The sequence below is a fragment of the Caulobacter sp. 602-1 genome (assembly GCF_003931565.1).
Lineage (GTDB): Bacteria > Pseudomonadota > Alphaproteobacteria > Caulobacterales > Caulobacteraceae > Caulobacter.
The window spans coordinates 554,612-781,584 of record NZ_RRYI01000001.1 but is presented as its reverse complement, the minus strand read 5'-3'; the positions used below and the strand labels follow the sequence as shown (position 1 = coordinate 781,584).

Genomic DNA, 226,973 nt, shown 5'->3' with positions numbered 1-226,973 from the left:
CGAACCGGCGGTCAGGGTCAGGCGCACGGCGAACCGGCCGGCGGCCGGCGCCGCCTGACGAACCAGCCCCTCGGCCTCGTCGCGGTCGAACGGCAGGCCCAGCACCGCGCAGCCGGCGGCCATGCGATCGAGATGGGCGGCCACGCGCGGCAGGTCGCCATCGACCGCCAGCAGGGTCTCGAATAGGCCGTCGCCGAGCAGCAAGCCCCTGTCTTCGAAAGGCACGGCCTCGAAAGGAAGGGCGTCGTGAAGGGTCATTCCGTCAGGGCCCTCTTCAGCGCGGCGATCTTGGCCTCGGTCTCCAGCCGCTCGCCGCGCGGATCGCTGTCGGCGACGATCCCCGCCCCGGCGCGGGCCTCCAGGGTCCAGCCCCGGCCGTCCTCGACCAGGCCGACCGTCCGGATCAGGACGCTTGAATCGAACGCCCCATCAAAGCCGGCCCAGAACAGGCTCCCGCAGTAGGGTCCGCGCGGCGGCTCCAGGCCGGCGATGACCTTCATCGCCTGGATCTTGGGGGCGCCGGTGATCGAGCCCGGCGGGAAGCTGGCCCGCAGCAGATCGGCGACCGCCCGGCCGCCGGCCAGCTGGCCGGTCACCGTCGAAACAAGATGGTGGACGTTGGCGAAGCTCTCGACCTTGAACAGCTCGCGCGTCTTGACGCTGCCCGGCGGACTGACCCGGGCCAGGTCGTTGCGCATCAGGTCGACGATCATCAGGTTCTCGGCGCGGTCCTTGTCGCTGGCCAGCAGCTCGGCGGCCAGGGCCCGGTCCTCGGCGGCGTCGCGGCCGCGCGGGCGGGTGCCCTTGATCGGCTGGGTCAGGATCGCCCCGTCCGGATCGACCTTCAGGAAACGCTCCGGCGAGTTGGAGACCAGGGCCCGGCCCGGCAGGCGCAGATAGGCCGAGAACGGGGCCGGGCTCTGGCCGCGCAGCCGCGTGAACAGGTCGAACGGATCCGCGCCGGCCGCCAGGCGTCCGGTCCAGGCGCGGGCGATATTGGCCTGGAAGATCTCGCCGGAGAGGATGCGCGCGACCACGTCGGCCACGGCGACCTCGTAGGCCTCGCCGTCGGAAGCGGTCAGATCCAGGCACAGCGGCCCCTCGAACGGCGCGTGATCGGCCGAAGCGTCCAGCCAGGCCAGGGCCTGCCCGGCGCGCGCGCACGCCTCGGCGTCGGTCTCGCCTCGGCCCACGGCCACGACCCGTCGCGCGTGGTGGTCGAAGGCCAGCAGGGCCGGATAGCGGGCGCAGGTCAGGTCCGGCCAGGCGGCGCGGGCCAGGCCCAAACGCTCGACGCGGTCGCCCAGTTCGTAGGACGCCAGACCAACCACCCCGCCCTGGAACGGCGGACCGTCAGGGTCGCTTGGCTGGCGGGGACCGGTCAGCTCGGCGAGCCTGGCGAACGGATCGGCCGGATCGGCGGCGGCGAGGCTGAAGGTCTCGTCGGGCAGGCGCAGCAGATACGACCACCGCCCGGCGCCGCCGGTGACCAGGGCGCAGGCGTGGGGCTCGTCCCGGAACGGGGCCAGCGCCCACGTCGGCTCGCGCCAGGGGGCGGTAAGGAGAGCGACGCGGCGCATGACGTGGTGATAGCGGCGCGAGATCGCGCGCGCCAGACGCTCCGCCGGGGAGGACCTACTCCCGTCCCCCGCCTTTCACCGTGAACAGCCCGACCAGCCCCAGGGCCAGCAGGCCGGCGATCGGGATGAAGCCGGCCACCTGGCTGGCGAAGATCTTGGTCGCCAGGGCCACCAGCAGCGAACCCAGCCACATGGTCGCCGTGCCCGACAGCGAGAACAGGCCGAAGAAGGCGGCCATCCGGTCCGGCGGGGCCAGACGCACCAGCAGGGTGCGGCTCGACGCGTACTGGGCGGTGACGAAGACCGCGATCAACAGGCCCAGGCCCAGATAGATCAGCTCCGGCAGGGTGCGGAACAGCGGTCCGTTCCAGACGGCCGGATGGGTCGCCGCGTCCCAGGTCCAGAAGAACAGGATCTTCTCGCGGCCCATGCCCAGCGTGCCCAGCAGCACCAGGATGCAGATGCCGACCTCGACCTGGATCGCCCGCCGGGGGCCCAGCGTCTTGTCCAGCCACGGCGCGATCAGGCCGCCCAGCACGCCAAAGATCGACAGCGAGATGCCGTAGGCCAGCATCTCCAGCTCGCCCCACTTCATCAGTCCGGCCGCGAACAGGCCGCCAAAGATCAGCAGGGCGGTCATGCCGTCGCAATAGAGCATCCGGGCGCCCAGGAACTTGGCGACGTCGGCGTGGCCCTTGAGGTTGGCGAAGGTGTCGAGGATCAGCTTGACGCCTTCCTTGATCGCCGCGCCCAGCGAGGCGCCGGTCCGCGGGGCGTCGCGGGTCCACAGGAAGAACGGGATCGCGCCCAGCAGCATCACCGCCGCCGACAGCGGGCCGACGATGCGGCTGGGCTCGTGCTCGACCTGGCTGAGGCCGAACAGCGGCGCGGCCGGCACGAACGACCACGGCACGACGCCCGGCAGCACGAAGGCCCACATCACGAAGATCAGCAGGGACACCGACAGCCCGTTGGCCAAGGCGTAGCCCAGGCCCGACAGCACCGGCTCCTGGCCCTTCTCGGAGGCGCGCGCCAGCAGCGAGTTGTTGAGCACGTCGCCGCAGTTATAGGCCACGCCCAGGATGATCAGCGCCAAGCCCACCAGGTCAACCGGCAGGCCGCCGGGCTTGGCCAGCCACAGGGCGAACAGCAGGGGCGCCATGATCGCCAGGATCAGGGCCATGAACGGCTTGCGCGGCCCGAACCGTTCGATCGAAGCGCCCAGGATCGGGGCCAGGGCGGCGGTCAGCAGGCCATAGACGGTGGAGATGTCGGCGACGGTCGCCTGCCCCCGGACCGGATCGCCGACCAGCACCCGCGAGAAATAGGGCGAGAAGACATAGATGGTGACCAGGATCACATAGGGGTCGCGCGACCCCTGGTGCAGGATCCAGCTGAGCGCGCTTCGCGAGAGCTTTTGCTTGGGCGCGGGGACCAGGACATCGTCACCCGCGACATCGCTCATGCCCGGAGGCCCGCCCGCCAACTCACTCATACCGCACCCTAGCGACGCTCGGCCCTCTGATGGGACCATGGGATGAGGCTGGACCTTAAACGAGCGTTTGTCACCTTAAGGATTTGAGCTCCTTCCTTGTCATTCCGAACAAGCGCTTCGCGCTTCCGGGACGACAAGAAAAGTTACAGCAGAATGTGCGCCCGCACCTTCTCGCGCGTGTCGGCATCGAGGCCGACCGCCTGCTCCAAGTACCCATCGAGCGAGCCGTGCTCGGCCTTCATCACCGCGAACGCCGCCGCCAGATAGCGGGCCTCGACGCCCATTGCCGCACGCATGGCCGCCTCGTCCGGGCGGCGACCGGTGATCCCCTCGATGTGGTCCATGAACATCGCGCCCCGGCGGTCGAAGCGGGTCGGGTCGTTGGTCAGCAGGTAGTCGTCGATAACGTCGTCGTCGGCCACCCCGGCGATGTGGTGGGTCAGGGCCGCCAGCACGCCGGTGCGGTCCTTGCCCGCCGCGCAGTGGATCAGGGCCGGCCCCTTGCTCTCGGCCAGGGCCAGGAAGAAGCGGCGGAAGAGGTCGATGTGCCGTTCCTTGAACGGCAGGCGGCGGTAGTATTCGTCCATGTAGTCGTGGACAGAGGCCTCGGTGAGGTCGGTGCTGGTGATGAACTCCAGCCACGGATCGGTCCCCGTGACGCCCAGGTCGTTGTCGATCACCTGGGCGGAAAAGCCCGTCCAGCGGCGCGACGGCGAACGCTCGCGCTCGTTGGGCCGGCGCAGGTCGACCAGGGTGACGATGCCCAGGGCCGCCATCGCCTCCAGGTCGGCGTCGGTCGCCTCGGCCTGGTGGGCGGCGCGGAACAGCACGCCCCGCTTCAGCCGCCCCGCCCCCGCGGCGTAGTCGCCGAAATCTCGGAAGTTCTCGACGCCTTGAAGGGGGATATGGCGGGTCATTCTACTTCCTCAGCAACGGCTGGATGCGATCCTGCAGCGGTTGGTCGACATAGGTGTGAAACAGCCACGCGAAGCCATAGGCGATCGGGAAGCCGGCCAGCCACATCAGCCACTGCCAGCCGATGCCGATCGGCACGGTCTCGATCAGCTTGTGTACGGCGCTCCAATAGATCACCCCGACGAAGATGTGGGTGATGAACAGGGCGAACGAGAGCTTGGCGCCCTCCTCGATCCAGGCCTTCGGGCGCTTGACCGGCAGGCGCCCGGCGCCCAGCACGATCATGGCGATGGCCAGGAGCGACGGGGCGTCGAACAGCCAGGTGTCGGGCAGGGCATAGCGGTCCAGCGTCTGGGTGACGACCAGCAGGGCGACGCCGCCCCACAGCAGGACCTTGGCCGCCGTCTCCGACGGCCAGCGCATGTCGACGACCCGCGCCAGGCAGACGCCCAGGATGAACAGCGGCAGGGCGCGGACGACGCCGTACTGGAACCCCAGGTCCGGCAGGGCGTGGTGGAAGACGTGGCGGGCGATCACCTCGAAAACGCCCAGGATCGCGGCCGCGCCCAGCGGCAGGATCCAGGCGTGGCGCACCTTGCTGACGGTCTTCCAGAAGAACGGGAACAGGGCGTAGCAGACGATCAGGGCCGACAGCGACCAGCTGGGCAGGTTCCAGCCGTCGCTGGTGAAGCCCCAGGCGTGGACCAGGAAGGCCTGGGCCGGCAGCTGGTCCCAGGCGAAGCGGCTGGGCTTATGGGCGTCGGTGCCGACGGTGTTGAGCAGCAGCACCAGCACGGCCAGCATGGCCAGCACCACGAGGTGCCCCGGCCACACCCGCGCCGCGCGGCGAGCCCAGAAGCGCGGGGTGCTGATATGCCCCTTGATCACCGAGCCGCCATAGGCCCGGCCCAGCACGTAGCCGGACAGCATCAGGAAGAAGTCCGTCGCCAGGAAGCCGCGCGAGAACACCTGGCCGAACCGCTCGATCCGCATCGGACTCTCGGCGCCATAGTGATAGACGACGATCAGCAGCGAGGCGAGAAAGCGCAGGAAATCCAGCGCGCCGCCCCGGACAGCCTCCTTGTCGGGGCGTTCCATCACGACCGCGGCCTGCGGCCCTTCGCCGGCAGGCGCATGGTCGGTCGAGACGGGAGCCTCGCCCGGAGGAATCTGGGAAAGCGGGACGGTCACGGGTCCCGCCATAACAAAGCCGCCGCCCCCGCGAAAGCCGTGTCCGGAACGTCGTCTTGCGGTATGGCGTCGCGGCCACTATCTGCAACTTCTACTGTTTCTAATAGGATCGACCATGTCTCGCCTGCCCGTCCTGTTCGTCGGCCATGGCTCGCCGATGAACGCCATCGAGGACAATGCCTGGAGCCGCGCCTGGCGCCGGCTGGGCGAGACCCTGCCGCGTCCCAAGGCGGTGCTGATGGTCAGCGCCCACTGGGAGACGCGCGGCGCGGCGGCGGTCAGCGCCTCGCCCGCGCCCGAGACCATTCACGATTTCGGCGGCTTCCCGCAGGCGCTGTTCGATGTCCAGTACCGCGCGCCGGGCGATCCGGCCCTGGCGGGGCGGGTCGCCGAGCTGCTGTCCCCCGACGTCGTGGTCCAGCACCCGACGCGCGGCCTGGACCACGGCGCCTGGGGCGTGCTGAAGCCGATGTATCCCGATGCGGACGTGCCGGTCGTTCAGCTGAGCATCGATCGGGCACGCCCGGACCGCTGGCACTACGAGGCCGGGCGGCGCCTGGCGGCTCTGCGCGACGAGGGCGTGCTGGTCATGGGCAGCGGCGACATCGTCCATAACCTGCGCGCGGCCGACTTCCGCCGACCCGAGGCGCCGCCGTGGGCCGACCGGTTCAACGAGAAGGCCAAGGCGCTGATCCTGGCCGGCGACCACGATCCGCTGATCGACTGGCGGAGCCTGGGGCCCGACGCGGAAATCTCGATCAACAGCGCCGAGCACTATCTGCCTCTGCTCTACGTGCTGGGCGCCCAGAAGCCCGGCGAGCCGGTGAGCTTCTTCACCGACGACGTGTTCGCGGCGATCTCGATGACGGGGGTGCGGGTGGGGTAGCGCCGACAAGATGCTCCCCCGCGTTGCGGGGGAGCTGTCGCGGAGCGACTGAGGGGGCCAGTGCTGCTTAAGCCGGGCTCGCCCCCTCCGGCCCTCCGGGCCACCTCCCCCGCAACGCGGGGGAGGATTTATAAGAGCGCCGCCGCCGCCTTTTCCGCCGCGGCCAGCCTCTCCTCCATTCCCTTGCCGTACAGCGTCGAGATCCGCTGCAGCACCTCGGGCGGCGCGGTCTCCGGCCGGCCGGCGTCGAACGGCGGGGCCGGCGCGTATTCCACGGCCAGCTGGATGCCCTGCGCCACCGCCTCGCCGGCCAGCTCGGCCACGACGGTCAGGGCGAAGTCGATGCCCGCCGTCACGCCGCCGCCGGTGATGTAGCGTCCGTCCCGCGCCACCCGCGACGGGTCCGGGATCGCGCCGAACAACGCCAGCTGGTCGCGCCACGCCCAGTGACAGGCCGCCCGCCGGCCCTTCAGCAGGCCCGCCGCGCCCAGCACCAGGGAACCCGTGCAGACCGAGGTCACATAGCGCGCGCCATCGGCCAGCCGCCGGATCTCGGCGATGAAGTCCATGTCGCCCATGGCCTGCGTGGTCCCGAACCCGCCCGGCACGATCAGCACGTCGCAGGCGTCGATGTCCGACAGTTTTGGCAGGCGCGCGAAGACCAGGCCGTCGGCCTCGATCTCGCCGCCCTCCAGGCTGGCCACCGTCACCCTGGCGCCCGGCAGGCGGCACAGGATCTGGTGCGGACCGGTGAAGTCCAGGTGGGTCACGCCGGGGAAGATGGCGATCACGATGCTCAAGGATTCGGGGTTGGGCGGCTGGCTCATGCGATAGTCTCCGTCATGATTGCGTGGAGAACATGGTTCAGTTAGCGTTCGTCTGAAATGACATAGTTCCCACGGTTTCAGCCAAGGCCTTCGTCATGCCCCGCGCGATCGGCTTCCTCGTCTATCCGGGCTTCCAGCTGCTGGACGCCACCGGCCCCATCGCGGCCTTCGAGATCGCCGGGCGGTTCTCGCCCGGCGCCTACAGCCTGCACTTTCTCTCCCTGCGCGGCGAGCCGACGCCCAGCTCGGCCGGCGTGACGATCCAGACCACCGCCCTGGCCGACGCGCCGCGCCTCGACACCCTGCTGATCTCCGGCGGCGACGGGGTCAAGGTTCCGGCCACCTGCCCCGAAACCCTGGCCTTTGTCCGCGCCGCCGCCCGCGACTGCCGCCGCGTGGCCTCGGTCTGCTCGGGAACCTACGTCCTGGCCGCGGCGGGCCTGCTGGACGGCAAGCGCGCCACCACCCACTGGAGCCGGACGAAGGACTTCCAGCGCCGCTTTCCGGGCGTGAAGCTGGAGCCCGACCGGATCTGGATCCAGGACGGCGCGGTGTGGAGCTCGGCCGGTATCACCGCCGGCATCGACCTGTCCCTGGCCCTGATCGGCGCCGACGAGGGCGAGGCCGTCGCGCGGCGCACAGCCCAGCAGCTGGTGGTCTATCACCACCGCCCCGGCGGCCAGTCGCAGTTCTCGGCCCTGATCGACCTGCGCCCCGGCCGCTTCGACGCCCTGCTGTCCTGGGCGCGCCAGAACCTGGCCGAACCGCTCAGCGTCGAGCAGCTGGCCGATCGCGCCGCCATGAGCCCGCGCAACTTCGCCCGCCTGTTCGCCCAGGAGACCGGCGTCACCCCCGCCAAGGCCGTCGAACGCCTGCGGGTCGAGGCCGCCCGCGCCCTGCTGGACAGCCAGCCGCTGCAGGTCGAGGACGTGGCGCTGGAAACGGGCTTCGGCGATCCCGAGCGGATGCGCCGGGCCTTCATCCGCGCCTTCGGCCAGCCGCCCCAGGCGCTGCGCCGCTCAGCCAAGGTCATGTGAAAGGCCGAGGTTCGTCGCGGGCTTCCCCGCCAGGACAGGACCAAGCCCGGCCGTACAATCGGACATCGCCGCGCAACATCGGGACCGGATGGTGCGTTCCGGGATCGAGGGACTATTCGATCTTGGAGCCCACCATGCCCGTCGCGAAACTGCTGGGCGCCGCCGCCCTGGCGGCCGCCACCCTGGCCCTGACCGTCCCGTCGACGGCCGGCGCCTTCGACCGATACGATCGCCATGATCGCCATGATCGCTACGACTATCGGCACGACCGCCATCACGGTCGCTATGACCGCGTCCGCTACGATCGCGGCCGCCACTATCGCCCTCACAAGGTGCGCGTGTGCCATCCCGAATGGCGCCATCACCACCGCGTGACCGTCTGCCGCTACGTCTGGCGCTAGGACGCGCGGGCCGCCCGCCTGACCCGGCGGGCGGCCTTGCTCCAGCTAGTCCGGCGCGCCTTGGGCCTTTTCCAGCGCTTCGTCGACCCGATGGGCCGCGGCCGTCCCGCCAGCGTCATCGGCGGCGATGTCGCCTTGGTCGTTGAGATCGGTATTGGCCTTGGTGATGGCTTCTTCGGCCTTCTCTTCGGAGAGCTTGTCGGTATCGGGCATCGGGACGCTCCTTTTGGGTGTCCGGACTCAACCCCAGGCGCGTGCGCGCGTTCCTACGGTCAAGCCGCCGTCCTTGGCCCGAACGCCGGATCGGTCCAGGCTGGGCTCCATGCTCTATCTCGTCATCAAGGCCGCCGTCTCGGGCGTCATCGTCGCCGCGGTGTCGGAGATCGCCAAGCGCTATCCCGGCCTGGGCGGGCTGGTCGCCTCGCTGCCGCTGGTCTCGGTGCTGGGCATGATCTGGCTGTGGCGCGACACCCACGACCCGGCGCGGATGAGCGCTCATGCCAGCGGCACCTTCTGGTTCGTCCTGCCCTCGCTGCCGATGTTCCTGCTGATCCCGGCGATGCTGAAGCGCGGCGCGCCCTTCTGGGCGGCGCTCGTGGCGGGCTGCCTGCTGACCATGGCGCTCTACGCGGCGATGGTCTGGGCGGGACCGAAGCTGGGCCTGAAGCTTTAGATCAACCTCTGGACGATCACCGCCCACCTCGATAGCGTCCCCTTATCGGGGAGCTTCGCATGCACGGACTACGAACCTTTCTGCTAGCGCTGGTCCTGGTGTCGCTGGCCGGGGCCGCCCACGCCGGGACCTGCGAGCAGCGCTCGGCGACGGTGTTTGTGCTGAAGGGCTCGACCGACCAGGCCATGGCCGACTGCGTGGCGGCCAGGCTGAAGCCGACGACAACCGAGCTGGTGGTCGACAGCGAGGGCGGCGCCGTCAACACCGCCATCGACATCGCCGAGCGGCTCTCGCCCCTCGCCGACCTGACGATCCGCGTCGACGGCCAATGCAGCTCGTCCTGCGCCAACTACTTCCTGCCGTTGGGTCGCAAGCTGCTGGTGGGCAAGTTGGCCGTGATCCTCATCCACGGCGGCTTCGACGGCGCCATGGTGAGCAAGGCCGCGCCGAAGGACCGCGCGCGGGTGCAGGCCATCGCGGACCGGCAGCTGGCCTTCGCGCGCAAGCACAAGATCCCCCCCGGCTGGCTGCTCTATCACACCGAGGCCGCCCCGCAGCGCGTCGACGGCCTGGACGGCGCCTTCCGCTGGCGGACCGCGCCGGGCGACAAATACTATGTGGTCGAGACGCCGATGCTGCGCTCGTGCCTGCCCCGGTTGGACGTCACCGCCTACGATCATTGGCTGAAGACCCAGCTGACGCCCGAGCGCCTCGCGCGCTTCAAGAAGGAGCGCTACGTTCCAACCGGCGCGGTCGTCTGCAACGGCCAAGGCTGGTAGGCGTCACAACGCCGTTCGCGCCTTCGACCGCGGGTCCTCGACCAGCGCGCCCGAATGCAGCACGCCGTCGATCGCCCGGTCTCGCCAGGCGATGGTGCTGTCGTAGAGGTCGGCGCTCAGCTCGACCTCGGAGAGCAGCAGACCTTCGGTCTCGACCTCCAGCGCCCCGGTGATCACCCCGTCGGGCCGCACGAAGAACGACGGCCAGCAGCTTCTCGGCGCCGACGAGTTCGGACAGCTGATCCACAGGTTGTTGTTGGAGGCGGCCGCGATCATGCCGGCGGGCATGGTGATGGCCGGCAGGGTGGTCCCGCCGGTCAGGCGGTGGGCGCCGACCCCGGCCTCCATGGCCGCGAACCGCCCGTCCGACAGCCCGCCCGCGTGGAAGCCGTGGAACATCAGCCGCGCGCCGAGGCGATGATAGGCGCGATAGAGCTCCGGATAGCGGTAGTCGTGGCAGATCAGCACGCCGCAGCGCACGCCCGCGATCTCGAACACCGCGAAGTGGTCGCCAGGCGTGTAATGGGCCAGGTCTCCGGTCAGCCCCGCCGCGTCGCCGGCGCAGAAGCGCTTGTCGTAGCGGTCGACCAGCGCGCCGCCGGCGTCGATGACATAGGCGCAGTTGTGCGGCCTGCGCCCCTCGCTCAGCCGATGCGCCGAGCCGATGACGACCCAGAGCCCAAGCTCGCCGGCCAGCGCCATGATCCGCCGCGTGGCGGCCTCCAGGCGCGCCCAGTCGAAGCCGTCGAAACTCGCGAAGTCCACGCCGGCATAGCCCGACAGCGCCGCCTCCGGAAAATGCGCGACGTCGGCGCCGGCGTGCCGGGCCCGCCGCATCAGCCGTTCGATGGCCGCGAGGTTGGCGTCGATGTCCGCCGACACCGCGAACTGGGCGGTGACGAGGGTCAGGCTCATGAGCGCTCGGTCCTCAGCCGGGCGACCTCGCCCTGCAGCTCCTCCAGCCGCGCGGCGTGTTCGCGGCACAGGACCATCAGCTCCTCGCTGCGCAAGGCGTCCAGCTTGTCGATCACCCGCATGATCTCCAGTTCGGCGCGCAGGTTGACGGCGTAGTCGTGCTCGGCCGTCTGGCGGTCCTTCGCCGCCTGGCGGTTCTGGCTCATCATGATCACCGGCGCCTGGATGGCCGCCAGGGTCGACAGCAGCAGGTTGAGGAAGATGAACGGATAGGGGTCGAAGGCGTGCTTGAACGGAGTCAGCAGCAGGTTGACACCCATCCACAGCACCAGCGCCAGACCGAAGCCGCCGATGAAGCCCCACGAGCCGCCGACCGCCGCGACCCTGTCGGCCAGCCGCGTCCAGAAGGTGGAGTCCTCGTCCTCGCCGGGTTTTTCCGACGGCGCCTCGTGCAGGATCAGGTCGATGACCCGCCGCTGCACCTCGGCCAGTTCGCCATAGGGCCGGTTCAGCAGTTCGCGGGACAGCTGGTCGAGGCGTTCCTGGGACATGGCGGACTCACGGGGAAGAGGCCCGGATCATCGGGGCGCCGCGGCGACGCTGGCAAGTCGTGACAACGTCGCGATTGACAGCAAAGGTCGACAAGGCGACCGTCCCCGCGTCGGTGGGGCCGACGACCTCTCGATCTTTTCCAGGAGAAAGCCCATGGCCCATAAGTTTGTGATCAAGAAGAACAAGGCGGGCGAGTTCGTCGCCTATTTCACCTACAACGGCGAGAGCATCTTCTGGACCGAAGGCTATTCGGCGAAGGCCTCGGCCAAGAACGCCATCGAGTCGATCCTGAAGAACGGCCCGGGGGCCGAGATCGACGACCAGACGCTGGCCGACTGATAGAGGCCTCCCGCGATGCGGGGGCGCTGTCGCGGAGCGGCCGAGTGCGAGCTGGACGTTGGTCGCGCTCGCCCCTCCCGCCCTCCGGGCCGCCTTCCCCGCGTCGCGGGAGAGATCTTCTTCGGCGCACCTTGACCCATCGCGCGCCTAGCCTTCTGATCATTGATAACAATGATACGGGAGGGCGTCGACATGCCGGCCAATGGTCGCAAGAGCATCTTTATCACCGGGGCCGCCAGCGGCATCGGCCTGGCCTGCGCCAAGCGCTTCGCCAGCGCCGGGTGGTTCATCGGGCTGTCTGACATCGACAAGGCCGGGCTGAAGGCCGCCCTGCTGGCCATCGGACCAGACAACGGCTCCCTCCATCCGCTGGACGTCCGCGACCGCGACGGCTGGGCCAACGCCCTGGGCGAATTCGGCAAGGAAACGGGGGGCAAGGCCGACGTCCTGCTGAACAACGCCGGCGTCGCGCGGTTCGGGGTCCTGGAGGATCTGTCCGACGCCGACTGCGACATCCAGATCGACGTCAACATCAAGGGCGTGGTCAACGGCGCGCGGGCGGGCCTGCCGCTGCTGAAGGTTGCCGGCGGGCGGCTGATCAATGTCGCCTCGTGCGCGGGGCTTTACGGCTCGCCGAAGCTGGCGGTCTATTCGGCCACCAAGTTCGCGGTGCGCGGCCTGTCCGAAGCCCTGGACATCGAATACGCCCGGCACGGCGTCAGCGTCGCCTGCGTCATGCCGTGGTTCGTCGAGACGCCGATCCTGAACGCCGGGGCTTCGGGCTCAAACGAGCACATGGCCGACGCCCTGCGCGCCGGCGGCCTGGAGGTCTATCCCGTGGAGGACGCCGCCCAGGCGGTCTGGGACGCCGCCCACGGCAAGCAGTTGCACTACTTCGTGGGCAAGCGGGCGAAGCAGATGCGCTTCGCCACCAGCCACATGCCCAACACCGTCAGGAAGCAGCTCCGCTCCCGGCCCCTACTGTCGTCTTGAGGCCTTCCAGCGGCGCGCGGTCGGACGAGACCGGGATCGCCTTGGTGGAGGCCGCGGTCGCCGGAGCCTTGATCGACATCGCCGAGGCCGGCGTGGTCTTGGCGCCCGTGGCGATCGGCGCCGAAGCCGGTTCGGTCACCGCCGCGCCGACCGGACCGCCCATGCCCGGAGCGGTCGTCGAGGCGGGCTCGAGGCGACCCAGGGCGCTGGCGGCGTAGACCACCGGCGGACGACCATCGGCGGTCAGGCTGGCGATCTCGGACGGGGCGATATCATCGACGCTGGGCAGGCGCGACGGCGCGAAGCTCGAGGCGCCTCCACGACCGAAGCGATAGAAGATGTGCATGCCGACCTGGGCGACGCGCAGCAGGCGCGGCCCCCAGCCGGGCGAGACATTGATCGTGTGGAAGTGCGTGGCCAAACCGACCTCGCTCTGGATCGTGCCGGCCAGGGTGCGCGAGGCGACCTTGCGGGCCCGGGCCCAGGCGCCGACGTCGCGGGCGCGGCGCATCGAGCCGTCGCAGGCGAAGCTGAACTGGCAGCCCGTGCGGTTGTAGGCGCCTTGGAAGACCACGCCGCAAATCGACTTCGGAAAGGCCGGATGGCGCACGCGGTTCATCACCACCTGGGCCACGGCCGCCTGGCCGCTGGGGGTCTCGCCACGCGCTTCGTAATAGACGGCGTCGGCCAGGCATTCGAGCTCGCGCGAGCTCTCCAGGGCGTTGCCCAACTGGAACGGCGTGCTGCCCCCGACGTTGAAGGCGTTGCCGAAGCTGGCGCGGAGCATCAGCGGACCGGTGCGGCCGCTCTGGCCGGGCATCAGGCTGGAGCCGGCGCCTTCGAGGCGGGCGGCGAGCTGCTGGGTCTGACGGCCGCTGCGTTCGACCGCGGCGAAGAGATAGGGATCATGACGCTTGGCCACGGCGAGGGCGCCGGGGTCCATACGCGTAGAAGCGCTGAGCATCGCCGCGTCGGAGAAGTTCCCCGAAGCGCCTTCCGCCAATCGGGCGACGCGGGCGTGGGTGGAGGCCGATTGGGCCAGGCCACCCAGAAGGTAAACGCCGCCCAGGGCCAGACCCGTGATGGATCCGACCAATACGGCGCCGACCAGCCCGCGCGCGTCCGCGCGCGTCTGCGACTTGATATACAAAACTCGTGTCCTGCGCGGCGAGGGCGCTCGGGCCCCCCGACAAAAACCGCCCCGAAACCCCCGGTAAATCCACTGCGGGGAGCGCTTCGAAGCGGAGACCCGGCCGTATCACGATGTGGCCAAGGTCCTGCTTGTTGCGGCTTATGACGTATCCGTGACCGACTCGCAAGCACTTGCCGCACCGCAACATGGCTCCTGCGCTCAGAAGTCGCACAGTTGAATTGTTAACGCCTTGAATCATCGCGAGAAGCTGGACGACCGCGAGCGGCGTTTTTTTGTGGATGGAAACGCCTTGTCGCACCTGTGTTCGCCGATTTCTGAACCGTCTTCGGCGGCGCCGCATCGTTACTCGACGACGACATAAACCTTAACATTCGCGGTGAACGAAGACTCTGAACACGGAGCTTTCCACCCTCCGAACCGCCCTTTCGAAATCACCGCCTAGCGCCCCCGCGCCAGGCGCCAGGCGTTGACGGCCAGGGTCGTCAGACTGATCGCCGCCATCACCACCAGGATCACCTGGATGGAGAGGTCGACACTGCGCCGCAGGTTGCCCAGCGCGGCATAGGCGCCCTCCGGAGCCTGGAAGACGATGAGCGGCTGGGCCGGCCAGAGCACGGCGACCAGGGCCACGCCGCCCAGGGCGCAGACGATCTCGGCGGCGGCCCGGGCGCGCACCGCGCCGGGCCGGATCACCGTGATGGCGGCCGAGACCATCTGCAGCAGCGCCAGGACCAGGATCGGCCAGTAGAACGTGGTGAGCACCGGAGCCAGGATGACCTTGAGGTCGCCGCGGCCGGCGTCGAACATGGCCCCGATCGGGAACTTCATCGCGCCGGTCCACCAGCCGACGAACAGCGCCAGGGCCGCCAGCTCGAACACGGCGTCGAAACGGCTCTTGGCGAACAGGGGCCTGCCGCGCGGGATATGCGGCAGGTCGGCGACCTTCCACTTGGCGAACTCGTCGACCTTGATCCAGCCGCGCTCGATCGCGGCCCCGACGAGGGTGGCCACGCCAACCAGGCTGAAGGCGAGCGAGACGAAGTCGCCGAACAGGCCGCCTATCCGATGGGCGTCGGCGTCGCCGATCACCAGCAGCACGCCGCCGGGGATGAAGGTGGCCATGGCGGCGATGACCAGCATCACCTTCACCGCGAACTCCCAGAACGGATAGAGCTCCGGTCCGATCAGCGACTGGCGCGGACCATAGCGTCCGGCCACGGCGATCGGATGGCCGATCTCGCGCAGCAGGTCCTCGGTCTCGCGCTTGTCGAGCCGCCGGCCGAGACGCCCTTCCGTCTCCTCGACGCGGTTCATGATCAGGTCGCGCAGCTCGGCGGCGATGTCTTGGCGCTGGGCCTTCGGCAGCAGGGCGGCCACGGCCGCCAGGTAACGATCGATCAGATCGCTCATGGTCTTGTCCCCTTGGAAATGAGAGGCCGCGCTCACAGCAGCGGCTCGAGGGCGGCGTTGATCGCGCGCCATTCGTCGGCGAGGCGGGCCAGCACGCGCCTTCCCTCGTCCGACAGCTGGTAGAAACGCTTCTTGCGCTTGTCTTCCTCGCGCCACTCGCTGGCCAGCAGCCCCTGGGTCTCCAGCCGGCGCAGCATCGGGTAGAGCGCGCCTTCGTCGATCTCCACGCCCACGGCCTGAAGGGCCTGGCGCAGGCTGTAGCCGTACCGCTCCTCCCGCAGCTGGGCGAGGACGGCCAGGATCAGGGTCCCTCGCCGCAGCTCCAGGCGGAGCGATTCAAAGATGTCCGTATCGGTGGGCATGGGGTGTGCGTCGCATAGTGTGTGGCACATGGTGTGCGATACACACTGTGTGACACACAGGAAAGGCGTGAGTCAACAGATGCGGAACGCCGTTCGGCTTCACGCTTTTCTCCGGCAAGTCAGACGGAGTTTTCGAATGCTCGGCGACCAGGACGCCCAGGCGACGGTGGCGGTTAGGGACCTGACGGTCGCGCGGCCGTTCTATGAAGAGATCCTGGGCCTGAAGCCCCTGCCCTCCGACCAGTCCAACGTCCAGGCCTTCCAGGCCGGCAAGTCGCTGGTGCTGGTCTACGAGTCGCAGTTCGCCGGCGGCAACAAGGCCACCGTCCTGACCTGGGCGCTGGGGGACACCTTCGACGCCGCGGTTGAGATGCTGAGGGACCGCGGCGTGGTGTTCGAACGCTACGACCTGCCGGGGATGGGCCACGACGGCGACGTCCACGTGGCCGGCGGAATGCGCGTGGTGTGGTTCAAGGACCCGGATGGGAACATCCTGAGCCTGGGGAACTACTAGATACGACCAAGACCCACTCCCCTTGCGGCGGACGGGATCACTTCACCGTCAGCAGATCCTCCAGCCCGATCCGCCGGAACATCTCCGCCCGCACGCGATCCGCCACGCCGTTGACGATCTCCGCGCCGTCCTGCGACGGGTCGATGTGCACCCGGAACGGACGTCGGCCGAAGGGCGCGTCCACCACCCGGGCGATGGCCCTGGCCACCTCGCCGGCGTCGGCGTCGGCGGGCTCCAGCGCGGCCAGGCCGTTGAGCGCGGCCTCGGCCACCCCGGCGTAAGGCCCCTTCATGTACGCCTCGGCGATCGCTTCATCCGCCGGCTTGCCGGAGTGGGCGAAGTGGTTGGTGCCCTTGGTGAAGGCCCCCGGCACGATGATCGAGGTCTCGATCCCCCAGCGGGTCAGTTCGCTGGCGTAGGAGACGGCCAGGCTGTCCATCGCCGCCTTGGCCGCGAAGTACGGGGCCAGGAACGGCGGGGTCCCGCCGCGCGTCGAGCTGGACGACACCCAGACCACCAGGCCCCTGCCCTGCTCGCGCAGCACCGGCAGGGCGGCGCGATTGACCCGCTGGGTCGAGAGCACGTTGACGTCGAACAGCTGCGTATACTGCTCGGGCGTGAAGGCCTCGGCCGGGCCGAAGCTCATATGGCCGGCGTTGTGGACGAGGACATCCAGGCGGCCGTCGGCGGCGACGATCCGGGCGATCGCGGCCTCGACCGAGGGCTCGGAGGTCACATCCAGTTCGACCGTGCGCAGGTCGACGCCGCGGGCCTGGGCGTAGTCGGCGGCGGCCGACGCCTGGGCGGCGTTGCGGCCCGCCGTCTCGCGCATCGAGGCGTAGACCGTGTGGCCGGCGTCGGCCAGGGCGCGGGCGGTGAGCGCCCCGAAGCCCGAGGAGGCGCCGGTGACGAGGATGACTTGCTTTTCCATGATCCGATCCTCCCTCAGACGATGCCGCCGTTGACGCGCAGGACCTGGCCGTTGACCCAGGCGCCGTCCGGACCGGCCAGGAAGGCGATGCTCCCGGCGATATCGTCCGGCTGGCCCAGGCGCTCGAGCGGGGCGGCCTTGGACAGGCGCTCGATCACCTCGGCGGGCTTGCCGTCCAGGAAGAGCTTGGTCGCCGTCGGTCCGGGGGCGATCGCGTTGACCGTGATGTTCCGGCCGCGCAGCTCCTTGGCCAGGATGGCGCTCATCGTCTCGACCGCGGCCTTGCTGGCGGCATAGACGCCGTAGCCGGGCGGCAGCAGGCCGACCACGCTGGACGACAGGCTGATGATCCGGCCGCCGTCGCGCAGGCGGCGGGCGGCCTCGCGCAGGACGTTGAAGACGCCCTTCAGGTTCACCGCGAGGGTCTGGTCGAACAGAGCGTCGTCGGCGTCGGCGATGTTGGCCAGCTTCATGATCCCGGCGTTGTTGACCACCACGTCGACGCCGCCGAACGCCGCCTCGGCGCTGTCGAACAGGCGCCGGACGGCGGCGGGGTCGCTGACGTCGGCCTGGGCCACGACGGCCTTGCCGCCGGCGGCCTCGATCTCGCGCGCCACCTGTTCGGCCGGCGCGGCGTTCCCGGCGTAGTTGACGATCACCGCGAAGCCGTCGCGGGCCAGGCGCCGGGCGGTTTCCGCGCCGATGCCGCCCGAGGCGCCGGTCACCAGCGCCACCTTCGAAGTCTGCTGAGTCATTGGAATGTCTCCGGTCTCTTTCGGGGCCGACCTTGTGTCGGCTGGGAGACCATGCGCCTTCGCCCCGGTTGAATAATTCAGCCAATCGCGACATGACTATTCGTATTATCGAATAATGGAGACAAACGACGTGGATCGGTTCGAGGCGATGCGGCTGTTCACGCGGATCGTGGAGCGCCGCAGCTTCACCCAGGCCGCCGCCGATCTCGACCTGCCCCGCTCGACCGCCACAGAGGCCGTGCAGCAACTGGAGAGCCGGCTAGGCGTGAGGCTGCTCCAGCGCACCACCCGCCAGGTCAGTCCCACCCTGGACGGCGAGGCCTACTATCAGCGCTGCCTGCGGCTGCTGGACGACCTGGAGGAGGCCGAGGGCGCGTTCCGCGAGCGCACGCCGCGCGGCCTGCTGCGGATCGACGTCCAGGGCGCGCTGGCCCGGCGATTCATCTTTCCGGGCCTGCCCGCGTTCCTCGCCCGCTATCCGGAGCTGAAGATCCAGATGACAGAGGGCGATCGCCTCGTGGACCTGGTGCGCGAGGGCGTCGACTGCGTGCTGCGGCTGGGCGACCTGGAGGACAGCGCCATGGTCGGCCGCCGCGTGGCCCTGCTGCCCGAGGTGACCTGCGCCGCCCCGGCCTATCTGGAACGCCGGGGCGTCCCGCTCGCGCCGGAAGACCTGAAGACCCACCGCATGGTCGGCTTCCTACAAGCGGGGACCGGACATCCCTACCCGCTGGAACTGACGATCGACGGCAAGCCGCGCCAGATCGCCGTGTCCGCCGACGTCACCGTCAACTCGGCCGAGAACACCGTGGCCATGGGCCTGCTGGGCCTGGGCCTGATCCAGATCCCACGCTACCGGGTCGAGGCCCAGCTGGCCGAGGGAAGCCTGGTCGAGGTGCTGGCCGACTTCCCCCCGACCCCGACGCCAGTGTCCCTGCTCTATCCGCGCAGCCGACAGCTGTCCCCGCGCGTTCGGGTGTTCATCGACTGGGCCGCGCGGCGGTTCGGTTCGGGACGGTAACGACTTGCATCGGGAGTTTGCGATGGCGGATCTCAGCCGCTTCGTCGAGGCCCAGACGACCGTCCACGACACCGCCCTGGCCGAGCTGAAACGCGGCCGCAAGACCAGTCACTGGATGTGGTTCGTGTTCCCCCAGATCGCCGGCCTGGGCCACAGCCCGACCGCCCGCTTCTACGCCATCGCCGATCTGGACGAGGCCCGCGCCTATCTGGCCCATCCCGTGCTGGGCCCGCGCCTCGTGGAGGCGGTCGAGACCATCCTGGCCCTGGCCGGCCATGACGCCCGCGCCGTGTTCGGATCGCCCGACGACCTGAAGCTGCGCTCGTCCCTGACCCTGTTCCAGGCCGCCGCGCCGGACGAGCCGTGCTTCCAGCAGGCCCTCGACAAGTACTTCGCCGGCGCGCGCGATCCGCTGACGCTTGAACGGCTGAAAAAACAGCCCTGAGTTGACATGGAATTAAATTCTCGCCAAAGTCCGCGCCGTATCGGGGCGTGAACCTGTCGAGCCCGTAGACGCGCATCGCGTCTGGCCGCGCGCCCCTTCTCTTCTGGCTTTCGTTCGCGTCGACCTCCGTCCGGGCCCGCCATGTCGCTGAAGCCGCTCGTCCACTATGCCGAATATGGCCTGCTGGCCTGGCTGGCCGTGATCGCCGCGGTGCTACTGCTGAAGGGCCTTTCCGGCGGCGACATCCGGGGGCTGATCGTCAACCCCAGGACCGGCGGCGTGTCGCCCGCGCGACTGCAGGCCCTGGGCGTCGCGGTCGGGTTCGCCGGCTGGTACGCGACCCTGGGGCTGCAGGCGGTCTCGGCCCACGCCGACAAGTTGCCCGAACTCCCGACCGAGGCGCTCTCGATCCTGGCCGCCAGCCTCGGCGTGCACATCGGCGGCAAGTTCTACGAACGCACCTGAGGGGGACGCATCATGATCAACACGCCCTGGGGCCTGCTGGCCTACATCGTCGGCGTCGCCGTCGTCGCCATCATCCTGGGCTTCGCGGCCGTGGTCGCCTGGCGGCTGGCCACCAAGCGCGGCGAGCTGGACGGGCTGATCGCCGAGATCCCGTCCGAGACGGCGCTGAAGGCGGCCCTGGTCGCGGCCGTCACCGCCGCCGGCGGTCAGGCCCCAAGCGCCGACGCGGTGGCCGCCGCCGTCCGCCGCGTGCCGGTCAAGGCCAGCCTGTCGCGCTTCCAGTTCCTGATCTTCACCTTCGTGGTGGCCGGGCTCTTCCTGCTGCTGTCGATCGAGGCCGGGGCCTTCGTCGAGGTGCCGCCGACCGTGCTGGGCCTGATCGGCATCAGCGGCGGCAGCTTCATCATCTCCAAGGGCATCTCCAGCAACAGCGGCGGCGGCACGGGCGGCACGGCCAACACCGGCGACGCCAGCCAGACCTGACCGCCGAAAGCTGACCGCGAGACGGGAGAGACCGCGATGCTTCGCTCAAGCCTGCTCGGGGCCGCGCTGCTGGCGCTGGCGCCCGCCTTCGCCGCCCTCGCCCCAGACGCTTCGTGGGCCCAGGCCACGCCGCCGGGGACGCCGCAGAAAGGCGCGCGGGCCGATCCCGCCCCGGCGGCCTGCCTGGCCCGCTTCGCCCAGGTCGGCCTGCCCCGGCATCGCGGCGACGACGCGCTGGCCAGGCAGATCCTGATCTGCCGCGACGGCTACGCCGTGTCGTTCAACAAGGAGACGCGCAATCCCGACTGGGTGATCGAGCGGCTGTCGCCGGCCGCCCTGACCGGGCCCGCCAAGCGCAAGGACAATTTCCGCGCCGATCCCGACGCCAAGGGCTTCAGCCCGACGCCGCAGGACTATACCGATCCGGCCAATCCCCGCGATCGCGGCCACCAGGCCCCGGCGGCCGACTTCAAGTCCAGCCAGCCCCTGACCGACGACAGCTTCTACATGAGCAACATGTCGCCGCAGGTCGGGGCCGGATTCAACCGCGCCCAGTGGCGGTTCCTGGAGGAGGACGTGCGCGCGGCCGTGCTGTGCGGCGGCCACCAGGACGTGATCGTCATCACCGGCCCGATCTACGGCTCCAGCGCGCTGTGGATCGGCAAGGGGCCTTACAAGATCCTGTCGCCGGCCGCCTATTTCAAGGTTCTGTACGACGTGCAGCGCGGCCGGGCGATCGGCTTTCGCCTCGACAACAAGGCCTACAGGAAGACGCCGTCGGACAAGTTCATCGTCCCGATCAGCCAGCTGGAGGTCGAGACCGGCCTCGACTTCCTGACCGCCCTGCCCCGCCGCGACCAGAACATCCTGGAAAGCAGCAAGGGCAGCTTCTGGGGACACGGCCAGGGCTGCGCGAATGAGGTGAGGGACTAAACCGTCCTGCATGGACCGAAACGCGCCGGCGGCCCGGGCGGGGAGCTCCTGAACCCGAACGCGCCCCAGGCTCAACCGGGCATTGTTCCCCGCCCGTGAACATGCTGTGTTCGCGGCATGGCCCTGTTTGTCCCCTTCGTCCTCGCCGCCGCCCTCGCCATTCAGGCCGCGCCCGCGCCGCCAGCGCCGGACCTCAAGACCGAGGTCGCGGCCGTCGCCGACATGCTGTTCACCGGCAAGAACGATCCGTCGCTCTGTAAGCCGGTCGAGGCCCGGCTGGCGCGGATAGAGGCCGATCCCGGGCTGAAGGACCTGCCCTCGCCCTTCCAGCGCGTGGCCCTGCTGATGGTGCTGGCCTGCGCCAAGGCGGACTCTCCCACCGCGCTTTCGGCCGCCACGCGCCTGGCGCCGATCGCCCAGGACCGCGGCGAGATCCTGGCCGCCAACTGGGTTCTGCTACGGGACGGCGAGCGCCGGCGCGACACCAGAACCTTCATCGGCGCGGTCGGCCGCCTGATCGACGTGGACGCGAGCGTCTTCGCCGACACCGATCCACGCGCCTTCGGCTGGGCGACCGAGCGCGCCCGGGGCGACACGGCCCTGACCGCCGACCTGCTCACCCACCTGCGCGCGGTGCCGTGGCGAGACGCCGCCGGCCGCGACGCCGTCGACAACGGTTGGGCCCAGTCCCTGGCGCGCATCGCCGTCGAGGGCGGCGACAAGACCAAGGCTCTCGCGCTGCTGGACCGCACGACGGACCCGCTCGCGCTGCTCGACGTGGCCCAGGATCGCCGCTTCGAGAAGATCTGGCCCGAGATGGAGGCCGCCGGCCGCTTCGACTGGCTGAAGGTCCAGACGATCGACCTGGAACGCTGGCGCGAGGCGCGTCGTCGCCAGCCCGAGCTGCTCATCAACGTCACCAGCGAAATCGACGCCCTTCGGGCGCTCGGCCGCTATGACGAGGCTTTGGCCCTGGGCGAGGACCACATCCGCCGCCTGAAGGCCGGGGAGACCTTCGAGGACGCCGACGACCAGCGCTCGTGGATGCTGAACAGCCACGCCTATACCCTGTCCGCCCTCGGCCGCTACGAGGACGCCGACAGGATCATGATCGAGGCCGAGGGCAAGGACGCGGTCAGCCAGCGCATCAACCGCGCCGAGCTGCTGATCGACGCCGGCCAGGCCGCGCGGGCGCTGAAGGTGCTCGAGTCGGTCAAGGAGAAGCAGAGCTCGCCTTTCGGCTTGATGTGGCGCGACGCGGGCCTCGCCTGCGCCAAGGCCCAGTTGGGCGATCTGGCCGCAGCCCGCGCCATGGCCCGGTCGATGGTCGCGCGCTGGAAGGACAATGGCGGCGCGGTGACCAAGGCCCAGGTCTGCGCCGAGCTGCTCGACGAAGCCGCCGCGCTCTATGTCCAGCGGCTGGACGACCCGGTCACCCGCGGCGTGGCGCTGGAGGCCTTCCGCACGGCCCGCCCGTCGCCCGCCGAGTCCGCCTATGAAAAGGCCTTCCACGCCCGCCTCGAAAGCGTCCAGGCCCGTCCCGAGGTCCAGGCGGCCGTCGCCCGCTGGGGCCGCGTGCTGACCGTGCCGCTGGCGGGAACCTACTGGGGACGGATCTAGCACCGCCACCTCCCGCCACGCTGCTGCCACTCGCCGTCAGCAGCCCCCCTAGCCGCGGGCCGCGCGGGTCCCTAACTTGAGGCCATGCCTCGCACCCCCGACACCGCGCCTCTTGGGGGCGTTTCCGACGTCTCGACGCCCTTCGTCCTGGATACCCTTGGGGACACCGTCCAGGACGTCGCCGACACGACCATGCCCATGCTCTGGACCCCGCACCGCCCCGCGCGGCCGGACAAGTCCGAGGGCGGCAAGAAATTCAAGCTGGTCTCCGACTACCAGCCGGCCGGCGACCAGCCGACGGCGATCAAGGAGCTGGTCGAGGGCATCAACAACGGCGACCAGGACCAGGTGCTGCTGGGCGTCACCGGCTCGGGCAAGACCTTCACCATGGCCCAGGTCATCGCCGCCACCCAGCGCCCGGCGCTGATCCTGGCCCCAAACAAGACCCTGGCCGCCCAGCTCTACAGCGAGATGAAGTCGTTCTTCCCGGAGAACGCGGTCGAGTACTTCGTCAGCTACTACGACTACTACCAGCCGGAGGCCTATGTGCCCCGGACCGACACCTATATCGAGAAGGACAGCTCCATCAACGAGCAGATCGACCGGATGCGCCACTCGGCCACCCGAGCGATCCTGGAGCGCGACGACGTCATCGTCGTGGCCTCGGTCAGCTGCATCTACGGCATCGGCTCGGTCGAGACCTACACGGCCATGACCTTCACCCTGACGGTCGGCGACCGGGTGGACGAGAAGCAGCTGATCGCCGACCTGGTGGCCCAGCAGTACAAGCGCAACGAGATGGCCTTCGAGCGCGGCACCTTCCGCCGCCGGGGCGACACCATCGAGATCTTCCCCGCCCACTACGAGGACCGCGCCTGGCGCGTGACCCTGTTCGGCGACGAGGTCGAGGCGATCTCCGAGTTCGACACCCTGACCGGCAAGAAGACCGCCGAGCTGGAGACCATCAAGGTCTACGCCAACAGCCACCACGTCACCCCGCGCCCGACCCTGCGCCAGGCGATCATCGCCATCCGCGCCGAGCTGAAGGAGCGCCTGGCCTGGATGTACGAGAACGGCAAGCTGCTGGAGGCCCAGCGCCTGGAGCAGCGGACCAATTTCGACCTCGAGATGATCGAGACCACCGGCTCGTGCGCCGGCATCGAGAACTACAGCCGCTATCTCTCCGGCCGCCAGCCGGGCGAGCCGCCGCCGACCTTCTTCGAATACATCCCCGACAACGCCCTGCTGTTCACCGACGAGAGCCACCAGACGGTTCCGCAGATCGGCGCCATGTACAAGGGCGACCGCAACCGCAAATGGACCCTGGCCGAGTACGGCTTCCGCCTGCCCAGCGCGCTCGACAACCGCCCTCTCAAGTTCGAGGAGTGGGACGCCATGCGCCCGCAGTCGGTGCATGTCAGCGCCACCCCGGCCTCGTGGGAGCTGGAGCGGGCCGGCGGCGTCTTCGCCGAGCAGGTCATCCGCCCCACCGGCCTGATCGACCCGCCGGTCGAGGTGCGCCCGGTCGCCAAGGACGGCGCCAGCCAGGTCGACGACGTGGTCGACGAGATCCGCCAGACCATCAAGAAGGGCTACCGCACCCTGGTCACCGTCCTGACCAAGAAGATGGCCGAGGACCTGACCGAGTACCTCAACGAACAGGGCATCCGCGTCCGCTACATGCACAGCGACGTCGACACCCTGGAGCGCATCGAGATCATCCGCGAGCTGCGGATGGGCAATATCGATGTCCTCGTCGGCATCAACCTGCTGCGCGAGGGCCTGGACATCCCCGAGTGCGGCTTCGTGGCCATTCTGGACGCCGACAAGGAAGGCTTCCTGCGCTCGGAGACCAGCCTGATCCAGACCATCGGCCGCGCCGCCCGCAATGTCGACGGCAAGGTCGTGCTCTATGCCGACCGGATCACCGGCTCGATGGAGCGGGCCATGGCCGAGACCGCCCGCCGTCGCGAGAAGCAGCACGCCTACAATATCGAGCACGGCATCACGCCCGAGAGCGTCAAGCGCGACATCAAGGACATTCTCAACAGCCCCTACGAGCGCGGCGACCGCGTGCTGGTCCCCATGGGCATGTCCGAGACCGACGACCGCCCGTTCAGCGGCGACAACTTCAAGGCCGCGCTCAAGGACCTGGAGGCCAAGATGCGCGAGGCCGCCGCCAACCTGGAGTTCGAGACCGCCGCCCGCCTGCGCGACGAGATCAAGCGCATGAAGCTGATGGACCTGGAATTCGCCAACGAGGTCCTGGCCGCCACCGGCGACGAGGTCGACAAGTCGGCTCCGAAGCGCCTGCGGGCGGAGATCCGCCAGGAGAAGGCCGAGGAGTTCCGCAAGAAGCGGAAGTAGCCGCCGGCAAGATCCTCCCCCGCGACGCGGGGGAGGTGGCCCAGAGGGCCGAAGGGGGCCAGCTGGACATATGCCGCGCTGGCTCCCCTCTCCTCCCCCTTTGGGGGAGGGGGACCGGCGAAGCCGGTGGAGGGGGCCAGCGCCCGCCTACCAGCCCCGCCCCTTTCCCATCAAAGGAGATGGAAGACCAGACCGCCCCCCTACCCGACCATCGCCGCCAAGCGGCCGCGGATGATCGCCTCGGCTTCGGCGACCATGCGGTCGACCAGGTCTTTCACCGTCGGGATGTCGTGGATCAGGCCCTGGACCATGCCGGCGCTCCAGATGCCGCCGTCGGTGTCGCCCTTGGCCAGGGCGTCGCGGCCGCGCGTGCCGGCGACCAGGTGGGCGACGTCCTCGAACTTGGCGCCGCCGGCCCGCTCGATCTGCACCACCTCCTGGCTGACGGCGTTGCGCATGACGCGGGCGGTATTGTGCAGGGTGCGGAAGATCAGGTCGGTCTGGCGCTCGTCATTGGCGACCATCTGCTCCTTGAAGGCCATCGGGATCGGGGCCTCCTTCGTGACGCAGAAGCGGGTGCCCATGTTGACCCCGTCGGCCCCCAGGGCCAGGGCGGCCACCAGCCCGCGCGCGTCGGCGATCCCGCCCGAGGCCAGCATCGGGATCTTCACCTTGTCGGCGGCGGCGGCGATCAGGATCAGGCCGGGGATGTCGTCCTCGCCCGGGTGGCCGGCGCATTCGAAGCCGTCGATGCTGATGGCGTCGACGCCCATCCGCTCGGCGCTGAGGGCGTGGCGGACGGCGGTGCACTTGTGGATCACCTTGACCCCGTGGGCCTTGAGGTCGTCGACATGCTCCTGCGGCTTGTAGCCGGCGGTCTCGACGATCCTGATCCCGCTCTCGATGATCGCCGCCCGGTACTCGGCGTAGGGCGGCGGGGTCATGGCCGGCAGGATGGTCAGGTTGACGCCGAACGGCTTGTCGGTGAGGTCGCGGGTGCGGGCGATCTCCTTGCTGAGCGCTTCCGGCGTCGGCTGGGTCAGGGCCGTAAGAAAGCCCAGGGCGCCGGCGTTGGCGACGGCGCTGACCAGCTCGGCCTTGCCGACCCACTGCATGCCGCCCTGGGCGATCGGGTGCTCGACGCCGAACAGTTCGGTGAAACGGGTCTTGATGGCCATGGCCGCAGGTCTCCCTCTGATTTTCGGAGACTATGCGGGGGTGACCCTAGGGTCAGGCAAGAGGCCAGAGCGGCCCTACTGCAGGCCGGCGCGGCCGATGGCGTAGAAGCGCTCGGCGCGCTGCTCGCGCAGCTGCTTGGCGCTCATCTGGGCCATGGCCTTCAGCTCTTCCTCGACCGCGTCGCCGACGGCCTGGATGGCGACCTCGCCGTTCGAGTGGGCGCCGCCGGCGGGCTCGTCGACGATGCGGTCGACGATGCCCAGCTTGATCAGGTCCTGGGCGGTGATCCGCATCTGGGTGGCCGCGTCCTTGGCCCGGGCGCCGTCGCGCCACAGGATCGAGGCCGCGCCTTCCGGCGAGATCACCGAATAGATCGAGTGCTCCAGGATCAGCACCCGGTTGGCGCCGGCCAGGGCGATGGCCCCGCCCGAACCGCCCTCGCCGACGATGGTGGCGACCATCGGGACACCCAGGGTCAGGCAGCGCTCGGTCGAGCGGGCGATGGCCTCGGCCTGGCCGCGCTCCTCGGCCCCCAGGCCCGGATAGGCGCCGGCGGTGTCGACGAAGGTGATGACCGGCAGGCTGAAGCGCTCGGCCATGTCCATCAGGCGGACGGCCTTGCGGTAGCCCTCGGGGCGGGCCATGCCGAAATTGTGCTTCAGGCGCGTGGTCGTGTCGTGGCCCTTCTCGTGGCCCATGACCACGACCGGCTGGCCGCGGAAGCGGCCCAGGCCCCCGACGATGGCCTGGTCGTCGGCGAACTTGCGGTCGCCGCGCAGCTCGACGAACTCGTCGATCAGGCCCGCGACATAATCGCGCAGGTGCGGCCGCTGCGGGTGGCGGGCGACCATGGTCTTCTGCCAGGCGTCGAGATTGGCGTAGGCCTCCTTGCGGAGCTCCTGGGCGCGGTCGCGCAGGGCCTGGATCTCGAGATCGAACGCACCCGGTCCGGCGGTCTCGGAGAGCTTGCTCAGCTCTTCGATCTTGCTTTCCAGATCAGCGATTGGGCGTTCGAAATCGAGATAATGGGCGGCCATGGACTCTTAAACGTCGCCGTTGAGGAAAGGGTGCGAACCTAGTGGCGGAATCCCCCGAGGGAAAGGGGCCAGATTCAGGCGGGGAACCGCCCCGAATCCGACGTGTTTTATCCACAGGCTGAAAGATGTGGTTCACAGGTGAGTCTCGAATCGAGACTCTCTCCCCTGGTGAATCGCGACATAGAGTCCTATGTTCATATGTAGCAGGTCGCGGAAGACGACTTGCGCCCCGCGGCCCCCGCCATCGAACGTGCGCGGCCCCGCCTGTAGAGAGTGCGTAGCGCCCATGCAGGTGTTCACCTTTTTCTGTGTTGAATCCGACGGCTCGGTGCCGCGTTTCGACGTCACGCCCTGCGCCGACGACTCGGCCGCGCGCGCCAGAGCGCTCGAACTGCTGGACATGCACCACCGCTGTGACTTCGTGGAGGTCTGGCGCGGGTCGCAGCGCGTGTTCGACGTCATGCCGCTGCGGGCGGTCGCGGCCTGAGGCCTCGCCCCTGAATTCCTGACGCGATGAATAATTGCGTCGCGAGGTGAGCGGCTATAGCGTCGACATCCGGATGGAGCCTCGAACGGGTTCCGCTGACCGGAAGGCCGCTTCATGGACGCCGCCATCTCCTCGCGTTTTGGCCGCCCCGCGCCGCTGATCCCGCCCGCCCCGAAGATCCACCCCACGCCGCTGGGCGTCACCCCGCTGGGGCAGTTGCGCGTAGCCTGGGAGATGGGCCGCAGCCTGATCGGGGCCTATTGCGAGGAGGACTATGAAAGCCTCGCCGAGCCCTACGTCTTCATGGGCCAGCCGGGCCTCTTCCTGAACGACCCCGCCGGCGTCCGCCACGTCCTAACCTCGCCGAAATACGCCCGACCGGTGAAGGCCGCCCGCTCGCTGAAGCCGCTGGTCGGCGAGGGCGTGCTGATGTCCGAGGGCGAGACCTGGCGGCGTCAGCGCAAGAGCCTGGCCCCGGTCTTCACCCCCGCCGCGATCGACGGCCTGCTGCCGCACTTCGTCGCCGCCGGCGCGGGCCTCGTCGAGGCGCTGGACGGCCAAGGCCGCGCCAACCTGGCCCAGGACTTCCACCGCGCCACCCTGGACGCGGTGCTGCGGGCCCTGTTCTCGCGCCGCGCCGACCGGGAAGGCGCGGTGCTGGCCGATCTGGCCCGCCGCTACATGGAGGGCCCGGCGCACTTCAAGCTGTTCGACTTCATGGCCAAGGGCGCCGACGACCTGACCTTCCTGGACGGCGACCGGCGGCGGATGGGCGCGCGATGGTTCAAGGCTGTCGACGCCCTGATCGCGGAACGGCGGACGCGCCCGCATCCCAAGGTCCGCGACCTGCTCGACCGCCTGCTGGCCGCGCGAAACGAGGACGGCTCGCCCCTGCCCGACCAGGAGATCCGCGACCAGTGCAGCTCGATGCTGGCCGCCGGCTTCGAGACCACCTCGCGGCTGCTGTTCTGGGCGACCTATCTGCTGGCGCTGGACCCGGCGACCCAGGACCGCGTCCGCGCCGAGGTTCTGGCCTTCCCGGCCCAGCGGGTCGCCGGCCTGGACGACCTCAAGCATTGGCCGCTGCTGCGCTCGGTGCTGTTCGAGACGCTACGGCTCTATCCCACCGCGCCGCTGATCGCCCGTCAGGCCCTGGAGGCCGACACGGTCCTAGGCTGCGAGGTCGTTCCCGGCTGCATGGTCACCATCAGCCCGTGGGTCATCCACCGGCACCGCAAGCTGTGGGAGGCCCCGACCGCCTTCCGACCCGAGCGCTTCATCGACCAGCCTCACCCCTGGGGCGTGGAGGCCTTCATCCCGTTCGGGGCCGGGCCGCGCGTCTGTATCGGCGCGGGCTTCGCCCTGGCCGAGGCCCAGATCGTGCTGGCCAGTCTGCTGGCGCGCTTCAAGGTCTCGATGGCCAGCGACCGTCCGGTGGTCCCACGCGCCTCGATCACCCTGGGCCCGGACCACGAGCCCGATTTCCGGCTTGAGCGGATCGTACAAGCCCGGCCTTGATCGGCGGGACACGAAGCGCCAGCTTCCGACCACCGCTCCGCTAGGATCCTCGTCATGACCGAAGTCGCCCACACCCGTCCGTTCGCCACCGCCACGGACACCGGCACGGGGGCCTTGCAGACCTTCGTCACCGCCGGCCCGTCGACCATCGTCGCCGACGTCTCGGCGGCCCAGGGCGGGCTGGACCTGGGTCCCGATCCGCACGAACTGGTCGCCGCGGGCCTGGCGGCCTGCACCACCATGACCCTGCGCCTCTACGCCAACCGCAAGAACTGGGACGTCAGCGGCCTGCACGTCGAGGTCTTCTCGCACTACGACGCCGACAAGACCCCGCCCGAGCGCTTCGAGCGGGTGATCAGCCTGGAGGGCAATCTCAACGAGGAACAGCGCGAGCGCCTGTTCGAGATCGCCGAGAAGTGCCCGATCCACAGGCTGCTGACGGCGGGCGCGAGGATCGTGACGACGGTGGGCGAGGAGTAGCGTACGGGGTCATCCGCCCCCGGAGGGGGAGGAAGGATCCTTCTTCCACCTCCGGGGGAGGAGCGCGAAGCGCGGAGGGGGCAAGCTAGAACCCGTAAAGCGCCGCGTATTCCGCGTCCTTGCCCGCGATCTGGCGGGCGCAGTCGACCATGACCTTGGCCTGTTTCCAGGTCGCGTCGTCCTGCATCTTGCCGTCGATCATCGCCACGCCCGTGCCGTCCGGCATGGCCTCCAGGATCTTGCGGGCGAAGGCGACCTCGGCCGGGTCGGGGCTGAACACCCGCTTGGCGATCTCGATCTGGCTGGGGTGCAGGCTCCAGGCCCCGGCGCAGCCCATCAGGAAGGCGTTGCGGAACTGCTGCTCACAGGCGACCGGATCGTCGATCGCCCCGAAAGGACCGTAGAACGGCTTGATCCCGTGGGCGGCGCAAGCGTCGACCATCTTGGCGAAGGTGTAGTGCCAGAGGTCCTGCTGCACCGAGACACGCGGCGCGCCATCCGCGTGCGGATCCTCGATGACGCGGTAGCCGGGATGCCCCCCGCCGACCCGCGTCGTCTTCATGGCTCGGCTGGCGGCCAGGTCGGCCGGCCCCAGGCTGATGCCCTGCATCCGCGGGCTGGCGGCGGCGATGGCCTCGACGTTCATCACGCCCTCGGCCGTCTCCAGGATGGCGTGCAGCAGGATCGGCCGCGTGACGCCGTGCTTGGCCTCCAGCGAGGCCAGCAGCTGGTCCATGTAGAAGATGTCCCACGGCCCCTCGACCTTGGGGACCATGATGACGTCGATCTTGTCGCCGGCCTTCTCGACGATGGTGGCGACCTCGTCCAGGTGCCAGGGCGAGTTCAGGCAGTTGATCCGCGTCCAGAAGCCGACGCCCAGGGCCTTGAAGTCGACCTCGCGCGACATCGAAACGAGGCCGGCCAGGGCCGCGCCCTTGGCGTCGGCGGGGATGGCGTCCTCCAGATTGGCCAGGATCACGTCGACGGTCGGGGCGATTTCGGCGACCTTGGCGCGCACCTTGTCCAGGTGCGGCGGCACGAAGTGGATCATCCGCTCGACGCGGGCCGGAAGCTCGCGATAGGGCGCCGGCGCGCCGATGGCCAAGGGTTTGAAAAAGCCGCGCGGCGTCTTCATGCCGATCACTCCCCGCTGTCCCCCGAGGGGATCATTTCGCAATTGCGAAGACCATGCGGCGGCGCGAAACGAGCGTCAAGGTTATCACCGTTAAGTCTTGGCGGACGGCGGCGGCTTCGGCATTTCGTCCGGATCCTCGCGCTCCAGGTCGGCGGCGGCGTCGTTGCTGGTCGAGACGGCCTGGCCGGCCTTGGCCTTGCGGCGGCGGGCGGCGGGCTCCAGGCGCAGGCTGGTCAGGGCGTCCTCGCCCTCCTCGCCGAACAGGCCCCGCACCCGGATGTCGCGCTGTGGATAGGGGATCTCGATGCCGGCCCCGCGCAGGGCGTCGTCGATTAGCCAGGTATAGGCCGCATGGATCGCCGCGGGCCGGCGCACGGCCTCGACGGTGGGCCAGACCACCAGCTCGAACTTCAGGCTGCTCTCGCCGTAGCCGACCAGCCAGACTTGGGCCCGGCGCACCGCGTCGTCGGGCGAGGTGTAGGGCGCGGCCTTGGCGGCCTTCAGCACCGCCTCGCGCACCTTGTTCTTGTCGGACCCGAAGGCGGCGACGAACGGCACCCGCAGGCGGCGGTTGGTGTTGCGCAGGGTCCAGTTGATCACCTGGTCGTTCACCAGCACCGAGTTGGGCACGATGATGTCGGTGCTGTCGTTGGTGCGGATGCGGGTGGCGCGCGGACCGATCTCGTGGACCACGCCGCGCCCGCCATTGGGCAGCTCCACGAAGTCGCCCACCGCCAGCAGCCGCTCGAACACCAGGCTGACGCCGGAGGCGAAGTCCTTGATGATCCCCTGCAGGCCGAGACCGACGCCGACGCCGACCGCGCCGGCGAAGACGGCCAGGGAGGTCAGATCCAGGCCCATGGTCGACAGGCCCACGGTCACCCCGATGACCACCAGGCCATAGGTCAGGACCTTCTCGACGATGTAGAGCGAAGCCGCGTCCCCGGCGGCTCTCTCGCGCAGCCGCCGCAGCCCTGCGGAGCTGAGCCGCGCGGCGAACAGCGCCACCGCCACGATCAGCACCCCGGCCGCGAGCCCACCGACCGTCACCGACGCCTTGCCCAGCTTCAGGAGTTCGAAGGAATCGAGCGTGCGGAGCGGGTTGGCGGCCATGAGGCGGAGTGTGGGCGGATCGGGTGGGACGGATCAAGGGCAAGGATGCTCCCCCGCGTCGCGGGGGAGCATCCTGTCAGCGTCCCACCATCGCCAGGCCGGCCTTGGTGTAGCGTTCGCCCTCGATGGCCGTTTCCGGAACCGCCGCCGCGATGCGGGTCAGGTCGTCGGCCGAAAGGGTCACGTCGACGGCGCCGATGTTCTCTTCCAGGCGGGCGATCTTGGTGGTGCCGGGGATCGGGGCGATGTCCGGGCCCTGGTGCAGGATCCAGGCGAGCGCCAGCTGGGCGGGGGTGATCCCCTTCTCGCCGGCGATCTGGGTCAGGGCCTCGACCAGGCCGAGGTTCTTGGCCAGGGCCTCGCCCTGGAAGCGCGGCAGGTTGCGGCGGAAGTCGTTGTCGGCCAGGTCGGCCTTGAGGGCGCCGGTCAGGAAGCCGCGGCCCAGCGGGCTGTAGGGGACGAGACCGACGCCCAGCTCGCGCAGGGTCGGCAGGATCTCGGCCTCCAGCTCGCGGAACCACAGCGAATATTCGCTCTGCAGGGCCGCGACCGGCTGGACCGCGTGGGCCTTGCGGATGGTCGCCGCGCCGGCCTCGGACAGGCCGAAATGCTTGACCTTGCCCTCGGCGATCAGGTCCTTGACCGTCCCGGCCACGTCCTCGATCGGCACGTTGGGGTCAACGCGGTGCTGGTAGAAGAGATCGATGACCTCGACGCCCAGGCGCTTCAGCGAGGCCTCGGCCACGGCGCGGATGTGCTCGGGACGGCTGTCGGTCCCGCGCATCCGCGAGAAGCCCTCGCCCGTCCCTTCGGGCGCGATGTCGAAGCCGAACTTGGTGGCGATCACGACCTTGTCGCGGAAGGGCTTGAGGCCCTCGCCGACCAGGATTTCATTGAGATAGGGACCGTAGACCTCGGCGGTGTCGAAGAAGGTCACGCCCAGCTCGACGGCCTTGGCCAGCACCTTGTGGGCGTCGGCGCTGTCCAGGGCCGTGCCATAGACCTGGCCCATGCCCATGCAGCCGAGACCGATGGCCGAGACCTCGAGGCCGTCGCCGAGTTTGCGCGTCTTCATGGGATGCTCCTATGTCTGGAAAGGCCGGCGGCGCCGTTCGAGAACTGGAAGCGCCGGCGTCTCCCAGATGGGCCCTGCGCGCACGGGAAATAAGGGCGAAATCCTCATTGCGCCGATGAGCCGGATTCACCAATCGCGAAATTTGACGCGCGATGTCGGAACGACCGTCAGCCACTCGTCCTAAGGCTACGACAGCGGAGGAAGACCATGCCCAAGATCACCCCGTTCCTGTGGTTCGACCACCAGGCCGAGGACGCGGCCAAGCTCTACGTCTCGGTCTTCCCGAATTCGAGGATCGACAGGATCGCCCGCTATCCCGGCGACGGACCCGACGGCGTGGAGGAAGGCAAGGTGATGATCGTCGAGTTCGAGCTGGACGGCCAGAAGGTCATCGCCATGAACGCCGGCCCCACCTTCAAGCTGGACGAGGCCTTCTCGTTCGTCATCGACTGCGACGGCCAGGCCGAGGTGGACCACTACTGGAACGCCCTGACGGCCGACGGCGGCCAGGAGAGCCAGTGCGGGTGGTTGAAGGACCGCTTCGGCCTGTCGTGGCAGGTCACGCCGCGCCAGCTGATCGAGGCGACCACCAGCCCGGACCGCGAAGCCGCCGGCCGCGCCTTCCAGGCGATGATGACGATGAAGAAGATCGACGTCGCCGCGATCGAGAACGCGTTCAGGGGGGTGTGAAGCCCGGCGTCGCCTAGGCCGCCAGCTTCATCAGGCTGCCTGGCGGCATGTCCTGGCGGATCTGCCTCTCCAGATCCTCGGTCATCTGGTCGAGGTCCTTGAGGCCGTCCTCGGCGTCCTTGACCTCGTCGGAGCGTTCGAACTTGCCACGCTGGGTGAGGATTCCCTTGGTCTTGGCGGTCAGCAGCTCGTCCTTCAAGGCGTTGCCGAGGTCGCGGACCGACTTGATGAAATCCATGTCGCCCATCGCCTCGCCCTTGGCCTGGTCCTCCAGGTCCTCGCGGGCGGCGGCCTGCTGGTCGGGGGTCAGCGAAGCATCCGGGGCGGCGGCGAAGTCCGCCCTGAACATCTCGCCGGCCTCCTTGGCGGCCTTGCCGTAATCCTTGACCGCGCCCTGCAGCTCCCTGGCCACGCCGGCCAGCGCCTTGGCCATGGCCTTGGGGTCGTTGGCGTAGAGCTTCTTCAGCAGCTTCATCTTCTCGATGACGCGTTGCAGCTTCTCGCGGGCGCGGCCCTTGGCGTCGCCGATCTGGGTCTTGCGGTTGGTCCGCAGATCGCTCTTCAGGCGGTCGAGCGCCTCGGCCTCGGGGCTCCTGGCCGCCACGGGGGCGTCCTTCGAAGCTTCCGGGGACGTCGCCCCGACCAGTCCCATCGTCTTGCCATAGGCGGCCAGGACCATCGGTCCCGCCTGCCCCGCCGCCGTCACCATGGCTTTCAGCCCCGCCCGGCGGTTCTCCGCCCGTTCGACGGAGACCCTAGCGTGGCAGGGTTAAGCTAGGCCTTCTTCACGAACTCGGTGCGCAGGACCAGGCCCCGGACCTTGTCGACATTGGCCTCGATCTCGTCGGGATCGCCGGTCAGGCGGATCTTCTTGACCACCGTGCCGCGCTTGAGGGTCACGCCGCCCGAACCCTTGACCTTCAGGTCCTTGATCAGGGTCACCGTGTCGCCGTCGGCCAGCAGGGTTCCGTTGGAGTCGCGGGTTTCTTCCGACATGTCGGGCCTTTCGGATCGGGCGGCCAGGCGGCAAGCCCGCAAAAAATGTGTGGGCTTTCCTAAGACTTTCCCCACCGACGTCAACGCGAGAGTCACGATTTACACCCCAAGCGCGCATTGTTACCCTGCTCGCTCGGAGACGAGGCCCGCCATGAAGCGACGGAACTGGATCTTGATCTACGTGGTCGGCAGCTTGTCCGGCGCCGCTGCCAGCGGGCTGGGACGGGCCTGGGACATCCCGGCTCTGGGCCTGCCCACCGATTTCTGGGCGGGCTTTCTGATGGCGGCGGGCGTGCTGCTGCCGCTGGCCATCGTGGGCGGCGTCTATCTGACGCGGCTCGTCGCCAAGGACGCGCGGAACGTCTAGCTTTTCTTCCGCCCCAGCGGGTGCTTGGTCTGGACGATGTGCTGCAGGTGATCGCCGGCCACGTGGGTGTAGATCTGCGTCGTGGCGATGTCGGCGTGGCCGAGCAAGGTCTGGATGACCCGCAGGTCGGCGCCGCCTTCCAGCAGGTGGGTGGCGAAGGCGTGGCGCAGGACGTGCGGACTGACCTTCTCGCGGTCGATGCCGGCGGCGATGGCGGCGTCCTCCAGCAGTTGCCCGACGCGACGGGCGGTCAGGCGGCCGGACGCGCCGCGCGAGGGGAACAGCCACGGGCTGTCCTTCATGCCCTTGGGAAAGAAAGCCGGACGCACGACCAGATAGGCCTTCACCGCCGTCCGGGCCGCGTCGTTCAGCGGGGCCAGCCGCTCCTTGCCGCCCTTGCCCTTGACGATCAGATAGGCCGGATCCCGCGCCAGGGCCGACAGCGGCAGGGCCAGCAGCTCGGAGATCCGCAGGCCCGAGGCGTAGATCAGCTCGATGATGCAGGTCAGGCGCAGGCCCTGGGCCCCGTCCTTGGCGATGGCGGCGGCCAGCAGGCGCTCGATCTCCTCGCGCTCCAGCACCTTGGGCAGCGGCCGGCCAGCCTTGGGCGCGGCGACGCGGCGGGAGGGGTCGTCGGCCCGCCAGGTCTCGCCCAGCACGAAGCGATAGAACTGCCGCACGGCCGAGCGGCGGCGGGCGGCGGTGGCCGGCGACAGCCCGCGCGCGCCGAGGTCCTGGAAATAGGCCTCGACGTCTTCCGCATCGGCGTCGTCCAGGTCATGGCCCGAGCGGCTCAGGAACGCCCGGGCGTCCTCCAGGTCCTTGCCATAGGCGGTCAGGGTGTTGCGGGCCGCGGCGCGCTCGACGGCCATCATCTCCAGGAAGGCGTCGACCCAGCCAGCTCCCTTTGTGCTCATTTCGTGAAGGCGAGCGACAGCAGCCCCTCGACGACGATGGCGCGGGCGTCGGCGGCGAGGCCGGCGCGGTCAAGGGCGTGGGCGATGCGGGCCCGGTCCACGGGCTGGGGTCCGGTCGCCCCGGCGTCCAGCGCGATCGACAGGGCCAGCAGACCCGCCTCGCCCTTGCGCCTTGCTCCGGCGGCGTCCTCCAGCAGAAGCACGCGCGCGGGCGAGGCGGCCGGCTTGCCGAGGTCGAAATTGGCGAACTGCGCGCGGGCGTCGGCGTCCATAGCTCCGCCCAGGCTGGCCAGCAGCACCGAAGCCGACTGGGCCGCCGACCTGGCTCCGCCCGAGGCGCCGCGCGCCACCAGATTGCCCAGCACCTGGTTGTCGACCTTGCCGGACGCGGCGCCGATCAGGGCGTCGAGAATGGCCAGGTCGGCCGGGCCGGCGCCGGGAATGCTGTCCTGCACCAGGCGCCCGCGGATGGTCTGGGCGCTGGCGACATCGCCGGCCGCCACGGCGGCGCGGGCCATCAGCACCGGGTCGCGCAAGGGCGCGCCGGCGGCGGCCAGGGCGGCGATCGAGGCGGCCGAGGCGTGGGCGGCGTCGACGAAGGCCGGCACGGTCTTGGCCTGACGCAGGAACGCCAGGTCCGAGGCCTCCTGCGCCGTCAGGTCAGCGCCCGGCGCGACGCCGGCCAGGTCGCCGCTGGCGGGTTTCAGCACGGGCTTCAGGGCCGGCGAGGCCGAGGCGACGGCGGCGGCCGACTGCAGGTCGAGGTTCAGGCGGCGCGACAGGGCGTAGTTCACCCCGTTCTTCAGATTGGCCGCGCCCGGCGGCGTCCCGGTCAAGGCCGCGCCCATCAGGCGGGCGTAATCGGTGTCTTTCGTGGCGTTCTGGGCCAGCTGGAAGGTCAGCTGAGCGGCGTCGGGCTGGCCAGCCTTCAGCTGGCAGAAGGCCCGCAGGCGCAGCCAATAGGCCGCGCCGCGATCGACCGTCAGGGCGTCCTGGACGCGGCAGGCCTTGTCGTCGTCGCCGGTGATCAGAGCCGCCTCGGCGGTGGCCATGGACAGCGGGGCGCTGCCGGGAGCGCCCGTCGCGCGATCCAGGATCGCGTTGGCCCCCTGGGCTTCGCCCAGCGCCACCAGCGCCATGGCTCGCGCCGCGCCCATGTCGACATTGTCGCCGACCCCAGCCGGACCATTGGCGCCCGCCGAGAGCATCCGCTTCGCCAGACTCGCGAAGGCCGGAGACAACGGTTTGGCGCCGGCCAGCTTCGGCACGATATCGCGCATGATGTCGGGCGCGGCGCCTTTCCACAGATCCCCTCCCAGACCGGTCTCAGCCGCGGGGGTCGAGAAATAGTCGGGCGCGGCCAGGCTCTTGACCCTGACCTCCTCCTGCCCCGCCTCTTGGGCGGCCGCGAAGGCGGGCGTGAGCAGGAGCGCGAACAGCGCGGCGGCTTGCTTGTGACGCTTCGAAAAGACCATGGACCGGTTATGACGCATCACGGAGTTCTCGCAAACTTGGCGGTTTGGCCAAGCCTCGTGTAAACCCGCGACCGCATCATGACCGCCATCGTCCTTTCCCCCGAAGAACTCGCCGCCCTGCGCCGACGCACCATCGTGCTGGTCGGCCTGATGGGCGTCGGCAAGTCCAGCGTCGGACGGCGACTGGCGACCGTACTGGACCTGCCGTTCCGCGACGCGGACAACGAGGTCGAGGCCGCCGCCGGGCGCTCGATCTCCGAGATCTTCGCTGAGCTGGGCGAGGCCGCCTTCCGCGACGGCGAGCGTCGGGTGATCGGCCGCCTGCTGGACGAGCCGCCGCATGTGCTGGCCACCGGCGGCGGGGCCTTCGTCAATCCCGAGACCCGCGCCCTGATCAACGCCAAGGCCCTCTCGGTGTGGCTGAAGGCCGATGTCGAGCTGCTGGCCCGCCGCGTCTCGCGCAAGGACAATCGCCCCCTGGTGCGCGGCAAGGATCCGATCCAGGTGCTGACCCAGCTGGCCGAGGCCCGCTATCCGGCCTATGCCGAGGCCCATGTGCACGTCGAGACCGGCGACACGCCGCACGGGGTGGCGGTCGACGCCATCCTGACCGCGCTGCGCGAACACGCCAAGGCCGAGTAGGAGTATCGCCATGATCCGCACCGTTTCCGTGGGCCTGGGCGACCGCGCCTATGACGTCGTCATCGGCCCGGGCCTGATCGACAAGGCCGGCGAGCGGATCGCTCCGGTGTTGGGCAAGCGCAAGCGCGTGGCCATCGTCACCGACGCCCATGTCGGCGAGCACCACGGCGAGCGTCTGGCGGTGTCGCTGGAGAAGGCCGGGATCGCGGTCGACGTCATCACCATCCCGCCCGGCGAGGAGAGCAAGAGCTTCGAGGGCCTGGCCGACCTGTCCGACCGCCTGCTGGCCCTGGGCCTGGAGCGCGGCGACCAGATCGTGGCCTTCGGCGGCGGCGTGGTCGGCGACCTGGCCGGCTTCGCGGCGGCGATCTACAAGCGCGGGATCGACTTCGTGCAGGTTCCCACGACCCTGCTGGCCCAGGTCGACAGCTCGGTCGGCGGCAAGACCGCCATCGACACCCCACGCGGCAAGAACCTGATCGGCGCCTTCCATCAGCCGCGTCTCGTGCTGGCAGACCTCGACGTCCTGGCCACCCTGCCCGCCCGCGAGCTGGCCTGCGGCTATGCCGAGATCGTCAAGTACGGCCTGCTGGGCGACTTCGCCTTCTTCGAGTGGCTGGAAGGCAACGTCGCCAAGGTGCTGGAGCGCGACGTCGACGCCCTGGTCCGCGCCGTCGGCCGCTCGGTGGAAATGAAGGCCGAGATCGTCGCCGAGGACGAAAAGGAAGCCGGTCGCCGCGCCCTGCTGAACCTCGGTCACACCTTCGGTCACGCCATCGAGGCCGAGATGGGCTTCGGCGACGCCTTGAAGCACGGCGAGGCGGTGGGCGCGGGCATGGCCCAGGCGTTCCGGTTCTCCGCCAAGCTGGGCCTCTGCCCCGGGCAGGACGCGATCCGCGCCGAGGCGGCGATCAAGGCCGCGGGGCTGCCGACGACCATGGCCGATGTGCGGGAAGAGCCGTTCTCGGCCGACGCCCTGATCGCCCACTGCGGCCAGGACAAGAAGGCCGAGGGCGGCAAGCTGACCTTTGTCCTCGTACGCGGCATCGGGGATGCGTTCGTGGCCAAGGACGTGGATCGGGAAGCGCTGAAGGCGTTCCTGATGGAAGAGGGCGCGGTTTAGAGCGATCGGTATTCTCTCCTCCCCTCGTGGGGGAGGGGGACCGCCGAACGGCGGTGGAGGGGGTCAGCGCCGCGCCATCGACTCATGACTAGCCCCCTCCGTCTCGTCGCGTATCCGCGCCGATCCACCTCCCCCATGAAGGGGGAGGAGAGCCCTTATTTGCGTCGCCCCTTCAGCGTCAGGGCGATACCCGCCGCCAGGAAGTAGAAGGCCCCGAAGCCGGCGTACGGCGCGATCGCCACGGCCGTCATCGGATGGCCGTCCGCGACCAGCGACTGGCTGATCATGAACACGCCCGCCAGCACCGACTGCGCGCCGCTCAGCACCATCGGCCACTGGCCGCCCACCGAGCGCCAGCGGCGCAGCCCCGCGACCAGTTGCAGGACGCCCGAGAACGCCGCCCAGACGCCGAACACGGTCAGCACCCGGCGCGGCTCGACCTGCAGCGCGAACAGCACCGCGCAGGCGACCAGCAGGCTTACAAACAGATTGAAGGTCTGCGGCGGATTGGCCGCGAAGCCGCCGTTGGACCGGGCGTCCAGCGCGTTGGCCAGGGCGTCCCAGGTCGGATAGGCCACCAGCAGCGCGCCGGCCGCCAGCGGGCTGTGCGTCCCCACCGCCACGGCCGCGAGGATCCAGGCCACCGAGACCCCGGCCCGCAGGAAATAATAGCGCTTGAGACCGTCGCGCTGGACGTTGTCGACCTGGGCCATGGCGGCCTCCCTGATGCTGAACTTTCCATGTCGAGACATTATATGTCGCGACATATGAATGCCTATTACAGACCCCCGCCGACCGAGTCCAGTCGATATTTGTCACGACATCTAATTTCGCGGTATGGAATGCCGACGACCAGGAGCCACGCCGTGTCCGACTACATCCCCACGCTCGATCAACAGCTGTGCTTCTCGCTCTACGGGGCCACCCTGGCGATCAACCGCGCCTACAAGCCGCTGCTGGACGCGCTGGAGATCACCTATCCGCAGTACCTGGTGCTGAGCGCGCTGTGGGAGACCGATGGCCTTTCGGTCGGCGCGATCGGTGAGCGCCTGGGGCTGGACTCCAGCAATGTAACGCCCCTGGTCAAGCGGATGGAGAGCGCCGGCCTGGTCAGCCGCGTGCGCAATCCGGCCGACGAGCGCCAGGTCGTGGTCAGCCTGACCAACGCCGGCCGCGACATGCAGGCGCGCAGCACGTGCCTGGGCCAGACCCTGTTCGCCGCCGGCGGCATGGACGTCGAGCGCCTGGTTCAGCTCAACAAGGAGGTCCAGGCGTTCCGGGACTCGGTCACGCGCTTTGTCAGCGACCAGTCGAGGCACTAGAACACTCCCATGCTCACCGCCCTGCTCGGCCTCGCGCCCATCGTCATCGCCCTGTTGGCCCTGTCGGCGATCTTCTCGGCCGCCGAGACGTCGATGACCGGCGCCAGCCGTTCGCGGATGCACCAGCTGGAGCGCGAGGGCGACGCGCCGGCCCGGCGGGTCAACAAGCTGTTGTCCGACCAGGAGACGATGATCGGGGCGGTGCTGCTGGGCAACAACCTGATCAACATCCTGGCCTCAGCCCTGGCGACTCAGGTGCTGACCCGCCTGATCCCCGGACCGTGGGGCGTGGCCGTGGCCACCGCCGCCATGACCGTGCTGGTGCTGGTGTTCGCCGAGGTGCTGCCCAAGACCGTGGCCATCGTCCGCCCCGACGACACGGCTCGCGCCCTTTCGGGCCCCACCCTGTTCATCGTCAAGGCGTTCGGCCCGATCATCTATGTGATCCAGTGGATCGTCCGCCGGGCCCTGCGCGTCTTCGGGGTCAAGCTGGACATGGCCGTCGATGTGCTGGCCGCCCACGAGGAGATCCGCGGCGCGGTCGACTACCACCATTCCGAGGGTCTGGTTGAGACCGACGACCGGCGGATGCTGGGCGGGGTGCTGGACCTGTCGGACATGGACGTCTCGGAGATCATGGTCCACCGCAAGTCGATGGTGCTGCTGGACGCCGACCAGCCCGCCCGCGACCTGGTCGAGGAAGTGCTGGAGGCCCAGCACACGCGCATCCCGCTCTATCGCGACGAGCCCGACAATATCGTCGGCGTGCTGCACGCTCGCGACCTCCTGAAGGCCCTGGCCCAGTCGCCGACGGGCGTCGAGGGCCTGGACATCGCCGCCATCCTGCGCGAGCCCTGGTTCATCCCCGACACCACCAACCTGAAGGACCAGCTCAACGCCTTCCTCAAGCGCAAGAGCCACTTCGCCCTGGTCGTCGACGAGTATGGCGCCCTGCAGGGCCTGGTGACGCTGGAGGACATCCTCGAGGAGATCGTCGGCGAGATCGACGACGAGCACGACACCGCGCTGGAGGGCGTACGCCGCCAGCAGGACGGCTCGGTCTATGTCGACGGCCACGTCACGGTGCGCGACCTGAACCGCGCCATGGATTGGCGCCTGCCCGAGGGCGAAGCGGTCACCATCGCCGGCCTGGTCATCCACGAGGCCCAGATGATCCCCGAGCCGGGCCAGACCTTCATCTTCCACCGGCACCGCTTCCAGGTCTTCCGTCGGCAGAGGAACCAGATCACCGCCCTGCGGATCAGCGCCCCTCTGGACGACGACGCCGAACTCTGAACCTCTATGGTCAAGGTTGCCCATTTCGATGATTGGGAACCGGATCGAAAAAGGCGCGTTTTGCGTCCTTGCGGACCAGGGGCGGTCCGGGGTCTAGGGGGCGCATTTGGCCAGCTTGGTGGCTGAGAGCAGGGTTCGCGACGGCGGAGAGCCGGATGCGCGGGCGCGCTTGGCCGAGCTGGAAGTCGCCCTCGCCGACGAAATCCGCAAGTCCGAGACCCTCGCCCGGGTGAATCAGGCCGTGGCCTCCAGCACCGACATCGACACGTGCGTGCAGGTGGTGCTCGACGGCGCGCGCGAAATCATCGGCGCCGCCTTCGGGGCCTTTTTCTACAATCAGCTCGAGCCGGATGGGGAATCCTACGCGCTCTATCGCCTGTCGGGCACCGCGCCCGAAGCGTTCGCCAGCTTCCCCAAGGTTCGCAAGACAGAGGTCTTCGCGCCCACCTTCGAGAACGCCGGCGTCGTGCGATCGGACGACATCACCCAGGACCCGCGCTACGGCAAGAACGCCCCGCGCAGGGGCATGCCCGAGGGACATCTGTCGGTGCGCAGCTACCTGGCCATTCCGGTCGCGACCCGGCGGGGCGAGGTGCTGGGCGGCCTGTTCTTCGGCCATCCCGAGCCGGGACGCTTCAGCCCGCACGACGAGAGCCTGGTCATGGGCCTGGGCGCTCAGGTGGCGGCCACCATCGACTCGATCAAGCTGAACGCCGGGGCCGTGGCCGAGCTGACCCAGCGCCGCCGGGCCGAGGAGCGGCTGAAGTTCGCGCTCGACAGCGGCCGCATGGGGTCGTGGGACCTGGACGTCGCCACGAAGGCCTACGAGGCGTCCGATCTCTGCAAGCTGAACTACGGTCGCCGGCCGGACGAGACCTTCACCTTCGCCACTCTGATCGAAACCATCCACCCCGAGGATCGTCCGCGGGTCCTGGCGGCGATCGAGAGCGCCATCCGGGACGGGACGGAGTACGACGTCGAGTATCGCGTGGTGCACCCGAGCGGCGAGCTGCGCTGGCTGCACGCCCGCGGCCGCGCGGCCCAGACCGCCGACGATGGCGGCGTGCGGCGCCTGGCCGGCGTGTCACTGGACATCACCGAGCGCAAGCGCGCCGAAGAGCGCCAGAAGCTGCTGGTCAACGAGCTGAATCACCGGGTGAAGAACAGCCTGGCCACGGTGCAGTCGATCGCCGCCCAGACCTTGCGGTCGGTGGCCGCGCCCGAGTTCTTCCGCGACGCCTTCGAGACCCGGCTCGTCGCCCTCTCGCACACCCATGATCTGCTGACCCGCGAGAGCTGGGCCGGCGCCAGTCTGCGCGAGGTGTTCGACGTCGAGCTTCACGCCTTGGCTGGCGAGGACCGCGTCGGCTTCACCTATCCCAGCGACGTGCGCCTCAATCCGAAGGCCGCGGTGGCCCTGGGCATGGGCATTCACGAACTGACGACCAACGCCTCCAAGTACGGCGCTCTCTCGACCCCGAACGGCCACGTGGCCGTCGATTGGGCCATCGAGGATGGCGTTTTGCGTCTCACCTGGACCGAAAGCGGCGGTCCGCCCGTCACGCCGCCGGCCCGTCGCGGCTTCGGCGTACGCCTTCTGGAACGCGGCCTCGCGGCCGAGCTATCCGGCGCGGTCGAGCTGACCTATGATACCGTTGGCCTCGTCTGCCAAATGGCGTTGCCCGTGCGCGCGCTGGAGCCCTGAAACATGAAGACTCTTACGTCCCTCAAGGTCTTGGTCGTTGAAGACGAAGCGCTCGTCTCGATGCTGGTCGAGGACATGCTGACGGACCTCGGCTGCACGATCGTCGGCCCGGCGGCCGAGATCGAGGAAGCCTTGCGGCTGGCGGGTTCCGCCGACATCGACGCGGCCTTGCTGGACGTCAATCTGGGCGGCCGCCCGATCTTCCCGGTCGCCGACGCCCTCAAGGCGCGCGGCGTGCCTTTCGCCTTCGCCAGCGGCTATGGCGAGGCGGGCCTGACGGATGACCACCGCGGCGCCACCGTGCTGCAGAAGCCCTTCCGCGAGGCCGATCTGCGCCGCGTGCTGGAAACCCTGGTCGGCCAGACGGCTTAAGCCGCTCCCCTCCCGCGGGAGGGGGTCGGCGCCGCCCGTCATGGCGCGGAATTCGCGCGGGCGATCAATCCAGGTCGCGCGGCCCGAAGGAATGCGGCAGCAGCGTCCAGAACGGGATCCGCTGCGTCGCCCGGCCGCCCTGGACCGAGATGATCTCGCAGGTTTCGCCCGCGAACTCGGCGATGCGCTGACGGCAGGCGCCGCACGGCTGGACCACCGCGTCGGAGCCGGCGGCGATCAGCACCTTGTCGATCCGGCGCGCGCCCCCGGCCGTGATCATTGCTCCGATCGCCGTCTGCTCGGCGCACGTGCCCACAGGATAGGCGGCGTTCTCGACATTGACGCCATAATGCGCGCGGCCCTGGTCGTCGATCACCGCCGCGGCCACCGTGAAGTTCGAATAGCGGGCATAGGCGCGCGACAGCAGGTCCGGCAGGATTCCGGCGGCCTCCTGTTCGAGAGATTCGGCGGTGGCGGTGACGTCGGCGCTCATGCGGTTTCTGCCCTTCCGGCAGGATCGCGCCGGGGAGAGAGGCAATCAGCCGCAGCCCCCCAAATCAAGCGGCAAACATCGGCGACAGGCAAAAAAGTAAGCGCCGCCTTACGCTTCTCCAGGCGCCTTGGCGGTGATCGACAGGGCGTGGACGGGCCCCGCCAGTTCGTCGGCCAGAACCGTCATCACCATGCGCTGGCGCATCACCCGCGCCTTGCCGGCAAAGGCCTCGGCCTCGATTCGCAGATTGAAGTGGCTCTCGCCGGAACCGGTGTGGCCCGCGTGGCCGTGATGACGGTCGCTGTCGTCGACCAGTTCGAGTCGCGACGGCGAAAAAGCGTGCTCCAGCTTGCGGCGGATGGTGTCGGCGACGTCGCCCATGTGCGTCTCTTGCTTGTCAATCCTTGAACGGAAATAGCGCGGGATTACTCTAAGCGCCATGAACCGGCCGTTCGAGTACCGTCCCAAATTCACCGACATCCGAGTCCGTCCGCCCAAGAAGGGCGAAGACGACCCGGTGCACGACGTCCTGGGCCTCAAGCCCGGCGAGAAGCGCTGCGATCATCCCGACTGCCGTCTGGCGGGATCGACCAAGGCGCCGAAGTCGCGCGACCTGCCGAACCAACACTACTGGTTCTGTCAGCAGCACGCGGCCGAGTACAACAAGAACTGGAATTTCTACGCCGGCATGAGCGAGGCGCAGATCCGCGCCGCCCAGGAAACCGAGCGCCAGACCGGCGGTCGGCCGACCTGGAGCTTCAAGGCCGACGCCAATTCCCGGGAAGCCGCCGCGGCGGCCGCCCGCGACGCCCGCGCCTTCGCCGACCCGTTCGGCATCTTCCGGGCCCAGCAGCGCAAGGCCGAGTCGGCGCGCAGCGCCGCCGAGCGCAGCCTGGGCAAGCTGGAACGCCAGGCCCTGGCCGATCTCGACCTGGAAGCCGGCGCCGACAGCACCGCGATCAAGGCCAAGTACAAGGAGCTGCTCAAGCGCTGCCACCCCGACGCCAATGGCGGCGACCGCAGCGCCGAGCACAAGCTCCAGCGGGTCATCAAGGCTTACAAGACCCTGCAGAAGTCCGGGATGGTGAAAGCCTAGCGGGGTCCAGGAGCACCCCGCTCGGTCTCATCCCCGCCGATCCTCCCCCATCCCCGCAGGGAGGGGGAGTGAATACGCATCGTGAAGCCCGAGCGCTTCGCCGCCTAGGCCGCCAGCGTCTCGGCATACTGCAGCGCCTTGGCCATCGCCCCGGCGCGGACTTCGTCACCCATCATCAGGCCGTCGGCGTTGATCACTTCAGGGTTGGTGATTCCGATGAAGGCCAGCACGCCGCGCAGATAGGTCTCGGCGTGCTCCAGCGGGCCGCCGACCGCGTATTGGCCGCCGCGCGTGAGCGCCAGGATCACCCGCTTGCCGCCAGCCAGCCCCTGTGGGCCACTGTCGCCGTAGCTGAAGGTCCTGCCAGCCACCAGGATGCGGTCGATCCAGGCCTTCAGTTGGCTCGAGATGTTGAAATTGTACATCGGGACGCCGATGACCACGACGTCGGCGGCCAGGAATTCGTCGAGCATCGGATTGGCCGCGCCCAGGCCCTCCAGCGTCAGATGCGGCGGCGGCTCCTTGCCGAGATCGCGATAGGTCACGCTGGCCGACGGATCGGTCGCCTTCAAGCGCGCCACGGCGGCGGCGGTGAGCGCGCGACTGGCCGAGGCTTCGCCCTGGATACTGGAGTCGATATGGAGGAGGTTCATGATATGCGCTAGGTCCCGATTGGTGACCTGCACCAGTTATGAGACCGCCTCGGTCTCGCCAAGAACGCATATTTTTAGGACTAGGTCACACGGCTATGCCCTCCCAAGCCACGCGAACACGGGATCTCCCCGAGCATCGCATCGATCACAGTAACTGCCGCTCGGTCAGCGAGATCCTCCAGCGGATCGGCGACAAGTGGACGGTTCTGGTGGTCATGACCCTGAAGGCGCGCCCGCTGCGCTTCAACGACATCAAGCGCTCGGTCGGCGGCATCTCGCAGCAGATGCTGACCCGCACCCTGCGCATCCTGGAGCGCGACGGCATGGTCTCGCGCACCGTCTATCCGACCGTGCCGCCGCAGGTGGAATACGCCCTGACGGACCTGGGCCATTCGCTGGCCGAACCCGTCATGCAGCTGGGCCAGTGGGCCCAGGCCCACCTCGACACCATCCACGACAACCGGCGGCGCTACGACGCCGCCGCGACCTGACGCTTGCGGAACGGCCCGCGCCTGGGCCATCCTCGCGCCGCCTTTCCGGGCGAGGGACAGACATCTCATGACCGACCCAGATTGGCGCGCGCCGGTCGATCCGCCGACGCCGGTGACCCCGGTGCCGTTCGGCAAGCCCTGGAGCATCTGGGCCTGGGGCGGCTTGATCTCGACGGCGGGACTGGCCCTGGCCGTCGCGCCGCGCCCGGTGCTGACCCTGCTGCACGCCCACGTCGAGACCCCGTCCCTGCCCTGGGTGCGATTCGCCGGCCTGCTGCTGCTAGCCTACGCCATGGGCTATCACGTCGCCGGCTGGACCGGCCAGCGCACCTATATGCGGGCCTCGGTGGTATTGCGTGTGTTCTCCCTGGTGGTGATCGGCGCCTTCGTCCTGCTGGACTGGCTGCCCAAGGCCTGGCTGGCCGTAGGCTTGGCCGACTTCGTCGGCGCGGTGTGGACTACGCTCGAGCTTCGCTGGCGGCCGAAGCCCAAGGCGGCGTAAGGCGCGCGCTTCGTATTACAAAACCTTCAGTTGGCGTGGTCCGTGTTGAAGGCCATGGCTGCATCGTTCGAGGGGGATGTCGTGCGTATTCTATTCCTGCTTTTGGCGCTGCTTGGCGCCCCGTCCATGGCCGCGGCCGACTCGAACTTCAAGCGCATCAATCCGCCGGGCCAGTACGCCGTCGGGCTGCGCGTCGTCGAGCAATACGATTTCGCCCGCGGCTATCGCGGGGCCACTGACCCGCTGACGGGCAAGCCTGTGACCGGCGAGCGCGCGCGGCCGATCCAGACCCTGATCTGGTACCCGGCGGCCAAGGGCTCGGGCCGCGACGTGACGGTCGAGGACTATGTCAAGCTCGGCGCCACCGCCGACGACTTCGAACGCCCGCCCGCCGAACGCGCGGCGCTGGAGGCCAAGTTCGTCCGCGCCCGCGTCGCCGTCCTCTCGCCGGAGCGAGCCAAGGCCGAGCTGGCCGCGCCGATGCGGGCCCGGCGCGACGCCATGGCCGCGGCGGGCAGGTTCCCGGTCGTGATCTACGCGCCCAGCTTCAACGCCGAGGCCTATGAGAACGCCGACCTCTGCGAATACCTGGCCAGCCAGGGCTATCTGGTCATCGCCAGCCCCAGCTTCGGCCAGGCGTCACGCGGCATGACGACCGAGCTAGAGGGCGTCGAGACCCAGGTCGGCGATATCGAATTCCTGATCGGCTACGCCCACGGCCTACCCCAGGCCGACATCAGCCGCCTGGCCGTGGCCGGCTACAGCTGGGGCGGCCTGGCCAACGTCATGGCCGCCGCCAAGGACAGCCGCATCGACGCCCTGGTCGCGCTGGACGGCTCGGTGCGCTACTGGCCCGAAACCATCAAGCAGTCGCGGTTCCTGACCCCCGCGCGCGTCACCGCGCCGATGCTATATGTCGCCGCCGCGCCCAAGCCGGTCGAGGAACAGGCGGCCGACGTGAACAGAGACACCAGCTTCCTCGCCAAGATGAAATACGCCGACCTCTACAAGGTCACCCTCTATCCGTACGTCCATTCCAACTTCTCGGTGATGTTCGACCAGCGGCTGGCCGCCGAGTACGGCGACTACGACAAGGACGAGCTGTCAGTCGCCAACGGCTGGGTGGAAACCTATGTCCGCCGTTTCCTGGACGCCTATCTCAGGGGCGACGCCGCCGCCCGCGCCTTTCTCGACACCCCTGTCGCCAAGACTGGCGCGCCGCGCCATCTCTTCACCCTCGACGTCGCCAAGGCTCAGGGCGCCCCGCCGACCCAGGCCGCCTTCGCCGCCGAGCTGAACCGCGTCGGTTTCGACAAGGCCCAGGCCACTTATCAGGCGTTCCGGAGCCGAGACGGGGACTTCGCCATCGACGAGACCGAGATGAACCGCTGGGGCTATCAACTGCTCGGCAACGGCGACACCGGCGCGGCCGTGGCGATCCTGAAATTGAACCAGGAGCTCCACGCCGACAGCTGGAATGCGTTCGACAGCCTTGGCGAGGCCTATGCCGCCGCCGGCGACAAGGCCCTGGCGATCGCGGCCTATCGCCAGTCGTTGGCGCTGAACCCCAAGAACACCAACGGCGTCACGCAGCTGAAGGCGCTGGGCGCGACGCCCTGAGCTCGAACCGCCGCTGCACGAAGAACGCCGCCAGCCAGCAGGCCATGGCCCAGGCCGCGCCCATGCACCAGCCGGCCAGGACGTCGCTGGCCCAGTGGACGCCCAGATAGACGCGGCTGAGGCCGACCAGCAGGCTGACCAGCACCGCCGCCCCGACCGCCAGCACCTTGACCCGCCGGCGGTCCGCGAAGCGCGCGGCCAGCACGCCCAGGGTCAGGAACACCACCGCCGACAGCATGGCGTGGCCCGACGGGAAGCTGGCGTTGACCGCCTCGACCGCGCGGTAGACCAGATCCGGCCGCTCGCGTCCGAAGATCAGCTTCAGGGTCTGGCTGATCGCCAGTCCTCCGCCGGCGCCCGCGAGCAGCAGCAGCCCCTCGCTCCAGCGGCGCAGGGACGCCAGCAGGGCGAAGGCCAGCAGGATGATCAGGCCCAGCACCGTCACAGAGCCCAAGGCGGTGATGTCGGCGGCGGCGATGTGCAGCCATGCTGGTCCGACCAGTTCGTGCGGCTGACCGTCGACTCGCAAGGCCTTCAATACGGAGAGATCCAACGCCCGGGTCTCGCCCTCGGCCACTTCGTCAGCGATCGACAGGAAGCCCCAGCCGCCCAGCGCGACCACCAAAAGGGCGCTCGTCGCTCCCAACTCGCGCCGCGCTGCGGACAGCAATCCCGGAAAGCCTATGCGGATCAAACGGATGGTCATCGAACGACACTTCTCGCAACAACATTTCTCATACGAAACATGAACTTAAGCTGAGCGGGACCGTTCATCCCGCCTCTAGGTCGAGCATCCTAGGGTGCTCTCACCTTCAAAGGAGACCGATTATGAAACGTCTTATCACCGCCTCGCTCGCCGTTCTGATGCTGGCCGGCGGCGCTGGCGCCGCTTCGGCCCAGGACTATCGTCGCGACCACAACAACAATGGCCGCTACGACGCCCGCGATCGCTCCTACGAGCAAGGCCGCCGCGATCAGGCTCGCGCCGAAGATCGCCACGACCGCCGCGAGTATCGCCGCTGGGCCAAGGGCCAACGTCTGGACCAACGCTATCGCGGCAACAGCTACTATGTCAGCGACTATCGTCGCCATGGCCTTCGCCAGCCGCCGCGCGGCTATCGCTGGCAGCGCGTGAACGACCAGTACGTCTTGGCCGCCGTCGCGACCGGCCTGATCGCCTCGGTGATCATCGCCAACCGCTAAAAAATAGCGCTGGAGTGGGCGCCGCAACGCGGCGCCCTCTTCCCCTACCCTGGGTCAAGCGTTTAATCGGGTGTCATGCCCGAGTTCGCCGACACCAGCTCCGCCGCCGATCCGCTGATCACCCTGGTCCCCGACAAGTGGGTGACGCTTCGCGACGCGTTCGGCGTCGACAGCGACATGAAGGTCCCGGCCTTCTCGCACCGCGATCCGCACGTTCCCGAGATCGACACGGCCTACAAGTTCGATCCGCAGACGACCAAGGCCATCTGCGCCGGCTTCGCCAAGGACCGCCGCGTGATGGTCCAGGGCTATCACGGCACCGGCAAGTCGACTCACATCGAGCAGATCGCCGCGCGCCTGAACTGGCCGCTGGTCCGCGTGAACCTGGACAGCCACGTCTCGCGTATCGATCTGGTCGGCAAGGACGCCATCGTCCTGAAGGAAGGCAAGCAGGTCACCGAGTTCCGCGAGGGCATCCTGCCCTGGGCCCTGCAGCGTCCGATCGCCCTGGTGTTCGACGAATATGACGCCGGCCGTCCGGACGTCATGTTCGTGATCCAGCGGGTGCTGGAAGCCGGCGGCAAGCTGACCCTGCTGGACCAGAACCGCGTCATCCGCGCCAATCCGTATTTCCGCCTGTTCGCCACGACCAACACCATCGGTCTGGGCGACACCACCGGCCTCTATCACGGCACCCAGCAGATCAACCAAGGCCAGATGGACCGCTGGTCGATCGTCACCACGCTCAACTATCTGGAGCACGACGTCGAGGCCGCCATCGTGCTGGCCAAGAACCCGTCCTATGACACGGTGGAAGGCAAGCGCACGATCTCGGCCATGGTCCGCGTCGCCGACATGACCCGCAACGCCTTCATGAACGGCGACATCTCGACCGTCATGAGCCCGCGCACGGTGATCACCTGGGCCCAGAACGCCGAGATCTTCGATCACGACGTGGCCCTGGCCTTCCGCCTGACCTTCCTGAACAAGTGCGACGAACTGGAGCGCCCCACGGTGGCCGAGTTCTTCCAGCGCGCGTTCGGCGCGGACCTCCCGGAAAGCGCCGCGCGGGTGAAGGTGGCCTAAACTCCTCCATCTCCCCAGCGGGAGAGGGGCGCAATTCGACAAGACCCCCCATCCGGAACCGCCTACGCTGGCGGCCCGTTCGACCCGCGACGCTTACTTGGAGACGCCTCATGACCGACATCACCTACATCATCGTCGAGCACGACGGCGGCTGGGCCTACAAGGTGGGCGACACCTTCTCCGAGACCTTTCCCAGCCACGACGCGGCGCTGAAGGCGGCCCAGCGGGCGGCCGGCGAGCAGCGGGTTTCGGGCGAGACCGAGGGGATCACCTACGAGGACAAGAACGCCGTCTGGCATCAGGAAGTCTCGTCCGGCGAGGATCGCCCGACCACACACGTCAAGGACGCCTGACGGCCCGGTCCTGAAATCGGCCCGGTTCTTGCGGGATGGTGCTTCCTGAAGCCCATTTTGAGACAAAGGTCGCCGCCGATGTTCGCCAAGAAGAAAGACACCGCCGCGCCGCTGGCCCTGACCCCGCTGGATCAAGGCCGCGCCGCGGCGCCGCAAGCGCAACCGGCCGCGCCGGCGCCCGCGCGTCCGAAGCCGGCCTCGATGTTCAGCCAGGGCCTGACTGTCCGCGGCGACATCGTCGGCGACGTCGAGGTGCATCTCGACTGCGTGGTGCTGGGCGACATCAAGGTGGGCAAGCTCATCGTCGGTCCGAACGCCCGCGTCGAGGGTTCGGTCATCGCCCAGGCCATCGAGATCCACGGCCTGGTGATCGGCGCGGTGACGGCCCAGGCGGTTCGCCTGTACGGCACCGCCCGCGTCGACGGCGACATCACCCATGAGCAGCTGGCCATGGAGACCGGCGCGGAGTTCCAGGGCCGCAGCCTGAAGTTCCGTCGCCCGGCCCCGGCTCAACCGCAACCGCAACCGGCTCAGCCCCAGGCCCACGTCCAGCCGGCCCCGCAACCGGCGCCGACCGCGCCGCCATCGGCCTCGCAGACACCGTACAGCCAGGTGGCGCACTGAACGATTTGATCCGTCTCCGGACGCCGAGCTCGGCGCCCACGGTCGGCCGCCGCGCGCATCTGTGGCGCGGCGGCCACGTGGCCCCGCTTTCACCGAAAACCTCGGAACGCTGACGCTAAGCCAGGCTTTGATACGATGTGGGCCGGCGCGAACCGGCCCGGATCGAGGAGCCCAAATCCATGGCCGGAAAGCCGTTGAAGATCGTGCCCCCCGTCCCCGGCGTGGCGGAAATCTATGACCTGGGACGCGGTCCCGAAACCACCGCTCAGCGCGTGGAGCGTCTGCAGACCGAAGCCCGTCTGCTGGCCCGCGAAGAGATCGAGCGCCTGGATCGCGACCTGCGCCGCCTGGCCGACCAGGCCCGGACGATCGCCGACGGCGGCGAGGCCTATCCAGCCGGCATCCGCGAACTGGCGGGCCGCATCGGCGTCGACACGGCCCAACGCGCCGAGATCCTCCGCGCCCTTCTGGAACGCTCGCGCTAGACCCCTAAACTCGAAGCTCAGGCCGCCGCGTTGGCCATCTTGCGCAAGCGGCGCGCCAGGTCCTCGGGCCGGTCGGCGATCTGGTCGAACAGCGCCTGAACCTCGGCCTCGCCGAACCCGGCCGCGCGCAAGGTGCGCCAAGCCCCCGCCAGCACCGCCTCGGCGATGTCCAGCCGATCGTCGGTCAGGCGCAGGCCGGCCCCGAACGGGCTCTGAAACACGGAAGTCTGATCGGCGAACGACATAGGCGATCCTCCTGCGGCGCGGTAATGTTCCTTTTTTGTTCCCATTATTGACCGGAGTCGAGTCCCCGCATCCCCAAAACGAAAAAGCCCCGACGTCCGAAGACGTCGGGGCTGACGGCGTGTCGGGGCGGACAGCGCCTATCGGATCGCCGGCTCACAACGGCGACCTAATCCGATGAAGGCCTAATGTGCTGGATTGGAAGTTCGCCCTCGCTTGGATCAGGCTCTGAGCGAACTTCCAATCCAAAAAGCACATTAGAAACATAAGCTTACTAGCGTCCTTATCGATTCCGAAGTTCGTCGGGGCTTGCCACAAGCGCTTGCGAACTTCGGGATCGGGACACTAGCGGCAGACGGTCCGCTCGTAGTACGCGCCGTTCCAGCGGTCGTACTCGCGGGTCGTCCAGCAATCCCGCGCCGGGCGGCCGTAATACGGACGCGGGGCGTAGCCATAGCCGTAGCCATAGCGCGGCGGGGGCGGTGGCGGGGCGTAGTAGCCCCGGTCGTAATAGCCGCGGTCGTAGCGATCGTGACGGTTGCCGTCCGAGATCGCCGCGCCGACCGCCAGGCCGACGATGCCGGCGGCGACGGCCACGGCGGCGGTGTCATTGCCGCGATGGCCGCGATAGTGGCCGTAGCGCGGGTCGGCCGAGGCCGTGGTGGCGGCGGCGACCAGCGAGAGCGCGGCGACGCCGGCGGCGACCCGACCGACCGTGGTGATGATCTTGCTGGCCATGATGGCCTCCTTGGCTCTTTCGAACTTGGGTCCTTCGCTTCCCGGCGGCGCGGCGCGTCGTCTCAAGCGTTACGTGGACGATCGGACTCCGAGCCTGAACGGCGCCTGAACGGAGTCTTTCAACGATCGCCGGAACCGGTTTGTTCATCTTTTTCGGGAAAGGTGTCTCGAAACAGCCCGTTGCGACCTCCACGGAGACCGCCCTCATGACCGACACCGTGTCCTACGCCCAGGGTCAGGCCCTACAGGTCCTCTCGTTCGAGGTCGGGGCCCAGACCTATTGCGTCCCCGTCAGCGCGGTGCGCGAGATCCGCGGCGTCACCCCGCCGACCCCGCTGCCCGAGGCGCCGCCCTATGTGCGCGGCGTCATCAATCTGCGCGGCCAGGTCATGCCGGTCATCGACCTGTCGTGGCGGCTGGGCAAGGGCGCGGCCCAGGACGGCGCCCGCCAGGTGATCATCGTGGTCGAGAACCATGACGACGTCGCCGGCCTGCTGGTCGACGCCGTCTGCGACAGCTTCACCGTCGAGGCCGAGCACATCAACGCGCCCCCGGCCCTGGGCGACGGCGAGGACTCGCCGTTGGTCGCCGCCGTGATCACCAGCGGTGAAGGCGACATGACCGTCCTGCTGGCCGTCAGCCGCATCCTGCCCGAACGCCAACAGGCGCTGGCGGCTTAAGCCGCGCGGTCTAGACGACGCGGTCCGGATCGGACCGCCACACGCGCCAGCTCTCGAAAACCGAGATCGCCGCCACCGCCAGAGCGCCGAAGGTCACGGCTTTCAAGCCTTCCGGCTGCGGTGCGAACGGCGCGGCCAGACCGCCCGTCAGGCCGCCCCAGAAGAATAGCCGGCCCGCCAGCCGATTAGCCTTCTCCCAGGCCAGACGGCTGCCGTATGTCCACGGCGTGCGCACGCCGATCATGGCGTTGGGACTGGTCTTGCCCAGCAGGGCGCCAACGAAGGCGACGATGGCGCTGATCGCCATCATGCCGAAACGCGGCCCCGGCTCGTTTGGCCAGCCCCAGGTCAGGCAGGCCTCCAGCAACGCGATCAGGGACAGCACCGCGACGACGGCCTGCCGGCTATAGCGCCGGCCCCGCAGAAGGTGAGCGTCGCTCTCCGGCAGCCGCCCGAAGACCATGGCCAGCGCCGAAATTACGGCCAGGACGAAAGCCACGGCCGCCATCTCGGTCCGGCCGCCCCAGCGGTCGACCTGGCCGTCGAGACCGAAATGCATCGGCAGCGGATGGGTGGGCCCAAAGACGGCGATGGCGCCCGCCACACCGAACTGGCCCAGGGTCAGGATCCACGACGCCGCTTCGGCGCGGCTAATGCGACCGTTCATCACCAAGTTCTCCAAAAGTCTCGGCCTTGCGGGTCGAGTCGACGAGATCCATGAGCACGGCGACCGCTTCCTCGAGCGCCGAGATCCGCAGGCGGTAGCGGATGGAGGTTCCATCGCGCTCGGCGTCGACGAGACCCGCTTCCTTCAGGGCGTTCAGATGCCCCGTCACGGTCGGCCAGCTCATGTCGAACGCGGCGGCGATCTCGCCCGACAGCATCGGACGCTCGCGCAGCATGGCGATCATCCGCCGGCGCGCCGGATGGCCGAGGGCTTTGAAGACACCATTCATAGGCGACTAACTAATTAGGAATTTTCCTAATCTCAAGGCGCAGCGCCTAGAATCTCCAAACATTTGTTCGAATCCCCCCTTCCGTCCCCCCGCGCCCGAACGCTAGTCTCGCCGCCAGCAAAAGGGAGACACGCATGAAGGCCGCTGTTCTGCGCGAGGTGGGCAAGCCCCTCGAGATCGAGACCGTGGCCATCGGCAAGCCGGGTCCGCGCGAGGTGCTGATCCGCACCAAGGCCGCCGGCGTCTGCCACTCCGACCTGCACTTCGTCGAGGGCTCCTACACCCATCCCCTGCCCGCCGTGCTGGGCCATGAGAGCGCCGGGATCGTCGAAGCGGTCGGCGACGAGGTGCGGACCGTGAAGGTCGGCGACCACGTCATCACCTGCCTCAACCCCTATTGCGGCCACTGCGAGGTCTGCCTGACCGGCCACATGAACCTGTGCATCAGCCCGGAGACCAAGCGTCCGAAGGGCGGCGAGCCGCGCCTGTTCAAGGAAGACCTGGGCGGCGGGACCGGCCCGATGGCCCAGTTCCTGAACCTGTCGTCCTTCGCCGAATACATGCTGGTGCACGAGCACGCCTGCGTCGCCATCCGCAAGGACATGCCGTTCGACCGCGCCGCCCTGATCGGCTGCTCGGTGATGACCGGGGTCGGGGCGGTGATGCACACCTCCAATGTCCGGCCGGGCGAGACGGTGGCGGTGATCGGCTGCGGCGGCGTGGGCCTGGCCACCATCAACGGCGCGGCGATCGCCGGCGCGGGCCGGATCATCGCCATCGACCGCATGCCCTCCAAGCTCGAGCTGGCCAAGACCTTCGGCGCGACGGACGTCATCGACGCCTCGGCCGTCGACGACATCGCCAAGGCCGTGGTCGAGCTGACCGGCGGCGGCGTCCACCACAGCTTCGAGGCCATTGGCCTGAAGGCCACGGCGGAAGCCTCGTTCAAGATGCTGCGCCGGGGCGGCACGGCCAATGTGATCGGCATGATCCCGGTCGGCACCAAGATCGAGCTGCACGGCGTCGACTTTCTCGGAGAGCGCCGGATCCAGGGCAGCTACATGGGCTCCAACCGCTTCCCGGTCGACATGCCGCGCCTGGTGGACTTCTACATGCAGGGCCGGCTGAAGCTGGACGAGCTGATCTCGCGCCGTATCAAGCTGGAGGACGTCAACAGCGCGTTCGACGAGCTGAAGCGCGGGGAACTGGCCCGATCCGTGATCGTGTTCGACTGATCGCTTTGGTCTAGTCCAGTTGTCACATCACTGACCGATCAACTGTGCTAGTTCCGGCGGAACCTTCTCCGGAGCGCTCTATCATGCCCCAGCTCGACCGCCGCGGCCTGCTCGCCGCGATCGGCGCCATGGCCTTGCCGCCCGCCCTGGCCCGCGCGGCGGCGATTGACGCCGACGTCCGCACCGGCACGATCAAGGACGTCGAGCACGTGGTGATCCTGATGCAGGAGAACCGTGGGTTCGACCACTATTTCGGGACCATGGCCGGGGTGCGCGGCTTCGGCGACCGCTTCCCGGTTCCGGTGCGCGACACCGCCAAACGCAAGGGCGGCTCGGTCTTCGTCCAGAGCTACGGCGACCAGCTGCTGGCGCCGTTCCCGCTGGAGACCACCAAGACCTTCGCCCACATGCGGGTGGAGAGCACGCCGCACAGCTGGACCGACGCCCAGGACGCCTGGGATCAGGGCCGAATGGACCGCTGGCCCGACGCCAAGCACGCCTGGTCGATGGGCTATTTCGAACGAGCGGACATTCCGTTCCAGTTCGCCCTGGCCGAGACCTTCACCCTCTGCGACGCCTATCACTGCGCGACCCAGACCGGCACCAACACCAACCGCCTGTTCCTGTGGACCGGGACCAACGATCCCTCGGGCGCGCAGGGCGGCCCGTCGATCTCGAACTCGCACGACGACTTCGCCGAAAAGGGCGGGGCGGCGGAGTCCTACACCTGGACCACCTATCCCGAGCGGCTGCTGAAGGCCGGCGTCTCCTGGCGGATCTACCAGGACATGGCCGACAATTTCACCGACAACCCCCTGGCCGGCTTCAAGGCCTATCGCGACGCCCACAAGGACGCTCCGGGCTCGGACAAGCGCCTGAAGGACCTGGCCCTGAGCACGTGGCACCTGGACAAGCTGCGCGAGGACGTCCTGGCCGGCCGCCTGCCGCAGGTGTCGTGGATCATCGCGCCCGCCGCCGACAGCGAGCACCCCGCTCCGTCCAGCCCGGCCCAGGGCGCGGACTACACCGCCCGGGTCATCGACGCCCTGACCGCCGATCCCAAGGTCTGGGCACGGACGGTGCTGATCGTGAACTTCGACGAGAACGATGGCTTCTTCGACCATATGCCGCCCCCGTCGCCGCCGTCCAAGGACGCGGACGGCAAGCTGATCGGCGGCTCGACCATCGACCTGACCGGCATGCACCACACGGTCCGAAACCCGACCGAGGCCAAGTCCGAGCGCGACGACTTGATGAACCGGCCCTATGGCCTGGGTCCGCGCGTGCCGCTCTACGCCATCTCGCCGTGGAGCCGGGGCGGCTGGGTCGACAGCCAGGTGTTCGACCACACCTCGGTGATCCGCTTCCTGGAGACGCGCTTCGGGGTGATGGAGCCCAATATCGCGCCCTGGCGACGGGCGGTGTGCGGCGACCTGACCTCGTGCTTCGACTTCAAGACCCCGAACCACAAGCCCTTCCTACCGCTGCCCCCGACCGCCGAGACCGCGGCTCGCGCGGCCAAGCTGAAGGAGATCAAGCCGCCGACCCCGACCACGATCGTCGCCCCGGTCCAGGCCAAGGGGACCCGTCCCTCGCGCGCCCTGCCCTACGCCCTGGCCGTGGACGGGCGGGTGAAGGACGGCTTCATGACCCTGAGCCTGACCAATTCGGGCGCGGCGGCGGCGGTGCTGCACGTCTATGACCGCCTGCGCCTGGACGCGGTTCCGCGCCGCTACACGATCGGTCCGAAGGCCTCGCTGGAGGACGCCTGGCCGGCCGGTCCGCACGACCTGTGGGTGCTGGGCCCGAACGGCTTCCATCGGCGCTTCACCGGCGCCGCGACGGGGGTCGAGGTCACCGCGCGGGCCAGCGGCGGCGCGATGCGGCTGACTCTGAGCAACACCGGCCGCGCGCCGCGCGTCGTCCTGGTCGAGGGCGGCGCCGAGCCCTGGCGCGTCAGCCTGGCGGCCGGCGCCACGCAGTCCAAAACCTTCACGACCAAACAAGGCTGGTACGATCTGACCGTCCGAGACTCCGCAGATCCCACTTGGCTGCGCCGGCTGGCGGGACGGATCGAGACCGGCAAGCCTTCGATCAGCGATCCGCTGATGGGCGGCGCGGCGCGGCTGACGGCCTAGCCAGGCGGCGCAGCTTGGCTAGGGTGTGGCGAACCTCGAGGATTCGCCATGCTCCGCCCTTCGCTTTTCGTGCTCGCCGCCGTCCTGGTCGCCACACCGACACTCGCCGCGCCCAAGGCCGACCCGACCAAGGCCGTCGCCAAGATGGTCGCGTCGCCCGCCTTCAAGGCCGCGGCCGCCAAGCTGGACGCCGACTTCGACCGCACCGTCGCCGACATCGTCACCCTGACCGAGATCCCGGCCCCGCCGTTCAAGGAGGAGGCGCGCGCCAAGGCCTATCTCGAAATGCTGAAGGCTCACGGCCTCACGAGCGTCGAGATGGACGCCGAGGGCAATGTCATGGGCGTGCGCCCGGGCACGGTGACCAAGGGCAAGGGCCCGTTCGTGGTCCTGGCCGCCCACCTCGACACCGTCTTCCCCGAAGGCACCGACGTGAAGGTCAAGCGCGAGGGGACCCGGCTGATGGCCCCCGGCATCGGCGACGACACCCGCTCGCTGGCCACCCTGCTGGCCTATATGCGCGCCCTGGACGCGGCCAAGATCTCGACCAAGGCCGACATCCTGTTCGTCGGCAATGTCGGCGAGGAAGGCCCCGGCGACCTGCGCGGCACGCGGTTCCTGTTCAACAAGGGTCCGTACAAGGGCCGGATCAGCGCCTTCTTCTCGATGGACGGCTCTGACCCGTCGCGGATCGTCGATCGCGGCGTCGGCTCCAAGCGCTATCGCGTGACCTTCAAGGGCCCGGGCGGCCACAGCTACGGCGCGTTCGGCCTCGTGAACCCGATGACGGCGATGAGCCAGGCCGTGGTCGACCTCTACGCCGTGCAGGTCCCCAAGGAACCGAAGGTCACCTATTCGGCCAGCGTCACCGGCGGCGGCACCTCGGTCAACTCGATCCCCAATTCGGTGTTCATGGAGTTCGACATGCGCTCGGAGAGCGCCGCCGAACTGGCCAAGCTGGACCAGACCTTCATCGGCATCCTCGACAAGGCCGTGGCCGGCGAGAATGCCGCCCGCTCCACCCAGGCCGGCAAGATCAGCTACGACGCCAAGGTGATCGGCGAGCGCCCGGCGGGAACCACGCCGCAGACCTCGGACATCGTGGTGCTGACCGCCGCCGCGATTTCGGCCCTGGGCATGAAGCCCGAGCATCAGGACAGCTCGACCGATAGCAACGTGCCGATGAGCCTGGGCATTCCCGCCGTCACCATCGGCTCGGGCGGCAAGGCCGGCCGCGCCCACGCCCTGGATGAATGGATCGACGTCGAGAAGGCGCCCAGCGTGCAGGGCATGCAGGTGGGCTTGGCCGCCCTGCTGGCCGTGGCGGGCGTGAACTAAAACTCTACACCGCACCAAGTCTTGTCATCCCGGCTCTCCGCTTCGCTGCGGCCGGGGTGACAAGTTTAGGATTGGACAGCTTTGGCTGCGGGCCTGCGCGTCACCAGCCAGATCCCTCCGCACACCAGCGCCAGCGCGACGGCGTTCTTCCAGGCCAGCACCGGCTCGTGCAGGAACAGCCCCGACAGCAACACGCCGAACACGGGGATCAGGAAGTTGAACACCGCCAGCATCCCGACCGGGTTGTGCTTCATCAGCAGGCTCCACAGCGCGAAGGCCGCCGCCGACAGGCCGGCCATATAGGCCAAGAGCGCCAGCGACCGGATGTCGAAGCCGCCCAGGTGGCCGCCCCCGATCTCGCCGATCGCCAGAAGTCCCGCGCCGCCGATGGCCAGCTGCCAGCCGGTCATCACCATGGGGTCGAGCTTCTGCGAGAGGGTCTTGCCCCAGATCGAGGCGGCCGCCAGCACGAAGGCGGCGATGACCACAAAGCCCTCGCCCAGCAGGGTGAACTCGAAGTCCAGACCCTTGGCGCGCCCCTGGCCGCCCAGGTTCACCACCAGCACGCCGGCGAAGCCCAGCAGGCAGCCGGCCGCCTTGCGGACGGTGAGGCGGTCGTTGGCATAGAGGAAGTGGGCCAGGATCACGCTGAAAAACGCCCCCGTGCCGTTCATGATCGACGACTTCACGCCGCTGGCGTGGGCCAGGCCGATATAGAAGAACACGTACTGCAGCGTGGTCTGGACGAAGCCCAGTCCCACGACCGAGGCGATCCGCTCGCGCGGCACGGCGATCGACCGGCGGCCCAGCACGGCCAGGACCAGCAGGATTAGACCCGCCCCCAGGAAGCGCCAGCCGGCGAACAGCATCTGCGTGGCCATGTCGGTCTTGGCCACATGCAGCAGGGCATAGCCCGCCTTCACCGCCGGGAACGCGCTGCCCCACAGCAGGCAGCACAGCACGGCGACGCCGACGACGAAGCGACGGTCGCGATAAAGATCGGCGCGGGGCTGGGACAAACGCGGGCTCGCTCAGGGCTGCGGGCGAAACACCTCGTCCGAGGCGGAGCTTCTAGAGCCTGGGCCAGCACGCTTCAATCGCCGTCTGAAACGCGGCGCCTCACGGCGAGCACGACAGCATTGGCCAGGCGGCGGGTTAGCGCAGCGCGTTCTTGGCCTTCTCCAGGTCCGCCATCGCCAGCTTCGGCGTATCCTCGCCGCTGACGGGCTGACCGCCTTCGGCCAGCATGCGGTCGATGCGAGCCTTCTGAGACTTGAACGACGCCAGTTCCGAACCGGCCAGGATGGTGCCCTGCGGGACCTTGGCGCCGATCGGGTTGACCCGCTGACCTTTCAGCCAGACCTCGTAGTGCAGGTGCGGGCCCGACGCCAAGCCGGTCGAGCCGACATAGGCGACCACCTGGCCTTGGCGAACGCGCGAGCCGGCGTGGATGCCCGGCGCGTAGCGCGAGATGTGGCCATAGCCGGTGTCCCACTGGCCGGCGTGGCGGATACGCAGCCAGTTGCCGTAGCCGCCCCAGCGCTTGGCCTCCAGCACCACGCCGTCGCCGGCGGCCAGGATCGGCGTGCCGGTTCCGGCTCCGAAGTCGACGCCCTGGTGGGCGCGGGTGTAGCCCAGCACGGGGTGCTTACGCATGCCGAACACCGAGGTGATCCGCGCGCCGTCCACCGGGGTGCGCAGCAGGAAGCCTTTGATGTTCTTGCCCAGCTCGTCGAAGAACTGGCTCTTGCCGTCGCTGTCCTTGCGATCGAAGGCGTAGAATTTCTGCCCCTTCACTTCCGCGTATTCGAGATCGCCGGCTTCGATGGTCCGGCCGCTCTCGGTGACCTTGCGGTCAAACACCAGACAGAAGCGGTCGCCCTCGTGGATGTCGCGCGAGAAGTCGATCTTGTGCGAGAACAGCTTGGCCGCCTCGCTGATCACGGCCGGGGTGCCGCCGACATTGGCCACGCTCTCGTAGAACGAGCCGTTCATTTCCCCGCAGGCGACCTTCTTCTCGTCCTTCACCTTCTCTTCCAGCTCGCGCAGGCGCAGGGCGCCGTCGAAGGTGCGCGAGACGGTCAGGGTCGAGTTGGGGCTGGTGCGCATCGACAGGCCGATCAGGCGGGCCGGCCCCCGCTGGCTGCGGCGCTGGGCGACGGCGGCCTCGAAGGCCATGCCGGCCTTGATGTTGACGGTGTCGATGGCGCCCTGAAGCGTGGCGACGACCGCCTGCGCGTCTTCCGGGGCGACGCCGGCGCGCTGCACGGCGCCTTGCAGGGTCTCGCCCGGACGGACCTTGAGGGCGATGTTCTCGGGACGCTCGAAGCCGGGCTGAGCCTCGGCGCTGGCGAAGGCCACATGCTGAAGGGCGGTGAGGGCGGCCGGATCGAGCGGCGCGCGGACCGCGACCGGCTGCGCGTCGTCGGCGGTCAGCTTCCAGCCCAGCGCCAGGGCGGCCATGCCGGCCACGGCGGTGAAAACCCTCGGCGCCCAGCGCGTGGCGCTGCGTCGCGGATCAAATTCCTGCATCGTGCCCCCGTCGGTTCGATGCCGCGCAAGTCAAAATGACACGGCCGGGTTGCCCCCCAGCAATCGTCGGGCCGGACCATGCGCGAGGCGTGCTCTCGGCCGCAAGGACTATTCGGCGCTTCGGTCGTTTTGTCACGGTACGGTTAACGGCTGTTACGATGCGAAGCGTAACCATATGATCGATAAATGAAAACGCCCACCGTCTCCGGTGGGCGCCTTGGGTACGCGGTACTGTTACGCTTACTGAAAATCGTCCGTATCAGGCGGCGTTGACCTGCTCGTTCGGGTCGCGCAGCACGTAGCCGCGGCCCCAGACCGTCTCGATGTGGTGCTTGCCGTGAGCCGAAGCGGCCAGCTTCTTGCGCAGCTTGCAGATGAAGACGTCGATGATCTTCAACTCGGGCTCGTCCATGCCGCCGTACAGGTGGTTCAGGAACATTTCCTTGGTCAGGGTCGTGCCCTTGCGCAGGGAGAGCAGCTCGAGCATCTGGTACTCCTTGCCGGTCAGGTGAACGCGGTTGCCGTTCACTTCGACCGTCTTGGCGTCCAGGTTCACGATGATGTCGCCGGTCTTGATGACCGATTGCGCGTGCCCCTTCGAACGACGGACCACCGCGTGGATGCGGGCGATCATCTCGTCCTTGTGGAACGGCTTGGTCATGTAGTCGTCGGCGCCGCCCGAGAAGGTCTTGACCTTCGTGTCGATCTCCGACGAACCCGACAGGATCATGATCGGCGTGTTGATCTTCGCGACCCGCAGGGTGCGCAGAACATCGATGCCGCTCATGTCGGGAAGGTTGAGGTCGAGCAGGATCAGATCGTAGTCGTAGATCTTGCCCAGATCGACGCCTTCTTCACCCAGATCCGTCGTATAGACGTTGAAGCCTTCAGACTTCAGCATCAGCTCGATGGTCTGCGCAGTCGCGCTGTCATCCTCGATCAACAGTACGCGCATGAGCCCCTCCACGCCAAATCTGGCGTATTCGAACGTCTTAGGCGGAAGCCCGCCGGAAAACCCTTCGGCCACTTTGCCGGCGAGTTAATTTAAGACTGGTTAATGGTGAATGTTTCCGTTGGCCGAATGGTTAATCTGATTTGCGAATCGGGTGCAAGCGGTCGACGGGTCCCCGGACACATTGGTCGCAGGCGTCGCGGAGGCCCTTTCCAAGTCCCTAATTCGAGCGCCCAAATCCCTAAAATCCGTGCATCCGCAACGATCCGAACGACGTTATGCGGTTAAGCCCCGCCCGACCGGCATTCGCCTTTGAGGCGAGATTGCGACGTTCCGTCGCGAGAATTTGAACGCCGTGCACGCGCTTTCCGGGCGTCCGCCGACACGCCAGCTTGGCCATGAGAAGGCCCGCGACGCCTTGCCGCGGCCTCTAGGCCGGGTTTTCCTCGGCCAGCCAGCCGGCGGCCCGCAGCTTGGCGACCGAGGCGCGGCTGACGGGAGCGGTTTGCCCGTCGACAAGCCGAAGGCGCAGGTTGCGGCCGTCGCGCTCGACGCCCGCGATCGCCCGCCGGGCCACCCACCACGAGCGGTGGGTCTGAAGCCCCTCGACGCCGACGAGGCCCGCCGTCACGCGTCCCAAAGGCCCGATCTCCAGCCGCGAGCCACGCTCGGTGCGGATCCGGACATAGTGGTCCTCCATCCTCAGATAGAGCACCGCCCCCGGGTCGGCGGCGGGCGTCGCCACCGGGACCAGCGCCTCGCGCGCCCGGGCCCGCGCGAGCGGGCGAATGCGGATGAAATAGTAGGCCAGGACGATCGGCGTCGTGATCGCCACGCATTGGCCGTACCAGGCCAGCGGCGTGACCAGCCGGCCAATCTCGGGCCACAGGGCCACCGCGACGAGGCGGAGCGGCGCGCCTTGCAGCAAGGCGCCGATCAGCACCACCGCCGCCAGGACCAGCCAGAGCGGCCACCGCCGGCGCCAAGCGAGCGCCAGGCCCAGTCGCGCCAGTCCGCCGATGACGGCCATGCCGGTGACGACGCTACCCACCCAGTAGGCGATCCGGACCAAGGGGCCACCGTTGAAGAAGCTCCCGAACGGCCCCATCAGCCCCAGCAGCACGCCGATGCCCACAGCCACGCCCAGGTCGACCGCCCATTCACGGGCGGTTCCCAGCAGCGGCGGGTTGGAACGACGGGCGGCCATGCCCTTCCTATAGAGCGGCGTTGCGCGGAGTCGCCAGCCTCGTCCCATCCGCCCGCCCGCGAACCCGTTCGCCCATTCGCGCAAACGTCCTGGCGAGGCGGCGGTCCGGCGGTCACAGCGGCTGCATCGTCATTCGCTGAAGGGCCGTCATGTCGTTCCGTACTTTCCTGTTCGCCGTCCTGCTGACGGCCGCCGCCTCGTCCCAGGCCATCGCCGCCAACGCCGGCTTCATGGTGCTGCGCGAGCCCCGCCCCGACGGCCAGGCGCCGGTCGAGGTCGGGGTCTGGTATCCGACCGACGCCAAGCCGGCCTTCATGCCGCTGGGCTCGTGGGGCCACACCGTCGCGGCCGGCGCGCCCATCGTCGGCGAGCGCCTGCCGCTGATCGTCATGTCGCACGGCAATGGCGGCTTCTTCGGCGGCCACGCCGACACCGCCCAGGCGCTGGCCGAGGCTGGCTTCGTGGTCGCCGCCCTCACCCACCCCGGCGACAACTACAAGGACCAGAGCCGCGCCACGGCCATGGCCGACCGCCCGGCGGCGCTGTCGGCCCTGATCGGCTGGATGCTGGAAAGCTCGCCGCTGAAGGCCCGGATCGATCCCGAGAAGGTCGGGGCGTTCGGCTTCTCATCGGGCGGCTTCACGGTGCTGGCTGCGGCGGGGGGCGAGCCGCATCTGTCGCGGATGCCCGGCCATTGCCTGGCCCATCCGAAGAACTTCGACTGCAAGCTGACCGCCGGTCATCCGATCCCCGCCGGGAGCCTGACCGCCAAGTGGGTCCACGACGATCGCATCAAGGCCGTGGTCTCGGCCGCCCCGGCCCTGGGTTTCACGTTCGGCAAGAACGGACTGAAGGGGATCAAGGCGCCGATCCAGCTGTGGAAGGCCGCCGACGACGAAATCCTGCCCGGCGACGACTATGCCGAGGCGGTGCATCGCGACCTTGGCCGCCCCCACGACTATCACGTCGTCGAGGGCGCCCGACACTTCGACTTCCTCACGCCCTGCGACACCGCCCCGCCGGGCGCGAGCCAGGCGCTGTGCGAGAGCGCGCCAGGCTTCGACCGCCGCGCCTTTCACCGGACATTCAACGCGGCGGTCACCCGGTTCTTCACCGACCAATTGGTCGCACCGGCCAAGCCGCTTCCGAAGGGCTGACTTCACACCCGGTTAACCACGATGGCGGACTCTGCGCTCACGAGCGTGACAGCCAAAAGTGTCCGCGGTTTTGGCGGCCGTCACGCTCGAAGGAATAGACGCCGAACCTGTCCGGCGGACAGGTTCGGTGGGGTTAGGAGCCGTCTTGCGTAGCCTCATCGCCGCCGTCGAACGTATCGATCCGCTGACCATCTATGGACGCGTGGCGGCCGTGAACGGTCTGCTGATCGAGGTGCGCGGCGGCCTGACCCGGCTGACGGTCGGGGCCCGCGTCGAGATCGAGCGCCCCGGCCAGAAGCCGTTGCCGGCCGAGGTGGTGGGCTTCCGCGAGACCCGCGCCCTGCTGATGCCCTTCGGTCCGGTCGAAGGCGTCGGCCCCGGCGCGGAGATCCGTTTCATGCCGGAAGGTGCGGTCGTCCGGCCGACCAAGGCGTGGCTGGGCCGCATCATCAACGCGTTCGGCGAGCCGATCGACGGCCTCGGGCCCTTGCCCCAGGGCGAAGTCCCCTATCCGCTGAAGACCCCGCCCCCGCCGGCCCACGCCCGCGGCCGGGTGGGCGAGCGCCTGGACCTGGGCGTGCGCTCGATGAACGTCTTCACCACCACCTGCCGCGGCCAGCGCCTGGGCATCTTCGCCGGATCGGGCGTCGGCAAGTCGGTGCTGCTGTCGATGCTCGCAAAAGAAGCCACCTGCGACGCCGTCGTCGTCGGCCTGATCGGCGAGCGGGGCCGCGAGGTTCGCGAGTTCGTCGAGGAGACCCTGGGCGAGGACGGCCTGCGCCGCGCCGTCGTCGTGGTCGCCACCTCGGACGAGCCCGCCTTGACCCGCCGCCAGGCCGCCTACATGACCCTGGCGATCAGTGAATATCTGCGCGACCAGGACCAGGAAGTCCTGTGCCTGATGGACTCGGTGACCCGCTTCGCCATGGCCCAGCGCGAGATCGGCCTGGCCGCCGGCGAGCCGCCGACCACCAAGGGCTACACGCCCACCGTCTTCACCGAGCTGCCCAAGCTGCTCGAGCGCGCCGGGCCCGGGCCGATCCGCGCCGACGGCACCACCGCCGCGCCGATCACCGCGCTCTTCACCGTGCTGGTGGACGGCGACGACCATAACGAGCCGATCGCCGACGCCACGCGCGGTATCCTCGACGGCCACATCGTCATGGAGCGGGCCATCGCCGAACGCGGCCGCTTCCCGGCCATCAACGTCCTGAAGTCGATCAGCCGGACCATGCCGGGCTGCCAGCACCCGCACGAGCGCGAGATCGTCAAGGGCGCGCGCCAGGTGATGTCCGCCTACGCCAACATGGAAGAACTGATCCGCATCGGCGCCTATCGCGCCGGGGCCGACCCCGTGGTCGACCGCGCGATCCGCCTAAATCCTGCGATCGAGGCTTTCCTCAGCCAGGATAAGGAAGAAGCAACGTCTCTAGACGACTCTTTCGGTCATCTGGGGCAGATCCTGGCGAGTGAGTACTGATGACCAAGTGGGCCGCCTCGCTAATCCGCATCTCGAACCACGAGGTCGAGACGCTGCAAAAACGCCTCGCCGAGATCACCGAACGCCGCATGGCGGCCGAACTGCGCATCACCATGCTGGACGCCGAGGCCGAAGCCGAGGCCAAGCACGCCGAGGGTGACGCCAGCGCCGGCTGGTACATGATCGGCTATCGCGAGGGCCACAAGCGCCGCAAGGCCGACATGCTGGTCCAGATCGAGCAGTGCCTGCAGGAAGAGATCGGCGCCCGCGACGCCCTCTCCGAGGCCTTCGAGAACCTCAAGAAGTACGAGCACGTCGCCGAGCAGGCCAAGATCCTGGCGGCCAAGAAGCTGGGCGCCTACGAAGCCGCCCAGATGGACGAAGTCAGCATCCGACGCGCCGCCATGGGCGGGCGCTAGAGCGCGACCCGCGAAGTGGAGACGGTTTTGCGATGAGATTGCGCTCCACTCAAGATTCCCCGATGCGGCTCACCCGCCGCTCCGCGATCGCCTCGGCGCTGGCCCTTTCGGCGTGCGGCCAAGGGGCCAAGAGCCAGCCGGCTCCGGCGCCGATCCCGCCGCTCAAGAGCCTGGCGCGCTTCCCGATCGGCTGCTGCGTGCAGGAACGCTGGCTGCAGGAGCCGGACTACGCCGACCTGCTGGCCGAGCAGTTCTCCCAACTCACCGCCGAGTGGGAGATGAAGATGGAATACATCCTGCGCGAGGACGGCGGGTTCCAGTTCGACCGCCCCGATAGCATCGCCCTGTTCGCCAAGGCGCGCGGCATGGCCCTGCACGGCCACACGCTCGTCTGGTACGCCGGCGAGCCCGAGCCCTTCAAGAAGCTGGACGGCAAGGGCGCCGCCTTCGCCAACGCCTATCGCAACTACATCCTGGCGGTCGTCGGCCGCTACAAGGGCCAGGCCCGCAGCTGGGACGTGGTCAACGAGCCGATCACCGACGACGGCGAGCGCCTGCGCGAGAGCCTGTGGTCGCGCAACGTGGGCCTGGACGACCACATCATCCGCGCCTTGGAGCACGCCCGCGAGGCCGATCCAGCGGCGGCCCTGTTCATCAACGACTATCATCTCGAGCTGAAGCCCAACAAACGCGCCACCTTCATGCGGCTGGTCGAGCGCCTGCTGAAGCGCGGCGCGCCGCTGGACGGCCTGGGAACCCAGACCCATATCGACTACGACCTGCCCGAGGGGGCGGTCGGCGCGGCGCTCAAGGACCTAGCCAGCTTCGGCCTGCCGATCCACCTGTCGGAGCTGGACATCTCGCTGGGCGACCGCTTCGTTCCCGCCCTGCCCGGCGATCGGGTGAAGCGCCAGATCGCCAAATACGCCGAGGTCGCCGAGGCCTTCATGGCCCTGCCCGAGCGCCAGCGCTTCGCCTTCACCGTCTGGGGCCTGCGCGACAGCGACACCTGGCTGCGCGGTCCGTCGGGCCAGCGTCCCACGGACCAGCCGCTGCTGTTCGACGACGCCGGCCAGGCCAAGCCCACCGCCCGCGTCCTGGCCGACGCGTTCTCGCGCCGCGCTTAACCAAACGCCGACCTTTCTTTGCCCATAGTCGCGCCTCGGTAAGCGTCAGGGGGACTGCGTGACGACTTCGGGGTCCCGGACGATCGGGCGGCCGCGGAACTGGAACAGGTTCGCCGTCCTGCTCTGCGCCTATGCGGCGAGTCTCGCCTACAGTCTGGTCCTGGCCGGCGCGACTCACAACATCCCGACGATCTGGACCAGCAACGCGATCGTCATCGTCGCCTTGATGGTGCTGGGCCGACGCCAGGGCGTGGTGTTCCTGCTTGTCAGCAGCCTGGTCCACATGGCTATCGAGCTTGCCGTCGGCGAGCCGATGCGGTTCGTCCTGACCGTCACGGTCCTGGACGACATCCAGACCTTCGGCACGGCGGTGCTGCTGCGGCGCATGGGCGTGCCGAACCGGGTTCGCGATCCCAAGAGCCTGCTGGCGCTGATCGCCGCCAGTTCCCTCCTGACCGCCGCCAGTTCGATCGTCGTCAGCAGCCTGCTGGCCGTCAGCGCCGGTCACCACTTCCTGCTCGGCTGGAGCGAGTGGACGACATCCAACGTCATGGGCGTGGCCCTGGTGCTGCCCATGGCGCTGATCATGCTGGATCGACGGCACCGGCAGGGCTTCCACGTCGGGCGGCTGGAAGCGATCCTCACCCCGCTGATGGTGCTGGCCTTCTCGGCCGTCATCTTCACACTGGACATGGACTACCGCGCGTTGCTGTTCGCCCCGGTCATGCTGGCCGCGTTCCGGGGCGGCCCCCGCGCGGTGGCGATCGTCGTGACCGCCTCCGTGGCGGTCGCCATTCCCGCCGTGCTGCATCGGACGGGCGTGGCGATGCCAAGCGCCCTGACGCCGCTCCGCCAAGTCCTGATCTTCCACATCGTGCTCTACGTCGTGGCCATCCTCGCGGCCCTGGCGATCGGCCGCCAGGCGCGACTGCAAGCACTGCTGGTCCGCCGCAGCGCCGTCGCCCGCGCCGCCCAGGCCCGCGCCCAGGCGGCCAACCGCGCCAAGTCCGAGTTCGTGGCCACCATCAGCCACGAGATCCGCACCCCGCTGAACAGCATCCTGGGCTTCGCCACGCTGGTCGCCGACGATCCCAGCCTGTCGAGCGAGAACCGCCGCCGCCTGGATCTGGTCAGCCGCGCCGGACACTCCCTGGCCGAGATCGTCGGCGACCTGCTGGACTTCGCCAAGGTCGAGGCCGGCCGCCTGGACCTGAGCCTGACGCCCACCTCGCCCGCCGCCCTGCTGCGCGACGCCATGGCCATCATCGCCCCCGAGGCGGCGGCCAAGGGCCTCTATCTGCACACCCAGTTCGAAGGCGATGTCGACGCGCCCCTGGCCCTGGACGAGACCCGCCTTCGCCAGGTGCTGCTGAACTTGCTGGCTAACGCCGTGAAGTTCACGCGCGACGGCGGCGTGGTCGCCCGCCTGACCGCCGGCCCGTCCCCCGGCGCCCTGCGCTTCGAGATCAACGACACCGGCATCGGCATCGCCCCCGAGGTTCAGGCCAGGCTCTTCCAGCGCTTCTCCCAGGCCGACAGCTCGATCAGCCGCAGCTATGGCGGCACGGGCCTGGGCCTGGCGATCAGCAAGGCTCTGGTCAGCGCCATGAACGGCGAGATCGGCGTCGAGAGCCAGTTGGACCATGGCGCCCGCTTCTGGATCACCCTCACCGCCAAGGCCTGCGACCCCGCCGCCCAGGCCGCCGGCTGCTGTCCCGCGCCGGAGACCGCCCCCGAGCGCGCCGCCCGCGTCCTGCTGGTCGACGATCATCCGATGAACCGCGAGCTGGGCGTGGCTCTGTTGACCCTGATCGGCTGCGAGGTCGCCACCGCCAGTGACGGCGCCCAGGCGCTCGAGGCGGTCACGGCCGGGAGCTTCGACCTCGTCCTGATGGACGTGCACATGCCGGGGATGGACGGCCTGACCGCCACGCGCGCCATCCGCGCCCTGTCGAGCCCGGCGGCAACCGTCCCGATCATCGCCCTCAGCGCCGATGTCCTGCCCGAGCAGATCGCCCGCTGCCGCGCCGCCGGCATGGACGACCACGTGCCCAAGCCGATCCGCCGTGAGGAGCTGTTCGCGGCCGTCGCTCGGGCGCTGGAAGGCCGATCCGCCGAGCCCGCGCCTCAGAAGATCGCCTAGAGCGCGGCAGCCGAAAGTGTGAGCGGCTTCGGCCGCCTGCCTCACTCTAAGTGTTTGAGATAGAGCAACGCTCAAGGTTAAATCGGCTTCATGACGGCCTTGTAAGTTGAGACTTACCCGCACCGCCCGTAAATCGCGCGGCCTCGGCGCGTAACGCCGATCAGTGAACAGCAAAAGGTGAGCTTAAATCCCGCGCGCGGCGGTCGTCGCGCGCCACGGGATCGGCTGCGCCTTGATCAAGGGAAAACGAAATGATCCATCATCTGTCCGTAGCCGCCGCCGATCCTCAAGGCGTGGGCCAGTTCTTCGCCGACATCATGGGGGGCGTCGTCGTCGATTTCCCGCCCAACCCCGGCAGCTGCATGGTGTTCAAGGCCGACGGCCGCGGCACCGCTATCGAGGTCTATCCCGCCGGCAGCGTCATGGTCCCGAACGGCGAGCCTGGCGCGATCTTCCTGCGCCAGCCCGAGGCCTTCGGCCGTTCGCCCACCCACTTCGCGCTGAGCATCGACCTGCCCCGCGACGAGGTCCTGGCCCGCGCCAAGGCCAAGGGCTGGGACGCCTTCATCTGCGATCGCGGCGGCCACTTCCATGTGGTCGAGGTGTGGGTCGAGAACACCTGGCTGGTGGAGCTGCTGCCGCCGGACTTCGCGGCCGAATATCTCGGCTTCGCCAACGCCGTGACCGAACAGGCCGACCCGAACATGGCGCTCGACACCCACCAGCCGCAGGCCCGCACCCTCGAAAACGCCTGACGGAGAAGGCTGCATCAGACAAAAAAACGCCCCGGCCGTGCGACCGGGGCGTTCTCATTTCGGGTCGAGCCTGGGCTCCTACGAGTCCAGGAAGCTCCGCAGCTTCCGCGACCGGCTCGGGTGCTTCAGCTTGCGAAGGGCCTTGGCCTCGATCTGTCGGATACGTTCGCGGGTGACCGAGAACTGCTGACCGACTTCTTCCAGCGTGTGGTCGGTGTTCATGCCGATGCCGAAGCGCATGCGCAGCACGCGCTCTTCGCGCGGGGTCAGCGAGGCCAGCACGCGGGTGGTGGTTTCCCGCAGGTTGGACTGGATGGCCGCGTCGATCGGCAGGATGGCGTTCTTGTCCTCGATGAAGTCGCCCAGGTGGCTGTCTTCCTCGTCGCCGATCGGCGTTTCGAGGCTGATCGGCTCCTTGGCGATCTTCAAAACCTTGCGCACCTTCTCCAGCGGCATGGCCAGCTTTTCGGCCAGCTCTTCCGGGGTCGGCTCGCGGCCGATCTCGTGCAGCATCTGGCGGCTGGTGCGGACGATCTTGTTGATCGTCTCGATCATGTGCACCGGGATGCGGATGGTCCGCGCCTGGTCGGCGATCGAGCGGGTGATGGCCTGACGGATCCACCAGGTGGCGTAGGTCGAGAACTTGTAGCCGCGGCGATATTCGAACTTATCGACAGCCTTCATCAGGCCGATATTGCCCTCCTGGATCAGGTCCAGGAACTGCAGGCCGCGGTTGGTGTACTTCTTGGCGATCGAGATCACGAGGCGAAGATTGGCCTCGACCATTTCCTTCTTGGCCTGGCGGGCTTCGCGCTCGCCCTTCTGGACCGTCTGGACGATGCGGCGATAGTCGTCGATCGGCACGCCGGTCTCGGTGGCCAGGGCGGCGATCTCGCCGCGGATGTCGGTCACCGACTGGCTGTCGTTCTCGACGAACTTGGTCCAGCGTACGCCCATGCCCTTGACCTGATCCGACCAGGTCGGGTTCAGCTCCGAGCCGAAATAGGCCTTGAGGAACTCGCCGCGGCTGATGCCGTAGCTGTCGGCCAGGCGCAGCAGGCGGCCTTCCAGACCGATCAGACGCTTGTTGATCGCATAGAGCTGCTCGACCAGCGCCTCGATGCGGTTGTTGTTCAGCTTCAGCGTCTTCAGGTGCTGGATGATCGTCGCCGACAGACCTTCATAGGCCTTGCGGTCGGCCTCCGAAAGATCCTCGCCCTTCAGGCGGCTGCCGACCAGCTTGTCCTGCAGCTTGCGGAAGCTTTCGAACTCGCTGGCGATGGCGTCCAGGATGGCCATCACGCCTTCGCGCAGTTCGCCTTCCATGGCGCTGACGGTGGGGCCGGCGCCGTCGTCGAAATCGTCGTCGTCGTCGCCTTCGCCCTCGGGCTTGGGTTCGGCGCCGGCTTCCTGGTCGACGGGCTCGGCCGGTTCGGCGTCCTCGTCCTCGGCGGCCGGCTGGGCGGCGACGCCGTTGATGGCGGCGTAGGTGCCTTCCAGGTCGATGACTTCGCGCAGCAGGATGCGGCCGGTGCCCAGCTCCTCGCGCCACACCATGATGGCTTCGAAGGTCAGGGCCGACTCGCAGAGGCCGCGGATCATGGTGTCGCGGCCGGCCTCGATGCGCTTGGCGATGGCGATTTCGCCCTCGCGCGACAGCAGCTCGACCGAACCCATCTCGCGCAGGTACATGCGCACGGGGTCGTCGGTGCGGTCGTAGGCGGCCGGCTTGTCGCTGGTGATGACCGTGGTGTTCTCGTCGCGGGTGGCGACTTCGCCGCCTTCCGAGCCCTCGGCGTCTTCTTCGGCCTCGACCACGTTGACGCCCATCTCGCTCAGCATGGCGAGGGTGTCTTCGATGGCGTCGGGGCTGACTTCCTCGGACGGCAGCACCTTGTTCAGCTCGTCCATCGTGACGTAGCCGCGAGCCTTGGCCTGCTTGATGAACTTCTTTACGCCGGCGTCGGTCAGGTCGAGCAGAGGACCGTCACCGCCGGTGGTTTCGGGCGCTTCCGTCTCGGCCGAGGAATTGTTGCTCATCAAGCTCTCCGAAATCGACACCGCCGTCGTGCAAGAGCGGCGCCGAAAAAATCCGTATCGAAAAGGAGTCGCCTGCCCGTCGCGCGCGTCTTGAAGTTCAGCGCTTTCCCAAGGATCACGTTCCCGTCAGAATTCGCCAAGGGCGCCCGTATTCGCCATGTATGAGCGCTCCGCGAGAGACCCGGCGGAGACCATATGGCGTGGGCGCGGCCTGACGCTTTCCCTGATCGGGTCGGCGACCGCTGGGGACCTGGGGCCGCGGCGAGGGTGACATCCTGTTTCGATGAGGGCGCGCGCGACGGCGGCCCGAGCGATGTCAATCAGCTGCTTGGCAAATCCTTGAGTCGGCAAATGGCTTTGGGTGACGCCGGTGTCAAGATGGGACGGCCCTGCAACCGCAAACATTTGCGTTCGCCCGACCAACCCCGGAGCGGGAGAAACCTAGTGCAGGACCTGCGAAACCATCTCCGGATCGGTCCAACCGCCGCTGTCGATCAGGCGCTTGACCGCGTCCCTTTCGGTCTTCAGGCGCAGCAGGGTCTGGAAGTCGCTGTCGTCGACCAGGTCGGTCTTGGCGTCGTCGACCGCGCGCTCCAGGGCCGTCAGGCGGATCAAAAGGTCGAAGGCCTGCGACCAGAGGACGCGGATGGCCTCCTCCGGGTTCTGGGCGGCGCTGTGGGTCACGTCCAGCGCCCGCACGCCGGCCGCGGAGCGCTCCAGCAGCGCCAGGGCGCCGGCGTCGTAGCCGATCGAGGCCAGACGACCGCGCACCATGCCGCTCTCCACGTGGTCGGCCTCCATGCGCAGGTTGACCAGCTCATGGGCGATGCCGTCCAGGCGCGCGTCGCCCAGGCCCTGGTTCATCAAGACCTCGATGCGGTCGTCGACGACCTTGGGATCGCGGATGGCGGCGATCAGCAGAGCCGCCGAGATTGGCTTGGGGGCGTGCTGCAGAGCCTGGGCGGCCGCGCGCCCCTCGGCCGTGGAGCCCTCGATCCGGGGCTTGCCGAACTTGCGGGGCGTGTTGTCCCAACGCTGGCGCGACAGTTGCCGGCCCGCGTCGCTGGCGTCGGTCTTGACCCGTCGCGCCGCCCGCATCTCGTCGAGGCGATCCAGCAGCTCCTCTTTATAGGCGTGCGCCAGGTCCTTGTCGGCGATGGTCGCCGCCAGGGTGCGCAGGCGGACCTTCAGGTTGGTCCGCTGCTCGGGGGTGTCGAAGGGCTCGACGTCGCGCTCGCGCTCGAACAGGGCCTGGACGAAGGGCTTGGTGTCGCTGAGCTGAGCCTTCAGCGCCGCCGCCCCCTGATCGCGCAGTATGTCGTCGGGATCCTTGCCGCCGACCGGCATGGAGAACAGGAACGAGCGGCCCGGCTTCAGCAGCGGCAGGGCGCGATCGATGGCGCGGTGGGCGGCGCGCTGGCCGGCCTTGTCGCCATCGAAGCACAGGGTCGGCGTCGGATGCAGGCGCCACAGCCCCTCCATCTGCTCCTCGGTCAGGGCGGTGCCCATGGCCGCCACGGCCGGCACGCCGGCGCGCTGGCAGGCGATGACGTCCATATAGCCTTCGACCACCACCATGGGCGGCTTGCCCCCAAACTGGCCGCCCCCGCTCTGGCCGTCGTGCAGGATCTTGCGGGCCTCGAACAGGCCGTAGAGCACCCGCCCCTTGTGGAAGAGTTCCGTCTCGGGACCGTTCAGGTATTTGGCGCGGGCGTTGGGGTCCATGGCCCGGCCGCCGAACGACACCACCTTCCCCCGGGTGTCGGTGATCGGAAAGATGATCCGGTCGCGGAAGCGGTCATAGGGCTGGCCGCCGTCCTCGGGCGAGATCAGCACCCCGGCGTCGACCAGATCGCCCGGCTTGGCGCCCTTGGCGACCAGATAGTCCTTCAGCCCCGTGCGGTTGTTGGGCGCGAAGCCAATGCGGAAGCGGCTCCACTCCTTCTCGGGCAGGCCGCGCTTTTCCAGATAGGCGCGGGCGGCCTGACCGACCGGGCGGCGCAGCTCGGCCTCGAACCAGGCCGCGGCCAGCTCCATCCAGTCGCCCAGGGACGAGCGCTTCTGCTCCTCGCGGGCGGCGTGCGGGTCGACGGCGGGCAGGCTCATGCCGGCCTCGGCCGCCAGACGCTCGACCGCCTCGGCGAAGGTCAGCCGCTCGGTCTCCTGCAGGAAGCTGATGATGTCGCCGTGCTTGCCGCTGGAGAAGCAGTGATAGAAGCCCTTTTCGTCGTTGACGAAGAACGACGGGCTCTTCTCCTTGGTGAACGGCGACAGACCCGCGTACTCGCGCCCCTGCCGCCGCAGCTTCACCGTCTTGCCGACGACGTCGGACGGGCGAAGGCGGGACTTCAGTTCTTCGAGGAAACGGTCGTCGAAACGCATTGAGGCTGGGGGCCGATCGGTGAACGCGCATCATAGTGAAGCGCGGCGGCGCAGATATCGGACGTAGGTCCTTCGCCCACAAGTTTGGCGAGTCTGTGGATATCTCAAGCTCGGCATTAGGAACATCGCGTCCGCCCTCTCCGTTTTGAAAGCCGGAGCGCCTCGACGCGCCCCCAGCTTCCAAGCCCGCCACGGAGAAGACCCATGCCCCAGAGATGGAATGACCGCGAAGGCCGCTTCGACGTCGAAGCCGACGGCGATTTCGACCGGCAGCAAGGCTACGGCTACGACGCCGCGCGACGTCGCGATCCGGCCTATGACACTTCTCACCGCAACGAAGGCGGCTATCGCGGCGAGCGCGGCCCGCGTCGCCACGGCGGCGAGTTCCTTCGGGCGGCGCAAGCGGGCGGCGACATCGGCTATGGCCGTGTGGGCGGCCACGACTTCGGCGGCGCGACCGGCGACTACGGCTCCAGCGGCTATGCCAGCCGCACGGCCGATTATGGCGACGAACGCTATTTCGACGGCCGCGACCGCGATCGCCCGGATCGCGATGGCGCCTATGGCCGTGACTACAATCCCTATCGCTCGTTCAGCCCGCGCGACCAGCGCCCCCGCCACGAGGAGCGCACCTGGTTCGACCGGGCCCGCGACGAGGTCTCCTCCTGGATGGGCGACCACGACGCCCTGCGCCGCCGCGAGGCCGACGGCGCCCATCGCGGGCGCGGCCCCAAGGGCTATCGCCGCTCGGACGAGCGCATCCGCGAGGATGTCAGCGACCGGCTGACCGACGACAGCTGGCTGGACGCCAACGGCATCGAGGTGGCGGTCTCCGACGGTGACGTCACCCTGACCGGCACGGTCCGCTCGCGCGAGGACAAGAGACGCGCGGAGGCCCTGGCCGAGAGCGTCTCGGGCGTCGACAACGTGCAGAACAACCTGCGAGTCGACTGCGGGACCGACACGACGGCGACCACGGTTCCGGCGTCGCCGCTGGGTTAGAGTCCCGAAATCTCCTCCCTCGCGGTGCGGGGGAGGTGGCCCGGAGGGCCGGAGGGGGCTAACGCGGCTTACGTCCAGCTCGCCCCCTCAGCCGCTTCGCGACAGCTCCCCCGCAACGCGGGGGAGCATCTTCGGCCGCATACCCACGTTCTTGCCCGTCCGGCCAACTTGCCCTCGACAAGCGAGTATTAACGCCACAAACATCCCGGCTTCTCGTCGCGGGAGCACGCCCGCGCGCCGCACTGGGGTGTTTCGTGAAAGCGCTGTTCTTCTCGGTCTCCATCCTCTCCCTGGCCGCAACGGCGGTTATGGCCCAGACTTCTCCCCTGCCGGAGTCCGCGCCCCCGACCCCGCCGATCGAAGCCCCGCGCGACGTCCCGTACACGGCCGGCACGCTGAAGGTCGCCGTCGACGCCACCGATCTCGACCGCAAGATCTGGAACGTCACCACGACCATGCCGGTCAGCAAGGCCGGCGACTTCGTGTTCCTGTATCCGCAGTGGGTCCCGGGCGGCCACTCCCCGCGCAACGACCTGGACAAGCTGGCCGGCCTGGTGGTCACCGCCAACGGCAAGCGCATCCCCTGGACCCGCGACGTGGTCAGCGTCCACGCCTTCCACGTCGACGTCCCGGCCGGCGTCACCGAGCTGCAGATCAGCTACCAGTTCCTGACCGCCGTCGAAGGCAAGGTCGGCCGCATCGAGGTCACGCCCGAGATGCTGAACCTGCAATGGCTGCAGGTGACCATGTATCCGGCCGGCTACTACACCCGCCAGATTCCGATCGAGGCCAGCGTCAAGCTGCCGGAAGGCTGGAAGTTCGCTACAGCCCTGGAGACCGCCAAGACCGAGGGCCAGGTCACGACCTTCAAGCCGACCAATGTCGAGATCCTGGTCGACTCGCCGATGATGGCCGGCAAGTACTTCAAGTCGGTCGAGCTGGACCCCACCGGCTCGGCCCCGGTGCGCCTGAACCTGATCGCCGACAGCCCCGAGAACCTTGAGGCCAAGCCGGAATACATCCAGATCCACAAGGACCTCGTCCAGCAGGCCTACAAGCTCTACGGCTCGCACCACTACGATCACTACGACTTCCTGGTGGCGATGTCCGACAAGCTGGGCGGCATCGGCCTGGAGCACCATCGCTCCAGCGAAAACCGCGTCGCCCCGAAGTACTTCAACGAGTGGGACAAGAACTTCGTCGGCCGCGACCTGCTGAGCCACGAATACACCCACTCGTGGAACGGCAAGTTCCGCCGCGCCGCCGACCTGTGGACTCCGAACCTGAACGTGCCGATGCGCGACAGCATGATGTGGGTCTATGAGGGCCAGACCCAGTACTGGGGCAACGTGCTGGCCGCCCGCTCGGGCCTGCTGACCAAGCAGCAGGCGATGGACTCGCTGGCCGCCACGGCCGCCGTCTATGACAACCGCCGCGGCCGCGACTGGCGTCCGGTGCAGGACACCACCAACGACCCGATCATCGCCAACCGCAAGCCGCTGTCGTGGCTCTCCTGGCAGCGCAGCGAGGACTACTATTCCGAAGGCCTGCTGGTCTGGCTCGACGCCGACACCCTGATCCGCGAGAAGACCGGCGGCAAGAAGTCGCTGGACGACTTCGCCAAGGCCTTCTTCGGCGTCGACAACGGCTCGTACAGCGAGAAGACCTATACGTTCGACGACGTGGTCGGCGCTCTGAACGGCGTCTACGCCTATGACTGGGCGACGTTCCTGAAGACCCGCATCCAGGAGGTCCAGGAAAAGGCCCCGCTGGATGGCTTCGAGCGCGGCGGCTACAAGGTCGTCTATACCGACACCCCCACCGAATTCATGAAGTCGGCCGAGACCAAGGCCAAGAACACCCCGCTCAGCTACTCGCTGGGCCTGACGGTGGGTTCTGACGGCGTGCTGACCGACGTGCAGTGGGGCGGCCCCGCGTTCAAGGCCGGCCTGACCCAGGGCCTCACGGTCGTGGCCGTCAACGGCGAGCAGTTCGACGGCGACAAGCTCAAGGCCGCCGTCAAGACCGCCGCCAAGCCCGATGGTCAGCTGGTCGAGCTGCTGATCAAGGACGGCGGTCGCTACAAGATGGTCAAGATCGACTATCGCGGCGGCCTGCGCTACCCGCGCCTGGAGCGGATCGCCGGGACCCCGGACCGTCTCGGCGACATCCTGACACCGCGCAAATAGTTAACGAAATTCGCCGTCAGGTTGCGATCCGCTCGCAGCCTGCGACGATTTGGGGAAGGGCGGGAAGCCGACACCTGTGTCACCTTCCTGACTGTTCAATCCCTCTGAACGCGTACCGAAAAGGGCCCGCCCCCTCTCCCAAGCGGGCCCTTTTTTGCGTCCGGTTTGAACCCGCCCCATTTTTTCGTCCGGACATTGACGCTCGCGTGACAGCGAGGGAACGATGCGCCCCGCCGGGCTCGGGGGCCGCGGCGTTTCAGCGTCAGGGATCACCATGCTCGACCGTCGTCAGATCATGATGGGGACGGCGGCCGCCGCCCTTACCGCCGGCTTTGGGGCAACGGCTCTTCCGGCCTCGGCGGCCACACCGAAGGAACAGCTGTACGCGCTGTTCGACGCCTTCTTCGACGAGGACCTGAGCGACAGCCCCGAGCAGGCCACGAACCTGGGCCTCGACATCGGCAAGCACGCCGACGCCCGCTCGAAACTCTCGGACCGCTCGATCGCCGCCTGGAAGCGCGACCGCGCCGAGCCGGCCAAGCGCATCGCCCGCCTGAAGACAATCGACCGCAAGGCCCTGACGGGCGACGACGCCATCAACTACGACACCGCCCTGTTCAACTACGAGGCCCGCGAAGGGACCTCGCGCTTCGACTACGGCTCTGGCTCGCGACCGTTCGTGCTGACCCAGTACTATGGGGCCTATATCTCGACGCCCAATTTCCTGGACAGCAAGCACAAGATCGAGTCGGCCGCCGACGCCGACACCTACATCGCCCGCATGAAGGCCTTCGCGGGCGTGCTCGACCAGGAGACCGAACGGGCCAGCGCCGACGCGGCCAAGGGCGTGATTCCGTCGGACTTCATGGTCGACAAGGCCATCGCCCAGCTCACCCAGTTCCGCGCCATCCCGGTCGACAAGAACGTGCTGGTCGCCTCGGCCGCCCGTCGCGCCAAACAGTATGGCGACTACGACGTCCAGGCCGCCAAGGTCCTCACCGGCGAGATCCAGCCGGCCCTCGACCGTCAGATCGCCGCCCTGCAGGCCATGCGGCCCAAGGCCGTCCACGACGCCGGCATCGGTCGCCTGAAGGACGGCGACGCCTTCTACGCCGCCCTGCTGAAGATCTACACGACGACCAACAAAACCCCCGAGGAAGTCCACCGCCTGGGCCTGGACGAAGGCGCCGAGATCCAGGCGCGGATGGACGAGATCCTCAAGAAGCGCGGCCTGACGCAAGGATCGGTCGGCGCGCGGATGGCCAGCCTTGGAACCCAGCCCGACCAGGTGTTCCCCAACACCGACGAGGGCCGCGCCCAGATCCTCGACTATTGCCGCGGACGGCTGGCCAAGCTGCAGCCCGAGCTGCCGAAGTGGTTCGGCCTGATGCCCCAGATCCCGGTCGAGGTCCGTCGCGTGCCGACCTACACCGAGGCCGGCTCGTCGGGCGCCTATTACGAGCGGCCGGCCCTGGACGGCTCGCGTCCGGGCGCGGTCTATATCAACCTCAAGGACACGGCCGAGTGGCCGCGCCTGTCGCTGGCGACCCTGATCCACCATGAGGGCGCCCCCGGTCACCACTTCCAGCTGGCCCTGGTCGCCCAGAGCAACCTGCCCAAGCTGCGGCAGAACATGGGCTTCTCGGCCAATACCGAAGGCTGGGCGCTCTATGCCGAGCAGGTGGCCATGGAAATGGGCATGTACGAGGGCGACGACCTCAGCCTTCTGGGCATGTACCAGGCGCGCCTGTTCCGCGCCTCGCGCTGCGTGGTCGACACCGGCCTCCACGCCAAGGGCTGGAGCCGCGAGAAGGCCATCGCCTACATGGTCGAGACCGGCGGCGACTCGGTGGGCAAGATCTCCCGCGAGGTCGAGCGCTACTGCGCCAATCCCGGTCAGGCCTGCTCCTACAAGGTCGGCCACACCGTCTGGGCGGCGTCTCGCGAGCGCGCCAGGAAGCGCCTGGGCGGCAAGTTCGACATCAAGCGCTTCCACGACACCGCGCTGATGGTCGGCCCCGCGCCGCTGACGGTGCTGGAGGGGGTGATCGACCGCTGGCAGGGGTGAGCGAATACCTAAATAACTCTGTCATTCCCGCCACAAGGGCGGGAATGACGGCGATCGGGAAAATGAGACCGGTACCATTTCTCGCTTGAGTGGTCAGACAACCGCCTCCATAGTGCCTTGACGAAGGCGGCCCCAGAGCCGTCGGCCATTGCGCACCTTCGGGGAAACAAACGGATGACCACCACCCTCACCCGCCGCCTGTTCGGCGCGAGCCTCGCGGCGCTGTCCGCCGCCGCCATGCCCGGCCTGGCGCAAGCCGCCGACAAGGCTCCCAAGACGTCCGGCGGCAAGCCGCTCTACAAGGACGCCGCCCAGCCGATCGACGCCCGGGTCAAGGACCTGCTCTCCCGCATGACGCTGGAAGAGAAGGCCGCCCAGCTGATCGGCATCTGGCTGACCAAGAACAAGATTCAGACCCCCGAGGGCGAGTTCTCGCCGGAGGAGGCCAGCAAGAACTTCCCCAACGGCCTGGGCCAGATTTCGCGCCCGTCCGACCGCAAGGGCGCCAAGCCCGCCACGGTGATCGACGCGGCCGCCGGCGCCGACGACGGCGCGGTCAACCGCAACGCCAAGGAGACCGCGCGCTACACCAACGCCGCCCAGAAGTGGGCCGTGGAGAAGACGCGCCTGGGCATCCCGCTGCTGATGCACGACGAGGCCCTGCACGGCTATGTCGCCCGCGACGCGACCAGCTTCCCGCAGGCCATCGCCCTGGCCTCGACCTTCGACACCGAGCTGACCGAGAAGATCTTCGCCGTCGCCGCCCGCGAGATGCGCGCGCGGGGCTCTAACCTCGCCCTGGCTCCGGTGGTCGACGTGGCCCGCGACCCGCGCTGGGGCCGCATCGAGGAGACCTACGGCGAGGACCCGCACGTCTGCGCCGAGATCGGCCTGGCCGCCATCCGCGGCTTCCAGGGGACCACCCTGCCGCTGGCCAAGGACAAGGTCTTCGTCACCCTCAAGCACATGACCGGCCACGGCCAGCCCGAGAACGGCACCAATGTCGGCCCGGCCCAGATCGCCGAGCGCACCCTGCGCGAGAACTTCTTCCCGCCGTTCGAACGCGCCGTGACCGAGCTGCCCGTCCGCGCGGTCATGCCGTCGTATAACGAGATCGACGGCGTCCCCTCGCACGCCAACCGCTGGCTGCTGACCAAGATCCTGCGCGAGGAGTGGGGCTACAAGGGCTCGGTCCAGAGCGACTATTTCGCGATCAAGGAGCTGATCGCCCGCCACAAGCTGACCACCGATCTCGGCGAGACGGCGGTGATGGCCATGCACGCCGGCGTCGATGTCGAGCTGCCCGACGGCGAGGCCTACGTCCTGATCCCCGAACTGGTGAAGGCCGGCCGCATCCCGCAGTTCGAGATCGACGCCGCCGTGGCCCGCGTCCTGACCATGAAGTTCGAAGGCGGCCTGTTCGAGAACCCCTACTGCGACGAGAAGACCGCCGACGCCAAGACCGCGACGCCCGACGCCGTCGCCCTGGCCCGCGAGGCCGCACGCAAGGCCGTCGTGCTGCTCAAGAACGACAAGGGCGTGCTGCCGCTGGACGGCAAGAAGATCAAGCGCCTCGCCCTCCTGGGCACACACGCCAAGGATACGCCGATCGGCGGCTACTCGGACGTGCCGCGCCACGTGGTCTCGATCCACGAGGGCCTGACCGCGGAGGCCAAGGCCCAGGGCTTCGCGCTCGACTACGCCGAGGCCGTGCGCATCACCGAAGAACGCATCTGGGCGCAGGACGCCGTCAAGTTCGTCGATCCGGCCGTCAACGCCAAGCTGATCGCCGAGGCCGTCGAGGTCGCCAAGAAGGCCGACGTCGTCGTGATGGTGCTGGGCGACAACGAACAGACCAGCCGCGAGGCCTGGGCCGACAACCACCTGGGCGATCGCGAGAGCCTCGACCTGATCGGCCAGCAGAACGACCTGGCCAAGGCGATCTTCGACCTGGGCAAGCCGACCGTGGTGTTCCTGCTGAACGGCCGCCCGCTGTCGATCAACCTGCTGGCCCAGCGCGCCGACGCCATCATCGAGGGCTGGTACCTGGGCCAGGAGACCGGCAACGCCGCCGCCGACGTCCTATTCGGCCGCGCCAATCCGGGCGGCAAGCTGCCGGTCAGCATCGCCCGCGACGTCGGTCAGCTGCCGATCTACTACAACCGCAAGCCCACGGCCCGCCGCGGCTATCTGGGCGGCGACACCAGCCCGCTCTATCCGTTCGGCTTCGGTCTCTCGTACACCACCTTCGACATCGGCGCCCCGCGCCTGGCCAAGGCCAAGATCGGCCAGGGCGAGACCGTCAAGGTCGAGGTTGACGTGACCAACACCGGCAAGGCTGCCGGCGACGAGGTCGTCCAGCTCTACATCCACGACGAGCAGGCCTCGGTCACCCGTCCGGTGCTGGAGCTGAAGCACTTCAAGCGCGTGACCCTTGCGGCCGGCGCCAGGACCACGGTGAGCTTCGAGATCAAGCCGTCGGACCTGTGGATGTGGAACCTCGACATGAAGCGCGTCGTCGAGCCGGGCGACTTCTCGATCCTGGTCGGGCCGAACTCCGTGGACCTGAAGAAGGCGACGCTCACCGTCGCCTGAGGCGTCCAGCTTCACTCACCTCGATCATTCCTCGTCATCCCGGCCGCGCCGCGGCCGGGATGACGAGAGGAATAGGGCCGGCGTCTCCGCCCCCCTTAGGTAACAATCGAAAGCCAAGTTTGATCGCGGCGGGGTTCAGTCCCGGCGCGTAAGGGCCCATATCACGGCCATGTCCGCTTCCGACCGCGCCCATACTCGCGCCGCCTTGGCCCGCGCCGACGCCGCTGCGTTCACCGACGCCGAGATCGACACCCTGGTCGAGACCTTCTATGCGCGCGTCCGCCGTCACCATCGCCTGGGCCCGATCTTCGAGAGGGCGATCGGCGAGGACGGCTGGCCCGCGCACTTGGCGACCCTGAAGGACTTCTGGTCGTCGGTGCTGAACACCTCCGGCCGCTACAAGGGCCAGCCGGTGACCGTCCATCAGCACGTCGAGGGGCTGACCGAGGGCCTGTTCATGCCGTGGCTGAACCTCTTCCATCAGACCTGCGTCGAGCTGTTCGACGCCCCGCGCGCCGCCATCGTCGGCCAGAAGGCCGAGCGCATCGCCCGCAGCCTGAAACTCGGCGTGTTCTTCAAGCCGGACGCGGTCGCTTGAGCGGCTTGGCCGACGACGGCTTCGTCCGCTTCGAAGCCGCCGAGACCCAAGCCCTGCTCGGCCCCGAGGCCATGGCCCAGTGGCCGGCCTTCGCCGAAAGCTGGAACGACCTTCCCCTCGACGGCTTCATGGCCGACGGCGGCCGCTATCGTCGCCGGCGGTTCGCGGCCTTCGCCGCCGCGCCCGGCGAGATCGCGCGCAAGCCGCACCAGCCGCACTGGCAGAGCCGCGACTACAACCCGCTGAACGGCGGCGTGCAGCGCTGGTTCGAGCCGGTCACCGACGCCATCGCCGAGCACCCGGTGACGCAAGGCGTCATCCGCGCCGGCCTGGAGCGCTTCCATCCGCTGTCGGGATCCCCAGCCACGCCGTGGCACGTCGAACTCCACCAGTTCCGCATCGAGGCCCGGGCCGACGAGGCGGGTTTGCCGACGCCCGAGGGCGCGCATCGCGACGGCGTCGACTGGGTGATCGTCATGCTGGTGGATCGCCGCAACGTCGACAGCGGCGTCACCGACATCTACGCCCCCGACGGGACGAGCCTGGGCTCCTTCACCCTGACCGCGCCCGGCGACGCGGTTTTCCTGGATGACCACCGCGTGCTGCACGGCGTCACGCCGATCCGGCCGCACGATCCGGAGCTGCCCGCCCTGCGCGATGTGCTGGTCGTCACATACAGGCAGGGCTCGGACGTCGCACGGTAGAGCTCGCGGCGCGGTTGCGCCTGCGACCGTTTGCCTCACCGCTCACCCGTTTAGACCGTGATCACAACGTGACACGGTGAGGCTTGGCCCCTTCGACAGGATTGAGCGTCCGCGTATGTCTCGAGACGACCAAGGCCAGCCCCCCTGTTCGCCGCTGACCAAGGCGCCGGGGGAAAGGCGCGCCGTCTTCTCCAGCGCGATGGCTGACGCCGTCCCGATCCTGATCAGCTATGTCGACCGCGAGCAGCGCTATCGCTTCGTCAACCGCGCCTACGAGCGCTGGTTCGGGGTCGACCGCTCGCAGATCGAGGGCAAGACCCTGGCCGAGGTCCTGGGTCCGGAAGCCTATGACTTGGTGCGGGATCACGCGGCCCGCGCCCTGGCCGGCGAGAGCGTCACCTTCGAGGCCGAACACAACTACCAAGGCGCTGGCGCCCGCCACATCGAGGCCCAGTACGTTCCCGATATCGCCCGCGACGGCGAGATTCCCGGCTACTACGTCCTGGTCAACGACATCACCGACCGCAGGAAGACCGCCGCCGAACTTGAACGGATGCTGGCCGGCGAGCGGCGCCGCGGCGCCCTGCTGGATCTCGGCCAGAAGCTGCGCGACGAGGCCGATCCCATCGTCATCGCCCAGACCGCGGCGCGGATGCTGACCGAGCAGTTCGGCGTCGCCCGGGCCGGCTATGCGGAGATGGATCTCGTCAACGATCTGGCCGACATCGTCGCCGACGACGGCGGGACCGATCGCGGCGTCGCGCGGTTGAGCGGACAGCGGATCCACCTCGAGGACTTCGGCCCCCTGATGAGCGCCGACATGCGCGCGGGACGCGTGGTCGCGGTGGGCGACGTGGCCCTGGACGATCGCACCAACGCCACGGACGCCCTGGAGGCCTATGCCGCCCTCGGCGTGCGGGCCTTCATGACCATCTCGCTGATCAAGGCCGGACGGCTGTCGGCCTATCTGTTCCTGGCGCACGATGAACCGCGCGCCTTTTCAAGCGACGAGATCGCCTTCGTCGCCGACGTGGCCGAACTGATCTGGATTTCCAGCGAGCGAGCCCGCTCGGACCTGGCCCTTAAGCGCGCCGTCGAGACCGAGCGCCTGTTGATCCGCGAGGTCGACCATCGCGCCAAGAACGTCCTGGCCGTGGTCCAGTCCCTGGCCCAGCTGACCCCGTTTCATAGCAAGGAACAGTATGTCGAGGCGCTGTCGGGCCGCATCGGCTCGCTGGCCCGCGCCCATAGCCTGCTGTCGAACGCCCGCTGGAGCGGCGTTGACCTGCACGACCTGCTGCGGCTGGAGCTGGACCCCTATCGCTGCGCGGATGGCGTTGGGGGCGAAGAGCAACTGGTCATCGAGGGCCCGCCGGTCCTGATCGACGCCCAGGGCGCCCAGTCCCTGGCCCTGGTGCTGCACGAGCTGGCCACCAACGCGTCGAAGTACGGCGCCCTGGCCCGGCCGGAGGGTCGGCTGTCGGTGACCTGGCGCTGGGATGGAGACGGCGCGCTGCGCCTCGTCTGGCGCGAGGAAGCCGGCGCGCGGGTCACCCCGCCCCAACGGCGCGGCTTCGGCTCGACCCTGATCGAGAGCGCGGTGAAACAGGCCGCCGCCCGCGTGACCCTGGACTGGCGCCCCGAGGGCCTGGAGGTCCGACTCGACATCCTGACCGGCGTCCAGGCCCGCGCGGCCGAGAGCATTCCGGCCTATCGTCCCGGGCTGGCGACCGACGACAGCCCGGCCCTGCGCGACCAGCGCGTGCTGGTGGTCGAGGACGAGGCCGTCGTCGCCATGGAGCTTGCCCGCGTCCTGACCGCCGCCGGCGCCAAGGTCGTCGGCCCGGCCGGCACGATCGAGGAGGCCCTGGGCCTGCTGGACGACGGCCAGCCGATCGACCGGGCCCTGCTGGACGTCAATCTGGGCGGCCGCCTGATCACACCGGTGGCGGCGGCCCTGACCAACCGGCGCATCCCTTTCGTCTATCTGACGGGCTACCAGGAGCCCGATGTCGACGACGGTCCCGTTCTGAGAAAGCCGGTGGCGGCGAGCACCCTGTTGGGCGCCCTCGCCCGCGGCGCGGCGGCGCCGGCGCGGTAAGGGTTCCGCTTTCTTTGGCCGTGGGCCGCCCCGGCGAGTCTTGTGGCTTGAAATTGCAATTCGTTCTCAAGTAAGGACGAGCCTCCATCGCCAGGTTCGTCAGAACGCCGTGAAATCCGCCGCCGATCAGCATCGTCGATCCTTCTGGCTGAAGCAGTTGCATCAGTGGCATTGGATCAGCGCGGCCCTGTCGCTGATCGGCATGCTGCTGTTCGCGATCACCGGCCTCACCCTGAACCACGCCGGCCAGATCGAGGCCAAGCCCGTGGTGGTGTCCCGCAAGGCCACCCTGCCGCCCGACCTGCTGGCCCTGCTGGCCAAGGGTCCCGAAGAGGGCAAGCGGCCCCTGCCCGTCGCGCTCGAGCCCTTTCTCGACAGGGCCGTCGGCGCCGAGGTGGCGGGGCGTGAGGGCGAGTGGTCGGCCGACGAGGTCTATGTCGCCCTGGCCCGGCCGGGCGGCGACGCCTGGGTCTCGATCGACCGCGAGACCGGCGCCGTCGAGCACGAGAAAACCACGCGCGGCGCGATCTCGCTGCTCAACGACCTGCACAAGGGCCGCAATTCCGGCAAGGCCTGGAGCTGGTTCATCGACATCTTCGCCCTGGCCTGCGTGATCTTCACGGTCACCGGCCTGATCCTGCTGCAGTTCCACGCCCGCGCCCGGCCTCTGACCTGGCCGCTGGTCGGGCTGGGCCTGGTCGTCCCCGTCATTCTCGTCATCCTATTCGTCCACCTTTAGAGGCAGACCCCGTGAAGCGTTCGATCTCACTCCTGACTTTCGCTGGCGCCGCCGCTGGCGCTGCGCCGACCCTGGCCGCGGACTTGAACGTCACCGTCGAGGTGCCGAAGCTGACGGTCGCCGAGTACCATAAGCCCTACGTCTCGATCTGGATCGAGAACCCGGCCGACAGCACCGCCGCCGGCACCCTGGCCGTCTGGTACGACGCCGACAACCGCGAGGACAAAGGCGCCAAGTGGCTGAAGGACATGCGCCAATGGTGGCGCAAAGCCGGCCGCGAAATGAGCTTCCCGACCGACGGCGTCAGCGGCGCGACGCGCGCGCCAGGGCCGCAGAAGCTGGTCTTCGCCGGCTCCAAGGGCGCCCTGAAGGACCTCAAGCCCGGCGCCTACAACCTGGTCGTCGAAGCCGCCCGCGAGGTCGGCGGCCACGAGGCCGTCCGCGTGCCGTTCGTCTGGGGCAAGCCCGGCAAGCCCGCCACGGTCAAGGGTTCCTCGGAACTCGGCGCCGTCACCGTTTCCGTGAAGTGAGAAAAGCCATGACCTTCAAGAAGCGCCTGCTGGCCGCCGCAGCCTACCTGCTTGTTGGCGGCGTGGCCGCCCTCGCCCTGCCGATGACCGCCTCGGCCCACCGGGGCTGGATCGTACCGTCGGCCACCGTGCTGTCGGGCGACGTCTGGGTGACGTTCGACGCGGCCATCTCCAACGAGCTGTTCTATCCCGACCATAACGCCATGCGCCTGGACGGTCTGGTCGTCACCGCGCCCGACGGCGCGATCGACAAGATCCAGAACGGCGCGACGGGCAAGTACCGTTCGACCTTCGACGTGGCCCTGACCAAGCCGGGCACCTGGAAGATCGGCTCGGCCAGCCAGAGCGTGATGGCCAGCTACACCGAGAACGGCGAGGTCAAGCGCTTCCGCGGCTCGCCCGAGGACTTCGCCAAGCAGGTCCCCGCCGGCGCCGCCGACCTGAAGACCATCAAGAGCTTCAACCGCAACGAGGCCTTCGTCACCCGCGACAAGCCGACGACCGAGGTGTTCAAGCCGACCGGCAAGGGTCTCGAACTCGCGCCGATCACCCACCCCAACGACCTGGTCGCCGGCGAGCCCGCCAGCTTCAAGTTCCTGATCGACGGCAAGCCCGCCGCCGATCTCGAAGTGACCATCGCCGAAGGCGGCTCGCGCTACAGCCCGCGTCCTGACGTCAAGCTGAAGACCGGCCCCGACGGCGTCCTGAAGTTCACCCTGCCGGAAGCCGGCATGTACTGGATCAACGCCACGGTCCGCACCGGCGCCATGCCGGGTCGCGGTCCGGGCCCGGGCGGCCCCGGTGGTGGAATGGGCGGCGGCCAGCAAGGCCCGGCCACGCCGCTGGCCGGCGACGGCTACAGCGCCAGCTACACCGCCACGATCGAAGCCCAACGGCCGTAAGATCGACTGCTGAATGCTCCCTTCCCCCATCAAGGGGGAAGGGTTCGATCTGAATGGCCATGCCCCGCGTCCTTATCCCCGCCATGACCACGCCGCCCGCCCGCCCCGTCGGCGGGACCGTTCGCGCGTTCGGCGGCGCGACCATGGGGACGACATGGTCGGTCAAGGCCGTGCTGCCGGCCACCACCGACCTCCTTGCCCTCGAGGCGATGGTCCAGCGCGCCCTCGATACGGTCGTCGCCGAGATGAGCCCTTGGGAGCCGCTGTCGGACCTCTCTCGCTACAACCGCGCCGCGCCCGGGACCTGGACCCAACTGCCCGCCGCGATGGCCGCCGTCCTGCGCCGAGCTATTGAAGTGGCGGAACGGTCGCACGGCGCCTTCGACCCGACCCTGGGGGCCCTGACCGAACTCTGGGGCTTCGGCCCGCGCCCGTTTTCGGGGGCGCCGCCGCCGGCCGGCGACATCATGCCGCTGCGTGACGCCATGGGCTGGACACGCCTGACGCTGGACGGCGACGCCCTGTTGCAGCCCGGCGGCGTTCGTCTCGACCTCAACGGCATCGCCAAGGGCTTCGGGGTCGACCAGGCCGCCACCGCCCTCGATCGGGCCGGCGTGAAGAGCTACCTCGTCGAGGTCGGCGGCGAGTTGCGCGGCGTCGGCGCCAAGCCTGACGGCCAGCCCTGGTGGGTCGAGCTGGAGAGGCCGCCGCCAAAGGGCCTGGCCGCCAATGACGCCGAGAAGACCGTCGTCGCTCTGCACGATCTCTCCGTCGCCACCTCGGGCGACTATCGCCGGTTCTTCGACCACGACGGCCGCCGCTACGCCCACACCCTGGACCCGGCCACCGGCGCGCCGACCACCCACGCGACCGTCAGCGTCACGGTGCTGGCCAAGGACTGCATGAGCGCCGACGCCTGGGCCACAGCCCTGACGGTCATGTCCCCCGACGCCGCCCTGGCTTTCGCCGCCGAGCACGACCTCGCGGCCCTGATCGTCAGCGGACGCAGCGACGGGCTGGAAGAGCGCCTCTCGCCGGCCCTACGAGCGATGCTGGACTGATGGTCGACTTCTCCGCCTTCCCGCCCGAAACGCGGCGGTTGATCGAGGCCGGCGCCGTGGCTGGCATCTACGCCCTGTTCTGCGCCGGGATCGCCTTGCGCGAGGGCCTGCGCCGCGCCGCCACGCGCCAGGCCGCCGACGCCCTGTCGCAGGGCCCGGGCGAACCCGTTCTGGTCGCCTTCGCCAGCCAGACCGGCTTCGGCGAGGAACTGGCCAACGCCACCGCACGGGCCCTGGCCGCGGCTGGCGCGCCCGTCACCTTGCGCGACTTGGCGAACGTCACCGCCGCCGACCTGACCGGCCGCGCCCTGTTCATCGTCAGCACCACCGGCGAGGGCGACGCCCCCGACCCGGCCCGCGCCTTCATCCGCGACGTGATGAAGGACGGCATCGACCTGTCCAGCCTGCGCTACGGCGTGCTGGCCTTGGGGGACTCGACCTACGCCGCGTTCTGCGCGTTCGGCCGCGAGCTCGACGCCTGGCTGTCACGGTCCGGCGCCGCGCCGCTGTTCGACCGGGTCGACGTCGACGACGGCGATCCGGCCGCCCTGCGCCATTGGCAAGGGCAGCTGAGCCTGCTGACCGGCGTCACCGACGCGCCCGACTGGAGCCGTCCGGCCTACGGTCGCTGGACCCTTGCCGAGAGGACCTTGCTCAATCCCGGCAGCCCCGGCGGCGAGGCCTGGCACGTCCGCCTCGCCCCAACAGACGGCGCGACCTGGGAAGCCGGCGACATCCTGGAGATCGGCCCGCGCAACAACCCCGCCGAAGTCGCCGCGCTCGGTCTTCCTCCGGAAACAGCCAACACCCTGTCGGGCCTGCGCCTGCCGCACGAGCCCGCCGCGATCGAGGCCCTGCGCGGTCTCTCGGCCGAAGCTCTGGCAGAGCGCCTGACGCCGCTGCCGCACCGCGAATACTCGATCGCGTCCTTGCCCTCTGATGGCGGAGTCGAGCTGATCGTCCGCCTGACGCCCCGCGCCGACGGCGCTCCAGGCCTGGGCTCGGGCTGGTTGTGCCGCTTCGCCGAGGTCGGCGGGATGATCGACGCCCGCGTGCGAACCAACCGGAGCTTCCACGCCCCGGAAGCTTCGCGCCCACTCATCCTGATCGGCTCGGGAACAGGCCTGGCCGGGCTGCGCGCTCACCTGAAGGCCCGCGCGGCCCTGGGCGTCCGCTGGAACTGGCTGGTCTTCGGCGAACGGACGGCCGCCCACGATTATTTCCACCGCGAGGAGATCGAGGGCTGGCGGGACTCGGGCCTTCTGGACCGCGTCGACCTGGCCTTCTCGCGCGACCAGGCCGACCGCGTCTATGTCCAGCACCGCCTGCGCGCGGCGGCCGACGTGTTGCGCCGCTGGGTCGCCAACGGCGCGGCCATCTATGTCTGCGGATCGCTGGAGGGGATGTCGCGCGACGTCCACGCGGCCCTGGTCGAGGTGCTGGGCGCCGAGACGCTGGAGCGGCTGACCGACAAGGGGCGGTATCGGCGGGACGTGTACTAGCGCTTGAGCAGGCTGGCCCGCTCCTCCGGCGTATTCGCCCCGCGCAGCCGGTCCCTCGCCGCCTCGGGAACCGGCAGCGCCATCAGCCCCGCTCGCTCCACGAACCGCCGCAGCGGCCACCCGGCCTCGGCGTCGCCCGGGATCGCGCCCGCCTCGACCACCATCGGAACCGGCAGACCCTCGTAATAGCCGCCGCCCATCAGCAGCGGCGCAAGGTCGTCGGCCGTCACGGTCGGCGCATCCACCGCCAGCACCAGCAGCCGCGCCGTTCCCAGCGCCCGCGCCCCGGCCAGCACCCCGCCGACCGGGCCCGCGAACGCCTCGTCGTCGGCGACCCACGGCAGGCCCAGATCCGCTCCCGCCGTCACCAGCGCCTCCGCGCCGACCGCCTTGGCCAAGGCCGCCACCCGGTCCACCGCCCGCGCGCCGTCCCAATCGAGCAAGGCCTTGTCGCGTCCCATTCGCCGGGACGCGCCGCCGCACAGTATGATCGCGCCGAATTTGGTCATGCCCGCGTCTTAGCAGGATTTGGCGCCGGTCTTCCAAGCTGTGCCCGAAGCGGTCTAGTGTCCGCCGCGCAAAGGGACGAAGTAAGAATGAGCCAGCCTGTCGAGCGTCAGCGTCGTCGGACGACCCAGAGCGCCACCATCCGCGACGTGGCCGCCCGGGCGGGCGTTTCGCCGATGACCGTCTCGCGCGTCATCAACCGCGAGAGCACCGTCAAGGACGAGACCCGCGCCCTGGTCGAACAGGCCATCGCCGACCTCAACTACGCGCCCAACCCCGCCGCCCGCAGCCTGGCCGGCAGCGCGCCCTTCCGCATCGGCCTGCTCTACGACAACCCCTCGACCGGCTATCTGTCGGAGTTCCTGGTCGGAGCCCTGGACGAGAGCAGCCGCACCGGCGCCCAGATCGTCATCGAGAAATGCGCCGAACCGGAGCTGGCCGGCGCCACCCTGGCCCGCCTGCTGAAGACCGGCGTCGACGGTTTGATCCTGCCGCCGCCGCTGTGCGAGTCGCCCGAGGTGCTGGCCGAGATCCGCGCCGCCGGCGCCGCCGCCGTGGCCGTCGCCCCGGGCACGGCCAGCGCCGACATGGCCACCATCCGCATCGACAACGAGGCCGCCGCCTACGAGCTGACCCAGCACCTGATCAGCCTGGGCCACAAGCGCTTCGGCTTCATCAAGGGCCACCCGAACCAGACGGTCAGCCAGCAGCGCCTGGACGGGTTCATGGCCGCCCTGAAGGCCGCCGGCGTCCCCATGGAGGACATCCGGGTCGAGCAGGGCTACTTCACCTATCGCTCGGGCCTGGACGCCGCCGAACGGCTGCTGGCCGCCGAGCCGCGCCCGACCGCGATCTTCGCCGCCAACGACGACATGGCCGCCGCCGCCGAGGGCCTGGCGCACAGGCTGGGCCTGGACGTGCCGGGCGACGTCTCGATCGTCGGCTTCGACGACACCTCGATCGCCGACAACATCTGGCCGGCCCTGACCACCGTCCACCAGCCGATCGCCGCCATGGCCCGCGCCGCCGTCGATCTGGTCCTGGAAGAAATCCGCCGCAAGCGCGACGGCAGCGGCGAGCCAAGGCAGCTGATGCATCCTCACACCCTGATCGTGCGGGATTCCAGCGGGCCCGTGGCGCGGTAGATCACCCTTCCCCGCCAGCGCCCTCGGCGCGGAACACGGCGTTTAGCGGATTGGTCTGACAAGTCGCTTGCGAGTTAGACATGTTAGCGCTACCAAGATCCTGATGAACGAGCGCCGCCGTGTCGGCAGCTTCCAGACGCTCGAACTTGGGGAGACGACGCCGTGGGCGTGAGTGAATTCCTTCCGGAAGACTGGGAAAGCGCGACCTTGCTGGGCCGCATCGACTTCGGCGATGGCCCGACGCCCGTGCTGGTGCGCGGCGGTCGCGTCGAGGACGTCTCAAAGATCGCCCCGACCGTCGCCGACCTGATGAACGCCTATCCGCCCGGCTCCGAAATCCCGCGCGGCGAGGACAAGGGTCCGCTGGAAGCCCTCGACATCCGCCCCATCTGGGAAGACCCCGAAGGCGCGGCGGCCGTGAAGCTGCTCGCCCCCGTCGATCTGCAGTGCCTGAAGGCCGCCGGCGTGACCTTCGCCGTCTCGACCCTGGAGCGGGTGATCGAGGAACGCGCGCGCGGCGACGCCGCCGCCGCCCTGAAGATCCGCGAACAGCTCTCGGCCAGCATGGGCGGCGATCTGAAGAGCGTGAACCCGGGCTCGGAAGGCGCCGAGCGCCTGAAGCAGACCCTGATCAAGGACGGCCTGTGGTCTCAGTATCTCGAGGTCGCCATCGGCCCCGACGCCGAGATCTTCACCAAGGGCCCGACCCTGTCGTCGATGGGCTGGGGCGACCATGTCGGCGTCCGCTACGACAGCCACTGGAACAACCCCGAGCCGGAGGTCGTGCTGCTGTGCGACGGTTCGGGCCAGATCCGTGGCGCGTCGCTAGGCAACGACGTCAACCTGCGCGACTTCGAAGGCCGCTCGGCCCTGCTGCTCAGCAAGGCCAAGGACAACAACGCCTCGTGCGCCATCGGTCCGTTCTTCCGCCTGTTCGACGACACCTTCGCCCTGGACGACGTCCGCTCGGCCGAGGTCGAGCTGAAGATCACCGGCCGCGACAACTTCGTGCTCGACGGCAAGTCGAACATGAGCCTCATCAGCCGCGACCCCGCCGTGCTGGCCGGCCAGGCGTTTGGCAAGCAGCACCAGTATCCGGACGGCTTTGCCTTGTTCCTGGGCACCATGTTCGCGCCGATCCAGGATCGCGACACGCCAGGCCAGGGCTTCACCCACAAGGTCGGCGACCGGGTGCGCGTCTCGACGCCGAAACTGGGCGTGCTCGAGAACGAGGTCACCACCTGCGACAAGGCCAAGCCGTGGACGTTCGGCATCTCGGCCCTGATCCGCAACCTGGCCGGCCGCGGCCTGCTCTAATCGAAGGACCATCGGCATGACCGACACCCTGCGCCACTACATTGGCGGCGAACGCGTCGCGGCCGACGCCCCGGCCGAAAGCCTGAACCCGTCCAACACCAACGACGTCGTCGCCAAGGTGCCGATGGGCGGCCAGGCCGAGGTCGACGCCGCCGTCGACGCGGCCAAGAAAGCCTTCCCGTCCTGGTCGGAAGCCTCGCCGGAAGTCCGCTCGGACCTGCTGGACAAGGTCGGCTCGACCATCATCGCCCGCAGCGCCGACATCGGCCGCCTGCTGGCCCGCGAGGAAGGCAAGACGGTCGCCGAAGGGATCGGCGAGACCGTCCGCGCCGGCCGCATCTTCAAGTATTTCGCCGGCGAGGCCCTGCGTCGCCACGGCCAGAACCTGGAGAGCACCCGTCCGGGCGTCGAGGTGCAGACCTACCGCCAGGCCGTCGGCGTGTTCGGCCTGGTCACCCCCTGGAACTTCCCGATCGCCATCCCGGCCTGGAAGGCGGCGCCAGCCCTGGCCTTCGGCAACACCGTGGTGATCAAGCCGGCAGGCCCGACCCCGGCCACCGCCAACGTGCTGGCCGATATCATGATGGAATGCGGCGCGCCGGCCGGCGTGTTCAACATGCTGTTCGGTCGCGGATCGATGGGCGACGCCCTGGTCAAGCACAAGGACGTCGACGGCGTCTCTTTCACCGGCTCGCAGGGCGTGGGCGCCCAGGTCGCCGCCGCAGCCGTCGCCCGCCAGGCCCGCGTGCAGCTGGAGATGGGCGGCAAGAACCCGCTGATCATCCTGGACGACGCCGATCTGGAACGCGCCGTCGCCATCGCCCTGGACGGTTCGTTCTACGCCACCGGCCAGCGCTGCACCGCCAGCTCGCGCCTGATCGTCCAGGACGGCATCCACGACAGGTTCGTGGCCCTGCTGGCCGAGAAGGTCGCCGCCCTGCGCGTCGGCGACGCTCTGGACCCCAGCACCCAGATCGGCCCGGCCGTCTCCGAAGACCAGATGGAGACGTCGTACAAGTACATCGACATCGCCAAGGGCGAAGGCGGCCGCCTAGTCACCGGCGGCGATCGCCTGAAGCTCGACAATCCGGGCTGGTACGTGCAGCCGACCCTGATCGCCGACACCCAGGCCGGCATGCGGATCAACAACGAGGAGGTCTTCGGCCCCGTCGCCTCGACCATCCGCGTCGGGTCGTACGAGGAGGCCCTGGAGATCGCCAACGGCGTCGAGTTCGGCCTGTCGGCCGGCATCGCCACGACCTCGCTGAAATACGCCCGCCACTTCCAGCGTCACGCCAAGGCCGGCATGACCATGGTCAATCTGGCCACGGCCGGCGTCGACTATCACGTGCCGTTCGGCGGCACGAAGAGCAGCTCGTACGGCGCGCGCGAACAGGGCTTCGCCGCCGTCGAGTTCTTCACCCAGACCAAAACCTCCTACTCGTGGTCCTAAGCAGCATGTCCTCCGCCATCTATCCCAGCCTGAAGGGCAAGCGCGTCGTCATCACCGGCGGCGGCTCGGGCATCGGGGCCGGCCTCGTCGCCGGCTTCGTGCGCCAAGGCGCGGAGGTGATCTTCCTCGACATCGTCGACGCGGATTCCACCGCCCTGGTCGCGCAACTGTCCGAGGGCGCGGCCATCGCGCCGGTCTACAAGCGCTGCGACCTGATGGACCTGGCCGCCCTGAAGGCGACCTTCGCCGAGATCGGCGACGTCGACGTGCTGGTCAACAACGCCGGCAACGACGACCGCCATACCCTGGCCGACCTGACGCCGGAATACTGGGACAACCGCATCGGCGTGAACCTGCGCCACATGGTGTTCGCGGCCCAGGCGGTCGCGCCCGGCATGGCCAAGCGCGGCGGCGGGGCGATCATCAACTTCGGCTCGATCAGCTGGCACCTGGGCCTGGAGGATCTGGTCCTCTACGAAACCGCCAAGGCGGGCATCGAGGGCATGACCCGCGCCCTGGCCCGCGAGCTGGGCCCCGACGACATCCGCGTCACCTGCGTGGTGCCGGGCAACGTCAAGACCAAGCGCCAGGAGAAGTGGTATACGCCGGAAGGCGAGGCCGAGATCGTCAAGGCTCAGTGCCTGAAGGGCCGCATCGCGCCGGAGAACGTCGCCTCGCTGGTGCTGTTCCTGGCTTCGGACGACGCCTCGCTCTGCACCGGTCACGAATACTGGATCGACGCGGGCTGGCGTTAACCGGGATTGGCCCGTTCGACGAAAGGAGGACTTCCCTGAAAGCCCTCCCCGCCTTATCGAACGGCCAACACCGGTTCTACGGAGACTTCGAGTATGAGCGCCGCCACCTGCGTCTGGGATCTGAAGGCCACTCTGGGCGAGGGTCCCATCTGGACCGGCAATGCGCTATGGTTCGTGGACATCAAGGGCCACAAGGTTCACCGCTACAGCCCCGCCAGCGGCGAGGGCCTGGTGGTCAACACGTCCGAGCCGGTGACCTTCCTGGCGCCGCTGGCCGGCGGCGGCGGCTTCGTGGCCGGCCTGAAGTCGGGCCTGCACAGGTTCCACGTCGCGACCGGCTTCCAGCGCTTCCTCGAGATCGAGGATGCGGCGCTGAACAACCGCCCCAACGACGCCACGGTCGACACCAAGGGCCGCCTGTGGTTCGGCACCATGCACGACGGCGAAACCGACAAGACCGGCTCGCTCTACCGCATGGACGCCCACGGCGTCGCGCGGATGGAGAAAAACATCTGCATCACCAACGGCCCGTGCGTCTCGCCCGACGGCAAGACCTTCTACCACACCGACACCCTGGAAAAGACGATCTGGGCCTATGACCTCTCCGAGGACGGCCTGCTGTCGAACAAGCGCGTCTTCGTGCAGATCGCCGTCGGCGACGACGTCTATCCGGACGGCTCGGTGGTCGATTCCGAGGGCTATCTGTGGACCGCCCTGTGGGGCGGCTTCGGCGCCATCCGCTTCGCCCCGACGGGCGAGGCCGTGGCCCGCATCGAGCTGCCCGCGCCCAACGTCACCAAGCCCTGCTTCGGCGGGCCTGACCTCAAGACCCTGTTCTTCACCACCGCTCGCAAGGACCTGAGCGACGAGACCCTGGCCCAGTATCCGCTGGCCGGGGGTCTGTTCGCCGTGCAGGTCGATGTCGCGGGTCAGCCGCAATACGAGGTACGCCTTGTCTAACCGTACGCCCCGCCGGTTCCGGTCCCGCGATTGGTTCGATAATCCCGACCACATCGACATGACGGCGCTCTATCTGGAGCGCTTCATGAACTACGGGATCACGCCGGAGGAGCTGCGCAGCGGCAAGCCGATCATCGGCATCGCCCAGACCGGCAGCGACATCTCGCCGTGCAACCGCATCCACCTGGATCTGGTGACGCGGGTGCGCGACGGGATTCGCGACGCCGGCGGCATCCCCATGGAGTTTCCGGTCCACCCGATCTTCGAGAACTGCCGTCGACCGACGGCGGCGCTGGACCGGAACCTCTCCTATCTGGGCCTCGTCGAGACCCTGCACGGCTATCCGATCGACGCCGTGGTCCTGACCACCGGCTGCGACAAGACCACGCCCGCCGGCATCATGGCCGCCACCACGGTGAACATCCCGGCCATCGTGCTGTCGGGCGGCCCCATGCTGGACGGCTGGCACGAGAACGAGCTGGTCGGCTCGGGCACGGTGATCTGGCGCTCGCGCCGCAAGCTGGCGGCCGGCGAGATCACCGAGGAAGAGTTCATCGACCGCGCCGCCTCGTCGGCGCCGTCGGCCGGTCACTGCAACACCATGGGCACGGCCTCGACCATGAACGCCGTCGCCGAGGCCCTGGGTCTGTCCCTGACCGGCTGCGCCGCCATCCCGGCCCCCTACCGCGAGCGCGGCCAGATGGCCTACAAGACCGGCCAGCGGATCGTCGACCTGGCGTATGAAGACGTCAAACCGCTCGACATTCTCACGAAGAAGGCCTTCGAGAACGCCATCGCCCTGGTGGCGGCGGCCGGCGGCTCGACCAACGCCCAGCCGCACATCGCGGCCATGGCCCGTCACGCGGGCCTGGAAATCACCGCCGACGACTGGCGCGCGGCCTACGACATCCCGCTGATCGTCAACATGCAGCCGGCCGGCAAGTATCTGGGCGAGCGCTTCCACCGGGCCGGCGGCGCCCCCGCCGTGCTGTGGGAGCTGCTGCAACAGGGCCGTCTGCACGGCGACGTTCTGACGGTCACCGGCAAGACCATGGCCGAAAACCTCGAGGGCCGCGAAACCAGCGACCGCGAGGTGATATTCCCCTACGCCGAGCCGCTGGCGCAGAAGGCCGGCTTCCTGGTGCTGAAGGGCAACCTGTTCGACTTCGCCATCATGAAGTCCAGCGTCATCGGCGCCGACTTCCGCAAGCGCTACCTGAGCCAGCCGGGCCAGGAGGATATCTTCGAAGCCCGCGCCATCGTGTTCGACGGCTCGGACGACTATCACGCCCGGATCAACGACCCGGCCCTGGGGATCGACGAGCACTGCATCCTCGTCATCCGCGGCGCCGGGCCGATCGGCTGGCCCGGCTCGGCCGAGGTCGTGAACATGCAGCCGCCGGATCACCTGCTGAAGAAGGGGATCATGTCCCTGCCGACGCTGGGCGACGGCCGCCAGTCAGGCACCGCCGACAGCCCCTCGATCCTCAACGCCTCGCCGGAAAGCGCCATCGGCGGCGGTCTGTCGTGGCTGCGCACCGGCGACACCATCCGCATCGACCTCAATACCGGCCGCTGCGACGCCCTGGTGGACGAGGCGACCATCGCCGAGCGCCGGAAGGAAGGCATTCCGGCCGTCCCGGCGACCATGACCCCCTGGCAGGAAATCTACCGCGCCCACACGGGCCAGCTGGAGACCGGCGGGGTGCTGGAGTTCGCCGTCAAGTACCAGGACCTGGCGTCCAAGCTGCCCCGGCATAACCACTAGAACCAAGAAGCCCCGGAGCGATCCGGGGCTTTTTTCTTGTCCTCGCGGCCCGCGGACGACCGCCGCCCGCCTCGCCGCGAAGGGGGGCTTCAGGCCAGCGCCACGGCGGGCCGAGGCGCAATAGCGCCCTTTTGGTGAGCGACCGCGACGCACTCGCAGCCAAGTAAACCTGCTTGACCATCCAAATGGAGATTAAGAAAGTCCTAAAAAATCTGCAGTCAATTGTAAAATTCTCTTCTAGGTTGAAACTCAAAACGAGGTTATGGTCGCGTTACCGGGGGCATAATTTTCAAGTGCGGACAGCATGTTATCGTTGAGCCGAGCCCTGGATGAACGCAAGGAATCGCCGACCCTGGTGGTCGTGACGAGTGCGTTCCAGCTCGCCCTGGTGGTGCTGGTCTGGCTGCTGTTTCTCATCCCCGCCGCCATCGCGGCCTTAACTGTCCTGACGGTCAAAACCGTGCGCGCCGCCCTAAATCGGCCCGCCGTGTCCTCGCCGCCAATCGAGGAGGACAAGTCATGAGCATTCGCGCCGCCCAGACTCCGGACCTCGGCCCCCTGGCCCGCTTGTGGTGGCAGGGCTGGCGGGACGCCCATCTGCCGCTGGTCCCCAAGGCCCTCGCAAACCGACGAACATTGGACAGCTTCATCGTCCGGATGGCCTTGGCCCTGCCCCACGTCCGCGCTGTCGGGCCGGTCGGCGCGCCGCTAGGCTTCCATCTGATCAAGGAGAACGAGCTGAACCAGCTCTATGTCGAGGAAGAGTCTCGCGGCGCCGGCATCGCCGCCTTGCTGATGGCCGACGCCGAGGACCGCCTGCTGGAGGCCGGGGTCAAGACGCCGTGGCTGGCCTGCGCCATCGGCAACACCCGCGCCGCGCGCTTCTACCAGAAGGCCGGCTGGGTCCTGACCCGGACCGAGACCATTCCGACCGAGATTCCCGGCGGCTGGTACCCTCTGAAGATCTGGCGCTACGAGAAGCGGCTGAGCGCCCGGCCCTGGACCTGGCTTGAGATCGAACAACTCGGGCCGCGCCTCTCTCCCGCCGAGCCCGGCGGCCAGGCGGAGGATCGCAGGGCGCATCTTTTCCGCGCGCCGCGGACGATCATGTAGCGCCGCCGTCCAGCCCTGCCGCCGGACGCCAGATTTCCATTCCGCCTTGTCCGCCCTCGCGCGTCCTACGAAACGGACGTCGCGGAAACCCCTGCGCCTCTGCTATCGAAGAGGCGCAGGGGTGAGTCCCGCGCACGAGCATGAGGTCGTCAGAACCACCGCTTGCGCGCTGATACCGGTAACACTAAGGTCGCCGGCAACCAAAGGTCTGACAAGGACCGCGAGGGCATCAAACGGGGCCGGTGGGCCCAACGGGGAGGAAACCTGTGGCTTCAGTATCCAACGCCGGTCCGAGCGCCGGCATGAGCGCCGATGGGCTGAAGGTCAACATGGCCTTCATCGCCGCGATCGTCGCCGTCGCCACCATTGGCGGCTTCATGTTCGGCTATGACAGCGGCGTCATCAACGGCACGCAGACCGGCCTGAAGGCCGCCTTCAACCTGACCGAGGCCGGCGAGGGCCTCAACGTGGCCGCCATCCTGCTCGGCTGCGCCTTTGGCGCCTTCGCCGCCGGCCGCCTGGCCGACGTGTGGGGCCGTCGCACGGTGATGATCATCTCGGCCCTGCTGTTCGTGGTCAGCGCCCTGGGCACCGGCGGCGCCCACACCTCGCTGGTCTTCGTGATCTTCCGCCTGATCGGCGGTCTGGGCGTTGGCGCCGCCTCGGTGCTGTGCCCGGTCTACATCTCGGAAGTCACACCGGCCAATATCCGCGGCCGCCTGTCGTCCGTGCAGCAGATCATGATCATCACCGGCCTGACCGGCGCCTTCCTGGCCAACTACGCCCTGGCCCACACCGCCGGCAGCTCGACCGCCGAGTTCTGGCTGGGCCTGCCGGCCTGGCGCTGGATGTTCTGGATGCAGGTCATCCCGGCCGGCATCTTCTTCTTCGCCCTGCTGGTGATTCCGGAAAGCCCGCGCTTCCTGGTCGCCAAGGGCAAGGACGCCCAGGCCGAAGCCATCCTCTCGCGCCTGTTCGGCCCGGGTCAGGGCGCGGCCAAGGTCGCCGAGATCCGCGCCTCGCTGGCCGCCGATCACCAGCCGAAGTTCTCGGACCTGCTGGACCCCAAGACCCGGAAGCTGCGCGCGATCCTGTGGGCCGGCCTGGTGCTGGCCGTGTTCCAGCAGCTCGTGGGCATCAACATCGTCTTCTACTACGGCTCGGTGCTGTGGCAGTCGGTGGGCTTCACCGAGGACGACAGCCTGAAGATCAACATCCTGTCGGGCGCGCTGTCGATCCTGGCCTGCCTGGCCGCCATCGCCGTCATCGACAAGATCGGCCGCAAGCCGCTGCTGCTGATCGGCTCGGCCGGCATGGCCGTGACCCTGGGCGTGATGACCTGGTGCTTCTCGACCGCCACCATGGTCAACGGCGCCCTGCACCTGGACGCCAGCGTCGGCCCGATCGCCCTGGTCGCCGCCAACCTCTATGTGATCTTCTTCAACCTCTCCTGGGGTCCGGTCATGTGGGTGATGCTGGGCGAGATGTTCCCCAACCAGATGCGCGGCTCGGCCCTGGCCGTCTGCGGCTTCGCCCAGTGGATCGCCAACTTCGCCATCTCGTTCAGCTTCCCGATCATGAAGAAGGCGAGCCTGCCCATGACCTACGGCTTCTATGCCGTCTGCGCCGTGGTCTCGTTCTTCCTGGTCCAGAAGCTGATCGACGAAACGCGCGGCAAGGAGCTGGAGGCGATGCAGGGCTAAGCCCCGCCATCACCTGAAGATACCGAAGCCCCGGAGGATCGCCTCCGGGGCTTTTTCTTTGTCGTCTCCCCCTGCGAGAACAGAAATGACACCGGTGGACAGCGTCTTTCCCAGGCCGCTAGGGTAACGGCGACGAGCGCCCTCGAGACAATGGAAGCGCCGCTCCGGGAGGAACGAACATGGTCGACATCAACCGCCGCGGCGCGCTGGGCTCGCTGCTGACCGGCGCCGGCCTCGCCGCCCTTCCGGCGACCAGCGAAGCCGCCGGCCAGTTGGGCCTCTTGCCGTCGAAGAGCGCGGCCGGCCCGACCTGGGCCAGGGGCGTCGAAGGCCAGCGCAAGGCCGACCTGGGCGACGGCGCGTTCCTCAACCCCATCCTCGCCGGCGACCACCCGGACCCGTCGATCCTGAAGGACGGCGACGACTACTACATGACCCACAGCTCGTTCGACGCCTATCCGGGTCTGCTGATCTGGCATTCCAGGGACCTGGTGAACTGGACGCCGGTCGTCACCACGCTGAAGACCAATGTCGGCTCGATCTGGGCGCCCGAGATCTGCAAGCACAAGGGCCGCTACTACATCTACCTGCCGGCCAAGCAGCCGAACAACAACACCAGCTACGTGATCTGGGCCGATCGGATCGAGGGCCCATGGTCCGAGCCGGTCGACCTGAAACTGCCGCGCTATATCGATCCCGGCCACATCGTCGACGAGCACGGCGAGCGCTGGCTGTTCCTGTCCGGCGGCGACCGCATCAGGCTGGCGCCGGACGGCCTGTCCACCGTCGGCGAGCCCGAGCACGTCTACAATCCCTGGCGCTATCCGGATGACTGGGACGTGGAGGGCTTCTCGCCCGAAGGCCCCAAGGTCATGAAGCGCGGCGACTACTTCTACCTGGTCACCGCCGTGGGCGGCACGGCCGGCCCGCCGACCGGCCACATGGTCATCGTCGCGCGCTCGAAGTCGCTGGCCGGCCCGTGGGAGGACCATCCGCGCAACCCGGTCGTCCGCACCGTCGACAACAGCGAGAAATGGTGGTCGCGCGGCCACGCCACCCTGGTCGAGGGGCCGACGCCCGGCGACTGGTGGACCGTCTATCACGGCTACGAGAACGGCTATTACACCCTGGGCCGTCAGACCCTGCTGGCCCCCGTGACCTGGACCGCCGACGGCTGGTTCGAGGTCGGCGGCGGCGATCTGTCGAAGCCCATCAAGAAGCCGAAAGGCGGCAAGCCCGGCCCGCACGGCAAGGCGCTGTCGGACGACTTCACCGCCGACAAGTACGGCGTGCAGTGGGCGTTCTTCGATCCCAAGCCCGGCGAGCAGAGCCGCATCAGTCGCGCCCATGGCGTCATGACCCTGAAGGGCGCCGGCGAGGCCCCGTCCAGCGGCGCGCCGCTGATCTTCGTCAACGGCGACCAGGCCTATGAATTCACCTGCGACATCGAAGTCGATCCCGAGACGCGCGCCGGCCTGATCCTGTTCTACGACCGCCAGCTCTATTGCGGCCTGGGCTTCGACGAGAAGACCTTCGTCACCCACCAGTACGGCATCGAGCGCGGACGACCCGCCAATCCGCATGGATCGCGGATGCTGATGAAGGTGATCAACACCCGCCACATCGTCAGCTTCCACACCAGTGGCGACGGTGGGAAGACCTGGAAACGGTTCGACCGGGGCATGGAGGTCAGCGGCTACCACCACAATGTCCGCGGCGGGTTCCTGATGCTGAAGCCGGGCCTCTACGCGGCCGGCAAGGGCTCGGCGCGGTTCCGGAACTTCCGGTACCAGGCGCTGGACTGACGCGCCGCCCCGCTCGGCCCTAGAGGCCGCTCAGAGTCTTCACGCACGCCTTCTCCTGATCTGGCGTCACCCCCTCGGGAATCGACAGGCGCTGAAAGCTGACCATCGTCTTGCCCTCGGGCTTGTAGCGCACCACCTGCTCTCGGCCCGCAGCGTCGCGGACGCGATAGGCGATCTCGACGCTCGAGTCATCCTGGGCTCCGCCCTCGCGCTTCAGCTTCTTCATGCCGTCGCGCAGACCGGCCGCGTAGGCCGGGCCGGCCGGATCAACGCCCGTGAAGACGCCCGCATTGGACGTGGCCTCAGGATCGAAGCCCAGGTTCCAGACGGGCTGCGTCACTGTTCGGACCGTCAGGCAGGCGAAGGCGTTGGCCGGCAAGGTCAGGGTCCCGCCGTGCGTATGGTAGCGATCGATCTCCGCCAGGGGCGAATGGCCCGAAACCTCCATGAATGCGGTCTCGAAATTGGTCCGTAGCAGGGTCTTGGAGTCCCTGCGATGGAGCCGCCGCATCGCGCGCATCACGTCGTCGAGGCTCTTGCCGTCTTCGCGCAGCTCGGCGTCGAACAGCGCCGCGCTCAGCGCGCCACGCTTGTAGGCGATCTCTTCAAGACCGCGATCCCGCCAATAGTCTTTGGCCATGGCCTGAATGTCGGCGTTGCGCGATGGCGAGACGCCATAGCCCAGCAGATCCTCGTTCCACGCCTGCGCGTAGTCGGCCAGGCTGTAGACCCCGGCGCGCAGCAGCAGGCGGCGCGCATAGAAGTCGGTGAATCCTTCCGAGAGCCAAGCGCTGCGCCGCTGCCGGCTTTGCAGGCCTAGTTGGTCCGCGTTCCAGGTGTGGAAATATTCGTGGGCGAGCAGCCGGCGCAGGTCCGCCAGCGGCAGGTCGGTCCCGACCCACAAGGCGAACGCGTCGCCGCGTCCCGTACCGCTGTAGCTGGCGATGAACCGCATCTCCAGCGGCGCCAGCGTGACAAGGAATGGCGTAGCCCCGTCGGCCCAGAACGCGCGCTCGGCCTGGATCACCCGGAAGGCCATCGCGGAGAACGCCTTATCGTCATAGTCCTCGAAAGTTCCCAGCGCTGCGAACCGCAGGCCGGCGTCAGCACCCGTTCCCTCGGTGATCCGTAGCCGCGGCGAACCGATCATGATGCTGTCCAGCATGTCGCCGACCGCGCCATGGCGGGCCGCCAACTGCTGGAGGTCCGAAGCAAAACGGAAGCCCGACGCTTTGTCGTTCCAGACGAAGGTCGCCGGCGTGTCGTAGCGCCCCTCGGGATAGGCGAAGACCAATTCTCCGACCGTGTAGAACCAGTCGGGCAGGATGATCGGCTTGGTCTGGGTCTCGTCCTGAGTGGTCGGCGCCTTGTCGTAGCCCGAACGGATCTGGTAGCGGGCGTGAAGCGCGGCGCCGGGCGTCGCGCGGATCGCGGCCCCGCCCTCGGGCCTGGGCGTGACAGACCTGGCGCCGGTGATCTCCAGGCCTTCGGCGAAGCGGCCAGGCCGGGTGTCGCCCTGGAAGCTGTCGATGAACTTCAGGACCGTCAGTCCGTCCTCGTCGCCCCTGAAGTCGATATCGACCGCCAGGGCCGTCAGCGCGCCGTTCTCGACGACCGGCGACAGGGCGTAGCGGATGGGCTCGGCCTTCGCCGCGGCCCCGAGCAGGAGCGCAACCAGCACCCCGACGGACAAACGCCTCACGCCCCGACTCCGACAACCTCAGATCGCGCTTAGCCTAGCGAACGACCGAAGGCCCAGCTAGTCGCCCGACACCGCGTGTCGGCCACGACCAGCATCATCGGTGCGAGGATGACCGTCGGGCCCGGGACACGGCGCTGGGAGTTTCGGCTTACCCCAGCAGGTGGCGCACGGTCGAGCGCAGGACGTCGGCCAGGGCCTCGCGGTCGAGATCCGGGTGGTTGACGCCGCGCATCAGCAGGCCGTCGAAGATCATGCCGACCACCTCGCAGCGGGCCTGGAACTCGGCCTCGCTCCACTCTGGCTTGCGATCGCGCCCCATCATGGTCTGGGCCAGGGCCCGCTCCTGATCGTCGGCGGCGCGGACGATGGCGGCGACCTTGGGATTGCGGGCGGCCTCGGCCACCACTTCCAGGGCCAGCGTCGCGCGGCGCGGATCGAAGCACTTGTCGATGCCCTCGGGCAGGTGCGCCTCGATGGCGTCCAGCAGGGCGCCCGGCCGACTCTCAATCTCGGCGAACTTGTCGCGCATCTCGGCCAGGTCCTGGGCGACGATGGCGGCGATGATCGCCTCCTTGTTCTCGAAATAGCGGTAGATCTGCCCGACGCTCAGCCCGGCCGCCTTGGCGATGTCCGCCATGCTGGCGCCGTGGAAGCCCGACTGCCTCACGCGCTCGCACGCCGCGTCCAGAATCTGCTGGCGACGCGATTCCGGCGACGGTCGGCTCGGATGCGTCTCGTCAGACATCGAAGGTTTCACTTGGGAAATTCCCGCTTGGCATTACATTTCCGCTAGGTCAGGCGACGGCATTGGGTGCGAAGGTTGACTTGCGACACTACCGCACCTATGTCCAGCCCACTTGAGAATGAACGTTCATTCTCAAATTGTTCATCATGCCGGTTTCGTCAAGGGCAATAGCCCGCGAAGCCACCGCATCCGGGGTCAAATATGCAATTCCAACGCTCGGCCGTGATCACGGCCGCGGGGCTCTCCGCCGTCGCTCTCACCCTCGCCGCCTGCGGTCAGGGCAAGGGAGGCGCTGGCGGCATGGGCATGGGCGGTCCGACCGAGGTCGGCTACGTCGTCGCCCAGACCCAGCCGGTCGGCCTGACCACCGAACTGTCGGGCCGCACCTCGGCCTTCCTGGTCTCGGAAGTGCGCCCGCAGGTGGGCGGCGTCATCAAGGCGCGTCTGTTCACCGAGGGCTCGACCGTCCGCGCCGGCCAGTCGCTCTACCAGATCGACCCGGCGACCTATCAGGCCAGCGTCAACAGCGCCGCCGCCGCCCTGGCCCAGGCCCAGGCGACCGCCACGGCCGCCAGGCTGAAGGCCGACCGCTACAAGGGTCTGGTCGAGACCGGCGCGGTGTCCAAGCAGGACAATGACGACGCCCAGGCCGCCGCCCTGCAGACGGCCGCCGCCGTCGCCGTGCAGAAGGCCGCGCTGGACAACGCCCGCATCAACCTGAACTACACCCGCGTCGTGGCCCCGATCTCGGGCCGGATCGGCAAGAGCTCGGTGACGCCGGGCGCGCTGGTCACCGCCAGCCAGGCCACCCCGCTGGCCACGGTCCAGGACCTGTCGAAGATCTATGTCGACCTGACCCAGACCTCGGCCGAGCTGCTCAAGCTCCAGCAGCAGTTCGCCAGCGGCAAGGTCGGCCGCACCAATTCCGCCCAGGTCACCCTGACGCTGGAAGACGGCTCGACCTATCCGATCCCGGGCCGCCTGGAGTTCTCGGACATCACGGTCGACCCAGGCACCGGTTCGGTCACCCTGCGCGCCATCTTCCCGAACCCGAACGGCCAGCTGCTGCCCGGCATGTACGTCCGCGCGGCCCTGAGCCAGGGCGTGGCCCCGACGGGCATCCTGATCCCGCAGGCGGCCGTCCAGCGCGATCCGAAGGGCGCCGCCATGGTCAGCCTGGTCGGCGCCAAGGGCGCCGAGCCGCGCCCGGTCACCCTGGGCCAGACGGTCGGCGACAAGTGGCTGGTCACCAGCGGCCTGAACCCGGGCGACAAGGTCATCACCGAGGGCCTGCAGAAGCTGCGCCCCGGCGCGCCGATCAAGCCCGTTCCGGCCGGCAGCAAGCCCGCCGCCCCGCAGCAAGCCCAACACTAAGGCGGGCCCCAGATGCTTTCGCGTTTCTTCATCGACAGACCCATCTTCGCGTGGGTCATCGCCATCGTGATCATGCTGGCCGGGGCGCTCGCCATCCGGACCCTGCCGATCGCGCAATATCCCGAAATCGCCCTGCCCCAGGTCGCGGTCTCGGCCATCTATCCGGGCGCCTCCGCCAAGACGGTGGAAGACAGCGTCACCCAGGTCATCGAACAGAAGATGAAGGGCCTCGATGGCCTGGACTACATGTCCTCGACCAGCGACAGCTCCGGCGCGGCCACGGTCACCCTGACCTTCAAGGCCGGCACCGACATCGACATCGCCCAGGTGCAGGTCCAGAACAAGCTGCAGACCGCCACCGCGCTGCTGCCGCAGGAAGTGCAGCAGCAGGGCCTGACGGTCGCCAAGTCGGCCCGTAACTTCATGATGGTCGTCGGCCTCTATTCCGAGAATCCGAAGACCACCAACACCGACCTGGCCGACTATCTGGCCTCGAACATCCAGGATCCGCTGAGCCGCGTCGACGGCGTCGGCGACCTGCAGCTGTTCGGCGCCCAGTACGCCATGCGAATCTGGCTGGATCCGCAAAAGCTGGCCAGCTTCAGCCTGACCCCCGCCGACGTGGCCGCCGCGATCCGCGCCCAGAACGCCCAGGTCTCGGCCGGCCAGCTGGGCGGCGCGCCGAACCTGCCGGGCACGGGCCTGAACGCCACCATCACCGCCCAATCGCGCCTGCAGACGCCGGAAGAGTTCCGCCAGATCATCGTCAAGAACACCACCGGCGGCGCCACCGTTCGCCTGTCCGACGTGGCCCGCGTCGAGCTGGGCGCCGAGAACTACACCTCGGTCGCCAAGTTCAACGGCCACCCGGCCGCCGGCCTGGCCATCAAATTGGCCCCCGGCGCCAACGCTCTGGACACCGCCGCGGCCGTGAAGGCTCGGATGGCCCAGCTCGAGAAGAATTTCCCGGCCGGCTACAAGTACGTCGTCCCCTATGACTCGACGCCGTTCGTGAAGCTGTCGATCGAGGAAGTGGTCAAGACGCTGATCGAAGCCATCGTGCTGGTCTTCATCGTCATGTTCCTGTTCCTGCAGAACTGGCGCGCCACCCTGATCCCGACGATCGCCGTGCCCGTCGTCCTGCTCGGCACCTTCGGCGTGCTGGCGGCCTTCGGCTATTCGATCAACACCCTGACCATGTTCGGCCTGGTGCTGGCCATCGGCTTGCTGGTCGACGACGCCATCGTCGTGGTCGAGAATGTCGAGCGCGTGATGTCCGAGGAGGGCCTCAGCCCCGTCGAGGCCACCCGCAAATCGATGCAGGAGATCACCGGCGCCCTGATCGGCATCGCCCTGGTGCTGGCCGCGGTGTTCGTGCCCATGGCCTTCTTCGGCGGCTCGCAGGGCGTGATCTACCGTCAGTTCTCCATCACCATCGTCAGCGCGATGGGCCTGTCGGTGATCGTGGCCCTGATCCTGACGCCGGCGCTCTGCGCCACCCTGCTGAAGCCGGTCAAGGCCGGCCACCACGACGAAAAGACCGGCTTCTTCGGCTGGTTCAATCGCAGCTTCAACGACCTGTCCGGTCGCTACCAGGGCTCGGTCCGGGGCATCCTGGGCAAGAGCGGCCGCTGGATGGCGGTCTACGCCGCCATCATCATCGCCATGGGTCTGCTGTTCATCCGCCTGCCCAGCGCCTTCCTGCCGGAAGAGGACCAGGGGATCATGATCACCCTCGTCCAGCTCCCGGCCGGCGCGCCCGAGCAGAAGACCCTGGCGGTGCTGGACACGGTGCGTAACCACTTCCTGCAGGACGAAAAGGACGCCGTGCAGTCGGTGTTCACCGTCTCGGGCTTCAGCTTCAGCGGCGCGGGCCAGAACGCCGGCCTCGCCTTCGTCCGCCTGAAGGACTTCGAGCACCGCAAGGCCGCCAAGCTCAAGGCCCAGGCCGTCGCCGGCCGCGCCATGGGCGCCTTCAGCCAGATCCGCGACGCCATGGTGTTCGCGGTGATCCCGCCGGCCGTGCCGGAACTCGGCACCTCGTCGGGCTTCGACTTCCAGCTGCAGGACATCGGCGGCGTCGGTCACGAGACGCTGATGAACGCCCGCAACCAGATGCTGGGCATGGCGGCGCAGGATCCGAACCTGGCGGGCGTGCGCCCGAACGGTCAGGACGACACCCCGCAGCTCAAGATCACCGTGGACCAGGCCAAGGCCGGGGCCATGGGCCTGACAACCGCCGACATCAACAGCGCGCTCAGCGCGGCCTGGGGCGGGAGCTACGTGAACGACTTCATGGACCGCGGTCGCGTGAAGAAGGTCTATATCCAGGCCGACGCCCCCTACCGCATGACGCCGGAGGACCTGAACCGCTGGTACGTCCGCAACGACCAGGGCCAGATGGTGCCGTTCCCAGCCTTCGCCACGGCCAGCTGGACCTACGGTTCGCCGCGCCTGGAACGCTATAACGGCCTGTCGTCGATGAACATCCAGGGCGCTCCGGCCCCCGGCAAGAGCTCGGGCCAGGCCATGGCCGCCATGGAGAAGCTGGCCAGCCAGCTGCCCCAGGGCATCGGCTTCGAATGGACCGGGCTGTCGGCTCAGGAACGCGAGTCCGGCAACCAGGCTCCGGCCCTCTACGGCATCTCGATCCTGGTGGTGTTCCTGCTGCTGGCCGCCCTCTATGAGAGCTGGTCGATCCCGCTGGCCGTCATCATGGTGGTGCCGCTCGGCATCGTCGGCGCCCTGCTGGCGACCTTCGCCCGCGGTCTCAGCAACGACATCTACTTCCAGGTCGGCCTGCTGACGACCATGGGTCTGGCGTCCAAGAACGCCATCCTGATCGTCGAGTTCGCCAAGGACCTCTACGAGAAGGGCATGGGCCTGGTTGAGGCGACGCTGGAGGCGGTCCGCATCCGTCTGCGCCCGATCATCATGACCTCGCTGGCCTTCGTCTTCGGCGTCCTGCCGCTGGCGATCTCCAACGGGGCCGGCTCCGGGGCCCAGCACGCCATCGGCACCGGCGTGATCGGCGGCATGATCTCGGCCACTCTCCTGGCAATCTTCTTCGTCCCGCTGTTCTTCGTGGTCGTCGAGAAGGTCTTCAAACCCAAGCACAAAGGCCATGACGAGGCCGTCGCCGAGCACGGCGGCGAGATCTCGTCGACGGAGGCCCACTGATCATGTTCCGTAGTCTCACCCTGATCCTGCTGGCCTCCACGGCGGTCAGCGCCTGCACCCTGGCGCCGAAGTACGAGCGCCCGGTCCTGCCGGTCGCCCAGACCTGGTCCACGCCGACGCCGGAGCCGGCGGCCTCCGTCACGGCCGCCGACCTCGACTGGCGCCAGGTGCTGGTCGATCCGCGCCTGCAAGGCGTGGTCGACCTGGCCCTCAAGCAGAACCGCGACCTGCGCGTGGCGGTTCTGAACATCGAGAAGGCCCGCGCCCAGTACGGCGTCCAGCGTTCGGCCCTGTTCCCGGGCGTCAATGGGACGATCAGTGAGCAGCGCAGCCACACCCCGGCGGCGACCTCGCAGACCGGCCAGGCGCTGGAGATCGAGGCCTACAGCGCCACGATCGGCTTCACGGCCTATGAGTTGGACCTGTTCGGCCGCGTCCGCAGCCTGAACGCCCAGGCCCTGCAGAGCTTCTTCGCCACGCAGGAAACCAGCCGCTCGGTCCGCATCAGCCTGATCGCCGAGACCGCCAACGCCTGGCTGACCCTGGCCGCCGACCAGGAGCGCCTGGCGCTCGCCAGGGACACCCTGACGACCCGCGAGGACACGCTGCGCCTGACCCAGCAGCAGGTCGACGGCGGCGTCGGCTCGCTGGCCACCTTGCGCAACGCCCAGGTCCAGGCCGAGACGGCCCGCAGCGACGTGGCGGTCTACACCGCTCAGGTCGCCCAGGACCTCAACGCCCTGACCCTGCTGGCCGGGGCCGACGTGCCGGCCAACCTGCTGCCGTCGCGGGACCTGGCCTCGGCCCAGATCCTGGCCGACCTGCCCGCGGGCGTGCCCTCGGACGTCCTGGCCCGTCGTCCCGACGTGCTGGCCGCCGAGCACCAGTTGCGGGGCGCCAACGCCAATATCGGCGCGGCGCGCGCGGCCTTCTTCCCGCGCATCAGCCTCACCGGCTCGCTGGGCTCCAGCAGCGGCGAGCTGGACGGCCTGTTCAAGAGCGGGACCAAGACCTGGAGCTTCACGCCCCAGATCAGCCTGCCGATCTTCGCGGGCGGGGCCAATGTCGCCAACCTGAACGTCTCCAAGGCCAACCGCGACATCGCCGTGGCGACCTACGAGAAGACGGTGCAGACGGCGTTCCGCGAGGTCTCCGACGCCCTGTCGGTGCGAGCCACGGTCGCCGACCGTCTCGCCGCCCAGGAACGCCTGGTCGTGGCCGCGACCGATAGCCAGCGCCTGTCGCAACAGCGTCGCGACGCCGGCCTCGACAGCGCCCTGACTTTGCTCGATTCCCAGCGCACCCTGTATTCGGCCCAGCAAGGCCTGATCACGGCGCGCCTGGCGCGAGCGACCAACCTCGTCACCCTCTACAAGACCCTCGGCGGCGGCGCGCCCGCGGCCTGAGGCTGAAACGAACAAGAGCTCCCCGGCGAGAGCCGGGGTGGTTCGCTGGCCATCATCCCCCACCCCGATGGTCACGAACGGAAGGGCGTTCTCCTCCCCCCATCCCTGGAGGCGCCCTTCCACCCTTGCGGTGGGACTTGCGTGTTCCGCCGCCGTTCAACGCGTACGCGAACGGGCGGGCCAACCCGGAATGGGGCGCTGCAAGCCAGAGGTTGTGTGACCCTGAAAACGGTGGCGTTAGAGTCGCGCCATCGACACGAAGGCGGCTCTCCCAAGGTCCACCGTTGTGACGAACGTCGGGACCGACGCTCCAACCGTCGTCTCGGCAGGACCGCGCCACTGCCCCACAGGTTGGCGCGGTCTCTCGCCCCCTCAATCCGAAGCGGACAGACCCTAGAGCGGCAGCTGCACCGTGCTCTTGACCTCTTCCAGAACCGCATAGGTCCGCGTCTCGCGCACGCCGGGCATCTTGACCAGGATGTCGCCGAGGAAACCCCGATACGCCTCCATGTCGCGGACCCGGGCCTTGATCAGGTAGTCGAAGCCGCCGGCCACCATGTGGCACTCCAGGATCTCCGGCGCGCGGCGCACCGCCGCGGCGAAGTCCTCGAACACCTCGCCCGTCGTACGCTCCAGCACCACCTCGACGAAGATCAGCAGCGCCCGGTCGACCTTGGCCGGGTCCAGCAGCGCCGCGTAGCCGGTGATGTAGCCGCGCTCGCGCAGGCGGCGAACGCGGTCGAACGTGGCCGCCGGCGACAGGTTACAGCGCTTGGCGAGCTCGGCGTTGGTGATGCGGCCGTCGACCTGCAAAACCCTCAACAGGCGGCGATCGGTGTCATCCAGAGCGGAAATGGCCATATTGAACTTTCACCGAAGAAGCTTCGAAAATTATGACCTACAAACGTAGCACATTCGCGAAGCTTAACGTTACACCTCCGATCGTTCCAGCCCCGCCCCGCGCTCTCCCCCTAAAAGGCGCCCGGCGAAAACGGCCAGTCCGTAAGGGCGGAACACACGCGACGCTCGCCCCTCTCCCCCTAACCGGGCGTCGCGCAAGAGAGGAAGGGGCGCGATACTCCCCCAGCACGCGCCCCTTCCTCCCTCCCCATTTCTTCACCCTCGCCTTAACAGCCGGCGTCTTCGCGCGCCTTCGGCGCCGCTGGAGCGGATGATCATTTCCGCTTTGTCGACCGAAGAAGATACGGAGCCTCAACGAGACAAACGAAGCACCTTTGGCCGAAGTCGAGTTAAACCGACGATATCCTAAAACACGGGAACGACCATGACCGACTTGGCCCACTGGGACAGCCTCGACGACGGCAAGTATCGCGACGAGGCCGCGGTGATCGCCGACCTGCTGGCCGCCAAGCCTCTCTCCAGCGAGGACCGCGCCGCCGTCCGCGCCGAGGCCGAGGCCCTGGTCCGCGGCGCCCGCCGCAGCGTCCGCAAGCAAGGCGTGGTCGAAAGCTTCCTGCAGGAGTTCAGCCTGGGCACCCGCGAGGGCCTGGCCCTGATGTGCCTGGCCGAGGCCTTGCTGCGCACCCCCGACGACGACACCCGTGACAAGCTGATCGCCGAGAAGATCGGCTCGGCCGACTGGGCCAGCCATCTGGGCGGCAGCGACAGCCTGTTCGTCAACGCCTCGACCTGGGGCCTGATGCTGACCGGCAAGATCGTCGAGCCCGACGACGACGCCAAGAAGGACCTGCCCGGCTTCATCAAGAAGATGGCCGGTCGCCTGGGCGAGCCCGTCATCCGCGCCGCCGTCGGCCAGGCCATCCGCATCATGGGCGAGCAGTTCGTCCTTGGGCGAACGATCGAAGCCGCCATCAAGCGCGCGGCCGGCGAGAACACCATGTGCTCGTTCGACATGCTGGGCGAAGGCGCCCGCACCGCCGCCGACGCCGAACGCTACGAGAAGTCCTACGCCGATGCGATCCAGACGGTCGGCAAGCTGTCGAACGGCGCCGGTCCGGAGAAGGGCCACGGCGTCTCGGTCAAGCTCTCGGCCCTGTGCCCGCGCTACGAGGCCACCCACGAGGATCGCGTGTGGGAAGAGCTCTATCCCCGCACCCTGCGCCTGGCCAAGATCGCCGCGAGTCACAACCTCAACTTCACCATCGACGCCGAGGAAGCCGATCGCCTGGCCCTGTCGCTGAAGCTGCTGGACAGGCTGTGCCGCGAGCCCGAACTCGGCGACTGGCAGGGCCTGGGCCTGGCCGTCCAGGCCTACCAGAAACGCTGCGGCGAGGTGATCGCCCGCCTGGAGGCCCTGTCGAAGGAGACCGGCCGCCGCCTGATGGTCCGTTTGGTCAAGGGCGCCTATTGGGACAGCGAGATCAAGCGCGCCCAGGTCGCCGGCCGTCCGGACTATCCGGTCTACACGACCAAGCCCGCCACGGACCTGTCGTACTTGGTCAACGCCAAGGCCCTGATCGGCGCCGCCCCGCACCTCTACGCGCAGTTCGCCACCCACAACGCCCACACCCTGGCGGCCGTGGTCCGCATGGCCAAGAACGCCGGCGTCAAGATCGAACACCAGCGCCTGCATGGCATGGGCGAGGCGCTCTACAAGGCCGCCGACGATCTCTATGACGGGATCACCCTGCGGGCCTACGCGCCCGTGGGCGGTCACGAGGACCTGCTGCCCTATCTGGTCCGCCGCCTGCTGGAAAACGGCGCCAACACCAGCTTCGTCCACGCCCTGCTGGACGAGCGCGTGCCGGTCGAGAGGGTCGTCACCGACCCGATCGATACGGTCGAGGCCCATCCCGATCGCCACGCCAAGATACCGACCCCGATCGAGGTCTATGGCCTGCGCCGCCAGAACAGCGCCGGCCTCGATCTGTCGGTGAAAGCCGACCGCGAACGCCTGCAAGCGGCCGTCGCCGCCCTGGACGGCGTAACCCTGTCGGCCGGCCCGCTGATCGACGGCAAGGTCAGCGCCGGGACTCCGCCGCTACCGGTTGTCGCCCCGGCCGACGACCACAAGGTGGTCGGCGCGGTCTCCGAGGCCCAGGCCTCTCAGATCGACGAGGCCTTCCGCCTAGCCCGCGCCGCGCAACCGGCCTGGGACCGCGCCGGCGGCCCCGCCCGCGCCAAGGTGCTGCGCGCCATGGCCGACGCGCTGGAAGCCGACATCGACCGCCTGATCGCCATCCTGGCCCGCGAAGCCGGCAAGACCCTTAGCGACGGCGTCGCAGAGGTCCGCGAGGCCGTCGACTTCTGCCGCTACTACGCGGTGCTGGCCGAGGATCAGTTCGGCGACGGCGAGGTGCTGAAGGGCCCGGTTGGCGAGACCAACACCCTGCGCCTGGCCGGTCGCGGCGTCTTCGTCTGCATCAGCCCGTGGAACTTCCCGCTGGCCATCTTCACCGGCCAGATCGCCGCGGCCCTGGCCGCCGGCAACGCCGTGCTGGCCAAGCCCGCCGAGCAGACGCCGCTGATCGCCTTCGAGGCCGTGAAGCTCTATCACACCGCCGGCCTGGACAGCCGCCTATTGGCCCTGCTGCCGGGTCGCGGCGAGACCGTCGGCGCGGCCCTGACCGCCCACGAGGGTCTGGACGGCGTCGCCTTCACGGGCGGCACCGACACCGCCTGGCGGATCAACCAGACCCTCGCCCAGCGCCAGGGACCGATCGTCCCGTTCATCGCCGAGACCGGCGGCCTCAACGGCATGTTCGTCGACACGACGGCCCAGCGCGAGCAGGTGATCGACGACGTGATCGTCTCGGCGTTCGGCTCGGCCGGCCAGCGCTGCTCGGCCCTGCGCCTGCTGTTCCTGCCCGAGGACACCGCCGAGCACATCATCGACGGCCTGAAGGGCGCGATGGACGCCCTGGTCCTCGGCGATCCGGCCCTGGCCGTCACCGACGTCGGCCCGGTCATCGACGCCGAGGCCAAGGACGCTCTGGACAGGCACCAAGTCCGCCTGACCAACGAAGCCAAGGTGCTGCACGCTCTGACCGCCCCGGACGGCGGGACCTTCTTCGCCCCGGTGCTGGCCGAGATCCCGGCCGCCGATTTCCTGGAACGCGAGGTGTTCGGCCCCGTCCTGCACGTGGTCCGCTACAAGCCGGAAGACCTCGAGCAGGTCGCCGGCGCCCTGGCGGCCCGTCGCTACGGCCTGACCCTGGGCGTCCACTCGCGGATCGAGAGCTTCGCGGCCGACGTCCAGCGCCTGGTCCCGGCCGGCAACGCCTATGTCAACCGCTCGATGACCGGCGCCGTCGTTGGCGTCCAGCCGTTCGGCGGCGAGGGCCTGTCCGGCACCGGCCCCAAGGCGGGCGGCCCCCACGCCCTACTGCGCTTCGCGGTCGAGCGCGCGGTCAGCGTCAACATCACCGCCCAGGGCGGCGATCCGGCGCTGCTGAATCTCTGATCTTGACCTCGAAGGCCATGGGCGAGACCCTTCGTCCATGGCCGACGGTTTCGACATCCACGTCAGCGCTGAACGCGCCGCCAAGCTGAAGCCTCTGGCGGACCAGTTGGACATGTCTCCCGAAGACTACGCCGCGCTGGTGATCGATCGGGAGATCGAACACGCCGCACGGCCTCCGGTCGACCCCGACCCTGCAATCGACAGAGCCATTCTCGATCACGCCAGGCGTACGGGCGAGCTGACGCCTTGGTCCGCCGTGCGCGACGCCCTCCTCGCCCGCCACCGCCGTTAGCCGCCTGCGCCGCTCGGTCTATGTTTCCGCGGCGGCAAGGCTCGGCATCGAACGACTTCACGACTGGCTATTCGAGAAGAACCCCAACGCGGCGCTACGCCTGATCGCGGTGCTGGATGCCCACCTGGAAGGCCTGGTCGACTTCTCTGAACGAGGGCGGATCGTCGGTGACGGCGTCAGGGAGCTGATCGTGCGGTTCGGAGGCGCCAACTACGTGATCCGCTACGATGTCGCCCCGGAAGGCGTCGCCATCGCGCGCGTCTGGCACGGCCTGGAGAACAGGTAGCCCGCGCTCCCGAATCTTGAATAGCCCATCTTCACAACCGTCACGCGTAGCGCCTAAGCTCTCCGGCAAAGTTCGGGGAGCCTAGAGCCACATGCGTTTCCTGCCTCGCGCGGTCGTCGCCGCCGCCCTGTTCGCGCCCGCGATCGCCTCGGCCCAGGTCGGGCCGATCGTCGGTGACTGGTACGGGACGCTGGACACCCCGCGCGGCAAGCTGCCGGTGGTGTTCCACATCAAGCCGGACGGCTCGGCCACGCTGGACAGCCCCCGGCAGATGGTCAAGGGCATGGCGGCCAGCGCGACCCTGGCCGATGGCAAGATGACCCTCACCCTGAGCGCCGCGCCGGTGGGTTTCGAGGGAACGGTCTCGGCCGACGGCCAGGCCGTTCAGGGCGAATGGTCCCAGGGCGGGGCGGTCCTGCCCCTGACCATCAGCCGCGCCGCGCCGGTCGTGAACCGTCCGCAAACGCCCAAGCCGCCCTTCCCTTATCGGGCGGAAGAGGTCTCGTACCGCAATCCGGCCTCGGGCCTGAAACTGGCCGCAACCCTGACCCTGCCCGAGGGACCGGGACCGTTCCCGGCCGTGGTGCTGATCAGTGGCTCGGGCACACAGGACCGCGACGAGACGATCTTCGACCATAAGCCCTTCCTGGTCATCGCCGACGCCCTGACGCGCAAGGGCGTCGCGGTGCTGCGGGTCGACGATCGCGGGGCGGGCGGTTCGGACAAGGGCGATCCTGCAACGGCCGGCATCCCCGCCTTCGCCACCGACGTGGCCGCGGGCGTCGCCTTCCTGCGGGCGCGCGGGGACATCGACCCGGCCCGCATCGGCCTGATCGGCCACAGCGAGGGCGGCCAGATCGCGCCGCTGGTCGCCGCGGAGGATCCCCGTATCGCCTTCCTGGTGCTGATGGCCGCGCCGGGCGTCGACGGAACCGCGCTGCTGCTGGCGCAGAACCGGGCGCTTTTCATAGCCAATGGCCTGCCTGCCGATCAGGTCGAGATCATGATGAAGAACCGGGCCGAATGGTTCCAGGCCGCCCGCGACGCCCAGGACGTCGATGACGGCCGGGCGCGGCTGAACGCCGTCCTGGATCGTCAAGGCCTTCCCGCGACGTCGCCCCAGCGCGCCCAGGTGCTGGCCCTCTCCAGCGCGGCGGGACACTATATGCTGAACGCCCGCCCCGCCGACGCCCTGGCGAAGGTCAAGGTCCCCGTCCTGGCCATCGGCGGCTCGAAGGACCTTCAGGTCGACGCCAAGACCAATCTGGCCGCGATCCGCGCGGCCCTGGCCGGCGACGCCGACGTCACGGTCAAGGAACTGCCGGGGCTGAACCACCTGTTCCAGACCGCCGATACCGGCCTCGTCGTCGAGTACGGTCAGATCGAGGAGACCATCGCCCCGGTCGCCCTGGCCACGATCATCGACTGGACCGTCGCCCACGCGGCGAGGAAATGACCGCCTCGCGCCGCCAGTTGCTGGCCGGCCTCGTCGCTCTGCCGGCGCTGGGCGCGGCCGCCGCGCCGGCCAAGGGCTTCGTCGCCGTCAAGGACGGCCGCCTCGCGCTGGACGGCAAGCCTTACCGCTTCGTCGGCGCGAACCTCTGGTACGGGGCCTGGCTGGGCTCGCCCGGCCCCACCGGCGACCGCGCGCGGCTGGGGCGCGAGCTCGATCGGCTGAAGACCCTGGGGGTCGCCAACCTGCGGGTCCTGGGCGCTGGTGAACGCTCGCCGGCCAAGGCCGCCGTGTCGCCGACGATACAGGAAGAGCCCGGCGTCTACAGCGCCGACTTGCTGAAGGGCCTCGACTGGCTGCTGGCCGAAATGGCCCGCCGCGACATGAAGGCGGTGATCTACGTCAACAACTTCTGGGACTGGTCGGGCGGCATGCCCGCCTATCTGAACTGGGTCGGCGATGGCCCCTGGTTCGAGGCCGGCGATCCGAAACATCCGTGGCCGGAGTATCCAGACTATTCGGCCCGGTTCTATGCCGACGCCAGGGCCAACGCCCTGTTCCGCCGCTACCTGACCAGCCTGGTCCAGCGGACCAACAGCGTCACCGGCAAGGCCTATCGCGACGACCCCACGATCATGGCCTGGCAGTTGGCCAACGAACCCCGCCCGGGCGGGACGGAAGCCAACGCCGACAGACTTCTACCGCCCTACTACGCCTGGATCCGCGAGACCTCGGCCTTGATCAAGTCGCTGGATCCCAAGCATCTGGTCTGCACCGGCAGCGAGGGCAGCATGGGCTGCCTGCGCAGCGAGGCCTGCGCGCTGGAGGCCCACCGGCCGGCGACGATCGACTACGTGACCCTGCACGTCTGGCCCAACAACTGGAGCTGGATAGACCCCAAGAACCAGCCGGCCACCTATGCGGAGGGCGAGGCCCGCTGCCGCGAGTACGTGACCCGCCATATCGCCCTGGCCAGGTCGCTGAACAAGCCGCTGGTCGTCGAGGAATTCGGCCTGATCCGCGACGCCCGCGCCTTCACTCCCGGCTCGGCGACCGCCGACAGGGACCGCTTCTACCGGACGATCTACGGCTTGGCGCTGGACGACATGAAGGCCGGCGGCCCGACGGCCGGGACCAACTTCTGGGCCTGGAACGGCGAAGGCCGCGCCCAGCATTCCGACGCCTGGTTCGCCCAGGGCGACAAGAGCTTCGTCGGCGACCCGCCCCAGGAGGAACAGGGCCTCTACGGCGTCTTCGACACCGACGCCGCGACCCTGGCGGTGATCGCCGAGCATGCGGCGGCGGTGCGGGGACTCTAGCGAACGGCCGCCAGCGCGACGGCCTGCCGCACCGCCTCCGGCAGGCGGGGGGCGAGGCGGCGGACCTTCAGGGCGGGTCCGTCGGTGTTGCGGAAGCCGACCAAGACGTCGGGTTCGATCCCACCGATCTCGTTGGAGCCATCGGCCCGCAGGCGCAGGCAGTCCGGCAGCGACAGGCGGCCGCCGCTGTTCTTCAGCACCACGGGCCCGGCCTCGGTGGCGTGGCCGCAGCCGGCGCCCAGGGTCGGCGAGCCCAGGATGATCCCGGCCCTGTTGTCCTGGATCATCGCGGCGAATTCCTCGGAGGCGCTGGCCGACTTGCCGTCGACCAGCACGATCAGCGGGCCGGACCAGACCCCTTCGCGCCACGACCATTTCACCGGCTCGAACACCGACTGGCCCCAAGGCTTGTCGGCCAGGGCCAGCGGATCGGCGGAAGCGCGCGGGCCACTGCTGTAGCCGGCGTCGATCAGCAACGGGCAGGCCTGGCCCTCGACGCAGGGCGCGCGAGCCTCGGCGGCGCGGTGGCGCAGTTCCTTGGCCTCGGCCAGCAGGGCGGCCTTGGCGGCCCCCCGCTCACCGCCGACATTGTTCTCGATATCCAGGGCCCGGGCGTCGAGCTGGTCGGCGGCCTGGGGCGAGCGCACCAGGCGCACCGGCGCGCTCTTCAGGCGTATGGACGTGACCATGCGGGCGGCGATTTCGGCCCATTCGCGGCCGCCGCCATTGCCGGCGAGATCGATCATCAGCACCTGCGCGCCCGCGGCCTTCACAGTCGCCAGACGCGCGGCGAAACGATCGGTCAGTTCCTGGTAGACGGCGGTGTCCAGCTTGTTCGAGCAGTCGCCGTCGCAGGGCTTGTCCAGCGGCGCCTTCAACTTGGCCGCGGCGGCCTCGCACACGGCGGGATCGGCCATGAAGATGTTGATCTGCACGACGCCGATCTTGTGGTCGTCGACGGTGACCAGACCGCCCGGGAACTCGCGCGCGCCCTCGCCCGTGTCCAGCGGCGTCCAGCCCGGCAGGCCCGAGGCGACCGGCGGGCGCGGCCGGAAGGGGCGCTGGTCGGCGCAGGGCGGAGCGGGCGGCCCGGAGACCTTGGGCGCCGGGGCGACCGGGCTCCAGTCGACCTGCACGTGGCCGTCGGCCAGCGATGACAGGGCGCGGTCCAGCAGCGCGCGCGCCTCGGCGTCGGACGAGGTCTTGACCAGCCCCGCCTCGACGGCCTTGAAGCTGGTGTCGAGGTTCAGGCCCCGGTCGATCGTCAGCCAGTCGAGATTGGCGTAGCGGCCGCCCAGCGCCGCGCGGATCTGACGGGCGTCCTCGATCCACGGCGCGGGATCGTAGGCCAGGGCGGGCGCGGCGAGGCCCATCAGGGCGACGGCGGCGACGGCGGCGCTGAGGCGCGAAATCATGAAGGGCTCCCCGGAAAGCTCTGCCAAGCCTCCTAGTCGCCGAACGCCGCTACGCCACGTTAAAACGACGAAAGGTGCGGGATTCGAGTGGACGAAAGTGGATTGTCACCGGTGTCATTCATGCTACCGCTACCGCAAAGCGCCTCAGAACGCGCCGGAGGAACCGCCGTGGAAGCCACTCAGACCCGCCGCACCCTGATCACCGGGGCCGCCGCCCTGGCCGCCTATGCCGCCCTGCCCCGCGCCGGTTATGCGGCCGAGAAGCGCTCTCCCGTCGTGGCCACCACCGCCGGCAAGGTGCGCGGCTATGTCGAGGACGGGGTCAGCGTCTTCAAGGGCCTGCGCTACGGCCAGGACACCGGCGGCGCGCGGCGCTTCACGCCGCCGATCAAGCCCGAGCCCTGGACGGAGGTGAAGGACGCCCTGACCTATGGCGCGTCCTGTCCGCAGGGCAAGGGCGAGGAAGAGACCCAGTCCGAGGACTGCCTGTTCCTCAACGTCTGGACCCCTGCCACGGCCGGCAAGACCGGCCTCGCGGATGGCGGCAAGCGTCCGGTGATGGTCTACATTCACGGGGGGGCCTACAACACCGGCTCGGGCAGCCATCCCTGGTACGTCGGGACGAAGCTGGCCAGGCGCGGCGACGTCGTGGTGGTGACGGTCAACCACCGCCTGAACGCCTTTGGCTATCTCTATCTCGCCCGTCTGTTCAACGACCCATCGGTGGCCGACAGCGGCAATGCCGGTCAGCTGGATCTCGTGCTGGCCCTGCGATGGGTGCGCGACAATATCGCCGCGTTCGGCGGGGATCCCGGCCGGGTGATGCTGTTCGGCCAGTCCGGCGGCGGGGCCAAGATCGCCACCCTGCTGGCCCAGCCCAACGCCAAGGGCCTGTTCCATCGCGCCGCAACCATGAGCGGCCAGCAGGTCACCGCCGGCGGCCCGTTCAATGCGACGAAGCGCGCCAAGGCGTTCATGGAAAAGGTCGGCGCCCAGGACCTGGCGTCCTTGCGCGCCCTGCCGGCCGACAAGATGGTCGAGGGCCTGCGGGCCGTCGATCCGATCGCCGGCTCGGGCGGGGCCTATATGGGTCCGGTGCTGGACGAGCGGACCCTGGACCGCCATCCGTTCTTCCCCGACGCCTCGCCGGTGGGCCTTGGCGTACCGATGATGTGCGGCAACACCCACGACGAGACCAAGGGCTTCATCGGCTGGGACGCCGGGGCCTTCCCCAAGACCTGGGACGAGGTGATCGCCCGCCTGCCGGGCCAGTTCAACGCGCGGATCGACATCGATCCCGAGACGGTGGTGGCCTTCTACCGCAAGACCTATCCGACCTATTCGCCGTCGGACGTCTATTTCGCCGCCTCGACGGCCGGCCGCTCGTGGAAGGCCGCGATCATCCAGGACGAGGAACGCGCCAAGGCCGGCGCGCCCGCCTTCGCCTACCAGGTCAACTGGAAGTCGCCCAGGGACGGCGGGATCTTCGGCGCGCCGCACACCATCGACATCGGCCTGGTGTTCGGCACGCTGGACGCCAAGGGCTCGATCGTCGGGACGGGGCCGGACTCGGTCGCCATGTCGAACACGATGAGCGACGCCTTCGTGCGCTTCGCCAGCACGGGCGACCCGAACGGCGGCGCTCTGCCGAGGTGGGAGCCCTACACCCTGCCCCGCCGCCAGACGATGGTGTTCGACACCACCTCGCGGCTGGAGGACGATCCGCGCGGGGCCGAGCGCGCGTTCTTCAACCGCGTGCCGTTCACCCAGTTCGGGACTTGATCTCGTAGGGAAGCGTCGGCGACAGATGTTCGACCAGGATGCGCGACGTCGGTTCCCGATCGGGCTGCACGGGCGGCGGCTCGCCGAACACGGCCTCCCAGAGGGCGATCCACGCCTGACGCTCTTCATACTCCACCGGGCGAACTCCTTTCGGGGGTTCAAATGGCTCGGCGGAACAAGGGGTTGCTGGTTAACGAGCGGGTAACCACGCTTTCGTGCTGAAGCTTCTGCTCCCCCGCGTCGCGGGGGAGCAGAAGCATTGTGGCCTACTGCGCCGCCCTTGCCGGGCACACCGCCCCGGCCGGGTCCGCCGTCAGCTTCACATTGGCGATCGAGACCTGGAAGGTCCCGGCCGTGCCCAGGTCGAACGGGGCGGCGATCTTACTGACGTCGGCTCCGGCGGCCTGGAAGCACTTGAGCGGGATCTTGACGCTGGCCCACTGACCGGTCGGCGACCCCGTCGGCGGGGTGACGTCAAGCTTGCCCGGGCCCATGGCCAGGATCACCGGCTTGGTCGCCGGCGCGTCGATGCGGTACTCGAAGCTCAGCGCCATGTCGGCATTGGTCTGGAACGACAGGTCCAGCGGCTTTTCACCGACGATGGTGACGCGGCCCAGCTTGTCGCCGGCGAAGGTGACCTGGCGACCGCCCTCCTGGATATTGCCGGCGTCGACCGGAACGATCTGCACCGACGACGAGGGCGAGGCCTTGAACTCGAACGGCGCGGGGGTCTTGCCGCCGACGAAGTAGGTCGCGACGTTGTCGGCGACAGCCTTGACGCCCGAGACCTCCGCCAGCTTTCCGACCTTGCCGGGCTTGGCGTAGGTCAGGCCGTAACCGTAGGCGAACAGCGGATCATAGCCCTTGTCGCCCTTGTTCAGGCTGAACTGGGCGGCCGTTCTGGGCCAGCTGAACGACAGCTTGCCGTGGAAGTCGGCGCGCGGCTTGCCGGCCTTATCGCCGATCAGCACGTCGGCGATCCCGCCGCCTTCAGAACCGGGCAGCCAGACGGCGACGAAGGCGTCCGAGGCGTTGATCTCGGGATTGACCCATAGCGGGCGGCCGCTGAGGAACACCGCCACCACCGGCACGCCCCTGGCCTTCAGGCGCTTGAGCAGGGCCAGGTCGGTCTTGGCCCCCGGCTGGTATTCCAGCGTGGTCTTCAGGTCGCCGACACCTTCCGCATACGGATTTTCACCGAAGACGACGATGGCCACGTCGGGCTTCTTATCGAAGGCGCCGTCGACAGCCAGGGTCGCGTGGCCGCCGCCGGCCTCGACCGCGGTCTTCAGGCCCGACCAGATCGACTCCGCGTTTGGAAAGTCGGCATTGGTGTTGCCCGTGCCCTGCCACGACAGGGTCCAGCCGCCCGACTGCTTGCCGATGTCGTCCGCGCCCGAGCCAGCGACCAGCACGTTGGCCGAGCTCTTCACCGGCAGGACGCCGTCGTTCTTCAGCAGCACCAGCGACTTGCGCGCCGCCTCGCGGGCGATGGCGCGATGCTCGGCCGAGCCGATCACGCCCTCGCGGCCCTCGAACGGGCGGGCGGCCTGGAAGAGGCCCAGCTTGGCCTTCACCCGCAGGATGCGACGGACGGCGTCGTCCAGGCGGGCCATCGGGATGACACCCGACTTCACCTCGGCCAGGGTGTTCACATAGAGCGCCTTCCAACTGTCCGGCGCCATGAACATGTCGAGGCCCGCATTGATCGAGGCCGGGCAGTCGGTGGGCTTGCAGCCCGGAACCTGGCCGTGGCCGTTCCAGTCGCCGACCACGAAGCCGTCAAAGCCCATCCGCCCCTTCAGCACGTCGGTCAGCAGGCTCTTGTTCCCGTGCATCTTGGTCCCGTTCCAGCTGGAGAACGAGGCCATCACCGTCAGGGCGCCGGCGTTGATCGCGGGGACATAGCCCTGGGCGTGCAGGCGGATCAGGTCGTCTTCCGAGACCTTAGCATCCCCCTGATCGTGACCGTTCTCCGTGCCGCCGTCGCCCAGGAAGTGCTTGGCGCTAGCGGCGACATGGCCCTGCTGGATCACCCCGCCTTGCGAGACGGCGCCCTGGATGCCCAAGATCATCTGGGCGGCATAGTCGCGGACGATGGTCGGGTCTTCCGAATAGCCCTCGTAGGTCCGCCCCCAGCGGTCGTCACGCGGGACAGCCAGGGTCGGGCCGAACGCCCAGTCGAAGCCGGCGGCCGAGGTCTCGGACGCGGTCGCCTTGCCGATCCGCCGGATCAGCTCGGGATCGCGCGCCGCGCCCAGGCCGATATTGTGCGGGAAGAGGGTCGCGCCGACGACGTTGTTGTTGCCGTGCACGGCGTCGATGCCGAACATCAGCGGGATGTGCGTCCCGCCCGGGCGCTGGGCCGCGCCCTCGCGAAAGGCCCTGGCGGTGTCGACCCACGGCTTCTGCGGCGAGCGGTCGGGCGCGCCGATCGGCGGTGAGCTGCCGCCCCCCAGGATCGAGCCCAGGGGATAGGTCTTCAGATCCTCGGGCTTGATCTGGCCAATGTCGGCCTGGATCAGCTGACCGACCTTCTCCTCCAGGCTCAGCTTGGCCATCAGGCCGTCGACAAAGGCCTCCGTGGCGGGATCGACCAGGCCCTGGCTCTTGGCCGCGGGCCACTTGGCGGCGTGGGCGGTCGCCTGCGGCGTCTCGGCGGAAACGGCGGCGGCGGACAGAAAGGTCGACGCCAACAGGGCGACGCAGAGGGTCCTGGTGTTCATGCTCCCCAACTCTTCTCGTTCGACGGCCACGTCGCCGCGCTCTTGGACAACGTTGTCATGGCGAGGGTCGCGGAGGCAAGTGGTCAGGCCACCTCGTGGGTCTTGGGGAGAAAATGGGGCCCAAAGAAAAGGGCGAGTCCGAAGACTCGCCCCAAGTTAGCGACCGCGTCGGCGGTCGGACGTTTCCTTGGCTTAGCGGAACAGGCTGAGGATCGACGAGGTCGAGGAGTTGGCGATCGACAGCGCCTGGATGCCCAGCTGCTGCTTGGTCTGCAGCGACTGCAGCTTGGCGCTTTCCTTGGCGAGGTCCGCGTCCACCAGGTTGCCGACGCCGGCGTCCAGGCTGTCCTGCAGCTTGCCGACGAAGGTCAGGTGGGTGTCGAGACCGGTCGAGGCCGTGCCCAGCGAGGCCAGCTTGTTGGTGGCGGTGCCGATGGCCTTGTCGATCTGGGTGATCATCGCCTTGGCCAGGGTGGCGGTGGCGAAGCTCGAACCCGCCGACAGTTGCAGGCCTTGCAGACCCAGGGTCTGAGCCTTCACGGTGAAGCCCGAACCATCGGTGTTGGCCAGGAAGGTCATCTGCGTGGCCTTGCCGTCGGCCAGGCTGACGCCATTGAACTTGGCGTTGTCGGCGGCCTTCTGGACCTGTTCACGCAGCGAGTCGAAGTCCGACTTCAGCGCGTTGAACGAAGCGGTGTTCAGCGAGGTGTCGGAAGCGGCCAGGGCCTTTTCCTTCATCTTGCCGAGCAGGTCGGTGATGGTGTCGCCGGCGGCCAGGGCCACGTCGATGGTCGACTGGCCGCGTTGCAGCGAGTCCTTCACCGAGTTCAGGGACGACGACGAGGCCATCTGAGTCTTGGACATGGCCCAGATCGCGCCGTTGTCCTTGGCGTTACCGACCTTCTTGCCGGTGTTGATGCGTTGCTGGGTGACGCCCAGTTCGGCGTTCGTCGAGTTCAGGTTCTGCAGGGCGATCAGCGCGCCCGAGTTCGTGTTGATGCTGTTCAGCGCCATGACGAAACAACTCCTATTCGAGGTGTTCCGGCGTCATTTTGACAACCGGCGGGCATTTTGCCCGCGGCCACACTATGCCGCCCGCTCTTTCAATATTGTTGATGAGAGACAGGCGCCTCGCTGAATCACAAGGTCGCTTCCTTAAGAAACACCGCCAGAACGTTAGGACTCATTACTATATTTCGGAAAGTGTCCCAAATTGGCACACATTCAGAACACTCTCACTCCACCTGACGAACCCCACCTAGACTCTGCGAGACTGAGCGCAAAGAAAAGGGCGAGTCCGAAGACTCGCCCTCTCGACGACCTTAAGGTCGAAGACGTCCGGCTTAGCGGAACAGGCTGAGGATCGACGAGGTCGAGGAGTTGGCGATCGACAGGGCCTGGATGCCCAGCTGCTGCTTGGTCTGCAGCGACTGCAGCTTGGCGCTTTCCTTGGCCAGGTCGGCGTCCACCAGGTTGCCGACGCCGGCGTCCAGGCTGTCCTGCAGCTTGCCGACGAAGGTCAGGTGGGTGTCGAGACCGGTCGAGGCCGTGCCCAGCGAGGCCAGCTTGTTGGTGGCGGTGCCGATAGCCTTGTCGATCGTGGCGATCATCGTCTTGGCCGAGCTGGCCGAGGCGAAGGTCGAGGTCGCCGTCGAGCTCAGGCCGAGACCGGCCAGACCCAGGGTCTGAGCCTTCACGGTGAAGCCCGAACCGTCCGAGTTGGCCAGGAAGGTCATCTTGGAGGCCTTGCCGTCGGCCAGGCTGACGCCGTTGAACTTGGCGTTGTCGGCGGCCTTCTGGACCTGTTCGCGCAGCGAGTCGAAGTCCGACTTCAGCGCGTTGAACGAAGCGGTGTTCAGCGAGGTGTCGGAAGCGGCCAGGGCCTTTTCCTTCATCTTGCCGAGCAGGTCGGTGATGGTGTCGCCGGCGGCCAGGGCCACGTCGATGGTCGACTGGCCGCGTTGCAGCGAGTCCTTCACCGAGTTCAGCGACGACGAGGTCGACGACTGGGTCTTGGCCATGGCCCAGATCGCGCCGTTGTCCTTGGCGGAACCAACCTTCTTGCCGGTGTTGATGCGTTGCTGGACGGAGCCCAGTTCGGCGTTCGTCGAGTTCAGGTTCTGCAGGGCGATCAGCGCGCCCGAGTTCGTGTTGATGCTGTTCAGCGCCATGACGAAACAACTCCTATTCGAGGTATTCCGGCGTCATTTTGACGACCGGTAGGCATTTTGCCCAACACGACCCTCGCACAACGAGCTTACAGCTTCGTTTAATTTTCAATATTCTATGATTAACAAATCAAACTATGTTATTTACCATTAACACGCGTTGAGAGATGAACTCGATCAATTCCAATCAATATAATGTATCAAAATGATACACCTTAAATTATCTCAGCCAGAACTTGACCGCCACAGCCCCAGGCCGACAACCCTCAGCGGCCGACCAGGTAGAAACGGCGCGAGCGATAGTGCTTGGCGATCGCCCGGATGGTCACGATGAAGACGAAACCTCTCCAGAGATCGGCGAAAAGACCGTTGCGGCGACGCATGACGAGACTCCCTGTTTTCAGGTTCAACGAAAGAAGGGGCCGACCGGCTCCCCGGGAGGGGGAAGGAGCCGGCCGGCCCCTCGCGGCCGGTCGCTGACGATGTGACCGGCTAAAGGCCGGGGCTTAGGATCAGCCGTGCAGCTTGATGGCCGTTTCGGCGATGCGGCGACCTTGGTAGCGGGCGCCGGTCAGTTCGTTCTCGCTGGGCTGACGCGAGCCGTCGCCGCCGGCGATGGTGGTGGCGCCGTAGGGGCTGCCGCCGGTGATTTCATCCAGCGTCATCTGGCCGGCGTGACCATAGTCCATGCCCACGATCGTCGTGCCGAAGTGCAGCAGGTTGGTGATGATCGAGAACAGCGTCGTTTCCTGGCCGCCGTGCTGGGTGGCGGTCGAGGTGAAGGCGCCGGCCACCTTGCCGTGCAGGGCGCCGCGGGCCCACAGGCCGCCGGCCTGGTCGAAGAACGCCGCGACCTGCGAGGCCATGCGGCCGAAACGGGTCGGCGCGCCGACGATGATCGCGTCGTAGGCGGCCAGATCCTCGACCGAGGCGACCGGAGCCTCTTGATCCAGCTTGAAGTGGGCGCTCTTGGCGATGTCCAGCGGCACGGTTTCGGGCACGCGTTTGATATCCACGGTCGCGCCGGCTTCGCGCGCGCCCTCGGCGACGGCCTTGGCCATCGTCTCCAGGTGACCGTAGGACGAATAATAGAGAACCAGAACCTTGGCCATGACGGCGAACCCTCGGTGTCTTGCTTGACGGAAGCGTCATGCCCCGTCGTCGGCGTGTCTTTTGGCGCCGCTTGAGTTTGCGAAACAGTCGAATAAAATCGTCCATTATGTTCGAAATTTTCGATTGATAAGTTCATGACCACCGAGCCAGGCGCGCCCACTCTGGACCAGCTGTCCGTCTTCCTGGCCGTGGTCGAGGCCGGCAGCTTCGCGGGCGCGGCCCGGCGGATGAACCGGGCCAACTCCGTGGTCAGCTATGCGATCGCCAATCTTGAGGCCCAGCTGGGCCTGACGCTGTTCGACCGCGACGCGGCCAAAACGCCGGTGCTGACCGAAGCCGGCCGGGTGGTGCTGGCCCAGGCCCGGGTGATCGCCGGCGACGTCGCGTCCCTCCGGGCCCAGGCCAGGGGCCTGATCCGGGGACTGGAGGCCGAGGTCAACCTGGTGCTGGACGTCATGCTGCCCACCGCCCGCGTGGTCGACGCCCTGCGGGCCTTTCGCGAGGCGTTTCCGACCGTGACCCTGCGCCTCTATGTCGAGGGCCTGGGCGCGGTGACCCAGATGGTGCTTGATCGTCAAGCCACGGTAGGCGTCGCCGGACCGCTGGACGTCGTCAACGGCGGCGACGCGCTGGAGACCATCGCCGTGGGCTCGACCCTGCTGATCCCGGTCGCCGCCCCGGACCACCCGCTGGCCCGGGGGCGCAACCCGCCCCGCGCGGCGCGCGGCCACACCCAGCTCGTCCTGACCGACCGTTCGAGGCTGACAGAGGGCCGCGACTTCGCCGTCGGCAGCGTCCACACATGGCGGCTGGCCGACCTGGGCGCGAAGCACCTGCTGCTGAAGGAGGGCTTCGGCTGGGGCAACATGCCCGAGCCGATGGTTCGCGAGGACATCGCCGCCGGCCGCCTCACGCGCCTCGACATGCCGGACCTGAGCGACGCGGTCTACGCGCTGCACGCCATCTATCGCAGCGACACCCCGCCCGGTCCCGCCACGGCCTTTCTCATCGAACGGTTTCGCGGCCAGGCCAATTGAGTCGCCCCGCCGCGCTTTGGCCAGACCTATGGCCTGAACACCCTTGCCGAAGCGGCGCGGGACGGCTGTAGTCTCGCGCGCTCAGAGGAACACCCGATGCAGACTCCCTATGTCGCCGCCGCCGACCGCTACGCGGCCATGCCCTATCGCCGCACCGGCCGCAGCGGCCTGGATCTGCCGGCGATCTCGCTGGGCCTCTGGCAGAACTTCGGCGGGGCCGACGTGTTCGAGACCGGCCGCGCCATTCTGCGCCGGGCCTTCGATCTGGGAGTCACCCACTTCGACCTCGCCAACAATTACGGCCCGCCCTACGGCTCGGCGGAGGAGAACTTCGGCAAGGTGCTGGGGAGCGACTTCAAGGCCTACCGCGACGAACTGGTCATCTCGACCAAGGCCGGCTGGGACATGTGGCCCGGCCCCTATGGCGGGATCGGCGGATCGCGGAAGTATCTGATCGCCAGCTGCGACCAGAGCCTCAAGCGCATGGGCGTCGACTATGTCGACATCTTCTACTCGCACCGCGTCGATCCCACGACGCCGCTGGAAGAGACCATGGGCGCGCTGGCCCACCTGCACCGGCAGGGCAAGGCGCTGTACGTCGGGATCTCGTCCTACTCGCCCGAGCTCACCCGCAAGGCCCACGCGATCCTGAAGAGCGAGGGCGTGCCGCTGCTGATCCACCAGCCGTCCTATTCGATGGTCAATCGCTGGATCGAGGACGCGCTGCTGGACACCCTGGACGACCTCGGCGTCGGCTGCATCGCCTTCTCGCCGCTGGCGCAAGGGCTGCTGACCAGCAAGTACCTGAACGGCGTGCCGACGGACTCGCGGGCGGCCAGGGAGGGCTCGTTCGGCGGGCATCTGCTGACCCAGGACAATCTGGATCGCATCAAGGCCCTGAACGCGATCGCCCAAGGTCGTGGCCAGACCCTGGCCCAGATGGCGATCGCCTGGACTCTGCGCGATCCGCGCGTCACCTCCGCCCTGATCGGCGCCCGCACCGTCGCCCAGCTGGAGGATTCCCTGGCGGCGCTGAAGGCCGTCACCTTCTCGGCCGAGGAGCTGGCGCAGATCGACCGCCATGCCTCCGAAGGCGGCGTCGACCTGTGGAAAGTGTCCTCGACCCTGGCAGACGGCGATCTGCCGCGTCGCTGATAGCCAAGGTTTAATGTTCCGGCGCTTGGCCGGCCTGTCGCGTTTGCATATGGTTCTCGGCGATGGATAAGGGCGCTCACACCCTGCCTGACCGGGCCGACGGCCTGGAACGCCTCACCGAGCGTGAGCGCGAATGCCTTCGACTCGTCGATCGCCACATGAGCTCCAAGGAGATCGCCCGCGAACTGGGCCTCTCCAAGCACACGGTCGACTGGCACCTGGACAAGGCCCGCAAGCGCCTGGGCGCGGCCGACCGTTACGACGCCGCGCGCCGCGTCTTCGATCGAGCGTATCAGGGGGGCGCCCCCCCTCCGATCGCGTCAGGGTCCGACGCGTCCCGGCTAGGCGAACATCCTTCCTCGCGGTCTGCTGACCTCATCGAGGAAGGAGTTCCCAGTGAACGAGTTGACCCCCCATCAGAAGGACGCGATCGGCCGAGCCACGCATCTGCGCCAGGAAGTGAAGAGCTTCGAGCACGCGTGGCCCCTGCTGAATTCGGCCGAGGCCCTGCCACCGATCACGTGGAGCCAGCTCGAACGCCAGTTGCAGAGCCTGTCGGTGACTCCGGCCGGCGCTTCGATGGTGCACGACCTGGTGGAAGCCACCCGCAAGCAGGCTTCGTTCAAGCCCAGCGAGCTGGTGATGCGGGAGATCCTGTGTATCGCCAGCGCGGTGATGGACGAGACGTTCCTGTCGGACTTGTCCTCTTCGGACTCGGAGGAGGACGGCCCAATCATCTGAGCCTGCCCCTGCGATTGGCCTTCATCGCCGCCGTGATGATCGTGACCGCGTTCGCGTTCGGCTCGATCCTGGCGGGGCTCCACGCGCTGCAAGGCCTGTTTCCGTAAGATCTCCGCCTCCGGGGAGCCGGGGCGTCCCTTTCACTCCTATCGTCACATCAGCAACGCGCCGGGCATCCCTTGGCGCGAGGAGACTTCTCATGCTCAAGCAACGCCGTCTGGCCGCCGAGACCGTGGCCGAAGCTCTGTTCGCCGCCGAAAAGGCCATCGACGCCGCGATCACCCGCACCGCCGCCCTGGCCGGGCTGATGCCGACCACACGCCAGGACGCCAACCTCTCGGCTCTGATCGGCCAAGACGCCCTGATGTCCGCGATCAACACCATGCAGGCCCTGGGCGCGGCCCGCGAGAGCATCGTGGTCACCCATAAGCACCTGTCGGTCGCCCAGCACGACATCGGCCTGTCGGCCGTGTCGTTCGGCGAACCTGTCGTCAAGCCGGCGGGCATGGTCGAGGCCACGCCCGGCGGCCGCCTGACCGTCGCCGCCTGATCCGCTTAGATCAACGACAGCGCGACCCTCGCCGTCCCGACGGCGAGGGTCGTTGCAATCCTGGAGAATGGCGCCACCCTGACGCGATGTCACCGCTCAGCTATCTCTACCAATGGGCCAGTCTCGCCGCGCTGCTGATCGCGGCCGGCGTGGCCCTGTGGCGCGGCGGCTGGCCCGAGCGTCTGGGCGGTGTGGCCATGATCCTGGCCTGGTTCGCCACCGGCCTGTTCTACAATAACCTACAGCGGTTCGGCCCGCAGACCGCGGTATTCGTGGTCGACGCGACCCTGATGGCGGTGCTGCTGTTCATCGCCCTGCGATCGGATCGCTGGTGGCCTATGTGGGCCTGCGGCTTTCACGGCCTGACGCTGATCCTGGTTCTCGCCAACCTGGCCGATCACAAGCTCTCCAATCGCGCCGGCTATATCGCGGGCGGCGGCGTCTTCAGCTACCTGACCATGGCGGCGCTGTTCTGCGGCGCGCTGCCGCGCCGACGCCCGGCGTCGTCCCCTGAAGCGCTCGCTCCCTGAAGCGTCGCCCCATGACGCCGCGTCACCGCTGACAGCGCTTCGAACGCCTGTTTCACTCCTCGCAACGACAGGAGGAAACCATGGGCGAAGCCTATATCGTGGCGGCCGCGCGGACGGCCGGCGGGCGCAAGGGCGGCAAGGTCTCGGGCTGGCATCCGGCCGATCTGGCCGGAACGGTGCTGGACGCCCTGGTCGCGCGCAGCGGCGCCGATCCGGCCCTGATCGAGGACGTGATCCTGGGCTGCGTCGGCCAGGTCGGCGAGCAGGCCATCAACATCGCTCGCAACGCGGTCCTGGCCTCCAGCCTGCCCGAGAGCGTGCCGGCCACCTCGGTCGACCGCCAGTGCGGCTCCTCGCAACAAGCCATCCACTTCGCCGCCGCCACCGTCATGTCGGGCGCCATGGACGTGGTCATCGCCGCCGGTGTCGAGAGCATGAGCCGGGTGCCGATGGGGCTGTCCTCGGCCCTGCCCTACAAGAACGGCTTCGGGACCTATATGAGCCCGCGCATCCAGGACCGGTATCCAGGCATCCAGTTCAGCCAGTTCGCCGGCGCCGAGATGCTCGCCAGGAAGTACGACCTGTCGCGGGACGAACTGGACGCCTACGCCCTCGAAAGCCACCAGCGGGCCATGGCCGCCACTAAGGGCGGCAAGTTCGCCGCCGAGATCGTGCCGATCGAGGTCACGCTGCCGGACGGCGCGACCGAGACCCACGCGGCCGACGAAGGCATTCGATGGGACGCCTCCCTTGAATCGATCGGGTCGGTGAAGCTGCTGACCGAGGACGGCCGCCTGACCGCCGCAACCTCCAGCCAGATCTGCGACGGGGCGGCCGGAGTGATGATCGTCAACGAGCGGGGCTTGAAAGCTCTGGGCGCCACGCCGCTGGCGCGGATCCACAGCATGACCGTGATCGGCCACGATCCGGTGATCATGCTGGAGGCTCCGATCCCGGCCACCCAGAAGGCCCTGGACCGCGCCGGGTTGAAGATCGGCGACATCGACCTCTACGAGGTCAACGAGGCCTTCGCCTCGGTGCCGACCGCCTGGCTGAAGGTCATCGGCGGCGATCCGGACAGGCTGAACGTCCACGGCGGCGCCATCGCCCTGGGACATCCGCTGGGCGGTTCCGGCGCCAAGCTGATGACCACTCTGGTCCACGCCCTTCGGGACCGCGGCGCCCGCTACGGCCTGCAGACCATGTGCGAGGGCGGCGGACTGGCCAACGTGACGATCATCGAGCGACTGTAGTTGAACCCTCCCTCTTCAAGAGGGAGGAACCGCTCTTCTTATCGTCTTACGGCAAATTAACTCAGCGACCAGAGGTTTGTCGGCTAGAAGGCCGTCGGGCTCAATTGTTGCTGGGGAAATGTTCGTGCTTAACGGGATCAATGGGCGCCGCCCGACGCTGAGCGCGCTGGTCTTGGTCCTGGGCGTGAGCGCGATCGCTCTGGCCGGATGCGGGAAGAAGCCGGAGAAGAAGACGCGGGCCGCGCCGAGCGCTTCGGCCACCGTCAGCGTCGCCACCGTGGTCAGCCAACCGATCGCGCGCCAGATCAACGCCACGGGCACGATCTCGCCGTGGGAAGAGGTGCCGGTCGGCGCCGAGACCGGCGGCCTGACCGCCGTCGCCGTCAACGCCGAGGAAGGCCAGACCGTCAAGGCCGGCCAGGTTCTCGTGCAGCTCAACAGCGCGCTGATCAGCGCCCAGCTGCGCCAGCAGGACGCCGCCGTCGCCAGCGCCAGGGCCACCCTGGCCGAGGCCAGCGCCGCCCTGAACCGCGCCAAGGAACTACAGGCCAAGGGCTATCTCAGCCAGGCGGGTCTCGACACCGCCATCGCCCGCCAAGGCACCTCGGCCGCGAACCTGGCCGCCGCAGAAGCCGCGCGGGGCGAGACCGCCGCCCGCGTGGCCCAGACCTCGATCCGCGCGCCGGTCGGCGGCCTGATCAGCCGCCGCAGCGTCACCAAGGGCCAGATCGTCACCGCCGGCTCGGAACTCTTCCGCATCGTCCGCGACAGCCGACTGGAGCTGGACGCCGACATCCCCGAGACCGACCTCGGCTCGGTCAAGGCCGGCATGCCGGCCAGGATCTACTCCGAGAAGGTCGGCGAGATGAGCGGCCGCGTCCGCATCGTCACCTCGGAAGTCAACGCCGCCACCCGCATCGGCACGGCGCGCATCGCCCTGTCGTCTATGGGCGGCTTCCGTCCGGGCATGTTCGCCCGCGCCACCATCGACGCCGGCGACCAGCCGGCCCTGATCGTGCCGTCGGCCTCGGTGCTGTACCGCGAGAACCGCCCCGGCGTGTTCGTGGTCGACGCGGCCAAGAAGGTCCACTTCCGCCGCATCGCCATCGTGGCCAACACCGGCGACCGCGTCGCCGCCACCGGTCTGAACGCCGGCGAGCAGGTCGTGGTCGACGGCGCCGGCTTCTTGGGCGAGGGCGATCTCGTCCGCGTCGGCGCCGCCCCCAAGACCGCGCGCTGAGGACGACAGACCGATGCGCAACATCTCGTCCTGGGCGATCAAGAACCCGATCCCCGTCATCATGCTGTTCGCCCTGCTCTGCTTCGCCGGCATCGCCGGCTTCAAGAGCATGCGGATCAACAACAACCCGGACGTCGACCTGCCGTTCGTCGTCGTCACGGCCGTGCGCCCCGGCGCCGCGCCGCAGGAACTGGAAACCCAGGTCACCCGCCTGATCGAGGACTCGATCGCGGGCCTTGGCCAGGTGCGTCACATCAACTCCACCGTCGTCGACGGCGCCTCGACCACCTTCATCGAGTTCGAGCTGGGCGTGGACCACGAGCGTGTCACCAACGACGTGCGAAACGCCATGTCCAACCTGCGCGGCTCGCTGCCCCAGGACATGCAGGAGCCGACCGTCACCCGGGTCGACGTCTCCGGCGGCGGCCTGATCACCTATGTCGTCAAGGCCCCGACCCTGACGCCCGAGCAACGCAGTTGGTTCGTCGACAACGACGTCAGCCGCGCCCTGCTGGCCATCAAGGGGGTGCGCGAGGTCAACCGCCAGGGCGGCGTCAGCCGCGAGATCGAGATCGCCCTTGATCCCGACCGCCTGGCCGCGCGCGGCGTCACCGCCGCCGCCGTCAGCCAGGCCCTGGTGTCCTCGAACGCCGACCTGCCCGGCGGCCGCGTGACCATCTCGGGCGCCGAGCGCGCCATCCGCACCCTGGGCGCGGCCGGCTCGGTCGAGCAGCTGCGCGAGACCCGCGTGCCGGTCGCGAGCGGCGGCACCGTGCGCCTGGCCGACCTCGGCCAGGTCACCGACCACTGGGCCGAACCCCGCTCGCGCGCCCGCTATGACGGCCAGGAGGTCGTGACCTTCAACATGGTTCGCGGTCGCGGCGCGTCGGAGGTGCAGACCGCCGAGAAAATCCGCAAGGCCGTCGAGAAGCTCGACCAGGATCATCCCGAGATCCAGATCGAGGAGATCACCTCGAACGTGAAGTACATCGAGGAGAGCTATGTCGCCTCGATGGAAGCCCTGATCGTCGGCGCCATCCTGGCCGTGCTGGTCGTGCTGCTGTTCCTGCGCGACTGGCGCGCCACGCTGCTGGCGGCGGTGGCCATCCCGATGTCGCTGTTCCCGACCTTCGCCGTCCTGGCGCCGCTGAACCAGTCGCTGAACGGCATCACCCTGCTGGCCCTGTCGCTGACCGTCGGCATCCTGGTCGACGACGCCATCGTCGAGATCGAGAACATCGTCCGCCACATGCGCGGCGGCAAGAGCCCCTACGCGGCGGCCATGGAGGCGGCCGACGAAATCGGCCTGGCCGTCGTGGCCACCACCTTCACCATCGTGGCGGTGTTCGCGCCGGTGGGCTTCATGCCCGGCATCATCGGCCAGTTCTTCAAGGCCTTCGCCCTGGCGGCCTGCATCTCGGTGCTGTTCTCGCTGGTGGTCGCCCGCCTGCTGACGCCGCTGATGGGCGCCTACATGCTGAAGGCCGACCACAACCACGAGGACAAGGATCCGCCGTGGATGGGTCCGTACCTGAAGAGCCTGAACTGGGGTCTGCGCAATCGTTGGAAGGTGCTCTTGATGGGCATCCCGATGTTCGCCTTCTCGATCTTCCTGGCCACCCGCCTGCCGTTCGAGTTCCAGCCCCAGGTCGATCGCGGGCGCGCTGAGTTCTCGGTCGAGCTGCCGCCCGGCGCCACGCTGGACGAGACCGACGCCATCGTGCAGCGCGTGACCCGCGAACTGCTGGCTCGCAAGGAAGTGGTCAGCGTCTACGCCGCGATCGGCAGCAACAGCGCCGTCAACAAGGCCGACTTGACCGCCGACCTGACCGACAAGAAGGAACGCATCAGCCAGAAGGTGTTCAGCCGCCAGATGGTCGACCAGTTCGCCGCCATCCCCGGCGCGCGGATCGGCTCGGGCAGCAACAATGGCGGCGGCCCGTCGAACGGCGGCAGCTACACGCTCAGCCTGGTCAGCGACAACGGTCCTGCCCTTGAGGCCGCGGCTCGCAAGGTCGAGGCCGAGATGCGCGGCGTCCCCGGCCTGGCCCACGTGGTCAACACCGCCTCGATCGCGCGTCCCGAGATCGTCGTCACGCCCAAGCCCGATCAGGCGGCCCGCGCCGGCGTCTCGGCCGGAGCGATCTCCCAGGCCGTGCGCGTCGCCACCATCGGCGACGTCGAGCAGAACCTGCCCAAGTACAATCTGGGCGACCGCCAGGTGCCGATCCGCCTGCGCCTCAGCGAGACCGCGCGCGAGGACATCGCCGTCCTGCAGACTTTGCAGGTCCCCTCGGCCAATGGTCCCGTGCCGCTGAACGCGGTGGCCGACGTGCGCTTCGGCGCCGGCCCCTCGCAGGTCGACCGTCGCGACCGCGCCCGCGTGGCCACCATCACCGCCGAGCTGGACGGCATCGTCATCGGCGAGGCCGCCAAGCGCGTCCACGCCTTGCCGTCGGTCAAGAACCTGCCGAACGGCGTCAAGGAAGTGGCCGCCGGCGACGCCGAGTTCATCCAGGAGATGGTCACCGGCTTCCTGGGCGCGCTGATCACCGGCATCCTGCTGATGTACGTCGTGCTGGTGCTGCTGTTCCGCAGCTTCGCCCACCCGATCACCATCATGGTGGCCCTGCCCCTGGCCATCGGCGGCGCCTTCGGCCTGCTGGTGCTGGCCCACTCCAGCTTCTCGATCTCGACCCTGATCGGGATCCTGATGCTGATGGGCATCGCGGCCAAGAACTCGATCCTGCTGGTCGAGTACGCGATCATGGCCATGAAGGAACATGGCATGGACAAGCGCACGGCGATCATCGACGCCGCGCACAAGCGGGCCCGGCCGATCCTGATGACCACCGTGGCCATGGGCGCGGGCATGCTGCCCACCGCCATCGGCCTGGGCGCCGAGGTCGAGTTCCGCGCTCCGATGGCCATCGCGGTCATCGGCGGCCTGATCACCTCGACCCTGCTCTCGCTGCTCTACATCCCGGTGGTGTTCATCCTGATGGACGGCCTGACCGTCCGCTCGAGCCGCCTGATGCGCCGCGTCTTCGGCGGCCACCACCACGTGGCGGCGAAGAAGCCGATCGCGGAGTAGCAATGCTCCCCCGCGTCGTGGGGGAGCAACAGCCCTAAGCCCTCAGCGCCTGCGCCACCACCGGCGCCAGGCGGTCGGCGATGATCCTCGCCCCGTCCGCGTTCGGATGGATCCCGTCGCGCTGCATGTAGCGCGACACGCCGATCACTCCCGTCAGGAAGTCCGGCGCGTAGAACACGCCCTGCTCGCGGGCCAGGTCCGGATAGAGCTGGGTGAAGCGACGGGCGTAGTCCACGCCCAGCAAGCCGGGCGCGCGGACACCGGCCAGCACCACGCGGATGTTCCTCGACTTCAGGTGCTGGACGATGGCCCGCAGGTTGGCCTTGGTCATGGTCGGGGCGACGCCCTGCAGCAGGTCGTTGCCGCCCAGCGCCACCACGCAGACCACGCTTTCGGCGGGCACGCGATCGACACGGGCCAGGCCGTTGGCGCTGGTGTCGCCCAGCACGCCCAGGTTCCGCACCCGCGACGGCGCGCCCATCCGCTCCAGCGCCGCCTGCAGCCGCGCGGGCATGGAGAGGTCCTGCGCCAGACCAAGGCCCGCCGTGATCGAGTCGCCGAGCACCGTCACCACCGGCAGGGGCGGCGCGGGCGCCGGCGGCGGCTTGCTCCGCGTAGCCGCCACGGCGGCGCCCGGCGTCACGAGCGCCGCGAGCCCGGCCAGCAACAGCCGGCGGTCAAAAGCGGGAGACTGGAACTTCACCATCGTCGAACCGTATCAATAGCCAGAACAGATCAAAGACCCTGCGCGTTGAACGCAGGCTGAAGAGGAAAACGTTCAATGCGGCGTCGGTTTCGCGAAATCTTGATCGTCGGCGCGGCCTTGAGCGCCCTCGCCGCCTGCGGTCAGAGCAATGGCCAGCAGAACAGCGCGATCGGCTATGGCCCTAACCCCCAACTGCCCAAGCCCAGCAAGAGCCTGATCCCGACCGTCAAGGTCTCGGACGTCGTCGGCTGGCCGGCGGGCGTCACGCCTCGCGCCCCGGCCGGCTTCCGCGTCCAGCCGTTCGCCCAAGGCCTGGACCATCCGCGCTGGCTGCTCGTCCTGCCCAATGGCGACGTGCTGGTGGCCGAGAGCAACGCTCCGCCCAAGAAGGAGCCGCCGCACGGCCTGAAGGGCTTCTTCGAGAAGATGCTGATGAAGAAAGCCGGGGCTGGCGTTCCCAGCGCCAACCGCATCACCCTGCTGCGCGACGCCGACCACGACGGCGTGGCCGAGATGAAGGTCCCGTTCCTGACCAATCTCTATTCGCCGTTCGGCATGGCCCTGGTCGGCGACACCCTTTACGTGGCCAATGCCGACGCCATCGTCGCCTTTCCCTACGCCGCCGGGGTCACCCGGATCACCGCCGCGCCGCGCAAGGTCGCCGACCTGCCGGGCGGGCCGATCAACCACCACTGGACCAAGAACATCATCGCCAGCCCGGACGGCAAGCTGCTGTACGCGACGGTTGGTTCGAACAGCAATGTCGGCGAGAACGGCATCGAGAACGAGACCGACCGCGCCGCCATCCTGCAGGTCGATCCAGCCACAGGCGAAAAGCGCGTCTTCGCCTCGGGCCTGCGCAATCCCAACGGCCTGTCCTGGAACCCGGCCAATGGCGAGCTGTGGACCGCGGTCAACGAGCGCGACGAGCTGGGCAACGACCTGGTCCCAGACTACATGACCTCGGTCCGCGAGGGCGGCTTCTACGGCTGGCCCTACAGCTACTTCGGCCGCCACGTCGACAAGCGGGTCAAGGACAAGGACCGCCGCCCCGACCTGGTCGAACGCGCCACCGTCCCCGACTACGCCCTGGGCGCCCACACGGCCTCGCTGGGCCTGACCTTCTACACCGGCAAGAGCTTCCCGGCCCACTATTGGGGCGGGACGTTCGTGGGCCAGCACGGCTCGTGGAACCGCAATCCCCAGGCTGGCTACAAGGTGATCTTTGTGCCGTTCGTCGACGGCAAGCCGGCGGGGCCGGTCGAGGACTTCCTGACCGGCTTCCTGGACGCCAATGGCAAGGCGCAGGGCCGGCCGGTCGGCGTGACGGTGGACGCCTCCGGTGCGCTGCTGGTCGCCGACGATGTCGGCAACGCGGTGTGGCGGGTCAGCCCATCGCGGTAGCCAGCTCCGCCTCCGCGCCCTTCACCATCAGCTCAAGCCCGCGCTCGAACAGCCCGGCGTGGCCGCTCGCGCGGTAATAGGCGATGGCCTCGGACAGCACCGGATAGGCCTTGGCGGCCTCGTCCAGCTGGCCCTGCTCGATAGAGCCGTCAACGGGTGTGGCCTGCTCCTCCAGCACGCAGCCCACCACATACCGGCTGACGGCGATGAACAGCTGCATGGCCTGGCCGGGCGTGAAGCCGGCGGCGACCAGAAAGGCGGCCTGCACCTCGACATTCGTCAGGTCGCCCGGATCGGCCTCGGTGCCGGCGTGGACCCGCGCGCCGTCGCGGTAGCTCAATAGCGCCGCGCGGAAGCTCCTGCCGTTGCGGCGTACGAAATCCTGCCAGGTCTCGCCTGGCCGGGGCACGCGCGCCTCGTGCGCCCGCGCCAGGATCTCGCCGTTCATGGCGCCCAGCAGGTCGCGCTTGCTCTTGAAGTGCCAGTAGAGGGCCGGCTGGCGCACGCCCAGGCGCTCGGCGATGGCGCGCGTGGACAGGGCGTCGACCCCGACCTCGTTCAGCACCTCCAGCGCCGTCTCCAGGATACGTCGGCGATCGACCTTCATGGGCTTCCTATCTGAATCATCTTGACCTCGCGGCCGATCCGGACTTTATCCTCGATAAGGAACTTTATCGATGATAAATTTTATGCCCGATCATCTTCAGCGCCGCGCCAAGCTCGCCTTTCCTCTCATCTTGGCCACCGTGATGCTGGACGCCGTCGGTATCGGCCTGGTCATGCCGATCATCCCCAGCCTGCTGCGCGAGGTCGGCCATACCGGGGATCTCGGCTGGCGGTTCGGGGCGTTCCTGGGCCTCTACGCCCTGATGCAGTTCCTTTGCGCCCCGGTGCTGGGAGCGCTCAGCGACAAGCTGGGCCGGCGGCCGGTGCTGCTGGTCTCTCTGGCGGGCGCGGCGATCGACTATGTGTTCATGGCCTTCGCGCCCTCGCTGGCCTGGCTCTTCGTCGGCCGCGCCATCGCCGGGATCACCGGGGCCAACATGGCCGTGGCCCAGGCCTATATAGCCGACATCACGCCCGAGGCGCAGCGCACCCGCCGCTTTGGCCTGTTCAGCGCCATGTTCGGGGTCGGCTTCATCCTGGGCCCGGTGATCGGCGGGTTCCTGGGCGAGGTCTGGACGCGCGCACCGTTCCTGGCGGCGGCCGCGCTGAACGGCGTCAACTTCCTGATGGCCGTCTTCATCCTGCCGGAGTCGCACAAGACCCTGGCCGAGAGCCGGGCCAGGCCGTTCGACCGCGCGGCCTTCAACCCGTTCGGCTCGCTGCGCTGGGCGACCGCCTTCCCCGCCCTGCTGCCGCTGATGGCCGCCTTTGTCCTGCTGGCGATCGTCGGCGAGGTCGGCGGCACGATCTGGGTGCTGTACGGCGAGGACAAGTTCGCCTGGGATCCGTGGACGGTCGGCTTCTCGCTGGCGGGCTTCGGCGTCTTCACCGCCCTGGCCCAGGCCTTCGTGGCCGGTCCGGTGGCCGGGCGATTCGGCGAGCGCAAGACCCTGGCCATCGCCATCGTCTGCGACGCCTTCGCCTATGTCGCCATCGGCCTGGCGTCCAAGGGCTGGATGGCGTTCGCGCTGCTGCCGTTCTTCTGCCTGGGCGGCATAGGCCACGCGGCGATCCAGTCGCTGCTGTCGGCCCAGGTCGGCGAGGACCAGCAGGGCCGCCTGCAAGGCGTGCTGGCGAGTCTGGCGAGCCTGGCCTCGGTGATCGGTCCGGTGGTCATCGCCCAGGTCTATTTCGCCAGCCGCGGCTGGTTTCCAGGCCTGGTGTGGACGGCCGGCGCGGCGATCGGCCTGCTGTGCCTGCCCATCCTCTTGAGCGGCCATCCGGCCAAGCCGGCGCGGGACAACGCATAGGGCCTTGGCGGGCGGCTCGCTTAACCGCGAGAGGGCCTCGTCGAAGACGGTCCGAGCCCTGGAAACATGGTTAATCGGGCCTTTACCCCAGCGCGTTAGGGTCGCTTCATGCGCCGCCGCCTGCTCGTCTTGCTGACCCTCGCCATCGCCGGCCCGGCCCTGGCCGGCCAAGCGACGGTTCCGGCCGCGCCGAAGCCCAAGAAACCGGTAGCCGTCCTCGCCGCGCCGGTCGACGCGCCCAGCTTCATCCTGCCCGCCCCGATCCCCCTGGCCTCGGGCCGGCCCGCCGGCGACACCCAGCAGTGCAAGACGACCTGCTCCAAGACGCTCTACTTCTGCCAGGCGGGCGGCGACGATGACGGGTGTGGCGGACGCTGGGCCCAATGCAACGCCGCCTGCACGGCCACCTATGCGCCGGCCCGCTTCGGTCGTTAGGCTTCCGCAACGGCTGCTTGCCGCTCCGCGTAACGCCGGTACACTCCTGAACAACGATAAGTCAGGGTGGATGAAATGACGGCCAAGCTCCCCAAGGCGTGCGTCATCGGCGCGGGCTGCAGCGGTTTCACCACGATCAAGCGGCTGAAGGACTACGGCGTCCCCTACGACTGCTTCGAGATGTCCGACGAGATCGGCGGCAACTGGTACTTCAAGAACCCCAACGGGATGTCGGCCTGCTACGAGAGCCTGCACATCGACACCAGCAAGTGGCGGCTGGCCTTCGAGGATTTTCCCGTGCCGAAGGACTGGCCGGACTTCCCGCATCACGCCCAGCTGTTCCAGTACTTCAAGGACTATGTCGACCACTTCGGCCTGCGTCCGACGATCACCTTCAACACCCGCGTCGAGAAGGCGCGTCGAACCGACGACGGCCTCTGGTCGGTGACCCTGTCGACCGGCGAGACGCGGCTCTACGACGTGCTGTTCGTTTGCAACGGCCACCACTGGGATCCGCGCGTGCCGGAGTATCCGGGCGAGTTCGACGGCCCGGCCTTCCATGCCCACGCCTATAGCGACCCGTTCGATCCGGTGGACATGCGCGGCAAGAACGTCGTGGTGGTCGGCATGGGCAATTCGGCCATGGATATCGCCAGCGAGCTCTCCCAGCGGCCGATCGCGAAAAACCTGTGGGTCTCGGCCCGACGCGGGGTGTGGGTGTTCCCCAAGTACCTGAACGGCAAGCCGGCGGATAAGAGCGCCATGCCGGCCTGGATGCCGCGCAAGCTGGGCGTGGCCCTGGCCCGATCGGTGCTGAAGAAGACCATCGGCCGGATGGAGGACTACGGCCTGCCCAAGCCCGACCACGAGCCGCTGGAGGCGCACCCCTCGGTCTCGGGCGAGTTCCTGACCCGCGCGGGCTGCGGCGACATCAAGTTCAAGCCGGCGATCAAGGCGCTGGAAGGCAAGCGCGTGCGCTTCGCCGACGACACTGTCGAGGACGTCGACGCCATCGTCTTCGCCACCGGCTACAAGATCAGCTTCCCGTTCTTCGACGACCCGGCCCTGCTGCCGGACGCCGACCATCGCTTCCCGCTGTTCAAGCGGATGATGAAGCCGGGAATCCCCAACCTCTTCTTCATGGGTCTGGCCCAGCCGCTGCCGACTCTGGTGAACTTCGCCGAGCAGCAGGCGAAGCTGGCGGCGGCCTATCTGGCAGGGCAATACGCGCCGCCCTCCGAGGCCGAAATGGTCCGGATCATGGCCAAGGACGAGGCGCGCCACACCGGCCAGTTCTACGACTCGGCGCGACACACCATCCAGGTCGATTTCAACGTCTATTGCGCCGATCTGAAGAAGGAGATCGCCAAGGGCGAGGCGCGGGGGAGGGCGGTCGGCGGAAAGCTGCCGGTGGCGGCGCTGGCGGAGATCAAGACCGAACCGCTGCTGGCCCCCACCTGATCGCTTCGCGATCGTCCGCCCCCGGAGGGGGGCGGAAGGATCCCTCTTCCCCCTCCGGGGGAGGAGCGCCGTAGGCGCGGAGGGGGCAAGTGCGGTAGGTCTCCGCCAAAGGAGCCCCCATGGCCAAGATCACCTTCGACAAGGACACCCGCGCCAAGCTGGTCGGCGGGCTGTCGGACTATCTGCGGACCGAGCTGGATCTCGAGGTGAAGGGCTTCGACGCCGAGTTCCTGCTCGACTTCATCAGCGAACGGCTGGGGCCGTACTATTACAACCAGGGCCTCCACGACGCCTCGGCGCTGTATCGTGAGAAGCTGGAGGCGATCAGCGAGGCGGTCTGGGAGATCGAGCAGCCGATCAAGCCGCTCTGACTTCCCCACGCGTCAGCATTGACGCCCCTGGCCAGCGGCGCATCCTTCCTGAACAACGATAAGTCGCCCCGCCAGGGTCGGGGACGGGAGGAAGCTTGATGACCGGCGATCCCCTGCCGATTCGACCCCGGGCGGCGCAAGGTCTTGCGTGTCGCCGCGGAGTAAGGCTGTGATCTTGACGGGGCGTCACGAACGTCCCCTTCTTGAGTCGCGGCCCATGTCCAATATCGCCTATTTTCCCAAGCCCCATGTCGATCAGCGGCCGGGCAAGCGGGAACGCACTAAGACCGCCAACCGCCAGGCGATCCTGGACGCCGCGCGCGAGGTGTTCGGCGAATTGGGCTACGACGCCGCCACGGTGCGCGACATCATTCGCCGCACGGGTTTGGCCTCGGGCACCTTCTACAACTACTACAAGTCCAAGGAGGAGGTGTTCGACGCCCTGGCCGACGACGGCGCGCGACGCTTCCGCCCCCTCCTGCGCGCCGAGTCCGAGAAGGCCGTCGACTTCCCGTCGTTCGTGCGCGGCGCGATCCTGGCCTATTTCAACTTCGTGGCCACAGAGCAGGAAAGCTGGCGCATCAACCGGCCGCCGGGCGAGCAGATCCCGCACGCGCGTCCGTCGCCCGAGGTGACCGCGGTGTTCGACGAGGTCCGCGAAGCCTTCGCCCGGGTGCTGGAGCAGACCCACGCCCCGCCGGTCGACCTGGACTACCTGACCGCCGCCTGCATCGCCGTGGCTCGCGAGATCGGCGACAAGATGCTGGAGCGACGACCGGTCGACACCGAGGGCGCGGCGGATTTCGCGGTCAAGCTGATCCTGGGCGGGCTGCCGGCCTTGCCAAGGCTCTAGAGCCTTCCAGATAACCAGAACAACAAGAACGCAGAGAGTGGGGAAACCATGGCCTCCGACGCCGCCCAGAAGACCATCCTAAAGCTGATCCTGTCGCTGCCCAGTCCGGTCCTGCGGGCCCTGTCGGGCGGCGGGGTCGTCTATAAGGGCGGGCGAACCCTTGACCCCCGCTTCCAGTTCTTCGCCCACGCGGCCAAGAAGCTGCCGCCCATGACCAGTCTCAGCCCCGCCGAGGCCGTGGCCGGCAGCGCCCGGGGCCTGGCCGCCGTGCAGGGCCCGCTGGAGCCGGGCGTGCGCACCGAGAGCCTGTCGGTCGAGGGCCCCAACGGCCCGATCCCGTGCCGCGCCTATCGGCCGGACGCTCAGGACGCCAGCGCGCCGCTGATCGTCTACGCCCACATGGGCGGCGGGGTGATCGGGGACCTGGAGACCTGCCACGCCTTTTGCTCGATCCTGGCGCGGATCGTCCGCACGGCGGTGATCTCGGTCGACTATCGCCTGGCTCCGGACCACAAGTTCCCCGCCGGTCTGGAAGACGTGCTGGCCGCCTATCGCTGGGCGCGCGACAACACCGCCCGCTTCGGCGCCGCCTCAGTCCCGCCGGCGATCGGCGGCGACAGCATGGGCGGCAACTTCGCCGCCATCGTCGCCCAGGAAATGGCCCGCAAGGGCGAGCCGCAGCCGGCCGCGCAGATCCTGATCTATCCCGCCGTGGACGTGGCCAGCGAGACGCCGTCCATGACCACCTATGCCGACGCCTATCCCCTGACCCGGGCGACCATGGACTGGTTCATGGGCCACTATATGAGCGCCGACGCCGCCCCGGCCGACCCGCGCCTGTCGCCGGACAGGACCGCCGACCTGACGGGCCTGGCGCCCGCCGTGGTCGCCACCGCCGGCTTCGACCCGCTGGTCGACCAAGGCGAGGGTTACGCCAAGCGGCTGCAGGCGGCCGGCGTGCCGGTGCTGTACCGCTGCTACGATAGCCTGGCCCACGGGTTCACGGCCTTCACCGGCGCGATCCCGGCGGCGGACGGAGCTTGTCGCGAGATCGCGGGGCTGGTGCGGCAGGCGTTTGATCAGCGCTCATAAACGTACTCAACCTTGTCATCCCGGAAGCCTCGCAGAGGCTGTCCGGGACCCAGGGGCCAAGTCCTGTGCGGTGGCCCCTGGGTCCCGGCTCTCCGCTTCGCTGCGGCCGGGACGACAAGTCTAGTGGGCCTTGAAGAATGACCCCTCCCCCCACCATGCGCGCCCTCGTCGTCGAGGACCTGGAGCCCGACTTCGCCGGCTGCGCGGTCCGTGACGTCCCCACGCCCCAGCCCGGCCCCGGCGAGGCGCTGGTCCGCGTCCGCGCCGCCAGCGTCAACTTCCCCGACCTGCTGATGACGCGCGGCGACTACCAGTTCAAACCGCCCCTGCCCTTCACGCCCGGCCTCGACATCGCCGGCGAGGTCGCCGCCCTGGGCGAGGGCGTCACCGGTCTCAGGATCGGCGACGCCGTGGTCGGCGGCGCGCGGCTGGGCGGGTTCGCGGAATACGCAGCGCTCTCCGCGAGCGCCCTGAAGCCCAAGCCCGCGCGGCTGTCGTTCGCCGAAGCCGCCGCCTACGGCGCGGCCTATCTCACGGCCTATGTCGCCCTGGTCCGCCGCGCGCGGCTGGAGCCCGGCGAGTGGGTGCTGGTTCACGGCGCGGCCGGCGGGGTCGGCCTGGCGGCGGTGGACCTGGCCAAGGCGCTGGGGGCGCGGGTCATCGCCGCCTCGGCCTCGGACGACAAGCTGGAGACGGTGCGGGCGCTCTACGCCCCCGACGCGGTCGTCAACGTCACCGGCGGCTTCCGCGAGCGGGTGAAAGAGATCACCGGCGGCCGGGGGGCTGACGTGATCTACGATCCCGTGGGCGGCGACGTGTTCGACGAGAGCGTCCGCTGCATCGCCTTCGACGGGCGGCTGCTGGTCATCGGCTTCACCTCGGGCCGGATTCCGAACGTTTCGGTCAACATGCCGCTGATCAAGGGCTTCTCGGTCATGGGCGTACGGGCCGGAGAGTACGGTCGCCAGTTTCCCGAAAAGGGCCGCGAGAACGCCGAGGCGATCTGGACCATGGCGGACGAGGGCGTCATACGTCCCCACGTCCACGCCGAATTGCCTCTGGATCGCTGGCGGGAGGCCTTCGATCTGCTGGCAGAGCGCAAGGTGGTGGGGAAAGCGGTGATCGCGCGGTGATGCTTGCCCCCTCCGCGCTTCGCGCTCCTCCCCCGGAGGAGGAAGAGGGACGCAGGCCCGGAGGGGGCAAGGATATTAAGTCCCTGAACCGACTCAGGTTGACATCCCTCGCCCGTTCTTTTATCCACCGCCCCTCACTCGCGGGGACCTGGTCACCGCGTTCAACCTATTTGCATTTCGGAGCCACGTCGTGAAGCGCACCTTCCAGCCGTCGAAGCTCGTGCGCGCCCGCCGTCACGGCTACCGCGCGCGTATGGCCACCAAGAACGGCCAAAAGGTCGTCGCGCGTCGCCGCGCCAAGGGCCGCAAGCGCCTGACCGCCTAATTTCCCTTCCTCCCTCGGGAGGTAAGACGATGACCAAAGCCGCCTTTTCCACAGACCTGGTTTCAGGTTCTCGCCGGAAAGGCGGCTTTTTTCATGGCTGAACTCAAGTTCGCCCCCCTTCGCTTCGAGCGGCTGCGCAAGCGCCCCGACTTCCTGTTGGCGGCCAAGGCCCCGGCCCTGTCGCGCGGCGCCGTCTTCATCCAGATGCGCAGGCGCCCCGACGAGGATCCGGTCGTCCGGGTCGGCTTCACGGCCACCAAGAAGATCGGCGGGGCCGTCGATCGCAACCGCGCCAAGCGCCGCCTCCGCGAGGCCGCCCGGCTGGTCCTGCCCCTTCATGCGCGCCCTTCGCACGACTATGTGTTCATCGCGCGCGGAGGAACCACGACGCGCGAATGGGGGCGTTTGCTTGACGATGTCAAAACCGCGCTGATAAGCCTCGCCGCCGAGCATGATCGCGCGGAGGCCAGAGTCTCCAAGCCATCGTCCGGCGAACCCGCCGTCGCCGTTTCTTCCCAACAACCCGATCTCAGAGTTTCCGGTTAAGCGCTCCATGCAGAACGACAACAAAAACACGCTGATGTTCATCGTCAGCGCGTTCGTGATCCTGATCGGGTACCAGTTCTTCATCCTGGGTCCGCAGCAGAAGCGCGCCGAGATCGAGGCGCGCGCCAAGAAGGCCGCCCAGGTCCAGGCCGCGACGCAGCCGGGCGTGACCCTGGACGCCAACGGCAATCCGGCCCCGCTACGCCTGTCGCGCGACGCCGCCAAGGCCCAGAGCCCGCGCATCGTGGTCGACACGCCGGCCCTGTCGGGCTCGATCGCCCTGAAGGGCGGCCGCATCGACGACCTGTTCCTGCGCAAGTACGCCGAGACCACCGACAAGGGCTCGCCGCCGGTCGAGCTGTTCCGCCCCGAGGGCGCCGAGCACGCCTGGTTCGCCGATTTCGGCTGGGCCGGCGCCAACCTGCCGGGCCTGCCCGACAGCCGCACCGTCTGGACCGCCGCGCCGGGCCAGGTGCTGCGTCCCAATTCTCCCGTCACCCTGACCTATGACAACGGCATGGGCCTGACCTTCACGCGCCTGATCAGCGTGGACGACCAGGCGATGTTCACCGTCACCGACAGCGTCAAGAACAACGGGACCGCCGCCTTCCAGCTGGCCCCCTACGCCACCGTCCAGCGCCAGGGCATCACCGACCACCTGGGCAAGACCCAGATCGTCCACGAAGGCGCCATCGGCGTGCTGGGCTCGGGCAAGGACCAGAAGCTGGAACTGGCCAAGTACGGCAAGTGGAAGAAGGACAAGCCGCTCTCGACCTTCGACTCGGTCGGCGGATGGGCCGGCATTACCGACAAGTACTGGCTGGCGGCCCTGATCCCCAACCAGGACCAGACCATCAAGGCCCAGTACCGCGTCACCCAGGCTGGCGGCACGGATATCTACGACGTCAACTTCGTCGGTCCGACCCAGGCCCTGAACCCGGGCGCGACCCTGACCCAGAAGACCCGCCTGTTCGCCGGCGCCAAGACCGTGCCGCTGCTGCGCAAGTACGAGTACGGCGCGACGCCCGCCCCGGCCATCTGGGAGTTCTGGAGCAGCGCCAAGTCGGAAATCCCGCGCTTCGACGACGCCGTCGACTGGGGCATGTTCCGCTTCTTCACGCGCCCGATCTTCAACATCCTGGAGATCTTCTACAAGCTGGTCGGCAACTTCGGCCTGGCCATCATGGCGCTGACCGTCCTGCTCAAGCTCATCCTCTATCCGATGGCGGACAAGAGCTATGAGAGCATGGCCAAGATCAAGAAGATCTCCCCCGAGGTCGAGAAGCTGAAGGCCAAGCACAAGGACGATCCTGCAAAACAGCAGCAGGAGATGATGGCCCTGTACGCCAAGGAGAAGATCAACCCCATGATGGGCTGCCTGCCCATGCTGGTGCAGATCCCGGTCTTCTACTCGCTGTACAAGGTGCTGACCGTCACCATCGAGATGCGCCACGCGCCGTTCTTCGGCTGGATCCACGACCTGTCGGCGCGCGATCCGACGACGATCTTCAACCTGTTCGGCCTGATCCCCTGGGACCCGGCCCACGCCCCGCTGATTGGCGCCTTCCTGTCGACCACCCTGCACATCGGCGTCTGGCCGCTGCTGTACGGCTTCACCATGTGGCTGACGACGGCGATGAACCCGCCGGCGGGCGACCCGATGCAACAGCGGATCTTCCAGCTGTTCCCGATCGTCTTCACCTTCACCCTGTCGCAGTTCGCCGTGGGCCTGGTGATCTACTGGTGCTGGAGCAACGTCCTGACCATCATCCAGCAGTACATCATCATGCGCCGCTACAAGGTCGAGAACCCGATCGACAAGATCATCGCCCGCTTGCAGGGCAAACCTGCTAACGCCACCTGATGAACGACGAACCCAACCTTCCCGCCGAGCTTCCGAGCGTCCTGCCGGGCGCGGCCGACTTCACGGACGAGCAGATCGAGACGGCGCGGGTGTTCTTCGCCCAGCCGGTCTCGTTCATCATGGGCGCGGTGCGCATGGACGCCATGCCCGCCGCGGATCTGCCGGAAGTGGCCTTCGCCGGCCGCTCCAACGTCGGCAAGTCCAGCCTGATCAACGGGCTGGTCGGCCAGAAGTACCTGGCCCGCGCCTCGAACGAGCCGGGCCGCACGCGGGAGATCAACTTCTTCCTGCTGGCCGAGAAGATCCGCCTGGTCGACTTGCCCGGCTACGGCTTCGCCCGCGTTTCGCGCTCGATCGCCGACAAGTTCCAGGACCTGGGCCGGGCCTATCTGCGCGGCCGTCCGAACCTGAAGCGCGTCTATGTGCTGATCGACGCCCGCCATGGCCTCAAGAAGGTCGACCTGGAGGCGCTGGACGCCCTGGATACGGCGGCGGTGTCCTACCAGATCGTCCTGACCAAGGCCGACAAGATCAAGCCGCACGAGGTCGACAAGGTCGTGGCCGAGACGCTGAAGGCGATCTCCAAGCGCGCCGCCGCCTTCCCGCGCGTGCTGGCCACCTCGTCCGAGAAGGGCCTGGGCATGCCGGAGCTGCGGGCCGAGATCGTCCGCCTCTGCATCGACGAATGAGTTGACGGGGCCGTGGAGCCATCCACAGCCTTTCGATCGCCATTAACCTCAAGCTAGGGTTCGCCGCTCAGAACCCCCGCCTTCCCGTTTCCGTAAGAAAAGTCCGCCGACCATGACCCGCCACGAACTGAAGACCTGGCCCAAGTATTTCGCCGCCGTGCGTTCGGGCCAGAAGCGCTTCGAGATCCGCCGCAACGACCGCGAGTTCAAGGTCGGCGACATCCTGGTGCTGCGCGAGTTCGATCCGGAGGACGACGCCTATACCGGCCAGACCGAAGAGCGCCAGATCACCTTCCTGCTGTCGGAAGAAGACTACGGCGTCATCCACGGCTTCGTGGCCATCGGCTTCGGCGAGGTCCCCCCGCACCCAGACGCCGCCGCCGAGGTCACCGCCGAAAGCCTGGCGACCTGGCACGAGACCGCCGCCTCCAACGCGGCCCTGCGCGCCCAGGGAGCCCGCAAGGTCTCGGAGAGCTACGCGGCGAGCAACATGGGCGTCGCGGCCGAGCGCCAAGGCGCCGTGGCCGACCTCGCCGCCGCCGAAGCGGGCTTCCACGCCGCGGCGGCGCGGATCGTCCGCAAGATCTGATCCAGAGCAGCGCGCAAGGAAAAGGCCGCCGAGGTTGCCCTCGGCGGCCTTTTCTTTTGCCCTCCCCCGGAGGGGAAGCATCCAGGGCCTACGCGGCTTCGCGAACCACGGCGGGGAACACGTCGTCCATGCGCAGATAGGTGATCAGGCGGTTTTCCATCGAGATGATGGCCTGGATGTAGCGCAGCTCTTCGACGCCGACATCGGGGGCCGGCTGCAGGCTGTCGCGCGGCACGGTGAAGGTCTCCGACACGGCGTCGACCAGGATGCCGGCCAGGCGATCCTGGCACTCGACCACCACGATCACGTGGCGGGTCTCGGGGATGGTGACGCCCAGGCCCAGGCGGTTGCGCAGGTCGATGACCGGCATGATCGCGCCGCGCAGGTTGATGACGCCGCGCATATAGGCCGGCGCGTGCGGGATCGGGGTGGCCGGGGTCCAGCCGCGGATTTCACGGACCGTCTTCACGTCGATGCAGAATTCCTGCTCGCCGATGCAGAACGAGATCAATTCCAGCGCGGGCGCGGTGTTGTCGGTCATGCGATATCCCCGGGTCGAATTCAGCGGTCCCGGGGCGGCGTGTTCGACGCGCTCTCGGGCTCCCGCCTACAAGAGCCCGAAGGGCCTTTAACAACCGTTAAGGCTGAGCTCGAAGGGGCGCGCCGGATTGTCGCGCCCCCTCAAACCGAGTCCCTACGGCTCCGACAGGCCCTCGTCGCCGTCATCCGACAGGTTGAACTCGTACCAGACGCCGTTCAGCACGCCGAAGGCGACCGCGAGACCGAGGCCGAGGATCCAGGTGAAGTACCACATAACTTTCTAGCTCCTCAGTACAGGTCGGGGTTGGTGACGAGGGCGCCGGTGGTGCTGCGGCCCCACAGCACCTTGTAGACCCAGGCGGTGTAGATCAGGACCAGCGGCAGAAAGATCAACGTCACGATCAGCATGATGAACAGCGTCATGTGGCTGGACGAGGCGTTCCACACCGTCAGGCTGGAGCGCGGATCAAAGCTGCTGGGCAGGATGAACGGGAACATCGACAGGCCGACGGTCGCGATGATGCCAACGGCCGAAGCGGACGAGCCGCTGAACGCCGCCCAGGCCTTGTTGAACCGCAGGCCATAGAGGGCCAGGGCCGCGCCCACGAAGCCCAGAACCGGGGCGATGACCATCCAGCCATGGCGGCCATAGTTGTCGAGCCAGGCGCCCGGAGCCCGCACGGCGGCGGCGCCGCGCAGCGGGTTGGACGGACCAGCCGCGTCGGCCAAGCCCTCGATCCGGAAGCCAAGGCCGCCAAACGCCACCCAGAAGCCGCCGGCCGCGAACAGCACGATGCTGGCCAGGGCCGCGATCTCGCCGAACAGGCGGGCGCGCTCGGTGACCGGCCCTTCCTCGGCCTTGATGGTCAGCCACGCTGCGCCGTGCAGCACCAGCATCGAGACCGACAGCAGGCCGCACACCAGGGCGAAGGGCGAGAACAGACCGATGAAGGCGCCCTCGTAGAAGGCCCGCAGGTCGCTATCCAGGCGGAAGGGCGCGCCTTGCAGCACATTGCCCATGGCCACGCCGAACACCAGCACCGGCACGAAGCCGCCGACGAACAGACTCCAGTCCCAGAACGCCCTCCACTTCGGATTCGGCCGCTTGGAGCGATACTTGAAGCCCACCGGTCGCATGATCATCGCCGCCAGGACCACGAACATCGCCAGATAGAAACCCGAGAAGCTAATGGCGTAGACGAACGGCCAGGCCGCGAAGATCGCGCCCCCGCCCAGGATGAACCACACCTGGTTGCCTTCCCAGGTCGCGCCGACGGTGTTGATGACCATCCGGCGTTCCTGGTCGGTCTTGGCGACGAAGGGCAGCAGCGCTCCGACGCCCATGTCGAAGCCATCGGTCAAGGCGAAGCCGATCAGGAGGATCCCGACCAGGGCCCACCAGATGACGCGAAGCGTGGCGAAATCGACGGGGATATCCATGATTCAGCGCTCCTTTAAGCGACGGCCGGTTCGGCTTCGACGGATCCGTCGAGCACCGGCTCATGCGGGGCGAAGGGGCCCTTCTTGACGGTCCTGATGATCAGGCCGATCTCGACCACGGCCAGCGCGCCGTACAGAAGGGTGAAGGCCGCGATGCTGGTCAGCAGTTGCGGGACGGACAGGCTCGAGGCGCCCAGGAAGGTCGGCAGCACGCCGTCCACCGCCCAGGGCTGCCGGCCGACCTCAGCCAGCAACCAGCCAAGCTCGGTCGAGATCCACGGCAGCGGGATGGCCGCCACGGCGATGATCAGGAACCACTTGGTGTCGTGCTTGCGCAGGGTGACCAGCACGAACGCCGTGGCGAACAGAGCGATCATCAGGAAGCCGATCCCGGCCATGATCCGGAACGCCCAGAACATCACCGGCACCGGCGGCACCGTGTCCCAGGCCGCCTTGACGATCAGGTCGGGGCCGGCCTGACGCGGATCGGCGACATAGCGCTTCAGCAGGAGGGCGTAGCCCAGGTCGCGGCGGTGCTGCTCGAAGGTGGCGCGGGCGGTCATGTCCTTGGGGTTGGCCTTCAGGGCCTCGACCGCTCCGTAGGCGACGACGCCGCTCTCGATGCGATCCTGCGCCTTGGCGACCAGTTGGAAGATGCCCTCCACCGGCTTGTCGAAGCTGCGGGTGGCGATCAGGCCCAGGACATAGGGGATCTTGATCTCGGCGTGGGTCTTGCGTTCCTTAAGGTCCGGTATGCCGAAGGCCGTCAGGCCGGCCGGGGCGGGCTCGGTCTCCCACATGGCTTCCAGCGCCGCCAGCTTCATCTTCTGGTTGTCGGTCAGGGCGTAGCCGCTCTCGTCGCCCAGCACGACCACCGACAGCGAAGCGGCCAGGCCGAAGGCGGCGGCGACGGTCATCGAGCGCTTGGCCACGCCCGCGTACTTGCCCTTCAGAAGATACAGCGCCGAGATCCCCAGAACGAACACGGCGGCGATCACGTAGCCGGCGCTGACCGTGTGCACGAACTTGGCCTGGGCCACCGGGTTGAACAGCACGTCGCGGAAGCTGGAGACTTCCATGCGCATGGTGTCGGGATTGAAGGCCGCGCCCATCGGGTTCTGCATCCAGCCGTTGGCGACCAGGATCCACAGGGCCGACAGATTGGTGCCCAGACCGACCATGAAGGTCACGAACAGGTGGCCGACTGGCTTGAGCTTGTCCCAGCCGAAGAACATCAGCCCGACGAAGGTGGCTTCCATGAAGAAGGCCATCAGCCCTTCGATCGCCAATGGGGCGCCGAAGATGTCGCCGACATAGTGCGAGTAGTAGGACCAGTTCATGCCGAACTGGAATTCCATGGTGATGCCGGTGGCCACGCCGAGCACGAAATTGATGCCGAACAGCGCGCCCCAGAAGCGGGTGGTGGTCCGCCAGATCGGCCGTTTGGTCATCACATAGATGCTCTCCATGATGACCAGCATGATGCTGAGCCCCAACGTCAGGGGCACGAACAGAAAATGGTACAAGGCGGTCAGCGCGAACTGCAGTCGCGATAGATCAATGACGGCGGGGTCCATGGATAGCTCCCAAACGAACGGCCGATGATCACGCCGTTCGAGGACTTTCTCCTAGACCGCCGCGACCGTCCGGTCCTTGATCGGGATCAAGGCTCGCGAACCAAACGAGCCTACACTCAACCCATGGGCGCCGACATAGTGCAGATTGATGGTTCCGTTGAACCCGGGACGTGGCTCAAGCAGGCCAGCCGGCGCGGTGGGTCCGCCATGGGCCGCGCGCGGCTGTTCGTGCTGCTGGACGGCGTGGCCGCGATCGGCTTCGCGGCGGGCCTGGCGTTTGGCGTCGACGCCGTGGCCAGCGGGCGTGGGCCGCTGACCTTGGGCCTTTGCCTGTTCGCGATCATCCTGGCCGGCGGCCTGCGAGGCTGGCTGGCCCGCGCGGCGAGCGAAGCGGGGGCGCGCGCCGCCGCCCAGGCCAAGGCCGCCGCGCGCGCCGACCTGGCGCGTTCCGTGTTCGCTGGCCCGCGTCGCCCGACGGGTCAGGCCGTCACCGCCCTGGTCGAGGGCGTCGAGGCGCTGGACGGCCACTTCGCCCGCTTCCTGCCCGCGCGACTTTCCGCCGCAGTCCTGCCGCTGATGATGATCGCGGTGGCCGCGATCGCCAGCCCGATCTGCGCCGGTATTCTGCTGGCCACGCTCATGCCCTTCATCGCCGCCATGATTCTGGCCGGCACGGCCGCCGCCGCCGAGAGCCGCGCCCAGTTCCTGGCCCTGGAGCGCCTCTCGGGCCTGTTCCTCGACCGCGTCCGCGCCCTGCCCACGGTGCTGGCCTTCCAGGCCGAGGGAACGACGACCGCCGCCCTGCGCCGATCGGCCTCCGAGCTGGCCGAGCGCACCATCCGCGTGCTGCGCGTGGCCTTTATTTCCTCAGCGGCGCTGGAGTTCTTCGCGGCCCTGTCGGTGGCCCTGGTGGCGGTCTATTGCGGCTTCAACCTGTTGCGCCTGCTGCCCTTCCCGGTCCCAGAGACCCTGGACCTGAAGCGCGCCTTCTTCGTCCTGGCCCTGGCGCCGGAGATCTACGCCCCGATGCGCCGCCTGGCCGCCGCCTATCACGACCGCCAGGCCGCCGAGGCGGCCTCGGCCAGTCTCGCGACCTTCGAAAGGCCTGAGGAGAAGCCCGTCGCGACGCCGCTAACCCAGGCCCCGACCATCCGCTTCGAGGGCGTCACGGTCCGCTATCCCGACGCCGACGCGCCAGCGCTGGACGGCTTCGACCTCGTGGCCCAGGCCGGAACCATCACCGCCCTAGTCGGCCCCAGCGGCGCGGGCAAGAGCTCGCTGCTGAACCTGCTGCTGGAGCTCGCGCCCCTCACTGGGGGCAAGGTCCTAATCGACGGCGCGCCCCCCCGCGCCGCCGACATCGCCTGGGCCGGCCAGTCGCCGCTGATCCTGCCCGCCTCGATCGCCGACAACATCGCCCTGTCGCGCCGCGACGCGCCCCGCGCCGACATCGAGGCGGCGGCGAAAGCGGTCGGCCTGGTCCTCGACCGCCCCGGCGGCCTCGACTTCATGCTCGACGAGCGCGGCAGCGGTCTGTCCGGCGGCGAGCGGCGGCGGCTGTCCCTGGCCCGCGCCCTGCTCAAGCCCGCCCCGATCCTGCTGCTGGACGAGCCGACGGCCAATCTCGACGCGCTCGCCGAAGAGCGGATGCTGGCCGCCATCCGCGTGGCCGCCAAGGGCCGCACGACCCTGATCGCCACCCACTCCGAGGCCGTCGCGGCCCTCGCCGACCAAGTGATCCGCCTGTGACCAGCCCTCTCGACGACCTGATCCGCGCCCAGAAGCGCCAGCGCGCCGGCGCCCTACGGCTGGCGATCGCCAGCGCCGTGGTCGTAGGCGCGGCCTCGACCATCCTGCTGGGACTGTCCGGCTGGTTCATCGTCGCCAGCGCGGCCGCCGGCCTGGCGGGCCTGGCCGCCGCCCACGCCTTCAACGTGCTGATCCCCAGCGCGATGATCCGGCTGCTGGCCATCCTGCGCACCGCCGCCCGCTATGGCGAACGCCTGAGCGGCCACGCCGCCGCCCTGCGCGCCCTGGCCGCCATCCGCCCGGCGGTGTTCGAGAGCCTGGCCGCCGCCCCCCCGTCCCAGTCGCTGACCCTGTCGCGCGGCGAGGCCTCGGCCCGCCTGGTTCAGGACGTCGACGCCATCGAGACGCGCTTCGTCCGTCTCTCCGCTCCCTGGAGCGCGGTCGCCGGCCTGGGCTCCGGCCTGGTGATGGCCGCCCTGGCGGGCTGGCTCCCGGCCCTCGTGATCCTGCTGGCCGCCGGCGCCGCGATCCTGATCGCCCGCGCCGTGGCCAGGCGCTTTTCCACGCCCGCCCGCGCCGCGGTTCAAACCAGGGTCGGGGCCCTGAAGGAGACTACCGCCGCCCTCGTCGCCGCTTCGGCCGAGCTGCGCGCCTACGGGTTGGACGCCTGGGCCGGCGAGACGCTGAACGCCAGGGCCGCCCAGCTCGACGCCGCGCGGCTGGCCGCCGCCCGCGCCCAGGGCCTGATCCTGATGAGCCAAGCCACGTTGCTCGGAGTCGCGGTCGCCGCCGCCGTCGTCAGCGCCGCCCCGGCCGGCGCGCCCCTGGCCGCCCTGGCCGGTCTGGCCGCGGCCATGAGCGTCGACGCATTGTCCGGTCTGGCCCACGCCTTCGACCAGGACGGCGCCGCGCGCGAGGCTCGCGACCGGTTGGACACGATCCTGCGGCATCGCCCTCAGGCGATCGCGCCGAGACCGGAGACGCCGCCCAGCGTGACGATCCTCGGCCAGACCCTGCGTCCCGGCGAACGTCTGGCCGTCGTCGGCCCGTCCGGCTGCGGCAAGACCAGCGCCGTCGAGGCCTTGCTGGGCCTGCGCGGCCAAGCCGCCCTCCCCCGCTCGACCTTCGCCTGGCTGCCGCAGGACGCCGGCCTGATCGCCGGCACCGTGCGCGACAACCTCCGCCTGGCCGCGCCCAAGGCGACCGACGCCCAGCTCTGGGACGTCCTGGAAGCCGCCGCCCTGGCCGATCGCATCCGCACCGCGCCTCAAGGCCTGGCCGCCTATCTCGGTGACGACGGCGAGCGCCTGTCCGGCGGCGAGCGCCGACGCCTGGCCCTGGCGCGGGCCTATCTGCGGGATGCGCCGTGGCTGCTGCTGGACGAGCCCACCGAGGGCCTCGACGCGGCGACCGAGATGCTGGTGGTGGACCGGCTTCAAGAGCGCCTGGACCGCACCGGCCAGGGCCTGGTGCTGGTCAGCCACCGCGCGGCGCCGACGGCGGTCTGCGGACGGCGGGTGGAGATGGGCGCGAACGCTCCAAACGCGAAAAAGCTCGCCATCCCGGCCGAGGCGTAGCGCGGAGCCGGGATGGCGAGCCTTTGGGAAGCTCCGAGCGCCGAAGGCTCCTACTTCATGTTCACCCGGATATAGGTCACGAACAGCACCACGGCGAACGCCGAGAACGCCGCGATCACCAGACCCAGATACGCCATTTGTCCGTCCGACATTCGAACGCTCCTGTTGTTTAGAACCTCCAGCCTCGGACCTACGCAATGACCGCGCCTTGACCTGGCTCAAACCCGTCCGGCTATAAGGACCTCAAGACTGGGAACACCGATGAAGCCAGCCCGAGGCCTGTCCTCGACGCTCTATAGCGATCCGCACCCCACCGCCTATCTGGCCGCCTTCGCCGCGGTGATGGCGACGGCGGTCGCGCGCCTGTATCTGCCGGCGGCGTTCACCGCCCCCTCGTCGTTCCTGCTGTTCGTGCCGGCGGTTCTGGTCAGCGCCGCGCTCGGCGGCCTGGGCCCCGGCGCCTTCGCCACCACCTTCGCCTGGGCCAGCGTCTGGTGGGTGACGCGCGACATCCCGTTCAACCTGGTCAGCGGCCTGTGCGCGGCGATCTTCCTGTCGGTCGGCTTCGGCATGGCCGTCGGGGGCGGTTGGTTCCACGCCGCGCGGCGGCGCGAGGCGGCGGTCAACGACCACCTTCGCTCGATCCTCGACACCGTGCCGGACGGGGTGGTGGTCATCGACCGCGACGGCCTGATGACCTCGTTCAGTCCCGCCGCCGAGCGGATGTTCGGCTGGACCGCCTCGGAGGTTCTGGGCAAGAATGTCAGCCTGCTGATGCCCGAGCCGCACGCGGCCGCGCACGACGACTACATCCAGCGCTACCACCGCACCGGCGACAAGCGGATCATCGGCGTCGGCCGCGTCGTGGTCGGCCAGCGCAAGGACGGCTCGACCTTCCCGATGGAGCTGGCGGTCGGCGAGACCAAGGGACCGATGCCTTCCTATACCGGCTTCATCCGCGACCTGACCCAGAGCCAGGAGACCGAGACCCGCCTGCAGGAGCTGCAGAACGAGCTGGTCCACGTCTCGCGACTTACGGCCATGGGCGAGATGGCCTCGACCCTGGCCCACGAGCTGAATCAGCCGCTGTCGGCCATCGCAAACCTCCTGACCGGCTCGCGCCGCCTGATCGACCGGGGCCGCGAGGCCGACCAGGCCAAGGTCCGCGACGCCATCGACCGGGCCGCCGCCCAGGCGCTGCGGGCCGGCGAGGTGATCCACCGCATGCGCGACTTCGTCCGCCGCGGGGCCAGCGAGCGGGCCGACGAGAGCTTGTCCAAGCTGATCGAGGAGGCTTCGGCCCTGGCCCTGATCGGCGAGCGTGACCGGCAGGTCGATGTGCGCCTCTCCCTGGATCCGGCCGCAGACGCCGTCTATGCCGACCGGGTCCAGGTGCAGCAGGTGTTGCTGAACCTTATCCGCAACGGCATCGACGCCATGCAGGAGAGCGGGGCGCGACGGAAGGCGCTCACCATCACCAGCGCCGTGACCGACCAGGGCTGGTCACAGGTCAGCGTCGCCGACACCGGCCCCGGCATCGCGCCCGAGGTGCTGGAGCGGCTGTTCCAGCCGTTCATGACCACCAAGCCGCAGGGCATGGGAGTGGGCCTGTCGATCTCGCGTTCGATCATCGAAGCCCATGGCGGCCGCATCTGGGCCGAGGCCAATCCCGGCGGCGGGGCGCTGTTCCGCTTCACCCTGCCGCCCGCCGATCATAAGAAGGAACCCGTCGATGAGTGACGCTCCCCAGGCGACCCCGACCGCCGTCGTGCATGTGGTCGACGACGACGAGAGCGCCCGCGAGTCGCTGGCCTTCCTGCTGGAGTCCGCAGACTTCGAGGTCGTCGCCTACGCCAGCGCCCCGGCGTTCCTCGAGGCCCTGCCGGACGCCAAGCCGGGCGTGGTGATCACCGACGTGCGCATGCCCGAGATGAGCGGCCAGGAGCTGGTCGCGCGCCTGGCGGCCCTGAAGGTCAAGATGCCGATCGTGATGATCACCGGCCACGGCGACATCCCGATGGCCGTCGAGGCCATGCGCTCCGGGGTCGTGGACTTCATCGAGAAGCCGTTCTCGGACGCCCGGATGCTGGACGCGCTCGGCCGCGCCATCAAGGCCGCCGAGGCCGCTCCGGTGACCGACGACCAGGCCGCCATCCTGCACCGCCTTGAGACCCTGTCCGAACGCGAGCGCCAGGTGCTGGACGGCGTCGTCGCCGGCCACGCCAACAAGGTCATCGCCCGCGAACTGGGCATCAGCCCGCGTACGGTCGAGATCTACCGCGCCAAGCTGATGACCAAGATGCAGGCCGACAACCTGGCGGCGCTGGTGCGGATGACGCTGTCGGTGCGTGGGGGCGCGTAAACCTTCCCTCAACCGCTCCTGTTCTTGTCATCCCGGAAGCCTCGCGGAGGCTGTCCGGGACCCAGGGGCGGCGCGCACGACGCTTCGTCGCCCCCTTGGGCGCCGGCTCCACGCTTCGCTACGGCCGGGCTGACAAGCTTTTGTTGGTTTTGAGAACCTCGCTCAGTCTCACGCTCAACGCATCCCCCAGCAGGGGCTTCTCCACCAGTGACACGCCCCGCACGCCCCGCCGAAGCAGCCGCTCGGCGTCGCCCGTCAGCACGATCGTCGGGCTCTCCCCCACCGCCGGCCAGTCCTCCCGATCATCGTCGATGACCACCGCCGCGGCCGGTCTCCCATCCGGCCGCGTCCCTACCGCATAGCCCTCGGTCTCCAGCGAGAAGCGCAACGCCTCGCGCAGGGGCTCGTCCTCGACGAGCAGCAGAATGAGGGGGCGATCCGACATGAAGCCATCTTGCCTGGACACCCGTCCACATGGGTTGATCCGCCTCAAACACGCCACCCGCATACCCGCGTAAGGGTGTTTCCTTAGGCGCGGCTCCCGAATATCGCGACGGTGGGAATAGGCGCATGACCCTATCAACTGAAGGGTCTTTCCATGCTGTCTCCGCTTCGCATCGACACTGCTCCTGGCGTCCTCGACTCCGTGTTGGCCATTCCGGGCGCCTGCCCGCGCTTCTCGCGCGACGAGGAGATTTTTGGCGAGGGCGAGGCCGCCGACTATGTCTATCAGGTGGTCACCGGCGCGGTTCGGACCTACCGCATCCTGCGCGACGGCCGCCGCCAGATCGACGACTTCCACTTCGCCGGCGAGTATTTCGGCCTGGAGATGGGCGACACCCACCGCATCACGGCCGAGGCCCTGACCGACGCCAGCATCCGGATGATCCGGCGCGGGGCGCTCAGCGATCTGGCCGCCACGCGCAGCGACGCCGCCCGAGCCCTGTTCCGCCTGACCGGCGAGGTCCTGCAGCGCACCCAGGATCACGTGCTGATGCTGGGCCGTCGCTCGGCCCAGGAGCGAGTCGTCGGCCTGCTGCTGGACATCGCCGAACGCACCCACGCCCGCGCCGAGCTGAACGTGCCGATGGGCCGCCAGGACATGGCCGACTATCTGGGTCTGACGATCGAGACGGTGTCGCGGACCCTGACGGCCTTGCAGGACGAGGGACTGATCGCCCTGCCCAGCGTGCGGTGCGTGGTGCTGCAGGATCGTCGGGCGCTGGAGCGGATGGTCGACTGATCCAAATCCGCCCAGGCGAGGCCTTCGTCTGACGGTCAGACCCCGCCTTCGTCCGTCCGCTCCAGCCCCGCGATCGTGGCCTCTTCCCGCGCGCCGCCCTTGTCGACCTCGCGCAGGGTCGCCTCGCGCAGGGCGTAGACGACCAGCGCCGTCAGGATGGCCGCGTTCAGGATGAACGGCCCCCAGCCGATGCGCTCGTACAGCAGCACGAACAGGGGCGCGACCACGACATTGAGGCCGTTGATGGCGGCGATGGCGCCGGCCGCTCCGGCCTGGTCCTTGGCCTCGACCGAGAGCGAGGCGCCGGCCGTGAAGCCCGGGCGCGCGAAGCCGTAGCCCAGGCTGGCGATGGCGTAGCCGATGGCGACGGCGGCGTAGTCCGGCGCGAAGGCGACGACGATATTGCCGATCGCCGCGCAGCCCACGCCCCAGCGCATCAGGTCGCGCGGCCCCATGCGGAACATGCGGATCAGGCCCCACTGGGCCAGCAGGGCCGCCACCGCGCCGGCGGCCATGGCCAGGGTGATGAAGCCCTGCGCCTTGACCGGCGGAAGTCCCAGCTTGTCGATGATCAGAAAACCCAGGGTCTGGGTCTGGGCCGTCTGGCAGGCGGCCACCAGAAAGCCGAAGATCAGGAAGGGCTTCAGGCGCGGATCGCGCCACAGGGCCGCGCTCTCGCCGCGCCAGGGCACGCCGAGACGTCGGCGGGGCGGGGTCTCGCCGCGTCCAGGCTTGAAGGTCTCCGGCAGTCCGCGCTGGACCACGACCAGCATCACCGCCGCCAGCAGCGCGAAGGCGAACATCGGTCCGGCCAGGCCGACGCCCGGCAGCACGAACAGCGGGGCCAGCAGCGGGCCGACCACCGTGCCCAGGCCGAAGGCCCCGGCCAGGGTGGCCATGGTCTGGGTGCGCTCCTCGCGGCTGGTGCGCTCGGCCATATAGGCCTGGGTGGCCGGATTGGCCGCCGAGCCGAAGGTCCCGAACAGCGCCCGGCACAGCAGGAAGGCGACGAAGATCACCAGCGGCGGGGCGAGGTGATGCAGGCCGGCCGACACCACCAGGGCGCACAGCAGCATCGACACGCAGAAGCCGCCCAGGCCCAGCAGGATCAGCGGCTTGCGCCCGCGCAGGTCCGACTGCCGGGCCCACAGCGGCGAGGTGATCGCCCACAGCACCGCCGAGAGGGAGAAGATGGCCGCGACCATGGCGTCGGGAATGCCGATCTGGCGGCCGATGGCCGGCAGCACCGACAGCATGCCGTTGTTCCCCATGGCGGTCGCCACCGACACGCCAAAGAGGATCGCGAACGGCGCCCGGTTGGCCCGGGCCTCTTTGGACTCCCCAGTCATCAAACAACTGTTAGGCCGCCTCCGGTTCCGATGGAAGCGCCAGAACGGCGATGTCCGATTTTTAGGTCGTAGCGTGGCGCGCGCCGGCAAGCTTCAAGCACGATGTATCGCACGTCATGGGCCAGGAGCGCCGGTGCGAAAACGTTGGCTTAATCATTAACCCCGATGATGCGGCTTCATTCTCGGGGTCGGTCTAGCCACCATGTTCCAGATCATCGGCATCGTCATGCTCTTCGGCATGGTGTTCGGCAGCTACCTGATGGGTGGCGGCAAGCTGGACGTCATCATCGAGGCCGCCCCTCACGAGCTGATGGCCATTCTCGGCGCCGCCGTCGCCGCCTTCCTGATCTCCAACTCGATGGTCGTCATCAAGGGCACGGCCGGCGGCTTCGGCAAGATCTTCAAAGGCCCCAAGTGGAAGCCGTCTGACTATCGCGACCTGCTGTCCCTGCTGTTCCTGCTGACCAAGACGATGAAGTCCAAGGGCGTCATCGCCCTGGAAAGCCACATCGAAAAGCCGCACGAGAGCACGATCTTCGCCCGCTACCCGAAGATCACCCACGACCACTTCGCCGTCGACTTCATCTGCGACACCCTGCGGATGATGACCATGAACCTGGAGGATCCCCACCAGGTCGAGGACGCGATGGAAAAGCAGCTCGAAAAGCACCACCACGAGGCGCTCGAGCCGGCCCACGCCCTGCAGAGCATGGCCGACGCCCTCCCCGCCCTGGGCATCGTCGCCGCCGTGCTGGGCGTCATCAAGACCATGGGCTCGATCACCGAACCGCCGGCCGTCCTGGGCGGCATGATCGGCGGCGCCCTCGTCGGCACCTTCCTCGGCGTGTTCATCGCCTATGGCATCGTCGGCCCGATGGCCACGCGCCTGCAGGCCGTCGTCAACGAGGACGGCGCCTTCTACAAGATCATCCAGGCCGTTCTGGTCGCCCACCTGCACGGCAACGCCGCCCAGATCTCGGTCGAGATCGGCCGCGGCAACGTGCCCTCGCCCGCCCAGCCCAGCTTCGCCGAGCTGGAAGAGGCGCTGTCGCAGATCCCGAACGAATAGCCGCTTCCGAGGGCCACTCCCGAGCCTGAGGTTAGCGCCTCGTAACTTGCGCCCGCTTTCGAACCGGTATTCCTTCAGCGCAAAGTCGTCGTCGACAAGGCGACGGCGTCCGCCGCTAGGGGAAATCCGCATGAACACCACGATGCTTCGCAAACTCCTGATCGCCGGCGTGGCCGTCTCGGCCCTGTCGCTGGCCGCCTGCGGCAAGCATGAGGAAGCCGAGGGCGACAGCGCCGCCGCCAAGGCCGCCGCCGCCGACGCCAGCACCGTGACCGACGCCGCCTCGGCCAAGGACCAGGCCGCCGCCGACGCCAACAAGGCCGCCGCTGACGCGGCCGCGGCGCCGGCCGATCCGGCCGACACGGCGGCGGACGCCGCCGCCACGGGCGCCACCTCGACGCCGTCCGCGACCTCGGCCACCGCCGCGGCGGACGCCGCCACCGCCGCCAAGCCGGAAGAGAAGAAGGCCGGGCACTAGGCGCGCCCCATTCTTGGGAAATCCAGAAGGGCCGTTCCGCTGGGGCGGCCCTTTTTCGTTGACGCCCGCCGCCCCGCGGCGCTCTAGCAGGCCGATGGATCCCACCGCGTCTTCCAGTCCCGCAGGCTCGCCGCTGATCTGGCGCGAGGACGGCCTGCCGCAGTCCAGCCTGTACGGCGACGTCTACTTCTCCAGCGTCGACGGCCTGGCCGAAACGCGGGCCGTGTTCCTGACCGGCTGCGGCCTACCAGAGCGGTTCGGGCGGCAACCAGACTTCACGGTCGGCGAGCTTGGATTCGGCTCTGGCCTGAACATCGCCGCCCTGCTCGACCTCTGGCGGCGCGAGAAACAAGGAGCCGGCCGCCTGCATATCTTCTCGGTCGAGGCCCATCCGTTGGCGTGCGACGAGGCCGCCCGGATTCTCGCCCACTGGCCCGAGCTGGGCGCGGCGACCCAGGTGCTGCTGGACCACTGGCCGGGTCGCGCGCGGGGCTTCCACCGCGTGAACCTGCCCGGCTTCGACGCCACCCTGGACCTCGCGGTCATGGACGTGATCCCAGCGCTCGAAGCCTGGGACGGCGCGGCCGACGCCTGGTTCCTGGACGGCTTTTCCCCCGCGCTGAACCCGGCCATGTGGCGCGAGGAGGTGCTGACCGCCGTCGCCAGCCGCTCGGCGCCGGGCGCCCGCGCGGCGACCTTCACCGTGGCCGGCGCCGTACGGCGCGGCCTGCAAGCCGCCGGCTTCAAGATCGCCAAGCGCCCCGGCTTCGGCCGCAAGCGGGAGCGGCTGGAGGCCTGGCTGCCCCCCTTGAGCGAAATGGGCGAGCATGTGCCCGCGCCGCGGCCCCAGACCCTGGCGATCATCGGCAGTGGTATCGCCGGCGCGTCGCTGGCGCGCGCGGCCCGCGCCGAAGGCCTCGCCGTCACCGTCGTCGACGATCCGGACCGCATCGCCGCCTCGGGCAACCCCGCCGCCCTGGTCACCCCCGCGCTCGACGCCGGCGGCGGCCCGCGCGCGGCGCTCTACGCCCAGGCCCTCGCCCGCGCGGCGGCCCTGTACGACGCCGAGCCCGGGGCGATCATCGCCCGCGAAGTGCTGCAGCTGCCCGCCAGCCCGCGCGATCCGGCCCGGTTCGCCACCGTCGCCGGCCAGGACCTGTTCGAGCCGGGGGCCATGCTCATGCGCGGCGACGCCCTGGCCATGACCCGCGCCCTGGTCATCGAGCCCGCCGTCGTCACCCGCGCCTGGAGCGGCGAGATTCTCCGCCGCCGCGTCGCCCGCCTGGAGCGCGACGGGTCGGAACAGGATGGGGTCTGGCGCCTGCTGGACGAAGCCGGCGACCTGATCGTGGCCGCCGACCGCGTGGCCGTGGCCGGCGGCGCCGCGAGCGCTGACCTTCTCCCCCAGATCTCCCTGAAGCCCGTGCGCGGCCAGGCCAGCTGGACCGTCGGCGAGACGACCTCGGCGACGGCCTTCGGCGGCTATGCCGTGCCGACCCGTGACGGCGTCCTGTTCGGCGCCACCCACGACCGAAACCAGACCGCCGTCGACATCCGTCCCGAGGACCACGCCCGCAACCTCGACACCCTGGCCAAGGGTCTGCCGGACCTGGCCGAGCGCCTGGCGGGCAAGACCTTCGAAGGCCGCGCGGCGGTGCGCGCCACGACGCCGGACCGTCTGCCGCTGGCGGGGATCCGCGACGATGGCCTGCTGGTTCTGACCGGGCTGGGCTCGCGCGGCTTCTGCCTGGCCCCGCTGCTGGCCGAGCACCTGGTCGCCAAGTTGCTGGGCCATCCCTCGCCCTTGCCGCGCCAATTGTCGCACCTGACCGAGTCTGGCCGTTTCGACTCGCCTGACACGGGTATCGGCGTATAATCGAACACGGTTATCGGAGCGCGACGGACCCTTTGCCGCCAGCGCTTCCTACCCGTTCAAATCTACCGATGAGGCTGGCGCCCCCTTCTTGCCGGCCCCATTACGGCGGTCCTTCGCCCTCTTGGTCCGCCGGATCGGACGCTCCCGACGCCCCATCGGGAGCGTCTTTCCGTTTTTGCCCCGCCAAAGAAAAAGGGGCCGGCCTCGCGGCCAGCCCCCAATTCCGTCGATCGAGACTTCCTTATTGGAAGTTGATCGAGACCGTCGAACGGCGGTTCAGCGGTTCCTTGACGCCATCGCCGGTCGCGACGGCCGGAGCGCTTTCGCCCTTCCAGTCGACAGCCACGGCCGTGGCGTTCAGGCCCTGGCTGACCAGGCCATCGGCGACGGCCTTGGCGCGGCGTTCCGAGAGCTTCTGGTTGTAGCGGTCCGAACCCGAGGTGTCGGTGTGACCCGTCACCACGACCTTGGTCGCGTTGCCGCCCTTGGCGTATTCGGCGGCCTGCTGGACCACCGCCTGGGCTTCCGGCGTCAGCACGTACTGATCGAACGGGAAGTAGACCACGAACTCGCGCGCTTCATAGGCCGGAGCGGCCGGCATCGGCGGCGGGGGCGGAGGAGGCGGCGGGGGCGGGGGCGGCGGGGGCGGCGGGGGCGGAGGCGGGGGCGGCGGGGGCGGCGGCGACCCGAAGGTGTAGCGCAGACCCAGGGTCACCGAAGCGTCCTTGTACTTGCCCGAGAAGGTGCCGACGTCCGTGATCGAACCACCGGCCGGGCCGGTGTTCTGGGTCACCGAGCCCCACTTGAGGTTCTTGGTTTCCAGATAGCGACCGGTCAGGTCCATCGACCAGTTCGGAGCGAAGTTCCAACCCACGCCCACGATGCCTTGATAGGCGAAGGCCTGGTCGACGTCGTCGAAGTTGGTGTTCTGGAAGCGAGCGCCGCCGGCCGGAACGCCCGACAGCTGGCCATAGGCCTTGTTGTGAACCCAGGCCGTACCGGCGCCGGCGCCGATATACGGGTTGAAGGTGCCGCCGGGAGCCAGGTCGAAGATGACATTGGCCATCAGGGTGGTGGCCTTCAGGCTGCCGTCGAGCTCACCGCAGTCCGGCGAGGCGGCCGAACGGCCGACGCCGGGCGTGCAGAGGCCGATCGGCTGAGCGCCGGCCAGACCGTTGCCGCGGACGCTCTTCAGGTCGCTGGGGCGATAGCCGTATTCAGCTTCCACGCGCCAGTTCGGCGAGAACTTGTAGCCCAGGCGAGCGAAGCCGGCCCAGTCCTTGTCGCCCGAGAAATTCCACTGATAGCCGTTCGAGGACGTGGCCTTGACGTCCTTCGGCTCGTGGTAGCCCACATCGCCCGCGACATAGAAGCCGCTCAGGGCGCTTTGAGCCGAAGCACCCGAGGCCGCGCCGAGCGCGACCAAGGCGACGCCGGCAAGCAACCGCATATTCATGTCTAAAAACCCTCTCTAGTCTCTGTAGTATGTCTCGAGCCCGACATGTCCCCGGGACCTCAGCACGACAAACGCGCACTTCACGGTTTTGGGTGTGGCGAAAAGGCCACAAAACGCGGTCAATTGCGAAAAACGTCGCGGACGCGCCGGCGCCCCGGCAAAGCTTAGCTTGGCCAGAGAAGTGCGCGCACATGTCGCAAGTAGCGGAGATTGCAGGAGAAATGCCCTCTCTACATACTTCCGGCGTGGGGCGAGTGGAGTATGTCCGTGAGCATTGAAACGTTTCCCGAGGCCGGCCAGGAACCCGTGATGATTACGGGCGATCAGTCCCCGAACGCCTTCGTCAACGCCGACGCTCGCGACGGCGTCGTGGCGGGCAAGAAAAGCCTGACGGTGGCCGCGGCGGCCTCCCAGCTGCTGCGCGGCGAACCGGGTTGGGGTCCGGCCCTGCACGTCGGCGCGAGCGTGACCTATGCCTTCCGCGCCACCGCGCCGACCACCATGCCCAGCGACACCTCGGGCTTCTCGCAGTTCAACGCCGCCCAGATCATCCAGACCGAGAAGGCCCTACAGGCCTGGTCGGACGTGGCCGACATCAAGTTCGTGCGCGTCGGCGCCGGAACCACGGGCGCGACCGCCTACAGCGACGACGCCGCCATCCTGTTCGGCGACTATGGCAGCGGCGAGTCCGGCTCGGCCGCCTTCGCCTACTATCCGGGCAACGCCCAGCCCAGCAGTCGCTCGGGCGACGTCTGGATCAATTCCAGCCTCGGCTACAACAGCAACCCGAACGGCTCGAACTACGGCGGCATGGTGCTGGTCCACGAGATCGGACACGCCATCGGCTTGGCCCACCCGTCGGACTACAACGCCGACGGCGCGGCCACCGCGATCACCTACAGCGCCGACGCCGACTATTACGAGGATAGCCGTCAGTACACGGTGATGTCCTACTTCAGCGAATCCAACACCGGCGGCGCGTTCGGCGGCGCCTACGCCGCCTCGCCCTTGCTGGACGACATCGCCGCGGCCCAGCTGGCCTACGGCGCCAACAGGACTACCCGCACCGGCGACACGGTCTACGGTTTCAACTCCAACGCCGAGCGCGACTGGTTCTCGGCGACCTCGTCGTCGACCAAGCTGGTCTTCGCCGCGTGGGACGCCGGCGGGACCGACACCTTCGACTTCTCCGGCTACAAGGTCGCCCAGACGATCGACCTGCGTGAAGGCTTCTTCTCCAGCGTGGGCGGCCTGACCGGCAACGTCACCATCGCCATCGGCGCGGCCATCGAGAACGCCATCGGCGGCGCCGCGGCCGACACCATCGCCGGCAACGCGGTGGCCAACCGCATCACCGGCGGCTCGGGCAATGACGTCCTGGACGGCGGCGCGGGCCTGGACACCGCCGCCTATGCCGGGAAGTTCGCGTCCTACGCCGTCAGCGCCCTGGCCAATGGCGGCTGGCAGATCAAGGACAACGCCGGAACCGACGGCTCGGACACCGCCATCAATATCGAGAACCTGCAGTTCTCGGACCGCGCGGTCGCCCTGGTCGACAGCCGGGTGGCCTCCGCCATGGCCAGCGTCCTGCGCCTGCAGACCTTCAGCACCGGCGCAGAGGCCATGACCAAGTCGATCGCCGGCGCCATGGCCTCCGGGACGAGCTACACGGACGCCATCGGCCTGGTCGTCAAGGCGACGGTGAACACCAGCGCGGTCGCCGCCCTCTCCTACCAGTTCTTCACGGGCAAGACCCCGACCGCCGCGGGCATGGACTATCTCGTCGACCCAAACGGCGCGAACCCCAACACCCTGAACAGCGCCTACTACCAGTCGTTCGACACGGTGAACCGCTTCATCAACTTCGCTGTCAATCTGGGCAAGAACGGCGAAGGCGCCGCGACCTTCACGGCCACCTACGGGTCCCTGACCCTCTTCGACGCCACCAAGAAAGCCTATGCGACCATCTTCGGCGCGGCGCCCACCGACCAAAAGGTCCATGACCTGCTGGACACCACCGTCGTGGTCGGCGGCTGGACCATGACCCGCGCCAGCTACATGGCCTACTACGGTCAGGACGGCGCCAACGGTCAGGGGACCAAGGCCGCCATGGTCGGCTGGCTGCTGGCCGCGGCCGAGACCGAGCACGTCGGCGTCTACGCCAAGTCGGCCGACGCCTTCTTCGCCGACCAGGTGACGCACAATGTCTATGGCGTCGACCTGATCGGGATCTACGCCAAGCCGGAATACAATCTGATCTGAGGTCAGCACCTCCCGTCACGCCCCACGGCGGGGGGCGGGCGGCGGGCTTCGGGCTTCGGGCTCGCCGCCGTTTTCGCATCTCATGAATCCGAAAGCGGCCCCGGCGCGTTTCTCCTGCCCGAGGAGACCATCATGACCTTCACCGCCCGCGCCCTGCATCTGCATGGCCACCAAGCCCGCTCGATCGACGAGACCAGCCCCGAAGCGGCGGCGGTCGCCTATGTCGAGGACTTCGCCCACGACGTCGACAGCGACGAGCTGGCGATCCTCGTGCGCGACGAGGACACCGGGCGCGAGCAGTGCTTCCGCGTCGACCTGGCGACCGGCGAGACCGAGCCCTGCGCCAGCGCCTGAGCGCAAGAAAAGCGGTTTCCTTCAAGCCGCCGCGGCCGCGCCGTGGTGCAACGCTTTCGACACCCCCTGACCTCGTCCAACACCCCACTGGAGACACCGACATGAAGATCGTCAGAAGCGGCTCGGCCGCCTGGAGCGGCGGCATCAAGGACGGCAAGGGCTCGATCTCGACTGAGAGCGGCGCCCTGCAGGACTATCCCTACGGCTTCGCCAGCCGTTTCGAGGGCCAGCCCGGCTCCAATCCCGAAGAACTGATCGCCGCCGCCCACTCGGCCTGCTTCACCATGGCCCTGTCGCTGATCCTGGGCGAGGCGGGCCTTAAGGCCGACCGCATGGACACCTCCTGCAAGGTCACCCTGGAACAGGTCGAGGGCGGCTACGCCATCACCGCCTCGCACCTGACCCTGAAGGCCAGCATCCCCGGCGCCAATCAGGCCCAGTTCGAGGAACTGGCCGCCAAGGCCAAGGCCGGCTGCCCGGTCTCCAAATTGCTCAAGGCCGAGATCACCCTCGACGCCAGCCTGACCGAATAGGATCCTGCCCGGTGTCGCGCTCCCTCCCCGTTTCAGGCTGGGCGCGACGCCGGGAGATCGCGCCGTGAGCCGTTACAGCTTCCTGGATCTGGCCAGCTCGCCCAGCGTGCGCGCGGCCGAGGCCGAGATGGGCGTCGACCAGTTGTGGGCGCCCGGCGCGGTCGATCGAGTCTCCGAGGCCTTTACGCCCAACGAGGTCGCCTTCATCGCCGAGCGCGACAGCTTCTACATGGCCAGCGTCTCGGAGACCGGCTGGCCCTATGTCCAGCACCGCGGCGGCCCGCCCGGCTTTCTCAAGGTGCTCGACGAAACGACCCTGGCCTTCGCCGACTACGCGGGCAATCGCCAGTACATCAGCACCGGCAACCTCGACGCCAATGACCGCTTGGCCCTGATCCTGGTCGATTATCCCCGCCGCGCCCGCCTGAAGATTCTGGCCCACGCCGAGCGCTTGGCGCTGGACGCCGAGCCCGACCTGCTGGCGCGGGTCAGCGTCCCCGGCTACCGCGCCCGGCCCGAACGGATCTTCCGCCTGCGGCTGGCCGCCTTCGACTGGAACTGCCCACAGCACATCGTCCCGCGCTTCACCGAGGCCGAGATCGCCCGCGCGGTCGCGCCCCTGCGCGACCGGCTGGCCGCGCTGGAAGCGGAAAACCAGCAGCTCCGCGAGCGCCTCGGCCCCGCCTAGACGTTCCGTTTCGGAAGCTGACGAACTCGTGTCTTGGCGCCGCCGCCTCCGGCGCCGCACGTTCCGTCGTCACGAGAGGGAGCCACGATGAGCGAACGCATCTTCCGCCAGGGCGACATGCTGCTACGCACCGGGGTGAGCCTGCCGCACCTGGGCGTCTATTCGGGCCAGGTCTACGAGGTCGAGGACTACCATCACCACGCCGAAGGCCTCTATGTGAAGGGCGTCGACGAGGGGCTGGACCCGGCCAGCTTCCAGCCGATCAGCGAGCCCATCTAGAGCATTTTCCGACGAAGCGAACGCCGGTTCGTCGCCAGAAAATGCGTTAAAACAAAGGACTAGACGTCCTTCCCGAGGTCGGCTCGCCCAAGCCCGCCGAACCGCACGACGGCCTCGGTGCGGTTGCGGGCGCCCGCCTCGCTGAGGATGGCCTGAACATGCAGCTTCACGGTCGCCAGGGAGATCCTGAGCGCGTCGGCGATCTGCTTGTTGGTCTTGCCGTTCAGCAGATGACCAAGCACCTCGCGTTGCCGCTTGGACAGCCGCTCCACCGACGGCCGCTGCCCTAACTTGCCCTTGTCGACCCAAGGGAAATACTCGCCGCCCGCGACGATGAACCGCAATATCGCATGCTGCATCTCGCGGGTGATGTGCTCTCCAATGAAGCCTTGGAAACGCTGGGCATAGGCGAGCTTGGCGAGGTCCAGGTCGCATCGAGGGGCGAACAGGACGCGATGTCGCGCCCGCAAGCTGACGACCTGCGCGAAGCTATCGATCGGGTCCGCCGTGACCGGCACGTCGAGGATAAGCAGGTCGAATGTCACATCGGCGGGAAGTTGGGCGGTGTGGACGCCGACGGCAATCTCGCCTCCGATCGCTTCTGCGACCATGTTCCGCAGCATCGCCGCGCGCTCCATGTCGGAGCCTAGAATCGCCACCCTCATTGCTGACCTACGTCGATAAACTTAGTGGCGCCGCCAAATACCCATACCGCAAATAGGGAATCTATCCCGGCGCGTCACCTAGCCCTCTGGCTAGTATTTTGATGAAATTGGACCGCAAGGAATTGATCCGCCGCAACTTACGGTACGGCGCCTAGCCATAGGGATGAGCAACGCCAGACGTCACCGTGTCACGCTCGTGTCGAGAGACGATTCGAGGAAGTTATGGCGACAAGACCCGCTCGAAATTGCCCCGTAGATAGCGCTAACTATACCTCCGAAGACGCCACCCTATCGGGCGCTTTCGCGCCGATCGTCTTACAGTTTAGAAGCACAGGAACGCTGGTTCGCTGTATAGTGGGCGACCGTGAAATCCTGAACGCCACCGAAGCGATGGCTCTGGTCAGCCGGCGACTGACCGCGCCAGAGCGGACCGCGCGGGCGCTCTTGCGCAGACTGGTTCGCGCGCCCGCGGGACCGGCCGACGACGAGACATTGACCGGATTGGGCTGGTCGGCCCTGTCCTGGCGGCAGGCCGAAGACGAGGATGCCGCCATCCAGATCGTCCTCTTTCCGCGACAAGCCCACTCCGCCGCCGAGGAACGTCTGAACGCGATCCTGGACAACGCCGCCGACGCGATCTTCGTGATCGACGTGAACGGCCTCATCGAGAACGCCAATCCCGCCGCTCACGCCCTTGGCGGCTGGCCGCCGGGCTCGCTCGTCGGCCAGCCCCTGACGGTGCTGATGAGCGCGAACGACGCCCACACGCATCAGGTCCGCGTCGCGCGCTATATGGAGACGGGCAGCAGCGGCATTCTGAACGTCGGTCCCAGGCCCCTCAGCCTGACGAGACGCGATGGCGGCCGCGTCTCCATCGAGCTGTCGGTCGGAGAAGCGACCATCGGCGGCGCCCAGAAGTTCATCGGCGTCTGTCGAGACATCGACGAGCGTCTCCGGGTCGACGCCGCCCTGACGCTGGCCAACCAGCGCCTGCGCCAACAGGTCCAGGAGCTGCGAACCCTGGGCCAAGACCTGACCGAGCGAAAGCGCGACCTCCAGGAACGGACGCGAGAGGCTCAGGCCGCCAGGCAGCAGGCCGAGCAAGCCAGCCAGGCCAAGTCTCGCTTCATGGCGATCATGAGCCACGAACTGCGAACCCCGCTCAATGGGGTCCTGGCCGTCGCCGATGCCCTGGCCAAGCGTCCGCTGCCGCCCGCCGAACTCGAGATGGCCAAGCTCATCAAGTCGTCCGGAGACGCCCTCCTATCGATCCTCAACGAGGTGCTGGACCTTGCGCGCGTCGAGTCCGGCGCTCTCTCGCTGGACCCGACGCCGATCGATCTCCATCAACTGGTGCTGACCGTCGGCGAGATCTGGCGCTTCGCGGCCGAGGCCAAGGATCTGAAGCTGCACATCGAGTGCGTGGAGCTGCCTGAAGCCGTTCTCGCGGACGGCCATAGACTGCGGCAGGTTCTCTCGAACCTCCTGAGCAACGCGATCAAGTTCACCGAGCGCGGCGCCGTCAGCCTGCGCGCCTCCGGAGACCGGAACTCGGATCGCGTGACATTCTCCGTTTCCGACAGCGGCCCCGGCATCGCGCCGTGCGAGCTTCAACGCCTGTTCGAGCCCTTCGTGCAGGGCGACGCCACGACGACACGTCGTCACGGCGGGGCCGGACTGGGGCTGGCGATCTGCAAGGAGCTGGTCGCCATGATGGGCGGCGACATCCGAGCCGAGCCCGGACAGCAGGCGGGCTCGACCTTCACGGTCGATGTGACCTTTCCACGGGTCAGCCCGGCGGGCCAGACGCCCGCGCCGTCCGCTTCGCCCGGCCCCATCGACTTCGACCCCCTGATCCTGGTGGCCGAGGATCATCCGCTCAATCGTCGCGTGATCGCGATCCTGCTGGACGAAGCGGGTCTCCGCTACGAGTTCGCCGAGGACGGCCTGTCGACTGTGGCGGCCGCCGCGTCTGGTCGGTTCGACCTTATCCTGATGGACGTTCACATGCCCCAGCTCGACGGACTGGAAGCCACGCGACAGATCAGGGCGCTCGGCGGAGAGGCGGCCGCGACGCCGATCGTCGCGGTGACGGCCAACGCCTCAAGCGAGGAGATCGCCGAGTGCCTGGCGGCGGGAATGGACGGCTTCGTCGGCAAGCCGATCAACGCCGGCGAGTTGCTTTCCGCGGTCGCCAACACCGCCCGCGTCCCCCACCCAAGGGCTCGGCGGGAATCCTGACGATACAAGGCCGCTCCATCCGGGGCGGCCGAAAGCGCGATTGGCCGGCGCCCGCCACGCGCCAAACCTTCGCCTTAGTGATCCAGAAGCAGCGGCAGGGCGGCCGCCTCGATCATGCGACGCGTCACGCCGCCGAACAGCGCTTCGGAGAGGCGCCCCTTTCCGTACGCGCCCATCACGCAATAGCCGGCGCGGAGATTGTCGGCGAGGTCCAGCAGCACCCGGTCCGGCGAGGCCTTGCCCCGCGCGATCGCGTGAACCTGGGGCCGCACGCCATGCCGCGACAGGTAGACGGCTGCGTCCTCGGCCGAAGGCCCGTTGTCCAGTTCTCCGACCGTCACCAGATGGACTTCCGAGGCCTGGGTCAGCAACGGGATCGCCGAGCGCAGCGCGGCCGAGGCGGGCGCCGATCCGTCCCAGGCCACGATCGCCGCGCCGCTCAGCTTGATCCCGGGCGCCGTCTCGGGCGCGGCCATGATCGGGCGCCGCGCATGGACGGCGAGATCGCCGACAAGGCCCCGACGATGATCCGCGAGGAAGGCGTCGCGCCGGCAGTTGACCACGATGAGATCGGACAGCAGCGACTGATTGGTCAGGCAGACGCCGATGTCGCCGACGCTCTCGGTCCAGTTCCAGGAAACCCCCTCGGCGGCCAGGCGCGGCTCGAGGCGCTGGCGGAGCTCCACCTCGAGCTTTCGGTCTTCGTCCAGCGCCATGCCGGTCGACCATGCCATCGGATCGGCGGGATAGAGCGTCAGGGGCGTGACGTCGGCGCACTGAATGTGGCCATTGAGCGCCCGAGCGAGATCCAGCGCCACCTGCAGCCGGGCCTCCAGGCCCTTGTCGCCGTGCACGAGCAAAAGAATGTTCTTCACTGCCGTTCTCCTGCCAAGCTAAGGGAGCGGGCCGCCAGCGGTCCTTTTTGGGTTGGAGCCGTTGTGGCGCCGCGCCAGCCAGGACGACATCCGCAGTTTCCCGTAGGCGAGTTGCTCGATATCAAATCTCGGATGGTCAGGCGGGCGATGATGACCGCGCCAAGGCCGTGAAGCGGCGCGGGAGGCCTCATGCGAAACTATCGAACGCTTTTCGGCGCCCTGGCGCTGGCCACCCTCGCGGGCTGCGCGGCCCTGGACCGGGTCTCTCCCGCCGAGGCCGCGCGCGGGCGCGCCGTCGATACAGGCCGCGTCCTGGCGAGCAACAAGTGCCTGACCTGCCATCAACTCGAAGGCGCATCGGCAACGGGCGCTCCGCCGACCTTCAAGGAGGTCGCGCGCCGATACAAGGACACGCGTCTGGACTGGGAGCTGGAGACGATCTCCGCCGTCGGCCACTACCGCATGCCCCGCAAGCCGCTCTCGGCGACCGAGATCGCCGCCCTGACGGCCTACATCAAGTCACTGGACATCGACGAGCCGGAAACGCCGGCGAGGCGTCGCTCGGACGTTCGCTGACGCCGCGTTTGGGCGAACCGGGTCGTCGGTCCTGTTCGCCGCCGAGACAATGCGCCTCCACGCCGAAGACCGTCGATTGATGTTTGCGGCGGCGGCGCTAGCCTTGGCGGCTTCTTCCATGGTGGCGTTCCGAGAATGGCCTTGAAATCCTCCCGCGCGCCTCGCCCGGAGCCGACGGACATGAAGTTGATTCCCGCCGGCGTCTTCCGGATGGGATCGGACCGCTTCTATCCGGAGGAAGCGCCGTCGCTCGACGTCCGCGTCGACGCCTTTCTTATCGACGAGACGCCAGTGACCAACGCCGCGTTCCGTCGCTTCGTCCAGGCCACGGGCCATGTGACGGTGGCCGAGATCCCGCCGGATCCGAAGGATTATCCCGGCATGGATCCGGCGATGGCCGTGGCGGGCTCGCTGGTTTTCCAGAAGCCGGAGCGCCTGGCCAACTGGAACGACGTCTCGCAATGGTGGCTCTGGACGCCCGGCGCGAACTGGGCCCGCCCCTACGGTCCGGAAAGCTCGCTGGACGGCCTGGATGACCATCCCGTGGTCCATGTCGCCTATGCCGACGCCGAGGCCTATGCGCGCTGGGCGGGCAAGTCGCTGCCGACGGAGGCCGAATGGGAACACGCCGCGCGCGGCGGCCTCGTCGACGCCGACTACGCCTGGGGCGACGAACTGGCGCCCGACGGGGCCATGCTGGCCAACTACTGGCAGGGCGAGTTTCCGGTCGCCAATGACCTGCTGGACGGCTGGGAGCGCACCTCGCCGGTCCGCAGCTTCCCGGCCAATGGTCACGGGTTGTACGACATGATCGGCAACGTCTGGGAATGGACCCGCGACTGGTACGCCCCGCGCGGCGCGGCGGCCAAGAAGAGCGCTTGTTGCGTGCCCAGCAATCCCCGCGGGGCGCTGAAGGACCACAGCTACGAGCCCGGCGATCCGGCCCGCATCCCCCGCAAGGTCATCAAGGGCGGCTCGCACCTCTGCGCGCCCAACTACTGCCAGCGCTACCGGCCCGCCGCCCGACACCCCGAAGCGGTCGACACCTCGACCAGCCACATCGGCTTCCGCTGTGTCCGCAGATTGGCCGTTTAGGCAGCGCCTGAGCGTGCTTTGAGCGCGACAGAAATAAGTATCTTGACTTAGATTTTGCCAAGCCTGTCTTCTGGCGGTTGCGCTTCCGCGCGATGGTTCAGATGTTTCGGCGAGCAAGACATGCGGTCCCGATTAGCAGCTTTCGTGTCCCTGGCCGCTCTGGCGACCGGCTTGGCGGGCCCTGTCGTGGCCTCGGCCCAAGCCGCGTCCTCCCAGGCTGCCTCGCCATCGATCGACCGCTCGGTCCTGCCCATCCCCCTGCCCGGCTTTCAAGGTTCGATCGGGGCGACCTATCGCGACTCCCGGGCCGAGACGCCGCCGCCCTCGGCCCCCGCCGCCCCGGCGGGCGCGCCCAACATCCTTCTCGTCCTGCTGGATGACGCCGGCTACGCCCAGACCTCGGCGTTCGGCGCGGCGATCACGACCCCGACCCTCGACGCCCTGGCCGCCAACGGCCTGCGCTACACGCGTTTCCACGTGACGCCGATGTGCTCGCCGACCCGCGCCTCGCTGCTGACCGGTCGCAACCACCACGCCATCGGCATGGGTACGATCACCAACTGGGCCAGCAGCTACCCCGGCTACACGGGCGTCCTGCCCAAGAGCTCGGCCTTTGTCTCCGAGATCCTCCGCGCCAACGGATACGCCACCGCCGCCATCGGCAAGTGGCACCTGACGCCCGTCTCCGAAATGACCCCGTCCGGGCCCTACGACCGCTGGCCCAGCGGTCAGGGCTTCGACTACTTCTACGGCTTCATCCAGGCCGAGACCGACCAGTGGGCGCCGCAGATCAATGAGGGGGTCAAGCCCGGCCGCCTCGACCCGCCCAAGGGCCGCGCGGGCGACTACACCCTGAACGAGGCGATGGCCGACCATACGATCGCCTGGCTGCGCAGCCAGAAGTCGGTCAATCCGGACAAGCCGTTCTTCATCTACTACGCCCCCGGCGGAACCCATGCTCCCCTGCAGGCGCCCAAGGCCTGGATCGACAAGTTCAAGGGCCGGTTCGACATGGGCTGGGACAAGTACCGCGAGCAGGTCTTCGCCCGGCAGAAGGCGCTGGGCGTCGTGCCCGCCGACGCCACGCTGACGCCGCGCCCGCCCGAACTGCCGGCCTGGGACTCGCTGTCGCCGGACGAGCGGAAGGTCCAGGCCCGGATGATGGAGGTCTATGCGGGTTTCATGGCCCAGACGGACCACGAGATCGGCCGCGTGATCGACGCCATCCGCCAGACCGGCCAGTTGGACAACACGCTGATCGTCTTCATCGCGGGCGACAACGGCGCCAGCCAGGAAGGCGGCCCGGAAGGCGCGATCAACTCCATGGCGCAGATCAATGGGGTGACCGACACGACCGCCGAGCGCCTGCGCGCCCTGCCGACGCTGGGCGGAGCCTCGACCACGCCGATGTACGGCGCCGGATGGGCCTGGGCGGGCAACACGCCGTTCCAGTGGAGCAAGCGCATCGGCTCGCACCTGGGCGCCACCCGCGACCCGCTGGTCATCTCCTGGCCCAGCCGGGTCAAGGATCCCGGCGCCACGCGCTGGCAGTACGAGCACGTCATCGACATCGCCCCCACCCTGCTGGAGGCGGCCGGCGTTCCTCAGCCGAGGCGTGTCAACGGCGTCGACCAGGCGCCCTTCGACGGCGCCAGCCTGCTGGCGACCATCGATAGCGGCGCCGCGTCCAGCCGACGCACGACCCAATATTACGAGATGCTCGGCAATCGGGCGATCTATCACGACGGCTGGCTGGCCGCCCAGCGCACGGGCCTCGCGCCCTGGGTCTACAGCTCGGTCGACACGCTCAAGCCCCAGGCCTGGGAGCTCTACGATCTCGACCATGACTATTCACAGGCCCATGACGTGGCGGCGGCGAATCCGGCCAGGCTGAAGGCGCTGCAGGACCTGTTCGACGCCGAAGCCAAGCGCAACCAGGTTCTGCCGATCGATCCTCGAGTGCTGGGGCGCGGCCAGCCCGACACCCGGGAGGCCGTGCATCGCACCTATTACGGCCAGACGAGACTCTACAGCGGCATGTGGCCGCCGGTCGAGAACCGGAGCTTCTCGATCACCGCCCGGATCGTCGCGCCGGCCCGGGACGGCGATGGCCCCGTGGTCAGCATGGGCGGAGAGTCCGGCGGCTTTTCGCTATACGTCAAGGACGGCAAGCCGGCCTTCACCTACAACTTCTTCCAGAAGCAGATCACGACGGTCCAGTCGCCGACCCGCCTGGGCGCGGGGCCGGCCAAGATCGCCGTGCGCCTGGTCTATGACGGCGGCGGTCCCGGCCAGGGCGCGACCGCAATCCTGTCGGTCGACGACAAGGTGGTCGGCCAGGCCCGCGTCCCGCGCACCAGCCGAGGCAAGGTGTCGTTCGAGGACACCTTCGACATCGGCGAGGACAGCGGCTCGCCCGTCGTCGACTACGGTGTCGCGCCGACTTACCCGGGCGTCCTCGACAAGGTCGAGGTCGACCTGGACCCCGCCAGCTAGCGCAGCGCTTCGATCAAGGCCCGCCGGAAGCGCTCACGGTCGACGGCCTTGACGATCCGGACGTTGGGCGGCGGGGCCTTGCCCAGGGCGGGATCGGCCTCCTCCTGATCCGGCAGCATCGAGGAAGACACGCTGCAATAGCCGCGGGTCAGGCCCGGCGCGGTCTCGACCTGCACGAGGCACGCCTCCGTGCGGGTCACCACGCCATCGACCACGGCGCAGGCGCAGGCCAGCGCGTCCGGGTGCAAGGTGCCGCCATGCCCGTAGCGCGCCTGGCTGAAGGCGACCGAAGCGGCGTTGACGGTGGTGAAGAACGCGGCGCGCTCGCTACCGATCGCCGCGATGTCGCTCAGTTCGGCCTCGGTGAGCAGGCTGTCGGTCAGGGACAGGGTCCAGGTCACCAGAGAGATCGAAAAGCCGGCCTTCAGCACGATCGCGGCCGCCTCGGGATCGACGTAGAAATTGAATTCCGCGGCCGGCGTGACGTTGCCGATGCCGTTGTCGCAGCCGCCCATGATCCACAGGTGCTTCAAGGCCTTGGCGATGCGCGGCTCCTTGCTCACCGCCAGGGCGATGTTGGTCAGCGGGGCCTGGGCCAGCAAGGTGATCTCGCCGGGATTGCTCATCACCAGGTCGATGATGGCGTCCACCGCGTGGCTGACCTCCGGACGTTGGGCGGTCCTGGGAAAGCCGGCGTCGCTCATGCCGTCCTGGCCGAAGACATAGGCCGCGTCCACCGGCTCGCGCAGGAGGGGACGCGGGCAGCCAGGGTGGACGGGAACGCGGCCCGCGAGACCCGCGACCTCCAGCGTGACCAGAGCGTTCTCGACCTGCTGGTCGAAATCGATGTTGCCATTGCAGATGGTGACCGCTTCCAGCGTCACGTCGGGTCGCGCCGCCGCCAGCAGGATCGAGAAGCAGTCGTCGCCTGCCGTGTCCGTATCAATGATAAGCCGCATGCACCTGTCCAGCTGGCGTGCAGCGCCTCGCCCGTTCGTCTTCGGGCGATGTGGCGCGCGCGATCCCGATCGCGCCGGCGCAACTTGCCAAAACGGCGGAGTTAAGTAAATTGGCTTAATTGAAGCTCGAAGATTACCATGCGCGACGCCTCTTTCCTGATCACGCCGGAGGCGCCGAAACTCTCCAGCGCCTCAAGCCGCGCCTGTGAGAGCCGCGGCCATCAGACGGACCGTCCGCGTCACCACCGTGCCGAGGGCGGGCACGCGCTTGCCGCCCATCTTGGCGTTGTCGCGGTCGATCAGGGCCGCGAAGTTGATGAAGCCCAGCATCCGCAGTTCCGCCTCGACGCGCCCCGGCGGACCGCCCACCGCCGCCTGCAGCAGGTCGAGAATCCGATAGTACATCGGGTGACGGCCGGGGAACGGATTGGCGGCAAGGCCGCTGGCGTCCGGGCGGGCGAAGAACTGCATCCAGAACCGCGCGAAACTGTGGCGGCCGTCCTCGTCCACCTGCTCGGCGATCGGCAGGTAGATCAGCTCCAGCAGCGCCTCGGGGTCGCCCATGAGGTTCTTGGACTCGGCCACCTGAATCAGCTGCAGCCGGCGCTCGATGATGAAGCGCTCACGCGTCGCGAAGACCGCGCTGATCAGGTTCTCGACATCGCCGAAATGGTACTGGACGGCGTACTTGTTGCTCTGCCCCGCCTGGTGGGCGATCTCGTGCAGGGCCACCCCGCCGAAGCCGCGCTCGCCGAGCAGGCGCTCGCAGGTCGCGATCAATCTGCCCTTGGTGTCATCGGGGTTCATCGAGCGCGGAATGGCGGTCTTGGCGAGCAGCATAGCCGTTTCCTACAGGGAACGCCCGGGAGGGCAAGACAATGACGACGCAGGCGACGGAAGAAGTTGCGAGAACGGATCTTCGCGGCAAGGTTGTTCGCGGATCATTCCTGCACGCCCCCGAGCCGGATTGGCTCGAAAGCCTCTCCGACGCCCTGATCTCGATCGGCGAGGACGGGCTTATCCAGGCCGTGCTTCCCGCCGACCATGCCGGCCATGAGAGCCTGCTGGCGAGCGCGCGGGCCGCCGACCGCCTGGTGACGCTGACCGGCCGCGCCTGGATGATCCCGGGTCTGGTCGACCTGCACGTCCACGCGCCGCAGTACGCCCAGCTGGGCCAAGCCCTGGACGTCCCCCTCGAGGTCTGGCTGCAGAAATACACGTTCCCACTGGAGAGCCGGTTCGCCGACCTGGACTTCGCGACGGAGGTCTATGCGGCGGTCGTGACGGACCTGCTGGCCCAGGGCACGACCACCGCGCTCTACTTCGCCACCGTCCACCAGGAGGCCACTCATAAGCTTGTCGACCTGTGCCTGGCGCATGGCCAGCGGGCCCTGGTCGGCAAGGTGGCGATGGACGATCCGGCCGCCTGTCCCGACTATTATCGCGACGCCTCTGCCGAGGACGCCGTCGACGGCGCGCGCGCCCTGATCGACTACGTCCGCGGCCATCCGGACAATACGGAAGGCCTGGTCTGGCCGGTGATCACTCCGCGCTTCATCCCGTCCTGCACCGACGCGGCGCTGAGCGGCCTCGGGAGTCTGGCGCGGGAGACCGGCTGCCATGTCCAGACCCACTGCTCCGAAAGCGACTGGGCCCACGGTCACGTGCTGGCGCGGCACGGCGTGACCGACGCCGCCAGCCTGGACGGCTTTGGGCTCCTGGGCCGCCGCACGGTGCTGGCCCACGCCAATTTCCTGACCGACGACGACATGGAGCGCGTGCGGGCGCGCGGCGCGGCCGTGGCCCACTGCCCGCTGTCGAACGCCTATTTCGCCAACGCCGTCTTCCCGTTGCGCCGCGCCTTGGAGAAGGGCCTGCACGTCGGCCTGGGCACCGACATCTCGGGCGGTCATGCTGCGTCCCTGTTCGACACCGCCCGCATGGCGATCGCCGCCTCGCGGATGCTGGAGACCGGCGTTGACCCCGATCTGCCCGCCGACCGGCGGGGATGTCCTGCCTCGCGCATCGACGTCGTCACGGCCTTCCATCTGGCCACCGCCGGCGGCGGCCGGGCGCTGGACCTGCCGATCGGCCGCTTCGAGCCCGGCTGCTGGTTCGACGCCCTGCTCATCGACTGCGAGGCCGCGAACGGTTCGATACGCCTGTTCGGCGAGGTCTCGCCCGAAGACCTCGCCGGCAAGATCCTGCTGAACGCCAGCCGCGCCAACATCGCCCAGGTGTGGGTCGGCGGCCGGCGCGTGGCCGGCGCCGCCTAGAATCCCTCCGGGCGACCAAAGCCCGGATCGCTGTAGGAGGGATAGTGGTCGAACACGTCGGGATCCCTGCCGACGCGCGGATCCGCGGTGGCGACCAATTCCTTTTCCAGCCTCTGGTCCAGGGCCTTCAGGCGCGCGGCGTAGCGCGGATCGCCCGAAAGATCACGCAGTTGATAGGGGTCGGCCTTGATGTCGTAGAGCTCGCGCGGGGGCCGCTTGCGCGTCGCCAGGGCGAAGTACGGCGCGACCTTCGGATCGGCCTGGTTCAGCACCAGGAACGCCTTGGTCGGTCCCGGCCCGATGTCGGCGAATCCGGCGTAGTTGTCCTTCTCCAGGCGGTCGGCGGAAGGCGTCTGGCGCGGCGGATCGCCGGCTGGCCATCGCTCGGGATGGAAGTTGCGGATGAAGAGGTAGCGGTCGGTGCGTAGGGCCCGCATCGGATAGCCCGAGCCCGGCTCGGTGTGGCCGTCCATGTGCCGTTCCATGGCCGTGACCACCGCGTCGCGCGCGCCCCGGCCGCCCCGCAGGAGCGGGACCAGGCTCCTGCCGGTCATCTCGGGCGTCGGCCTCAGGCCCGCGACCTGCAGAAAAGTGGGGGCCAGGTCGGTCAGCACGACCAAGGCGTCGGTGACGGTTCCCGGCTTGACCTTGCCCGGCCAGGACACCGCCATGGGCACGTGCGAGCCCGCGTCGTACAGCGTCGCCTTGCTGTGCGTGAACGAAGGTCCGTTGTCGCCGGTCACCACGACCAGGGTGTTGTCGGCCTCGCCCGAGGCCTCCAATCGGTCCAGCGCCACGCCCAGGATGTGGTCGAAGCGCTCGACGGCGTACATATAGTCGGCGATGTCCTCGCGGATTTCCGGCGCGTCGGGCAGGTACGGCAGCATGGGGCCGTCGAAGGTGACGCCGTGGGCGCGTCCCTGTCCCTTGACGTAGGGCCGGTGCGGATCGTGCGTCCCCAGCCAGAAGCAGAACGGCGTCCCGGCCTGGCGCTTGTCCATGAAGGCGGGAAAATCGGCGTAGCGGTCGCCCGCCGGGTTGCGCGTGCGTCCCACCGGCTTCAGCTGCCCCGGCGCCCAGCCCTTGTCGGCGAAGCCAACGACATAGCCCGCCGCCTCCAGCATGTCGGGATAGACCCCGAACTTCTTCGGCAGGATGCTGGCCAGGTTGGCCCCCTCCTCCAACTGCCAGGGCGCGCGGCCCGTCAGGATGGCGCCCCGCGAGGCCGTGCAGGTCGGCGCGGCGCAAAAGGCGTTGGTGAAGGTCAGGCCGGCGCGTTTCACGCGCTCGAAGTTGGGCAGTGTCATGCCCAGTTCGTCGATCGCTCTCGACGAGGTCCAGCCCCAGTCGTCGGCCAGGACGAACAGGATGTTGGGCCGACGGCTCATCGGGGTCGCGCCGGCCGTCGCGCCGGTCAGGCCCAGCGCCCCCAGGGCGCTACACATCGATCGCCTCGTCAAACGGGTCATCACGCCCTCCACGCCAATACGGAACTGGGGATCAGAAGTCGGCCGGCCGGCCATAGCCGGGGTCGCTGTAGCTGGGGTAGCGGTCGAAGACGTCGCCGTCGGGCCCGACGCGCGGGTCCTTCAGTCGCTTCAGTTCGGCCGTCAGACGACGGTTCATTCGCGCCAGCACGCGGGCGTAACGCGGGTCGCCCACAAGGTTGTGCATCTCGAACGGATCGGCCGTCACGTCGTAGAGTTCGCGCGCTGGCCGCTTGCCGACGGCGGGACCATAGGCCGGGTCGTCCGGGTGGGTGGCCAGCCAGGCCTTGGCCGGCCCCTGGTCAATGTCGGCGAAGCCGGCGAACACACTGGTCTCCAGCTTGGCGGCGTCGACCGCGCGTCGCGGCGGGTCGCCCGCCGGCCAGCGCTCGGGATGGAAGTTACGGATGAACAGGTAGTGCTCGGTGCGCAGGGCCCGCATCGGATAGCCTTGCCCCGGCTGGGTGCGCCCATCCATGTGACGCTCCATGGCCGTGATCACCGCGTCGCGCGCCCAGCGCCCACCCGTCATCACCGGCAGCAGGCTGGCGCCGGTCATCACCGGCGACGGGGGCAGGCCGGCGACCTCCAGGAAGGTGGGAGCCAGGTCGGTCAGGGTGACCAGGGCCCGCGTTCGGCCGCCGACCTTGATCCGGCCAGGCCACATCATGGCCAGCGGCACGTGGACGCCGGCGTCGTAGAGCGTGGCCTTGCCGCGCGGGAACGGCCAGCCATTGTCACCCGTGACGACCACCAGCGTATTGTCCAGCTCGCCCGCCGCCTCCAGCGCGGCCAGCACCACGCCAAGATCGCGGTCGAAGCGCTCGGCGGCGAACATGTAGTCGGCGACGTCCTCGCGCGTGGCCGGGCTGTCGGCCAAGTAAGGCGGCAGGGTTCCGGTGAAGCTGACGCCGTTGCGCTGTCCCTGCCCCCTGACATAGGGCCGGTGCGGATCACGGTCGCCGAGCCAGAAACAGAACGGCGCGTCCGCGGGGCGTTTGGCCAGGAAGCCGGCGAAGTCGGGATAGGCGTCGCCAGCCGGATTGCGCGCGCGGCCCGCCGGCTTCAGCTGACCCGGCGCCCAGCCCTTCCCCGCGAATCCGACATGGTAGCCGGCCCTCTCCAGCATCTCGGGATAGACCGCGAACTTGGCCGGCAGGATGCTGGCCAGGTTGGCGCCCTCCTCCAGTTGCCATGGCGCGCGGCCGGTCAGGATCGACCCGCGCGAGGTGGTGCAGGTGGGCGCGGCGACGAAGGCGTTGTCGAAGCTCAGGCCGTCGCGGACGACGCGCGCGTAGTTGGGCATCCGCAGGCCCAGCATGTCGACCGGACGGGCCGACTGCCAGCTCCAGTCGTCGGCCAGGGCGAAGACGATGTTGGGCCGGCGACGAGCGGGCGCGGCGGACGCCAGGCCCGCCGCAGAAGCCGTCGCCAATCCCGCGGCGCCGCCGCACAGGTCCCGCCGGGTCAAGTCCTTCATGCCGCCCTCGCTTGCTTTGCTTTGATCCAGATCTTCCGGGTTCGTCCCATGGAGACAACCCCGGGACCTGCGCGGAGTGGGTTCGCACGGGTCCCGGGGCCTTTCCAAGTCATGAGGGGACTTAGAACTCGTAGCGGAGGCTGACCTGCATGTACCAAAGCGACAGGGCCGTGTTGCGCGTCTTGGTCACGCTGGTCGGCACGCTGGAATAGCGGTAGCGCGCGCAGACCGCGCTGCTGGCCCCCACCGCCGCGCCGTTGGCGTCGGCGCAGTCCACGCGGGCCAGGGTGTTGATGTCGGTGTACTCGCCGACCAGACCCCAGTCGCGATTGATCAGGTTGAGCAGGTTGCGGACGTCGAACTGCAGCTTGACCTTGTGCCCCTCGATCGGCGTCGGCAGGGTCTGGCTCAGTTGCAGGTCGACGCGGTTGATGGGCGCGTTGGTGTTGCTGTACTTGCGCACCAGCCCCGTCGGGATATTGAACGCGTTCACGTACTTCTGGAACCGGGCCAGGTCGGCGGCGGTGGCGAAGGTCACCAGGCCGACATTCAGATCCGACGTGTTGGTGTCCGCCGCGAAGTCGGGCACATACAGCGCCTGGGCCGTCTTGGTGACGCCGAACACGGGGCCGCGCCCGGCCGCGGAATCCTGCATCGTGAAGCCGAACGGGCGACCGTCCTGTCGCTCGGCGAACAAGGTGACGCGGGTCTCGTTGTCGCCGAAGAACGCCTTGTGGAAGCTCAGCTCGAACTTCGCGCGGTTGCGGATCTCGTAGACCGAACGATCGAGGTAGTCGTGGTTCGGGTCTCCATAGGCCGGCACGGTGTTGTAGAGCGAGGCGGAGGTTGTCCCGAAATAGGCGCCGGGACTAACGTCGCTCATGCGCTGGCGCGCCAGCCCGAAGGCCATGTCGACGCCCCAGTCCCAGCGCTTCGAGACGGTCAGGCCGCCGGTCCAGGACGAACCCTTGTCGGTGTTGGTGGCGACCAGATCGTTGTTGGCGCCGAGGTTGGTCGAGGTCTTGCCCGGCACGGCGGCGGAGAGGCCGTCGTAGCGGATGCGGCCGTCCGGCAGGAATTGCTGGACGCCGTTGATCACCAGCGGCTGGGCCCGGTAGTCGGAATAGGTCAGGTCGTTATGGGCCTGGCTATGCACGTAGTCGCCGCTCAGCGCCCAGCCCTTGCCCAGGTCCAGGTTGATCGACAGGAAGCCCTTCCACTGCCCCGGAATTTCGAAGGTCGGCGACAGGGCGATGACCGCGCCCAGGGCCGGAATGGCCGTGGCGCCGGGCAGGGTCCCCTGCTGCAGCTGCTGGACCACGGAGGGGATCTGGTAGCCGAAGGTCGCGTCGCCGGTCAGGTTGTTCAGCGCCGCGGCGCCGATCGCCTGGGTGAAGCCGCCCGTGCCCGTGGTTTCGGTGAACGCGCCGGCGGCGTTGCGCTGAATGACGACCTGGGTCGTGGCGTAGCCGGTGTTGTAGAACGGCGTGCCGGTCAGCACGTCCGGGATGCCGCCCGCGAAAAGGCCGAAGCCGCCGTTGATCTTCAGGCGCTCGCGCGGCGTCCACTCGGCCGAGACGCGGGGCATCAGGATGTGCAGGCCGTCGATGGTCTTCTGGTTGCTGAAGCCGTTCCGCGCCGTGAAGTTGGGGTTGTAGATCGGCCGGTCGGGCTGGTCGTACCAGTCGAACCGCACCCCCGCGGTAACCCGCAGGTCATCGGTGATGTCGAGGGTGTCCTGGGCGAAAACCGAATTGGTCCAGTAGGTCGAGTTGAAGGCCGCGGTGTTGGGATCGCCCGTTACCGCGTTGGCGTAGGTCAGGCTACTGGCCTTGCCCGCCGCGAAGTCGGCCAAGGAGTCGAAATAGTAGGTGCCGCGACGGTTGGGCACGAACAGGTCGTAGACGTCGGCCTTGCGGGCCTGGGCCCCGAACTTGAAGCGGTTGCCGTTCCAGGAATACTCGCCGAGGAACTGGAAGCGGGCCTCCTGCAGGTCCAGCGCCCCGGCATGGCGAAACTGGTCGACGCCGAAGCGCACCGACGAATAGCCCGTCTGGCAGGTGGTGGTGACCGCGTCCGATGTCGGCGCGGCGCACACCGAGATATCGGAGAAGTTCTGGCCCGTCGGCGGGTTCTGCCCGTTGACGTAAGAGCGATAGGTCGCCTTCAGGGTCGTGGTGAACCGGTCGGTCCAGTTGGAGCGGATGTCCAGCGTGGTGGCCTCGTCGACGTTCGACTGCTCGAACCAGTGCGAGGTCAGGGTCGCCGTCGTCGCGCTGAGGTCGGGCTTGTTCATCGACGCGGATTGCGCGTAGCGATAGGTCAGAGAGGCGCGGTGGCGGTCGCTGATGTTCCAGTCCAGCTTCACCGAGTACTTCTTGTCGGTGACGGGCGAACTCGTCAGCGAGTCCCCGACCGCGTAGTCGCTGGCGTAGTTGGTGTCGAAGGTCGACTTGACCGCGTCGATGGTCGCCTGGGTCAGGCCGTTGGAATAGATGTTGGGCGCGCCCGAGCCTGGAGCGCCGAACAACACCGCCTCGCTGGTCCGATAGGTCTCGTAGGCGGCGGCGAAGAACAGCTTGTCCTTGATGATCGGCCCGGACAGGAAGCCGCCGTAGTTCTTCTGGCTGATCTGCGACGGCGTGCGCTGCTTGCTGAGATGGCGTCCGACCATGCCGTCGTTGAGGTAGTTGACGAAGGCCGTGCCATGGAACCGGTTGGCGCCCGAACGCAGTACGATGTTCATCGCCCCGCCGACGAAGTCGCCATTCTCGACGTCGGTCGGCACGGCGGCGATGCTGAACTGCTCGATGGCGTCCAGGGTCACCGGCCCGCGGGTCGTGGTCATGCCGCCCTGGGCCAGGCCAAAGCTGTCCTGCGCCGACACCCCGTCGACCGAAATGCGGTTGAAGCGCGGGTTGGAGCCGGCGATCGAGATGCCGCCGGCGTTGGCGCCCGCCCGGCCGCCCGACAGGTCCTGCGACACCAATATGTCGCGCCGCGCCAGATCACGCGGGTCGCGAGCGACGCTGGCCACCGCGGCGATGGCCTCGCGCCCCAAGACCGTCTTGGGCCCCTGGTCGGAGTTTCGCGTCCCCGAGGCCGTGACGACCACGGCCTCGACCGTCTCCTCCGCGGCGAGGTCGATCGACACTTCCTCGGTCTTGGTCACGCGCAGGAAGACGTTCTCCAGCGTCTTGGGCGGCTGGCCGCCCCCGGTGACGGTGATCGTGTAGGGCCCGCCGACCCGCAGGCCGCGCAGGTCGAAGACGCCGCTGGCCTCGGTGGAGGTGAAGGCTCGGGTCCCGGACGGCGTGTGAACCACCGCGACGCCCGCATTGGCCACCGGCGCTCCGTTCAGCGTGACGACGCCATGGATGTTGGACGAGGATTCCTGGCCGTGAGCCGCGCTGCCCGCCGCCAGCATCATCACGCCGAAAGCCGCGCCGCTCCAATAAGTCCTGCACCCCATGACCTACCCCTTATCCAGCGCGGGCAGCCGGGCCACCCGCTCGATTTAAGTAAGGTCACTGAACTTTTCCGATAAGTAAAGTTGCTTAAATCGCCTTGGCGTCCGCCGTGCGGCGATCTGCATCGCCAGCGGCGCCGCGCGCTCATAAATCGAGCGAAAGGCCGTGGAAACGGCTGTCCTCAACCTCGAAGACAAGATCGCTGGCGTCGATTCGGATGGCGAGCCTGGCCTTCGAAGGTCTCGTCGGAGGTCTCCAGCGCCGCTTGCCCGGCGTTGTCGAACAGAGCCCTCAGGGCTTGCCCCGGAAGGTCGGGGCCATCACCGACCGCGACCCTGCCGACGACGACGCGGCCCACCACACCTGGGCGGTCCGGAGCCGAACTCGAACCTGATCTATTTCAGCTTCGATCCGAACTTCTGAATCAACCGCCGCAACGGGCGGCGCAGAACGTGGCCTGGTCCTAGAGCATTTTGTTTGACGCATTTTCTGACGACGAACCGGTATCCACTTCGTCGGAAAATACTCTAGTCGCCCGTTGCTCGCCTCGCGGGCGGTTCGATGCCAAGCAGTCGGTCCAGCGACCAGTCGCCGCCGCCCCGCGCGATCAAGGGCAGAAGAAGGCCAGCCCAGCTCAGGTGGGTGGGCCAGGCGTCGGGATAGACGAAGATCTCGATCACCAGGGTCATGCCCAGCAAGGCCGCGCCGCCGACCCGAGTGAACAGGCCCAGAGCCAGCAGAATGGGAAACAGATGCTCCGAATAGGTCGCCAGGTGCGCGCCGATGTCGGGAGAGACCAGCGGCAGTTTGTACTCGGTCTCGAACAGTCCGTAGGTGGAATCCTTGATGTGCAAAATGCCGTCGACCTTGGTTCGACCGGAGAGGAAGAAGACGGCCGCGACACCCAGACGGGCCGTGAGCAGCAGCACCGCCTCTGGGACCGCGCGACTGACGGCGGCGGCGGCCTTGGCGTAGATGGGCAAGGGGGGCGAACGCATGGTTGAATCTCCTGAAGAGCGCGTCAGGCGCGACGGCCGGCCCGGAAGAAATGGAAGTGGGCCACGAGCATGGGTTCGACGCGCGACGCCCGCCGGTTACACCCTGGGAGAAAATCCGCCGTGGCGGCTCGTCATCGCGAGAAACTTCATGAGGTCCTGTAACCGGCGCGGGACGGCCGACGAAAACCTCCTCGTCAGGCCGATCTTCGCGGCCCGCGACATGTCCTCAAGGAGACCAACATGACCAACTTCAAGTCCGCCACGATCGCTTCGGCCGCCGCCGTGTTCGCCCTGACCAGCATGGTCGCCGTCACTCAGGCGTCGGCCGCGCCGAAGGCCGCGACCGCCAAGGTCCACTGCTACGGCGTCAACTCGTGCAAGGGCGCCTCGGACTGCAAGTCGGGCAACCACGACTGCAAGGGCCAGAACGACTGCAAGGGTCAGGGCTTCAAGGAACTGACCAAGAAGGCCTGCGCCACCGCCGGCGGCTCGCTGACCGCCCCGAACTAAGGCTTCCATCTGGCGGGGCGCGATCTTGCGCCGGGCCCCGCCGCCCTCCTGCCCGAGACCCTGCCGTGACCCTCCCGCCCTTCGAAGGCTTTGGCCTGGGCTTGCGCCCGCAGCACTATTCCGACTTCCTGGAGACGGAGATCGCCGTCGATTTCGTGGAAGTGATCTCCGAGAATTTCATGGTCAGGGGCGGCCGCCCCCTCTACATGCTCGACGCGGTCCGCGAACGCTATCCCGTGGCGCTGCATGGCGTGTCGATGTCCATAGGTTCGGCGGACGGCGTCAAGCCCGACTATCTGCGCCAACTCAAGGCCTTGGCTGATCGCGTGAAGCCGCTCTGGGTGTCCGACCACCTCTGCTGGACGGGGGTGGAGGGCTTCAATTCCCATGACCTCCTGCCTCTGCCCTATACGGAGGAAGCGCTAGACATCGTTTGCGCCAACGTTTCCCGGGCCCAGGACGTGCTGGAGCGGCCGATCCTGTTGGAGAACCCGTCCAGCTACCTGACCTTCGCCGACGACGAGATGAGCGAAGTGGCCTTCCTGGCCGAGACCTGTCGGCGCACCGGTTGCTTCCTGCTGCTCGACGTCAACAATATCCACGTCAGCGGCGCGAACCATGGCTTCGACCCCTATGCCTATCTAGAGCAGGCGCCCGCCGACCGGGTGCGCCAGATGCACCTGGCCGGCCATAGCGTCGGCAAGGCGCTGCTGATCGACACCCATGACCAGCCCGTGCCCGATCCGGTCTGGGCGCTCTATGAGACCGCCTGCCGACGGTTTGGGCCGGCCGCCACGATGATCGAGCGCGACGACGACATTCCCCCCTTGGCCGAACTGCTCGCCGAGCTGCAGATCGCCCGCGGCTTGGCCTCGCCTTGGATGCGCGCGGCATGAACCTGCTCGCCCAGCAACGCGCTCTGCGCGACCATATTCTGACCGGCGCGCCGGATCATCCGCCCGGCGTCGCGGCGACCGGAGGCCCCGGTTTGGCGGTCTACCACCACGCCTATCGCGCTCAGCTGGCCGCCTGCCTGCGCGACACCTATGAAAAGACCTGGGGGTGGCTGGGCGACGAGGCCTTCGAGGCGAGCGCCCGCTTCCACATCGAACGTCACGCGCCCCACGCCTGGACGCTCGCCGACTATGGCGCGGAATTCACCGACACCTTGAGCCAACTCTACCTCGATGATCTGGAGGTTCGGGAACTGGCCTGGCTGGATTGGACCCTGCGTCGCGCCTTCGACGGAACCGACGCCGAGCCGATCAACGAGGAGGCCCTGGCCCAAGTCGACTGGGACTCCGCGACCCTGACGTTCGCGCCGACCCTTACGGTCAGGGTCGTGGCGACCAACGCGGCGGCCATCTGGACGGCCCTGGCCGAGGGCGTGACACCTCCAGCCGCCGAGCGCCTGCCAGAACCGGGCGCGATCCGCGTGTGGCGCGCGGGCTTGTCGCCACAATACCGAACGATCGAAGCCTTCGAGGCTGAAGCGCTTGGCTGGATCCAGCAGGGCATAACCTTCACGGGTCTGTGCGAGCGACTGGCCAAGGTGGTCGACGACCCGGACGAGGCGGCTCGCCAGGCCGGAGGACTGCTGGCATCCTGGCTCCAGGACGGCCTGATCATGGCGGCCGCCTGAGCCGAATGATCATTCGCCGGGGATCGCGGATCATCCGGTTCGCGCGCGACCGGAGACGTCCACGACCCTGCCGACGGCGTCTTCGACCGGCGGCGCCGAGGCCGTCGCGCCTGCGCTTCAGGCCTCCGCGCGACAGGCGACAAGAGCGGCGCCCAACACGAGCGGGCTCACCATCGCAGCACCCTGGCCCCCAGGGTCGCGCCGAGCCCGCCGACGGCCAGGACGCCCAGGCTGTACCACGCCGCGACGAAAGGACCGGTCGCCTCCTGACAGTTGAGCGCGTAGGCGGCCGCGCCCAGGCCGCCGGCCGCGATTCCCGCGATCGCGCCCGCATGGGCCAGATGCGTCGGAGCCAGGCCACGCACCGCCCACAGCAAGCCCGCCAGCGGCGGCAGGGCGAACCCCACGATGCGCCATGGACAGGCCGCGGCGCTGACGCCCATCAGCATGTGGCGCCGGTCGGTCGCCGGAGCGTCCGCCAGTTGCCAGATCGCCAGAATGGTCAGAACCGCGACCGGCGCCAACAGCCAGAACGACCGGCTCATGGCCGATACGCCCGGTCGCGCCAGCCGGTCGACCGTCCAGAGCGCCAGCCCCGCCAGGGCCAGGGCATAGGCGAATTTGATCCAGAACATCGCCGTGAGCGCCGCGCCGACCATGTCCGGCCGATAGCCGAGCACCAGGTCGACCAGGATGATCGAAGCCACGACGCCGACACCCGCGCCGGCCAACAGGCGACGGACCGCGGCATGGCGCGCCACGGGCCGCAGGTCCGCGACAAGACCGGCGATCGTCCGCTCGACGGACGCGGTGGCTCCGGCAAGGGCCGCTCGAGGCGGAGCCGCGACGTTGGGATCGGGTGGTCGCACGGAAAATCCCGGTTCGATTGAATTGGCGGCCAGCCGAGGACCGGCCTCCGTCATCAAGACGTTCGACGAGGCCTGTACGGCGGCTACAGGGCTTCGCGCGAATTCCTCCCCATCCCTGCAAGATGTCCGGCCTCCAGACCTAGCGACTTCTTGCGCTCATCGTCGCGTTCTTGCCGTGGCGTCGTCCCCGTCACTTTCCGCCCACCCCTTTTGATCTTCGGATCGCGTAGCGAGTGAAATCCGCTGGCCGGGATTCGCCCTGACGCGGGGGACGCCGTCATGACCCTGGGATCATCTGAGCGGAATTCGCATGGCCGATAGCGAATGGGCGGAGCTGATGATGGCCGCCCAGGCGGGCGACAGCGTCCGATACCGCCGCCTGCTGGGAGAGCTGCACATATGGCTGAAGCGCTACTTCAGCCGGCGCCTGCCCCCGGCGATCGTCGAGGACGCGGTGCAAGACACCTTGATCGCCATCCATGACAAGCGTCACACCTTCGACCCCGGTCGGCCGTTCGGTCCCTGGCTCGGTGCGATCGCACGCTACAAGTGGATCGATCGCCTGCGGGCCTTGAAGCGCATGGCGACCGAGCCTTTGGGCGAGGACATCGCCACGCAGGATCACGGCGCGGCGGTGATCAGCGCCACGATCCTGAACCAGCTGTTGGCGGAATTGAAACCCGCCCAGGCCGAATGCATCCGTCTGGTCAAGATTCACGGCTACAGCGTCGAGGAGACGTCCCGGCGGACCGGCCAGTCCATTTCGCTGGTCAAGATCAATATCCACAGGGGCCTGGCCCGACTGACCCTTGCCGTACAAAATCAGGCCTACGCCGATGGATGACTTTCTCGACAATCTGGCCGGAGACTTGGCGCCGGTCCGCCGCCGCTCGCCCCGCCTCGAGATCCTGGCGCTCGCGGCGCTTTGCGCGCTGGAACTGAGCCTGTTCCTCGCGGCCGGCCTGGCGCGTCCGAACCTCGCGGCGGCCTTGGGCCTGCCGGTGTTCTGGTGGAAGCTGATCAGCCTGGGAACCCTGGCCCTTCTCGGCTTCGCCACAGCCCTGCGATCTTTCGCTCCGGAGGTGTCGCCCCGGCGCGGCCTACAGCTGATGGCGATGGCGGTGGTCCTCGCGCTGGGCGCGGGCTGGTTGTTCGATGCGGCGATGGACGGCGGCGGCGATCTGGCCGCCCGGCTCGACTGGCGCGACGGCCTGCACTGTGTCGGCTTCGTGGTCGGCTTGTCGGCTCCGCCGGTGGCGCTCCTTGCCGCCCTGATGCGACGGGCGGCCGCCACCCATGCTCCAGGCTCATCCCTGGCGATCGGCGCTGGGGCGGCGGCCTGGGCCGCCTTCGTCTTCGTGTTCGCCTGCCCGCACGACGATCCGCTCTACGTCGCGGTCTGGTATGGCTTCAGCTGCGGCCTCACCCTCTTCCTGGTTCGGCTGCTGCTGCCGCGCCTGGCGCGCTGGTGACCCCTCACCGGTCGCGGCGATAGTCCGAAGGACTGGCCCCCGTCGCCCGGCGAAAGCGCGCCGCGAAGTGCGAGGCGCCGCGAAAGCCGCATCGTCTGGCGACGTCCTCGATCGGCAGACTGGTGGCCCGCAGCAGCGCCTTGGCGGCGTCGAGCCGGCGGCCGACCACGAAGGCGTGCGGCGCCAGACCCGTCGCCCGCGCGAAAGCGCGGCTGAAGTGATACCGGCTGAGCTTGGCGACGGCCGCCAGATCATCGAGAGTGAGCGCCTGGGCCAGGTTGGCCTCGATAAAGCCGATCACCTCCGCCAGTCGCCGCGGCGCCAGGGCGTAGGGCGCCCGCCGCCCCGAGGGCGGGAGGTTGGAATGGTCGCGAAGCAATCTGCCGATGAAAGCCTCGCCCAAGGTGTCGATATAGAGCGCTTCGCCCAACGGCGAGGCCGCTTCGTCGAGCATCGCCTGGAACAGGCCGAGCAACACCGGATCCTCCCCTCCGATCCGGTCGATCGGCGCCACGCCGCGGCCATCCCGGTCGAAGGTCGTCTCGGCGGCGTGTTCGAAGGCCGCGGGCGAAACGTAGAAATGGGCGTAGTCGATGGGGCCTTGGGTGTTCCACGCGTAGGCCGCGCCTTCCGGCAAGATGGTGATCGCGCCGGAAGCCACGTCCGAAACCAGGCTCGCGCCCTCCCCGGTCCGCCGGATTCGCTTGGCGCCGCCCAGGTGGACAACGACATAGTGCGCGTCGAGCGCGGGCTGGTCGACATCGGGATCCGTGCCTTGCCAGCGGCGCAGGCGCGTCTGCCCCGAACGCCCCACGGCGACGTCGACCAGCGGCGCGCGAGCCAGGCCACGGGCCCAGTCGTCCGGACTCGCCAGGCCCTTCAAGGCGCGGGTCGCCAGAATCGTCATTGCGCGTTCTCTCGATGGATCCAGCTACCTCTCGGTTTCGCGCGAGCGGCCCCCCGCGTTACACGTCCAGCTGAATTACCTGGTCAGGGGTTTGACCAGGGCGCTCGTCGCCACGACGATCCCTTCCGCTGGATCACAGACCATGGTTCGTTACACGTCCTCGGCGGCTTGGCCGCCTTGGCTCTCCTGGAGCGCGGGGACGGTCCCTTGGCCAACCTCGCGGTCGCCCCGCGAAGAGGTTTGGCGCGCGGAACGCGCTAACGTCGCGCCTGGGCCTGAAGAAAATCCAGCGTGCGCCTGAGGGCGTCGAGGCTGGCGGCGCGGGTCGAGGCGAGGTCGGGCCCGATCCAACCGTGGCCGACGCCTGGCAGGATCGCCGTTTCCACCGGCACGCCCGCCGCGCGGAGCCTGTCGGCGAAGACCAGGGTCTGCTCGGGACTGACCTGATCGTCGGCGGCGCCGTGCAGCAGCAGCATCGGCGGGTCGTCACGGTCGAGATAGGTCGCAGGACTGGCCGCCGCGGCGGCGGCCGAGCAGTCGGCCCCGGCGCATCCGAGCACCTGCTCGACCTTGAGAGAGCCTGGCCGGCTCATGTCGAACGGGCCGAACCAGGCCACCGCGCCCTGGACGCAGTCGGAGACGGGCAAGGGCTTGGCGGTCCTGGCCTGGGAGCCTGGCAGGCGCCCGGTCGAGGCGGGCGGATCGAAGAGCGGCACGCCGCAGGTCGTCGCCGCCAGGGCCGCAAGCTGGCCCCCGGCCGAGCCGCCCACCAGATAGACCCGGGCCGGATCGAGGCCGTAGTCGGCCGCATGAGCGCGCAGGAAGCGCACCGCGCTCTTGATATCCCGCACCTGGTCGGCGATCCGCGCCTCGCCGCTGAGGCGGTAGTTGACCGAAGCCACCCCGAAGCCGCGCGCGGCCACCGACGCCAGCACCGCCGGAAAGTCGGCGAAGCCGCCGGCGGTGCGAGAGTCGCCCCGGTTCCAGCCGCCGCCATGGACCCAGACGACCAGCGGCGCGCCGCCCTTGATCGGGCGCGGCGTATAGAGGTCGAGCTGCAATGGCCGAAAGCCCGTCAGGTTGGCGAATTCGACATCGCCTCGCGCGACGACGCCGTTGGGATAGTGGGCCTGGAGCTTCGGAAAGACGTCGTCGCGAACCGTCTCGGCGACGATCTTCGGTTCGGAGACCCTAGACTCCGCGAACGCCGCCGAGGCCATCGAGACAAGAACGATCGCGATGCAGGCGGTCCAGTCGACTCTGCGCATCATCTTCTCCGAGCTTGTCCCCCGGCCCTTAACTTGCCCGGGGATCGGTTGCCTCTCGACCGCCAACGGCGCCTTCGAAAAAGGCGCCGGTCGGGGCGTGATGGCCGCAAACTGGATTTCTGGTTTACAAAATACAATACGTAATTATCGTCACCAAAAGTACAAACAGCGCACCTGATGTCCGGAAGCCGGCGGGGGTGGGTTAAATTCGTCAAGAAGGGGGTAACGAGATGACTTGCCATACGCTTACACGCCGCGCCTGGCTGGGGACCACCGCCCTGGCGGCGACCCTGGCCCTTCCAGTGCTGGCCAACGCCCAGTCGACGACGGCGCCGAGCGAAGTCTCCGCCCTCGAGGAGATCGTGGTCACCGCTGACACCACCGGCACCAAGGCCGTCCAGGTCGGCAGCTTCCGCGGCGCCAAGCAGCTGGACACCCCCCTGACCATCAGCGTCATCCCGCGTGAAATGCTCGACGTGCAGCAGTCGCGCAGCATTCAGGACGCCCTGCGCAACACGCCCGGGGTCACCGCCTCCCAGACCTCGCCGACGGTCTACAGCAACCTGGCCATCCGCGGCATTCCGGTCGAGAACCGCGGCAACTATCGCCTCGACGGCACGCTGCCGATCATCAACCTCATCGACCTGCCGCTCGAGGACAAGGAGCGCGTCGAAGCCCTGAAGGGCGCCTCGGCGCTGTACTACGGCTTCACCAGCCCTTCGGGCATCATCAACCTGACCATGAAGCGGGCCACGCCCGACCCGCTGCTGAACATGTCGGTGTTCGGCAATTCGCACGGCGCGGTCGGCGGCCATGTCGATGTCGGCGGCACGCGCGGCATCCTCGGCTATCGAATCAACGCCGTCTACGATCGCCCCGACTCCGGCATCGACAACACCGACGGCAAGCGCAACCTCTTGTCGGGCGCTTTTGACCTGAAGCCGACCGACACCCTGACCCTGCAGTTCGACGGCGAGCGCATCTTCAAGGATGTCAACGAGCCGGGCATCTACCGCTTCCTGAAGGTCCCGGCCACCACGGTCGCCAACCCCTATCCGACCATCAAGCTGCCGAACCTGATCGATCCTTCGACCAATTTCGGACCGGACTGGGCGCGCAACAAGACCAAGGAAAGCAACCTGCTGGCCAAGTCGATCTGGCGCTTCCTGCCCAACTGGGAGCTCGTCGCCAGCGCCGGCCTGTCGCGCCTGCAGCGCGAACGCCACTTCAACACGATCGACCCGAACGATCCCAACACCAATCCCTTGACGGGCGCGGTGGGCGAGTTCCCGCTGTCGGTCAGCTACCAGCCGGTCGCCAAGTACCGCAACGAGAACTACCGCGTCGAGATCACCGGCGCCTTCTCCACCGGCCCGCTGAAGCATGAGATCCTGCTGGGCGCCTCCGACAACATCCGCGAGAACCGCTCCTCGGCCAGCAGCGCCCAGGCCTGCCTCTACAACAGCACGACCGGGGCCCTGATCGGCGCGACCCTGGCCTCGACCGCCGGGGCGGGCCAGACCCGCGCCCTGTGCCGGCAGAGCATCACCGACCCGCACGCCATCCCGCAGCTGGGCGAGCCGCTGAACGCGCTCAATAACCCCAGCGGCATCAAGGATGTCGGCTACTACGTCTTTGACCGCATCAAGTACAACGAATGGCTTCAGGTGCTGGTCGGGGTGCGCAAGTCCGACTACGAGGAAAAGCGCCTCGACACGGGCGTGAAGACCTTCCAGGCCAAGCCGACCTCGCTGTCGGGCGGGGTGGTGATCAAACCCAAGTCCAATGTCAGCCTCTATGCGACCTATATCGAGGGGCTGGAATCGACGCCGGCCGCGCCGCTGACGGCGACCAACTCCAACGAGCAACTGGGTCCGTCGCAATCGACCCAGTATGAGGGCGGCGTGAAGTGGGAAATCTTCCCCACCCTGCTGCTGCAAGCGGCCTATTTCGACATCAAGCGCGACTCCGCCGTCGTCAATGGCGCCAACACCTACGTCAAGGACGGCCGCCAGACCTACAAGGGCTTGGAAACGAGCCTGACGGGCAAGGTCAGCCGCGACTTCACGATCTACGCCAGCGCGCTGTTCCTGGACGCCAAGTACACGTCGGGCTCCCCCACGGTCCTGCTGTTCAACGCCAACGGAACGCCGCGCATCGACGCGGCCAGCGGCAGCCAGTTGATCTCGCCGACCATCGTCGGCAAGCGCGTCGAGGGCTCGCCGAAGGTTTCCTGGTCGGTGTCGGGCGAGTACCGGCTCACAGCCCTGGTCGAGGGCCTGGCGATCAATGGCGGCGTCTTCCACACCGGCGACCAGGCCATCAATCCGCTCAATCAGAACTTCATCCCCGCCTACACCCTGTTCGACCTGGGCGCGTCCTATCGCACCGAGATCGCCGGGCGGCCGACGACCTTCCGCGTCTACGGACAGAACATCGGCGACAAGAAGTACTTCGCCTCCACCGGCGGCCTCTTCGCCGCGCAAGGCGCGCCGTCGACGGTGAAGTTCGCGATCTCGACCGAGTTCTGATCCTCCCCTGGAACCGTCGATCTTGGGCCGGCCTCATCGTGAGGCCGGCCCATTCCTTTTTGCATGGCTCGCGCACGGACCAGGCGAAGGCCGCCGCGCCCGAGGGCCCGCCAATGTCACGGGTTCGGGCGGCTGGATCGCTCAGCACTTGCTCCACCGACGCCTCGACGACCCGGGCCGCCGAAATCAGACCAGGCTTGCCGTCACGTCGGCGCCGCCTAGAGCCTGTCCAGCGCCCGGCGCAGGATGCTCGGAATCATGCCTCCCGCCCGCAACAGCGCGATCTCGGCCTGGGTCTCGACCAGGGCCGTGGCCTGACCCTCCAGCACCGTCCCATCGGCCCGCAGGATCCGGATGGCGACCGACGCGCGGGGGGCCAGTGCGTCGAGGTCCCAATCGATCTCGATGTGATCGGTCGCCGTCAGGCCCAGGGTCTCCGGGCGCCAGCCCTCGGGCATTCGCAACGGGGCCACGCCCATGCCAACCAGGTTGGAGCGGTGGATGCGCTCGAAGCTTCTGGCCAGCACCGCCCGCACGCCCAGGAGCTGAACGCCCTTGGCCGCCCAGTCGCGCGACGAGCCGGTCCCGTAGCGCTCTCCGGCCACGATCACCAGCGGCGCGCCGAGCGCCCCGTAGCGTTGCGCGGCCGTCCAGGCCGGGGCCGGCTGGCCGTCGGGATCGAAGGTCCAGCCGGGCGCGAGACCTTCGCCCAGGAGGTTCTTCAGTGTCCGGTTGGTGAAGAGCCCCCGGACCATCACCTCCCAGTTGCCGCGGCGCGAGGCGTAGACATTGAGATCGGCTGGGTCGGCGCCGTGAGCGACCAGCCAGCGCCCGGCTTCGCTGGCGGCGGGGATCGCTCCGGCCGGCGAGATGTGGTCGGTGGTGACGTCGTCGCCCAGCGCCAACAGGATCCGCGCCCGCATCAATCCCGGCGCGATCACGCCGCCCTCCAGGCGTACGAACGGCGGTGGCCGCAGATAGGTCGACGAAGGGTCCCAGGGGAACCGCGCCGCCTCCGGCGCCGACAGAGCGGCCCAGGCGGGGGAGGCCTCCGCCGCATCATAGGCCTCGGCGACATCCCCCGGATCAGCGGCGAGACGGACGAACGCCTCGACCTCGTCCGCCGCGGGCCAGAGATCGGCCAGACGCACGACCTCGCCGCCCGGGCCGTGGCCGATCGGATCCTCGGCAATGTCCAGGGCCGCTCGCCCGGCCAGGGCGTAGGCGACCACCAGGGCGGGCGAGGCCAGGAGCGCGTTGTCGACCTGGGCGTGGACCCGGCCGGGGAAGTTGCGATTGCCCGACAGTACGGCGATGGGCTTGAGACCCCGCTTGGCCATCGCCTGCTCGATCACGGCTGGCAGGGGGCCGGAGTTGCCGATGCAGGTCGCGCAGCCGTAGCCGGCGATGGAGAAGCCCAGGGCTTCGAGATCTTCGAGCAGACCGACGCGCTCCAGCCGGCGACGCGTGGCGGGCGACCCGGGCGTCAGGGAGGCGCGCACCCAGGCCGGCGGCGCCAAGCCCAGTCTTCTGGCTTTGCGCGCCACCAGACCCGCCGCCACCAGCAGGCCAAGGTCGGTGGTGTTGGTGCAGGAGGCGATGGCGGCGATCGCCACCGCGTCGGCCGGAGGCGCGCCGGGACCGGCCGGAGCGACGCCCGCCAGGGCCGGCGCCAGGGCGGCGGGCACGGCCGCCAATTCCAACCGGTCCTGCGGCCGGCGCGGTCCCGCGACGCTGGGCGTCAGGACCGACAGGTCGATCTCGATCGTCTCGGTGTAGCGCGGCTCCAGCTCCGGCGTCCGCCACAGGCCAAGGCGACGGGCATAGGCCTCGACGAGCTCGATCTGAGGCGCGTCCCGGCCGGTGACCCGCAGGTAGTCGAGCGTGCGCGCGTCGATCGGGAAGAAGCCGGTCGAGGCGCCGTATTCGGGCGCCATATTGGCCGCCACCGACCGCTGACCGACGCTCAGACTGCCCACGCCAGGACCGAAGAACTCGACGAACTCCCCGGCCACGCCCAGTTTGCGCAGCCGCTCGGTGACCACCAAGGCCAGGTCGGTCGCCGTCGCGCCCGGCCCCAGCGCGCCGGTCAGACGAACGCCGACAACCTCGGGAATACGCAGAGAGACCGGCACGCGGAACATCGCGCCCTCGGCCTCCAGCCCGCCCACGCCCCAGCCCAGCACGCCCAGCGCGTTGATCATCGGCGTGTGGCTGTCGGTGCCTACCAGGGTGTCGGGGACCGCCCATGGGACGTCGTCGCGCGTCTCGCGGGCGACCACCGTCGCCAGGCGCTCCATGTTGATGGTGTGCATGATGCCGCTGCCGGGCGGGAACACCCGAAAGCCGTCCACCGCTCCCGACGCCCATTTCATGAACCGGTAGCGCTCGCCATTGCGCTCGAGCTCACGCGCCATGTTGCGGGCCGCCGCGTCGCCGACGCCCGCGAAGTCCACGGCCAGGGAATGGTCGGTCGAGGTCGCCACGGGCCTGTCGGGATTGAGCCGGGTCGGGTCGCCGCCCGCCGCCGCCAGCACGTCGCGCATGGTGGCGATATCCACCAGGGCGGGACCGCAGGTGGTGTCGTGCATCAGGATGCGCGACGGCGAGAAGGTGATCGCCGCCTCGCTGCGGCCACGCTCCAGCCAGGCGAGGAGATCGGCGCGCCCGACCCGCGCCGCCTCGCCGCCCTGACGCAGGAGATTCTCCAGCAGGATCCGGTGGGTAACCGGCAGGCGGTGCAGCGCCGCGCCCGCTTCGGCCGGCAAGTCCACACAGGCCAGGACGCCGAACGCGCCCTCGATCTTGGCGATACGCATGGGTCAGGCCCGAGCGCGGAAGACGATGCAGACCGGGCTGCCGACCTTGATCCGCTCACCGGCCGGCGACAGCCGCCCGGTCTCCCGTCCGACGGCGAACGGCGCGATGGTGTCGCTCTCCTCGTTGGCCGCGAACACAAAACGGCCGTCCGGCGAGATCGCGAAGAAGCGCGGGGTCTTGCCGCCGCTGGCCCGCCATTCGACCGGGCTCAGGCGACCATTGGCCGGGTCGACGGCGAAGACGGCCAGGCTGTCGTGTCCGCGGTTGGAGGCGTAGACGAACCGACCATCGCCCGAGACCTCGATCTCCGCGCCCCGACTATTGCCGACAAAGGAATCGGGAAGGCTCGAGACGATCTGGAACGGCGTCAACGCACCGCTGGCGGGGTCGAACCGCATGGCCGTGACGGTCGAATCCAGTTCGTTGATCACGTAGGCGAGCGTCCCGCCCGGATGGAAACCGATGTGGCGCGGACCCGAGCCATCGCGGCCCAGGGCCGGCGAGTCGATCGCCGTCAGCTTGCCGGTGGCCGGATCGAGCCGGAACACGAAGGTGCGGTCCAATCCCTTGTCCGGCACGGCCAGGAACCGGTTGGAAGGATCGAAGACCACCTGGTGCGGCTTGGCGAAGGGCTGTTCCACGCGATGCGGACCGATCGGCCCCGACAGGGTGACCAGGTCGACCCGCTCGCCCAGGGACCCGTCCTCGCCGCGCGGCAGGACCGCCAAGCTGGAGGTGATGTGGTTGGCGACCACCAGCCAGCGATTGGTCGCGTCGAACGCCAGATGCACCGGGTTCTTGCCGCCAGTGGACCGGCGATTGATCGCTGTCAGCAGGCCGTCGGCGCCAATCCGGAAGGCGCTGACCTCGGTCTGGTCGCCATGCACCGCATAGAGGTTCGATCCCGTGCGGTCGAACGCCAGGAACGAGGGGTTCACCAGATCGCCGACCAGCTGCAAGTGGCTCCAGGCGCCGCTCGCCGCGTCGACCCGGAACACATTGATCCCGTCGCCCCGGGCGTTGCGCTCGCGTGAGGTGCGCGCCCCGACATAGGCCAGATAGCTCGTCATCCCCTTGGTCCCTCCTTCGCGCGCCGCGGCGCCCGATCCCGTCAGCGCGCCCGCCCCCAGGCCCGCCAGCACCCCGCGCCGGCTGGGCGCGACCGAGACTTCGGCGTGAGTCGATGGCGGCACGGCCTGGCTCCGGATCGTTATTGTATTTCTATCTATAATAGTTCAATCCTGCCGTGGAAAGAGGGCGACAAGGCCCCGTGACGATCAGGCCGGGAGACGAGCGATGCAGGATGACGAGGCGGCGCGGGCGCTGGAGACCCGCACGACGCGCAAGGTGTTCTGGCGGCTGATCCCCGCCTGCTTCGGGCTCTACATGATCTCGTATCTGGACCGGGCCAACATCGGCTACGCGGCCCTGCAGATGAACCATGACCTGGCCCTGACCAGCGAGGCGTTCGGCTTCGCCGCGGGCGTGTTCTTCCTCGGCTATTTCCTGTTCGAGGTGCCCAGCAACATCGCCCTGAACCGCTTTGGCCCGCGGATCTGGATCGCGCGGATCCTGCTGACCTGGGGCGCGGTGTCGATCCTGACCGCCTTCGTCCAGAACGCCGCCCAGCTCTACGTCCTGCGCTTCCTGCTAGGGGTGGCCGAGGCGGGGTTCTTTCCCGGCATCATCGTCTATCTGACCTATTGGGTGCGCGCCAAGGAACAGGCCGCGACCGTGGCCTTCTTCCTGGCCGCTATCCCCGCCTCCTACCTCCTGGGCGCGCCGCTCAGCACCCTGATCATGGAGCGGATGAACGGCGTCATGGGCTTCGGGGGCTGGCGGTGGATGATCTTCCTGGAGGGCGTCCCGGCGGTGATCGGGGGCGTCGGCGCCTACTGGCTGCTGACCGACCGGCCCAAGGACGCCAAGTGGCTGACCCCCGAGGAACGCGACTGGCTGGAGACGCGGATCGAGGCCGATCACGCCCGTCGCGGCGGCGTCCGGCATCTGGGGACGGTCAAGGCCATGCTGGCCCCGGGCGTTCTCTATCTGTCGGCGATCTATTTCATCTACCAGTGCGGCAATCTGGGCATCGGCTACTGGACGCCGCAGATCGTCAAGCACCTGTCCAAGAGCCTCACCGCCTTCCAGATCGGCCTGGTCGCGGCCGCGCCCTATGCGGTGGCCACGGTGGCCATGGTGCTTTGGTCCAAGAACTCGGACCGCACCGGCGAGCGCCGCTGGCATTCGGCCCTGCCCCTGCTGGTGGCGGGCCTGGCCCTGGCCGCCACGGTCCTGACCCGCGACATCGTCCTGTCGATGGTGTTGCTGACCTTGGCCCTGACCGGCCTCTACGCGTTCAAGTCGCCGTTCTGGTCGCTGCCCGGGCTTTTCCTGACGCGATCGTCGGCGGCGGTCTCAGTGGCGGTGATCAACTCGATCGGCAATCTGGGCGGCTTCGCGGGCCCCTACGCGCTGGGCTGGGTCAAGACGCGCACCGGCGACCCGGCCAAGGGCCTGCTGTTCCTGGCCGTCCTGACGTTGGTCGCCTTCGCCATGACCGCAGCGGCGCGGCTGAACACCACCGCCGCCGAAAGGCGAACCTGATCCTGGCGCCTCCGATCTCGCGTCTCACCAGGCTTCAACGATGAGCCGGAGAGAGGCGATGGCGATGGACCGCCCGCCCGGCGCGGCGACAAGTTGCAGGCCGGGCTGCAGGGTCGTCCGCGGCGCGATCTTATCGGCATAGGCCGCCTCGAAGCCGACTTCGCTCCCATCGCCGCGGGCCTTGGCGTAGTGAAAGCCGACCGACAGACGGCTGTCCGGGCGGCTGGCCCAGACGCCGCCTTTGGTCGCTCCGGCCTGCAGGGACACGGCGATCGGTGCGCGCCCGGCGCTCGCGCCGCCGCGGACGAACAGAGTGATCCCCCGGCCATGGTCCGAGGTCAGGTCACGCTCGAACAGGCCGTAGATCCCGCGCGCGCGCGGCGTTCCGGTGTCGTCACGCTCAAAGCCGTAGCGCCAGGCCCCCACCGCCCAGCGGCTGCGATCGCCCCCGCCGACCTGGACGACGCCCAACGCCCCTTGGGCGAACCCAAGATCGACGCCGCCGGGATCGCCCAGCGTTCCGGCCTTGGCGTCGATGATGGCCGCCTGGACATAGCGCTTGCGCTCGTCCTCCCAGCGAAGGCGCACCGCCAGCGCGGTCGAGGGGAAGATCGACGGTCCCGCCGATCCGGTCGCCGACAACTCCGTGCCGATCCCGAACGCGGGATGGATCAGTTGGTCGGAGGCCGCCGTGGCGTAGAATTCGCTGTTGAGGTCGTAGAGCCCGGCGCGCACCGATCCTCGCCCCGCGCCGAAATCCTGTTGCAGCCAAGCCTCGAACAGACGGGTGCGCGGACGCGTCACCTCGATATTGTCGAGCCCTTCCACCGTCCCGAGCGCGGCGTCGGGCTGGCCGCCGGTGTTGATCAGGAGTCCCGCGTGGAAGACGGCGTCGCGAAGGCCCGCCAGAGCGTCGAGATCGAGGTCGCCGGTCAGGTCCAGATTGTCCAGGGCCCAGGCCCGCCCCGATCCGTTGGGCGTGACGACAAGATCCGCCGTATAGGCCGCCTGACTCTTCCAGACCTCGCCCTCCCGCGCCCAGGCGGCTTCGGCGACGGGCAGGGCCGCGGACACCGCGGCCAATCCAAAGACCGTGCGCCGGGAGGGCTTGGCCTTCCGGCTTCGCGCAGCATGACGGCTCAATAGATATCCCTCCGATAACGCCCGGCGGCGGCGAGGTCATCGAGACGCTCCCGCCCGAGAATGCTCGCCAGAACGCGGTCCACGGCGGCGGCCATCGCAAGGCCTCCGCAGACGAAGATCGCCGCGTCGTCATCGACCCACTGGCGCACCACGTCGGGGTTCCGAGTCAGGATGTCCTGAACGTAGCGAGGTCCCTCCCGACGCTGGTCCTCGCGCGAGAACACCCGGTCCAGACGCCGCAGGACGCCTGACGCCAGCCAAGCCTCCAACGCGTCGGCGTAGTAGCGGTCGGCGCGGGGCGAGCGTTCGCCAAATATCAGCCAAGTCGGGGTCAGGCTGCGCTCGGCCCGATGGGCCAGATGACCGCGCAGGCCCGCCAGGCCCGTGCCGGCCCCGATCAGGATCATCGGCCGGGCTTGACGCGGCGGATGGAAGTTGGTGTTGGCCCGCAGGCGCATCGGCACGCTGGAGCCCAGAGGCGCGTGCCGGGTCAGCCAGCCCGAGGCCAGGCCCAGCCGCCCGTCGGGCAACACCGACTGCCGCACGAGAAGCTCCACGTGGCCTTCGGACGGCAGGCTGGCGATCGAATAGTCGCGGGGCGCGGGGCTTCGGTCGTCCCCGTCCGGAGCTCTGGCGACGACCTCGGCGATGTCACCGGCCGTCCAGACCAGACGCGCCGGATCGGGCGGGGTCAGGACCACGCGCCAGGTCTCGCCGCCGGGCGAACCTGGGTTGAGGTGCTCCCGCGCGGTCAGCACCCAAGGCTCGTGGTGGTCGGCGCTCCAGGTCTCGGCGGGCGCCGCCGCGCCCAGGGCCGTCAGCACCTCGCGCCAGCGGGCCAGGGCAAGAGCGTCGCGCTCCCCGCCGTCCACCACGGTGAGATCGCAAACGGCTTGCGAACCGCTGGCCCTCAGCCATGCGTCCAGCCGTCGCCCGAACGCGCAGAAATCGGCATGGGCGCTGTCGCCCAGGGCCAGGACCGCGTAACGCAGCCGCGGCAGGTCGAGCGGCCGATCCATGAGCTTGCGGGCGAAGGCGCGCGCCGCGTCCGGCGGCTCGCCCTCGCCATAGGTCGCGGCCACCACCAGCAGGAGGTCGGCGCGCGCCAGAGCGTCGGCGTCGAGACTGGCCAGGGACGTCACGCGCGCCACGCGGCCGCCCTCGACCAGGGCCGCGGCCGTTCGCCAGGCCAGTTGCTCGGCCGTGCCGGTCTGGCTGGCGAAGGCCACCAGGATCTCCTCGCCGCCGGCCGACCGCGCCGGGCGCTTGGCGGCCTTGGCCAGGACCCGCGCGGCGCGCCCTCCGCGACGACGGTCGAGATAGAGCAGCCAACCGGTGATGAAGAAGCCCGGCAGCAGGGCCGCCCCGGTCATGACCAGGATCCGTCCCGGCAGGCCGAAGAACGCGCCCCGGTGCACCGCGACCATGGCCTGCATCAGCTTGCGGCCCAGGGGCAGATCGTCGAACCGCGCGACCTTGCGCGCCGTCCCGGTCGTGGGGTCGAGCTGAAGCTCGTTGAAGGCGCGGTTGTGCGGCGCGCCGAGGTCGAGGTAGCGGATGCGCACCGTCGCCTTGGCGTCCTTGGGAATGGTGACGATGGCGCTGTCGAAGCGACCGCCATTGATCGCCTTCATGCCTGCCCAGGCCCTGTCCAGCGACGGACGGCCGGGTTTCTTGACCGCCGCCCCGTCCTTGCCGCTCGTCTTCCGGGCCGCCTTGGTCAACTCGGCGGCTTTGGCGGGCGGAGCCTGGCCGGTCAGCAGGCGAGACAGCCCGTCGCGCCACCAATCGTAGGAGAAACTGAGGCCGCTGACCGCGCTCAGCAGATAGGCCAAGGCCACCCACGTCCCGACCGTTACGTGCAGGCCTCGCCACAGGGCCCGGCCGCGCTGGCGCGGATCGAAGGTCAGCCAAGCCCGCCAGCGGGCGGGCGATCTTGGCCAACGCAGATAGATCCCCGAGATCACGAAGAACAGCAGGGCCAGGGCCGCCGCCCCGGTGACCTGCCGCCCGGGCCCCTCGCTCCCGCCCGGCAGCAGCAGCACCCGATGCAGCAGCAGAATGCGGGCGAAGAACGCCTCGCCCCGCGCCTGACCCAGCACTCGGCCGTCATAGGGATCCAGGTACAGTTTCTCGGGCGGAGCCGTGGAGTCCTTGGAGCGGCCGGCAGGGACGAAGGTGACCCGCGCCGAACCACCCGGTTCGCCTTGCAGGGTCAGCAGGGTCGGCTTGGCTCCAGGGCGCTGGGCGGCGAAGCGCGCCAAAAGGGCGTCGGGCGAAAGCGGGGGCGCCTGCCGGGGCGCGACCTGGATCACGCCGCGGTCCAGAGCTCTCAGAATCTCATCGTCGAACGCGGTGATCGTCCCGGTGACGCCCATCACCGTCAGCACCAGCCCGAGGGTGAGGCCTAGCGCCCAATGAACCTGGCGGATCAGTTCCTTCAGCATGCGACAGCGCCTAGGTCATGGCGGCGCGCAGCGCCGGGGCGTCGATCTCGCCGCGCGCCAGCCGGGCCAGCAGCAGGGCCGAAAGTTGCGCGCGCTCGACGAAGCTCTCGGGTCGGGCGAACTCGGCCGGGCTGTGGATGTCGCCGCCCCGCACGCCAAGGGTGTCGACGTTGGGCAGGCCTGCGGCGAACAGGTTGTTGCCTTCGCACACGCCGCCCGACGCCTTCCACGCGATCGGCTGGCCCAGCATCGCGCCGGTCTCGCGCACCGCGTTCAAAAGTCTCTCCTGGGCCGGGTTGAGCGGTTTGGCGGGGCGGGTGACGCCGCCGTGGCGCTCGACGCTCAGCCCCTCGCCCCGCCCGATCTCCAGAGCCTCGTCGATCCCCGCCTCCAGCCAGGCCTGAGCGGCGGCGTCGGGGAAGCGGGCGTTGAACCGCAGGACCGCCAGGTCCGGCACGATGTTCAAGGCCCCGCCGCCGTCGATCTTGGCCAGGTTGACGGTGACGCCCTCGCGCCGGCCGTTCAGCGCGGCCAGCGCCTGGCCGATGGCCATGGCCGCGACCACGGCGTTGCGCCCCTTGTCGAAGTCACGGCCGGCATGAGCGGCGCGGCCACGGACCACGATGTGGAAATTGCCCGAGCCCTTGCGGGCTCCGGCCAGCCCGCCATCGTCCATGGCCGGCTCGTAGGTCATGCCCACGTGACCAAGCCGACCGATCTTGGCCAGGAGCGGCGCCGAGGCGATCGATCCGGTTTCCTCGTCGGGCGACAGCAGGACGCGGTAGCCGACCGCATGCGCCAGCGAATGACGCTCGAAGGCGGCCAGGGCGCCCAGCATGACGCTGATCCCGCCCTTCATGTCGGCTATGCCAGGCCCGTTCAGGGCCCCGTCGTCGCGCGCGACCACGTGCCTGAAGGCGGTGTCGGCCGGGAACACCGTGTCGTAGTGCCCCGTCAGGATCACCTGAACGGGCGCATGCGACCGCACGGTCAGAAGCAGCGCCTCGCCATTGGCCTGACGGCGCTCGGCGCCGTCGGCGGCGACTTCGAGGGTGGGGTTCAGAGGCGAGCGCGTCACCTCCCCAGGCAAGACCTCCAGCGCCTCGACCAGCAGGTCGGCCTGGGTCGCCAGGCCCTCGAGGTTCCCGCTGCCGGAGTTGACGCCGCACCACGTCGTGGCGCGTTCGACGAGCGCGGCCCCATCCCGCGCCAGGCGGTCGAGCATGAAGCGGTCTTCCGCTTCAACGGGCTTGGCCGCGCGCGCCCCGTGGTTGTCGTTCGTCACCCTGTGCTCCACCCGATAGCAAGGCCCGGAAACGCAAGCGCACCGACTCAGAAGGCCGTTTCGTCTTTTTGCTCACATAAATACAAAATCATTGACGCCCGCTCCGGTCAACCGTATCGACTTTCGCCAACGGTACTTTTTTGCGTCGATCGGTCGTCGTCGCGAGACTTTCAGGCTGGGGTGAATGGCGCTCATTTCCGATAGCTCCGCGACGGAAGCGGCGGTCGCGGTCGACGGCTTGCCCCGGGCGCGCCCTTCGGCCGTGGGCGTCGACGGAGCCAGGATCGCCAGCTTCATGCGCGAGGCGCTCGAGGCGGGCCTGGAGCTGCATGCGGTGATGCTGCATCGCCACGGCCATGTGGCTGTCGACGCGGCCTGGTGGCCCTATCGGACCGACACCCCGCGGGTGATGCACTCGGTGGCCAAAAGCGTCACGGCCTGCGCGATCGGCCTGGCTCTGGAAGAAGGCCGTTTTGCGCTGAACGACAAGGTGGTGTCGTTCTTTCCCCAGCACCTGCCGCCCGTCGTGGACGAGAAGCTGGCGGCGATGACGGTGGAAGACCTGCTGACCATGCGCACGGGGCATGCGGCCGAGACCTCCGGCGCCCTCTGGCGCGGCAGCAGCGAGAGCTGGATCGCCAAGTTCTTTGGCATTCCGATCACGCACCCGCCCGGCGGCGCCTATGTCTACACCAGCGCGGCCAGCTACATGCTGGCGGCGATCCTCTCGCGCACCACTGGCCTGACTCTCCACGACTATCTCAAGCCGCGTCTGTTCGAGCCGCTGGGGATCACTGGCGAGCAGTGGGACATCGGCTCGGACGGCATCAACCCCGGCGGCAACGGGCTGACCTTCAAGCCGGTCGACCTGCTGAAGATCGGCGCCTTGCACGCCCAGAACGGCGTCTGGAACGGGCGTCGATTGCTGCCAGCCGATTGGGTGGCGCGCGCCACGCGGGCTTATGGCGACGGCGGCTACGGCTATCACTGGGTGGTGCGCCCCGACGGCAGCTACAGCGCCCTGGGTCTCTTCGTGCAGATGGCGACGGTGTTCCCGCAGGCCGAGGCGACCCTGGTGGTGCTGGGCGCGATCGACGGCAGCGAAAAGATCACCCCGTTCATCGATCACTGGATCCCAGACGCCCTGCGCGGCGGGTCCGCGGAAGGCGACGCGGCGCTCGACGCAGCCCTGTCACCCCTGAGGCGGCCCAGGCCGCTGAACTCCGTGCGCGCCAACACCCCTCGCCTGGTGAGCGGCGTCACCTACCGGATGGACGACAACCGGCTCGGAGTGCGGGCCGTGCGGCTGGACTTCGAGAAGGACCGTTGCGTGTTCACCCTCGTCGACGAAGCCGGCGAGCACGCCATCACGGCGGGGTTCCGGGACTGGATCGCCGGCGTCACCGACATGCCCGGCCGAGACCTGCACCATGGCTACGCCCTTCACGGCGTGCGCGTTCTGGCCGGCGCCGAGCAGGTCAACGAGACCACCACGCGCCTGACCTGGATCTTCCCCGACACCGCCTTTCGAGACACCGTCTGGTGCCGCTTCGAGGGCGAGCGCCTGACGCTCACCCGCACCGTGAACGTCAATTCCGGCGCCTTGGCCTGGCCGGAACTGACGGGGACCGCCGACCGGAGCCTTGAGCCGCAATGACCGACGCGCCCGCCTGGGTGGTCCGCGCCGCGCGGGCCGCCGACCTGGATCCGCTGCTGGACCTGGCCCGGGCCTTGGGCCCTGGCATGACCACCCTGCCCCCGGACGCCGCGGTTCTCGCCAACAAGATCGACTGCTCGGAGCGCACCTTCGCCGGACAGCACACCGACGACCGCCAGCACGTCCTGGTGCTGGAGGATCTTGCCGACGGCCGCGTCCTGGGCATCTCGGCGGTCTATCCGCGCATCGGCGAGCGCCACGGCTTCTTCTCCTACAAGCTCACCAAGCTGGTGCAGCGTTCGGAACTTCTGGGCCGCCGGGTCGACGTCGAGTTGCTGACCTTGAGCAACGACTACACAGGCGCGACCGAGGTCGGCTCCCTGGCAATCCGGCCGGAGCTGCGCGGGACCAGCGCCGGCCGTCTGTTGGCCCGCAGCCGCTACATGCTGATCGCCGCCTTTCCACACCTGTTCGCCGACCGGGTCATGGCCGAGATGCGCGGCTGGCAGGACGAGGATGGCCGCAGCCCGTTCTGGGACGCGATCGGCGCGCGATTCTTCGACTTGCCGTTCGAAGAGGCCGACCGTCTCAGCGCGGTCGAGGGCGCCGGGTTCATCGCCGACCTGATGCCCAAGCAGCCGATCTACACCGCCTTGCTGCCGGAGGATGCGCGCCAGGCCATCGGCCGGGCCCATGCGGTCAGCGCCAAGGCCATGGCCATGCTGATGGACGAGGACTTCCGCTACGAGGCCCATGTCGATGTCTTTGACGGCGGCCCTCAGGTCCATGCCGCGCGCGACAAGATCCGTACGGTGCAGGATAGCCGTTCGGTCCAGGTCGCGGAGACCGGCGCGGGCGAGACCTCGCCCTGGCTGGTCTCGAACACCCGCCTTGAGGACTTCCGTGTCGTGGAGACCCGCGCCCGCGCCGCGGCGGGCGAGGTCGCCATCGACGAGACGGCCCGGCGCGCCTTGCGGGTCGACCGTGGCGCTGAGGTCCGTATCGCGCCGGGCCGCGAACGCCGCGCCCGAGCCGATGGAATGTGACTTGCGCCTTCGGGTGAAATCCGTCCGCTCGGTTCAGGAGAAACGCAGGACGGTCGTCGATCGAAACGGGGTCCCGGGCCGCAGCACCGTCGAGGGGAACGTCGCCTGGTTGGGGCTGTCCGGCAGGTGCTGGGTCTCGAACGCCAGGCCCGCGTGCCGGGGATAGGCCACGCCCTCCGAACCGGTCTCACTGCCGTCGAACCCGTTGCCGCTGTTGAACTGAATGGAGGGCTCGGTGGTCAGCACCGTCATCCGGCGGCCGCTGGCGGGATCTTCGATCCAGCCGGCCGGAAGCGGAACGGTCGACATGGCGTCGCGCAGGACGAGGCTGTGATCGAAGCCGTTCGACGCGGCCAGCAGCGGATCGTCGAGACGCAGCACGTCGCCCAGCCGTCGTGGCGACCGGAAGTCCAGAACCGTGCCCGCCACCGAAGGCAGCTTGCCGGTCGGGGCCTTGCGGGCGTCGACCTCGGCGTAGCGGTCGGCGTCGATCTGGACGCGATGATCCGCCACGGCGCTCGCCCCCGCCCCGGCCCCCGCCAGGTTGAAGAAGGCGTGGTTGGTGAAATTGACCACGGTCGGCGCGCTGGTCCAGGCGACATAGTCGATGCGCAGCGCGTTGGACTTGCGCATCAGACGGTAGGTCACCGTCAGCCGCAGCGTCCCGGGGAAGCCCTGGTCGCCCGCCGGGCTGAGCAGGCTGTAGCGGACGCCGACCGACTGGGCGTCCGAGACAACCTGGCTGGACCACAACCGCTTGTCGTAGCCCCGCGAGCCGCCGTGCAGGGTCATGTTGTTGCGCCCCGCCTCAAGCTGGTGGGTCTGACCGTTCAGGGAGAAGCGCGCATCGGTGATGCGGCCCGCATAGCGGCCGATCACCGCGCCATAACGCCGCTGGTTGGTCTCGTACGCGCCGATGTCGGGCCGGTTCAGCACGACATTGGCGAACTTGCCCTGGCGGTCGGGCGTCTCGATCGCGGTCAGGGTGGCGCCATAGTCGATGGCCGCGACACTCATGCCCAGGTCGTTGCGCAGCACGGTCTTGACCACGGCCGCGCCGGCCTTGGTCTTGCCGAACGGCAGACGGCGGACCTCGGCGGCGCGGGCCTCGCCAGCGACGGCGATCAGGGCGATCACAGCGATTAGAGCCAGCGCCGCGCCAACGCGGTTTTCGCGGGAGACGAGATCAAGCATCGACCCAGAGCACCGGCTGACGAAGCGGATAGTTGCGGATGACCTCGGGCTCCGTCGGATCCGGATCCAGCCGTTTCCAGAGGTCGAGATAGCCCTGTCGTTTCAAGGCGAGGCCTCCGAACAGCAGGCTGGGTTGGCGGACGGGCCAGCCGTCCCAAGCCTCGACGTCGGGCGGTTTGGGCCAGGTTGTCTTGTCCGCGATGAACGGGGCCATATAGGCCAGCGCGTCGGCGATCGAGCCGCCAGTCTCGCCCTTGAAGGTCCAGAGACTGTCGCTCGGCGTCGACATCACGTGGGCGCAAGCGGCCAGGACGTCCAGGTTGAACAGGCAGTAGCCATAGGGCTTGGTGCGAGAGAGCTCGAGAGGCTGGGAGCCGTCGGCCGCGATCTGGCCGACAACCAGAGCCTTGATCCGCCCGCGCGCCGTGTCCAGCTCGGCCTCGCGGCCCGTCAGTTGCGCGAACACGGCCGCCTGCAGCGCCCAGCAGCTGCCGTGGTTGTTCTTCTGGTCGCGCTCGTCGACGCCGTTTGGAGAGGTGGTCAGCCAGGTCAGGTAGGCGTCGAACCAGGCGATGGTCGGGGCATAGACGCCGAGTTCCGGTCGCGCCGCCGCCAGCACCGAAACCGCCCGCGCCACCTCGACCAGGTGCAGGGTGTCGATGACGCCGATGCCCCGGCCCGTGTTGACGCCGATAATGGCCTGGGCGTGCTCCAGGTTCGGGTTCATGCGGGTGTCGGGCGCGACGAACCAGGCCCGCAGGTGCTTCTCGGCGTGCTCGGCGTAGCGGGCGTCCCGGGTCACCTTGTAGGCCGCAGCCAGGGCCGGCAATTGGACGCCCAGCCGGATCACCGCGTCGCGGTGGGCGGTGAACTTGTCGGGATTGGAATAGCCGTCCCTGCGGATGTACGGGCCCTTGGGATGGACCGGATCGGGCCACCAGTAGTCGGCTTCCGAGTAGTAGTCGTGTCGGCCGCCAGGGCCGCGCGGCGCGGCGAAGGCGGTGATCGTCGCCGGCGCCTCGGCCAGGTAGCGATCGGCGGCCTTCAGGATCCGCGCCCGATCGATGCCGGCGATGTCGAGCGGCGCCGCCGTCGCGCCGCCAAACGCCGCCAGGGCCAGGCCCGTCCCGAGGAAGAAATCGCGTCGGTTCATGAACCACTCCGAACGGCGCCGAGGGAATAAAAAGGTCCCGCGCCCCGGGGCTCGGCCCCGGGAACCATCCGTCGGTCAGGCAATCCGCGCTTGGGAGGCGATTGGGGAGTCCTGACGGTCGACGGACCGCGACGGCGCGGCGGGACAGTCGTCGGTCCGGCGGGGATGAATGAAGAACCCGTCGGACCGCGCTAAATCAGAATCGCAGACGAACCCCGGCGTAGATCTGCGGCCCATTGTCCGAGACCTCGGTGATCGAGTCCTCGCCGGCCTTGTACATGATGTCTCGGGTGTTGGTGACGTTCAGGGCCTGGAGCTTGAGCTGCACCTGCTTGGTCAGGTCGTAGGACGCCGACAGGTTCAGATAGCCCGAGCCCTTGACGCTGCGATTGGTGTTGCTGTTGGGCTTGAAGTAGCCCGAGCGATACCGATACGAGGCCCGCAGCGAGAGCTTGTCGTTCTCCCAGTAGATCGAGCCATTGCCGGTGTACTTGGACAGGCCCATCAGGTTGGCCATGTCCGTGTACGGACCGATGGCGGACGAATCCGGGATTTCGAAATTGGCCTCGGTGATCGCGAAGCTGCCCTGCACGCCGAACCCGCTGAGGATACCCGGCAGGTAGGTGAACGCGTGGTTGCCCGAGAACTCGATCCCGTAGAGGTCGCGGGTCGCCGGGTCGTTGGCCGGCGCGATGGCGTTGAAGGTCACCAGCTGACCGTTTGCGACGATGCTAGTCTCGCGCGGCTCCTGGGCGTCGAACGACGCCCCCTTCAGCCGCTTGTAGTAGGTGGCGATCGCGAAAGAGGTGTCGCGATTGACGTAAAACTCCAGCGAGGCGTCCAGATTCCAGCCGCGGATCGGCTTGAGGTTCGGATTGCCGGTGGTGCTGTTGGCCAGGACGCCCTGCACCGTGGTCGCGTTGGCGTCGACCCCCGGGGTGATGCCCACGTTGAAGTCTTCGATGCCCGAGCGCGACAGGGCCTTGTAGCCCGCCAGGCGCAGCTTCACGACATCGGTCAGGTCGAAGGCGACATTGACACTGGGCAGGACGTACTCGTAGCCCCCCTCGCCCTCGATCTCCTGCAGCGGCGTGCCGGGCGTGCGGACCACGGTGGCGGCGGAGCCGCCCACCGACGGTGTCACGGTCAACTCGCCGCGGAAGCCCTTCGACAGCACGCGGGTGCGGACATAGCGCACGCCGGCGTTCCCCGAAACCGGCGTGTCGCCCAGCTGGGTGCGGAAGCTGGTCATGATGTAGGCGGTGCTGATCCGCTCACGAATATTGGAGTCTTCCGGCCCGGGCGCGTTGGCCGGCAGGTCGACCTTGTCCTTGCCCGTATAGGTGCGGAACAGGCAGTCGTTGTCGAACAGCGCCCACGACTTCACGTTGGTCTTGCCGTCCATGAAGTCGGAGGTCGAGAATGGCACGCGGCAATTGGCGTTGGCGTCGGCGACCAGCTGGGTCGGCGTGCGGCCGTCATAGGTGACCGGGATCGGAAGATCGCTGTTGTTGCCGGCGTCCTGGGTGCGGCGGTGATCCGACAGACGGCCGCCGATCTTGATGTTCTGGAAAAAGCCGTCGCCCAGCTCGTAGGTCACATCGGCCCGCACGGCGCCGATCTTGTCGAAGCGATCGGTGGCCAGGCGATAGCGCGCATAGTTGCTATTGCTGGTCGGCGCGCCGATCAGGAAGTTGGCCGGATCGTTGACGTCAAAGTTCGTGAAGGTGACCGAGGGAACCTCGTCGGTCGTGGCGTCCAGCGTATAGGCCACGCGCGACTTGGAGCGCATATTGGTGGCCTTCTGCAGCTCTGTGCGGTGCGACTGCGAGTAGGACAGGTCGCCGCTGATCGTCAGGCGATCCGTGGGGGTCCAGGTGACCGCGCCGCCGCCGCCGATGTACTTCTCGTTGCGCTGACGGTCCTCGACCTGGATCTCGAGGTTGGAGTTGCCGCTGTATTTCATCAGCGCGCCGTCGCTGAAGTCGTTCGACTGGCCGCCGACGATCAGGGGCTGGACGCCGCGCAGGGCCTCGGTGATGGCCAGCTGGTTGCGGTACTCGCCGCTCTTGCGGGTCGAGTACTGGCCGTCGATGCTGATGTCGAGGTTCGAGGTCGGCTTCCACTGGAACGTGCCCATCAGCGCTTCGCGCTTCTCGTCCGTGACCTTGGACTGGAAGGTGCGCGAACTGGTGGCGAAGTAGCGCGGACCGATCGTCGAGCCGGTCGGCGCGGTCGTGGCGTTCGAGCAGTTGGCCGTCGAGGTCCCCGGGGCCGCCGCGTAGGTCGTGCAGGGCACGAACGCGGAGTTGGTGATGTAGTAGTCCTCGGGCGTGGCCTGATCCAGGCGTTGGTAGCCGAGGCTGACGCCCATCTCGCCGAACTTGGTCTCGAAGCTGTCGGTGTAGGAGATGTTGCCGCGATAGCCGAGGCCGTTGTGACCGCGGATGTCGTCGTCCTTGGGCAGGTAGGCGCCGCGCACTTCCATCTGGATGCGGCGCTTGCCGTAGTCGATGGGTCGGATCGACTTCAGCTCGATCACGCCGGCGATGCCGCCGTCCAGGAAGTCGGCCTGCTGGCTCTTGTAGACCAGGACGCCGTTGACCAGTTCCGACGGGAACTGCTGGAAGGCCACCGAGCGGTCGGGACCGGCGGTCGAGACCTCGCGGCCGTTGAAGGTCGAGAAGCTGAGCGCGGGACCCAGGCCCCGGACGCTGAGCTCGTTGGCGTTGCCCTTGAAGCGGTCGGCGGTGACGCCGGTGATGCGCTCCAGCGTGTCGCCCACCGAGTTGTCGGGCAGGGCGCCGATCTCGTCATTGACGATGCCGTCGACAATGACGCTGGCGGTGCGCTTGGTCTCGATCGAGCTGCGCTGGGTGGCGCGCGCCGAAGTGACGACGATCGCGTCGATCGTGTCGTCAGCCGGCGGCGTCGCCGGGGCGGTCTGAGCCAGGGCCTGGGCCGGGAGAATGATCGCCGCGCTCAGCAGCAGACTGCGGTAAAATGTTGATTTCATGGAGCTTCCCCATCCTTTTTTGATTGTTCGCCGAGGTTCTCCCCTCAGCGGTAGTCCAGACGCCAGGTGATCTTGAAAGGCGTCGCCGGGTCGGTCGGCGCGCCATGGCAGACGACCTTGGTCGTCATGGCGCCGGTCGCGGTTCGGTATTCCTTGTCCTGGCCGACAGGGCCGGACTGGCAGGATTTCAGGCCCTCGACGGCGAAACGGCGGACCGCCCCGTCGGCGAAGGTGGTGACCGCCCCGGCCTGCTTGGCGCCGCCCGAAAACGACCCCAGCTGCAGCTCGATATCCTTGACCTTCACGCCGGCGGCCGGGGTGAAGACGTCGGTGCGGGTGATGCGGCCGGGCTCCAGCACGTAGGTCGTCTTGACCGAGACGCGCTTGTCGGCGACCGGGGCGCGCTCGCCCATCCTGTCCAGTTCGTCCTGACGCCAGGAGACGGTGGTCCTGGCGCCCCTGGCCTCGACCTTGACGTCCTTGAAATAGGCCAGCGGCATCAGGGCCGAGCCGTCCTCCAGGGTCAGGCGTGGGGTGAGGAACGGCGCGACGCCGTCCGGCGAAGCCGCCAGCATCCCCGGCGAGAACGGGATCGGAAAATACGGATTGTGCATGTGCTGGCTTTCGCCGCCGTTGATCACCGGCAGGCTGACCAGCCGCGCGCCGTCGCGGACCGAGACCAGCAGGCGGTCGTAGTCGCCGCGCTGGAACCATGTGACCTGTCGCCGGGGCAGGCTCGCCAGGCCCTCGGCCCAGTCGCTGGCGGGCGCCTTGCCGCCATAGCCCATCCGCGTCCAGTGGGCGCTGGTGTAGGCGTACTGGTGGGCCAGGGAGAGGTTCTCGCCGAGGATCCGGAACTTGCCGCGATAGTCGTCGGTGCGCCGGCCGCCGTCCCAGAGGTTTACCGAGCCGGTCTTGGGGTCCTGCCAGAACTCGGCGTAGCGCTGGGCGGCGCGGGCGGAATAGGCGTAGGCCAGATCCTTCTCGCGCGGCGTCAGCAGGTCCAGCACCGCCGCGGCGGTCAGCACCTCGATGATCGCCGTCTCGCCATAGGGACCGATGCTGCGGCCGTATTCGAAACCTTGTCCCTGGGCGTCCAGGCGCATCAGCATCACATCGGCGGACTTGCGCAGCCAGGTGAGAACCTGTTGCGGCGGCTTGCCTCCGGTCTCGATGAAGCGCTGGGCGATCTCGCCGGCCAGCAGCACGCTATAACGGTCGAAGCGCCCGTCCCCATCGGTCTCGTCGGCGAAGCCGTACTGGCCGGAATAGAGGTCGTAGTGTTCGGCGATCTTGGCGTAGAGCTTCTCCGCCGGCGCGCCGTCCTCCCAGCCCATGCGCGCGCGCAGGCGGGCGATGGCGAAGGCCACGCAGTAGTAGTTATTGGGGTGGTCGATCAGCTGGTAGGTGTCGACGTCGACGAACATCCGCCAGTCCAGCCGCACGCGCAGCTTGGCCAGGGTCAGCGGGTCGACGGCGTCCTTCAGCCGGCCAGCCTCGCGCAGCTTGTTCAGCGCCGACAGGTAGTAGTAGGCGCCCCAGCTGTCGTTGGCGTCGTCGGCCGTCAGCTTGGCGATCTTGCGGAAGTCGGCGAGGTAGGCCGGCAGGCGCGGGTCGTTGTCCGGCAGGGTGATCAGGAAGTCGACCAGGCCCAGCGCGATCTTGCCCGGCAGGAACTTGTCGCTGCCGTTGAACACCGGCGTGCCGTCCAGCTCCAGCTTGCGGCCGTCCTTGACCAGCTTCAGCAGCAGTTGCTCGGTCTGGGGCTGGATGCGATCGCGGACGGTGACGTCGTAAGGGGGAATGGCGGCGGCCGGCGCTTCGGCCGCGTGGGCGGCGAGGCCAGAGCCCAGCAGGATCAAGGCCGCGATCGAAACGCCGCGGGCGACGCTGGTAACCGGTGTCAGATGCAAGTCAACGATCCTCCCCGAGTGGCCATTCGACCTTTCTCTTGACCGTTCCGACGCGCTTGGCGGCGGCATCCTCAATCGAAATCGAAAGTTTTTCGGACTTTTCGCTGACGCGCGCGTCGGGCGGCGAACTGCTCGGACTTCACCGATGGGCCCCTACGGCGCGGCGTGCAGCTCGACCGTCGTGGCGGTGCTCTTGGCCCGCACGGGGAAGTAGGACTGGATCGCCTCGACGAACGCCCGGCTCTGACCCGCATAGAACCTGCCGCTGATCCGCAGCCTGGCAAGACGAGGATCGGCGACCACGACTTGCAGGGTTGAGTAGCGGTTCATCTCGGCCGCCGCGTCGGCCAGGGCGACGTCGTCGAAGATCATCTGCCCCTGGCGCCAGGCCAGGAGCCGACCGAGGTCGGCGCTCGCCGGACGACCTGCCTGCAGGCCGTCAACCATCAGCAGGGACTGCCCCGGCCGCATGACGGCCAGAACCGTGGCGCTCTCGTGATCGCTGACCGCGACCTTGCCCTCTGCCAGGACGACCGTGGTTTCGCGGGGCTCGCGGCGGACCGAGAAGGCGGTGCCCACGGCGGTCACCGTACGCGGGCCGGCATGCACCCGCAGCGGCCGGCTGGCGTCGTGAGCGACTTCGAAATAGGCGCGGCCGGCGACCAGATCGATCGACCGCGCCTCGGCGGTGTAGCGGACCCTCATGACCGTCAACGCATCCATCGTGACGCGACTGCCGTCGGACAGGGTCAGGGTGCGTTGCTCGCCGAGCGCGGTCTGAAACAGCGCCCCCTGCCCGGCGCGATGGCGCATCCACCAGAGGCCGCCGACCGGTGCTGCGATGGCGCCCACCACCCCGGCGGCGACCGCCCGGCGGCTCCAACCGGACCGCCTGGCGCGGGCGCGCTGCAGAGCCTCACGTCGCAGGGTCAGCACGCCGTCGGTCCCGGCTCCCTCGCCCATCAGACGCCAGACCGCCTCGGCGCGGGCGTAGGCCTCTTCGTGCGCGGGATCGTCGGCCAGCCAGCGCGTGAAGCCGGCCTCGTCGGACGCGGCCCCGCCCAGCCGGCGCGCGGCCCAGCCCGCGGCGGTCTCGTCGATCAGGATCTGTCGCGGCGGATCGAACACGGGCCTAGCTCTGAAACGGATCGACCCCGCGCATCAGGTGCGCCAGGGCCTTGATGATGTACTTTTCGACCGAACTGACGGAAACGCCGAACGCCTTGGCGATCTCAGCGTGTTTCCAGCCCTCCAGCCGGTGCAGGATGAAGGCGTCCCGCGTGCGCTCGTCCAGTTCGGACAATCGCCGCATCGCCGCTTGCAAGGCCTGCCTGTCTCCCAGGACGCGCTCGGGCGAAATGCCCTCGAAACGATCCTGACGAAGCTCGGTCTCGTCGAGGTGGTCGCGGAACGTCTTCCGCCGTCGCGAGCGGTCGCGCAACAGGTTGACCGCGGTCCGGAAAACGAACGCCTCCGGATTGTCGATGTCCGCGCCGTCGGACCGTCGAACCAGGCGCAGGAACACCTCCTGCACCAGATCCTCGGCTTCGTCGCGCGACCGCACACGCCGCTCGAAATAGGCGGTCAGCGGCCCGCGGTAGGCCTCCGACAGCCGCTGGAGGCGGGCCTGCTCGCGCGGATCGAGTTTGAGCTGCGCGGCCATCCCTACGAAAAGTCCTCCCGAAGACGCGGATCTTCGCCGCGCTCACTGGGTTTCGACGCGCCAGTCCGCCAAATCCTCAACGCGCGCGCGCTCATTCTTCAGTAATCCACGGCAAGGCGCAGGCCAACGTGGCGACCGCTGTCGCGCGCGGGCTTCCAGTGCGTGGCCATGGCCGGCTGGCCGTCGGCGCCGAGGAGGTTCCACTGCGTGTCCCGGCCGCGCGTCACCGCGAACCGCGCGTCCAGCAGATTGCCGACGAAGCCGGTCAGGCGCCAACCCTGTCCGCTCACCCCCGCGGAGACATCGAGGACGCCATAGGCCGGCTCGACCGAGGCCGGATCCTGCAACAGGCTGTAGACCACCCTTGAGCGCCAGCGGTAGCCGGCGTTCAGCTCCAGCAGCCTGTCGCCGCCCAGGGGCCTGCGGTAGAGGGTGTTGAGGGTCAGCGACCAGCGCGGGGCGTTGAACAGGGGCTTGCCGCTGAGATCCTGCTTCCCGCCCACGCAGCCCTGCGCGGCGGTCTGGCCGAAGTAGCAGGCGGCGCCGTCGAAATCGGTCATGATCGCGCGGCTGTAGGCCGCCGCGCCGTCCAAGGTCAGGCGAGGACTCAGACGCGCGCTGAACTCGCTCTCGATGCCCTCGGCGCGCAGGCTGCCGATGCTGTTCAGAACGTTGAGGCCCGTGGCGTCGTCGCGGCTCTGGGCCTGGAAACCCGAGAACCGCTCCCGATAGGCGGTCAGGTTCAGGCTGAGGTCGCGATCCGGCGAGACGGCCCGCAGCCCGACCTCATAGCTGCCCACGGTCTCCGACGCGACCGGCTGCTGGGCGGCGATGGCGTCCGCGATGGGGCGGCCGGCATAGGGTCCGGAGGTCACGAGCGTACGCGTCGTCAGGCTGCTGGTCAGGTCGTAGGCCCGGCCCTTGTAGCCGGTCGAATAGCTGGCATAGGCCGTCACGCCCGGCGTGACCTTGCCCTGCACGCCGACCCGCCCGCTGAGCGCGGTGTCGCTGTGACAGGTCTCGACCGGCAGAGTCGGGCTGACGCGCGAGCAATCCGGCGCGCCATAGGTGACCCCGTTGCCCAGGTCGTCGAACCGATAGCCGATCTTCTCGTGGCTGAGCCGCAGGCCCGACAGGATCGAGACGTTTCCGTTGACCGCGTAGGCTCCCTGTCCGAACGCCGCGATCGTCCGGCTGGAGGTCCGGGCCAGGTAGCGCGAATAGGCCGTGCTGTTGGTGGTCGGGAGCGACGGCAAGCCGTTGTAGTCGCCCAAGCTGTTGGAGCCGCGCACGAAGTAGCGCTCCGACCGCGTCCGCCCGACATAGACGCCGGCGACATAGTCCCACGCCCCCCCAGCGGGGCTATTCAGGCGCACCTCCTGGTTCTCGGCGCGTATGCGGAAATAGCCGCCGTTGGCCGAGCCGCCGCGCGGCGCCCGAGGCGCGAACAGGCTGTAGTCCAGGTCGGTCGCGTCCGTATCCTGCCGATCGTAGAGGTAGTAGCGATTCACCGAGGAGATCGAGGTCAGCCGCCAGGAGCCAACGGTCCCGCCCACGCGCAGGTTCACACCCTTGTCGCTGGCGTTGCCGCGCGCATTGACGTCGTAGCGGGCGAAGTGGTTGTCGGGTCCGGGAACGATCCCGCGCAGAACCGCCTCGCGCGACAACTCGGCCCGCCCTTGCGTGGCCTGCGGTGAGATATAGGTGTCCGCGCCCACGCAGCACGAGGCCAGCGACCGGGTGAAGTGCGGCGTCAGGGTGATCGCCCAGTTGTCGCCCGGCGTCCAGACCAGCTTGCCCCGCAGGTTGAGGTCCGACTGGCCGTTCAGCCACTGCCGGGTCGCCAGGTTGAAGACGTTGCCACGGTACCGGCTGTAGGCGGCGGACAGCCGGAACTTCAGGGTGTCGCTCACCGGCCCGGTGATGCTGGCCTGCAGTCGCCGTTCGTGGTCGTCGGTCAACATGGTCTCGGCCCGCGCGGCGAAGACGTCGCTGGCCGGGTTGGTGGTGATGTAGATGACGCCCGCCGAGGCCGACTTGCCGAACAGGGTGCTCTGCGGGCCGCGCAGGATCTCGACCTGCCGCACGTCGGCCAGGGCGGTGAAGGCCATGGCCTGAAAGGCCTGCGGAACGTCGTCGATCACCACCACCACGCTGGGCTCGGCGCCGATCGAATAGGAATAGGTGCCCACGCCCCGGACATTGATGCTGTTGTTGCCCGGCTGGGTGGTCTTCGAGATCGTGAGGGTCGGGACCAGCTTCGTCAGGTCGTCGAAGTCGCGTACGCCAGCGCGGTCCATCATCTGGCTGGACAGCGCCTGCACCGAGGCGTCGGACAGGCCCAGGGTCTCGACCCGCTTGCCTGAGTTGACGACCACCGCCTCGAGACCGACGACCGGCTCGATCTCCTGCGCGTGGCGGACCACGGGCGAAGCCTCCTGCTCCCGTCGCGCCGCCGGCTTGACGCGGTAGATGACGATGACGCCCGAAGGGGTCTTGCGAAAGGCGAGGTCGGTGCGAGCCAGCAAGGCGCTCAGCGCGCGCTCGGGACTCATGCGGCCGCGCAGGGCCGGCGCGCGCTGGTCGGCGGTCAGGTCCGGAGCGTAGAGGAGTTGCAGGCCGGTGGCCTGACCGAACCGTTGCAGGGCGAGGCCGAGGCTGGAAGCGTCCTGGTCGAAACTGGCCGCCGCCTGTTCCGCGAGCGCGTGCGCGGGGATCAGCACGGCCAGGGCCAGGAGCCCCCCCACGCACCCCAGGCGACGAGCGCGGAACGCGCGCGGAAACATGCCGACCTCCCCAATTGCGGATCTCCGCCCGCTCGGCGCGCGATCCTGACGCGCGGTCCATTCTCCTTATAACGCCAGTAGCTTGTGCTCGGCCCCGGCGCCATCCCCGTGGCCAGCGCGGCGATGATCGGTTCACGCGCGTCAGCCCCACGACGGCGACGGGCCGCGGCCCCAAGAACCGTTCGGCCATTCAAACCCCGGGCTAGCGCCGGTCGTCAACCCGCGAGCGCAACCGCCGCCAATGCCGGCGTGGCGGCCAGCAGCGCCTGGGTGTAGGCGTGCTGGGGCGCGGCGAAGACCGCCTCGACCGTCCCGGTCTCGACCACCCTGCCCTGCGACAGCACCAGTACGGTATCGGCGATCTGCTCGACGACCGCCAGATCGTGGGTGATGAACACGCAGGCGAAGCCGTACTGGGCCTGCAGGGCCTGGAAGAGATCGAGCACCTGAAGCTGGATGGTCATGTCCAGCGCCGAGACCGGCTCGTCGGCGATCACCAGGCGCGGTCGCGAGACCACGGCGCGGGCTATGGCCACCCGCTGGCGCTGACCGCCGGACATCTGGTGGGGATGACGGTCGGCGAAGCCGCCCAGGCCCACCTCCTCCAGGATGCGCTCCACCCGCTCGCGACGTTGGCGCGCGTCGAGGC

General features: G+C 68.6%; 204 protein-coding genes and 3 pseudogenes (2 of these 207 running past the window's edge). 126 read left to right on the top strand and 81 right to left on the bottom strand.

Annotated features, from left to right (window positions below):
* From EIK80_RS03690 to EIK80_RS03670, 5 genes are all read right to left on the bottom strand, one after another.
* On the bottom strand, positions 1 to 258 hold the 5' portion of the coding sequence (locus tag EIK80_RS03690) for an aminotransferase class IV (protein ID WP_125155597.1). It extends 519 nt beyond the left edge of the window; 258 of the gene's 777 nt are visible here — the first part of the coding sequence; the start codon lies at positions 256 to 258; its stop codon lies off the left edge, out of view.
* Positions 255 to 1,580: an aminodeoxychorismate synthase, component I gene (pabB, locus tag EIK80_RS03685; protein ID WP_125155596.1), complete on the bottom strand. Its 1,326-nt coding sequence runs from the start codon at positions 1,578 to 1,580 to the stop codon at positions 255 to 257. The genes EIK80_RS03690 and pabB overlap by 4 nt, the downstream gene beginning before the upstream one ends.
* Positions 1,581 to 1,635: 55 nt before the next feature.
* Positions 1,636 to 3,114 carry an MFS transporter gene (locus EIK80_RS03680; protein ID WP_125155595.1) on the bottom strand — a complete coding sequence of 493 codons (1,479 nt, stop codon included), beginning with the start codon at positions 3,112 to 3,114 and terminating at the stop codon, positions 1,636 to 1,638.
* Between the two features lie 104 nt (positions 3,115 to 3,218).
* Positions 3,219 to 3,992 carry a tyrosine-protein phosphatase gene (locus tag EIK80_RS03675; protein ID WP_125155594.1) on the bottom strand — a complete coding sequence of 258 codons (774 nt, stop codon included), beginning with the start codon at positions 3,990 to 3,992 and terminating at the stop codon, positions 3,219 to 3,221.
* A gap of 1 nt (position 3,993) precedes the next feature.
* The gene (locus EIK80_RS03670) at positions 3,994 to 5,193 is read right to left on the bottom strand and encodes an acyltransferase family protein (RefSeq protein WP_370450180.1); all 1,200 of its coding nucleotides are present in this window, start codon (positions 5,191 to 5,193) and stop codon (positions 3,994 to 3,996) included.
* A 103-nt stretch (positions 5,194 to 5,296) separates the two neighbouring features.
* Here EIK80_RS03670 and ygiD point away from each other — a divergent pair, with 103 nt between their 5' ends.
* Positions 5,297 to 6,067 (top strand): 4,5-DOPA dioxygenase extradiol, encoded by a 771-nt coding sequence (gene ygiD, locus EIK80_RS03665; protein WP_125155593.1) that lies wholly within the window; start codon positions 5,297 to 5,299, stop codon positions 6,065 to 6,067.
* Positions 6,068 to 6,195: 128 nt separating this feature from the next.
* Here the strand turns inward: ygiD and EIK80_RS03660 are convergent, their stop codons facing one another.
* Complete coding sequence (locus EIK80_RS03660) at positions 6,196 to 6,894, bottom strand: DJ-1/PfpI family protein (protein ID WP_125155592.1); 699 nt, start codon at positions 6,892 to 6,894, stop codon at positions 6,196 to 6,198.
* Between the two features lie 95 nt (positions 6,895 to 6,989).
* On the opposite strand from EIK80_RS03660, the gene EIK80_RS03655 reads away from it, so the two are divergent.
* Both EIK80_RS03655 and EIK80_RS03650 read left to right on the top strand, forming a co-directional pair.
* A complete protein-coding gene (locus EIK80_RS03655) occupies positions 6,990 to 7,931 on the top strand; it encodes a GlxA family transcriptional regulator (protein WP_125155591.1) in 942 nt (313 codons plus the stop codon).
* A gap of 134 nt (positions 7,932 to 8,065) precedes the next feature.
* Positions 8,066 to 8,332 (top strand): hypothetical protein, encoded by a 267-nt coding sequence (locus tag EIK80_RS03650; protein WP_125155590.1) that lies wholly within the window; start codon positions 8,066 to 8,068, stop codon positions 8,330 to 8,332.
* Positions 8,333 to 8,377: 45 nt separating this feature from the next.
* Here the strand turns inward: EIK80_RS03650 and EIK80_RS26055 are convergent, their stop codons facing one another.
* Positions 8,378 to 8,545 carry a hypothetical protein gene (locus tag EIK80_RS26055; RefSeq protein WP_158624636.1) on the bottom strand — a complete coding sequence of 56 codons (168 nt, stop codon included), beginning with the start codon at positions 8,543 to 8,545 and terminating at the stop codon, positions 8,378 to 8,380.
* 109 nt (positions 8,546 to 8,654) lie between these two features.
* Between EIK80_RS26055 and EIK80_RS03645 the strand changes: the two genes are divergently transcribed.
* Complete coding sequence (locus EIK80_RS03645) at positions 8,655 to 9,005, top strand: DUF3147 family protein (RefSeq protein ID WP_125155589.1); 351 nt, start codon at positions 8,655 to 8,657, stop codon at positions 9,003 to 9,005.
* Between the two features lie 59 nt (positions 9,006 to 9,064).
* On the top strand, positions 9,065 to 9,784 hold the full coding sequence (locus tag EIK80_RS03640) for a hypothetical protein (protein WP_125155588.1): 720 nt from the start codon (positions 9,065 to 9,067) through the stop codon (positions 9,782 to 9,784).
* A 3-nt stretch (positions 9,785 to 9,787) separates the two neighbouring features.
* On the opposite strand, the gene EIK80_RS03635 is transcribed toward EIK80_RS03640, so the two are convergent.
* Both EIK80_RS03635 and EIK80_RS03630 read right to left on the bottom strand, forming a co-directional pair.
* A complete protein-coding gene (locus EIK80_RS03635) occupies positions 9,788 to 10,699 on the bottom strand; it encodes a carbon-nitrogen hydrolase family protein (RefSeq protein ID WP_125155587.1) in 912 nt (303 codons plus the stop codon).
* Entirely contained in the window at positions 10,696 to 11,250 is a 555-nt protein-coding gene (locus EIK80_RS03630) for a DUF1003 domain-containing protein (protein ID WP_125155586.1), read from the bottom strand. The genes EIK80_RS03635 and EIK80_RS03630 overlap by 4 nt, the downstream gene beginning before the upstream one ends.
* A 154-nt stretch (positions 11,251 to 11,404) precedes the next feature.
* Here EIK80_RS03630 and EIK80_RS03625 point away from each other — a divergent pair, with 154 nt between their 5' ends.
* Positions 11,405 to 11,590, top strand: a complete 186-nt coding sequence (locus tag EIK80_RS03625; RefSeq protein WP_125155585.1) for a DUF1508 domain-containing protein — start codon at positions 11,405 to 11,407, stop codon at positions 11,588 to 11,590.
* 162 nt (positions 11,591 to 11,752) lie between these two features.
* A complete protein-coding gene (locus tag EIK80_RS03620; protein WP_199743362.1) occupies positions 11,753 to 12,583 on the top strand; it encodes an SDR family oxidoreductase in 831 nt (276 codons plus the stop codon).
* Here the strand turns inward: EIK80_RS03620 and EIK80_RS03615 are convergent.
* The 3 genes from EIK80_RS03615 to EIK80_RS03605 form a co-directional block, all read right to left on the bottom strand.
* The gene (locus EIK80_RS03615) at positions 12,543 to 13,733 is read right to left on the bottom strand and encodes a cell wall hydrolase (protein WP_125155583.1); all 1,191 of its coding nucleotides are present in this window, start codon (positions 13,731 to 13,733) and stop codon (positions 12,543 to 12,545) included. The genes EIK80_RS03620 and EIK80_RS03615 overlap by 41 nt on opposite strands.
* Before the next feature lie 441 nt (positions 13,734 to 14,174).
* Entirely contained in the window at positions 14,175 to 15,146 is a 972-nt protein-coding gene (locus EIK80_RS03610) for a hypothetical protein (protein ID WP_199743361.1), read from the bottom strand.
* Positions 15,147 to 15,178: 32 nt separating this feature from the next.
* Complete coding sequence (locus EIK80_RS03605) at positions 15,179 to 15,508, bottom strand: PadR family transcriptional regulator (protein WP_199743360.1); 330 nt, start codon at positions 15,506 to 15,508, stop codon at positions 15,179 to 15,181.
* Between the two features lie 136 nt (positions 15,509 to 15,644).
* On the opposite strand from EIK80_RS03605, the gene EIK80_RS03600 reads away from it, so the two are divergent.
* Positions 15,645 to 16,022, top strand: a complete 378-nt coding sequence (locus tag EIK80_RS03600; RefSeq protein ID WP_125155580.1) for a VOC family protein — start codon at positions 15,645 to 15,647, stop codon at positions 16,020 to 16,022.
* Positions 16,023 to 16,059: 37 nt separating this feature from the next.
* On the opposite strand, the gene EIK80_RS03595 is transcribed toward EIK80_RS03600, so the two are convergent.
* Entirely contained in the window at positions 16,060 to 16,953 is an 894-nt protein-coding gene (locus EIK80_RS03595) for an SDR family oxidoreductase (protein ID WP_125155579.1), read from the bottom strand.
* A gap of 14 nt (positions 16,954 to 16,967) precedes the next feature.
* Positions 16,968 to 17,708, bottom strand: coding sequence for an SDR family oxidoreductase (locus EIK80_RS03590; protein WP_125155578.1), 741 nt, complete (start codon positions 17,706 to 17,708; stop codon positions 16,968 to 16,970).
* 130 nt (positions 17,709 to 17,838) lie between these two features.
* Between EIK80_RS03590 and EIK80_RS03585 the strand changes: the two genes are divergently transcribed.
* From EIK80_RS03585 to uvrB, 7 genes are all read left to right on the top strand, one after another.
* Positions 17,839 to 18,729 (top strand): LysR family transcriptional regulator, encoded by an 891-nt coding sequence (locus EIK80_RS03585; protein ID WP_125155577.1) that lies wholly within the window; start codon positions 17,839 to 17,841, stop codon positions 18,727 to 18,729.
* A 22-nt stretch (positions 18,730 to 18,751) separates the two neighbouring features.
* Complete coding sequence (locus EIK80_RS03580; RefSeq protein WP_125155576.1) at positions 18,752 to 19,174, top strand: DUF1810 domain-containing protein; 423 nt, start codon at positions 18,752 to 18,754, stop codon at positions 19,172 to 19,174.
* A 141-nt stretch (positions 19,175 to 19,315) separates the two neighbouring features.
* Positions 19,316 to 19,639: a hypothetical protein gene (locus tag EIK80_RS03575; protein WP_125155575.1), complete on the top strand. Its 324-nt coding sequence runs from the start codon at positions 19,316 to 19,318 to the stop codon at positions 19,637 to 19,639.
* Positions 19,640 to 19,651: 12 nt separating this feature from the next.
* Positions 19,652 to 20,122, top strand: a complete 471-nt coding sequence (locus EIK80_RS03570; RefSeq protein WP_125155574.1) for a hypothetical protein — start codon at positions 19,652 to 19,654, stop codon at positions 20,120 to 20,122.
* A gap of 36 nt (positions 20,123 to 20,158) precedes the next feature.
* Positions 20,159 to 21,055 (top strand): DNA/RNA non-specific endonuclease, encoded by an 897-nt coding sequence (locus EIK80_RS03565; protein WP_125155573.1) that lies wholly within the window; start codon positions 20,159 to 20,161, stop codon positions 21,053 to 21,055.
* 117 nt (positions 21,056 to 21,172) lie between these two features.
* A complete protein-coding gene (locus EIK80_RS03560; protein ID WP_125155572.1) occupies positions 21,173 to 22,675 on the top strand; it encodes a hypothetical protein in 1,503 nt (500 codons plus the stop codon).
* Positions 22,676 to 22,759: 84 nt separating this feature from the next.
* Entirely contained in the window at positions 22,760 to 25,042 is a 2,283-nt protein-coding gene (uvrB, locus tag EIK80_RS03555) for an excinuclease ABC subunit UvrB (protein ID WP_125155571.1), read from the top strand.
* Between the two features lie 200 nt (positions 25,043 to 25,242).
* Here the strand turns inward: uvrB and EIK80_RS03550 are convergent, their stop codons facing one another.
* Positions 25,243 to 26,220: a nitronate monooxygenase family protein gene (locus tag EIK80_RS03550; protein WP_125155570.1), complete on the bottom strand. Its 978-nt coding sequence runs from the start codon at positions 26,218 to 26,220 to the stop codon at positions 25,243 to 25,245.
* Between the two features lie 75 nt (positions 26,221 to 26,295).
* Complete coding sequence (locus EIK80_RS03545; RefSeq protein WP_125155569.1) at positions 26,296 to 27,258, bottom strand: acetyl-CoA carboxylase carboxyltransferase subunit alpha; 963 nt, start codon at positions 27,256 to 27,258, stop codon at positions 26,296 to 26,298.
* 286 nt (positions 27,259 to 27,544) lie between these two features.
* Between EIK80_RS03545 and EIK80_RS03540 the strand changes: the two genes are divergently transcribed.
* The 4 genes and pseudogenes from EIK80_RS03540 to EIK80_RS26990 all read left to right on the top strand — a co-directional run.
* On the top strand, positions 27,545 to 27,745 hold the full coding sequence (locus tag EIK80_RS03540) for a hypothetical protein (protein ID WP_125155568.1): 201 nt from the start codon (positions 27,545 to 27,547) through the stop codon (positions 27,743 to 27,745).
* Positions 27,746 to 27,859: 114 nt separating this feature from the next.
* Positions 27,860 to 29,263, top strand: coding sequence for a cytochrome P450 (locus tag EIK80_RS03535; RefSeq protein WP_125155567.1), 1,404 nt, complete (start codon positions 27,860 to 27,862; stop codon positions 29,261 to 29,263).
* A 54-nt stretch (positions 29,264 to 29,317) separates the two neighbouring features.
* Positions 29,318 to 29,743 carry an OsmC family protein gene (locus EIK80_RS03530; RefSeq protein ID WP_125155566.1) on the top strand — a complete coding sequence of 142 codons (426 nt, stop codon included), beginning with the start codon at positions 29,318 to 29,320 and terminating at the stop codon, positions 29,741 to 29,743.
* 11 nt (positions 29,744 to 29,754) lie between these two features.
* A pseudogene (locus tag EIK80_RS26990) lies at positions 29,755 to 29,824 on the top strand (hypothetical protein); the annotation flags it as partial.
* A 4-nt stretch (positions 29,825 to 29,828) separates the two neighbouring features.
* Here the strand turns inward: EIK80_RS26990 and EIK80_RS03525 are convergent.
* From EIK80_RS03525 to EIK80_RS03515, 3 genes are all read right to left on the bottom strand, one after another.
* Positions 29,829 to 30,887, bottom strand: coding sequence for a CoA ester lyase (locus EIK80_RS03525; RefSeq protein WP_125155565.1), 1,059 nt, complete (start codon positions 30,885 to 30,887; stop codon positions 29,829 to 29,831).
* 81 nt (positions 30,888 to 30,968) lie between these two features.
* Positions 30,969 to 31,991, bottom strand: a complete 1,023-nt coding sequence (locus tag EIK80_RS03520) for a mechanosensitive ion channel family protein (RefSeq protein ID WP_125155564.1) — start codon at positions 31,989 to 31,991, stop codon at positions 30,969 to 30,971.
* A gap of 76 nt (positions 31,992 to 32,067) precedes the next feature.
* Entirely contained in the window at positions 32,068 to 33,066 is a 999-nt protein-coding gene (locus EIK80_RS03515; protein WP_125155563.1) for an aldo/keto reductase, read from the bottom strand.
* A 207-nt stretch (positions 33,067 to 33,273) separates the two neighbouring features.
* Here EIK80_RS03515 and EIK80_RS03510 point away from each other — a divergent pair, with 207 nt between their 5' ends.
* A complete protein-coding gene (locus tag EIK80_RS03510; protein ID WP_125155562.1) occupies positions 33,274 to 33,756 on the top strand; it encodes a VOC family protein in 483 nt (160 codons plus the stop codon).
* A 13-nt stretch (positions 33,757 to 33,769) separates the two neighbouring features.
* Here EIK80_RS03510 and EIK80_RS03505 read toward each other — a convergent pair whose 3' ends face one another.
* Positions 33,770 to 34,465 carry a hypothetical protein gene (locus EIK80_RS03505; protein WP_125155561.1) on the bottom strand — a complete coding sequence of 232 codons (696 nt, stop codon included), beginning with the start codon at positions 34,463 to 34,465 and terminating at the stop codon, positions 33,770 to 33,772.
* 65 nt (positions 34,466 to 34,530) lie between these two features.
* A complete protein-coding gene (locus tag EIK80_RS03500; RefSeq protein ID WP_004621989.1) occupies positions 34,531 to 34,752 on the bottom strand; it encodes an alkylphosphonate utilization protein in 222 nt (73 codons plus the stop codon).
* A gap of 151 nt (positions 34,753 to 34,903) precedes the next feature.
* Here EIK80_RS03500 and EIK80_RS03495 point away from each other — a divergent pair, with 151 nt between their 5' ends.
* Positions 34,904 to 35,119, top strand: a complete 216-nt coding sequence (locus EIK80_RS03495; protein WP_125155560.1) for a hypothetical protein — start codon at positions 34,904 to 34,906, stop codon at positions 35,117 to 35,119.
* Here EIK80_RS03495 and EIK80_RS03490 read toward each other — a convergent pair.
* The gene (locus EIK80_RS03490) at positions 35,116 to 36,036 is read right to left on the bottom strand and encodes a site-specific tyrosine recombinase XerD (RefSeq protein ID WP_125155559.1); all 921 of its coding nucleotides are present in this window, start codon (positions 36,034 to 36,036) and stop codon (positions 35,116 to 35,118) included. The genes EIK80_RS03495 and EIK80_RS03490 overlap by 4 nt on opposite strands.
* Positions 36,033 to 37,529 carry a hypothetical protein gene (locus EIK80_RS03485; protein WP_125155558.1) on the bottom strand — a complete coding sequence of 499 codons (1,497 nt, stop codon included), beginning with the start codon at positions 37,527 to 37,529 and terminating at the stop codon, positions 36,033 to 36,035. The genes EIK80_RS03490 and EIK80_RS03485 overlap by 4 nt, the downstream gene beginning before the upstream one ends.
* 60 nt (positions 37,530 to 37,589) lie before the next feature.
* On the opposite strand from EIK80_RS03485, the gene EIK80_RS03480 reads away from it, so the two are divergent.
* Together EIK80_RS03480 and aroB are read left to right on the top strand one after the other, a co-directional pair.
* On the top strand, positions 37,590 to 38,153 hold the full coding sequence (locus tag EIK80_RS03480; RefSeq protein ID WP_125155557.1) for a shikimate kinase: 564 nt from the start codon (positions 37,590 to 37,592) through the stop codon (positions 38,151 to 38,153).
* A gap of 10 nt (positions 38,154 to 38,163) precedes the next feature.
* Positions 38,164 to 39,276: a 3-dehydroquinate synthase gene (gene aroB, locus EIK80_RS03475; RefSeq protein WP_125155556.1), complete on the top strand. Its 1,113-nt coding sequence runs from the start codon at positions 38,164 to 38,166 to the stop codon at positions 39,274 to 39,276.
* On the opposite strand, the gene EIK80_RS26565 is transcribed toward aroB, so the two are convergent.
* Together EIK80_RS26565 and EIK80_RS03470 are read right to left on the bottom strand one after the other, a co-directional pair.
* Entirely contained in the window at positions 39,273 to 39,362 is a 90-nt protein-coding gene (locus EIK80_RS26565; RefSeq protein WP_233586412.1) for a hypothetical protein, read from the bottom strand. The two genes, aroB and EIK80_RS26565, sit on opposite strands and share 4 nt — an antisense overlap.
* Before the next feature lie 69 nt (positions 39,363 to 39,431).
* Positions 39,432 to 39,989 (bottom strand): DUF308 domain-containing protein, encoded by a 558-nt coding sequence (locus tag EIK80_RS03470; protein ID WP_125155555.1) that lies wholly within the window; start codon positions 39,987 to 39,989, stop codon positions 39,432 to 39,434.
* A 153-nt stretch (positions 39,990 to 40,142) separates the two neighbouring features.
* On the opposite strand from EIK80_RS03470, the gene EIK80_RS03465 reads away from it, so the two are divergent.
* The 4 genes from EIK80_RS03465 (at position 40,143) to EIK80_RS03450 (ending at position 43,971) form a co-directional block, all read left to right on the top strand.
* A complete protein-coding gene (locus tag EIK80_RS03465; RefSeq protein WP_125155554.1) occupies positions 40,143 to 40,598 on the top strand; it encodes a MarR family winged helix-turn-helix transcriptional regulator in 456 nt (151 codons plus the stop codon).
* Between the two features lie 9 nt (positions 40,599 to 40,607).
* Positions 40,608 to 41,894, top strand: coding sequence for an HlyC/CorC family transporter (locus EIK80_RS03460; protein WP_125155553.1), 1,287 nt, complete (start codon positions 40,608 to 40,610; stop codon positions 41,892 to 41,894).
* A 106-nt stretch (positions 41,895 to 42,000) separates the two neighbouring features.
* The gene (locus EIK80_RS03455; RefSeq protein WP_125155552.1) at positions 42,001 to 43,599 is read left to right on the top strand and encodes an HWE histidine kinase domain-containing protein; all 1,599 of its coding nucleotides are present in this window, start codon (positions 42,001 to 42,003) and stop codon (positions 43,597 to 43,599) included.
* A gap of 3 nt (positions 43,600 to 43,602) precedes the next feature.
* Entirely contained in the window at positions 43,603 to 43,971 is a 369-nt protein-coding gene (locus EIK80_RS03450) for a response regulator (RefSeq protein ID WP_125155551.1), read from the top strand.
* Between the two features lie 64 nt (positions 43,972 to 44,035).
* Here EIK80_RS03450 and cdd read toward each other — a convergent pair whose 3' ends face one another.
* Both cdd and EIK80_RS03440 read right to left on the bottom strand, forming a co-directional pair.
* On the bottom strand, positions 44,036 to 44,464 hold the full coding sequence (cdd, locus tag EIK80_RS03445) for a cytidine deaminase (protein WP_125155550.1): 429 nt from the start codon (positions 44,462 to 44,464) through the stop codon (positions 44,036 to 44,038).
* Between the two features lie 108 nt (positions 44,465 to 44,572).
* A complete protein-coding gene (locus tag EIK80_RS03440; protein ID WP_125155549.1) occupies positions 44,573 to 44,845 on the bottom strand; it encodes a BolA family transcriptional regulator in 273 nt (90 codons plus the stop codon).
* Between the two features lie 58 nt (positions 44,846 to 44,903).
* Between EIK80_RS03440 and EIK80_RS03435 the strand changes: the two genes are divergently transcribed.
* Positions 44,904 to 45,560, top strand: a complete 657-nt coding sequence (locus EIK80_RS03435) for a J domain-containing protein (protein WP_125155548.1) — start codon at positions 44,904 to 44,906, stop codon at positions 45,558 to 45,560.
* A gap of 104 nt (positions 45,561 to 45,664) precedes the next feature.
* On the opposite strand, the gene EIK80_RS03430 is transcribed toward EIK80_RS03435, so the two are convergent.
* Positions 45,665 to 46,213 (bottom strand): FMN-dependent NADH-azoreductase, encoded by a 549-nt coding sequence (locus tag EIK80_RS03430; protein WP_125155547.1) that lies wholly within the window; start codon positions 46,211 to 46,213, stop codon positions 45,665 to 45,667.
* 95 nt (positions 46,214 to 46,308) lie between these two features.
* Between EIK80_RS03430 and EIK80_RS03425 the strand changes: the two genes are divergently transcribed.
* The 3 genes from EIK80_RS03425 to EIK80_RS03415 all read left to right on the top strand — a co-directional run bounded on the left by EIK80_RS03425 (position 46,309) and on the right by EIK80_RS03415 (position 48,826).
* Entirely contained in the window at positions 46,309 to 46,704 is a 396-nt protein-coding gene (locus EIK80_RS03425; protein ID WP_199743359.1) for a helix-turn-helix domain-containing protein, read from the top strand.
* Positions 46,705 to 46,771: 67 nt separating this feature from the next.
* A complete protein-coding gene (locus EIK80_RS03420; RefSeq protein WP_125155545.1) occupies positions 46,772 to 47,206 on the top strand; it encodes a hypothetical protein in 435 nt (144 codons plus the stop codon).
* 81 nt (positions 47,207 to 47,287) lie between these two features.
* Positions 47,288 to 48,826, top strand: a complete 1,539-nt coding sequence (locus tag EIK80_RS03415) for a dienelactone hydrolase family protein (protein WP_125155544.1) — start codon at positions 47,288 to 47,290, stop codon at positions 48,824 to 48,826.
* On the opposite strand, the gene EIK80_RS03410 is transcribed toward EIK80_RS03415, so the two are convergent.
* Entirely contained in the window at positions 48,792 to 49,532 is a 741-nt protein-coding gene (locus tag EIK80_RS03410; protein ID WP_125155543.1) for a phosphatase PAP2 family protein, read from the bottom strand. The genes EIK80_RS03415 and EIK80_RS03410 overlap by 35 nt on opposite strands.
* 122 nt (positions 49,533 to 49,654) lie before the next feature.
* Between EIK80_RS03410 and EIK80_RS03405 the strand changes: the two genes are divergently transcribed.
* The 5 genes from EIK80_RS03405 to EIK80_RS03385 all read left to right on the top strand — a co-directional run bounded on the left by EIK80_RS03405 (position 49,655) and on the right by EIK80_RS03385 (position 52,577).
* Entirely contained in the window at positions 49,655 to 50,029 is a 375-nt protein-coding gene (locus EIK80_RS03405; protein WP_125155542.1) for an RcnB family protein, read from the top strand.
* Between the two features lie 75 nt (positions 50,030 to 50,104).
* Entirely contained in the window at positions 50,105 to 51,115 is a 1,011-nt protein-coding gene (gene cobS / locus EIK80_RS03400) for a cobaltochelatase subunit CobS (protein ID WP_125155541.1), read from the top strand.
* 110 nt (positions 51,116 to 51,225) lie between these two features.
* Positions 51,226 to 51,468, top strand: coding sequence for a DUF2188 domain-containing protein (locus tag EIK80_RS03395; protein ID WP_125155540.1), 243 nt, complete (start codon positions 51,226 to 51,228; stop codon positions 51,466 to 51,468).
* A gap of 78 nt (positions 51,469 to 51,546) precedes the next feature.
* Positions 51,547 to 52,092: a polymer-forming cytoskeletal protein gene (locus EIK80_RS03390; RefSeq protein ID WP_125155539.1), complete on the top strand. Its 546-nt coding sequence runs from the start codon at positions 51,547 to 51,549 to the stop codon at positions 52,090 to 52,092.
* Between the two features lie 179 nt (positions 52,093 to 52,271).
* Positions 52,272 to 52,577 (top strand): hypothetical protein, encoded by a 306-nt coding sequence (locus tag EIK80_RS03385; RefSeq protein WP_125155538.1) that lies wholly within the window; start codon positions 52,272 to 52,274, stop codon positions 52,575 to 52,577.
* A gap of 17 nt (positions 52,578 to 52,594) precedes the next feature.
* On the opposite strand, the gene EIK80_RS03380 is transcribed toward EIK80_RS03385, so the two are convergent.
* Positions 52,595 to 52,822: a hypothetical protein gene (locus EIK80_RS03380; protein ID WP_099581075.1), complete on the bottom strand. Its 228-nt coding sequence runs from the start codon at positions 52,820 to 52,822 to the stop codon at positions 52,595 to 52,597.
* 343 nt (positions 52,823 to 53,165) lie between these two features.
* Positions 53,166 to 53,558: a hypothetical protein gene (locus tag EIK80_RS03375; RefSeq protein ID WP_125155536.1), complete on the bottom strand. Its 393-nt coding sequence runs from the start codon at positions 53,556 to 53,558 to the stop codon at positions 53,166 to 53,168.
* Positions 53,559 to 53,764: 206 nt separating this feature from the next.
* On the opposite strand from EIK80_RS03375, the gene EIK80_RS03370 reads away from it, so the two are divergent.
* A complete protein-coding gene (locus tag EIK80_RS03370; protein ID WP_125155535.1) occupies positions 53,765 to 54,238 on the top strand; it encodes a chemotaxis protein CheW in 474 nt (157 codons plus the stop codon).
* A 10-nt stretch (positions 54,239 to 54,248) separates the two neighbouring features.
* Here the strand turns inward: EIK80_RS03370 and EIK80_RS03365 are convergent, their stop codons facing one another.
* Both EIK80_RS03365 and EIK80_RS03360 read right to left on the bottom strand, forming a co-directional pair.
* On the bottom strand, positions 54,249 to 54,905 hold the full coding sequence (locus EIK80_RS03365; RefSeq protein ID WP_125155534.1) for an SdpI family protein: 657 nt from the start codon (positions 54,903 to 54,905) through the stop codon (positions 54,249 to 54,251).
* Positions 54,889 to 55,194: a metalloregulator ArsR/SmtB family transcription factor gene (locus tag EIK80_RS03360; RefSeq protein ID WP_125155533.1), complete on the bottom strand. Its 306-nt coding sequence runs from the start codon at positions 55,192 to 55,194 to the stop codon at positions 54,889 to 54,891. The genes EIK80_RS03365 and EIK80_RS03360 overlap by 17 nt, the downstream gene beginning before the upstream one ends.
* Positions 55,195 to 55,328: 134 nt before the next feature.
* On the opposite strand from EIK80_RS03360, the gene EIK80_RS03355 reads away from it, so the two are divergent.
* From EIK80_RS03355 to EIK80_RS03345, 3 genes are all read left to right on the top strand, one after another.
* Positions 55,329 to 56,429, top strand: coding sequence for a Zn-dependent alcohol dehydrogenase (locus EIK80_RS03355; RefSeq protein ID WP_125155532.1), 1,101 nt, complete (start codon positions 55,329 to 55,331; stop codon positions 56,427 to 56,429).
* Positions 56,430 to 56,512: 83 nt separating this feature from the next.
* On the top strand, positions 56,513 to 58,567 hold the full coding sequence (locus tag EIK80_RS03350; protein ID WP_125155531.1) for a phosphocholine-specific phospholipase C: 2,055 nt from the start codon (positions 56,513 to 56,515) through the stop codon (positions 58,565 to 58,567).
* Positions 58,568 to 58,615: 48 nt separating this feature from the next.
* A complete protein-coding gene (locus tag EIK80_RS03345) occupies positions 58,616 to 59,905 on the top strand; it encodes a M20/M25/M40 family metallo-hydrolase (protein ID WP_125155530.1) in 1,290 nt (429 codons plus the stop codon).
* 65 nt (positions 59,906 to 59,970) lie between these two features.
* On the opposite strand, the gene EIK80_RS03340 is transcribed toward EIK80_RS03345, so the two are convergent.
* The 4 genes from EIK80_RS03340 to EIK80_RS03325 all read right to left on the bottom strand — a co-directional run bounded on the left by EIK80_RS03340 (position 59,971) and on the right by EIK80_RS03325 (position 64,596).
* Entirely contained in the window at positions 59,971 to 60,924 is a 954-nt protein-coding gene (locus EIK80_RS03340) for a DMT family transporter (RefSeq protein WP_125155529.1), read from the bottom strand.
* A gap of 136 nt (positions 60,925 to 61,060) precedes the next feature.
* Positions 61,061 to 62,437, bottom strand: a complete 1,377-nt coding sequence (locus tag EIK80_RS03335) for a peptidoglycan DD-metalloendopeptidase family protein (RefSeq protein ID WP_125155528.1) — start codon at positions 62,435 to 62,437, stop codon at positions 61,061 to 61,063.
* A gap of 259 nt (positions 62,438 to 62,696) precedes the next feature.
* Positions 62,697 to 63,392, bottom strand: a complete 696-nt coding sequence (gene ctrA / locus EIK80_RS03330; RefSeq protein WP_047407858.1) for a response regulator transcription factor CtrA — start codon at positions 63,390 to 63,392, stop codon at positions 62,697 to 62,699.
* A gap of 427 nt (positions 63,393 to 63,819) precedes the next feature.
* Complete coding sequence (locus EIK80_RS03325; protein ID WP_125155527.1) at positions 63,820 to 64,596, bottom strand: LytTR family DNA-binding domain-containing protein; 777 nt, start codon at positions 64,594 to 64,596, stop codon at positions 63,820 to 63,822.
* 149 nt (positions 64,597 to 64,745) lie between these two features.
* On the opposite strand from EIK80_RS03325, the gene EIK80_RS03320 reads away from it, so the two are divergent.
* From EIK80_RS03320 to EIK80_RS03295, 6 genes are all read left to right on the top strand, one after another.
* Positions 64,746 to 65,753 carry a dienelactone hydrolase gene (locus EIK80_RS03320; RefSeq protein ID WP_125155526.1) on the top strand — a complete coding sequence of 336 codons (1,008 nt, stop codon included), beginning with the start codon at positions 64,746 to 64,748 and terminating at the stop codon, positions 65,751 to 65,753.
* A 145-nt stretch (positions 65,754 to 65,898) separates the two neighbouring features.
* Positions 65,899 to 67,233, top strand: a complete 1,335-nt coding sequence (gene fliI / locus EIK80_RS03315; protein ID WP_125155525.1) for a flagellar protein export ATPase FliI — start codon at positions 65,899 to 65,901, stop codon at positions 67,231 to 67,233.
* A complete protein-coding gene (locus EIK80_RS03310; protein WP_125155524.1) occupies positions 67,233 to 67,652 on the top strand; it encodes a flagellar export protein FliJ in 420 nt (139 codons plus the stop codon). The genes fliI and EIK80_RS03310 overlap by 1 nt, the downstream gene beginning before the upstream one ends.
* 62 nt (positions 67,653 to 67,714) lie before the next feature.
* Entirely contained in the window at positions 67,715 to 68,779 is a 1,065-nt protein-coding gene (locus EIK80_RS03305; RefSeq protein WP_125155523.1) for an endo-1,4-beta-xylanase, read from the top strand.
* 58 nt (positions 68,780 to 68,837) lie between these two features.
* Positions 68,838 to 70,922, top strand: a complete 2,085-nt coding sequence (locus tag EIK80_RS03300; protein ID WP_125155522.1) for an ATP-binding protein — start codon at positions 68,838 to 68,840, stop codon at positions 70,920 to 70,922.
* Between the two features lie 251 nt (positions 70,923 to 71,173).
* A complete protein-coding gene (locus tag EIK80_RS03295; protein WP_125155521.1) occupies positions 71,174 to 71,677 on the top strand; it encodes a VOC family protein in 504 nt (167 codons plus the stop codon).
* Between the two features lie 78 nt (positions 71,678 to 71,755).
* Here EIK80_RS03295 and rpoD read toward each other — a convergent pair whose 3' ends face one another.
* Positions 71,756 to 73,717, bottom strand: a complete 1,962-nt coding sequence (gene rpoD, locus EIK80_RS03290) for an RNA polymerase sigma factor RpoD (protein ID WP_125155520.1) — start codon at positions 73,715 to 73,717, stop codon at positions 71,756 to 71,758.
* A 441-nt stretch (positions 73,718 to 74,158) separates the two neighbouring features.
* Positions 74,159 to 76,099 carry a DNA primase gene (gene dnaG / locus EIK80_RS03285; protein WP_125155519.1) on the bottom strand — a complete coding sequence of 647 codons (1,941 nt, stop codon included), beginning with the start codon at positions 76,097 to 76,099 and terminating at the stop codon, positions 74,159 to 74,161.
* 204 nt (positions 76,100 to 76,303) lie between these two features.
* On the opposite strand from dnaG, the gene EIK80_RS03280 reads away from it, so the two are divergent.
* From EIK80_RS03280 to EIK80_RS03225, 12 genes are all read left to right on the top strand, one after another.
* On the top strand, positions 76,304 to 77,101 hold the full coding sequence (locus EIK80_RS03280) for a BON domain-containing protein (protein ID WP_125155518.1): 798 nt from the start codon (positions 76,304 to 76,306) through the stop codon (positions 77,099 to 77,101).
* Positions 77,102 to 77,343: 242 nt separating this feature from the next.
* Positions 77,344 to 79,290 carry a M61 family metallopeptidase gene (locus EIK80_RS03275; RefSeq protein ID WP_125155517.1) on the top strand — a complete coding sequence of 649 codons (1,947 nt, stop codon included), beginning with the start codon at positions 77,344 to 77,346 and terminating at the stop codon, positions 79,288 to 79,290.
* A gap of 268 nt (positions 79,291 to 79,558) precedes the next feature.
* Entirely contained in the window at positions 79,559 to 81,358 is a 1,800-nt protein-coding gene (locus EIK80_RS03270) for a DUF885 family protein (protein WP_125155842.1), read from the top strand.
* 174 nt (positions 81,359 to 81,532) lie between these two features.
* Entirely contained in the window at positions 81,533 to 83,953 is a 2,421-nt protein-coding gene (locus EIK80_RS03265; RefSeq protein WP_125155516.1) for a glycoside hydrolase family 3 N-terminal domain-containing protein, read from the top strand.
* Between the two features lie 169 nt (positions 83,954 to 84,122).
* Positions 84,123 to 84,551 carry a group III truncated hemoglobin gene (locus EIK80_RS03260; protein ID WP_125155515.1) on the top strand — a complete coding sequence of 143 codons (429 nt, stop codon included), beginning with the start codon at positions 84,123 to 84,125 and terminating at the stop codon, positions 84,549 to 84,551.
* Entirely contained in the window at positions 84,548 to 85,255 is a 708-nt protein-coding gene (locus EIK80_RS03255) for a 2OG-Fe dioxygenase family protein (protein WP_125155514.1), read from the top strand. Before EIK80_RS03260 ends, EIK80_RS03255 begins: the two co-directional genes overlap by 4 nt.
* Before the next feature lie 199 nt (positions 85,256 to 85,454).
* A complete protein-coding gene (locus tag EIK80_RS03250; protein WP_233586411.1) occupies positions 85,455 to 87,356 on the top strand; it encodes a PAS domain-containing protein in 1,902 nt (633 codons plus the stop codon).
* Between the two features lie 109 nt (positions 87,357 to 87,465).
* Positions 87,466 to 88,095, top strand: a complete 630-nt coding sequence (locus tag EIK80_RS03245) for a PepSY-associated TM helix domain-containing protein (RefSeq protein ID WP_158624635.1) — start codon at positions 87,466 to 87,468, stop codon at positions 88,093 to 88,095.
* Positions 88,096 to 88,106: 11 nt separating this feature from the next.
* The gene (locus tag EIK80_RS03240; protein ID WP_125155512.1) at positions 88,107 to 88,625 is read left to right on the top strand and encodes a DUF2271 domain-containing protein; all 519 of its coding nucleotides are present in this window, start codon (positions 88,107 to 88,109) and stop codon (positions 88,623 to 88,625) included.
* Between the two features lie 8 nt (positions 88,626 to 88,633).
* Entirely contained in the window at positions 88,634 to 89,527 is an 894-nt protein-coding gene (locus EIK80_RS03235; protein WP_125155511.1) for a DUF4198 domain-containing protein, read from the top strand.
* A gap of 83 nt (positions 89,528 to 89,610) precedes the next feature.
* Positions 89,611 to 90,588, top strand: coding sequence for an FAD:protein FMN transferase (locus EIK80_RS03230; RefSeq protein ID WP_199743385.1), 978 nt, complete (start codon positions 89,611 to 89,613; stop codon positions 90,586 to 90,588).
* Entirely contained in the window at positions 90,588 to 92,090 is a 1,503-nt protein-coding gene (locus tag EIK80_RS03225; protein WP_125155509.1) for a sulfite reductase flavoprotein subunit alpha, read from the top strand. The genes EIK80_RS03230 and EIK80_RS03225 overlap by 1 nt, the downstream gene beginning before the upstream one ends.
* Here EIK80_RS03225 and EIK80_RS03220 read toward each other — a convergent pair.
* Positions 92,087 to 92,599 (bottom strand): molybdenum cofactor guanylyltransferase, encoded by a 513-nt coding sequence (locus EIK80_RS03220; protein WP_125155508.1) that lies wholly within the window; start codon positions 92,597 to 92,599, stop codon positions 92,087 to 92,089. The genes EIK80_RS03225 and EIK80_RS03220 overlap by 4 nt on opposite strands.
* A gap of 87 nt (positions 92,600 to 92,686) precedes the next feature.
* Here EIK80_RS03220 and EIK80_RS03215 point away from each other — a divergent pair, with 87 nt between their 5' ends.
* The 10 genes from EIK80_RS03215 to EIK80_RS03170 all read left to right on the top strand — a co-directional run bounded on the left by EIK80_RS03215 (position 92,687) and on the right by EIK80_RS03170 (position 104,616).
* Positions 92,687 to 93,742: a LacI family DNA-binding transcriptional regulator gene (locus EIK80_RS03215; RefSeq protein WP_125155507.1), complete on the top strand. Its 1,056-nt coding sequence runs from the start codon at positions 92,687 to 92,689 to the stop codon at positions 93,740 to 93,742.
* Positions 93,743 to 93,904: 162 nt separating this feature from the next.
* Entirely contained in the window at positions 93,905 to 95,059 is a 1,155-nt protein-coding gene (locus EIK80_RS03210) for a fumarylacetoacetate hydrolase family protein (RefSeq protein WP_125155506.1), read from the top strand.
* Between the two features lie 16 nt (positions 95,060 to 95,075).
* On the top strand, positions 95,076 to 96,512 hold the full coding sequence (locus EIK80_RS03205) for an aldehyde dehydrogenase family protein (RefSeq protein ID WP_125155505.1): 1,437 nt from the start codon (positions 95,076 to 95,078) through the stop codon (positions 96,510 to 96,512).
* A 5-nt stretch (positions 96,513 to 96,517) separates the two neighbouring features.
* Positions 96,518 to 97,267, top strand: coding sequence for a D-xylose 1-dehydrogenase (xylB, locus tag EIK80_RS03200; RefSeq protein WP_125155504.1), 750 nt, complete (start codon positions 96,518 to 96,520; stop codon positions 97,265 to 97,267).
* Positions 97,268 to 97,360: 93 nt separating this feature from the next.
* Entirely contained in the window at positions 97,361 to 98,227 is an 867-nt protein-coding gene (locus tag EIK80_RS03195; RefSeq protein ID WP_125155503.1) for an SMP-30/gluconolactonase/LRE family protein, read from the top strand.
* Positions 98,220 to 99,995 carry a xylonate dehydratase XylD gene (xylD, locus tag EIK80_RS03190; RefSeq protein WP_125155502.1) on the top strand — a complete coding sequence of 592 codons (1,776 nt, stop codon included), beginning with the start codon at positions 98,220 to 98,222 and terminating at the stop codon, positions 99,993 to 99,995. The genes EIK80_RS03195 and xylD overlap by 8 nt, the downstream gene beginning before the upstream one ends.
* A gap of 304 nt (positions 99,996 to 100,299) precedes the next feature.
* Positions 100,300 to 100,518: a hypothetical protein gene (locus EIK80_RS03185; protein ID WP_125155501.1), complete on the top strand. Its 219-nt coding sequence runs from the start codon at positions 100,300 to 100,302 to the stop codon at positions 100,516 to 100,518.
* On the top strand, positions 100,515 to 101,108 hold the full coding sequence (locus tag EIK80_RS03180) for a GNAT family N-acetyltransferase (protein ID WP_125155500.1): 594 nt from the start codon (positions 100,515 to 100,517) through the stop codon (positions 101,106 to 101,108). The genes EIK80_RS03185 and EIK80_RS03180 overlap by 4 nt, the downstream gene beginning before the upstream one ends.
* Before the next feature lie 266 nt (positions 101,109 to 101,374).
* Positions 101,375 to 102,811, top strand: coding sequence for a sugar porter family MFS transporter (locus EIK80_RS03175; RefSeq protein WP_125155499.1), 1,437 nt, complete (start codon positions 101,375 to 101,377; stop codon positions 102,809 to 102,811).
* A gap of 179 nt (positions 102,812 to 102,990) precedes the next feature.
* A complete protein-coding gene (locus EIK80_RS03170) occupies positions 102,991 to 104,616 on the top strand; it encodes a family 43 glycosylhydrolase (protein WP_125155498.1) in 1,626 nt (541 codons plus the stop codon).
* Positions 104,617 to 104,635: 19 nt separating this feature from the next.
* On the opposite strand, the gene EIK80_RS03165 is transcribed toward EIK80_RS03170, so the two are convergent.
* Both EIK80_RS03165 and EIK80_RS03160 read right to left on the bottom strand, forming a co-directional pair.
* Positions 104,636 to 106,318, bottom strand: a complete 1,683-nt coding sequence (locus tag EIK80_RS03165; protein ID WP_125155497.1) for a hypothetical protein — start codon at positions 106,316 to 106,318, stop codon at positions 104,636 to 104,638.
* A gap of 148 nt (positions 106,319 to 106,466) precedes the next feature.
* Positions 106,467 to 107,063 (bottom strand): TetR/AcrR family transcriptional regulator, encoded by a 597-nt coding sequence (locus EIK80_RS03160; protein ID WP_125155496.1) that lies wholly within the window; start codon positions 107,061 to 107,063, stop codon positions 106,467 to 106,469.
* A 201-nt stretch (positions 107,064 to 107,264) separates the two neighbouring features.
* On the opposite strand from EIK80_RS03160, the gene EIK80_RS03155 reads away from it, so the two are divergent.
* From EIK80_RS03155 to EIK80_RS03145, 3 genes are read left to right on the top strand one after another with little or no spacing between them, the layout of a single operon-like run.
* Positions 107,265 to 108,437, top strand: coding sequence for an efflux RND transporter periplasmic adaptor subunit (locus EIK80_RS03155; RefSeq protein ID WP_125155495.1), 1,173 nt, complete (start codon positions 107,265 to 107,267; stop codon positions 108,435 to 108,437).
* Positions 108,438 to 108,449: 12 nt separating this feature from the next.
* The gene (locus tag EIK80_RS03150; RefSeq protein ID WP_125155494.1) at positions 108,450 to 111,617 is read left to right on the top strand and encodes an efflux RND transporter permease subunit; all 3,168 of its coding nucleotides are present in this window, start codon (positions 108,450 to 108,452) and stop codon (positions 111,615 to 111,617) included.
* A 2-nt stretch (positions 111,618 to 111,619) separates the two neighbouring features.
* Positions 111,620 to 113,023, top strand: a complete 1,404-nt coding sequence (locus tag EIK80_RS03145; RefSeq protein WP_125155493.1) for an efflux transporter outer membrane subunit — start codon at positions 111,620 to 111,622, stop codon at positions 113,021 to 113,023.
* Positions 113,024 to 113,416: 393 nt separating this feature from the next.
* On the opposite strand, the gene EIK80_RS03140 is transcribed toward EIK80_RS03145, so the two are convergent.
* Positions 113,417 to 113,884, bottom strand: coding sequence for an Lrp/AsnC ligand binding domain-containing protein (locus EIK80_RS03140; RefSeq protein WP_125155492.1), 468 nt, complete (start codon positions 113,882 to 113,884; stop codon positions 113,417 to 113,419).
* A 433-nt stretch (positions 113,885 to 114,317) separates the two neighbouring features.
* On the opposite strand from EIK80_RS03140, the gene putA reads away from it, so the two are divergent.
* The 5 genes from putA (at position 114,318) to EIK80_RS03115 (ending at position 120,757) form a co-directional block, all read left to right on the top strand.
* Positions 114,318 to 117,407: a bifunctional proline dehydrogenase/L-glutamate gamma-semialdehyde dehydrogenase PutA gene (gene putA, locus EIK80_RS03135; RefSeq protein WP_370450191.1), complete on the top strand. Its 3,090-nt coding sequence runs from the start codon at positions 114,318 to 114,320 to the stop codon at positions 117,405 to 117,407.
* Positions 117,408 to 117,444: 37 nt separating this feature from the next.
* Positions 117,445 to 117,699, top strand: coding sequence for an antitoxin (locus EIK80_RS03130; protein ID WP_125155490.1), 255 nt, complete (start codon positions 117,445 to 117,447; stop codon positions 117,697 to 117,699).
* 4 nt (positions 117,700 to 117,703) lie between these two features.
* Positions 117,704 to 117,985 carry a type II toxin-antitoxin system RelE/ParE family toxin gene (locus tag EIK80_RS03125; RefSeq protein WP_125155489.1) on the top strand — a complete coding sequence of 94 codons (282 nt, stop codon included), beginning with the start codon at positions 117,704 to 117,706 and terminating at the stop codon, positions 117,983 to 117,985.
* 91 nt (positions 117,986 to 118,076) lie between these two features.
* Positions 118,077 to 119,441, top strand: coding sequence for a S9 family peptidase (locus EIK80_RS03120; RefSeq protein WP_125155488.1), 1,365 nt, complete (start codon positions 118,077 to 118,079; stop codon positions 119,439 to 119,441).
* Positions 119,438 to 120,757, top strand: a complete 1,320-nt coding sequence (locus tag EIK80_RS03115; protein ID WP_125155487.1) for a mannanase — start codon at positions 119,438 to 119,440, stop codon at positions 120,755 to 120,757. Before EIK80_RS03120 ends, EIK80_RS03115 begins: the two co-directional genes overlap by 4 nt.
* Here EIK80_RS03115 and EIK80_RS03110 read toward each other — a convergent pair.
* Positions 120,754 to 122,172, bottom strand: a complete 1,419-nt coding sequence (locus tag EIK80_RS03110; RefSeq protein WP_125155486.1) for a S41 family peptidase — start codon at positions 122,170 to 122,172, stop codon at positions 120,754 to 120,756. The two genes, EIK80_RS03115 and EIK80_RS03110, sit on opposite strands and share 4 nt — an antisense overlap.
* Positions 122,173 to 122,340: 168 nt before the next feature.
* On the opposite strand from EIK80_RS03110, the gene EIK80_RS03105 reads away from it, so the two are divergent.
* The gene (locus EIK80_RS03105) at positions 122,341 to 123,954 is read left to right on the top strand and encodes a carboxylesterase/lipase family protein (RefSeq protein WP_233586410.1); all 1,614 of its coding nucleotides are present in this window, start codon (positions 122,341 to 122,343) and stop codon (positions 123,952 to 123,954) included.
* Positions 123,955 to 124,220: 266 nt separating this feature from the next.
* Here the strand turns inward: EIK80_RS03105 and EIK80_RS03100 are convergent, their stop codons facing one another.
* The 4 genes from EIK80_RS03100 to wrbA all read right to left on the bottom strand — a co-directional run bounded on the left by EIK80_RS03100 (position 124,221) and on the right by wrbA (position 129,960).
* Positions 124,221 to 126,689 carry an exo 1,3/1,4-beta-D-glucan glucohydrolase gene (locus EIK80_RS03100; RefSeq protein ID WP_199743384.1) on the bottom strand — a complete coding sequence of 823 codons (2,469 nt, stop codon included), beginning with the start codon at positions 126,687 to 126,689 and terminating at the stop codon, positions 124,221 to 124,223.
* A 183-nt stretch (positions 126,690 to 126,872) separates the two neighbouring features.
* Positions 126,873 to 127,694 (bottom strand): flagellin, encoded by an 822-nt coding sequence (locus EIK80_RS03095; RefSeq protein ID WP_125155484.1) that lies wholly within the window; start codon positions 127,692 to 127,694, stop codon positions 126,873 to 126,875.
* 329 nt (positions 127,695 to 128,023) lie between these two features.
* Positions 128,024 to 128,851, bottom strand: coding sequence for a flagellin (locus EIK80_RS03090; RefSeq protein WP_125155483.1), 828 nt, complete (start codon positions 128,849 to 128,851; stop codon positions 128,024 to 128,026).
* 509 nt (positions 128,852 to 129,360) lie between these two features.
* Positions 129,361 to 129,960, bottom strand: a complete 600-nt coding sequence (gene wrbA / locus EIK80_RS03085) for an NAD(P)H:quinone oxidoreductase (RefSeq protein ID WP_125155482.1) — start codon at positions 129,958 to 129,960, stop codon at positions 129,361 to 129,363.
* A 135-nt stretch (positions 129,961 to 130,095) separates the two neighbouring features.
* Between wrbA and EIK80_RS03080 the strand changes: the two genes are divergently transcribed.
* From EIK80_RS03080 to EIK80_RS03045, 9 genes and pseudogenes are all read left to right on the top strand, one after another.
* On the top strand, positions 130,096 to 130,998 hold the full coding sequence (locus EIK80_RS03080; RefSeq protein WP_125155481.1) for a LysR family transcriptional regulator: 903 nt from the start codon (positions 130,096 to 130,098) through the stop codon (positions 130,996 to 130,998).
* Positions 130,999 to 131,094: 96 nt separating this feature from the next.
* Positions 131,095 to 132,153, top strand: coding sequence for an L-glyceraldehyde 3-phosphate reductase (mgrA, locus tag EIK80_RS03075; RefSeq protein ID WP_125155480.1), 1,059 nt, complete (start codon positions 131,095 to 131,097; stop codon positions 132,151 to 132,153).
* A gap of 62 nt (positions 132,154 to 132,215) precedes the next feature.
* Positions 132,216 to 132,365, top strand: a pseudogene (locus EIK80_RS26985) (LuxR C-terminal-related transcriptional regulator); the annotation flags it as partial.
* A gap of 184 nt (positions 132,366 to 132,549) precedes the next feature.
* A complete protein-coding gene (locus tag EIK80_RS26555) occupies positions 132,550 to 132,894 on the top strand; it encodes a hypothetical protein (RefSeq protein ID WP_370450178.1) in 345 nt (114 codons plus the stop codon).
* Between the two features lie 199 nt (positions 132,895 to 133,093).
* Positions 133,094 to 133,444: a hypothetical protein gene (locus EIK80_RS03065; protein ID WP_125155479.1), complete on the top strand. Its 351-nt coding sequence runs from the start codon at positions 133,094 to 133,096 to the stop codon at positions 133,442 to 133,444.
* 86 nt (positions 133,445 to 133,530) lie between these two features.
* Positions 133,531 to 133,974: a hypothetical protein gene (locus EIK80_RS03060; protein WP_125155478.1), complete on the top strand. Its 444-nt coding sequence runs from the start codon at positions 133,531 to 133,533 to the stop codon at positions 133,972 to 133,974.
* Positions 133,975 to 134,054: 80 nt separating this feature from the next.
* Positions 134,055 to 135,227: an acetyl-CoA C-acetyltransferase gene (locus EIK80_RS03055; protein ID WP_125155477.1), complete on the top strand. Its 1,173-nt coding sequence runs from the start codon at positions 134,055 to 134,057 to the stop codon at positions 135,225 to 135,227.
* Between the two features lie 118 nt (positions 135,228 to 135,345).
* Positions 135,346 to 136,467 (top strand): efflux RND transporter periplasmic adaptor subunit, encoded by a 1,122-nt coding sequence (locus tag EIK80_RS03050; protein ID WP_199743357.1) that lies wholly within the window; start codon positions 135,346 to 135,348, stop codon positions 136,465 to 136,467.
* A gap of 13 nt (positions 136,468 to 136,480) precedes the next feature.
* A complete protein-coding gene (locus EIK80_RS03045) occupies positions 136,481 to 139,561 on the top strand; it encodes an efflux RND transporter permease subunit (RefSeq protein ID WP_125155475.1) in 3,081 nt (1,026 codons plus the stop codon).
* A 34-nt stretch (positions 139,562 to 139,595) separates the two neighbouring features.
* Here the strand turns inward: EIK80_RS03045 and EIK80_RS03040 are convergent, their stop codons facing one another.
* Positions 139,596 to 140,267: an arylesterase gene (locus EIK80_RS03040; protein ID WP_125155474.1), complete on the bottom strand. Its 672-nt coding sequence runs from the start codon at positions 140,265 to 140,267 to the stop codon at positions 139,596 to 139,598.
* A gap of 75 nt (positions 140,268 to 140,342) precedes the next feature.
* On the opposite strand from EIK80_RS03040, the gene EIK80_RS03035 reads away from it, so the two are divergent.
* Positions 140,343 to 141,671: a sorbosone dehydrogenase family protein gene (locus EIK80_RS03035; protein ID WP_125155473.1), complete on the top strand. Its 1,329-nt coding sequence runs from the start codon at positions 140,343 to 140,345 to the stop codon at positions 141,669 to 141,671.
* On the opposite strand, the gene EIK80_RS03030 is transcribed toward EIK80_RS03035, so the two are convergent.
* Positions 141,655 to 142,278, bottom strand: coding sequence for a TetR/AcrR family transcriptional regulator C-terminal domain-containing protein (locus EIK80_RS03030; RefSeq protein ID WP_125155472.1), 624 nt, complete (start codon positions 142,276 to 142,278; stop codon positions 141,655 to 141,657). The genes EIK80_RS03035 and EIK80_RS03030 overlap by 17 nt on opposite strands.
* A gap of 82 nt (positions 142,279 to 142,360) precedes the next feature.
* Here EIK80_RS03030 and tet point away from each other — a divergent pair, with 82 nt between their 5' ends.
* From tet to EIK80_RS02970, 12 genes and pseudogenes are all read left to right on the top strand, one after another.
* Positions 142,361 to 143,587 (top strand): Tet(A)/Tet(B)/Tet(C) family tetracycline efflux MFS transporter, encoded by a 1,227-nt coding sequence (tet, locus tag EIK80_RS03025; protein WP_125155471.1) that lies wholly within the window; start codon positions 142,361 to 142,363, stop codon positions 143,585 to 143,587.
* A 108-nt stretch (positions 143,588 to 143,695) separates the two neighbouring features.
* Complete coding sequence (locus tag EIK80_RS03020; RefSeq protein WP_125155470.1) at positions 143,696 to 144,022, top strand: hypothetical protein; 327 nt, start codon at positions 143,696 to 143,698, stop codon at positions 144,020 to 144,022.
* A gap of 75 nt (positions 144,023 to 144,097) precedes the next feature.
* Positions 144,098 to 145,483 (top strand): NAD(P)/FAD-dependent oxidoreductase, encoded by a 1,386-nt coding sequence (locus tag EIK80_RS03015; protein WP_125155469.1) that lies wholly within the window; start codon positions 144,098 to 144,100, stop codon positions 145,481 to 145,483.
* Positions 145,484 to 145,602: 119 nt separating this feature from the next.
* Positions 145,603 to 145,854, top strand: coding sequence for a DUF2164 domain-containing protein (locus EIK80_RS03010; protein WP_125155468.1), 252 nt, complete (start codon positions 145,603 to 145,605; stop codon positions 145,852 to 145,854).
* 217 nt (positions 145,855 to 146,071) lie between these two features.
* A complete protein-coding gene (locus tag EIK80_RS03005; protein WP_125155467.1) occupies positions 146,072 to 146,707 on the top strand; it encodes a TetR/AcrR family transcriptional regulator in 636 nt (211 codons plus the stop codon).
* 33 nt (positions 146,708 to 146,740) lie between these two features.
* Positions 146,741 to 147,799, top strand: a pseudogene (locus tag EIK80_RS03000) (alpha/beta hydrolase); the annotation flags it as partial.
* A gap of 137 nt (positions 147,800 to 147,936) precedes the next feature.
* Positions 147,937 to 148,932 (top strand): NADPH:quinone oxidoreductase family protein, encoded by a 996-nt coding sequence (locus EIK80_RS02995; protein ID WP_125155465.1) that lies wholly within the window; start codon positions 147,937 to 147,939, stop codon positions 148,930 to 148,932.
* A 190-nt stretch (positions 148,933 to 149,122) separates the two neighbouring features.
* On the top strand, positions 149,123 to 149,257 hold the full coding sequence (gene rpmH / locus EIK80_RS02990; RefSeq protein ID WP_004622337.1) for a 50S ribosomal protein L34: 135 nt from the start codon (positions 149,123 to 149,125) through the stop codon (positions 149,255 to 149,257).
* A 93-nt stretch (positions 149,258 to 149,350) separates the two neighbouring features.
* Positions 149,351 to 149,803 (top strand): ribonuclease P protein component, encoded by a 453-nt coding sequence (gene rnpA, locus EIK80_RS02985; RefSeq protein WP_125155464.1) that lies wholly within the window; start codon positions 149,351 to 149,353, stop codon positions 149,801 to 149,803.
* A 7-nt stretch (positions 149,804 to 149,810) separates the two neighbouring features.
* Positions 149,811 to 151,667 carry a membrane protein insertase YidC gene (gene yidC / locus EIK80_RS02980; protein WP_125155463.1) on the top strand — a complete coding sequence of 619 codons (1,857 nt, stop codon included), beginning with the start codon at positions 149,811 to 149,813 and terminating at the stop codon, positions 151,665 to 151,667.
* Entirely contained in the window at positions 151,667 to 152,356 is a 690-nt protein-coding gene (gene yihA / locus EIK80_RS02975) for a ribosome biogenesis GTP-binding protein YihA/YsxC (RefSeq protein WP_125155462.1), read from the top strand. Before yidC ends, yihA begins: the two co-directional genes overlap by 1 nt.
* A 112-nt stretch (positions 152,357 to 152,468) precedes the next feature.
* A complete protein-coding gene (locus EIK80_RS02970; RefSeq protein WP_125155461.1) occupies positions 152,469 to 152,945 on the top strand; it encodes an ASCH/PUA domain-containing protein in 477 nt (158 codons plus the stop codon).
* A gap of 88 nt (positions 152,946 to 153,033) precedes the next feature.
* Here the strand turns inward: EIK80_RS02970 and EIK80_RS02965 are convergent, their stop codons facing one another.
* From EIK80_RS02965 to EIK80_RS02950, 4 genes are all read right to left on the bottom strand, one after another.
* A complete protein-coding gene (locus EIK80_RS02965) occupies positions 153,034 to 153,486 on the bottom strand; it encodes a chemotaxis protein CheW (protein WP_125155460.1) in 453 nt (150 codons plus the stop codon).
* A 153-nt stretch (positions 153,487 to 153,639) separates the two neighbouring features.
* The gene (gene cydX / locus EIK80_RS02960) at positions 153,640 to 153,759 is read right to left on the bottom strand and encodes a cytochrome bd-I oxidase subunit CydX (protein WP_035043223.1); all 120 of its coding nucleotides are present in this window, start codon (positions 153,757 to 153,759) and stop codon (positions 153,640 to 153,642) included.
* 14 nt (positions 153,760 to 153,773) lie between these two features.
* Positions 153,774 to 154,925: a cytochrome d ubiquinol oxidase subunit II gene (gene cydB / locus EIK80_RS02955; RefSeq protein WP_125155459.1), complete on the bottom strand. Its 1,152-nt coding sequence runs from the start codon at positions 154,923 to 154,925 to the stop codon at positions 153,774 to 153,776.
* 14 nt (positions 154,926 to 154,939) lie between these two features.
* A complete protein-coding gene (locus tag EIK80_RS02950) occupies positions 154,940 to 156,502 on the bottom strand; it encodes a cytochrome ubiquinol oxidase subunit I (RefSeq protein ID WP_125155458.1) in 1,563 nt (520 codons plus the stop codon).
* Between the two features lie 123 nt (positions 156,503 to 156,625).
* On the opposite strand from EIK80_RS02950, the gene cydD reads away from it, so the two are divergent.
* The 4 genes from cydD to fixJ all read left to right on the top strand — a co-directional run bounded on the left by cydD (position 156,626) and on the right by fixJ (position 162,190).
* Positions 156,626 to 158,251 carry a thiol reductant ABC exporter subunit CydD gene (gene cydD / locus EIK80_RS02945; RefSeq protein WP_125155457.1) on the top strand — a complete coding sequence of 542 codons (1,626 nt, stop codon included), beginning with the start codon at positions 156,626 to 156,628 and terminating at the stop codon, positions 158,249 to 158,251.
* Positions 158,248 to 159,828 (top strand): amino acid ABC transporter ATP-binding/permease protein, encoded by a 1,581-nt coding sequence (locus EIK80_RS02940; protein WP_125155456.1) that lies wholly within the window; start codon positions 158,248 to 158,250, stop codon positions 159,826 to 159,828. The genes cydD and EIK80_RS02940 overlap by 4 nt, the downstream gene beginning before the upstream one ends.
* 261 nt (positions 159,829 to 160,089) lie before the next feature.
* Positions 160,090 to 161,568: a PAS domain S-box protein gene (locus EIK80_RS02935; protein WP_125155455.1), complete on the top strand. Its 1,479-nt coding sequence runs from the start codon at positions 160,090 to 160,092 to the stop codon at positions 161,566 to 161,568.
* Complete coding sequence (gene fixJ / locus EIK80_RS02930) at positions 161,561 to 162,190, top strand: response regulator FixJ (protein WP_125155454.1); 630 nt, start codon at positions 161,561 to 161,563, stop codon at positions 162,188 to 162,190. The genes EIK80_RS02935 and fixJ overlap by 8 nt, the downstream gene beginning before the upstream one ends.
* Positions 162,191 to 162,308: 118 nt before the next feature.
* On the opposite strand, the gene EIK80_RS02925 is transcribed toward fixJ, so the two are convergent.
* Positions 162,309 to 162,635, bottom strand: coding sequence for a nucleoside transporter (locus EIK80_RS02925; protein ID WP_125155453.1), 327 nt, complete (start codon positions 162,633 to 162,635; stop codon positions 162,309 to 162,311).
* Positions 162,636 to 162,788: 153 nt separating this feature from the next.
* Here EIK80_RS02925 and EIK80_RS02920 point away from each other — a divergent pair, with 153 nt between their 5' ends.
* A complete protein-coding gene (locus EIK80_RS02920) occupies positions 162,789 to 163,433 on the top strand; it encodes a helix-turn-helix domain-containing protein (protein WP_125155452.1) in 645 nt (214 codons plus the stop codon).
* Between the two features lie 35 nt (positions 163,434 to 163,468).
* Here the strand turns inward: EIK80_RS02920 and EIK80_RS02915 are convergent, their stop codons facing one another.
* Positions 163,469 to 164,782 carry an MFS transporter gene (locus EIK80_RS02915; protein WP_125155451.1) on the bottom strand — a complete coding sequence of 438 codons (1,314 nt, stop codon included), beginning with the start codon at positions 164,780 to 164,782 and terminating at the stop codon, positions 163,469 to 163,471.
* A 202-nt stretch (positions 164,783 to 164,984) separates the two neighbouring features.
* On the opposite strand from EIK80_RS02915, the gene motA reads away from it, so the two are divergent.
* The 3 genes from motA to mnmD all read left to right on the top strand — a co-directional run bounded on the left by motA (position 164,985) and on the right by mnmD (position 168,205).
* Positions 164,985 to 165,851: a flagellar motor stator protein MotA gene (gene motA, locus EIK80_RS02910; protein WP_125155450.1), complete on the top strand. Its 867-nt coding sequence runs from the start codon at positions 164,985 to 164,987 to the stop codon at positions 165,849 to 165,851.
* Positions 165,852 to 165,981: 130 nt separating this feature from the next.
* Positions 165,982 to 166,329: a hypothetical protein gene (locus EIK80_RS02905; RefSeq protein ID WP_125155449.1), complete on the top strand. Its 348-nt coding sequence runs from the start codon at positions 165,982 to 165,984 to the stop codon at positions 166,327 to 166,329.
* 94 nt (positions 166,330 to 166,423) lie between these two features.
* Positions 166,424 to 168,205 (top strand): tRNA (5-methylaminomethyl-2-thiouridine)(34)-methyltransferase MnmD, encoded by a 1,782-nt coding sequence (mnmD, locus tag EIK80_RS02900; RefSeq protein ID WP_199743355.1) that lies wholly within the window; start codon positions 166,424 to 166,426, stop codon positions 168,203 to 168,205.
* A gap of 241 nt (positions 168,206 to 168,446) precedes the next feature.
* On the opposite strand, the gene EIK80_RS02895 is transcribed toward mnmD, so the two are convergent.
* Positions 168,447 to 169,661, bottom strand: a complete 1,215-nt coding sequence (locus EIK80_RS02895) for an OmpA family protein (RefSeq protein ID WP_125155447.1) — start codon at positions 169,659 to 169,661, stop codon at positions 168,447 to 168,449.
* Between the two features lie 267 nt (positions 169,662 to 169,928).
* On the opposite strand from EIK80_RS02895, the gene EIK80_RS02890 reads away from it, so the two are divergent.
* From EIK80_RS02890 to EIK80_RS02870, 5 genes are all read left to right on the top strand, one after another.
* The gene (locus tag EIK80_RS02890) at positions 169,929 to 171,923 is read left to right on the top strand and encodes a M10 family metallopeptidase (RefSeq protein WP_305038161.1); all 1,995 of its coding nucleotides are present in this window, start codon (positions 169,929 to 169,931) and stop codon (positions 171,921 to 171,923) included.
* Positions 171,924 to 172,055: 132 nt separating this feature from the next.
* Positions 172,056 to 172,277 (top strand): DUF5961 family protein, encoded by a 222-nt coding sequence (locus EIK80_RS02885; RefSeq protein WP_125155445.1) that lies wholly within the window; start codon positions 172,056 to 172,058, stop codon positions 172,275 to 172,277.
* Positions 172,278 to 172,378: 101 nt separating this feature from the next.
* Positions 172,379 to 172,810 (top strand): OsmC family protein, encoded by a 432-nt coding sequence (locus EIK80_RS02880; RefSeq protein WP_125155444.1) that lies wholly within the window; start codon positions 172,379 to 172,381, stop codon positions 172,808 to 172,810.
* 64 nt (positions 172,811 to 172,874) lie between these two features.
* Positions 172,875 to 173,498, top strand: a complete 624-nt coding sequence (locus EIK80_RS02875) for a pyridoxamine 5'-phosphate oxidase family protein (RefSeq protein WP_199743354.1) — start codon at positions 172,875 to 172,877, stop codon at positions 173,496 to 173,498.
* Between the two features lie 87 nt (positions 173,499 to 173,585).
* Positions 173,586 to 173,777 carry a hypothetical protein gene (locus EIK80_RS02870; RefSeq protein ID WP_125155443.1) on the top strand — a complete coding sequence of 64 codons (192 nt, stop codon included), beginning with the start codon at positions 173,586 to 173,588 and terminating at the stop codon, positions 173,775 to 173,777.
* 59 nt (positions 173,778 to 173,836) lie between these two features.
* Here EIK80_RS02870 and EIK80_RS02865 read toward each other — a convergent pair whose 3' ends face one another.
* Positions 173,837 to 174,400 carry a response regulator transcription factor gene (locus EIK80_RS02865; protein WP_158624634.1) on the bottom strand — a complete coding sequence of 188 codons (564 nt, stop codon included), beginning with the start codon at positions 174,398 to 174,400 and terminating at the stop codon, positions 173,837 to 173,839.
* A gap of 396 nt (positions 174,401 to 174,796) precedes the next feature.
* On the opposite strand from EIK80_RS02865, the gene EIK80_RS02860 reads away from it, so the two are divergent.
* Positions 174,797 to 176,683 (top strand): ATP-binding protein, encoded by a 1,887-nt coding sequence (locus tag EIK80_RS02860; protein ID WP_158624633.1) that lies wholly within the window; start codon positions 174,797 to 174,799, stop codon positions 176,681 to 176,683.
* 74 nt (positions 176,684 to 176,757) lie between these two features.
* Here EIK80_RS02860 and EIK80_RS02855 read toward each other — a convergent pair whose 3' ends face one another.
* Positions 176,758 to 177,558, bottom strand: coding sequence for a universal stress protein (locus EIK80_RS02855; RefSeq protein ID WP_125155440.1), 801 nt, complete (start codon positions 177,556 to 177,558; stop codon positions 176,758 to 176,760).
* A 189-nt stretch (positions 177,559 to 177,747) separates the two neighbouring features.
* Between EIK80_RS02855 and EIK80_RS02850 the strand changes: the two genes are divergently transcribed.
* The 3 genes from EIK80_RS02850 (at position 177,748) to EIK80_RS02840 (ending at position 181,725) form a co-directional block, all read left to right on the top strand.
* Positions 177,748 to 178,134, top strand: coding sequence for a cytochrome c (locus EIK80_RS02850; protein WP_125155439.1), 387 nt, complete (start codon positions 177,748 to 177,750; stop codon positions 178,132 to 178,134).
* Positions 178,135 to 178,314: 180 nt separating this feature from the next.
* Positions 178,315 to 179,229: a formylglycine-generating enzyme family protein gene (locus EIK80_RS02845; protein ID WP_125155438.1), complete on the top strand. Its 915-nt coding sequence runs from the start codon at positions 178,315 to 178,317 to the stop codon at positions 179,227 to 179,229.
* A 144-nt stretch (positions 179,230 to 179,373) separates the two neighbouring features.
* Positions 179,374 to 181,725: an arylsulfatase gene (locus tag EIK80_RS02840; protein ID WP_199743352.1), complete on the top strand. Its 2,352-nt coding sequence runs from the start codon at positions 179,374 to 179,376 to the stop codon at positions 181,723 to 181,725.
* Here the strand turns inward: EIK80_RS02840 and EIK80_RS02835 are convergent.
* Entirely contained in the window at positions 181,722 to 182,684 is a 963-nt protein-coding gene (locus EIK80_RS02835; RefSeq protein ID WP_125155436.1) for a nucleoside hydrolase, read from the bottom strand. The two genes, EIK80_RS02840 and EIK80_RS02835, sit on opposite strands and share 4 nt — an antisense overlap.
* 192 nt (positions 182,685 to 182,876) lie before the next feature.
* Positions 182,877 to 183,524 carry a TetR/AcrR family transcriptional regulator gene (locus tag EIK80_RS02830; protein ID WP_125155435.1) on the bottom strand — a complete coding sequence of 216 codons (648 nt, stop codon included), beginning with the start codon at positions 183,522 to 183,524 and terminating at the stop codon, positions 182,877 to 182,879.
* A gap of 38 nt (positions 183,525 to 183,562) precedes the next feature.
* Here EIK80_RS02830 and guaD point away from each other — a divergent pair, with 38 nt between their 5' ends.
* Entirely contained in the window at positions 183,563 to 184,960 is a 1,398-nt protein-coding gene (gene guaD / locus EIK80_RS02825) for a guanine deaminase (protein ID WP_125155434.1), read from the top strand.
* Here guaD and EIK80_RS02820 read toward each other — a convergent pair.
* The 4 genes from EIK80_RS02820 to EIK80_RS02805 all read right to left on the bottom strand — a co-directional run bounded on the left by EIK80_RS02820 (position 184,957) and on the right by EIK80_RS02805 (position 192,395).
* Positions 184,957 to 186,405 (bottom strand): sulfatase, encoded by a 1,449-nt coding sequence (locus EIK80_RS02820; protein ID WP_158624632.1) that lies wholly within the window; start codon positions 186,403 to 186,405, stop codon positions 184,957 to 184,959. The genes guaD and EIK80_RS02820 overlap by 4 nt on opposite strands.
* A 55-nt stretch (positions 186,406 to 186,460) precedes the next feature.
* Positions 186,461 to 187,927 carry a sulfatase gene (locus EIK80_RS02815; RefSeq protein ID WP_125155432.1) on the bottom strand — a complete coding sequence of 489 codons (1,467 nt, stop codon included), beginning with the start codon at positions 187,925 to 187,927 and terminating at the stop codon, positions 186,461 to 186,463.
* A 121-nt stretch (positions 187,928 to 188,048) separates the two neighbouring features.
* A complete protein-coding gene (locus EIK80_RS02810) occupies positions 188,049 to 191,399 on the bottom strand; it encodes a carboxypeptidase regulatory-like domain-containing protein (protein WP_125155431.1) in 3,351 nt (1,116 codons plus the stop codon).
* Between the two features lie 525 nt (positions 191,400 to 191,924).
* Positions 191,925 to 192,395 (bottom strand): DoxX family protein, encoded by a 471-nt coding sequence (locus EIK80_RS02805; RefSeq protein WP_125155430.1) that lies wholly within the window; start codon positions 192,393 to 192,395, stop codon positions 191,925 to 191,927.
* Between the two features lie 240 nt (positions 192,396 to 192,635).
* Between EIK80_RS02805 and EIK80_RS02800 the strand changes: the two genes are divergently transcribed.
* The 3 genes from EIK80_RS02800 (at position 192,636) to EIK80_RS02790 (ending at position 194,547) form a co-directional block, all read left to right on the top strand.
* Positions 192,636 to 192,905: a hypothetical protein gene (locus tag EIK80_RS02800; protein WP_125155429.1), complete on the top strand. Its 270-nt coding sequence runs from the start codon at positions 192,636 to 192,638 to the stop codon at positions 192,903 to 192,905.
* Positions 192,906 to 192,970: 65 nt separating this feature from the next.
* Positions 192,971 to 193,801, top strand: coding sequence for a DUF692 domain-containing protein (locus tag EIK80_RS02795; protein ID WP_125155428.1), 831 nt, complete (start codon positions 192,971 to 192,973; stop codon positions 193,799 to 193,801).
* Positions 193,798 to 194,547 (top strand): putative DNA-binding domain-containing protein, encoded by a 750-nt coding sequence (locus tag EIK80_RS02790; RefSeq protein WP_125155427.1) that lies wholly within the window; start codon positions 193,798 to 193,800, stop codon positions 194,545 to 194,547. The genes EIK80_RS02795 and EIK80_RS02790 overlap by 4 nt, the downstream gene beginning before the upstream one ends.
* A 167-nt stretch (positions 194,548 to 194,714) precedes the next feature.
* On the opposite strand, the gene EIK80_RS02785 is transcribed toward EIK80_RS02790, so the two are convergent.
* Positions 194,715 to 195,416, bottom strand: coding sequence for a DUF1109 domain-containing protein (locus EIK80_RS02785; protein WP_158624631.1), 702 nt, complete (start codon positions 195,414 to 195,416; stop codon positions 194,715 to 194,717).
* Between the two features lie 310 nt (positions 195,417 to 195,726).
* On the opposite strand from EIK80_RS02785, the gene EIK80_RS02780 reads away from it, so the two are divergent.
* Positions 195,727 to 196,260 carry a sigma-70 family RNA polymerase sigma factor gene (locus tag EIK80_RS02780; RefSeq protein ID WP_125155425.1) on the top strand — a complete coding sequence of 178 codons (534 nt, stop codon included), beginning with the start codon at positions 195,727 to 195,729 and terminating at the stop codon, positions 196,258 to 196,260.
* Complete coding sequence (locus tag EIK80_RS02775) at positions 196,253 to 196,888, top strand: NrsF family protein (RefSeq protein WP_125155424.1); 636 nt, start codon at positions 196,253 to 196,255, stop codon at positions 196,886 to 196,888. The genes EIK80_RS02780 and EIK80_RS02775 overlap by 8 nt, the downstream gene beginning before the upstream one ends.
* A 4-nt stretch (positions 196,889 to 196,892) precedes the next feature.
* On the opposite strand, the gene EIK80_RS02770 is transcribed toward EIK80_RS02775, so the two are convergent.
* Complete coding sequence (locus tag EIK80_RS02770; RefSeq protein ID WP_125155423.1) at positions 196,893 to 197,795, bottom strand: AraC family transcriptional regulator; 903 nt, start codon at positions 197,793 to 197,795, stop codon at positions 196,893 to 196,895.
* A 257-nt stretch (positions 197,796 to 198,052) separates the two neighbouring features.
* The gene (locus EIK80_RS02765) at positions 198,053 to 199,063 is read right to left on the bottom strand and encodes an alpha/beta hydrolase (RefSeq protein WP_158624630.1); all 1,011 of its coding nucleotides are present in this window, start codon (positions 199,061 to 199,063) and stop codon (positions 198,053 to 198,055) included.
* 230 nt (positions 199,064 to 199,293) lie between these two features.
* On the opposite strand from EIK80_RS02765, the gene EIK80_RS02760 reads away from it, so the two are divergent.
* Positions 199,294 to 201,594 carry a TonB-dependent siderophore receptor gene (locus EIK80_RS02760; RefSeq protein WP_125155421.1) on the top strand — a complete coding sequence of 767 codons (2,301 nt, stop codon included), beginning with the start codon at positions 199,294 to 199,296 and terminating at the stop codon, positions 201,592 to 201,594.
* A gap of 218 nt (positions 201,595 to 201,812) precedes the next feature.
* Here the strand turns inward: EIK80_RS02760 and acnA are convergent, their stop codons facing one another.
* Both acnA and EIK80_RS02750 read right to left on the bottom strand, forming a co-directional pair.
* Positions 201,813 to 204,413: an aconitate hydratase AcnA gene (acnA, locus tag EIK80_RS02755; RefSeq protein WP_125155420.1), complete on the bottom strand. Its 2,601-nt coding sequence runs from the start codon at positions 204,411 to 204,413 to the stop codon at positions 201,813 to 201,815.
* Positions 204,414 to 204,416: 3 nt separating this feature from the next.
* Complete coding sequence (locus EIK80_RS02750; protein WP_199743351.1) at positions 204,417 to 205,607, bottom strand: lactonase family protein; 1,191 nt, start codon at positions 205,605 to 205,607, stop codon at positions 204,417 to 204,419.
* Between the two features lie 103 nt (positions 205,608 to 205,710).
* On the opposite strand from EIK80_RS02750, the gene EIK80_RS02745 reads away from it, so the two are divergent.
* On the top strand, positions 205,711 to 207,021 hold the full coding sequence (locus EIK80_RS02745) for an MFS transporter (RefSeq protein ID WP_125155419.1): 1,311 nt from the start codon (positions 205,711 to 205,713) through the stop codon (positions 207,019 to 207,021).
* A 24-nt stretch (positions 207,022 to 207,045) separates the two neighbouring features.
* On the opposite strand, the gene EIK80_RS02740 is transcribed toward EIK80_RS02745, so the two are convergent.
* The 3 genes from EIK80_RS02740 to EIK80_RS02730 form a co-directional block, all read right to left on the bottom strand.
* Complete coding sequence (locus EIK80_RS02740; RefSeq protein ID WP_158624629.1) at positions 207,046 to 208,095, bottom strand: carbohydrate porin; 1,050 nt, start codon at positions 208,093 to 208,095, stop codon at positions 207,046 to 207,048.
* 65 nt (positions 208,096 to 208,160) lie between these two features.
* Complete coding sequence (locus tag EIK80_RS02735; RefSeq protein ID WP_125155417.1) at positions 208,161 to 210,611, bottom strand: sulfite reductase flavoprotein subunit alpha; 2,451 nt, start codon at positions 210,609 to 210,611, stop codon at positions 208,161 to 208,163.
* A 10-nt stretch (positions 210,612 to 210,621) separates the two neighbouring features.
* Positions 210,622 to 211,896 (bottom strand): hydrolase, encoded by a 1,275-nt coding sequence (locus EIK80_RS02730; protein WP_255414577.1) that lies wholly within the window; start codon positions 211,894 to 211,896, stop codon positions 210,622 to 210,624.
* A 184-nt stretch (positions 211,897 to 212,080) separates the two neighbouring features.
* On the opposite strand from EIK80_RS02730, the gene EIK80_RS02725 reads away from it, so the two are divergent.
* The gene (locus EIK80_RS02725) at positions 212,081 to 213,553 is read left to right on the top strand and encodes a serine hydrolase (protein WP_125155416.1); all 1,473 of its coding nucleotides are present in this window, start codon (positions 212,081 to 212,083) and stop codon (positions 213,551 to 213,553) included.
* Positions 213,550 to 214,599 carry an arginine N-succinyltransferase gene (locus EIK80_RS02720; RefSeq protein WP_125155415.1) on the top strand — a complete coding sequence of 350 codons (1,050 nt, stop codon included), beginning with the start codon at positions 213,550 to 213,552 and terminating at the stop codon, positions 214,597 to 214,599. The genes EIK80_RS02725 and EIK80_RS02720 overlap by 4 nt, the downstream gene beginning before the upstream one ends.
* A 33-nt stretch (positions 214,600 to 214,632) precedes the next feature.
* Here the strand turns inward: EIK80_RS02720 and EIK80_RS02715 are convergent, their stop codons facing one another.
* From EIK80_RS02715 to EIK80_RS02680, 8 genes are all read right to left on the bottom strand, one after another.
* On the bottom strand, positions 214,633 to 215,793 hold the full coding sequence (locus EIK80_RS02715) for an aldose epimerase family protein (protein ID WP_125155414.1): 1,161 nt from the start codon (positions 215,791 to 215,793) through the stop codon (positions 214,633 to 214,635).
* On the bottom strand, positions 215,786 to 216,946 hold the full coding sequence (locus EIK80_RS02710; RefSeq protein ID WP_125155413.1) for an alginate lyase family protein: 1,161 nt from the start codon (positions 216,944 to 216,946) through the stop codon (positions 215,786 to 215,788). Before EIK80_RS02710 ends, EIK80_RS02715 begins: the two co-directional genes overlap by 8 nt.
* A 196-nt stretch (positions 216,947 to 217,142) precedes the next feature.
* The gene (locus tag EIK80_RS02705; protein ID WP_125155412.1) at positions 217,143 to 219,962 is read right to left on the bottom strand and encodes a TonB-dependent receptor; all 2,820 of its coding nucleotides are present in this window, start codon (positions 219,960 to 219,962) and stop codon (positions 217,143 to 217,145) included.
* Positions 219,963 to 220,006: 44 nt separating this feature from the next.
* On the bottom strand, positions 220,007 to 221,875 hold the full coding sequence (locus tag EIK80_RS02700; RefSeq protein ID WP_199743350.1) for a hypothetical protein: 1,869 nt from the start codon (positions 221,873 to 221,875) through the stop codon (positions 220,007 to 220,009).
* 153 nt (positions 221,876 to 222,028) lie between these two features.
* Positions 222,029 to 223,003 carry a FecR domain-containing protein gene (locus EIK80_RS02695; protein WP_125155411.1) on the bottom strand — a complete coding sequence of 325 codons (975 nt, stop codon included), beginning with the start codon at positions 223,001 to 223,003 and terminating at the stop codon, positions 222,029 to 222,031.
* Positions 223,004 to 223,007: 4 nt separating this feature from the next.
* Positions 223,008 to 223,538 (bottom strand): RNA polymerase sigma factor, encoded by a 531-nt coding sequence (locus EIK80_RS02690; RefSeq protein ID WP_125155410.1) that lies wholly within the window; start codon positions 223,536 to 223,538, stop codon positions 223,008 to 223,010.
* Positions 223,539 to 223,636: 98 nt separating this feature from the next.
* Positions 223,637 to 226,324 carry a TonB-dependent receptor gene (locus EIK80_RS02685; protein WP_125155409.1) on the bottom strand — a complete coding sequence of 896 codons (2,688 nt, stop codon included), beginning with the start codon at positions 226,322 to 226,324 and terminating at the stop codon, positions 223,637 to 223,639.
* A 215-nt stretch (positions 226,325 to 226,539) separates the two neighbouring features.
* On the bottom strand, positions 226,540 to 226,973 hold the end of the coding sequence (locus tag EIK80_RS02680) for an ABC transporter ATP-binding protein (RefSeq protein WP_125155408.1). It continues 1,198 nt past the right edge of the window; only the last 434 of its 1,632 coding nucleotides appear in the window; the start codon falls outside the window, past its right edge; the stop codon is at positions 226,540 to 226,542.

Excerpts from the sequence above, each read along its gene's own strand:
- pabB (WP_125155596.1), bottom strand. The coding sequence starts at position 1,580 with ATGCGCCGCGTCGCTCTCCTTACCGCCCCCTGGCGCGAGCCGACGTGG.
- EIK80_RS03680 (WP_125155595.1), bottom strand. The coding sequence starts at position 3,114 with ATGGTCCCATCAGAGGGCCGAGCGTCGCTAGGGTGCGGTATGAGTGAG.
- EIK80_RS03675 (WP_125155594.1), bottom strand. The coding sequence starts at position 3,992 with ATGACCCGCCATATCCCCCTTCAAGGCGTCGAGAACTTCCGAGATTTC.
- EIK80_RS03670 (WP_370450180.1), bottom strand. The coding sequence starts at position 5,193 with ATGGCGGGACCCGTGACCGTCCCGCTTTCCCAGATTCCTCCGGGCGAG.
- ygiD (WP_125155593.1), top strand. The coding sequence starts at position 5,297 with ATGTCTCGCCTGCCCGTCCTGTTCGTCGGCCATGGCTCGCCGATGAAC.
- EIK80_RS03660 (WP_125155592.1), bottom strand. The coding sequence starts at position 6,894 with ATGAGCCAGCCGCCCAACCCCGAATCCTTGAGCATCGTGATCGCCATC.
- EIK80_RS03655 (WP_125155591.1), top strand. The coding sequence starts at position 6,990 with ATGCCCCGCGCGATCGGCTTCCTCGTCTATCCGGGCTTCCAGCTGCTG.
- EIK80_RS03650 (WP_125155590.1), top strand. The coding sequence starts at position 8,066 with ATGCCCGTCGCGAAACTGCTGGGCGCCGCCGCCCTGGCGGCCGCCACC.
- EIK80_RS26055 (WP_158624636.1), bottom strand. The coding sequence starts at position 8,545 with ATGCCCGATACCGACAAGCTCTCCGAAGAGAAGGCCGAAGAAGCCATC.
- EIK80_RS03645 (WP_125155589.1), top strand. The coding sequence starts at position 8,655 with ATGCTCTATCTCGTCATCAAGGCCGCCGTCTCGGGCGTCATCGTCGCC.
- EIK80_RS03640 (WP_125155588.1), top strand. The coding sequence starts at position 9,065 with ATGCACGGACTACGAACCTTTCTGCTAGCGCTGGTCCTGGTGTCGCTG.
- EIK80_RS03635 (WP_125155587.1), bottom strand. The coding sequence starts at position 10,699 with ATGAGCCTGACCCTCGTCACCGCCCAGTTCGCGGTGTCGGCGGACATC.
- EIK80_RS03630 (WP_125155586.1), bottom strand. The coding sequence starts at position 11,250 with ATGTCCCAGGAACGCCTCGACCAGCTGTCCCGCGAACTGCTGAACCGG.
- EIK80_RS03625 (WP_125155585.1), top strand. The coding sequence starts at position 11,405 with ATGGCCCATAAGTTTGTGATCAAGAAGAACAAGGCGGGCGAGTTCGTC.
- EIK80_RS03610 (WP_199743361.1), bottom strand. The coding sequence starts at position 15,146 with ATGAGCGATCTGATCGATCGTTACCTGGCGGCCGTGGCCGCCCTGCTG.
- EIK80_RS03605 (WP_199743360.1), bottom strand. The coding sequence starts at position 15,508 with ATGCCCACCGATACGGACATCTTTGAATCGCTCCGCCTGGAGCTGCGG.
- EIK80_RS03600 (WP_125155580.1), top strand. The coding sequence starts at position 15,645 with ATGCTCGGCGACCAGGACGCCCAGGCGACGGTGGCGGTTAGGGACCTG.
- EIK80_RS03595 (WP_125155579.1), bottom strand. The coding sequence starts at position 16,953 with ATGGAAAAGCAAGTCATCCTCGTCACCGGCGCCTCCTCGGGCTTCGGG.
- EIK80_RS03590 (WP_125155578.1), bottom strand. The coding sequence starts at position 17,708 with ATGACTCAGCAGACTTCGAAGGTGGCGCTGGTGACCGGCGCCTCGGGC.
- EIK80_RS03580 (WP_125155576.1), top strand. The coding sequence starts at position 18,752 with ATGGCGGATCTCAGCCGCTTCGTCGAGGCCCAGACGACCGTCCACGAC.
- EIK80_RS03575 (WP_125155575.1), top strand. The coding sequence starts at position 19,316 with ATGTCGCTGAAGCCGCTCGTCCACTATGCCGAATATGGCCTGCTGGCC.
- EIK80_RS03570 (WP_125155574.1), top strand. The coding sequence starts at position 19,652 with ATGATCAACACGCCCTGGGGCCTGCTGGCCTACATCGTCGGCGTCGCC.
- EIK80_RS03565 (WP_125155573.1), top strand. The coding sequence starts at position 20,159 with ATGCTTCGCTCAAGCCTGCTCGGGGCCGCGCTGCTGGCGCTGGCGCCC.
- EIK80_RS03560 (WP_125155572.1), top strand. The coding sequence starts at position 21,173 with ATGGCCCTGTTTGTCCCCTTCGTCCTCGCCGCCGCCCTCGCCATTCAG.
- uvrB (WP_125155571.1), top strand. The coding sequence starts at position 22,760 with ATGCCTCGCACCCCCGACACCGCGCCTCTTGGGGGCGTTTCCGACGTC.
- EIK80_RS03550 (WP_125155570.1), bottom strand. The coding sequence starts at position 26,220 with ATGGCCATCAAGACCCGTTTCACCGAACTGTTCGGCGTCGAGCACCCG.
- EIK80_RS03545 (WP_125155569.1), bottom strand. The coding sequence starts at position 27,258 with ATGGCCGCCCATTATCTCGATTTCGAACGCCCAATCGCTGATCTGGAA.
- EIK80_RS03540 (WP_125155568.1), top strand. The coding sequence starts at position 27,545 with ATGCAGGTGTTCACCTTTTTCTGTGTTGAATCCGACGGCTCGGTGCCG.
- EIK80_RS03535 (WP_125155567.1), top strand. The coding sequence starts at position 27,860 with ATGGACGCCGCCATCTCCTCGCGTTTTGGCCGCCCCGCGCCGCTGATC.
- EIK80_RS03530 (WP_125155566.1), top strand. The coding sequence starts at position 29,318 with ATGACCGAAGTCGCCCACACCCGTCCGTTCGCCACCGCCACGGACACC.
- EIK80_RS03520 (WP_125155564.1), bottom strand. The coding sequence starts at position 31,991 with ATGGCCGCCAACCCGCTCCGCACGCTCGATTCCTTCGAACTCCTGAAG.
- EIK80_RS03515 (WP_125155563.1), bottom strand. The coding sequence starts at position 33,066 with ATGAAGACGCGCAAACTCGGCGACGGCCTCGAGGTCTCGGCCATCGGT.
- EIK80_RS03510 (WP_125155562.1), top strand. The coding sequence starts at position 33,274 with ATGCCCAAGATCACCCCGTTCCTGTGGTTCGACCACCAGGCCGAGGAC.
- EIK80_RS03505 (WP_125155561.1), bottom strand. The coding sequence starts at position 34,465 with ATGGTGACGGCGGCGGGGCAGGCGGGACCGATGGTCCTGGCCGCCTAT.
- EIK80_RS03500 (WP_004621989.1), bottom strand. The coding sequence starts at position 34,752 with ATGTCGGAAGAAACCCGCGACTCCAACGGAACCCTGCTGGCCGACGGC.
- EIK80_RS03495 (WP_125155560.1), top strand. The coding sequence starts at position 34,904 with ATGAAGCGACGGAACTGGATCTTGATCTACGTGGTCGGCAGCTTGTCC.
- EIK80_RS03490 (WP_125155559.1), bottom strand. The coding sequence starts at position 36,036 with ATGAGCACAAAGGGAGCTGGCTGGGTCGACGCCTTCCTGGAGATGATG.
- EIK80_RS03485 (WP_125155558.1), bottom strand. The coding sequence starts at position 37,529 with ATGCGTCATAACCGGTCCATGGTCTTTTCGAAGCGTCACAAGCAAGCC.
- EIK80_RS03480 (WP_125155557.1), top strand. The coding sequence starts at position 37,590 with ATGACCGCCATCGTCCTTTCCCCCGAAGAACTCGCCGCCCTGCGCCGA.
- aroB (WP_125155556.1), top strand. The coding sequence starts at position 38,164 with ATGATCCGCACCGTTTCCGTGGGCCTGGGCGACCGCGCCTATGACGTC.
- EIK80_RS26565 (WP_233586412.1), bottom strand. The coding sequence starts at position 39,362 with ATGAGTCGATGGCGCGGCGCTGACCCCCTCCACCGCCGTTCGGCGGTC.
- EIK80_RS03470 (WP_125155555.1), bottom strand. The coding sequence starts at position 39,989 with ATGGCCCAGGTCGACAACGTCCAGCGCGACGGTCTCAAGCGCTATTAT.
- EIK80_RS03460 (WP_125155553.1), top strand. The coding sequence starts at position 40,608 with ATGCTCACCGCCCTGCTCGGCCTCGCGCCCATCGTCATCGCCCTGTTG.
- EIK80_RS03450 (WP_125155551.1), top strand. The coding sequence starts at position 43,603 with ATGAAGACTCTTACGTCCCTCAAGGTCTTGGTCGTTGAAGACGAAGCG.
- cdd (WP_125155550.1), bottom strand. The coding sequence starts at position 44,464 with ATGAGCGCCGACGTCACCGCCACCGCCGAATCTCTCGAACAGGAGGCC.
- EIK80_RS03440 (WP_125155549.1), bottom strand. The coding sequence starts at position 44,845 with ATGGGCGACGTCGCCGACACCATCCGCCGCAAGCTGGAGCACGCTTTT.
- EIK80_RS03435 (WP_125155548.1), top strand. The coding sequence starts at position 44,904 with ATGAACCGGCCGTTCGAGTACCGTCCCAAATTCACCGACATCCGAGTC.
- EIK80_RS03430 (WP_125155547.1), bottom strand. The coding sequence starts at position 46,213 with ATGAACCTCCTCCATATCGACTCCAGTATCCAGGGCGAAGCCTCGGCC.
- EIK80_RS03425 (WP_199743359.1), top strand. The coding sequence starts at position 46,309 with ATGCCCTCCCAAGCCACGCGAACACGGGATCTCCCCGAGCATCGCATC.
- EIK80_RS03420 (WP_125155545.1), top strand. The coding sequence starts at position 46,772 with ATGACCGACCCAGATTGGCGCGCGCCGGTCGATCCGCCGACGCCGGTG.
- EIK80_RS03410 (WP_125155543.1), bottom strand. The coding sequence starts at position 49,532 with ATGACCATCCGTTTGATCCGCATAGGCTTTCCGGGATTGCTGTCCGCA.
- EIK80_RS03405 (WP_125155542.1), top strand. The coding sequence starts at position 49,655 with ATGAAACGTCTTATCACCGCCTCGCTCGCCGTTCTGATGCTGGCCGGC.
- cobS (WP_125155541.1), top strand. The coding sequence starts at position 50,105 with ATGCCCGAGTTCGCCGACACCAGCTCCGCCGCCGATCCGCTGATCACC.
- EIK80_RS03395 (WP_125155540.1), top strand. The coding sequence starts at position 51,226 with ATGACCGACATCACCTACATCATCGTCGAGCACGACGGCGGCTGGGCC.
- EIK80_RS03390 (WP_125155539.1), top strand. The coding sequence starts at position 51,547 with ATGTTCGCCAAGAAGAAAGACACCGCCGCGCCGCTGGCCCTGACCCCG.
- EIK80_RS03385 (WP_125155538.1), top strand. The coding sequence starts at position 52,272 with ATGGCCGGAAAGCCGTTGAAGATCGTGCCCCCCGTCCCCGGCGTGGCG.
- EIK80_RS03380 (WP_099581075.1), bottom strand. The coding sequence starts at position 52,822 with ATGTCGTTCGCCGATCAGACTTCCGTGTTTCAGAGCCCGTTCGGGGCC.
- EIK80_RS03375 (WP_125155536.1), bottom strand. The coding sequence starts at position 53,558 with ATGGCCAGCAAGATCATCACCACGGTCGGTCGGGTCGCCGCCGGCGTC.
- EIK80_RS03370 (WP_125155535.1), top strand. The coding sequence starts at position 53,765 with ATGACCGACACCGTGTCCTACGCCCAGGGTCAGGCCCTACAGGTCCTC.
- EIK80_RS03365 (WP_125155534.1), bottom strand. The coding sequence starts at position 54,905 with ATGAACGGTCGCATTAGCCGCGCCGAAGCGGCGTCGTGGATCCTGACC.
- EIK80_RS03360 (WP_125155533.1), bottom strand. The coding sequence starts at position 55,194 with ATGAATGGTGTCTTCAAAGCCCTCGGCCATCCGGCGCGCCGGCGGATG.
- EIK80_RS03355 (WP_125155532.1), top strand. The coding sequence starts at position 55,329 with ATGAAGGCCGCTGTTCTGCGCGAGGTGGGCAAGCCCCTCGAGATCGAG.
- EIK80_RS03350 (WP_125155531.1), top strand. The coding sequence starts at position 56,513 with ATGCCCCAGCTCGACCGCCGCGGCCTGCTCGCCGCGATCGGCGCCATG.
- EIK80_RS03345 (WP_125155530.1), top strand. The coding sequence starts at position 58,616 with ATGCTCCGCCCTTCGCTTTTCGTGCTCGCCGCCGTCCTGGTCGCCACA.
- EIK80_RS03335 (WP_125155528.1), bottom strand. The coding sequence starts at position 62,437 with ATGCAGGAATTTGATCCGCGACGCAGCGCCACGCGCTGGGCGCCGAGG.
- ctrA (WP_047407858.1), bottom strand. The coding sequence starts at position 63,392 with ATGCGCGTACTGTTGATCGAGGATGACAGCGCGACTGCGCAGACCATC.
- EIK80_RS03325 (WP_125155527.1), bottom strand. The coding sequence starts at position 64,596 with ATGGCCGCCCGTCGTTCCAACCCGCCGCTGCTGGGAACCGCCCGTGAA.
- EIK80_RS03320 (WP_125155526.1), top strand. The coding sequence starts at position 64,746 with ATGTCGTTCCGTACTTTCCTGTTCGCCGTCCTGCTGACGGCCGCCGCC.
- EIK80_RS03310 (WP_125155524.1), top strand. The coding sequence starts at position 67,233 with ATGACCAAGTGGGCCGCCTCGCTAATCCGCATCTCGAACCACGAGGTC.
- EIK80_RS03305 (WP_125155523.1), top strand. The coding sequence starts at position 67,715 with ATGCGGCTCACCCGCCGCTCCGCGATCGCCTCGGCGCTGGCCCTTTCG.
- EIK80_RS03295 (WP_125155521.1), top strand. The coding sequence starts at position 71,174 with ATGATCCATCATCTGTCCGTAGCCGCCGCCGATCCTCAAGGCGTGGGC.
- rpoD (WP_125155520.1), bottom strand. The coding sequence starts at position 73,717 with ATGAGCAACAATTCCTCGGCCGAGACGGAAGCGCCCGAAACCACCGGC.
- dnaG (WP_125155519.1), bottom strand. The coding sequence starts at position 76,099 with ATGCGTTTCGACGACCGTTTCCTCGAAGAACTGAAGTCCCGCCTTCGC.
- EIK80_RS03280 (WP_125155518.1), top strand. The coding sequence starts at position 76,304 with ATGCCCCAGAGATGGAATGACCGCGAAGGCCGCTTCGACGTCGAAGCC.
- EIK80_RS03265 (WP_125155516.1), top strand. The coding sequence starts at position 81,533 with ATGACCACCACCCTCACCCGCCGCCTGTTCGGCGCGAGCCTCGCGGCG.
- EIK80_RS03260 (WP_125155515.1), top strand. The coding sequence starts at position 84,123 with ATGTCCGCTTCCGACCGCGCCCATACTCGCGCCGCCTTGGCCCGCGCC.
- EIK80_RS03250 (WP_233586411.1), top strand. The coding sequence starts at position 85,455 with ATGGCTGACGCCGTCCCGATCCTGATCAGCTATGTCGACCGCGAGCAG.
- EIK80_RS03235 (WP_125155511.1), top strand. The coding sequence starts at position 88,634 with ATGACCTTCAAGAAGCGCCTGCTGGCCGCCGCAGCCTACCTGCTTGTT.
- EIK80_RS03230 (WP_199743385.1), top strand. The coding sequence starts at position 89,611 with ATGACCACGCCGCCCGCCCGCCCCGTCGGCGGGACCGTTCGCGCGTTC.
- EIK80_RS03225 (WP_125155509.1), top strand. The coding sequence starts at position 90,588 with ATGGTCGACTTCTCCGCCTTCCCGCCCGAAACGCGGCGGTTGATCGAG.
- EIK80_RS03220 (WP_125155508.1), bottom strand. The coding sequence starts at position 92,599 with ATGACCAAATTCGGCGCGATCATACTGTGCGGCGGCGCGTCCCGGCGA.
- EIK80_RS03215 (WP_125155507.1), top strand. The coding sequence starts at position 92,687 with ATGAGCCAGCCTGTCGAGCGTCAGCGTCGTCGGACGACCCAGAGCGCC.
- EIK80_RS03205 (WP_125155505.1), top strand. The coding sequence starts at position 95,076 with ATGACCGACACCCTGCGCCACTACATTGGCGGCGAACGCGTCGCGGCC.
- xylB (WP_125155504.1), top strand. The coding sequence starts at position 96,518 with ATGTCCTCCGCCATCTATCCCAGCCTGAAGGGCAAGCGCGTCGTCATC.
- EIK80_RS03195 (WP_125155503.1), top strand. The coding sequence starts at position 97,361 with ATGAGCGCCGCCACCTGCGTCTGGGATCTGAAGGCCACTCTGGGCGAG.
- EIK80_RS03185 (WP_125155501.1), top strand. The coding sequence starts at position 100,300 with ATGTTATCGTTGAGCCGAGCCCTGGATGAACGCAAGGAATCGCCGACC.
- EIK80_RS03180 (WP_125155500.1), top strand. The coding sequence starts at position 100,515 with ATGAGCATTCGCGCCGCCCAGACTCCGGACCTCGGCCCCCTGGCCCGC.
- EIK80_RS03170 (WP_125155498.1), top strand. The coding sequence starts at position 102,991 with ATGGTCGACATCAACCGCCGCGGCGCGCTGGGCTCGCTGCTGACCGGC.
- EIK80_RS03160 (WP_125155496.1), bottom strand. The coding sequence starts at position 107,063 with ATGTCTGACGAGACGCATCCGAGCCGACCGTCGCCGGAATCGCGTCGC.
- EIK80_RS03155 (WP_125155495.1), top strand. The coding sequence starts at position 107,265 with ATGCAATTCCAACGCTCGGCCGTGATCACGGCCGCGGGGCTCTCCGCC.
- EIK80_RS03150 (WP_125155494.1), top strand. The coding sequence starts at position 108,450 with ATGCTTTCGCGTTTCTTCATCGACAGACCCATCTTCGCGTGGGTCATC.
- EIK80_RS03145 (WP_125155493.1), top strand. The coding sequence starts at position 111,620 with ATGTTCCGTAGTCTCACCCTGATCCTGCTGGCCTCCACGGCGGTCAGC.
- EIK80_RS03140 (WP_125155492.1), bottom strand. The coding sequence starts at position 113,884 with ATGGCCATTTCCGCTCTGGATGACACCGATCGCCGCCTGTTGAGGGTT.
- EIK80_RS03130 (WP_125155490.1), top strand. The coding sequence starts at position 117,445 with ATGGCCGACGGTTTCGACATCCACGTCAGCGCTGAACGCGCCGCCAAG.
- EIK80_RS03120 (WP_125155488.1), top strand. The coding sequence starts at position 118,077 with ATGCGTTTCCTGCCTCGCGCGGTCGTCGCCGCCGCCCTGTTCGCGCCC.
- EIK80_RS03115 (WP_125155487.1), top strand. The coding sequence starts at position 119,438 with ATGACCGCCTCGCGCCGCCAGTTGCTGGCCGGCCTCGTCGCTCTGCCG.
- EIK80_RS03110 (WP_125155486.1), bottom strand. The coding sequence starts at position 122,172 with ATGATTTCGCGCCTCAGCGCCGCCGTCGCCGCCGTCGCCCTGATGGGC.
- EIK80_RS03095 (WP_125155484.1), bottom strand. The coding sequence starts at position 127,694 with ATGGCGCTGAACAGCATCAACACGAACTCGGGCGCGCTGATCGCCCTG.
- EIK80_RS03090 (WP_125155483.1), bottom strand. The coding sequence starts at position 128,851 with ATGGCGCTGAACAGCATCAACACGAACTCGGGCGCGCTGATCGCCCTG.
- wrbA (WP_125155482.1), bottom strand. The coding sequence starts at position 129,960 with ATGGCCAAGGTTCTGGTTCTCTATTATTCGTCCTACGGTCACCTGGAG.
- EIK80_RS03080 (WP_125155481.1), top strand. The coding sequence starts at position 130,096 with ATGACCACCGAGCCAGGCGCGCCCACTCTGGACCAGCTGTCCGTCTTC.
- mgrA (WP_125155480.1), top strand. The coding sequence starts at position 131,095 with ATGCAGACTCCCTATGTCGCCGCCGCCGACCGCTACGCGGCCATGCCC.
- EIK80_RS03065 (WP_125155479.1), top strand. The coding sequence starts at position 133,094 with ATGCTCAAGCAACGCCGTCTGGCCGCCGAGACCGTGGCCGAAGCTCTG.
- EIK80_RS03060 (WP_125155478.1), top strand. The coding sequence starts at position 133,531 with ATGTCACCGCTCAGCTATCTCTACCAATGGGCCAGTCTCGCCGCGCTG.
- EIK80_RS03055 (WP_125155477.1), top strand. The coding sequence starts at position 134,055 with ATGGGCGAAGCCTATATCGTGGCGGCCGCGCGGACGGCCGGCGGGCGC.
- EIK80_RS03050 (WP_199743357.1), top strand. The coding sequence starts at position 135,346 with ATGTTCGTGCTTAACGGGATCAATGGGCGCCGCCCGACGCTGAGCGCG.
- EIK80_RS03045 (WP_125155475.1), top strand. The coding sequence starts at position 136,481 with ATGCGCAACATCTCGTCCTGGGCGATCAAGAACCCGATCCCCGTCATC.
- EIK80_RS03040 (WP_125155474.1), bottom strand. The coding sequence starts at position 140,267 with ATGGTGAAGTTCCAGTCTCCCGCTTTTGACCGCCGGCTGTTGCTGGCC.
- EIK80_RS03035 (WP_125155473.1), top strand. The coding sequence starts at position 140,343 with ATGCGGCGTCGGTTTCGCGAAATCTTGATCGTCGGCGCGGCCTTGAGC.
- EIK80_RS03030 (WP_125155472.1), bottom strand. The coding sequence starts at position 142,278 with ATGAAGGTCGATCGCCGACGTATCCTGGAGACGGCGCTGGAGGTGCTG.
- tet (WP_125155471.1), top strand. The coding sequence starts at position 142,361 with ATGCCCGATCATCTTCAGCGCCGCGCCAAGCTCGCCTTTCCTCTCATC.
- EIK80_RS03020 (WP_125155470.1), top strand. The coding sequence starts at position 143,696 with ATGCGCCGCCGCCTGCTCGTCTTGCTGACCCTCGCCATCGCCGGCCCG.
- EIK80_RS03015 (WP_125155469.1), top strand. The coding sequence starts at position 144,098 with ATGACGGCCAAGCTCCCCAAGGCGTGCGTCATCGGCGCGGGCTGCAGC.
- EIK80_RS03010 (WP_125155468.1), top strand. The coding sequence starts at position 145,603 with ATGGCCAAGATCACCTTCGACAAGGACACCCGCGCCAAGCTGGTCGGC.
- EIK80_RS03005 (WP_125155467.1), top strand. The coding sequence starts at position 146,072 with ATGTCCAATATCGCCTATTTTCCCAAGCCCCATGTCGATCAGCGGCCG.
- EIK80_RS02995 (WP_125155465.1), top strand. The coding sequence starts at position 147,937 with ATGACCCCTCCCCCCACCATGCGCGCCCTCGTCGTCGAGGACCTGGAG.
- rnpA (WP_125155464.1), top strand. The coding sequence starts at position 149,351 with ATGGCTGAACTCAAGTTCGCCCCCCTTCGCTTCGAGCGGCTGCGCAAG.
- yidC (WP_125155463.1), top strand. The coding sequence starts at position 149,811 with ATGCAGAACGACAACAAAAACACGCTGATGTTCATCGTCAGCGCGTTC.
- yihA (WP_125155462.1), top strand. The coding sequence starts at position 151,667 with ATGAACGACGAACCCAACCTTCCCGCCGAGCTTCCGAGCGTCCTGCCG.
- EIK80_RS02970 (WP_125155461.1), top strand. The coding sequence starts at position 152,469 with ATGACCCGCCACGAACTGAAGACCTGGCCCAAGTATTTCGCCGCCGTG.
- EIK80_RS02965 (WP_125155460.1), bottom strand. The coding sequence starts at position 153,486 with ATGACCGACAACACCGCGCCCGCGCTGGAATTGATCTCGTTCTGCATC.
- cydX (WP_035043223.1), bottom strand. The coding sequence starts at position 153,759 with ATGTGGTACTTCACCTGGATCCTCGGCCTCGGTCTCGCGGTCGCCTTC.
- cydB (WP_125155459.1), bottom strand. The coding sequence starts at position 154,925 with ATGGATATCCCCGTCGATTTCGCCACGCTTCGCGTCATCTGGTGGGCC.
- EIK80_RS02950 (WP_125155458.1), bottom strand. The coding sequence starts at position 156,502 with ATGGACCCCGCCGTCATTGATCTATCGCGACTGCAGTTCGCGCTGACC.
- cydD (WP_125155457.1), top strand. The coding sequence starts at position 156,626 with ATGGGCGCCGACATAGTGCAGATTGATGGTTCCGTTGAACCCGGGACG.
- EIK80_RS02935 (WP_125155455.1), top strand. The coding sequence starts at position 160,090 with ATGAAGCCAGCCCGAGGCCTGTCCTCGACGCTCTATAGCGATCCGCAC.
- fixJ (WP_125155454.1), top strand. The coding sequence starts at position 161,561 with ATGAGTGACGCTCCCCAGGCGACCCCGACCGCCGTCGTGCATGTGGTC.
- EIK80_RS02925 (WP_125155453.1), bottom strand. The coding sequence starts at position 162,635 with ATGTCGGATCGCCCCCTCATTCTGCTGCTCGTCGAGGACGAGCCCCTG.
- EIK80_RS02920 (WP_125155452.1), top strand. The coding sequence starts at position 162,789 with ATGCTGTCTCCGCTTCGCATCGACACTGCTCCTGGCGTCCTCGACTCC.
- EIK80_RS02915 (WP_125155451.1), bottom strand. The coding sequence starts at position 164,782 with ATGACTGGGGAGTCCAAAGAGGCCCGGGCCAACCGGGCGCCGTTCGCG.
- motA (WP_125155450.1), top strand. The coding sequence starts at position 164,985 with ATGTTCCAGATCATCGGCATCGTCATGCTCTTCGGCATGGTGTTCGGC.
- EIK80_RS02905 (WP_125155449.1), top strand. The coding sequence starts at position 165,982 with ATGAACACCACGATGCTTCGCAAACTCCTGATCGCCGGCGTGGCCGTC.
- mnmD (WP_199743355.1), top strand. The coding sequence starts at position 166,424 with ATGGATCCCACCGCGTCTTCCAGTCCCGCAGGCTCGCCGCTGATCTGG.
- EIK80_RS02895 (WP_125155447.1), bottom strand. The coding sequence starts at position 169,661 with ATGAATATGCGGTTGCTTGCCGGCGTCGCCTTGGTCGCGCTCGGCGCG.
- EIK80_RS02885 (WP_125155445.1), top strand. The coding sequence starts at position 172,056 with ATGACCTTCACCGCCCGCGCCCTGCATCTGCATGGCCACCAAGCCCGC.
- EIK80_RS02880 (WP_125155444.1), top strand. The coding sequence starts at position 172,379 with ATGAAGATCGTCAGAAGCGGCTCGGCCGCCTGGAGCGGCGGCATCAAG.
- EIK80_RS02870 (WP_125155443.1), top strand. The coding sequence starts at position 173,586 with ATGAGCGAACGCATCTTCCGCCAGGGCGACATGCTGCTACGCACCGGG.
- EIK80_RS02865 (WP_158624634.1), bottom strand. The coding sequence starts at position 174,400 with ATGCTGCGGAACATGGTCGCAGAAGCGATCGGAGGCGAGATTGCCGTC.
- EIK80_RS02850 (WP_125155439.1), top strand. The coding sequence starts at position 177,748 with ATGCGAAACTATCGAACGCTTTTCGGCGCCCTGGCGCTGGCCACCCTC.
- EIK80_RS02845 (WP_125155438.1), top strand. The coding sequence starts at position 178,315 with ATGAAGTTGATTCCCGCCGGCGTCTTCCGGATGGGATCGGACCGCTTC.
- EIK80_RS02835 (WP_125155436.1), bottom strand. The coding sequence starts at position 182,684 with ATGCGGCTTATCATTGATACGGACACGGCAGGCGACGACTGCTTCTCG.
- EIK80_RS02830 (WP_125155435.1), bottom strand. The coding sequence starts at position 183,524 with ATGCTGCTCGCCAAGACCGCCATTCCGCGCTCGATGAACCCCGATGAC.
- guaD (WP_125155434.1), top strand. The coding sequence starts at position 183,563 with ATGACGACGCAGGCGACGGAAGAAGTTGCGAGAACGGATCTTCGCGGC.
- EIK80_RS02820 (WP_158624632.1), bottom strand. The coding sequence starts at position 186,405 with ATGTGTAGCGCCCTGGGGGCGCTGGGCCTGACCGGCGCGACGGCCGGC.
- EIK80_RS02815 (WP_125155432.1), bottom strand. The coding sequence starts at position 187,927 with ATGAAGGACTTGACCCGGCGGGACCTGTGCGGCGGCGCCGCGGGATTG.
- EIK80_RS02810 (WP_125155431.1), bottom strand. The coding sequence starts at position 191,399 with ATGGGGTGCAGGACTTATTGGAGCGGCGCGGCTTTCGGCGTGATGATG.
- EIK80_RS02805 (WP_125155430.1), bottom strand. The coding sequence starts at position 192,395 with ATGCGTTCGCCCCCCTTGCCCATCTACGCCAAGGCCGCCGCCGCCGTC.
- EIK80_RS02800 (WP_125155429.1), top strand. The coding sequence starts at position 192,636 with ATGACCAACTTCAAGTCCGCCACGATCGCTTCGGCCGCCGCCGTGTTC.
- EIK80_RS02790 (WP_125155427.1), top strand. The coding sequence starts at position 193,798 with ATGAACCTGCTCGCCCAGCAACGCGCTCTGCGCGACCATATTCTGACC.
- EIK80_RS02780 (WP_125155425.1), top strand. The coding sequence starts at position 195,727 with ATGGCCGATAGCGAATGGGCGGAGCTGATGATGGCCGCCCAGGCGGGC.
- EIK80_RS02775 (WP_125155424.1), top strand. The coding sequence starts at position 196,253 with ATGGATGACTTTCTCGACAATCTGGCCGGAGACTTGGCGCCGGTCCGC.
- EIK80_RS02770 (WP_125155423.1), bottom strand. The coding sequence starts at position 197,795 with ATGACGATTCTGGCGACCCGCGCCTTGAAGGGCCTGGCGAGTCCGGAC.
- EIK80_RS02765 (WP_158624630.1), bottom strand. The coding sequence starts at position 199,063 with ATGCGCAGAGTCGACTGGACCGCCTGCATCGCGATCGTTCTTGTCTCG.
- EIK80_RS02760 (WP_125155421.1), top strand. The coding sequence starts at position 199,294 with ATGACTTGCCATACGCTTACACGCCGCGCCTGGCTGGGGACCACCGCC.
- acnA (WP_125155420.1), bottom strand. The coding sequence starts at position 204,413 with ATGCGTATCGCCAAGATCGAGGGCGCGTTCGGCGTCCTGGCCTGTGTG.
- EIK80_RS02745 (WP_125155419.1), top strand. The coding sequence starts at position 205,711 with ATGCAGGATGACGAGGCGGCGCGGGCGCTGGAGACCCGCACGACGCGC.
- EIK80_RS02735 (WP_125155417.1), bottom strand. The coding sequence starts at position 210,611 with ATGCTGAAGGAACTGATCCGCCAGGTTCATTGGGCGCTAGGCCTCACC.
- EIK80_RS02725 (WP_125155416.1), top strand. The coding sequence starts at position 212,081 with ATGGCGCTCATTTCCGATAGCTCCGCGACGGAAGCGGCGGTCGCGGTC.
- EIK80_RS02720 (WP_125155415.1), top strand. The coding sequence starts at position 213,550 with ATGACCGACGCGCCCGCCTGGGTGGTCCGCGCCGCGCGGGCCGCCGAC.
- EIK80_RS02715 (WP_125155414.1), bottom strand. The coding sequence starts at position 215,793 with ATGCTTGATCTCGTCTCCCGCGAAAACCGCGTTGGCGCGGCGCTGGCT.
- EIK80_RS02710 (WP_125155413.1), bottom strand. The coding sequence starts at position 216,946 with ATGAACCGACGCGATTTCTTCCTCGGGACGGGCCTGGCCCTGGCGGCG.
- EIK80_RS02705 (WP_125155412.1), bottom strand. The coding sequence starts at position 219,962 with ATGAAATCAACATTTTACCGCAGTCTGCTGCTGAGCGCGGCGATCATT.
- EIK80_RS02690 (WP_125155410.1), bottom strand. The coding sequence starts at position 223,538 with ATGGCCGCGCAGCTCAAACTCGATCCGCGCGAGCAGGCCCGCCTCCAG.
- EIK80_RS02685 (WP_125155409.1), bottom strand. The coding sequence starts at position 226,324 with ATGTTTCCGCGCGCGTTCCGCGCTCGTCGCCTGGGGTGCGTGGGGGGG.